Source organism: Mycolicibacterium tusciae (assembly GCF_002086795.1).
Taxonomy (GTDB): domain Bacteria; phylum Actinomycetota; class Actinomycetes; order Mycobacteriales; family Mycobacteriaceae; genus Mycobacterium; species Mycobacterium tusciae.
This window is the reverse complement of the sequence record NZ_MVIM01000005.1, coordinates 113,850-342,196: the sequence shown is the minus strand read 5'-3', so window position 1 is coordinate 342,196 and position 228,347 is coordinate 113,850. Positions and strand designations below refer to the sequence as shown.

Sequence of the window (228,347 nt, the reverse complement as noted above, 5' to 3'; positions counted from 1 at the left end):
CAGCCAAGCCGGCTGATGCGAGCGCGAGGCCCAGCCATATGCCGGCGGTGGCGATGGCTCGGGCAGTGCGGCCGATCCGTTGGGTTGCAGTCCGATTGACGGTCTTCATTTCTGTTCCTTCGGTTGGATGTTGCCTCCTTGGCGACGTGGTCAGGTCATGCCGCACCACGGGAGAAATTCTTCAAGCTACGGGGCGGCCACGTAATCGCCCGAAGGACAAATTCGACCCGCGGATAGCGAGACTTTCATATCCGTCTGGTAACCAATCCGCCGCGCGACGGTGCGTGATGCACTTCGTGTGCAGCCGAATGCCCGAGGAAGGCTGGTCGGTCGATTCGTCGCGAGCTGTTGCGGTCGCCGAACTTCATGTCATCGCGAATGTGCTGGGTGGTGAATCGGGTGACACCCTGCACGGCCAACTGAACTGCTATGCGCGATCAGGACGGCCACCCCGCACCATGCGACGAGCGGGGCTACCCCACGTCGTGACGACGCCCGCGCCCTTCAATCGGCGGGTGTCTTCTGGATTGCGACCAGGGTGACGTCGTCGAGTGCGGCGCCCGCCTCCGCGAGGGCACGTGCTCGAGAGCACAGCTCGACGGGATCGGGATATTGCGCCACGAACTCCAACGCAGGACGGACATCGGCGCCGTCACCGATCAGATCCAGCACGCCGTCGGACGCGATGACGAGCGTTTCACCGTCTTCGAGCATCACGTCATGCGACACCCACTCTTCGTCGGGCATCACGCCGAGCGGCAGACCCTCGCTCGGCAACCGTTCGACGACACCGGTTTTCCGCACTATCAGGGCAAGACCATGTCCGGCGTCGACGTAGCGCACTGCTCCCGTGGCGATGTCCAGTCGCGCATGAAACAGCGTGACGAAGGTTTCGGTACTGACGAGATCGTCGGACAATTGCGCCGACACGGAGTTCACCGCGTCGGCGAGGTCGGCACGGTGATCCATTTCGTCGACAGCCCGCGACGCCGCGCGAAGGGCTGATCGCACGCTGGCGGTCAGGATCGCCGCGCCGAGTCCCTTTCCCATCACGTCGGCGACGGTGAAGATCACGCCGCGCTGCGAGCTGTAATGGTCGTAGAAGTCACCGCCGACCGCGAAGGCGGGTAAACACAAGGCGCACATCGTGTATCCCGGCAGATCGCCGAGGGGTCGCGGCAGCAGATGACTTTGCACCTGCGTGGCACGATCCATCTCGTCGAACCGTTCCAGCTCCCGCTGAACCCAGCCGGCCAACTCGCGAAACGTCTCCACCTGCTCGCTGTCGAGCGAGCGCGGTTTGGTGTCGTAGATGCAGAACGTGCCGACAGGGTGACCGCCGGGGCCGAACAGTGGGTAGCCGGCGTAGAAGCGCACGCCGCCTTCGGCCTTGATCGCGGGCAATTCGCAGAAATCCGGCTCCTGGCGCGCATCCTCGATGATCAGGGCCGGTTCATCGACGTTCATGTACATGCGCGCGATGGTCGCCCGACAGATGGTCTGCTCCCGGGGTACCGTGCCGGCCAGGTCAAGACCATCGTTCTGTTTGAACCACTGGCAATCGCGATCGACCAGCGACACCGCGGCCATCGGCACACCGAACACCTGTCGCGCCATCCGGGTGATGCGGGAAAATCGCTCTTCGGGTTCTGAGCCCAGCAAGTGCAGCTGCTCGACAGAGCGCATCCGGGCATCTTCGACCTCGGCGGCGAGCACGAAGCCTTCACGGACGACTTCGGCTGTCACGGCCTCACGCCCGAGCTCTTGAACCACGCGTCCCCCATCGCTCGATCCCGCGTTAGGCGAAACGATATTTGGCAGAGCAGGGTGGTGTACGCGATTGCGGAAAGCGCGGCAACTGCAGCGGGGCGGCACCGGCCCGCGCGGTCTGCCGAGATTCCAGGCGCGCGCACGCGTTGTGGTCGAGAATTTATCGGGATCGCGGACTCTCCTCGCGACACAACAGTCTTAGAAGGTGACATGGCAGCGGAGGATCCGGGACGCACAGCGGTCGTCGTCGTTCATGGAATGTGCGAGATACGCCCGATGGAGACGTTCGACGCGTTCGTGAGAACGGCACTGCATCCAGTCGACGGGAGATGGGACTACCACCCGCGCCCGGCCGAGGTCACCGACACCTACGAAGCGCGCCGCTACGTTGCCCCTGGTCCGGTCGACTTCTTCGAATACCACTGGCCATTCCTGATGACGGCGGGCAAGTACGCCGGCGTTGCGTCGACGGCGCTGCGGCTCTTCCTGCGGCGGCCCGCCAACGTGCCCGACGCCCTCGTCGGCATTTGGCGTCGCGTCTGGAGCGCGGTTCTAGCAGCCCTGTTGCTGATCCCAATACTGTTCGTGTCCGGATACGCCCTGAATTCGGATGTTCCGGCGTGGATCATCGGGTTGACCGTCAGCGCGGTCGTGTTGATCTTCTGGTTCGGCCTCTACCGCATGCTGGCACGAGCGTTGGTGAACAAGAAGACCGCGCCCCTGGTCGACTCCGCCCGCTACCTCGACCCGTCTCCGCCCTCGTACGCGGCGCGACGAGCCGTTCGCGGCGGCCTGGTCGACCTTCTCCGCGATTTGCACGAGGCGGGGTACACCCGCATCGTCGTGGTTGCCCACGGCATCGGCACGTACATCGCGTACGACGCGCTGACGCTGTTCTGGGCACAGCTTCACAAGCAGGGAAAGCCTTCGCGCATAACCGATTTCGTCACCGTCGGTGCACCGCTGGCCCTAGCGGATCTGCTGTTTACTCGGCCGCCGTTGCTCAGCGGCATGAAGACGTCGGACGTCGCCACGCGGCGTGAGCTGTTCGAGGAACTGATCCGTCGCGGCGTAGTCGTCGGATGCCAACCCGAGTCTCCGTTTGCCGCCACGCGATGGACGAACATGTGGTTTCCCGTGACTCGGGGCAGCCGCCGCGGCGACTGGTTCGGCGGCGAGTTGGGTCCGTTGTTCGGCGCCGGCATCCGCGATATCGCGGTGAGCGGCAATCAGCCCGAGCGGCTCAAACCCGGCTCCGCGCACACCGAGTACTTCAGCCATCCCGACAGGGACGCCGACGGTGACGTTGCTTGGCACCTGCGCAGGACTCTCGCGCTGTAGGTCTCCGCTGTGGGCGTAACTCGCTGCACGTTCGAGACCGATCTTGACTGTTCCTGTCGGTACGCTGGACGCCATGAACGGCGTGCTGCTTGTCCTCGTTGTCCTGGTCGTCGTCGCTCTCGGGGCGGTGGTGTACGGAGCGATGAGGGCCTCCGACCGGCGCAACGCGGCCTCATTGGCGGACGCGAAAGCCGACGCGCGTCGCGTGATCGAACGTCTCGGCGGCCAGGTCATCAACCTGACCGGCACCGACGACGCCTCCAAGCAGGCGCTTGCCGACGCGTCGGAGCGATATACGGCCGCGGGTTCGCAGATCGAGCAGGCAAACACCGCCAAGCAGGCGCTGCTCGCCAAGGAGAGTGCGCTCGAAGGCCTCTACTACGTGCGCGCCGCCCGCACCGCGATGGGCATCGACCCGGGCCCCGAGCTGGAGACGCTTGCCGGCCAACGGTCGGCCGGCACCGTCACCGAGGACCGGAAGGTGAGCTTCGAAGGTCGCGAGATCGAGGCGTCGCCGGCTCCGTCCGAGCGCACCCCGAATTATTACCCCGGCGGCCGCGTCGCCGGCCGCCCCGTGCCCGCCGGCTGGTATTCGGAGCCATGGTGGAAGCCGGCACTGGTCGCCGGCGCCTGGGGTGTGGGATCGATGTTCCTGTTCAGCGCACTGTTCTCGGGCATGGCCGGCAGCGGATACGAGCAGGGCTTCGCGGAGGGCTACGACCAGGGCATCGATCAGGGTGGCCAAGACGGTGGCGGCGACTACGGCGATGGCGGCGGCGGCGATGGCGGCTGGGGCGGCGATTGGGGCGGCGGCGACTTCGGAGGCGACTTCGGCGGCTTCTAGCCCCCAGCAGAGTCGATTCCTATTTCTGGCAGGTCGGGCACCAGAACAGATTGCGGCCCTCCAATTCCGCAGTGCGAGTCTCGGTGCCGCACACCCGACATGGATCTCCCGCACGCCGGTACACGTAGGTACGCGGCCGGCCGGGACCATATGACGGCAGTCCATGGTCGTCCTCGGGGCGGATCGCGATGATCTTGCCCCGCCGGACGCCGACTTTCATCAACTCGACGAGATCTGTCCACATTGCGAAGAATTCGCTCTCGTCGATGTGCGTGCCCGGCCGGTACGGGTCAATGAGGTGTCGGTACAACAGCTCGCTGCGGTACACGTTGCCCACGCCTGCAATCACCGACTGGTCCATCAGCAGCGCACCGATGGGTCTGCGTGACTTGCGGATTCGGTTCCACGCCAATGCCCCGTCGGCGTCGCGGCGCAACGGGTCGGGACCAAGACGCGCGACGATGTCGGCGATTTCCGGCTCGTCGATCACCTCGCACACCGTCGGGCCGCGCAGGTCGGTGCCGTACTCCGCACCGAGCATCCGCATCCGCACCTGACCGACCGGCAGCGGCAATGGCAGCGGGAGTTCGGTGAACGTCCCGTACAACCCGAGGTGGACATGCACGACGCGGCCGCCGTCGTAGTGGTGGAACAGGTGCTTACCCCACGCGCTGGCCTTCTTGAGGACGTGTCCGTTGACCGCCGCGGCCCCGTCGGTGAATCGGCCCTGCGGGCTGGACACCATGACCGGTGCCCGGCCGAAGCGGCGCTGATGCAGCCGGGCAAGCCGGTGCAGCGTGTGCCCTTCCGGCATCCCCTAGCTCGGCGCGCCGGGCACAGGCGGCGCGACGTGAGTGCGCTCGTACTCGGACAGGATGTCGATACGACGTTGGTGCCGTTCGGCTTTCGACCACGGCGTGGTGAGGAACGCATCGACGATCGCGAGCATCTCTTCTTCGGTGTGCATGCGCCCACCGATGCCGATCACCTGCGCGTTGTTGTGCTCGCGCGCGAGTTTGGCTGTCTCGACGCTCCACCCCAACGCACACCGCACACCGGGCACCTTGTTCGCGGCGATCTGCTCGCCGTTGCCCGAGCCGCCGAGCACGATGCCGAGGCTGCCGGGGTCGGCAACGGTCTTCTCCGCGGCGGCGATGCAGAACGCCGGGTAGTCGTCGTCGGCGTCATACGCGTACGCCCCGCAGTCGACAGGCTCGTGCCCGTTGGCGGTGAGGTGCTCGATGATCCGCTGCTTGAACTCGAAGCCCGCGTGGTCGGCTCCCAGGTAGACGCGCATGGCGGCCATTCTGACAGAGCGCTGTGACCGGTCACTGCGCAGTCGACCAACTCAGTCGAATACCGGCGGCTCCGTGCGGGTGCGCTTCAGCTCCCAGAAGTGCGGATAGGACGCAAATGTCACCGAGGCGTCCCACAGCTTTCCGGCCTCTTCGCCGCGTGGGATCTTCGACAGCACTGGGCCGAAGAAGGCAACACCGTTGACGTGAATCGTCGGGGTGCCGACGTCGTCGCCGACGGCATCCATGCCCGCGTGATGGCTCTTGCGCAGCGCCTCGTCGTACTTGTCGGTGTTGGCGGCCTCGGCCAGCTCGGCCGGCAGCCCGACCTCCTCCAGCGACTCCTTGATGACGACGTCGAACTCTTTGTTGTCCTGGTTGTGGATGCGCGTGCCCATCGCGGTGTACAGCGGCGCCAGGATCTCCTTGCCCTTGGCCTGCTCGGCGGCGATCGCCACCCGGACCGGCTTCCACGCCTGCTTGAGGCCTTCGCGGTACTGCTCAGGCAGGTCTTCTTTATTCTCGTTGAGCACCGCAAGACTCATCACGTGCCACTGCACCTCAATGTCGCGCACCTTTTCGACTTCGAGGATCCAACGCGAGGTGATCCAGCACCACGGGCACAGCGGGTCGAACCAGAAACCGGCGACAGACTTCTCAGGCATGAACACCTCTCGGTAGTTGGTCACACGTCCATTCAGACAACCTTGCACCCCGCCCGCATGTTCCCGCTGCCACGTATTGCGACGTACCGGCACACAGGACACGCATAGTGTGCAAACAGTTATGCAAGCGTGTTGTCGATGTGACTGTTGTCAATCAGTGTTTCACCTGTGATTAAAACGAAACGCACGATCGCCATGACCCTGGTCGGCCCCGCGATGGCACTCTGTCTCGCGACACCGGCGTCCGCCCAGCCCGTGGACACGACGTTCCTCAACGCGTTGAACGACGCCGGCATCGGGTACGGCGATGCCGCAAGCACCGAAAAGCTCGGACAGTCGGTCTGCCCGATGCTCGTCGAACCGGGCAAGAACCTGGCGTCGGTGTACTCCACCGTTTCCAACAACGGCATCAACCCCGACATGGCGGCGTTCTTCACCGGGATCGCCATATCGATGTACTGCCCATCGATGATGACCCAGATCGGCAACGGCACCATCCTGGAGGGGCTCGACGGATTGGGCGGACTGAACGGCCTCGCCGGGCTCAACGGGTTCGGGATACCGGGGTTCTAGCGCGCCTCACCACGAGACCGACCACTAGGTTGGACTCGTGGCACTTCCCAACCTCACCCGTGACCAAGCCGTCGAACGCGCCGCATTGGTCACCGTCGGCAACTACCGCATCGACCTCGATCTGACCGACGGCGCCGGCAAGCCCGGCGAGCGTACGTTCCGATCGGTGACGACCGTCGACTTCGAAGCGCTGCCCGGCGCCGACACCTACATCGACATCGCCGCCGACAGCGTCCGCAGCGCGATCCTCAACGGCCGCGATATCGACGTGTCGAGTTACGACGAGTCGACCGGTATTCCGCTGATCGGCCTGACCGAAAGCAACGTCCTCGTCATCGAAGCCGATTGCCGCTACTCCAACACCGGCGAAGGCCTGCACCGGTTCGTCGACCCGGTCGACGACGAGGTCTACCTGTACTCACAGTTCGAAACCGCCGACGCCAAGCGGATGTTCGCGTGCTTCGACCAGCCCGACCTCAAGGCGACCTTCGAGGTGACCGTCACGGCCCCGTCACACTGGGAGGTCGTCTCCAACGGCGCGACCACCGACGCCGAAGACGCGGGCGCCGGCAAGCGGCACACCTTCGCCGTCACACCGAAGATGAGCACCTATCTGGTCGCGCTGATCGCCGGCCCGTACGCGCGGTGGGACGACAACTACAGCGACGAGCACAGCGACATCCCGCTCGGTCTGTTCTGCCGCAAGTCGCTCGCCGAATTCATGGACTCCGACCGGCTTTTCACCGAGACGAAGCAGGGATTCGGCTTCTACCACAACAACTTTGGCGTGCCGTATGCCTTCGGCAAGTACGATCAGCTCTTCGTCCCGGAGTTCAATGCGGGCGCGATGGAGAACGCCGGCGCCGTGACCTTCCTGGAGGATTACGTCTTTCGCAGCAAGGTGACGCGGGCGTCGTACGAGCGACGCGCGGAGACCGTCCTGCACGAGATGGCGCACATGTGGTTCGGCGATCTGGTCACGATGCAGTGGTGGGACGACCTGTGGCTCAACGAGTCGTTCGCCACGTTCGCCTCCGTGCTGTGCCAGGCCGAGGCGACCGAGTACAAAGAGGCCTGGACGACGTTCGCGAACGTCGAGAAGTCCTGGGCGTACCGGCAGGATCAGTTGCCGTCGACGCATCCGGTGGCCGCCGACATCCCCGATCTGCACGCCGTCGAGGTGAACTTCGACGGCATCACCTACGCCAAGGGCGCCAGCGTCCTGAAGCAGCTCGTGGCTTACGTCGGACTCGAGTCGTTCCTGGCCGGCCTGCGGGATTACTTCCGCGACCACGCTTTTGCGAATGCGACGTTCGGCGATCTGCTGGGCGCGCTGGAGAAGGCGTCCGGACGCGATCTGTCCGGCTGGGGCAGGCAGTGGCTCAAGACCACCGGACTCAACACGCTGCGTCCTGAATTCGACCTCGACGCCGACGGCAATTTCACCCGGTTCGCGATCGCCCAGAGCGGGGCGCAGCCGGGCGCCGGAGAGACGCGCGTGCACCGGCTCGCTGTCGGAATCTATGACGACGACGGCAGCGGCAAGCTGGTGCGAACGCGCCGCGAGGAGCTCGACATCGAGGGTGATGTGACCGAAGTTTCTGCACTGCAGGGAGTTTCGCGAGGACAGCTCATCCTGGTCAACGACGACGACCTGACGTACTGCTCACTACGCCTCGACCCGCAGTCGCTGCAGACGGCGCTCACGAGGATCGCCGACATCGCCGATCCACTCCCCCGCACGCTGGCGTGGTCGGCGGCGTGGGAGATGACCCGCGACGCCGAACTGAAGGCCCGCGACTTCGTCGCGCTGGTCATCAGCGGTGTGCACGCCGAATCCGAAGTCGGTGTCGCGCAACGCCTCCTGTTGCAGGCGCAGACGGCCCTCGGCTCCTACGCCGACCCGGTCTGGGCGAAAGAGAACGGCTGGCCGGCATTCGGCGATGCACTGCTGGACCGCGCACGCGAGTCGGCGCCCGGTTCTGACCACCAGCTGGCGTTCGTCAATGCGCTGTGCGCATCGGTGCTCTCCCCCAACCACATCGCTGTGCTGTCGACGCTGTTGGACAACGAACCCGAGGCGGTGAACATGCCGGGCCTGGTGATCGACACGGACTTGCGCTGGCGCATCGTCACCGCGTTGGCCACCGCAGGCGTCATCGACGCGGACGGCCCCGAATCACCGTTCATCGACGCGGAGGCCGAACGCGATCCGACGGCTGCGGGTGGGCGGCATGCCGCGCAGGCCGCGGCGGCGCGGCCTCAGTTGGCGGTGAAGGAAGCCGACTGGCAGGAGGTCATGGAGGACGACACCCTTGCCAACGTCACCGCTCGGTCGATCACCATCGGCTTCGTGCGTCCGGGTCAGGAAGAACTGCTGAAGCCGTTCCGCGACAAGTACTTCAGCGCCATCTCCGGCGTCTGGCAACGGCGGTCGAGCGAGGTGGCGCAGACCGTCGTCGTCGGGCTGTATCCGTCATGGGACATCAGCCAGGAAGGGTTGGACGCCGCCGACAGGTTCCTGTCCGACCCAGACGTGCCGCCGCCGCTACGCCGGCTGGTGCTCGAAGGCCGCGCCGGGGTCGAGCGGTCGCTGCGCGCACGGGGTTTCGACGCCAGCTGACTTTCGCGATCGGCCGTGTTTGTTCGGCGACACGCCGCAAACCGTGTGCACTTTGCGCTCACTCGCGCGGCATTCTTTGTGGATGGCGGTCAGTCGGACGAGACGAGCGCGCGCTGCGCGCAAGCGCAAGAAGCGGATGGCCGCCGTCGACCATGACCTGACCGCCGAGCAGTGGGCAGCCATCAAGGATGCATGGGAAGGTTGCGCTTACTGCGGGGCGACCGGCGCTGCACTACAGCGCGATTGCGTCATGGCGATATCCCGCGGCGGGCGCTACACCATCGACAACGTCGTGCCCGCATGCGCCAAGTGCAACACCAGCAAGTGCAACGACGAAGTCACCGGGTGGATGCGCCGAAAGCGCCTCGACGAACGCAGATTTCTACAGCGATACGTCGAGATCCGTGCGGCGCTGTTGGCCGACGCCGGCTAGTGAGCGGCTGGCGCGACGCCGGCGCTCATCACCTGGACGGCCTTGATCAGGCCGGGGATGAGCTTGCCGTCCTTGAACAGCTCCGCGGCGGCGGTCACACCCCTGGGTGCGGACTCCTCGATGCCACGGCCGCTGACCTCACTGCCGTAGACCACCTCGATCGCGCGTTGGTCGGGCGACACCGCGAGCAGCACAGCGTTGTCCGGTGTCGGCACCTTCGCCAGGATCTGGCGAGCGGTCGCCGCGGTATCGGCGCCGAGGTCCCCGAGGTACACCGCGAAGCGTGCCTTGGCGGCGCGCGAACCGTATTTCAGCGCGTCGTCGAGAAAGGCCAGATCGTTGACCGGGAACGGGTAGTGCACCGACAACTCGCCGGGCTCGGTGACCCCGGAGATCCGGCCGCTGTTCGTGACGACCCAGCCCCGGGGTAGCTCGGCGAGTTCGGTGGAACGAGCAGTTACGACGTCACCACTTGCCACTTGCGCCGCCTCCTACCGTGACGGGGTGCGAACCATGGCCAGCCCCATGACCGCCGTGATCGGCGGGTTCATCGGCTGCCCACAGGATCGGGTCATGCGTCCACCTGTCGGACATCTGGTAGGTAGCCGGATGCGGGCCCTTGCGCTTTGGACCGACGACGTAGATCAAGAACATCAACACCAGCAGCACGGCCAGTGGAACCCCGCCAAGGAGGGAATGAGTAAGTGCTGTGCTCACGCGCAAACCGTATCAGCCATGCGTCAGGCCGCGCCTTCACCCAGATACCGAACCCATGCCGGGTCGAGTTCTTTCACGCTCGACAGCAGTCGCCAATGCTGACCCTTCGGCGGCACCGGCACCGAACGCAGCGACCAGCCGAGTTCGGTGAGCAAACGGTCGGCCTTGCGGTGGTTGCACGTCGAGCAGGCCGCCACACAGTTCTCCCACGAATGCTCGCCGCCGCGACTACGTGGCACCACATGGTCGACGGTGTCGGCCTTGCCGCCGCAATAGGCGCAGCGGAACCGGTCGCGGTGCATCAGCGCTGCCCTGGTCATCGGGATACGCGCACGGTAGGGCACTCGGACGTAGGACCGCAGCCGGATGACCGAGGGCACCACGATGGAGCGGCTGGCGGAGTGGATGACGGGGCCGCCCGGATCGTCGTGGACCACGTCGGCTTTTCCGCACATCAGCATGATGACCGCCCGCCGCATGGGCAGAGCGGTCAACGGTTCGTACGTGGAGTTCAGCAGGAGTACCCGCCGCCGGCCCCACAGCGAGCCTTCCCTGGTACTGGGCGGATGGGTTTCGACGCTGTGCAGGACGCGCGACTGCGAATGCGGCACTGCGGGCCCGGACAAGCCCGCAGCGGCGTCGTGAAGCCGGTGGCCTGCCCTCTTGGACGGGCCTTTCTTGCGATGCGCCATACGTCCTCCGTCGGACAGTCCACCACGGATTCCTGCCAATCGCACGACAATTCTGCACGTGTTCGCTGGTCAGTCCAATGAACATCGGGTGACGCGACCGGCTGGGCAGCGCTTTGTGGCGGCAGGACACAATGGTGGAGTGACTCAGCCCCAGCGGTCGTTCTACGACGAAGTCGGTGGCCATGACACGTTCCGAACCCTCGTGTCGCGGTTCTACCAGTTGGTGCGCGAGGACGAGATCCTGCTCCCGCTGTATCCCGAAGAAGACCTCGACGGCGCCGAGGTGCGGCTGCGGATGTTCCTCGAGCAGTATTGGGGCGGGCCGCGGACCTACTCCGATCAGCGCGGTCATCCGAGGCTGCGCATGCGGCACGCGCCGTTTCGAATCGGCTACCTCGAGCGCGACGCATGGCTGCGCTGCATGCACACCGCCGTCGCCGAGATCGACTCGCAGACGCTGGACGACGAGCATCGCGCCGAGCTGCTGGCCTACCTGGAGATGGCCGCGCACTCGATGGTCAACTCACCCTTCTGACGAGCGGGCCACGGTGCGGTGAATGCAGAGTTTCCTCAACGGTGGTGAAGAGACGTTGACAGTACATTGGCGGCGATGACTGAAAACACGCCCTGGAGCCGCTTCGGCGGCGACATCGGACCCTGGTGGTCGCACGCGCTGTTCTATCAGGTCTATCCGCGGTCGTTCTACGACAGCAACGGCGACGGTCTCGGCGACCTCGACGGTGTGATCGCCAAGCTGGACTACCTCGAGGCGCTCGGCGTCGACGCGATCTGGCTCAACCCGGTCATGGTGTCGCCGATGGCCGACAACGGCTATGACGTGGCCGACCCCCGCGACGTCGACCCGATGTTCGGCGGCATCGGAGCGCTGGACCGGCTGACAGAGGCCGCGCACGCCGCGGGCATCAAGGTGACGATGGATCTGGTGCCCAACCACACCAGCTCGGCGCACCCCTGGTTCCAGGCGGCGTTGGCCGCCAGCCCCGGCAGCGATCAACGCGAGCGCTACATCTTCCGCGACGGCACCGGCCCCGGCGGCCTTCATCCCCCGAACAACTGGGTGTCGATTTTCGGTGGGCCGGCGTGGACGCGCGTCGTCGAAGCCGACGGCAATCCCGGGCAGTGGTACCTGCACCTCTTCGACGCCGAACAGCCGGACCTGAACTGGGACAACCCGGAGGTCTTCGATGATCTCGAGAAGACGCTGAGGTTCTGGCTCGAACGTGGCATCGACGGGTTCCGCATCGATGTCGCACACGGGATGGCCAAGCCACCGGGACTGCCCGACATGGAGCACATCAAAGCCGAGGTGCTGCTCGCCGACATGGACGACGACCCGCGGTTCAACAACGACGGCGTGCACGACATCCACCGGCAGATCCGCGGGGTGTTCGACGATTACGACAACGCGGTCGCGATCGGCGAGGTCTGGGTGTACGACAACGAACAGTTCTCGCAGTACGTGCGGGCCGATGAGCTGCATCTGGCCTTCAACTTCCGCCTGCTGCGCGCGGAGTTCGATGCCACCGACATCCGTCATGCCATCGAGAACTCGCTTGCCGCAGCGCATCTCGTGGATGCGACGCCGAGCTGGACGCTGGCCAATCACGACGTCGACCGTGAACCGACCCGCTACGGCGGCGGAGCTGTCGGCCTGGACCGTGCCAAGGCGATGACGCTGGCGATGCTGGCACTACCCGGTGCGGTGTTCATCTACAACGGCGAAGAGCTGGGCCTGCCCAACGTCGACCTGCCCGACGAGGCGCTGCGCGATCCGGTGTGGGAGCGCTCGGGTCACACGCGGCGGGGGCGCGACGCCAGCCGGGTGCCCGTGCCGTGGGAGGGCGACGCGCCACCTTTCGGCTTCTCGGACAGTTCTGACACCTGGCTGCCGCTGCCCGAGGACTGGGCGACGTTGACGGTCGAGAAGCAGGACGGTGATCCGGCGTCGACGCTGACGTTCTACCGGCGAGCGATCGAATTGCGGCGGGATCGAGCCGAATTCGACGGCCCGACGATCGAATGGCTCGACTCCCCCGCCGACACGTTGGCGTTCCGGAACAGCGGCGGCTTGGTATGCGTGCTCAATACCGGCGCCGACGCAATAGCGCTGCCCGACGATGAGGTGTTGTTGTCGAGTGCTGAACTGGTGGGTGGCAAGCTGCCGCCGAACGCCGCCGCCTGGCTGGTCTAGGTCTCCGCGAAGAGGCTGTTACCGCAGAACCAATGCCGGGTCGCCACGCCGCCGGAAAACCGAACCGAAGCGCGCGTCGACGCGCAGCCAGGTCGGAAGCGCACGCACTCGCACGATCTCGTCGCCCCCGACGGCATCACCCGATTGCGGCAGGAAACCCATTGCGGTCAAGGCGAATACACAGCGCATCGGTATACCAACGCTGGTGTCGCCGGCGATGACCGCGACTACCTCCTGGTCCAGCAGCGACGCGGGTGGACCATGCGAGCTGGAATGCTCCTTGGCGAGCGCCATTCCTCGCTGCGCCAGGTCGAGCATGACACCGGCGGGCACGTCGTCGAGGTGCTCGAAGCCCGACTCGGGCGGCAACGCACCGCGCCACGCGGAGTCCATCGCGAAGCCCGTCTCGACATATCCGCTGGCATCCATCGCGGTCAGACCCGCGGCCAACGCGTCGGCGCCCACGGACAGGTCGGCAGGCTTGACTTCACCGGCCACCACACGACTGGCCAGCACGTCGAACCCGGTCGACACCCAGGCCGTGACCAGACCGCCCTCGCGCTCACGCAACCGGATCACCGCCGCGTCGTCCAGCCGCAAGGCGCGCTCGACGAACGTCGCGAGGTCTTCGCGATTGGAGGCGTCATCCAGCCAAATACCGCGCTCGGGTTGAGTCATCTCAACCATTGCTGCAAATACGCCTTCTGAACATCCGAAAGTCGTTGCAGTCTTTGCTCTTTGATATGTACGGCGGCCAGCTGCGTATCGGCGATCACTGCGGGTTTCGAGTCGGGAGACGCACCGACCGGCCGCACTTCGTATCCGATGGTGAAATCGACGGACCGCACCTTCTTCGTCCACATCGTCACCTGCAAGGGCGAATCGATCAATCGCACCTGCGCCTTATAGGAGATGTGCACGTCCGCGATCAGCAGGCCGATGGTGTCGATCTCAGGGCCGAACGGCTCACGCAGAAACGGGATCCGGGCCTCTTCGAGGAGTGTGACCATAGTCGCGTGGTTGATGTGCTGATACATGTCGATGTCCGACCAACGGACGTGCACGGGCGCTACAAAACCATGTGTCACCCAGACGTCCCCGTTCCACTCGTCCGAGTCATGCTGCGAATCTGGCGGGCGGCCACCGACAGGGTGGCCAGGTCGAGTTCTCCGCCCTCGTAGATCTCGGCGAGCGTCCGCCGCGCACGGCCGACGCGCGAACTGTTGGTCGACTCCCACTCGGCGATCTTCTCCTCGCCGGTCTCGTCGGGCTCGCCCACCGCCAGCACGTCGAAGCACAATGCACGTAGCGAACCGTAGATGTCGTCGCGAATCGCCAACCGCGCCAAAGAATGCCAACGGTCATCGCGTTCGAGCCGTGACACCGCCGTGAGCAGGCTGTCGGTGTTGAAGTGATCCATCAACGCGAAGTACGTGTCCGCGACCTCGGCCGGTTCGCGGTCGACAATGTCCGCGATGTCGATGACGTCGAGCAGGCTGTACTGGTACAGCCCCGTCGCGATCATGTAGGCCAGGTCGGAAGACACTCCCTGCGAACTGAACTCGCCGGCCTCCTTGGCCACGATCGCCTGGTCGTCGCCGCGGAGCCACTCCGACATGCGCGGAGTCAAGGCGGCGACTTTGGCCGCGAACCGATTGATCTCGGCGCCTACCGCCAGTGGTTGCGGCCGGTAATTGAGCAGCCAGCGCCCGGCCCGGTCGATGAGCCGCCGCAGATCCAATGTCATCCGGTCCGACACCACCACCGAGACCCCGCTTTCGCTGGCCGCGCGGATCTGACGCAACACCTCGCCGATCCGGAAGATGGCGTCGGTCGCCGCATAGCTTCGGACCGCGTCCACCGGCCCCACGCCGACGTCTTCGGCGACCCGGTAGGCATAGCTGATGCCGCTGGTGTCGACGAGGTCGTTCACCAGCATCGTGGTGACGATCTCCCGACGCAGTTGGTGCGTACGGATGTCGGCGGTGAACTCCTCGCGAAGCCTGAGCGGGAAATACAGCGGCAGGCGGGCAGCGAACGCGTCCTGATCGGGCAGGTCGCTGGCGAGCACGTCGTCCTTGAGAGCGAGTTTGACGTGAGCCATCAGCGTCGCGAGTTCCGGTGAAGTCAAACCGATTCCGATCTCGGTGCGGCGCACGATCTCCTTCTCGGATGGCAACGCCTCGAGTTCCCGGTTCAAGCCGCGATCTCGCGCGAAATCCTTGATCATGCGCGCGTGCACGTTCAGCAGGCTTGCCGCGTTCGCGCGACTGGTGCCCAGCAGGTCGTTCTGATCCACGTTGTCCTTGAGCACCAGACGACCGACCTCGTCCGTCATCGACAGCAGCAGTTCGGTACGGTCCTCGGGCTTGACCTTGCCGGCGGTGACGAGCGAGTCGATCAGGATCTTGATGTTGACCTCGTGGTCGGAGCAGTCGACGCCCGCCGAGTTGTCCAACGCGTCGGTGTTGATCCGGCCACCGGTGAGATCGAACTCGATGCGTCCCAGCGATGTCACGCCCAGGTTGCCACCTTCGCCGATCACCTTGGCGCGCACCTGATTACCGTTGACCCGCACGGGATCGTTGGCGCGATCGCCGACGTCGGCGTCCGATTCGCTTTCGGCCTTGATGTAGGTGCCGATGCCTCCGTTGAACAGCAGATCCGCCGGCGCCTTCAGGATCGCCTTCATCAGGGCGGGTGGGGTGAGTTCCTCGACGCCGTCCTCGATGCCCAGCGCGGCGCGAGCCTGCGGACTGATCGGGATGGCCTTCTGTTCCCTGCTGTAGACACCGCCGCCCTCGCTGATCAGCGAAGTCTCGTAGTCCTCCCAGCTGGACCGCGGAAGTTCGAAGAGCCGCTTGCGCTCGTCCCAGGATCTCGCCGCGTCGGGATCCGGATCGATGAAGATGTGCCGATGGTCGAAGGCGGCGAGCAGCCGAATGTGCTTGGACAGCAGCATCCCGTTGCCGAACACGTCGCCGCTCATATCCCCGACACCGACGACGGTGAAGTCCTCCGACTGTGTGTCGACGCCCATCTCCCTGAAATGGCGTTTGACCGATTCCCACGCACCTTTGGCGGTGATACCCATCGCTTTGTGGTCGTAGCCCACCGATCCGCCCGACGCGAAGGCGTCGCCGAGCCAGAAACCGTAGGACAGCGCCACCTCGTTGGCGATGTCCGAGAACGTGGCGGTGCCCTTGTCGGCGGCGACCACGAGATAGGCGTCGTCGCCGTCCCTGCGCACCACGTCGGCCGGCGTCACGACCGCCCCGGTGACCTTGTCGACGTTGTCGGTGACGTCGAGCAGACCTGAGATGAAGAGTCGGTAGCACGCCACGCCCTCGTTGCGTTGGGCGTCGCGGTCGGCTGCGGCGTCGCCGGTGGCCGGGGGCGGGTCCTTGACGACGAACCCACCCTTGGCGCCGACCGGCACGATGACGGCGTTCTTCACCGCCTGAGCCTTTACGAGACCGAGGATCTCGGTGCGGAAGTCCTCCCTGCGATCCGACCAGCGCAGTCCGCCGCGGGCCACATGCCCGAATCGCAGGTGTACGCCCTCGACGCGCGGCGAGTACACGAAGATCTCGAATCTGGGCCGCGGCAGCGGGAGTTCGTCGATCAGGCCGGGGTTCAGCTTGAAGGACAGGACGTTTCGTGCGCGTGCGGACTCCCGCCGGGTGACGAAGTAGTTGGTGCGCAGCGTGGCCTGAATCATCGACGCGAACGCGCGCAGGACTCGGTCGGTGTCGAGACTGACCAAGGCGTCGATGTCGGCGGCGACGGCTGCTGCGGCGGCCTGGGCGTCGCGTCGTCGCGGCGCGTCTTCCGTCGGGGAGGTCGGACTGAATAGCGCCTCGAACAGCTCGACCAGCGACCGCGCCGTCGCGGCGTTGTCGTTGATCACGCTCTCGATGTGTGACTGGCTGTACGGAAAACCCGACTGCTTCAAATATTTTGCATAGCTGCGCACAACGGCTACCTGCTGCCAGGTGAGGCCGGCCCGCAGGACGAGTTCGTTGAACCGGTCGATCTCGGCGCGGCCGTGCCAGATCGCGGTCACCGCATCGGCGAAGCGCGTCTGGGCGGCATCGCGTTCAGGGCCCGGTGGCACCTCCGGTATGGAACTGTGCGGCGACATCTTGAATTGATAGATCCAGACCGGCAAGCCGTCGGGTCGGGTCACGGTGAACGGCCGTTCCTCGAGCACCACGACACCCATCGATTGCAACATCGGCAGTAGGGCACTCAGGGAGGCGGACTGCCCACCGAGATACAGGGTGAGCTGCGCGATGTGTTCCTCGACGGCGTCCAGGAGAACTGGCTTGATCGAATTGTCCTGCAGCTCTTCGATGATGGCGATGTCGTTGATCGCTTCATGCGGGGCGAAGGCCTGTTTGTAGGACTCCGAGAACGCCGACGCATAGTGCGCTGCCTTGGCTTGGTCGATGGAACCGGTCCTGACCGCACCGGTCAGCAGGTCACCCCATGTGCGAGCCGCCTCGGTCAGCAGACCCTGAATGCGGGTTTCGTTCTCCATCGAGGCATCGATGTCCGCCGGACGCGAGCCATCGGGCATACGTACCGTGAAATGCACAACGGCCCATGGCGATTCGCTGACACGCGCGGTGTACTCGATGCTTACCCCGCCGAGCTCGCGGACCAGGATGTTCTGCATCTCCAGCCGCACGTCGGTGGTGTAGCGGTCACGGGGCAGGTACACCAGACACGAGACGAAATGGGCAAGCGAATCGGCCCGCATGAACAGCAGGGTGCGGCGCCGCGACCCGAGGTCGACGACCGCCTTGACCATGTCGAGCAGTGCCCGTGCCGACAGCGCGAACAGCTCCGAACGGGGAATGGTCTGGATGATGTCGAGCAGCAACTGGCCCGGGTGACTCGGATCGCGCTGCGACAGCGCCAACGCCTCGCGCACTCGCCCGGAAATCAGCGGTATTTCAAGCACATTGGCATTGGTCGCCGCAACGGTGAACAGGCCGACGAAACGGTGTTCTATCACCGTCGGACCCAACTGCTCGCGTACGACGACGATGTAGGGGTACGCGCCGTAGCGAAGGTAGCTGGGGATGGTCGCCTGAGCCAGCGCAAGCAGCTCGTCGCTGTGCGTCAGCTGCGGCAGCACATCCTGGCGCAGCCGGAGTACGCCGAGCCGGCTCGCCGGGTCTACCGAAGAGCGACCATTGTCAACGGAGCAGCGTTGGTAGCCGAGCAGCACGAAGTGCCCGTCGGCGAGCCAACGCAGTAGCGCTGCAACGTCTTTGCGATCCCGTCCGGGGAATCGGCCGTTGTGGTCGTTGTCGAGCTCGAACGCCAGCTGGCGCATCGAGGCACCCATCGCGTTGGAGTCCAGCGCGACCTGTCGGGCATCGGCCAGGACGCCGGGCAGCAACTGGGCAACCTGGGTGAGCGCGCCGCTGTCCGCGGCTTGGCCGAGTTGAACATGGATCCAGGACTCATCGACGCCTTCACGAGACGCCGCCGAGTCGGCGGACGGCCGGATGTCCAGCAGATCGCCGTTCGGGCTTCGGCGCACTCGGAAGACGGGGTTCATGATCGCCGAGTACGAGACGCCGAATCGGTGCAGCAGCACTGTCACCGAATCCATCACCATCGGGCTGTAATCAGTGACGACCTGCATCGCCGGACCGAATCCCGTCGGGTCGTCCCCGCCGTACACCGCGACCCGGGTTTCGCCGGCCGCCCGACGCTGCCCCAGGCGATGATGCGCGGTCACCAGCGCCGGGCCCATCATCTGGCGCGACGACATGTCTACCGGCAGGGTCAGCGACGCGTCGGATGCCGGTGCATCGTGGGGGCCGCGGTAGGTGTCGAGATAGGCGTGCGCGAGCCGCGCGACGTCTTCCGGGCTCAGCGCGTGTGGTGCTGAAGGTCCGGCGCGACCGGGACCAGCTGGTCCGCCGATGGCTCCCGGATTCACCGACATGCGACGCTCCTCGCCTGTACCCGTGGACCGCCCGTCATTGGACGTCGTCGCCGGCTCGACGAGCAGGCGACCACGTGGTCCGCACGATGGACACTAGTCTCGCGTGAGGCGGCGGTGGGTCACCCTGTGCGGACGTGCCGCGTCGGCACCGAGCCGCTCGATCTTGTTCTCCTCGTAGCCGCCGAAGTTGCCCTCGAACCAGAACCACTTGGCCTCGTTGTCGTCGTCGCCCTCCCACGCCAGGATGTGCGTGCACGTGCGGTCGAGGAACCAACGATCGTGCGAGATCACGACTGCACAGCCGGGGAAATTCTCCAGCGCGTTCTCGAGCGAGGACAGCGTTTCGACGTCGAGGTCGTTGGTCGGCTCGTCGAGCAGAATCAGGTTGCCGCCCTCTTTGAGGGTGAGCGCGAGGTTGAGCCGGTTGCGTTCACCACCCGACAGCACGCCGGCGGGTTTCTGCTGATCCGGCCCCTTGAAACCGAACGCCGAGACATACGCCCTGGACGGGATCTCGTTCTGCCCGACCTCGATGTAGTCCAGCTTGTCGGAAACCACTTCCCACACGGTCTTCTTGGGGTCGATACCGCCGCGGCTCTGGTCGACGTAGCTGAGCTTGACCGTCTCACCGACCTTCACGGTGCCGCTGTCCGGCTGCTCGAGACCGACGATGGTCTTGAACAGCGTGGTCTTACCGACACCGTTGGGGCCGATGACGCCGACGATTCCGTTGCGCGGAAGAGTGAACGACAGGTCCTTGATGAGGGTGCGTCCCTCGAAACCTTTGTCGAGATGCTCCACCTCGACGACCACGTTGCCGAGGCGCGGGCCGACCGGGATCTGAATTTCCTCGAAGTCGAGCTTGCGGGTCTTCTCCGCCTCCGTGACCATCTCTTCGTAGCGCCCGAGGCGGGCCTTGTTCTTGGCCTGCCGCGCCTTGGCGCCAGACCGGACCCAGGCCAGCTCCTCCTGCAGTCGCTTCTGCAGCTTGGCATCCTTGCGACCCTGAACGGCGACGCGCTCAGCCTTCTTCTCCAGATAAGTGGAGTAGTTGCCCTCGTACGGGTAAGCGCGTCCGCGGTCGAGCTCGAGGATCCACTCCGCGACGTTGTCCAGGAAGTAGCGGTCGTGGGTGACGGCCAGGATGGCGCCCTTGTAGCTGGCGAGGTGCTGTTCGAGCCACAAAACGCTCTCGGCGTCGAGGTGGTTCGTCGGCTCGTCGAGCAGCAGCAGGTCGGGCTTGGACAGCAGCAGCTTGCACAGCGCCACCCGTCGCTTCTCGCCACCGGACAGGTGGGTGACGGGCTCGTCGGCCGGTGGGCAGCGCAGCGCATCCATCGCCTGTTCGAGCTGGGAGTCGATGTCCCACGCGTCGGCGGCGTCGAGCTCCTCCTGGAGCTTGCCCATCTCCTCCATCAGCTCATCGCTGTAGTCGGTGGCCATCAGCTCGGCGACCTCGTTGTAGCGGTTGAGCTTGGCCTTGATCGCAACGCCTTCTTCGACGTTCTCGCGGACCGTCTTGGTCTCGTCGAGTTCCGGCTCCTGCATCAGGATGCCGACCGTCGCACCCGGTTGTAGCAGCGCGTCGCCGTTGTTGGGGGTGTCGAGCCCGGCCATGATCCGCAAGACGCTCGACTTACCAGCCCCGTTAGGACCGACAACGCCGATCTTCGCGCCTGGAAGGAAGTTCAGACTGACGTCGTCAAGGATGACCTTGTCGCCGTGCGCCTTGCGGACCTTCCGCATCGAATAGATGAATTCGGCCATGCCGTGGTGTTGCCTTTCAAAAGAGGGTCGAGTCGTTTATCGCCGCCGACCATCCTAGGCGTGGCCCCTACGGTCGAGCCGACCGTGTGCCTGCGGCTACGCCGACAGTGGCAGCTCCCGGCCTGACTCGTCGGCGGCGCCATCATCACTGGCGTCGGAGGTTTCGTCGGCAAGGTCGGTGACCTGCGCGTCGGCCGGTTGTTTGGCCCGGTCGATGCGGGCGGTGCAGCGGGCCAGATCTGGCCCAACGGATGTCGCCCGCACCTCGACCGACGAGCGCCGGTTGCCGTCACGGTCCTCGTACTCGCTCGTGTAGACGTGTCCGACGACGATCACCGGATCGCCCTTGACGAGTCCGGCGCTGGCACCGGCGACCGCGCGGCCCCAGCAGGTCACCGTCACGAACAACGAGTTACCCGGCTCCCATGTTCCTTCGGCAGTGCGGCGGCGGGAATTGCTGGCGACGCGGAACCTGACCATCTCCTGCTCGCCGACCTGGCGGTGGATCGGATCGGTGACGATATTGCCGACGATGTGAAACGGCGTCTCGAACATGATGCTTCCTTTCATTACGTGCGACGGCCGGCGACCCGGCGCGTCGGTGACACCACCATTGACCGTCGGGCCGCCGACATCGAGACCGCGGACGGTCGGCGCCGCCCCGCGGCTGTGGATGAATCCGCCATTGTGGACAGACCGCGGCTCAGCCTCGGATGAAGCCCTTGTTTCGCATCAAAAAGTCGGCGAGAAACCCGTCATGCGGGATGTGCGGGGCGCTGAACCACGTGGGAAACCGGCCGCCGTAGACGTTCGGGATCGACGGCTCGTCGACCAGGTCGGCCACCAGCTGCTGGTCCTCGGTGATCGCGGTGACCACCAGCGATCGGCGCAGCGGTTCGAGTCCGTTGTCGCGCGCCCACGTCGACACCCACACGCACGGGAATGCCAGTTCGGTGTTCAACCAGACTGCATCGGGGCGCGGGAGCAGGTGAACAGCAGGGCGCAGGGCGGCGGTCCCGTCACCGAGATCGGCGACCACCTGATCGGCGCCCAGCAGGGCCGTCGTCCCGGCGGCGCGAACGCCGAGGAATTCCGCGATCGACCGCGCGGCGGCCGTCGACATCACCGGCAGCACAGCCGCCTCGTCGCTGATCGACAGCGGAGCCAGAGTCGAGAGCCGTTCCGCAATCGCGTCGGCCACCGCCGCGGCGTCACCCTCGACCAACACCGCGGTGGCGTTGACGCACGCCGTTCCGCCGAATGTGCAAATCGACTCGACGATCATCTCGAGATGTTCGCGCCAGTCCTGATCGGCGGTCACCAGGATCTTCGCCCGCCCGGGTCCGTTCACCCAGACCGACGGATCCAAGGCGAACTTGTCGACCACGTCCTGGCCGCCGTAGACCATCGCAAGATCCGCCGCACGAATGATGGCGTCGGCACCCGCGTAGTCGGTAGGCAGATAACAGACGTCCTCCGCACGAAATCCACTCTCGCGCAAAGCGGTGATCAATCGCTGTCCGGTGAAGGGTTCGCGACGCGACGGTCGCACGGCCACTCGATATCCCAATGCGAGCGCCTGCGGCCAAAGTCCGTGCACCCCTGGGGCGTTGCCCGACGCGTGCACCGCGAACACCTCGCCGCGCCGGGCCCACACTGCGCCGCCGCCGTAGATCGCCCGGTGATCACGTTCGGCGCCACGTGGCTGGGCCGCGCGCAGCGATTGGTCCACCGCGGCCACCTGGTCCGCCACGCTGCGCGCACCCGCACGCGTCACCGCGATCGGCAGACCCGACACCCGGCTGGCCATGTCGACGTAGCCCTCGAAGTCAAGCCCGGCGATCTCATCGGACAGGAACATCGTCGCCGCGCGAGCCAGTGCCGCCCCGCGCTCCGCGGCGGGCAGGGGCCGCGTCTTGCGTAACGCGTTGACGGTGCGCGCCACATAGAGCGGAGGCACGACGGTCATCTCGGCGACCGGGGAGCCGGAGACGTCGGTGATCAATTCGCGCTTGCGGGTTCGGTATTCGCCGCCGGGCCCCAGGGCGTCGAGGACGGTCAAGGTCAGTACACGCCCTCGATGACCACTTCGCCTTCGAAGTTCGCCACCGGCGCGACCTCACTCAGCGAATCCCCGATCTGGCCGGACAATCCCGGCATGCGAATCGCGCTGTCGCGTTCGAGGTTGTTCGGGATGAACATGCCCTTGCTGACGTGGTTCATCACCACCTGACCGCGCTGCCCCTGCCCGACCCGCTCGCCGGTGTCGGGGTCGACCACCCGGAAAACGATGTACGGCGCACGGGGATGGAACACGAACCGGCCATCCGGTGCCGAGTGGGTGATCGCCTGCGACAGGATCATCGTGCTGCCGAACGCCATCGTGATCGTGGTCTGCGGGAAGATGTCTCGCAGTAACTCCAGTGTGTCGACGTCGACATGCGCGCCACTGAGCAGCACATAGCGGATGCGCTCGTTGACCACATCCACGAGACGGTCGTTGCGCGCGATGGCGTCGAACAGCGGCGGCGACGTGTGCAGATTGGCGATGTTCTGGGTCTGCAGAATGAACTGCGCCTGTTCGAGGACATGGTCGACGTACATCGACACCTCGGCGGCGGCGCCGCGTGCGGTGAGCTTCTTCACCCAGCGCGGATCCAAGTCGACGCCGTGAAAGGCCGATCCCAACCGCCGCGAAACCTCGCGCGAGAAGTAGCCGACGCCGTGCGGACCGCTCGGCATCAGGCAAGCCAATCCCCTGCCGCAAACGAAGCCACCTGTCACGAAATCCTCTACCTGCCAACGGGTTACCTGCTCGACCCAATCGGGCAGCTGGACGGTGCGCTTCGGCGCCCCGGTGGTTCCGCCCGATTCGAAGATCAGCGGGATCGGCGCCGGGTCTCCGTACCCGCGCGGGATCAGATCCTCCACAGGGGCATCGCGGAGCTCACGGAGCAGGTTCGGAAACCTGCGAAGATCGCCGAAGGTCGTGACCTCGGTCAGCGGGTCGAAGTCCAGGTCCTTCGCCGCCCGTAGCCAGAACGCGCAGCCGGTGTCGTCGCCGAAATGCCATGCGATCGCGGCGCGCAGAAACGCGTTCGGATCCTCGACGGGTCGGTCGCGCGGAACGTCCAGCAACGAGAAGTCGACACCGGTCACGGCACCAATAGTGTCACCGCCGGGTGGCATGCAGCGTGACGTATCTCGCGAAAATGCGTGCGTTAACTTCCCATTCGGCAAGCGTTTACCGCGCGCGGCGGCGACGATGCCCCGTACATTGAAGCCCCATGAGCGAGGACCTGGAGTTGGTGGTGTTCGGCGCGCACCTGCGGGGTGGACCGCTGTCGCACGAACTCACGGAATTGGGCGCGCAGTGGGCCGGCGAGATCACGACAGTACCCAGGTACCGGATGTCGGTGCTACCGACTGACCCGCCCAAGCCCGCCGTCACCCGCGTGCCCGACGGCGCTGCGGGCGCCTCGATCATGGGTCACCGCTGGCTGCTCTCCCCACGGGCACTCGGCTTGTTCCTCGCGGCGCTGCCCGCGCCCATGCAGCTCGGCAAGGTCGAGTTCGACGACGGCACATGGCGAACCGGATTCAGTTGCGATGCTTCAGCCGACACCGGTCCCGACATCAGTCACTATGGCAGCTGGCCCGCCGCCGTTGCGGCACGGGCGGTCTAGCGACCGCTACTGGGACGACTCCTCGCGACGGGCAAGCTCGGCGAGCATCCTGTTGTAGGCGGCGAGGTCGGCCTCGTCGTCTCGATCGGCGGCACGGTCCAGCCTCGTGGCGGTGCGCTCGTCGCTGCGGCGCCACTGGATCAGCAGTGCGGCCATCACGATGACGAGCGGTAACTCGCCTGCGGCCCAGGCGATTCCACCACCAAGCCGTTGATCGCCGAGCAGGTCGTTGTGCCAGTACAGCTGCAACGACTTGTAGAACGGCTCTCCCAGGACCGTGTTCGTGCTCATCAACACGACCCCGAAGAACGCGTGGAACGGCAGGGAGGCGAACACCATCCCGACCTTGCCCAGCGGCGGGATCGGCCGCGGCGTCGGGTCGACACCGATCACCACCCAATAGAACAGGTAGCCGGTCAGGAGGAAGTGCAGATTCATCGCGAGGTGGGCGGGGTGGCTGTCCACCGCCGCGTCGAAGATGCCGCCGAAGTAGAGCCCGTAGAACCCCGCGACGAACAGGAAGGTCGCGACGAACGGATTGGTGAGCACGCGCGACACCCGAGAATGCAGGGCGGCGAGCAGCCACTCCCTCGGCCCCGGCGGATCGTCGCGGCCAGCGGCGGGTAGCGCCCGCAATGCGAGCGTGACGGGAGCCCCGAGCACGAGCAGGATCGGCGCGAGCATCGACAGCAGCATGTGCGCGGCCATGTGCATGCTGAACATGGCCGGCATATACCGGCCGACGCCTGATGACGTGGCGAACAGGAGCACCAGGCAACCCAAGAGCCATGCCACGGTACGGCCGATCGGCCACGTGTCGCCCCGGCGCCGCAGCCTGATGACGGCAGCCACGTACACGACCGCGAACACGATGGCGGCCGTGCCGAATACCAGGTCGAAGCGCCAGTCGAACAGGATGCGGGCCAGGGTCGGTGGACCTGCGAGGTCGTAGCCGATTTCGATCACCGGGATAGAGGGATTGAAGATCGGGGGCGCAGGAGGCGGTGTCCGCCCCAGCGCGACGGCGATACCGAACGTCAGGCCGAACACCGCCGCTTCGGCGAGCGCGAACCTGATCAACGGGGCGCGCGCCCCAGGGTCCGCGTCCAGCGCGGCAACACCGCGACGGCGTTGCACCCAACCGAGCGCCCCGAGTACGCACAGCGCCGCCGCCTTGGCCAGGATCAGCCGGCCGTACGCGGTGTCGAATAGATCTGAGGGCTGCACCCGGACGAGAGCGTTGACGACACCGCTGAACGCCATGGCGACGAAGCACCACAGTGCGACCGCCGAGAATCGACGCGCCGCCAGGTAGGCATGCTCGCCACCGCGCAGCGCGTGCACCAGCAGCGCCAGCAACCCGCCTGCCCAGAGCGCGCCGGCCACGAGGTGGATGAGCAGGCTGTTGGTGGCCAGATCATGGGAACCGCCCGAGGCCGAGTGGCCGGTCAACGCCAGCGGCAGCAGGGTGGCCAGGGCCCCGGCGAACAGCAGCGGGGTCGGCGACCAGCGCAGGACCGGGATGCTGGCGATGGTCACGCCAGCGGCGATGACGGCGGTCCACCGCCACGCCCCGGCGATCTCGACCAGACTCGCCACCGACCAGATCGCAGACGGATCCAGACGCGAGGAGATGGGCTGCCCGGTGACGTCGGACACGGTCAGCGGGACCAGCAACGCGGCGCAGACGGTCCACACGCCGGAGGCGACAGTGCCGAGCCGCAGCGCACGGTAGCCGCCCGCGTCGAGCACCCCGTTGGCCTGCGGGGGCACCAGGAATGCGGCGAACAGGAACGACCCGACCGCGATCACGGCGGCGATCTCCCCCGCTGCGCGGACAAACGGCAGGCCGTAAGTGGTTACCGGGCCCGGATCGGGCAGCCCCGTCGCCGTCAGCGCATCCGTGAGCGACAGCGCGGCCAGACCCGCGGCGACCGCGCCGGCCAGCACGGCGACACCGACCAGCACCGGCCACACCGGGCCGGTGCGCACGCGGGATGCGACCGTGGTCATCTGTTCAGCGTATGGCGTGGCCGTGCGCCAACCCGCAGGCGATATCCGGAAGGCGTGGTGGGCGAGCCGCTAGGCCGGCTCGGTGCGGAGTTAACTGCCCAGGCTGCGGCGCGCGACCTCACGCGCATAGAACTGCTCGCGGGAGAACTGCTCGACCTTGTCCATGTCGCGCAGAATGCCGCGCAACTCGGCGGCGAACGCTGCGCGTCGCTCGTCCAGATCGGCGGCCGGTGTCAGCAGATCCTGGTCGGCGACCACCTGACGCGCTGTCGCGAACAACAGGGCGGACACCGACTCATTGCTCTGCACCCGATGCTGCGCGCGGTATTGGTTGCCAAGCCCCAGCGCTCGCTTGGTCAGCGCCTTCTCGTCGACGTCGGGGGGCGACTCACGCAACACGTCCGCCACGATCTCGTACGCCTCGAAGAACGGTCGCAGCATCGCACTGGCGATGAGCGGGCGTTTGGCGCGCAGCACGCTGTCGACGTCTCCCGACGCGACGTGCGACTCCCAGTCCTGGTGCCAGGACATCTCTTCGGCGACATGCTCGCGGAACGCGGCGGAGTCGGCGAAGTAGAAGTCGAACTTCAGCAGAGCGCGCAGCCGCATCGCCTGGCTCCAAAACGCTTCCAAGCGGTCACCTTCGGCGCGCCCGGAGTACGCCAGCGCCAGGTCGACGATCGACGTTTCGAGGAACGCGTCGATGAGCGTGTTGCGGTAGAACGCCGCTTCGTGCTCGTCCTCGGGCGCGATCCGCCACACCGGCTCGCGGCCACCGTCGACACACGTGACCGGATGACCGTTGGACAGTGCGTCGAGTGCGGCGCGCACTCCGTCGGCAGTGCGCAATCGCAGCGCGCTGTTGGTCATCGGAGTCTGCTTGCGCTCCAGATAATCCAGCGCGTCCTGCAACGTGTGGTGCAGCTGATCGAGGGTCAGGGCGACACCGCGGGTGGTCAGCAACAGCGCCGACACCAACGCGGTCGCATTGACCGGCGTTGCCCGCAGGATCCGCCACGACACCTCGAAGGCCATCTTCTGCATGGCCAGGCGTTTGGCGGCCTCGTCGGTGGCCATCGGACCGTGTGGGGCGCCGAGGTATTCGCGCATCGACACCGCCGCGGGAAAGCGGACGTAGATCTTGCCGTAGTTGCGTTCGCCCTGCGCCTTGATGAAGTTGTACATCCAGGACAGACCCTCGGGCGTCTTCTCGCCTCCTCGCGCGTACGCGGCGTATTCGGCGGTTTCGTGCAGCTGGTCGAAGCTGATCGATACCGGTTGTAGCAGGATGTCGTCGCTGCGACCATCGAGATACGCGTCAGCGACGTAGGCGAGCAGACCGAGCTTGGGCGGCAACATCTTTCCAGTGCGTGAGCGGGTGCCTTCGATAGACCAGCTGAGGTTGAAGCGCTTCTCGACGATGTAGCCGACGAATTGGCGCAGCACGTATTTGTACAGCGGGTCGTCGAGCTTGCGGCGCAGGAAGATCACGCCCGAATGACGCATCAGCGGTCCCATGAACCCGAAGGACAGGTTGATGCCCGCGAAGGTGTGAACCGGTGGCAATCGGTTCTCCTGCATCGCCACCGGCACGATCACACCGTCGAGGTAAGACCGGTGAGAGAACAGCAGCACCGCCGGATGGTTCTCCAGGCTGTCGCGCATCGCCTCGACCTCGGCGCGGTCGTAGTCAACGTTGGGATCGAACCCGCGGCTGAAGATGGCGCGGCCCAGCGACGGGATCAGGTCGACCGAAAAGCGACTCCAGCCGGTGGAGAGCTCGTCGAGCATCTCCCCCGCCTTTTCGACGGTCGCATCCGGAATCTGTTCCAGGCCTTCGCGAAACCGCGATGAGGCCAGGATCTCCGGCTTCATCAGGCGCGGGGACTTGTATTCCGGTCCCAGCAGACGCAGCTCGACGCGTTCGATCGCCAACGCTGCGCGGCGCATCACGAATCGCGCGAACTCACGAGAGTTCTCGGCGACCGTGGTGTCGGCCCACTGCTGCCGAAGCTCCGAGACCTTCGCGGGCTCACCGGCGACCACCCGCGCACGAGACGGATCCTTGCGCAGGATGCGGCGCTGGATAAGCTCCGGCGGCCGGTAGGTGTCGCGACCCGACAGCAGCGACACCACCTTCGACCGGGTCGGTAGTCCGCCCGGCACCCAGAACACCCGCACGGGGACAACGGACCGATCCTCGTCGGCCTCGAGTTCGGCAACTAGCTGAGCGAGTACGCCGGCGGGCGGATCGTCGTGGGGCAGTCGCAATACGTCGACCTTTGCGTCGGGATGCTCGCGGCGCTGCTGTTCCAGCCAGTCATTAAGCAGTTCCTGCTCGGCCGGCGACGACACCGATGCCAGCACCAGCGAGTCGTCGGTAGCGGTGAACGGTGCCATCTGGTCCGCGGTGGGTTTCACGGCCGGCCCTTCGGTGTGGCCTTTTTCGTCGCCGTCTTCTTGGCGGCGGTCTTCTTCGCCGCAGCCTTGTTGGCGGTCGATTTGGCGGCCGATTTCTTGGCAGGGGCCTTCTTGGCCGCCTTCTTCGCCGCCTTCTTGGGAGCCGCGCGGCGGTACAGCTCCGGAGTGGGCAGCTCGTCCCGCGGCCAGTCCCTCAGCGTGTCGAGGTAGAGGTCGCGTACCTCGGCGATGCGCTCGGACAGGTTGTCATGAGTCCAATCGTCGACGGGGATCGGCGGGTACACGACGACGTCGACGATGCCGGGATTGAACGTGCTCGAATCGCGGGCGGCGATCACTTCGGCGTTGCGAATCACGATGGGCACGATGGGGATTCCCGCCGACATCGCGATACGGAACGGGCCCTTCTTGAACGGGCCGACCTCGGTGGTGTCCAGCCGGGTGCCCTCGGGTGCGATGAGGATCGACAGCCCCTTGCGCGCGAGCTCCTCGACCTTCTTCAGTCCCTCGATCGCCTTCTGCGGATCGTCACGGTCGATGAACGCCGCGTCCATGATCCTGCCCATCGTGCCGACGATCGGGTCCTTCTCGAGTTCCTTCTTGCCGACCGACGTGAAGTTGGATTCGACGAGCCGCCCGGCGATCAGCGGGTCGGCCTGGTTTCGGTGATTGAAGATGAACACCGCGGGCCGTTCGGCCGTTAGGTTCTCCTTGCCGACCACATTGAGATCGACGCCGATGGTCGTGAGGAGCGTCCGGCCGAACGTCGACGTGAAGAAGTTGACGCCGGTGCGCCGGTTGCGGGTGAGCAGGCCGAGCCCGATTGCGCCTGCGGCGATCGGCATCATCGTCGCGATGCCCGCGGCGGTGCGCAGCTGTGACACCGGGCTGCTGCCACTGCGGCTGCTGAATCTCAGCACCGGCCAGCCACGTTTGGCGGCGACCGCCGCGAGCTTGCCCGCCGGGTTGGTGGGCCGCGGATTGCCGACCAGATACATCAGCGCGACGTCTTCGTCACCGTCGGCGTAGAAATAGCTCTTTGCCAGGTCGACGCTGTTCTCGGAGGCGAACGCCTGCACCGCCCTGGCCTTGCCCGGGCCCCAGATGATGGGCCTGAGCACCTCGCCGGTCAGCAGGCCTTGCTCGTCGGTCTCGAACTTGTTGCTCAACACGTTTTTGATGCCGAGGAACCGGGCGACCGGCTCGACCTGCACCGTCAACGCCGACGAACTGAGCACCACGGTGTGGCCGCGGGCCATGTGCGCGCGCACGAGCTCGCGCATCTCGGGATAGATGCGGCTCACGATCTTCTGGACGAACAGACGCTCGGCCAGCTCGTCGATGTCATCGAGGGAATTGCCACGCAGCATGCGGGCGCCCTTGCCGATGAGGTCCTCGAATTCGGAGCGACCGAGTTGGTGGTTGAGCCCGGCCTGCACCATACCGATGAACTCCCCGACCGACATCTGGCGGCGACGTAGCCGGTCCTGCGTCATGACCACACCGGTGAAACCGGCGACCAACGTGCCGTCGAGATCGAAGAACGCGCCGACCTCAGGTCCGGCCGGACTCGCCTCGATTTCGGCGACCGAGCCGGGCAGTCGCATGGTCTTGCGGATGGCCGGCGAGGCCTGGCCGTTTCCCGAAGTCATTGCAGCGCACTTCCGTTCGGTGAGATTTGGGCAGCTTCGGGCGGGTCCGCCGAGAACGACGCCGGCTCTGCGCGGCCGTCGCCGCCCAGAGCGAGGACTTCGTCGAATCCCGACAACACGCAGCGAGCCCACAGGTCCGGGTCGTTGATCGCGGCGCGGTCGTAGCGCGTGGTGATGGTGCAGTACCCCGCCCGAGAGATCAGCACCACCATCATCGCCACACCGGGCAGCGGGCCAATTCCATACTGCCGCAGAATCTTTGCCCCGGCGATGAAGGTGTCACCCGCGTAAACGGGCACGTTGCTGGCCTGCACATCGGAGTTGACGATGGAACCCGCCATCGATTCGAGCACCGAGTCAGGCAACAGGCTGATCACCGGGGCGATGGCGCCGACCATGTCGATCGCCCGCTCCTCGCGCTTGCTCGTCATCTGTGAGCGGATGTTCTTGATTCGCACCTCGGGGTCCTGCAGCCCGATCGGCGCGGCGAGATTGACTCCGGCGAAACGGTTTCCGCCGGCGGGGTCGGCCTCGGATCGCAGGTTGACGGGTACCGCCATCGGCAACGCGTCGATGGGAACGCCTTTGGCCTCGTGGTAGAGGCGCAGCGCGCCGCACAGGCCGGCCAGGTACGCGTCGTTGATCGAGCCACCCGCCGCCTTGGCCGCGCGATGCAGGTCGCCGAACTTGATGTCGATGGCCTCGCTGCGCGACGACAGGCTGCGTCTGCGCAGCACCGGCGACGGCTCGGCGACCGGTCCCAGCACGCGGGCACCGGACATCGCGTAGCCGACGACGCTGCCCAATCGCGAGACCGGGTCGCGGATCGCCTCGGTCACCACATGGGCGGCGCCGGCCACCACACCCCGCGCGCGACCCGCGATCGTGCCGGGGAGACGCCGAACCCCTTGCCGCATCAAGTCGTTGGGTGAGAGGTCCTGCGGAATCGGCAATGGCGGGATTGCTCGCGGCGCGGGTTCGCGTTCGAGGTCGTAGATGTTGGCGAACATCTCGACGGCACCGACGCCGTCGGTGATGGCGTGGCTCAGGTGCATCATGATCGCAGCACCGCCGCCTTCGAGCCCCCCGATCAGCGTCGCGGTCCACAGCGGCCGGGAGATATCGAGCGGCGACTGTGCGGCGACGTCGGCGAGGTCCAGCACCTGGCGCAGGGTGCCCGGTTCGGCGATCCGGATTCGGCGAACGTGGAAGTCCAGGTTGAAATCGGGATCGATGACCCACCGCGGCGCCACCGTCGGCAGCGTGGGCGTGACGACCTTCTGCCGCAGCCGCAGCACCTTGCGTGAGGCGTTGTCGAACCGTCGCCGGAACTGCTCCCAGTCCGGCTCGGCGTCCAGGATCTCCACGGTCATGATCCCCGACCTGGTGCGTGGGTTGGCCTCACCACGATGCAGGATCTGATCGAACGCGCTCAGTTCCTCCGGGAGTCCGTCGGCGTCGAGGTCCGGCACATCGCTCATTACCCGTCGCTCCCCTTCCCATAAGGCCCGGTCGGTGGTCACCACGCTAGTCCGCTACGCGGCAGCGCGACGGGCCTTTAGTGGCTGTCGCGATGCGTTAACGGACTCGGCAGCTCACGGAAGGCTGCAGCGTCCAGAACTCCCGCTTGCTGTCCGTTTTTGCTTGGAGCAACACGAAGCGTGACCGACGTGCCATACGCGTCGGGCCGCACGTAATAGCATTCGTCGGTTTCCGGGCAGTAGATGCACACGGTGTCGATCGCACTTTTGTCCATCGGCGTCATGTGAGTCCCGTTTCGATCCGCCCACATTGACCGAAATTGGACTTTGATGGCGCCCGTGCGCGCCGATCGGTACTTCACCTGAAGACGGTTGAAGTGTCCGGCTGCGTACGCGACGAGGTCGAACGGAGCATGCTCCGTTGCTGGGAACAGGACCGTAAACCCCTGACTCACCAAATCGGCGTGAACCTTGGCGATGCCCAAGTCACCTTTGTCTTTTGTATGGTGCGCCATTTCACCCAGAGTAGGGGATGACCCGTCCATCGGTTAGCGGGAATTCCGCTAAGGTGGATGCGCTGCCTTCGTAGCTCACCGACAGAGTGGCCCGATATCCCAGTATCGCTATGGTCGGGCGGCGTATGTGAAAGGAGAACGACGGCTACGTGTAGGTGTCGTTGCGATACGTAGGTAGTTTCTGGGTCGCGTGTCGTATCACTTGCCCCCGTGGCGCAACGGATAGCGCAGCGGATTTCTACTCCGTAGGTTGCAGGTTCGAATCCTGCCGGGGGCACCAGGTCAGACCCTATTTTTGACTGCGGCGTGCGATATACGTGCAAGATAAGCGTTCAGACGACCGTTGTCCCTGGCGGGAGCCGGACACGCGACGTGACCAGGTTGACGGTGCGCTGCCAGTCATCATGTTGCCGCCAGGCTTAAACGTCGGCGAACGGGCGGCGAGCCGTCGGGCGTTACCCCTAATATTGCTCGGACTGGCAGAGTTTGGGCCAGCGGCGCAGTGAACAGGGGGGTGGATAGTGGCCCGAGCACCCATTGATCCGTCCGCCCTGACGTGGGCGCGCGAGACCAGCCGTGTGACGGTGGACGACCTTGCTCGCGCCATGAACGTCAAACCGTCCCGAGTCATCGAGTTCGAGTCCGGCGACGCGGAACCGACCTTCCGGCAGCTAACCCTCATGGCAGGGAAGCTCGACCGACCATTGGGTTTCTTCTTCGCGCCGCCGCCCGCTGCATCTGATGTGCCGGACACCGCAGACTTCCGAGGGCGGTCCGACGGAAGTCTTCCGCCGGACCTGGCGAAGGAGATGCGCCGGGCGGAGCAACACCGAGATGCGATGCTCGAACTTGGCGGCCGTCCCGAGCGCCGCGTGGAGGTCGGACCCGTCACCTGGGAAACCATCGCTGAGCGCGCATCTGATCTGCGGGGGAAATTCGGCCTCACCGACACATTCGTACCCCCTGAATCCTCCAACAATCAGGTGTTCAGTTTCTGGCGCGGACTACTCGAAGACAACGGAATTCTCGTTCTTCAGACGACGAAAATACCACTCGAAACCTTCCGAGGGCTGTCCGTTCATCATGATGAATTGCCCGTGGTGATTGTTAACGGGGGTGATAGCCCAGCCGGGCGCACATTCACCCTATTTCATGAGGTCGCACACCTAATCAACAGAACTAGCGGGCTGTGTGCGCTACGGGAGACCGTGAACGAGGAGGCGCTCGCCAACAATTTCTCCGCTGCTTTCCTTATGCCGGAGACTGCGGTGCGAATGAACATTCTGGATGACGTGGAACCTGGCAAGGTTGCCGACCACCTGGCGCGGCATTTCAAGGTGAGTGCGTTAGCGGCGGCAGTTCGGCTGCGCAGGCTTGGGTTCATCTCCGACAGCGATCTCGATGGCATCAGAGCGGCGAGCGAAGAACAGTGGGAGCAGGCTCGACAAGCGCAGAAACAGGGCACGGGGTTCGTGCCGCCTTGGCGACTCCGCTATCGCGATCTGGGGCCGAGTTACATCGGCACGATTGCGCGCGCTCTCGAAGATCGCCGGGTCGATCTGGTGGATGCGACCTACCTGCTCAACGCACGTCTGCCGATGGTTGAGCAGATGCTCGATGAGTATTACCGAACCGGCGGCGCTGAATGAAATTCACGCTCGACACGAATATCCTCATCGGTTTGCAACGGAACTATCCGCGAGATATTTTTCCAGGACTTTGGGAGAGCATCGAGGCGTCAGTCTCATCGCAGGATAGCTGTGTATGCGAGGCGGTTCTCCGTGAGATAAAGCGCGGCGGCGACGATCTCCATAAGTGGGCGAAGGACCTACCGGGGTTCGTCTGTGCGGTCTCCGGTGCTGAGTTGACGACGGTTGCAGAAATTGCCCGTGCCCATCCTGGGTGGGTGCAGGGCCAACTCAACGAGGCTGATCCGTTCGTTGTTGCTCACGCAAAGGCGGAGCGGTCAGTCATCGTCACCGAGGAGAGCCGCAAAGGTCCGAACACGGACGACAAGAATCAGAAGATTCCGAATATCGCCGATGAGCACTCAGTTGCAACGATGAAGTTCTTCGACTACGTGCGGACGAATGGCTGGGCGTTCGCCCGCACATAATGCGCACCCTCGGACTCCCGGATAAGACTCAGCCGACTAGGCGACCTCGGTGAACGTCGGCACCCACCCACCGCATTCGTCGCAGCCGCGAAGGCGGACCACCGTCACGTCGCCCCGCGCGTAGGCCACCGCGTCCTGATTCGACACATGGCGTAGTGCGCGCTGAGCCTCGATGTCGGTCAACGGTTCTGGGCAGCATCGGGCGCAGTAGCAACCGGCGGGCTCCGCGGCGGTCGCGGGATGGGTTAAGTCGGTGCGCAGCTTCGCCCGGCCCGCCCTGGCCAGTCCCCCGCCGCCGGACGGGCCGACGGTGCGCGCGGTGGCAATGCAGCCTGTCATCGCCCACCGATCTGGCGCGTCATCCACTGCGGCGGCGGTGGCACCTTGCCCTCCCGCGCGCGGCGGGCGACGTCCATGGGGCTGACGATTCTGATGGGTTCGGTGATGGCGTGGGCCAGTACGTCGTAGGCCACCACCGCCGCCGCCACCCGGTCAGGCTGGTGCTGCCCGGCTTCCCACGTCACGGCCTGCGCCTCGAAGTCCGGCAGGAACCCCGCCACCCGTGCGCGTCCGGTTTCCAGCGCGGCGAGCAGGCCGGTGGAACGGGCCACAGCGTCGCCCTTGCCCCGGTCGGTGCCCTTGGGTGGCCACCCGGTGACGCGGATGGGCCGGTCCACGCGGAACCGGGCCAGCACCTCGGTGACGAGCCGGGTGTAGGTGGCCCGCGCCGCAAACGCCTCCACCGCGATCTCTGACGCACCCACGTCTGCGGCGAGTTGCACGGCGCGCACCGCCCAGGCGTCCGATGTCATCCGGGCCGACACGTCGGCGATGAGCGCCACCACCCCGTCGGCGGTCAGCGCGGCGGCGATGATGCCGGTCTCGTCGCCCTCGCCGGAGTCGGCGGGGTCCACGCCGACGACGATCTTGACCGTCCCCGGCGGGGCGGCGGGCAACCGCCACGTGTCGATCCACGCCGCCTTAATCAGCCCGCCCTCGGGCGTCGTGGGGGTGCCCAAATACATTGCGGCCCATGCCCGCGACCCGACCTCGGACTTGATCTCGCGGAACTGCTCGGCGGTGCGCCCCACCGCGCTGGTCATAGCCACGCCGCTGCGTTCGCGGCCCAGCGCGTCGGGCACCCCGGCGGTGCTGATGGCCGGGATGTTCACACACCGCCACCGGCTGCCGGGTTCGGCGAGCAGCGACCCGGCGAGGTCGTCGGGGTGCCACCGCGTGAGCACGACGATGGCCGACGCGCCGGGCATCAGCCGGGTCATCAGGCTGGCCTTGAACTCGGCGGTGAGCCGCCGCCGGTAGGCGTCCGAGTCGGCCTCCTGCGCACCCTTCACCGGGTCATCGACCAGCAGCACCGACGCGCCGAACCCGGTGGTGCTGGACAGGATTCCGCCCGCCAACATGCCGCCCCGGTGTCCGGCCACCCGCCACCGACCGACAGCCTGCTTGTCCGCCGCCAACTCGATGCCGACGACGGCGGGGTTCTCGGCGATCAGCCGTCGGGCGGCGGCGCTGTGCTCCTCGGCCAGGGCGTCGCCGTAGGACTTCACGATGACCTCGGCGTCGGGGTCGCGCGACAGCAGCCACACCGGGAGCACCTGCGAGGTGAGCACCGACTTGCCGGTCCTGGGCGGCATGGTCACGATCAGCCGGGCGTCCGGCATCTCCACCGCGCGCACCAGTTCGTCGGACAGCAGCTTGATGGCCGGGGTGACCACGTAGCCGGGAATGAGCCGCCGGGCCAATTCCGCCGGGGTCGCGGGCCGCCGCCGTTGGCGCGCTGACGCGATGGCACGGGCGGCGGTCATCGACACGATGGGGTCGCGTCGGCGGTCGGTCGTCGCGGTCACGCGGCCCTCCGTTGCTTGGGATTGAAACCGGCACACTCGGCGGTCCACAGGTCGGCCCGCCGCCACTGGTGCCCGCAGCCGTCGCACACGTAGTCGCACACCAACCCTCTGCCGCCGCGCCAGGTGACGGCATCCGGCTCGGTTTGGGTGGCCAGGCGCACGCAGCGGTCGGCGTGATGACCCGCCGGGTTGCACCGGGGGCAGTAGTCCGGCAGCCAGAAGTCGTGGAACGGGTCAACTGACGGGGTGGCGGTGGGGGTTGTCACGGTGGGCTCCTCGGGTGTGTCGTCGTTGGGTGAGGTGGAGTCCCTGCGTGGTTGTGGTCGTCGGTTAGGTCATGCGGGAACCGGACGCATACCGGCCCGCAGCCCCGCGAGTTGCGAACTGCCCGGCCCGCCGCCGTCGGTGATGCCCAACGCCGCGCACACGTCAGTGTGGGTCGCCTCCCCGGTGTCGTAGAGCCGTCGGGCCACGCGGATGACGGCGGGCCATGTCCGCTCGACCAGCGGGGTGACGGCGTGCCCGAGATGCGTGCCGCCGGAAGCGATCAGCATCCGGTCGTCCTTATAGCCGCCCGCGTTGAGGATCGCGAACACCTGGCGCTGCGTCGGGCGGTTGTCACGGCCACCGGCGCGGAACTTCGCCTGCGCCCACGGCCCCGCATACGCGATCTCGGGGTCACGCCCGTGGGGCGTGTCGGCGAACGAGGCGAGACCATCGACACCCCACACGCGACTGTTGGACACCACCGCGCTGCGGAGTTCGCCGCCGAGGGCGACACCAGCGACGGCGTGGGCCGCTTCGTGAACGCACACTTCGAGGTGATGCCGTTCGCGCGTGGTGAGGTCGGCCATCGTCAACGGGCGTCGGCGGGCATTGGTGGTGCCGGTCATCGGTCTGTCCCTTCGGGTGTGGTGGTCATTGCGGCGCGTCGGAGGTGGTGGCCGACGCCGGGACAGCGGTGCGGAACACATCCGGTCCACCACCGTCCCGACCCCGACCGTTCGCCGACACGGGAGACTCTGAGTCGTTGCGTAGCAACAGTTTCCGCGCGTTCTTCTCGCGCTCCTTGGCCATGCGGACAGCCCACCGCGCCGCGCCCGCATCGAGGTAGGCGTCCAGACACGCCGTGCACGTCCAACCGTGGACCGATCCCTTGTAGGTCAGGCACGGCCCACCGCAGCGCCAGCAGACGGCGATGCCGTCGTCGGTGGCGGTCATCGTGTCGGCTTCGGGTTCGGCGGTCATCGTGGTCACGGCGTCACCGTCACCGCCGCCACGACAGCCTCGTAACCCACCAGGACGGTGCGTTCGGCGAGGGCGGCGAAGGTGTTGTGCCGCTCGTCAATCGCGGTGCGAACCTGCACCTCGTCGCGCCAGCCGAACGGCTGGCTGGTCGCCACGATAGTGTCGCCCAGCCCGGCGACGTACCCGCCGCCGACGACCCACGTGTGCCCCGACGGCGACAGCCGGGCCGTCCCCGACTTGGCGAACAGCGCGGCCTCGATGGCGGGCAGATGCGCGCCGATGTGGAAGAACCCCACGGTGTTCGTCTCGGCCATCGCACCTTCGAGGTAGGCGACAGCCTCCTTGAGGGTGGGCCGGATGGCGATGCCGCCGGGAAGGTCGGCGGCGTCCACCAGCAACCGGGCGGCGAACTCGCGCTCCACCGTCGGCTGTTCCTCCAACCGGAACACCTGCGCCGCACGCGCCTGCACCTCGGCCCGCGATGGCTCGGTCAGGTCGCACTCGTCATACGCCCACACCGTCATCGGGTCGAACGGGTCCAAGATCGGCGGACGCTGACCCTCCTTGCGCTCGGCGTTGTCGATGGGCGGGACCGAACACCACGGCGCGCCCCACACGCCGGAAGCGTCGGCACCGCCGTAGTTCGGGCCACGGACCTCAACGCCGTTGAGGTGACGCGACGGCTCGCCCGCGCCCACCTCGGTCCAGAACGTCGCGGCGTAGAGGCCGGGGATGGCCGGGTTCACCGCCGGAACCTCGAAATGCGTTGGCAGCATCGCGGTGTGGGTCGTCGCGGGGAAGTCGGGCAGGCCGGTGGTCATGGTGTCACTCCAAGGGATTCGAGTTCGGCGCGGGCGCGGTCGGCGTCGGTCGAGGCGGTCGGGTGGTGGTCGCCGTGGTCGTCGCGGTCGAGACGCCGTTCCAGCGCCAAGGCGGCGTGGTCGATGGTGCGGGTCAACAGCCGCGCCAGTTGGTCGGAGCGGGAAGGCTGGCCACGCAGCGCGGCGGCGTTGGGCGGATGAGAGTGCGCGAGCAGGTCGGAGAACGCGGCATCGACGGCCATCGCCATCGCCACCACCGCCGCCGCCCACGAACCGGACGCCATGTCCTTGTCGGCGATGTCGGGCAGCGCCGGGCGCGGCGCGAGGTCCACCAATGTGGTCATGGCGTACTTGCGCTTGCCCGGCTCGTCGGCCAGGTGCGCGGTGCGGCGGCGGGCATCCGTCTCGGCCACCCACCCGACGATGACGCCGACCGCCTCGTGGACGCCTTCGGCCAGCCACGGCACCGAGGCAGCGGTGCGCATGAACCGGGTGGGCCGGTCGTCGGCGGCGATCCGCTGCGCCAACGGGCCGACGACATCGGCGATCTCGCGGGCCAGCGACCAGGTGCCGTCGTAGTGGGCGGCGGGCAGCCCGGTGCGCCGCCGCTCGCGGTGTTCGGACGGGGTGTACGTGCGCGGCGGCTGCGGGCGTTGGGCGGCGAGCGCGGCGGGTGTGCGGTTGCGCGCCATGACCCCGGCCTGAATGGCGGTCATCGGGCCACCGCCTCGCGCAACCGGGCGGTCAGAGCGTCGAGGTGGATCGGCGCGATCTGGCCCGCCTCGGCATCGATGGCGCGGCGGGCGCGCCAATAGCTCAGCGCCGCCCGACACGCAATGACATCGGGGTCATCGTTGCCGCGACCGCGCGCCAGGTACGCCGCCAACCGACCCGACCACTGCGCGGGGGTCAGCGACGTAGGGTCGGTGAGGAATGTGGTCTGCATAGTGGCGACCATAGACGCCGACCGTGCACCGACGGTCGAGGCTAACGCCGTCGGCGTGTCCCGAAATATGTTGTGGGATAGGAAGATAACCCGTAAACGTCGGGAAACTGAACGTACCTCCGCCGGGCCGGTTCAAGACTTTCGGGCAGCACCGACGAACAGCATTCCGCCGAGATGTTGCTCGATCCGCGCAGTGCCGTGCAGACCGTGGCGGGCCAGTTCGGCGGCGAACTCGGCTGCGTCGAAACGGTTCTCGCGCGGGTGCACTGTGAAGGTGCGGAACGCCCACGTTTCAAGCATGTGGCGCGGAACCTCCTCGAACAGCAGTTGCCCGCCGGGGCGCAGCACGCGGGCGATCTCGGCTACGGCCTCCTGCCATTGCGGAACGTGGTGGATGATGCCGAAGTCGATCACGGTGTCCTGGCTGGCGGCTGGTTGTTTGATCTCGCAGGCGTCGCCGACTGAGAGCGACACTGGACGGTTGTGTAGGCGTCGGCGCGCAAGCTCGACCATGCTGTCGTCAAGGTCGAATGCGGTGACCCGGTTGGCGTGGAGCCGGTCGAGGATGACCTCGGCCCCGACGCCGCGACCGCACCCGACTTCGAGCACGTCTTGGCCCGCGAGGTCGCCACCGGCAAGACGGCGGAACCACGCCGCTTCCCGGCGGTGTTGGTGGGCGGCGCGGATGGGGTTGTTCATCGCGGCCCGTTCGATGGCGTTGAGCTTCATTGGATACCTCGCCTCATCGGCTGTCGTCGTTATCATCGGCAGAAGTTGATTAATCTCGTTGAGAAGTTATCATCGTGAAATGCCGATGAAAAGTAGTAGCGTCCCTCCGGCCACGCGCGACGACTTAGCGGGCGCGGTCGCGTTGTTCCACGGCCTGTCCGATCCGACCCGGCTGGCCATCGTCGGCCACCTGGCTGGCGGTGAAGCACGGGTAGTTGACCTAGTGCGGGCGCTCGGCCTGCCGCAATCTACGGTTTCGTCGCACCTGGCCTGCCTGCGCGACTGTGGCCTGGTCAACGGACGCCCCGAAGGCAGGCAGATGTTCTATTCGCTTGCCCGCCCCGAGTTGCTCGACCTGCTGGCGTCCGCTGAAACCCTCCTCACCGCGACGGGCAACGCCGTCGCCCTCTGCCCGACCTATGGCACCGACAGGACGACCTGATGAGCACACCCGACACCACGCTGACCGCCGCCGAGACCGAACGGCTCACCCGCCGGGGACTGCGCCTGGCTCAGTTCACGGTCGGCTACAACGTCATCGAAGGCGCTGTCGCCATCACCGCCGGGCTGATGGCCGGGCTGGTGTCGGTGGTCGGGTTCGGCATCGACTCGGGCATCGAATCCATCGCCGCCGTCCTGGTCGCTCTCCGGCTGTCGGCGCGGCTGCGCCACGGCCACGCCGATGAACGCAAGGAGCGCATCGCCCTCAAGCTGGTCGCCAGCACGTTCTTCCTGCTCGCCGGCTACGTCACCATCGAGGGCATCCGCAGCCTGATAGGCGGCGAGGAACCCGAAAGCTCGCCGCTGGCCATCGGTCTGCTGGTGGCGTCGATCATCGTGATGCCAGTGCTGGCTGCCGCCAAGAAGAAGGTCGGTACCCAGCTCAAGGACAACCTGATCCTCGCCGACGCTGCCGAGACCAAAATCTGTGTGCTGCTGAGCATTTCCACGCTGCTCGGCGTCGGCCTGTTTGCGCTCACCGGCGCCGCCTGGCTCGACCCCGTTGCTGGCTTCGTCATCGCCGCGTTCGCCATTCACGAAGGTAGGGAAGCCTGGGAGGGCGAACTGGTCGAGGACGACGACTGAACGGACCGTGCCATGACCCGAGTGACCGACCATAGTCCCGCGTCGCCGGGTAGAGGCGACTGAACAAAGACGACACTGTCCCGCGCTTTAGGGGCACAAATGCCCTACACCTCCGATTCGACAGTCCGCGACGATTGGACGATGACCGAATCTCGTGAGTCCGGGACAGAACGTGCCGCAGCAGCAGTAGGGGAGCGGCGCGTCTTTGAGTCGCCATCGCCTTACGACGATGGCAGGCGCAACAGGTCGAGCTCGATTTTGGTGTGGGTGGGCATCGTCGCCGGTGTCGTGTTCATCGTCGCTGTGATCTTCTTCTCGGGGTTTTTCATCGGTAGGCACTCAGACGGCAATTTCCGTGGTGGATATCACCAGCCGGGGATGATGGGACCGAGTCAGATGGGACCGTACGGCCAGATGGGGCCGGGCATGATGGGACCCGGCGGCATGATGGGTCCCGGCGGCATGATGGGTCCCGGCGGCGCGTGGCCGGGTCAGCAGACGCCGACGACCACGGCTCCGACCACCCCTCGGCCATAGGGTTGGTCGTAGTGAGGTCACGATGGCGCAGTTGATGAATCGCCGTGCGGCGCTCGCCGCACTCGGCGCATTGGCGGCGGGCAGTGTTCTTGGCGTTGGATACGTCATCCGCAACGTGTTCGAACCGCGGACGCCGGACCTCCGGCTCACCAACGGACCCGGCGACGGCGGCATGATGGGCGGGCCAGCGGACATGCGGGTCTATATGGACATGTTCGCTCGGCACAATGAGATCAGGCGCACGGTGGAAGAAATACCAGGTGGCGTGCGCACCACCACCGAATCAGATTCGCCCGACCTTACTGCTCAACTACAGGCGCACGTTTCGAGCATGTATTCCCATATCGGCCAGGGCGACGAGGTCATGTGCATGAGCTCGACGCTGCCGACCCTGTTCCGAAACGCAGGCGGCTACCGACGCCAACTCACGCTCACTCCGACCGGAGTGATTGCCGAGGAAACGGCAGACGATCCCAACCTGATAGAAGTGATCCGCGCACACGCCCGCGAGGTCACTGGCTTCGTCCGTGACGGAATGCCAGCGATGATGCAAGGCATGATGGGACCCGGCGGCATGATGGGACCCGGCGGCATGATGGGACCCGGCGGCATGATGGGACCGCCGCGCTCCTGATGTGGCGCGCCGGTTGACCCGGCACTCCCTGCCTATCCGTGGGAGTCACGCCGCCACTCGCTTGTGGATTCGGGCCACCGTGTTCGGGAACCACTTCGATCCGCCCTGGCCGGTCGGCGTGCCGTCGGCGTTCAGGCTGTCGGCGATGGCTGCCCACGTCGCCCCTGCGGCGCGTTCGCGGGCGATGCGCTCGACCACCGACGGCGGCACGGTGGTCGGGCGTCCGAGCCGCACCCCCTGCGCCTTGCGGACGGCCAACGCCGCCTTGGTCCTGTCGCTGATGAGGCCGCGTTCCAGTTCGGCCACGCTGCCCATGATCTGCGTGGTGAACCGCCCCGCCGCCGTGCTGGTGTCCACCGTGCCATCGACGGCGACGACCACGCCGCCCGCGCGCTGGGTGCGGTCGAGCACGTCGAGGAGGGTGGGCAGGCTGCGGGCCAGGCGGTCGGACTTGGCCACCATCAACACCGCCGCCTGTGCCGACTCCACGGCGTCGATGGCGGCGGTGAGGGCGGGCCGGGCGTCGATGGCCTTGCCGCCGCTGACGCCCTCGTCGGCGTGCCACCCGACGATGGTCCAGCCCCGGCGGTCGCACTCGGCGGCGATGGCGGCGCGTTGCGCGTCGAGCCCGGCACCGCTGGCCGCTTGCTCCTCGGTGGACACGCGGATGTAGGCGACGACGGTGCCGACGGGCGCGGTCTGGACGCGACGGCGGCGGGTGCGGGGCGTGGTCATGCTCCCATCGTATAACGCAAACGACCGTTTGCGTTAAGAGTCGCCGCCCGACATTGCGTCGAGTGCCGCCGCCGCACCTTCGAGGCGGGCGCGTTCGGTCGCGGTGGCCTCCAACTCCCCGCGCTCGATGGCGTCGAGGATCAGCCTGACTTGGCGTGCGGTCGTGGCGATGTCGGCGCGCTTCATGTCGTCGTCAGTTCCGCCGGGTGTTGCCCGCCAGCCACGCCGCTGTCGGGTCGTAGTGGTCGGGCCGGGGCGATGTCGGCATCGGGCTGCGCCGTCTCGGGGTAGTGCGCCACGCTGACGAGTGAAACCGGGTCAGGTCGGGTGTCGGCAGGGCCGGGCGTGCCGACCGCCTCACCGGCCCGTTGGCGCGCGACGGCCACCCACTCGGCCAACTCGTCGGCGGGGATGCCGTCGAGGGCGAGCACCTGGCGGGCGATGTCGCATTGCAGCGACCACGCGGGGTCGTCCGGCCCCGCGACGGTGCCGACCATCTCGCGCAACTCGGCGACAGCCTGGTCCTCCAACGCCGACGGCGACAGCGTGCCCTCGGCCACGTCGCGGGCGATTGAGGATGCCGCCTTGATGACGTCCTCGGTCGTGGTGGTGCTCATCGGATTACCTCCGCGTCGATGACGTTGCCGCTGGCGATTGCCGACGGCTGCTCACGCTGGGCGACCAACGCCAGCAGTTCGGACTCCATGCGGTCGATGATGGCGGTGGCGTCGTGGCTGACGTTCACGTCCACCTGCTGGGCGACGGGCACGTGCAACCCGTTGATCTTGGCGTCCTTGTCGATGTTGTCGCCGATGGCGCGGGCGTAGGACACCACCGCCTGGTGGTCGCCCGACTGCTTCGCCTCGGCGAGACCGGCGAACAGCACCGACTTGGTGATGCGCAGCCCGTCGGTGGCGGTGCGGCGCAACGCGGCGGGGTTGTCGGCGGGTTCGGACTCGACCAGGCGGGCCACCGCCAACTGCGCCGCCCGCCGCGACCGGAACCCTTCGGAGTCGGCGATCTGCTGCCACGTCTTGCCGGTGCCGCGCAGCCAGCGCGCACGCTCGGCGCGGCGGCGGCTGTCCTCGCGGCTCATCGCCGGTCCTGGTTTGGCCATGTGGCCATTGTGGGGCAATTAGGTCCGTCTTCGTCAGTACCCGACGTTTACGGGATTGTGGTGTGGCTGCGGTCATTTCGGTGCCACCGCCCGCCCGCACCGCCGCCGCCCGGTCCACTGTCCGCCGCCACTGTCCGCCGCCACCGCGCCCGTCGGATGCGGTGTCGAGGTCGATGTTCGGTTTCGACGGCCACCCTCCAAACCCGGCCCTCTCGGGTGCGTCCCGCTATCCCTATAGCGGGGCCGCGAACACCCGCGAAGTGGGAACTGTTCATCGGCAAAACCGCGAACATACGCGAACCCCAGGTCAGAGGGCATATTTAGAGCACGTCGGCATTGCCGCGAATGCCGTGGACCCCGATTTCGCGGCTCATTTCGCGGTGACCCGATGCCGCGAAGTTGCGATGCTCTGACCTGCGCAAACGCATATTCGACGCGCGCCGGGTGACCGTTGCGCCCATGATTCACCTCCGTGGTTAACAATTAGAATGACGCTGACCAGGTGTTCGCGGGTTGCTGGCTAAGTTCGCGGCTGCGCCGCGAAGTTTGACGTCGACGCTCTGACCGCATGTTTGCTGCGCGCTCAGTCGGTCGGCGGCGGCGTCTCCGGCGACTTCGGGGTGGCCTTCTGCGACGACTTCCCACCGCGCCGCCGTGTCGCCAGGTCCACCACCTCGGCGCTCACGTCGGCGGTGTCGTCGGCGTCGGGCGGAGCCGACTTCGGCGAGTAGGTGCGCCGCCCGTTGGTCGGGTTGACGTGCTGGGTCACCAGACGCCCGTAGTTGTCCTTGGCCAACCGCGCGAGGTGCGTGCCCACCGCGTCCTTGCCGAGTTCGCACCCGCGCGCCTGGGCGCGGCGGGTCACCTCCGCAGGCGACAGCGGGCCGTCGTCGGCGTCGTTGACGACCGCCACCAGAATCTTGTCGTCTTGGGCCAGCGCCGCCGCCACCTTGTCGGCGGTCTCGTTCATCGTCAGCGGGTCGCGCGCGGTGGCCACCAGGGTCGTGTAGCCGTACCCGGCTCGGCCCTCGGTGGGCGGCATCGTCCCGGCCACCTTCTCGACCTTCACCGGGTAGCGCGTGCCGGTGGCCTCGGATTTGTGCTTGTCGATGACGAACTCGGCCTCGTTCGGGCCGGTCGCCTTCTGCACCACCGTCGCGTCGGTGTCGTCCCGCCCCACGCTGGACCCTCGGGCGTGGTCCTGGCCGCGCGCGGTGTGGTGGATGACGATGACCGCCGCGTTCGCCTCCATCGCCAACTTCTGGGCGTTGGCCAGCGCCGCGCCGATGTCGGTGGACGAGTTCTCCTCGATGCCCCTGGTGGCCTTGCGCTGGGTGTCGAACACGATGAGTTTGATGCCCCGCGCCTTCACGAACTCGACCAACTCGGCCATCCACTCGTCGTCGGCCAATTGCACCACGTCGTCCCAACCGAGGAGGTCCAGGCTGGCGATGTCGAGCCCGGCGCGCTGGCACCACGCGGCGACATCCGCGCCCATGCCGTAGTGGCGGCGCTCGGCGCAGAAGTACAGCACCGAGTGCTTCTGCGGCACCTTGAGTTGGTGGGTGAAGTCGCGGCCCGCCGCCACCGAGCACGCCAGTGCGAGCACGGTGAACGTCTTGTAGGTGCCGCCGTCGCCGACCCAGTGAGTGACCGTCTGCTCGTAGATCAGCCCGTCGATGAGGGTGCCGGTCGGCGGGTCGTTGGCCATGTCGGAGACGTGGCGGATGACCTCGGCCAGGGGGTGGCGCGGGGTCGCCATCGCCGCAGCCTTCCGGCGCACCTGTGCCCGGTGGTACTCGCGGATCGCCGCCGCCTCGATCTTCAACGCGCCGATCTCTTCGGGCGTCAGTTCCGGCATCGCGGTGGGGTGGGCGTCGGTCGCGCCCACCTTCACCGCCTTGTCCCCGCTGAACATCACGTCCGGCGCGTCCTTGACCGGATCGCGCCCGGCGTTGCGGCGCGCGATGTCGGCGGCGATTGCGCGCGCCCACGGCTCGGTGCGCCCGTCGAGAATCGACACCGGGTAGCGGCGAGACGCCCACCGTTTCAGCCGTTTCTCGCTGGCCTCCTGCGCCTTCGCAGCGGTGGCGTGCTTGGCGTTGGCGCCCCGGGTGTTGAACGGCTGGTACCCCTCGTCGCCGGGGCGCAGACCGTTTACGTCGGTCTTGCCATCGTCCTCGGCGGCGGGCGGCGCATCGTCGGCCCGCCCCCGGGCGGTGGCCTTGCCGAAGTCGGCGGGCATGGCGGCGAGGAGGGCGTCGGCACGGCTGCGGTGACCGTTGATGGCGGTGGCCTCATCGGTGGCGCCGGCCTGCTTGCCAGTCGGGGAGGTATTCTCGGTCATGTCTCCTACTTCGCGGCGATGGGGAGTCCTTGGAAGTGGTGCCGCACCGGCACATCGCGGGCGAAGCCAAGCACGCGGCTGGTGCGGCATCACTGCGTTACGGGTATGTGCGCGTTGAGTTTTAATGTGTGGCCACTCACCGCGCGGCCTGAATCTCCACAGGAATGACCGGGCGCAGCAGCGCGTTGACATCGGCGACTTTGACGCGCATCGCGCTGCCCGGCTTGTCGCTGATCCGGTAGGCGGGCAGCTCGCCGCTGGCGATCTTCTCGCGGAACGTGAACACCGAGTAGCCGGTGCGCGCGGCGGCAGATCGCAGCGATTCGTACTCGGGGGTGGGTGTGGTTGTGCGGGTGGACACTTCGGGTCTCTCCTCTGACCTCGCCGTAATCCGAGGAGGCCGGGTTGGACGCCTCGGGTCATGGCGGGCCAATCCCGCGCTGTAACGCCGCAAATATAGCGCGGGTTCGCGGGGTTTCGCCACATTCCGCGCGGAACACGCCGAACGAATTAGGTTGTGCGCGTTGGAGTTTAGTTTCCCGACGTTTACGGGTTTGTCGCGGCTAGCGCGGAAAGTTTGTCGGCAAGCGCGGCGGCACGTCCTTCGGCGGTGTGTTGGTAGCGCATGGCCATGTTCGGCGAGGTGTGGCCGAGCCGGTCCATCACTTCGCGCAGCGTTGCGCCCGCCTGCGCGGCCATCACGCCACCCGCATGGCGCAGGTCGTGGAAATGCAACTGCGGCTGCCCGATTGCCTCGCGCGCGGCCTCCCACGCCGTGCGGAACCGCTTCTCCCCGGCGAACGATCCGGTGGACGGTTCGGTGAACACCAGCGCCTCGTCCCCCTCGCCGACGTGGCGCGCGAGGTGGTCCACAACGGCGGGCCGAACGTGCGGCGGCACCGACACCACGCGCCGCGACTCGCGCGTCTTGGTCGGCCCCACCTCGAACTTGCCCTCCCGGTACGTCACGGCCCGTTCGATGCGAACGGTGGACCCGTCGGCGGCTATGTCGCAGCGGCGCAGCGCGAACACCTCCCCCTTGCGCAACGCGCACCACCCGGCCAGCAGCACGGCCAGGCGCGCGTCGTCGGGCATCGCCGCCGCCAACTCGGTCAGTTGGGCGGCGTCGAGCAACACCACCGAGCGCTTGGCGTGCTTCACCTGTGCCGCGCCCTTGATCCGGCACGGATTGCGCTCGATCAGGTCGTCGGCCACGGCGGTGTTGAACACCCCGTTGAGGATCGCGTACGCCTGCGCGTTGCGCGTGTCATGCTCGGTGCCCAACCCGGCGAACCACGTGCGGACGTGCTCGGGCGTGATCTCGGCCAGTCCGAGGTCGCCGAGGACGGGGAGGATGTGGTTGTCGAGGTGGCCCCGGTAGTTGTCGCGGGTGCGGCGCGCCAGCTTCGTCTTGTTGTCCAGCCACGTGTTGGCGTAGGTGCGCAACGTCAGCTTCTCGGCCTGTCGGCGGGCGGCGCGTTCGGCGGGCGGTGTCCACTCCCCCGGTCGGCGGCGGTCGAGGTCGATTAGATCCTCCTCGGCCTGCAACCAATGACCCGCGCTGCTCTTGGTGGGGAACGTGGCCAGCGCCTTATAGACCGCGCCGTTGTGGAGGTAGCTCGCCTGCCACCGGCCCGAGGGCAATTGGCGCATCCGCCCGAACGACCGCCGCGTGCGCTCCGACTTCGCGGCCGCCCGCTGTCCTGCCATGCTCCACTCCCGTCGCCGTGCAATCTCCGTGCAATAGTCATCCTATAGGAACCCGACAGAACCTCGCAGTTCGCAAAGGCGATATCCGCTGGTAAATGCAGGTACGGGCAAGTTCGTGGTGGTCACCGGCAGGATTGCGCGGTGCTGATCGGCAAATTCGAATCCTGCCGGGGGCGCTCATAAGGATGTATTGCTTCGGCTGATGGTTGCCATTTCTGCTTCGGTTGATGCCTGACAGTGTTTCGGCTGATGCTTGACAGTTGCTTCGGTTGATCCTTGACACTCCCTGAATGAGGGAGTTGAGCGTGGCCGAGCAGAGGTATCAGGCCGTGTTAGCGGTGATCAGCGACGGGTTGTCGATTTCGCAGGTCGCTTCGAAGGTGGGGGTGTCGCGGCAGACGCTGCACACCTGGTTGGCCCGGTATGAGGCCGAAGGTTTGGACGGGTTGGTCGATCGATCGCATCGGCCGGCGTCGTGTCCGCATCAGATGTCAGCTGAGGTTGAGGCGGCTGTGTTGGAGTTGCGTCGCTCGCGGCCGTATTGGGGGCCGCGGCGGTTGGTGTTCGAGCTGGCCAAGCGTGGGGTGGGGCCGGCGCCCTCGGAGTCGGCGGTGTATCGGGCGTTGGTGCGGGCGCAGATGATCGATCTGCATCTGCGGGATCGGCGGTCGCGCAAGTGGAAACGGTGGGAACGCGCCGCCGCGATGGAGTTGTGGCAGATGGACGTTGTGGGCGGGTTCCCGTTGGCCGATGGCACCAGCGCTAAGGCGTTGACCGGGATCGATGACCACTCTCGGATGTGCGTATGCGCGGCGTTGATGGCTCGCGAGCGCACCAGGGCGGTGTGCGACGGACTGCGGGCGGCGCTGGGGACCTATGGTGCGCCCGGGCAGATCTTGACCGATAACGGCAAGGTGTTCACCGGTCGGTTCAACCATCCGCCGGTCGAGGTGCTTTTTGATGCGATCTGTCGTCAGCAGGGGATCGAGCATCTGTTGACCCAGCCGCGTAGCCCGACCACGACGGGCAAGATCGAGCGGTTCCATCGCAGCCTGCGCACCGAGTTCCTCAGTGGCCGAGCGCCGTTCAAGAACTTGAAAGTCGCCCAGCAGGCCCTCGATGAGTGGGTCGCCTTCTACAACAGCACACGTCCGCACCAGGGATTGCAGATGGCGACGCCAAGTTCGCGGTTCACCGGCCGGGCCGAGGCGATCGAGCCGGCGGTGGCCACACCGGGCCCCGAGAGTCTGGGGGGCGAGCGCAGTGGTTCGGACTGGGTCAGCCGTCGGGTTACCACCAACGGTGTGGTGTGCGTGTCCTGGCAGCAGGTCAGCTTGGGACTGCATTACGCGGGTTCGCGTTGCGATGTCCACGTCGACGGTCAGCTTCTGCGCTTCTACATCGGCGACATTCTGGTCAAGACCGCCGCCCGACGCAGCGCCGGAGAGGTAAGAAACAAGAGGGCGTTGCGCACCAGCGCACACCCGTAAAACACAACAATGAGTGTCAAGGATCAACCGACACCAATCCGTCAACCATCACCCGAATCCTGCCGGGGGCGCTCATAAGGAACGCTCCAGACGCTCGTCGACACCGCGCCTGACCACCGCATAACTGTCCCACCCCGACGGCAAGTCCCGCTGAATGAGATTGCGGGTTGTCCCGTGTTCACCTTCCGTTCACCGTGAGCTGTCCACACCAACGGCGGGAGGAATTGTTCAATGAACGGTGCGTCTGAAGGCGCCATCCAGGCGAGTTCACGAACACGAGTGAGGTTGCCAGGGCGTCAGCGCAGAACGGCGATGTACCGGATCCTCGGCGTCGTTGTGGCCGCAATCGCCATGCTCATCGGCGCGGCGGTGCCCGCCTCGGCGGCCGAGTCGATGCGGGTGACTTTCGTCCGCCACGGTCAATCCGAGGGCAACGCCTCCGGACTGATCGACACGTCGACCCCGGGACCGGTGCTCACCCCGTTGGGTCAGCAGCAGGCTGAAGATGTGGTCGATCGACTCGGCGGCAACAACTACGACGCCATCTATGCATCGACGATGGTGCGGACCCAGCTCACGGCGGCCCCGATGTCGGAGTACCTGGGCCTGCCGGTACAGGTACTGCCCGGCCTTCAAGAGATCGAGGCCGGCGTCTTCGAGGGCACCCCGGAGGCCAACGCCTCGCGTGGGTACGGGCTGTACCCGATCGGGTGGGCACTGCCTGGCGTCATTCCACAGATCCCGGTGGACCGTTTCAACAAGGGCACCGTCATGCCGGGTACGGACGGACTCAACGGGTATGTGTTCGACGCCAGGGTCGACGGTGCGCTGCAGACCATGTACGACAACGGCGACCGCAACGTGATCGTGTACTCGCACGGCGGCACCATCATGTTCTGGACGATGATGAACGTGGACAACCTGACCCCGATCCAGAAGCTGCAGCTGCTGCAGACGGCTGCGTTGGGCAACACCGATTACGTCGTCATCGAGGGCAACAACGAAGACGGCTGGACGTTGGTCGATTGGAATGGGCAGCGGTTCAGCCCTGAACCCACGCTCGAAGCCGAAATCGCCCTTCAGCAGCGCACCTTGACGCGTCAGCTGGACGCGACTTTCAATGATGTCGCCGATGCGTTCGCCACCGGGGACGTCAGGACGATCCTGAGCGCGGTCAAGGGCGGCGCCGCGGACACGCAGTTCTCGTTCGCCAAGTTCAGGCGCGCCGTCACCACCAAGATCACCAACGAGATCGGCAAGCTGACGTCGCAACCTGCCGAGTCGGGCGACACCGGAAACACCCCGGCCGTGCACAGCCAGGTCGCCTCGGTCGCAGCGACGACGGGCAACTCGCAGACCGCGGAATCCACCGACATCGCAGCGCGCGTCTCTGCTGTCACGAGTTCGTTCGGCGCGAAGCCGCGCAGCTCCACCAAGAAGTCGGAGGCGGTCGACGCTGACGAGGCCAGCGACGGTGCCAAGTCCGTGCCGGGGACCCTCGGCACGCGCCCTGCCCGCAACGGGAACCGCGGCCAGCTCTCGGGGATCAAGGACGCCCTCACGAGCATCATCCGGAAACCCGGCAAGACAGCTGAGAGCACGTCATCCGGGACGTCCGGCCCCGGCACCACCGGTGATGCCGGGGCCAACAGCGGCAGCCCCGGTTCCGGTGATGGCGACGGCGGAGGTTCGCAAAGCAACGCGGCGTAAATGAGAGCAGTCGGCCCCTTGCCCGTGCAAGGGGCCGATTGTTTTTCTGCCACCTACAGTGAAGTGACTCAACCGCGACACGGGAGGGGCCTTGGCCGGTCCTGCGAACAGTGCGTCCGACGCGCCGGCGTCGATGGTGGCGCGGGTCGCGTTGATCATCAACTCGTTCGACCGCGCCGGAAAGCAGCTACGCCTCGACGACGTGGCCGCCCACACCGGCCTGCCGCGCTCGTCGACACACCGCATCCTCAATCAACTGCACGCGACGGGGTTGCTCACCCGCGGGCCGGACGGTTATTGCCTTGCGGCGTCGTCTCTCTCGGCGAATCGCGCCGTCGATCACTCCGAGTTGCGCGGCGCCGCGTCGCCGGTGCTCAGACGTCTTGCCGCCGACACATCCCTCGTCGTACATCTCGGCGTGCTGCTGGGAGCGGACGTCGTCTATCTCGACAAGGTCGGTGGCAGCGGCGATGTCGCGATTCCGACACGCGTCGCGGGCCGCACCCCCGCCCACGCCAGCGCGCTGGGCAAGGCGATGCTGGCCACACTGTCGGCCGAGGACGTCGACGCGATCCTGACCGATCCGCTCCCCAAGCGAACCCCGGCGACCATCGCCGACCTGCCGACACTGCACCGGGAGCTGGCACTGATCCGATCCCGGCACGGACTCGCCTACGACGACCAGGAACTGGCCACGGGCCTGTCGAGCGTCGCAGCACCCATCCGAATGGCCGACGGTGAGGTGGCCGGTCTCTCCCTCACCGGCCCGATGCCCGCCCGCTGGCTCAACCGGATGGCGCCGTTCCTCACGCGCGCGGCAAGAGGCATATCGGAGCACATCGGCAGAGCGACACCCGCAGCGCGGAACGACACCGATTCCACGACCATCACCGACGACATGATGTCGCGGGTGCTTCGCACCCTGTCGTCCGACGACTGGGTGTGACCCGCGCTACCAGATGAGGTCATCCACGTTGAGACCCATCGCGAACCGACCGGCCACGGAAAGTACCTGCTCCACATTGCTCGACACGTGGCGTTGCGCGGTCTGCACATCACGCCAGATTCGTTCCAGCAGAGCGTGATCAGCGTGGGGACCAGGATTGTGCACGACCGTGCGGATCGCCGCGACCGCCCGCTCGCACGCCATCACCTGGTCCCGACGCGCACGAAGCACCAATTCCGCATCCGGATATCCGCCGGCGCGCACGCGGTCCATCAGGTCGGCTAGATTGCGCCTGATCTGAAGCATCGACAGTTCAATGTCCGTGCGGGCCATCGCGAACGGATCCAGTGGCGCCGAAGAGTCCGGCACCCGCTCTGCCAGCACTCGTTGGGCCGCTCCGAGCAGCGGAATGGTTCCGGCCAGGGTGTACAACGTCGGCTGCGGCAACCGGTCCAGCAGCTTCGTCGCAGCGTTCGGATCGAAGTTCAGCCAGCTGAACGCGCGGTGTTCCGGCACGAATACGCCGGAGATGACGACGTCGTCCGCGCCAATCCCCCTCATTCCCAACCCATTCCAAGTCGGCTCGATCACGTAGTCAGCCTGCGGCACCAGCACTGCCATGAAGTCCTGGGCGGCGCCGTCAGACCCCACGCGCAGCGCCGCCGCACTCAACCACGTCGCATGCCGCGCGCCGGTGCATCGAACCCATCGACCGGATAGCAGGAACCCGCCGTCGACGGACTCCAACCGTCCGGTCGGGGCGTAGGACGAGCACAACAGCGTGCGCGGTTCGTCACCCCAGATGTCCTGCTGCACCCTTTCGTTGCGCACCGACAGTCCCCAGCTGTTCATCGCCAGCCATCCGGCCAGCCAGCCGGTCGACATACACGCCGAGGAGAGTTCACGCGTGGCGGTCAGATAGTCGTCGGGGTCACCCTCGCTCTCAAAACCCTGCGGTCGCAGCAGCGCGAAGTAGCCCGTGTCCTGAAGGCGCGCGATCATTTCGGGGTGGACCGCGCGCTGTCGGTCCACAGCCGCGGCGGCCGCGGCGATCTCGGGAATCAACTCTCGAACCGAATCGAGCACCGACGGCGTCGTACTCTGCTTCACGGCTGCCTTTTTCGTGCCACGATTTCTCAATACCAGTTCGGCGCCCGCGTGGAGGTGAGTATGGCCGAGCAGACGACCGTTCCGCGTGTCGTCACCGCCATTCTCGACAAGCTGGCCAGCGAATCCGACGCGGTCACGGCTGAATCACTTGTCGGGCTCCACGGTTCGATAGCCGGACACGCGATGCGTCCCGCGCGGCACGGCGGGTCGGAATTGGGTGCCGACGAGTTCGTTTCGCAGATCTGCGAACTCGCGTCTCTCGACGGATCGCTCGGGTGGCTCGCGGCGATGTTCCATGCGGCCGCCCACCAAATCGCGACGCTCCCAGAGGCTGTTGTCCACGCGGTATGGGGTTCGGATCCGGAAGCGGTGGCTACCACCGCGCATCGCGGCTCGGGTGGCGTCGGGCCCGATCAGCGGCTGGCCGGCCGGTGGGAATCGGTCGTCGGCGCCGGATATGCCGACTGGCTGGTGCTGCCCACGGAGAACGCCCGCCGTGTCCTCGTGCCGCGTGCCGCCGCACGGCTCGAACCGCGTCGCGAGGGTTTCGCCGTCGCAGGCGCCTGCGACGTGACGATCGCCGGTCACGTCGTCGACGACAGCCACGCGTTTGCAGGTGACCAGCGTGCCGCAGCGATCGCCATGGCCGGTGCGGCCGCGGCGGTGACAGGCTCGGCCGAGGGAGTCTGGCGCCACCACGTCGAACAGATGCGGGCTCGGCTTGCCACGTCCTACAGCGGCGGCGAGCTGGCCAACGCCGCCCCTGCGCAAGTGGCCCGGGCCGCATCCGACATCGACGCGGCCAAGCTCCAGATCATCGATGCGTTGCGGCGTCCGGATGCCGAAGCGGCCGATGCCCGGGCATATTGGCAAGCGGTGGCCAGGGCGAGGGCCGCCGCCGACCACATTCTCGGCAACAGTCGCCATGCGCTCGAGCTGACCGATCCGGTTACTCGCCTGTGGCGGGACGTGCATACGGGGTGCCGACTGGCCGCCGCTGTGCTCGACGAAGCAGTGGGCGCCTGATCGGCAGAAGTATCGCCGGCCGGAGTGCCGAAAATCGGCGATCTCGCGTACCATGCCCGGTGGGCAACAGGTTTGCTGCGAAATCGCTTCGGAGGGGCGCGCCAATGGTGGAGTCTGGCAGAAAACGCGCGGTCAAGGTCGCGATCGGCGCTGCCGTGGTGGGGGTCGCAGCCAGCGTTGGTGCCGTTGCAGTCACTCAGCCCGCATCCATCTCCGCATCCCTTGTCGACCTCGCCGCCCTCATCGTCGTCGGTAGCTCGACAAATCCCAGCGGAGAGGGCGTCGAGGACTTCTACGGCGGGAAGTTCCGCGACCCGATGTACACCGGAGCCGACGGCACGGACATCGTCCGCGTGAACTTCCGTGAGGGCCCCGCCGGCATCAGAGCCGCGCTGGACGCGAACGCCGGCGAGCAGAACGCCGTCATCTCCTCGGGCTGGGGCGCGGCGAACGCGAGTTTGCTGCTGTTGACGCAGGATCCGGCCTACGCGAACACCGTCTTCATCCTGGACAACGATGTCGCCCGTCCCGACGGTGGCTTCGGCACCCGCTATCCGTGGTTCGCCCTCATCGGCGTCAACCCGATTCCGACCCCCAGCGAGGTGCCGGCTCAAGCGGCGGTGAACGTCGGCTACCAGTACGACTACAACTCGAATGCCCCGTCATATGTGCTGAACCCGTTCTCGGCGGTCAATTCACTGGCGGCATACCTGAACACGCGCCTGAATCAGGCTGAGATAGACCTGCCGGTCAATGCCGACGGCACACCGGCGGTCACGTGCAACGCCAACACGTGCGCGATCACCGAGAGCGGCGCCGTGCTGGATTGTCCGGACGCACGGTGCAGCTCGCCGGGCGACCGAATCACGGCCTACGTCACGACGCGGGACAACACGACGTACGTCACCTATACGACGGACGAGCTGCCGCTGACCAAGCTGATTCGCACCTACCTCGGCGACTACGTCGCCGACGTCCTCGACCCAGTGCTGGAGCTGCTGGTCAACTTCGGCTACTACGAGGGCAACCCGATTCCGAGCGATCCGAGCGCCTATCGCCCCGGTGCGTTCCTCCCGTCGGGCGCCGACATTCGGACGACGATCGCGAAGATCCCCGAGACGATCGAGCGCACGTTCGCCGCGGTGGTGGCGCCACTGCAGTCGAGTAACCTGCCGGCCGCCAACATAATTGAGCCGACCACCGACATGCCCGAGCCTTTTGCGACCGAAGACAAGCCTTCGATCGCCGAACAACTCGAGCAGGCCGCCCACGCGGCCGCGCAGTCGGAGTATCCGAAGCCGCAGAAGCCGAAGCTGACAAAACGGCCGCTGCTGAACGTCGTACGGGACGGTCTCAAGGTCAGGCCCGGCGACCGCGGCGGCAACGACGCCCAAGGCATCGCTGACACGACGCCGGGCGAGCCGAAGGACGGCGAAGGCACCGTACAGCCGACGGACCCGCCGCCGAGCGACCCGGGTGAGGGCGGCAACGGCGACGGCACCGAACCCGGCGGATCCACCGACGCGAACAACGGCGGCGCCGCGGCGGCGTGACGGGTGCCGTCGTCGCGAGATCCGCCTCGGCCGGGCGACGCTGTGGATACACTCCACGACGTGAAGACGAAGGTCGCGGCGGCAGCGGGCGCCGCACTGTTGGCGCTGGGAGTGGCCGTCCCTGCCGATGCCGCACCACCGAGCTACGGCAGCAACGGCGTCTTCAACGTCACCACCAATCCGCGCGACGGGTGGGCGACGGCGTTCATCCCGCCGGGCCACTACCGGGTCAATCAGGCCCCGAGCATGTTCCCGTATCAAAGCGCGCCCGGGTTCTGGTACCGCTGCCACAACTTCCCGTGCAGCCCCAGCTTTCCGGGCAACGTCATCGCGTCCGGCCCCGCCCAGCGCGACGCCGCGACGTTCGTCGACATCCTGCCCACCGATGTCGCGGTGGCGCTGCACAACGTCACGCTGACGATCGCCTGACTCACAGCGGTCGGTGAGCGGTCACTAGGCTGAGCCGCGTGTCTGATCTCGTACTGGTTCACGTCGACCACCACGTCGCCGTCATCACCATCAACGATCCCGACCGCCGCAACGCGGTCACTTTCGAGATCTCTGCGGCGTTGCGTGCCGCAGTGGATGCCGCCGAAGCCGACACCGATGTGCATGCGCTGATCGTCACCGGCGCCGGGAAGGCATTCTGCGCGGGCGCGAATCTGACCGCGCTCGGCGAGGCCACCGAGGACGGCCTGCGCGTGATTTACGACGGATTCATCGCGGTCGCCAACTGCAGGTTGCCCACGATCGCCGCCGTCAACGGCGCGGCGGTCGGCGCCGGGTTGAACCTCGCACTAGCCGCGGATGTCCGCATCGCCGGTCCCCACGCGCTCTTCGATCCGCGCTTCCAGAAGCTGGGCATCCATCCCGGCGGCGGTGCCACGTGGATGCTGCAGCGCGCGGTCGGCCCGCAGGTGGCCCGCGCGTCGCTGCTGTTCGGGATGAGCTTCGACGCCGAGACGGCGGTGCGCCACGGACTCGCGCTCAAGGTCGCCGAGGATCCCGTGGCCGCCGCGCGCGAACTCGCCGCGGGACCGGCCGCCGCGCCGCGCGAGGTGGTTCTCGCGACAAAGGCCTCGATGCGCGCTACCGCCAACCCCGGATTCATCGACAGCGACCAGCACCGCATCGCGGTGGACACCGAACTGGGCCCGCAGGCGACCTCCATCGAATCACCGGAGTTCGCGCGCCGACTCGAGGCCGCCAAGCGCCGGTGAGCTAGCTAAAGGTCGAGCAGCGCCAGTTCGGGCGACTCGATGAGGCCGCGCAATTCGGCCAAGAATGCGGCGGCCTGCGCGCCGTCGATGATGCGATGGTCGAACGCGCACGTGAGCGACATCGTCGGCCGCGCCACGACTTCTCCGTCGACGACTATGGGGCGCGGCTTCAGCGAGCCCATCCCGAGGATCGCCGCCTCCGGATAGTTGATGACCGGGACGCCGTCGTCGAGCCCGAGCGCGCCGAAGTTGGACACCGTGAACGTCGAGCCCTGCAGTTCGGTCGGCATGAGCGTGCCGGACCGCGCGTCCCGAATCAGCCGGGCGACCATGTCGGCGAGCTCGCGGGTCGTCTTGTCCTGGGCGTCTTTGACAACGGGCACCAGTAGGCCGCGCGGCGCCGCGACACCGAATCCCAGATGCACCGCGGAGTGCAGATGGATCTGCGGACCTTCGGTGGTATCCACCCATGTCGCGTTGAGGTTCTGGTGGTGGGTGAGCGCAATCGTCAACAGCCGCAACGTGAGTACGAACGGTGTGATCGACACGTCGTCGCCCACCTGGTCACGCATGCGGTCGCGCAGCCGCACCAGGTTCGTCCCGTCGACCTGTACGCTGGCATGGGCATCGGGTATCTCCTTGCGCGACAGCGACATTCGATGGGCCATCTCCGCCCGCACACCGCGCACCGCCACCATGTCGGGGCTCGGTGCGGACCTCCCCGCCGACGCCAAGACGTCCTCGCGGGTGATGACACCGTCGGCGCCCGAGCCCACCAGCGCGTTGAGGTCGACGTTCAGCTCCGATGCCAACTTTCGCACCGGAGGCTTCGCGCGTGGTCGGGTCGACGTGGACGGCGGGGTTCGCCTGGTTTCGTCCATCTCGTCGTCGGCGCCGTAGCCGACCAGGACCGGTTTACGCTTGGTCTCCACCGCCGTCGGCGTTTCCGTCTCGATACGGGCCAGCACCGCACCGACATTCAGCGTTTCACCCTCGCCGCCGCCGAGCTCGGCGATCCGCCCGGCGAACGGACTCGGGATCTCCACCTCTGCCTTGTTGGTCTCGACCGTGCACAGTGTCTGGTTGAGCTCGACGGTGTCGCCGACCGCGACGCTCCAGCTCGTGATCGTCGCGTCCTCCAGCCCCTCACCGAGATCGGGAACGAGGAAGTCCCGCACCTGGCCGGTCATGGCGCCTCCAGCGTCCGCTCGACGCAATCCAGAAGCCGGTCGACGCCCGGTAGCCACAGCTTCTCCAGCCGTGCGGGCGGGAACGGGGTGTCGAATCCGGTCGCGCGCAAGACCGGTGCCTCGAGGTCATAGAACAACTCCTCCTGGATGCGCGCCGCGAGTTCGGCACCGAAGCCCAGCGTGCGGGGCCCCTCGTGCATGACTACAGCGCGACCCGTGCGCCGCACCGATTCGGCGACCGTATCGAAGTCCAGCGGGTTCAGCGACCGTAGGTCGACGACCTCGATGCTCCAACCGTGGTGCTGCGCAGCCAGTTCGGCGGCGCTCACGGCCGTGGCGACCAGCGGTCCATAGGTCACCACCGTGACGTCGTCTCCGCTACGCCGGATCGCCGCCCGCCCGATCGGCAGGCCCGGGGTGACGGTGTCGACGGGTTCACGTAACCAATACCGGCGTTTGGGTTCCAGGAAGACGATCGGATCGCGGCACGTGATCGACTGTCGCAGCAGCCAGTACGCGTCGGTCGGGGTCGACGGCGCCACCACCTTCAAACCCGCGGTGTGCAACCAGTAGCTCTCGGTCGACTCCGAATGGTGTTCGACGGCCCCGATTCCGCCGAACGACGGGATCCGGATGGTCACCGGCATCTCGATGTCGCCGCGGGTTCGCATCCGGTACTTCGCGAGATGACTGACGATCTGGTCGAACGCCGGCGCGGCGAACCCGTCGAATTGGATCTCCGGGACGGGTACCAAGCCGCGGATCGCCATGCCGATCGCGATGCCGATGATCGCCGACTCCGCCAGCGGAGTGTCGAAACACCTTTGCTCACCGAAGGTTTCAGCGAGTCCCTCGGTGACCCGGAAGACACCTCCGAGCGTGGCGACATCCTCGCCGAACACGAGCACACGCTCATCGGTTGCCATCGCGTCGTGCAGTGCGCGGTTGATCGCCTGCGCCATGGTCAGCGTCGGGGCGTCCGGCACGGTGGTCAGCAACGGTCGGCGCGGTTCGTCGTCCCCGTGGAAGGTCGGCCGCTCGATGATCTGAGTCATGTCAGGCCTCCTTCGCGATCTCCGCCAGCACCTGTTCTCGCTGCGCCAGCAAGTCCGGGGTGATGTCGTGGTACACGGTGTCGAACACGTCGGTGATGTCGAAATCGTCGGCGTCGACGACCGACTCCCGCAGCTCGGCGCGTAATCGCTTCGATTTGGCGGCAACCCGCTCCTCGAGCCGCTCGCTCCACACACCTGCCGACTGCAGGTACTTCCGGTAGCGCTGAATCGGGTCGCGCGCCGCCCAGTAGTCGAGTTCCTCGTCGGACCGGTAACGGGTGGGGTCGTCGGAGGTGGTGTGCGGACCCATCCGATAGGTGATCGCCTCGATCAGCGTCGGGCCGCCACCGCCCCTGGCGCGTTTGGCGGCCTCGGCCGTCACGGCGTAACAGGCCAGCACGTCGTTGCCGTCCACCCGAACTCCGGGCATCCCGTAGCCGATGGCGCGGTGGGCGATGGACGGTCCGGCCTGCTGCCTGTGGACCGGGACCGAGATCGCCCAGTGGTTGTTCTGCACGACGAAGATGCATGCGCGTTGAACACCGCCGCGAAGTTCAGCGCCTCGTGCGCGTCGCCTTCGCTGGTGGCGCCGTCGCCCATGAACGTCAAGGTCACCGAATCCTCGCCAAGCCGTTGCGCCGCCATCGCCGCGCCGACCGCATGCAGACCCTGGGTTCCGATCGGGATCGAGATCGGCGCGACGCACTTCTCGGTGAACTCGAGCCCCCCGTGCCATTTGCCGCGCCAGACCGCTCCCATCTGCGCCGGCGTGAGTCCGCGCAGCAGAAATGCGCCGATCTCTCGGTACTGCGGGAACAGCCAGTCGGTCTTGGGCAGGCAGGCTGCGGTTCCGATCTGCGCGGCCTCCTGACCGCGGCAGGATGCGAACAGTGCCAGCTCACCCTGTCGCTGCAGGTTGACGAACTCGATGTCGAGTTCGCGGGTGACGACCATCGACTCGTAGAGCCAGGCCAGGGTCTCGGGCGGGAGGTCTCTTCGGTATCGGGACTCGGCGGTCGGCGTCCCATCGGGAGCCACCAGCTGTATCGGCTCCAGCTCGACGCCTGGCGCTATCCCAGACGTCCGCGGGGTCGCATCGATCCCTGCCATACCGCCTCCTAGGGTCACTGACGGCGGGTCGCGCCGTCAGGCGACTGAGGTGCTCAGCACGGAGGCGATCGGAGCAGAACCCCTGGTGGGGGGCTCGTCCGTCAGCTGCCGGGGTGTGGCGCTAACGCGACGATGCGCTCAGCTCGCCGCAGTACTGGGGCATCAACCATTATGCCCTCGCATTGGAAGACAGCATCTGATCGCGGCCGGCGGTGAGGACGTGTCGCACGTCAGTACTGGCGATATCTCCGTTGAACGTGTTCCTGACGGATCCGGATCTGCTCATTGCGTTCGCCGGGAGAGACGACGCGGGTGGCGGCGGGGAGGTGCTGACGCACCTCGCCGAACGCCATCTTGCTGACATTGACCTTCGGGAGTTCGTCAGGAGGCTCAGGGTAGGTCCACCGCGCGGTGAGGAACCCTTGCGTCTGGCCAGTGGTGTCCAGCCAGTTCGGCACACCGGGATCGCGGTGGGCGATCACGAATCGGGTCACGCCGTCGGTGTCTGCTTCGGCTTGAAATCCGTTGAGACTGGTCACGTGGTTGGCATAGTCCAACGACTCACCCCACAGATTGCCGAGATGAAAGCCGGTGTAGGCCGGCTCGACTGGGGCGTCGATCTCGATCAGCAGGGCCTCATCCGCGCCGAGGTCGAACATACCGCCGGAATAGACGTTGGTGCACTGACCGCCGCCCGTCGCGAGGTTCGCCCGCGCGGGTTCGTTGAGCCCGTTCCGAGGCATGAACGTTTGGCCATCGCCATTCCGATCACCGTGTGCCTCCAAGACGACGTCGTAGAACTCGTTCCAGAACTTCATCTGATTCTCGACGATCTCGCCGACTCGACGTATCTTGATAGCCGCGGCAGACGGGTCGATCGGCGGCGGATGCGCACCCTCCCCGCCAGCCTGGACGATCTGGAGATCGGGCGACAGCTCGTTTTCCCAGTCGTGAAAAAGCATGCGCACGATCAAGAATCGGGCATCTTTCGTGTCGTCGCCGATGACCTGACGCGAGGCGATGAAGTTGCCGATGTGATCGGCGGGCCGCGCCGGGGCGACGAGGATCTCGAATTGACCATCGTCGGCCACGACCAGGCCGGTGCTGTCGAGCGATCCGGTGATGGCGCGTTCGGTCGGGCTGAGTTCCGCCAATGTGCCCGAGTCTCCGGCGTATGCGGTGTGCGCTTCGAAAATCATGTACTGCGGCGCCTTGAGGCCCACCAGCCTGCCCCGCACCCGGTAAGTGGCGCCACCGTCGATCGACGCCGACAGGTACAGGGCGTCGGCATTGTCGATGGTCGCCTTGTCCACCGGCTGAATTGCGCGGCGGAAGTATGGGAACGCGGGGTCTTCACACAAGGCGCGCTCGATCGCGCCGAATGTGAAGCCGAGTAGGTAGCGGTATCCCTCGGCGAGCCCCCGCTCGGTCTGTGGGGGCGCGTGCAGATCCGGTGAGTCGATCGCGTCCCTGGCCCTGTTCAGTCCGTCGATCAAGTCGGTCCAGGCGGCGCGGAGTGCGGTCGCGCTTGACTCAGTTGACAATTGCGTCGTCTCCTTTTGTCTCCCAGTTGAAGCGATCGAAAAGGCCGGCCAACTGGGTGTGGATCTCGTGTGGATCAAGGCCGAATTCTTCGAGGCAGTATCGGTGGGCCGACTCATGGCCTTGTCCCAATGCGGAGTCGATTGCCTCGGCGACCGCGGGCCCCAGCTCGAGCCCCAACTCCTCGTAGACGCGGCGCATCGTGAGCGCAGGCCTGCTCACCAGGTCCCGGTAGTCGACCACGCACGAACGCGTTTCCGGATGTCGCGCCAGCACCTCGAGCGGATGTTCGTAGGCATCGAACGACTGGTCGGCCAGAACGCGCAGCGAGTTCTTGATCAACTGATCGTCGCGTCCGCGCAGGGTCCACTCCTTTTGCAGCATCTTGAGGAGGCTCGGGATCGTCTCGTAGGGGTTGCGCACTGGCACAACGAATCTCGCATCGGGGAACGTCTCGATGAGGGCCTCGACGCGCCCGCAAAAGGTCGGGTTCTTACTCAGGTGGGTTCCTCCGCCATTCAGGACGATCTGACGCCGGACACATTCCTTGTAGAAGGTCATCACACGCCTACGCTTGTCTTCGCTCCAGCGGTCGACGTGGTAGAAATCCAGCTCACCCATGTAGGGGAACATCACTATCCAGAAACCGGAGCCCAGCGACCACGTCAACAGGAAGTCGTCCTCTTCGGGGGCGAAGAACCCCGTCTTGTGCATGTCATTGGTCTCAGCGAACGCGCTCTCTTCGATCGCATCGAGTTTGCGTCGGAGGCGCTTCCCCGTCACGTCATCGATTCGGAACAGCAGCCGGAGGAGGCGCTTCTCGAGAAGCGACGGAAAGAACATCTCGTACATCAGCACGTAGCTGAACTGAGGGTCCTTTGCCATCAACCGATGCAGATAGGTGGTGCCACTGCGGGCATGTCCGACACAAAACGTCGGCTCGCGCACCTGTGCCCTACGCAGCGAAGGGAACAGAATGGGATCCAGCGCGAAGCAGATGGCGTGGATAGCGGCGATCGTCGGCACACCGATCAGGAACGCACAGAACATTTTTCGGCGTCGCACCGGATTCGGCTCCTCGCGCAACAGCCTCAGCATCGTGCGGTAGTTGGCCCAGTCGAAGTAGTAGCGCCACCCGGCACCCATCCAAGGAGGCTAGCCCTAGGAATTTGACAATGTCAAGCAACTACCCGAGCGCACTCTTTTTGACGCCTGTCTTCATGGTTCGTCGTCGATCGAAGTTGCCGTTGTGTCCGCGAGGAACCGCGTCAGAAGCCGATCGAAGTCCTCCAGCTCGGAAGCCGACCATCCGGACAGTGCCCGCTGCAGGTGGCGCCGCCGCACGTCCTGCAGTGCTCCCGCGACCCGGTGGCCATCAGGGCTCGCCGCAACGAGTGACACTCGTCCGTCCGCAGGATCCGGCTGTCGAGTGACCAGCCGCGCCTCGACCAGTGCGTTGACCTGCCGTGCCGCCATGCCCACGTCCATGTGAGCGATACGCGCCAGACCACCCATCGGGAGCGGTCCCTCGTCGATGAGGGTTCGGAGCAGGACGTAGGACGGCTGCGCCAGATCCACACCGGCGGCCACCGCCTGCCGGGCGAACATGGAGCGACTGCCGCTCAGCCGCATCACCCTGGCCAGCGTGTGGTTGATGGAGTCCAGCGACCCTTGCCTGCCTGACAACGCCATTGGCAAATCATGCACGCACTGCGGGATGACGCTCAAAGGCGGGCATGAAGCCGGTGCGAGCTCGTCCCTACGTCGCGGACGCGACGATCCGTTCAGCGCGCCGAAGCACCGGGGCATCGACCATCAAACCCTCGAATTGGAACACTCCGCGCTCATCGCGGGCAGCCGCGAGAACCGCCCGTGCCCAGTCGAACTGCTCGTCTGTCGGCGCGTAGGCATCGCGAATGACCGCTACCTGCGATGGATGGATGGCGACCTTGGCGTCGAAGCCCACTGCGACCGCGTCGTCACTTTCCGCGCGGAGGCCGTCGAGGTCCTTGATGTTGAGATAAACGGAATCCAACGCGATCTTGCCGTACGCCTTGGCGGCAAGCAGACTCTGCGACCGCACATGTCTGGCGACGTCGCGGTAACTACCGTCGGGCCACCGGTTGGCGGTGCCGCCGGTGACGGCGAACAGATCCTCTGCGCCCCACATGACCGCGAACGCGTTGTCCATGCGCGCCAGTTCGCTGACCTCCAAGGCGCCGAGCGGTGTCTCGATCAGCACGACCACCTCGCGTGGTGCGAGATCGCGGACCTGGCGCGGTGATTCGGTTTTCGCCAGCATCACGACGGTGTAGTCGGTGCGCGCCAATGCATCGAGATCGAGTTGATGGTCCGGCGTTGCACTCGGGTTGATCCGGACCACGGTGCGGGCGGGATTCAGCGGCGTGTCGATCAGCGCCTGGCGTGCGGCTTCGCGGTCCTTCGCGGCGACACCGTCCTCGAGGTCGAGGATGACGACATCGGCTGCGGCGGCGGCCTTCTCGAACCGTTCAGGGCGGTCGGCAGGACAGAACAGCCAGGCCGGACCGTTGCTGCCTAACGCCATCAGGCCTCCCCGTCGGGCCGCTTGCGCACCATGGTCTTGCGGGACGCGGTCGCCACGATGTCACCGTGCTGATTGCGGCCGATGTGGGAGAAGGTGACGATGCCCTCCCCCGGCCTGCTCTTCGATTCCCGCTTCTCGGTGATCTCGGTCTCCGCGTACAGCGTGTCACCGTGGAAAAGCGGCTTCGGGAACGCGACTTCACCGAACCCGAGATTCCCGACGATCGTGCCCTGCGTCAGCTGCGCCACCGACAACCCGACCAGAGTCGACAGCGTGAACATCGAATTGACCAGCCGCTGGTTGAACGGCGGCAGCGCATCGGAGAACGCGGCATCCAGGTGCAGTGCCTGGGTGTTCATCGTCAGGGTGGTGAACAGGACATTGTCCGCCTCGGTGATCGTCCGTCCCGGCCGATGCTGGTACAGCACACCGGTTTCGAATTCCTCGAACCACAGACCGCGCTGGACAATGACCTTCATGGACTCTTCTCGTCCACTCACAGGCCGGCCTCGCGTGCGATCAGCATCAGCTGCACCTCCGTCGTTCCCTCACCGATTTCAAGGATCTTGCTGTCGCGGTAGTGACGTGCGACCGCATACTCGTTCATGAAGCCGTAGCCGCCGAACACCTGCGTGGCATCGCGGGAGTTGTCCATGGCCGCCTCGCTGGCCACCAGCTTGGCGATTGCGGCGGCCTTCTTGAACGGCTTGCCCGCCAGCATCAAGGCCGCCGCGTCGTAGTACGCGGTTCGGGCGGAGTGTGCACGCGCCTCCATGCGAGCAATCTTGAACGCGATTGCCTGGTAGGCGCCGATCTTCTGACCGAACGCCTCCCGCTCCTTGGCGTACTTCACGCATTCGTCGACGCAACCCTGCGCGGCGCCGACCGACAGCGCGGCGATGGCGATGCGGCCCTCATCGAGGATGCGCAGGAAGTTGGCGTAACCGCGGCCCCGCTCACCGAGCAGGTTCTCCTGCGGTACCCGCACGTCGTCGAAACTCAGCGGGTGGGTGTCCGACGCGTTCCATCCGACCTTGTTGTACGCCGGCTCTGCGGTGAACCCCGGTGTCGGCACAGGCACCAGGATCGACGAGATCTCTTTCCTACGGTCCGTTTGCCCCGTGACCGCCGTGACGGTGACGAGCTTGGTGATGTCGGTCCCCGAATTGGTGATGAACTGCTTGGAGCCGTTGATTATCCAGTGCCCGTCGTCGAGCTTGGCCGTCGTCCTCGTCGCGCCCGCATCGGTGCCGCCACCGGCCTCGGTCAGGCCGAACGCCCCGAGCGCCTTACCGCTCGCCAGCAGCGGCAGCCACTGCTGCTTCTGCTCCTCGTTGCCGAAGCGGTACACCGGCATGGCGCCCAGCGAAACTCCGGCCTCCAGCGTGATGGCCACGCTCTGATCGACCTTGCCGAGCTCCTCCAGCGCCAGGCACAGCGCGAAGTAGTCACCGCCCATACCGCCGTATTCCTCGGGGAACGGCAGGCCGAACAACCCCATATCGGCCATGCCGGCGACGACCTGGTACGGAAACGAGTGCTCTTCATCGTGTTTGGCGGCGACGGGGGCCACCACGCTCTGCGCGAAGTCGCGGACCGTCTTGGCCAGCTGCTCATAGTGATCGGGCAGCATGCCCGTCGCCAGAAAATCGCTCATGTCTGATCTGCTTTCTCACTAGCAGTGATCCGGGCCAATGTCTGACCCACCTTGACCTGGTCGCCGACGGCGACGAGTAGCTCGACCACACCCGCGACCGGGGAGGTCAGTGCGTGTTCCATCTTCATGGCCTCGACGGTCACTACGACGGTTCCGGCCTCGACCGCGTCACGGCCGGAAACGCTTACGGCGACAACCGAACCCGGCATTGGGCTCGTCAGCTCGGCGTCGCCGCCCAGTTCGTCGTCGGGACGCACGGGCGCTTCCCGAACCTCGTCGACGACGGCGGTGTTCCCGTCGCCGGACAGCCAGGTCCGCCCGTCGACGGCCGCGACCAGGTACTCGGTTCGCAGCCCATCCAGGGTAATCGTGAGCATATCGCCGTCGAGAGACGCTGACAGCACGTGAGATTCGCCGTCCTCGACAGCCGCGGTCGCGGTCGCCGGGGTCCCGGTCAGGTAGACGTGATCGGTGCGGTCACCGCAATGCAGGCGAAGCGCCGTCGGCGCGGGCTCTCCGAGCCTCCATCCCGACGGCACCGCCCACAGGTCGGTGACCGGGTCGGGCCAGGCGCGCAGCCACTTGTGGGCGGCCGCGGCGATCAACTCGCGGTCACTCGGCTTCGCGGACTCGAAGTCCGGCATGCGGCGGTCGAGCAGACCGGTGTCGAGGTCGCCGGCGACGACGTCAGGATCGGCCAGCAGGAATCGCAGAAACTCGATGTTCGTGACGACACCGAGGACAGCGGTCTGCGACAGGGCCGTATCGAGGGCGCGGATAGCGCCGGCACGATCCTCGGCGTGCGCGATGACCTTCGACAGCATCGGGTCGTAGTCGCTGCCGACCACGGTGCCGGTTTTCAACCCGGAGTCGAGGCGTACCCCGCGGCCACCGGGCTCGGCAAGGCCCAGCACGGTGCCGCCGGTCGGCAGGAAGCCACGGCCGGGGTCCTCGGCGTAGACGCGCGCCTCGATGGCGTGCCCGGTCAAAGTGATGTCGTCCTGGCTGAACGGCAGCTTGTGCCCCGCGGCGATGAGCACCTGTTGTTCGACGAGGTCGACGCCGGTGACCATTTCGGTCACCGGGTGCTCGACCTGTAACCGGGTGTTCATCTCCATGAAGAAGAACTCGTCCGGCCGGTCGGCGGACACGATGAACTCGACGGTGCCCGCTCCGGCGTATTGCACGCTGCGGGCCGTATCGCAGGCCGCGGCGCCGATGCGGGCGCGAGTGCCCGCATCCAAAAGTGGCGAGGGCGCCTCTTCGATCACCTTCTGATGGCGGCGTTGCAGGCTGCATTCACGTTCACCCAGATGCACCACATTGCCGAAGCCGTCGGCGAGCACCTGCACCTCGATGTGCCTCGGGTTCAACACGAACCGCTCGAGGAACAGGGTGTCGTCACCGAAGGCCGACGCGGCCTCGCGGCGCGCGCTGGCCAGCGCGGCCGCCAATTCCGCCGGCTCACGAACGACCCGCATGCCCTTGCCGCCGCCGCCCGCAGACGGCTTCACCAGGACCGGGTATCCGACCTCGTCGGCACCGGCGATCAGGTCGGCATCGGTGAGGCCGGGCCGTGACACACCGGGAACGACGGGCACACCGAATGCCGATACCGCGGCCTTGGCGGCGATCTTGTCGCCCATCGTCTCGATCGCCCCGACGGGCGGGCCGATGAACACGATGCGCGCGGACTGCAGGGCAGCCGCGAACTGTGCGTTCTCCGAAAGGAACCCGTAACCCGGGTGCACCGCCTGCGCCCCGGTGCGCCGGGCCGCCGCGACCACCGCGTCGATGTCGAGATAGCTCTCACGCGCGGCGGCAGGCCCGATGTTCACGGCAACATCGGCTTCGGCGACGTGACGGGCGCCGGCGTCGGCGTCACTGAACACCGCGACCGAACGGATACCCATCGCTCGCAGTGTGCGGATGACACGGACGGCGATCTCGCCGCGGTTGGCAATCAAGACTGTGTTGAAGGTGTTCACGTCATCACATCCGGAACACGCCATAGGAGACCGGCTCCAGCGGAGCCTGTCCGACAACTGAAAGCGCAAGGCCGAGAACGGTTCTAGTGTCCGCCGGGTCGATCACGCCGTCGTCCCACAGTCGTGCCGTCGAATAGTAGGGGTTGCCCTGATCCTCATACTGCTGACGGATTGGCGCCTTGAACTTCTCCTCATCCTCGGGACTCATGTCGCCACGCACCGTCGCAAGCACCGAGGCGGCCTGTTCGCCGCCCATCACCGAGATCCTCGCGTTCGGCCACATCCACAGAAAGCGCGGCGAATACGCCCGCCCGCACATCGAGTAGTTCCCTGCGCCGTACGAACCGCCGATCACGACGGTCAGCTTCGGCACCCTGGCGCAGGCAACCGCGGTGACCATCTTCGCGCCGTGCTTGGCGATGCCCCCGGCCTCGTAGTCACGGCCCACCATGAAGCCGGAGATGTTCTGCAGGAACAACAGTGGCGTACTGCGCTTGTCGCAGAGCTCGATGAAATGTGCACCCTTGAGGGCCGACTCACTGAACAACACACCGTTGTTGGCGATGATGCCGACCGGGTGACCGTGGATGTGCGCGAACCCGGTTACCAACGTGCTGCCGTACTCGGCCTTGAACTCGGCGAACTCTGCGCCGTCGACGATTCGGGTGATCACTTCGTGGACGTCGTACGGCACACGGGAGTCGACGGGCACCACGTCGTACAGTTCGGTCTGGTCGGCGACCGCGTCGACCGTCTGCCGCACATCCCATGGCAGCGGCTCGCGCGGGCCCAGCGTTCCGACGATGCGGCGGACGATGCGCAACGCGTCGCGGTCGTCGTGTGCCAAATGATCCGTGACGCCGGAGGTTTTGGAGTGCAGATCGCCACCGCCGAGTTCCTCGGCGGTGACGACCTCGCCGGTCGCGGCCTTCACCAGCGGCGGACCACCGAGGAAGATCGTGCCCTGATTGCGGACGATCACGGCCTCGTCGCTCATGGCCGGCACATACGCGCCACCGGCCGTGCACGAGCCGAGCACAGCAGCAATCTGCGGAATGCCCTGGGCGGACAGGTTGGCCTGGTTGTAGAAGATGCGGCCGAAGTGCTCGCGGTCGGGGAACACCTCGTCCTGACGGGGCAGGAATGCCCCGCCAGAGTCGACCAGATAGATGCACGGCAGTCGGTTCTGGCCGGCAACCTCCTGCGCGCGCAAGTGCTTCTTGACGGTGATCGGGTAGTAGGTGCCGCCCTTGACGGTCGCATCGTTGGCGATGATCACGCACTCGCGTCCTGAGACGCGTCCGATGCCGGCGATCATGCCCGCACCGGGGCACTCGTCGTCGTACATGCCGTCGGCGGCAAGCGGTGTCAGTTCGAGAAACGGGCTGCCGGCGTCCAGGAGGCCGTCGACGCGGTCGCGCGGCAGCAGCTTGCCCCGGCTGACGTGGCGTTCGCGGGCACGTACGGGGCCACCGAGCGCCGCAGCGGCGAGCTTGGCGCGCAATCGACCCACCAGCTCGAGGTGGTCCTCGCGATGCGAAATCCGCGTTGTCATCGCAGAAAACCCGTTCGGTTGAGTTAATGACGACTAACTCGTGATATGTTAGTCACGATTAACCGAAATGTCCACCAGCGCGTTTGGAGTGTGTCGATGGCCTCCACTTCGGTGCCTGATCTGGCTGCGACGCGCCGCAGCAAGGCCAAATCCGACCGCCGATCTCAACTGATCGCCGCGGCTGAGCGACTGGTGGCCGAGCGGGGATATCTCGCCGTGCGACTGGAGGACATCGGCGCCGCCGCCGGCGTCAGCGGACCGGCGATCTACCGCCACTTCCCCAACAAAGAAGCGCTGCTCGTCGAATTGCTGGTGGGAATCAGCACACGCCTGCTGGCCGGCGCGACCGAGGTCGTCGCGCGGGCTGACGATGCGCGGTCCGCGCTCGATGGGCTGGTCGACTTTCACCTGGACTTCGCACTCGGTGAATCCGATTTGATCCGCATCCAGGATCGTGACCTTCCCAACCTGCCGCCGAACGCCAAACGTCAGGTCCGAAAGGCCCAGCGGCAGTATGTCGAGATCTGGGTAGATGTGTTGCGGCAGGTGAATAAGTCTCTCGGGGAAGACGATGCCCGGCTGATGGCGCACGCGACGTTCGGACTGCTGAATTCGACGCCACATTCAGTGAAACCAAGTGCCACGAAAAGGGCCGAGGCCAGCGAGCGTGCCGTCCTTCGAGCGATGACGGTTGCTGCGCTGACCTCGGCCGCGGAGACCGTAAGCGGTTAGTACCAGGCTCTACGGCCACCGACGGGACGTCCGACGGACCCGAGAATCCAGAAGACGGCTCCGATAACTACCAGGATTACACCGATTGTCGTCAAAACGCTGATGCCGAAAATGTAACCGAGTACAGCGAGGATGATTCCGAGGATAATCATCGTGACTCCATTTCTCTTAAATTATCAACTGCTAGTGGACTATTGACTGGGCTCCGGGATGTTGCAGTCCGCCACCTTCGGATTGACTCCCGCGTAGTTCAGCGGGCCGACGACGACCGTGAGTGCGATACTCCCCGCAGTCGCGCAGTTGGTTGCGCCAGTTTCAAAGTAACCGCGCTGATAGGCCGCAAATGCGCCGATCAGCAACCAGATGAGCACTAGAACTCCGAGTAGCCCACCACCTCGCATGCTGCGCCTCCATCTCTAATTGCGCCCCAAATCGGCGCGCACGCAGCGTGTTTACCCGGCAGAAAATTTTCCCAAACCTGGGAATGGCAACGATCCGGCTACGGTTCCCGTCGCGGTGAGAAAGCTGTGAGGAGCCATTCGCACATGGCCTTGACCAGCACGGCGCGGTTTTCCCGCTTGTCGATCTCGTGGCCGTCATCATCGAATACCAGGTGTTCGGCGGTGCGCCCACGTGCCCTCAGAGCGGAGTACATCTGCAGTGACTCGTCCGGAGGGACGTTGGTGTCGTTGGCGCCGTGGACGAGCAGCAGCGGCGCGGTCAGCGAATCCACCCGCTGCAGCGGTGACAGTTCCTCGAGCAGGTCGCGGTCGCTGACGGGATGACCGTACTTCGGGTAGGCGGCGGCGGCGATCCACGGCTCGGTGCTGCGGTACCACGTGTTCAAATCGCTCATACCGCAAATGCTGATGCCCGCGGCAAACAGTTCGGGATGGAAGGTAAGCGCAGCCTGCGTCAGGTAGCCGCCGTATGACCAACCGCAGCATGCGATGCGATCGGGATGCGCGTGACCGTTCTGGGCCAGGAAGTTCACCGCATCCGCGACATCGTCGATGGCCGCGAATCGCTTCTCTCTGTCGTCGGCATGCATGAAGGAACGGCCGAACCCTCCTGAGCCGCGCACGTTCGGCAAGAACACCGAAATGCCTGCCTCGAGCAGGGGCGGGAAGAACTCGTTGTAACCGGGCCTACCCTGCCCTTCGGGCCCGCCGTGCAGGAACAACATCGCGCCTATCGGCGTGACCCCGTCGGGTGGCCGGAACAGCCAGCCGGTGAACCTCAGACCGTCACGCGCCGTGATGGTCTCCAGCGTCGGATCGGCTGACACCGGACCAAGACTCGGCTCTCGGTCGACGGGCTCCCATTCGCGAGTACGGGGATCGACCAGTTCGACAGTCGCAGGCATCGACGGGCTTTCGACCGTCATCGCCAGCATCGAGCCCCCGGCGCTGATACTCAGCTCACCGGCCACCATCCCGGGCAGCGGAATCGGCGGGTACGCCGTGTAGTCGGCGAGTTCCAGGATCTGTAATTCGCTGGCGCCGTTGATATTCCACAGTATGGCCACGGTGGACAGGTCGTCGCTGACGGTGAACTCGTCGAGTTCGTATCCCGGTCGCTCGGCGATGACCTGATACGCCACCCCGTCTTCGGTGGTAGTGACCTCGAGCAGCCGGGCATGTTCGGCGCCGTTCTCGCTGCGGATCAGCGCACGCACATACCCTTCGGTGCCGGTGAGCCCGGTCGCGGTCGACGGCTGATACAGCTCGTAAGACTCGCCCTCCAGACCAGCTCGGAGACGGCGCGGAACGTGGTCGTCGAGGATGATTCCCTTGTCGGTGGTGGAACCGGGATCGTAGGGCAGCAAAGCGATTTCGGTAGATCCGCGCAACATGATGAGTTCGCGGTAGCCGCGTGGCCCGACCCGCACAAGTGCGGACCCCGCCCACGCGTCGACCAGCCTGCCGCCCGACCGCCGGTCCAGCACCACGGTGATCCCGTCGGCCGGATCGATCAGGCACGAGCTGCCGACACCGTCATCACCTGTCAGGATCGCCGCGACCCGGGTGCCGTCCCAACCGATCAGTTCTGCGTTGCCTTCGGTGGCTCCAGTAGGCCACTTGTCGATGCGGCGAGCGTCGCGGTCGTCGGGATCGGTTGTGACCACCCAGATCTGGCTTCGAGACCCACCCTCTGGTGCCACCTCACACGCGAGCCAGTATCCGTCCGCGGAATGCATGACCCGATTCACCGGACCCTCGACAGGCAATTCGACGTCACGAGAGGAACTTGCCCGCCAGCCACGCAGGAACCGCTGCACGGCGCGCGGGTACCCGCCGTCGTCGACTATGTGTGCGAACGCGGTGGCGTCCGGCGACATCGATGCCCCGTAGACGCGACGAACCTGCTCAGCCATCGCAACCAGAGTAAACCGAGGTCGTGGGCGGTAAACGTGGCGATCGCGACAGTGCGGGCGGACCCAACCTTTGCCATGAGGGCAGCCTGAGCGCCTGCACAGGTACCCTCGCAGCCATGAGGTGGGCATGACCGATTCACCACACCGCGGCCGTGATGAGCAGTCGGACTCCGACTACGGACCGAACCCGACGCACGGCTATCAGGGCCAACCCGATCCCGCATATGCGAGCCAGGCCCCGTACGGCCCCACCTATCAGACCCCCTCAGCGCCTCCCCCGACCGAGCAATTGCCCTACGGCTACGACCCCTACTCAACCGGCCAGTACGACCCGTACGGCGGCCAGTATCCGCCCGATGGCGCCGGACAACCGCCGGACGAGCCGAAGTCACCCCGCTGGCTGTGGGTGCTGGCCGCGACGGCGGTGCTGACCGTCATCGGCCTGGTGATCGCCTTGGTCGTCGTCTACGACAACAGCTCCCGTCAGGAGACCGTCGTCGCGCCGCCGCCGTCGCTGACCGAGCCCACCACGCCGACCCGAACCCCGTCGACGACCACGTCGCGCACACCCTCGGCTCCGGTGACCCCGCCACCGACCCTTCCCACCGTGCCCACCACCACGGGCACCACTCCAGCCGGTCCCACCGAGACCGTGGTCTACGACGTCACCGGTGACGGCCGGGCCATCAACATCACCTACGTCGACGACGGCGGTCTGCTGCAGACGGAGTTCAACGTCATGCTGCCGTGGAGCAAGGAAGTCCAATTGGCCGAGCCTGCAGACGCTTCCGCGAGCATCAGCATCATCAATGTCGGCCGCGAAGTGACCTGCTCCATCTCGGTCAACGGCGTCGTACTCGAGCAGCGCACCGGTGCCGGCCTGACGATCTGCGCCCCGATCGGCTAGGTCGCCCGCACCCGGCCCGGCGTCTTCACCACCAGCATCGCCAGCATCCCCGCCAAGAGCACCACGACGAGGCCGCCGATGCCCGCGCGGTCGGTACCGAAGATGGCGATGAACGTCGAGAACAACACCGGAGCCAGATAGGACACCGCCCGGCCGGTCGTGGTGTACAGACCGAAGGCGATGCCCTCTTTACCCTCGGCCGACATCCGCAGCATCAGCGTCCGGGCGGCCGACAGCGTCGGCCCGATGAACAAGCACAGCAACAGCCCGCAAATCCAGAACGCCAGGACACCCGACAGCGTCATCAGGATGAGACCGACCACGATCATCGACGCCAGCGAGCCGACGATCACCGGCTTGGCGCCGATCTTGTCGTCGAGGTAGCCCCCGATGATCGCGCCGATGGCGGCGATGATGCTGGCACTCACCCCGAACAACAGCACGTCGGCCGAGGAGACGCCGTAGACCTTGACTCCGAGCACTGCGCCGAAGGCGAATACACCGGTGAGTCCGTCACGGAACACCGCGCTGGCGATCAGGTAGTAGACGACGTGATGATCTCTCGCCCATTCGCTGCGGATTTCGGTCCACAGTTTTCGGTATCCACTGAAGAAACCGCGTGCCTCGACCGGCACCTCGATGTCCGGCTTCGGGCTGGGGACCACGATGAGAACCGGCAGGGCGAGCAGCGCGAACCAGAGGGCGGTGAAGATCATGGCGGCGCGGACGTTCTGGCCGTCGGCGCTGGGCAGATTCAACAGACCGGTGTAATCACCGTCGCCGGAGACGAATCCGAAATAGACCACCAAGAGCAAAACGACGCTGCCGAAGTAGCCTAAGCCGATACCGAATCCGGAGATCTGACCCGAGGTCCGGGGAGTGGACAGCTGGCGCAGCATGGCGTTGTACGGCACGCTCGCCAGGTCGTTACATGCCGAGGTGGCGGCCACCAGGAAGAGACCAAGCGCCAAGTAGCGCCAGTCCTCGCGGACCACGCTCATCGCCACGGTGGACACGACCGACATCACGCTCAGGGCGGCCAGCGCGCGTCGTCGCCGCCACGGTGTTTCAACCCACACGCCGGTGAGGGGGGCCAGCAGTGCGACGGCCAGACCGGCAGCGCCCAGCGCCCACCCGAGCCAGCTCGTCGCGCTGATTTCACCCGGCAGTCCGTCGCCAACGGCGTTGGTGAGGTAGATCGAGAACACGAACGTGACCACGACCGCGTTCAGCCCCGTCGAGCCGAAGTCCCATACCGCCCAGGAGAGGATCTGCGACCGTCGCACCGTCGGCGCGGACGACGTCAGTTCGCTCATCGAGTCTCCTTGGGCCGGAAACTTGAAACTGTAGTCCCGGGGACGCAGAACTCCGGCTGCTGGGCGGTCGTTGGATCGATGTTGTCGGTGGTGATACTTACCGTGCAGATATGTCGCGGTTTCGGTTGCTGCCCACCCCCGGTCAAGAGCAAGCATTGCTAGGACACTGCCGGGACGCCCGGTACGTGTGGAATCTGGCGGTGGAGCAGCAGCGGCATTGGCAGCCGGCCGCAGGGCCCCCGGTTTTGTCGAGCAATGCGCACAGTTGACCGTGGCGCGCGCAGAATGCGGCTGGCTCAGGGCTGGGAGTCAGACGGTGCAGCAGCAGGCGTTGCGCGACTTTTCCCACGCCATGAGAAACTTCTACAACGGCACGCACCGCCGCCCGAAATGGCGTAAAGCCGGTGTGCATGAAGGATTTCGACAGGTCGCTGTGAAACCGCGACACGTCGAGCGGCTGAACCGCCGTTTCGCTCAGGTGTGGGTGTCAAAGGTTGGGTGGGTGCGCTTTCGGCTGTCGCGTCCAGTACCAAACGGGGTCAAGTCGTACCGGGTCAATCGCGACCGAGTTGGTCGCTGGCATATCGCGTTTGCGCACGCGCCTGACCCAATCGCCAGTCCGGGTGACGGCAGCGTGATCGGAATTGACCGCGGCGTCGCCGTGTCAGCTGCGCTGTCGACCGGGGATCTGCTGCGCGCCCCCAGTTTGACCACTGGTGAGTCGAAAAGGTTGAAGGTGTTGCAGCAGAAACTTGCCAGGGCGGAGCGATGTTCGAACCGCCGCGGAAAGACGCGCCGAGGAATCGCGCGACTTAAGCCCCGCGAGAAAGAACGACGAAAGGATTGGGTCGAAAAGACCACGACTGACCTGGCGCGGCGGTTCGATACGATCAGAATCGAGGCTCTCGACGTGCGGATGATGACCCGCTCCGCGCGCGGCACAGTCGACCAACCCGGCACTCGGGTTGCCCCGAAACGAGCGCTGAATCGCGCCATCGGCCGTAGTGGCTGGGGCCAACTCGCCACGCGCTTACAGCAAAAGGCGTACGGCAGAGTTGAGCAGATCCCGGCTGCGTTCACGTCGCAAAAATGCTCCGCGTGCGGATACGTCGCACCCGAGAACCGTAAGAGCCAAGCGGTCTTCGAGTGCCAAGTCTGCAGCGCGGGGCAGTGCAACGCCGACATCAACGCAGCTCGCAACATCGCCGCCGGACGGGCGGTGACAGCACGGGGAGACCTCGCCGCTAGGCGGTCCGCGAACCGTGAACCAGAACTACCACTCGTACCGTTAACGTGGGGTGGCAGTAAAATCCCCGGGCATTAGCCCGGGGAGGACGTCAAGATATAGTCCGGCGCATGCCAGTACCCGCTCCCAGCGAAGATGCCCGAGCCGTCGTCACCGGCGCATCGCAGAACATCGGCGAAGCTCTGGCCCTCGAACTCGCCGCGCGCGGGCACCACCTGATCATCACCGCCCGCCGCGAAGACGTCCTGCGGACGCTGGCGGACCGGATCAGCGGCCAGTACGGCGTGACGGTCGAGGTGCGTCCCGTCGACCTCGCCGATCCCGCCGAACGCGGAAAGTTCTGTGAAGAGTTGGCCGTCCGGAACATCTCGATCCTGTGCGCGAACGCGGGCACGGCGACGTTCGGACCCGTCGCATCCCTGCCCGCCGAGGGTGAGCAGGCCCAGGTGCAACTCAATGTCCTTGGCGTGCACGACCTTGTGCTCGCCGTATTGCCGGGAATGGTGGCGCGCAAGGCCGGTGGCATCTTGATTTCCGGTTCCGCCGCCGGCAATTCGCCGATACCGAACAACGCCACCTATGCGGCGAGTAAGGCGTTCGTCAACACGTTCAGTGAGTCGCTGCGCGGCGAACTCAAGCGCGACGGCGTCCACGTCACGCTGCTCGCTCCCGGACCGGTGCGCGAAACGCTTCCGTCGGAGACCGAACAGTCGCTCGTCGAGAAGCTGATCCCGGACTTCTTGTGGATCTCCACCGAGTACACCGCCAAGCTGTCGCTGGATGGCTTGGAGCGCAACAAGATGCGCATCGTTCCCGGTATCACCAGCAAGGCGATGTCGGTCGGCGCCGGCTACACACCACGCGCGATCGTGACGCCGATCGTCGGCGCCGTCTACAAGAAGCTCGGCGGCGGCTAACGCCTGCGGCGACGCCCCGTGCCGAAGATGCTGCGCGTGATCTCGCGGCCGATCACCGTGCCCGCCGAGCGCATCGCACTCTTGAACGCCGGACTGTCCATCACCTTCTCGAGCATCCCGGGTTCGGCAGTCCCACGGCTCTTCATCTCGCCTGATGCCGTCGCTCCCCCGACGTCGACCGGGAGTGGCGGCGGCAGCTGCGGGTCGGCCGCCGGCGCGGTCGGTTCTGGCGGCGCCATCCGGGCCGACAGCCGCTCATAGGCCGAGTCGCGGTCGATCGTCTGGCCGTACTCGGCCTGCAGCGGGCTGGCCTTGGCGGCCGCACCGATCGCCTCGGGCCCGATGGTGTCCATCAGCGAGCGCGGGGCCCGCATCCTGGTCCACGCCACCGGTGTCGGTGCGCCGTTTTCCGAAAGCACGGTGACGATCGCTTCGCCGATGCCCAGCGACGTCAACGCCGTCTCCAGGTCGTAGACCTGAGTTTTCGGGTACGTGCGCACCGTCTTCGACAACGCTTTCTGGTCATCGGGGGTGAACGCGCGAAGCGCATGCTGAACCCGCGCACCCAACTGCGAAAGCACGGCGTTGGGCACGTCGGTCGGCAGCTGGGTGCAGAAGAATACGCCGACGCCCTTGGAGCGGATCAACTTGACGGTCTGCTCGACCTGTTCCAGGAAGGCCTTCGAAGCGTCGCTGAAAAGCAGGTGGGCCTCGTCGAAGAAGAACACCAGCTTCGGCTTGTCGATATCACCGACCTCGGGCAGCGTCGTGAAGAGATCGGCGAGCACCCACATCAGGAACGTCGAGAACATCACCGGCCGCGCCGCCTGCTCACCGACCTCGAGCAGCGTGATGACACCGCGGCCCTGCGCGTCGACGCGCATCAGGTCCTTGGGCTCGAGTTCGGGCTCACCGAAGAACGTGTCGCCACCGTCGGCCTCGAGGTTGACCAGGGCCCGGAGGATGACACCGGCCGTGGTCTTGGACACCGCGCCGAGCGCCTTCAGTTCGGCCTTGCCGTCGTCGCCGGTGAGGAACTGGATCACCGCACGCAGATCCTTGAGGTCTAGCAGCGGCAAGCCCTTCTGGTCGGCCCAGTGAAAGATCAACCCCAGCGTGGACTCCTGGGTTTGGTTGAGCCCCAACACTTTTGCCAACAGAATCGGACCGAAACTGGAGATGGTAGCCCGCACCGGGACACCGATTCCGGCGGTGCCGAGCGACAAGAACTCCACCGGGTGGGCGGTAGGCGTCCACTCGTCGCCGGTGTCTTTAGCGCGCTGCTCGATCTTGTCGTTCGGCTCGCCGGGCGCACGCAGGCCCGACAAGTCGCCCTTGATGTCGGCCATCAGGCAGGGCACACCGGCCGCGGACAGCTGCTCGGCCATCACCTGCAGCGACTTGGTCTTACCCGTACCGGTGGCGCCCGCGACGAGGCCGTGCCGATTGACGGTGGCCAACGGAATGCGGACCCGCGCCGTCGGATCGCAGAGGCCGTCGACGACGACCGTGCCCAACTCCAGGGCCGGGCCCTCGAACGCGTAACCGGCGGCGATTTGCTGGGCTCCAGTGACGCTCGACGCGTTGGTCATGGTCGCAAACAGTACTGTTGAGCGCTGTGCGTGACGAACTCGTGTGGATCGACTGTGAGATGACCGGCCTCGACCTGGGGACCGACCGGCTCATCGAGATCGCGGCGCTGGTGACCGACGCCGACCTCAACATCCTGGGCGAGGGCATAGACGTCGTGATCCACGCCGACGATGAAGCGCTGACATCGATGGTCGATGTGGTCAGGGACATGCACGCCCGATCGGGCCTGACCGAGGAGGTGCGGGCTTCGACGGTCGACATGGCGGCCGCCGAAGAACTCGTCCTCGACTACATCCGCACGCACGTCAAGCAGGCCAAGACGGCTCCGCTGGCCGGCAACTCGATCGCCACCGATCGTGGGTTCATCGCGCGGGACATGCCCAAGCTCGACGACTTCCTGCACTACCGCATGATCGACGTCAGCTCGATCAAGGAACTGTGCCGGCGCTGGTATCCCCGGATCTACTTCGGCCAGCCCGAAAAGGGTCTGGCCCACCGCGCCCTAGCCGACATCCACGAGTCCATCCGCGAGCTCAAGTACTACCGTCAGACGGCCTTCGTCGCCCCGCCCGGGCCCTCGACCAGTGATATCGCCGCGATCGCCGGCCAGCTAGGCCCGCCGAACGGCGACTCTGCGGATATCGATTCGGCTGCAGAGCGCCCGAGCGGCTAGTATCGACGACGCCGCAGATGCTGCGGCGATGGTGGCTGTAGTTCAGTTGGTAGAGCACCAGGTTGTGATCCTGGCTGTCGCGGGTTCGAGTCCCGTCAGCCACCCAAACAAGTCAGGGAGCGATTCCGCTCCCTGACTTTTTTGTTGCGATCAGACGCTCGCGTTGCCCGACTTCCATTGGCTCCACGGAATGTTCCAGTCGCCGAGGCCGTCGGTGCCCGGAAGGATCGAGCCGACTGTGTTATTTATCTCCACGATGTCGCCGCGCTTGGAGTTGTCGTAGAACCACTGCCCGTTGCTCGTGCTCACGTTGATGCACCCGTGGCTGACATTGCTGTAGCCCTGGCTACCCACCGACCACGGTGCGGCGTGCACATAAATGCCGCTGTAGGAGATCTGGGTGGCCCAGTCGACCTCGGTGCGGTAGCCGTTGGCTGAGTTCGTCGGCACGCCGTAGGTCGACGAATCCATCACCATGTGGGAGCGGCGGTCACCGACGATGTAGGTGCCGTTGTTGGTCGGCGTGCTGTTCTTGCCCATCGAGACGGGCATGGTCTTGATGACCTCGCCGTTGCGCGTCACCGTCATCGTCTTGGTGCTGTCGTCGATGCGGGTGATCACCTCGTCGCCGATGGAGAAGTGCGTGGTGATGTTCTCCTGACCGAACAGGCCGTCGCCCAGGTCGACGCCGTAGGTGTTGACCGCCACCTCGACTTTGGTGCCCGGCTTCCAGTAATTCGCGGGCCGCCAACGTACTTCGCGATTGTTCAGCCAATAGAAGGCGCCTTCGACGGGCGGCGTGGTCGTGATCTTGATGGCCTGCTGGGCAGCCAGGCGGTTCGGAATGTTCTCGTCGAACTGAACGGCGACCGGCTGACCGATGCCGACGACCTCGCCCTCGCTGGGCACCACATAGGCCATCGTGAGGTTCTCCGGCGAGTGCGTCTCGAATGTCATCTGCCGAGAGGTGGCACCGCCCAGGCCGAGCGCCTCAGCGGTCAGCGTGTAGCGCTTGTTGTAACCGAGTGGCTCGGTGGTAGCCCACTGGAGGCCGTCCTTGCTCAGCTTGCCCTGCACGGGCTCGCCGTCTTCATTGACCATGGAGACCGCGCCGAGCACGCCGTCTTCCGCCCCGACGGTCACCGGCGACGCGGCGCTCACCCCTACGTCCCCGTCCTTGACCGTCGTCGCCAGCTTGGGAAGCAGCAGGTCGCCGAACGGTGTGCCCTTGTCGGCGATCACCTGAGGCTGCGGCGGCGCGGAACTGCCACTGCACGCCGACAGCCCAAGCACGAGCGCGGGAATGAGCGCGATGACGGTCAGCCATCGACGATTGCGACGCGGACCGGCCACGGATCTGACCTGCCACATTGTTTGCTCCACCTCACGAATAGAAGAATCTCTGGGAATAGTCTAAGGGCACCGATGACCCGAGGCGCGACGACAGCGTCGCTCTCCAGCGGCGGGCGAGTAACGATTTCGCGCGCGCCGCGCGGCCTGTTATCGTCTCACACGCAGCGCCGTTAGCTCAGTTGGTAGAGCAGCTGACTCTTAATCAGCGGGTCCGGGGTTCGAAACCCTGACGGCGCACCAGTAAATCCCTGTCGCGGCCTGGCGCCGCAAGCGCCGACGTTGTCAGCATTCCAGTCGGACGAGTGAACAGTCGTCGGTGAAGGTGCCCGACGGCGTGAGACCCCGCAGTGTTTCGACAAGGACGTCGAGCGACGATTCGTGCAGCCGGGTGAACAGGTCTTTGAAATCCCTCAGGGACATTGGGCGGCCGTCGACGCAGGCATCCTCGTAGGCGCCGTCGCTGTAGAGAAGGATGCGGCAGCCCGGCGGCACCGCGTAGCTGCGCGAGGTGTAGCGGGCATCATCGAACATCCCGAGAGGTTTTCCACCGGTGGACAATTGGGTGCTGGTGGCATCGGGACCGACGGCAATGGCCGGGGGGGCACCCGCGCTGGCGTAGCGAAGCGTGCGCGAGGACACCTCGTATACCCCGAACCACATCGTCAGGTAGTTCCCGTCGTGCTTGTCCATCTCGAACAGCTGGTTGAGTTCGGCCAGCACCTGATCAGGGGCCAGCAGTGTGCTCGTGGGCAGGGAGCCCGAGCGCAACAGATTGTGCACCGACACCGACAACAGTGCGGGGCCGATTCCGTGCCCGGAGACGTCAATCAGGTAGGCGATCAGGTGATCGTCGTCAATCCAGCGGTAGTCGAAGCTGTCCCCGCCAAGCTGCTGGGACGGCAGGTAGCGCGAGGACACTCGCACAGGTCCTTCCAGGTCACCCGGCAGGATCGACGAGACATAGTCGGATGCGCTGTCCAGTCCCGCCGTGAGGAGGCCGGTGCTGTGACGGATCTCTTCGTTGGCTTGCTCCAGGGCGACTGTTCGGTCGCGTACCCGTTGTTCCAGTTCGGAGTAGACCTGCACGTTTTCCATGGCGATCGAAGTCGCATCGGCTAGGGCCTGCAGTAGGGAGACCTCCTGCCCGGAGGGGTGTCGCGCACGCGCCCAGTAGTTGCCGATCGCCCCGATCGGGTCGAGCTTGCGGATGGGAACCATCACCAGGCTCTTCACGAATGTGGGCCGGTACGCCTCGTGGGGTACGCGGTCATCGCTATAGATATCCGGAATGACCGCCGACTCGCGGTTGAGCATCGCCCAGCCGCTGACACAGGCCTCCAGGGGAAAACGGCTGCCCTTCCACAGCGGGGCGATCGCATCCTCGTCGGCGTAGTAGCACTTGTCATCGTCGCGCAACACGAAACTTGCGCCGTCGCAACCGGTGAGTTCGCGAGCAGCGGTACGGACAATGCGCTGCACCTCCGGCAGGCTTCGTGCCAGCGACAGCTCCTGGACCGCTTGCACCAACCGCGCCATCCCACGGGCATAGTCGGTGTCGTTGAATTCGCCGCTCTCGGCAAGCAACCTAAGTGGAAAAGTCTGAGCCTCCATGCCGCCCCCCTCACTGACCCACCATGATGGAGTCACTCGGTGGGTAATCGGCGGCTGGCGCCGTCAACACTCCAATGTCCCATAGGCGGCAAGGTTCCGCAGGCGTGCTCCCGCATCGCCCCATTTTGGTTACGGTCCAGGCCGTCGCCGGCCCACCCAACATTTCGCCGCCGCGCCGCGGATCGCGGGCACCGTTCACCTACCACATTCAGACGGTTGCGGCTTTCGTTTGCGTAAATATCCAGCACGCTTCCGGGCTTGCCCGCGACATGTGTGCTGGAAATTACAGAAACCCAGTGATCCTCGGGCTTGCGCAGGGCAGATGATCGTTGCGGAGGTAACTCTTTCCACAAACTCCCCTGGTTTAAGCTGCCAAAAGAGTGGCAATGATGTTAGAGTCCGCGTTAGCTGACGACGAGGGCACCGGCCCGTTGTTGACAGCGGGAACCAAAGGACAGGGAATTAGCTGATGGCGCAGATTGGCGCAGCGTTCGCAGCTGGTGCGCATGGCGCGCACGGCGACGACGACGTAACTGGACAGGGTCCGGTCGCGGTGTACAACTGCAGCCGTATCGGCCGTGTCGCCAATCCGCCGAGCTCGTGGTTCTCAGACCTGTTCCGCTCCGGCCGCCGACGCTGAACTGAGCAGCCTCAGCGCCTGATACGGCGCACGACGAGCACGATCACCACAGTTCCCACGCCTGCCAGCGAGATGGCCACCGGCGGCTTCTTGACGAACTGCACCAGCCCGGCCTTGAGGTCGTCGGCCAGCCGACGCGGGTTGGCACGCTCAGCCAGCGAGTCGACCGTCAGCGCCAGCTGGTCGCGAGCCAGGTCGATCTCCTGCTTGATGGTGTCGGGGTCGCGGTCCGCCACATCCATCTCCCATACGCGTCAAGCCCTGCTCCAACTCCGGTGCCTTGCGGAACTACCCTAGATCAGCTCGCATCAATCGAAGTGCACCGGTCCATGAGAGGGGATCCGCTCACGTGTCACAGACTCCGCGACTCGAGGTGGGCGACAAAGCCCCCGCGTTCAGCCTGCCTGACGCCGACGGCAAGACCGTCAAGCTCTCCGACTACAAGGGCCGCAAGGTCATCGTGTACTTCTACCCCGCCGCCTCCACACCGGGCTGCACCAAGCAGGCGTGCGACTTCCGGGACAGCCTCGGCGAACTCAACGGAGCCGGACTCGACGTGATCGGCGTCTCCCCAGACAAGCCCGAGAAGCTGGCCAAGTTCCGCGACAAGGAGAAGCTGACGTTTCCGCTGCTGTCCGACCCCGACCGCGCGGTCCTCACGGCGTGGGGCGCCTACGGCGAGAAGATGATGTACGGCAAAACTGTTCAGGGCGTTATTCGTTCGACGTTCGTGGTCGACGAGAAGGGCAAGATCGCCGAGGCGCAGTACAACGTCCGCGCCACAGGTCACGTGGCCAAGCTACGTCGCGACCTTTCCGTCTGAGCCCAGGTTCGCCAGCAGCAGCGCCTCGGCGGTGGCAGCACGCTCCAGCACTCCGAGGTGCAGACTCTCGTTGACGCTGTGCGCCTGTGTCGCAGGGTCTTCGACGCCGGTGACCAGGATCTTGGCCGACGGGAACGCCTCGGCGAACGCGGCGATGAACGGAATGGACCCACCGATACCCGTGTCGACGGGCTCGGCGCCCCATGCCTGCCGGAACGCCGCGCGGGCCACGTCGTAGACGGCTCCGGTGGCGTCGATGGTGTACGGCTGGCCGACGTCGCCGGGGGTGACGGTCACCTGCGCCCCCCATGGCGCGCTCTGCTCCAAGTGACGGGTCAGGGCCGCAAGGTGCTTCTCCGCGTCGCCACCCGGCGCGACGCGCATGCTGACCTTCGCCCGCGCCCGCGGAATCAACGTGTTCGACGCCTTGTCGATCGGCGTGGTGTCGATACCGATCACCGTGATCGCCGGCTTGGCCCAAAGTCGTTGCGGGACCGACCCGGAACCGATTTCGCGGACCCCGTCCAGCAGGCCCGTCTCGGCGCGAACCCGCTCCGGCGGGTAATCGACGTCGGCAGCGGCAGCTTCGTGTAATCCCGCGACGGCCACGTTGCCCTCATCGTCGTGCAGGCTGGCCAGCAGCCGCACCAGCACCGTCAACGCATCGGGGGCGACGCCGCCCCACAACCCCGAGTGCAGGCCGTGATCCAACGTCGCGACCTCGACCACGCAGTCCGCCAGACCCCGTAGCGACACCGTCAACGAGGGCACGTCGGTGCTCCAGTTGTCGGAGTCGGCGATGACGATCACGTCGGACGCCAGCGTCTCACGGTGTGCGGCCAGCAGTCGGGACAGCGATGGCGAGCCCGATTCCTCCTCCCCCTCGACGAACACCGTGACGCCGACGGGCGGGTTGCCACGGTGGGCCCGGAAAGCCGCCAGATGCGTTGCGATGCCGGCCTTGTCGTCGGCCGTTCCGCGTCCGTAGAGGCGTCCGTCGCGCTCGGTGGGCTCGAACGGTGGTGAGTTCCACTGCGTGTGGTCACCCTCGGGCTGAACGTCGTGGTGGGCGTAGAGCAACACGGTGGGCGCGCCCGGTGGCGCCGGATGCCTGGCGATGACGGCGGGGGCGCCGCCCTCGCTGACGATCTGTACATCCTTGAAGCCCGCCTCCGACAACAGCTTTACCACTGCATCGGCGCTGCGCTGCACTTCGCCACGGCGGGCCGGATCGGCCCACACCGACTGAATACGCACGAGGCCTTCCAGGTCGCGGCGCACCGACGGCAACACGTCGCGCACCCGCTGCATGAGATCGCTCATGAATTCGACGCTAACCGCGAAATTGAATTCCAGCAGGCTTCTACTCGCACTTTTCCTGCTGGAACGCAATTTCGGCGCAAGCTGTTAGTCGCGCTCCTCGAGGATCACGACCGCCGCCGCAGTATCGCCCTCGTGGGTCATCGACACGTGAATGATCACGTCCTTCAGGTGTTCGCCGATGGCGCCGCTGAGCCGCACCTTGGGTCGACCCCACATGTCGGTGACGACCTCGATGTCGCGATGAATGCCCTCCGGCAGCATCGGCCGCTTGGCGAACCGCGACCCCGACCACGCCTTGATCACCGCCTCCTTGGCGGCCCAGCGCGCCGCTAGGTGGCGCGCCGCCGACGAGCTCTTGTCGGCGGCGTCACGCCGCTCGCCGGGCGTGAACGTCTCCGCGAACACCGTTCCCGGCTGGTCGACCTGTCCGGCGAAGTCGGGAATGGAGACGAGATCGATCCCCACACCGACAACCGCCATGCGCAAGAACCTATCTCACTGCCCCGAGAGCAGGTACACATCGTCCTCACCGAGGCGCGAAGACTCGTCCAGAAGCATTGCTGCTTCCTGCCGCTTCTCCGCGACGTCTCCACCGAATCGCCGGTCGGCCGGCTTCTCGTACAGCGGCCGGCCACCCGCGATCGCCGACGCCAGCCGCAGCTGTCCGGCCAGCACACGTGCATCAGCCCTGCGCTTGTAGTCCTCACGCTGATCGGGACTCAGCGCCGCGATGAACGCCTGCGGGTGCACCAGCGCCACCAGTCCGGACACGTGTCCGAAGCCGAGGCTGGTGATCAGACCGGCCTTCAACGGGAACCTGTCGCCGAACTTGAGGCTGTCGCGCAGCCAGACGAGGTGTCCGGCTCCGGACATTTCTTCGTCGACGCAGTCCAGGCTGCGGTTCGGCGGAATGACGCCGTCGCGCAGGATCTGGCACAACCCCATCATCTGGAACGCCGCGGCACCACCCTTCGAGTGCCCGGTCAGGCTCTTCTGTGACACCACGAAAAGTGGCGCACCGGCCGACCGGCCCATCGAATCCGCAAGACGCTCGTGCAACTCGGTTTCGTTCGGATCGTTGGCCAGCGTCGAGGTGTCGTGCTTGGACACCACTGCGATGTCGTCGGCACCCACACCCAGCTTCGCCAGCGAACGTGCCAACTGCGATCCCTTGCCGCCACGACCGGCTGCCAGCGCACCGAGCCCCGGCGCGGGGATCGACGTGTGCACACCGTCGCCGAACGACGACACGTAGGCCACGACGGACAACACCGGCAGACCCATCTTCAGCGCGAGGTCACCGCGGGCGAGCAGGATCGTCCCGCCGCCCTGTCCCTCGACGAATCCGAGTCGGCGACGGTCGTTGGCGCGCGAGAACTTCGAGTCGCTGATGCCCTTGGCCCGCATCATCTCGGTGTCGGCTGTGGCCGACATGTCACCGAATCCGATGATGGCCTCCAGCGTCAGGTCGTCGTAACCGCCAGCCACCACGAACTCGGCCTTACCGAGACGGATCTTGTCTACACCTTCTTCGACGGAGATCGCCGCGGTGGCGCACGCGCCGACCGGGTGGATCATCGAGCCGTAACTGCCGATGTAGGACTGAACCACATGTCCGGCAATGACATTCGGCAGAACCTCCTGCAAAATGTCGTTGGGCTTGTTCCGGCCGAGCAAGTTGCCGTGGTACATGGTCTGCATCGACGTCATGCCACCCATGCCGGTGCCCTGCGTGCTGGCCACCAGGCTGGGGTGGACCCAGCGCATCAGCTCGGTAGGGGAGAAACCCGCGGACAGGAAGGCATCGACGGTGGTGACGAGGTTCCACAGCGCCAACCGGTCGATCGACGACACCATGTCCGCGGGGACGCCGTACACCATCGGATCGAAGCCCGTCGGGATCTGCGCGCCGACCGTACGGGACAGCTTCGTCTTGCGCGGCACCCGAATCTCGGTGCCCGCCTTGCGGGTCACCTGCCAGTCACTGCTGTCCGGCACCGGCGCGATGACCGTGTGCTCCGGATCGAATTCCACGAACGGCCGAGCCTCGGCCTCCGACGACACGATGAACGAGAAGTCCTTGTCGAGGAAGACCGAAACCATGATCGGTGAAGCGTGATCCGGATCGATCGCGCCGTCGTCGACGAACTCGCGGATGCCGACCCGCTCGATGACCGCGTCGTGATAACGCTCCACCAGCTCGCCCTCGTCGACCAAATCGCCGGTCTGGACGTCGTACCAACCCGGGGTGGGATCGTCCTCCCACTTGACCAGGCCGGTGGTCCACGCGAGCTCCAGCACGCCGGCCGCCGACAGCTCGTTGTCGACCTCCATCTCGAGGCGGGTGCGTGACGAACCGTAGGGTCCGAGCTCGGCGCCGCCGACGATCACCACCAGATCGGCGGGGTCGACGTCGAGGTCGTCCCATTCCGGCGGCGGCGCAGCCCGGTAGCCACGCGGCGGGGACGGCAGCGCGCGGATCGTGCCGGCATCGTTGCCGTCGGCGTCGTCGCTCTCGGCTCCGCCGGCCGCCTGCTCGTCGCGCGCGTTGGCGGCCAACTCGGCCAGGTCCAGTTCGACCTCGGCCAATCCGCCGGTCAGGTCCGCCTGCAACGGCTCGCGCGCAGCGGCCACCTTCGACTCGATGTCGCACAGATCGAGCAACATCTTCGCCATCTCGTCGGTGGTATAGGTCGTCACTCCGGCTTCTTCCACGGCGTCGACGATGGCGTCGTTGTGACCCATCAGTCCCGTGCCCTTGGTCCAGCCGATCAACGCATGCGCCAGCGAAACCCGCTGCGCCCACGACGATTCGGCCTTCCACCGGGTCACCAACGCGTCGAGCGCGGACTTGGATTCGCCGTAGGCACCATCACCGCCGAACATCCCGCGGTTGGGAGAGCCCGGCAGCACTACGTGCAACCGCGCCGCGATGTCACGTTCCGCGCCGACGTGCGACAGCCCGCCGATCAGCCGCTGAACGGCCCACAGCAAGACCTTCATCTCCATCTCGGCGCGCGATCCCGCATCCGACAGGTCGCCCGCCACTCGCGGCGCCGCGAACGGGAACAGAAGCGTTGGTGTCAGCGCATCCTTGAGGTGAATGGACTTCGGCCCAAGGCTTTCACTCTGTTCCGTACCGACCCACTCGACGAGCGCGTCGATGTCGCTGTAGGACGCCATGTTGGCGGGCACGACCCACAACTTGGCTTCGAACCTGGCGTTGTTCCGGTACAGATCGCGGTAGAACGCCAGCCGGGTGTCGTCGAGCTTGGACGTGGTCGCGATGACCGTCGCCCCGCCGTCGAGGAGTTGGGCCACCACGGATGCCGCGATGGAGCCCTTCGATGCGCCGGTCACCACCGCGATCTCGTCGGTGTAGCTCCCCTTGCCCGGGTTCTCCGCGCCTGCGGCCGCGCGGCCGTACAGCGACGCGTGAATGTTTCGGCCCGCCGCCAGCGCCTTGCCCTGCCACCAGGTGGCCTGGGTGCCGACGATGTGGCCGGCGCCTTCGAACCGCTCGGAAAGACGCTGCCAGTCGGCGTCGATCTCGCCCTCGTCCAGCAACCAGAACCTGGCCAGATCCTCACGTGCGCTGGCCCAGCGGTCGTCGAACACCACTGCCTTGCGGCTGTCGAACGTCGGGGCGACCAAACGTGGCCAGTCCGAACCCAATTCGGCAGTTACCAGATCGATGAGCTCCGCATCCGTCGCTTCCGGCGCGCTGACCGGGGTGTCCAGGCCGAGCTGACCCAGGATCAGACGGGCCGCCGAAGCGAGTACACCGTTGGGTCCGGTCACCTGTTGGGCGAACTCTCCGAGTGCCGCCGAGTCCACGACACCGCCACCGCCGCCGGCTGCAGCGGGCAGCGTGACGGCCACACCGTGCCGTGCACCCACCGCCGACACCGCGGCGTCGATGACTTTGTCGACGGAAGCCGCGTCCGCAAGCGCGCCCGCGTGCAGGCCGCCCAACTCACCACCGCGCACGCTGGAACCCTCGCGGGTGCCCAGCGCCACCTCGACCGTGACGTGCTTGACCCAGCCGTCACCGAGTTCCCAGGTCTTCTTGACCCGCTCGGCGATGTAAGCGGGCCGCTTGCCGGACGGCCCGAGGACCGTACGAAGCTGGTCGTTGATGGCGTCGGAAAGCACTGGGCCGTAAGGCTTGTACGTACGAGCCAGCTTGGTGACCTGACCCTTCAGCCCGGCCAGGTCGGCGTCTGCGGCACCGTCGATGGCACCGAGATTCAACTCCGAGCCGAGGTCGACCAGCAGCTGGTTGCGCCGCGACGACGCACCGTCGGTGATCGACTCGATGGAGTCCAGCGGCTCGATCTGATCGATGCGCATCTTCGCCGACAACGCGATCAGCGCCGTGGTGGCGTCGGCCGCGTCGTAGACCAGATCCTCCGGGCGCGGTCCACCCGACGGCGCCGCGGGTGCGGCGGCGGGGGCGGCCTCGACCGGCGGCGCGGACTCCACGGGCGCGGGCGCCGCGTCGGCACCGTCGTCCGCATCGAGCTCCGGCTCGGGGTCGGTGTCCGTGGCGAACAGCACCGCGGCGTCGCGCTCCGAGTTCAGCACCTCGGTCGTGTTGTGTGAGTACTCCGGGAGCTTGAGCGTGTTGGTCGCGAGCCCCGCGACGGTCGGCGCGGATTTCACACCGATCTCTACGAACCGCTCGATACCCAGACCGCCCGCGGCCTCCTCGATGAAGAGCAGGTCCTGCGTCTCGATCCAGCGCACCGGGCTGGCGAATTGCCATGCCAGCAGCTCGATCACGACCTTGCGCATCAGCTCGCTCGGCTTCTCGTTCCGCCAGGTGTCGTAGTCGGCCAGGATCTCGTCGAGCGGCTCGGCGGGCACCAGATCGCGGATCTCCTGAATGAAATCCTTGTCGAGCGTGAACGGCCGCGGCACCAGGTTCGGGATGTACTTGCCGACGATCAGGTCGGGATCCGCGCCGCGCGGCATGACGCGCTCGAGCGAGCGACGGAAGTCGGCGACGCCGACCCGCAGCACCGAGGAGTGGAACGGCACGTCGATACCGGGCACCAGAATGAATGACCGCTTGCCGCCGCTGATCTCGCGACGCTTCTCGACTTCCTCCTCCAGCACCTCCAGGCCGCGGACCGTACCGGCGATGGCGTACTGCGAGCCACGCAGGTTGAAGTTCACGATCTGCAGGAATTCACCGGTGCGCTCGGAGATCTCTTCGATGAAGCCGGGGACGTCGTCGTCGTCGAGATCGATCTGCGACGGCCGGATGGCAGCCAGCCGGTAGTTGGACCGGCCCAGGTGGTCGCGCGGAACGATGTCGTGCATCTTGCTGCCGCGGTGGAACACCACCTCCAGCAGTGCGTCCAGCTCGTAGACACCGCTGACACAGGCCAGGGCGGTGTACTCGCCGACGGAGTGGCCGCAAGCCAGCGCACCCTCGACGAACGCGCCCTGTTCCCGCATCTCGGCGACCTGAGCGGCCGCCACAGTCGCCATCGCGACCTGGGTGAACTGCGTCAGGAACAGCACGCCGTCGGGATGGTGGTAATGCACACCGCTGGCGATCAGGCTGGTCGGGTTGTCCCGCACCACGTGCAGCACCGAGAAGCCCAGGGTCTCGCGGGTGAACTTGTCGGCGGTGTCCCACACCTTGCGCGCGGCCTTGGACCGGGAGCGAACCTCCATGCCCATACCTTTGTGCTGGATGCCTTGGCCGGGGAACGCATAGACCGTCTTCGGGGCGGCCAGTTGCGCCGTGGCCGACATCACGAGCTCGTTGTTGACGCGCGCGGCGACCTCGACGATCTCTGCGCCACGGTCGATTCCGACACGGTCGACGCGGAAGTCGATGTCGTCGCCGGGCAGCACCATGCCGAGGAATCGCGACGTCCAGCCGACCACACGGGCCGGCGGGGCGGCCTTGCCGTCGGTGGCGGCCACCACGTGCTGCGCAGCGGCCGACAGCCACATGCCGTGCACGATGGGCGATTTCAGGCCGGCCAGCAGCGCGGCCGCACGGTCGGTGTGGATCGGGTTGTGGTCACCGGACACCACCGCGAAGGCACGCATGTCGGTCGGCGCAGCGACGGTGACGTCACGACGGCGGCGACGCGGCGTCTCGGTCGCGTTGTCGGTGATCGCACCGCCGGCGCGCGGCGGGTCGCTGAGTTCGACGGCGCCCGTGCGGCCGCGGATCGCAAACCGCTCTTCGAGTTTCGCCAGGGTGGTGCCGTCGGCGTCGGTGACGTCGACGGTCACTGGGACAACGCGTCCGTACTCGGTGTCGAAGGCGGCCGAACTTGTTGCGGTGACCGTCAATTGGGCCGTCGACTTCGGCATCGGCGCGAGCAGGTGGGCGGCATGGTCCAGGTGCACCAGGCTCAGCAGACCCTCGATTACGGGGATCCCGTCGTCGGTGACGGCGGCACCGATGGCCGCGAAAACTGCGGGCCAGCAATGGCCTACAAGTGCGTCCGGCACCAGCGTGAGACCGGGCGCCAACGGCGCCCCGAAGGTCGCGGTGACGCCGGTGTGGTCGGCGACCTCCTCCGGATCCCATTCGACGGTGACCGACGCGGTGTTGTCGTGCACCGGTGGCAGCGCGTCGGGGCCGTCGACACCCGCGGCGATCGCGAGGACCGAACGCATCGCCTTCGAGGCGTCCTCGACGGTCACGACCGGCATGCCGCCGTTGACGGTGCAGGACGGGAGAGTGAAGCGGATGTCGATCCAGATGTCGCTCAGCGGGACACTCAGGGTGACCACGCCGTCGGCGTTCAGTTCGAGCCGTGCGCCGGTGGACGGGTGTGTGGCACTGCGATTTTCGTTGGCCTGCCACTCATCCGGTGCGCCGATGCGGTGCACCGGATTGATGGCGGTACGGCCTGCCCACAGCACGTCGGGCGAATCGAGTACGACAGCGAGGGCACCGGTGACGTCCTCGCGGGCCTGGCGGCGAGACACCACCGGTGTCGGCTCGGCGCCCGAGGCGACCAGCGCGTCGATCGACGCCTGCTCGAAGCGGTCCAGCAGTTCGCCGACCGGCTCGTCGACCCGCGTGATCCCGGCGACCGCCTGTGTGCCGGGGATGATGCACACCTCGTCGGCGGTGTAGCGCGCGTCGTGGGCCTGCCACAACGAGTCGCTGCGCCACCAGCGGCGTACGTCCTTGTCGATGACCGGCACGAAGTTGACGGGCTTGCCCGGCGTCTTGCACAGCGTGATGAAGAACGGCACGTCGGCGGGGTGCAGCTTCAGGGTCCCGGCATCCGGGTAGCGCTGCAGCAGCTGATCGATCGCGGTCTGCGGATCCTCAAGCAGCGCTTGGCCTTCGGCAGTGTCCGCGAAGAGCGTCTCGATCGGGCCGGAGTCCTGCGGATGAAGTCGCGCCTCGGCTCGTTTGAGCATGTCGGCGAACCGGTCCCGCCATGTGTCGGCGATCCACGGGCTGCCCGGCGTTGCGGTGTCGGCGGTGCTGTCGCCGTCGCCGATCGCCAGCTCGACGTAACGGTTCAGCCACTGCAGGTAGGTCATGCCGCTCACGTCGCCGAAGTAGGGCTTGGCCGTGTTGGCCATCGCCGCGATCAGCTCGTCACGACGGGCCGCCACGGCATCCGCGTCGCCGGCGACCTCGTCGAGCAACCTGCCACATCGAGAGGCGGCGTTGTCGATCTCGTGAATGTCCGCGCCCAGCTGGCTACGGCTGGAAGCCATGCCGCCGTTGGCTTTTCCGGCACTGATCCAGTGATCGGTGCCGGTCGTCTCGACCAGCATCTGCTTGACGGCCGGCGAGGTGGTGGCCTCCAGGGTCGCCATGGCCGCGGTGCCGACGAGAATTCCGTCGACCGGCATTTCGGGGAAGCCGTAGGCCTTGGCCCATGCGCCCGACAGGTACTCGGCCGCCCGTTCGGGCGTGCCGATGCCGCCGCCGACGCAGATGGTGATGTTGGACAGCTTGCGCAGATCCGCGTAGGTCGCCAGCAGCAGGTCGTCGAGGTCCTCCCACGAGTGATGACCACCTGCGCGTCCGCCCTCGATGTGGACGATGACGTCTTTACCGGGGACCTCGGCGGCGATGTTGATGACGGACTTGATCTGGCCGACCGTGCCCGGCTTGAACACGACGTGGCTGAGGCCCACGGTGTTCAGCTCGTCGATCAGCTCGACCGCTTCCTCGAGATCGGGAATGCCCGCGCTGACCACAACGCCGTCGATGGGAGCACCGGACTGACGGGCCCTCTGCACCAACCGCTTGCCGCCGACCTGAAGCTTCCACAGGTAGGGATCCAGGAACAGCGTGTTGAACTGCACGGCGCGGCCCGGCTCGAGCAGGTTGGTGAGCTCGGCGATGCGGTCGGAGAAGATCTCCTCGGTGACCTGACCGCCACCGGCCAGCTCGGCCCAGTGGCCGGCGTTGGCGGCCGCGGCGACGATCTTGGCGTCGACGGTCGTGGGCGTCATACCCGCCAGCAGGATCGGCGAGCGTCCGGTCAGGCGGGTGAACTTGGTGGACAGCTTCACGGAGCCGTCGGGCAGTTTGACCGTGGTCGGCGCGAAGCTGGACCACGGGGGCAGCACCTCGGGCTCGGCGCCGACGGTGAACAGGTTGCGCTGACCGGCGCGGGTGGCAGCGGGAACGATTCCGACGCCCAGACCCCGGATGACGGGGGCGGTCAGGCGAGTCACGGTATCGGCCGGGCCCAGGTCGACGATCCAGTTGGCACCCGACTCGTGCAGCCGCTCGATCTCGGCCACCCAGTCGATGGGACGGACGAAGATCGCCTCGGTCATCTCATGCGCCATCGCGGCGTCGATGCCGCACCTCTCGGCCCAGCCCTCGACGACCGCGACGCCGTCGGCCAGCCGCGGGGTATGGAAACCGACCTCGACCTGCACTCCGTGGAATTCGGGTGCGAACACCGCTCCGCCGCGGAGCTTGTTCTTGCGCTCGGCCTCTTCCCGTTCGGTGATCTTGCTGCAGTAGAGCTCGAATCGGCCCAGTTGCTCCGGCGTCCCGGTGATGACCACGGAGCGCCTGCCGTTGCGAATCGACAGCACCGGCGGAAGCACGGTGCGGACATCCGTACTGAATTCCTCGAGCAGCTCGCGCATGCGTTCCGGGTCGACGTTGGTCACCGACACCATCGGCGTCTTGTTGCCGCGACCGACCATGCCCCGTCGTCGGGACATCAAGGAACCGGCGGCGCCGATCAGTTGCAGCAGCGCCAGGAGCTCGGCGTCCTTGGTGCCTTTGGCCCGCAGCGATTCGCAGGCCATGATGCCCTGCGAGTGGCCCGCCATGGCGACCGGCGGGGTGTTGTACAGATCCAGGCCCTGCCTGGTGAGCGCGCGGATGGCGGCCATTTGGGCAAGCAGGATGCCGGGGCCCGAGATCGCCGCGGTGACAAGTTGTTTGGTGGCGGGCAGCGACTCCTCGGCGGCCAGGGCCCGCACCCACTGCATCGGCTCGAAGCCGATCGGTCGCACGACCACCAGCTCGCGAGCGACGGGCTGCAGCAGCAGCTCGGCCTCGCCCACCACTTCACTGAGCTCGGACTCGATGCCAGCCGAGCTGACCAGTTCTTCGAGGTTCTCCAGCCACGCGGCGCCCTGCCCACCGAACGCGACGGCGTAGGGCTCACCGGCGTTCAACCGATCGACGAGCGCATGCGCGGAGGGGCGGGCTCCCGGGCGCTCGGTGGTTGACTCTGCGGGCACCCGGTGCTGCTCGTTGATCGTCACGTCTTGAATTCTCCCTCGGTGCTATCTGCGCTTATCGCTCGTCGTCTGTGGTGGCTGTGGCGTCGCTAGAAGCTGACTGGCCCGCGCTCCCCTGCGGGGACCATGCGATTCGGCGTCGAATCCCGACTTGTTCATCCGGTCCAGCGGACATCCCAGCCGTACTAAGAGTGTCATAAGAGACGACACCATTTTCGCGCCCGAAATGGTTACTAGCGAGTTCTACGCACGGGTAACCGTCTGCGAGATAACGCGCGCCTTCGAACCGGCCTCAGCTATCCGGGACAAACGTCCTGTTGGCAGGTGGTTACGGTCGAGTAGGTGCAACAGCGCTGATCAAGGCGGTATTGTTATCGAATCGTTATCTAAATTTTTTGGCGGCGTCCACCTGCGGCATTGCGGCGCGCAGAGTCGACAACTGGACATGATTTGTCTTGTCAGCGAGCCCGGCCATCACAGACAGTTTGCTGACTCTACTTACTGACCGGTAAGGTTTCTAATCCCACTGTCCGTATTGCGGCTTGAGTATGTGGTTGATGTCGACCCCAACGCCTCCGACGGAGCGCTTGTCGATCTCCACCTGGTGCAGATGGGCCGCCGGATGGGCGATCTTGCCGGGCGACCCCCAGTTGTGCTGCCAGTACCACGCGCCCAGCCCATCCTGGGCGGCCCACTCGATGGTCTTGGAGTTGGCGTAGACGCCGGTGCGCTGATGCCCCAGCACCGCCTCCCAGCCCCGCAGATACGGCGCGACCTGCTGCTTGTACTGCTCGTACGACGGATCGTCGTCGATCGACGTGTAGATCGGCGCTCCGTAGGAACCACCGGCGGCGACGTGCAACTCCCATCCCCGCTTGGCGTGCGCGACACCGGCGTTCTGTCCGCCGAGCCAGTCGGCGGTGTCCTGCTTGCCGTACTGGTAGCAGGACACGATCTTCAGACCATTTTGATAGAGGTCACGCGCCTCGGCGATCTGGATCGGCTTACCCAGCATCCAGGCACCCCCCGGCCTGCGGTCGGAGACGTACCGAATGGCGCCCAACGCGCCCGACGCCCGGATGTCTCTGGCGCTGATCACCCCTGCTGCATAGTCGAGCAGGACGCCCAACGGCGCCGCCGAAGCCGTGACGGGAGCAGCCGCGGACACCAGCGTTTGCAGGCCGGCGCCGACGGCAAGCGCGGCGGGCAACGCGGCGGCACCTTTCAGCACGTCGCGCCGGGAAATTGACACGTGCCACAGAGTACGACAGCAACATCACTTTTCACGACAGCGCCACTGGTCACACCTGCATCAAGATTTACTGTCACGGCGAGGTAGCCGAGCGAACACGAGCAGGTGTGAAATCCGCGATGAACTGCGGCGCGACCATTCCGATTCCTACGATTGACCATGCCCTCGGACACGATCAGCGCTGGATCTGCTGTGAATGTCCCCGGTGGCGTGCGAGACCCGCAGGTAGAGCTGATCGGCGTCCGAAAGGAGTTCGGCGGCGGCGTCGTGGCCGTCGAGAGCGCCGACCTCGCAGTCGCGGACGGCGAACTGTTCGCGATCCTCGGCCCGTCCGGATCCGGAAAGACAACCGTCCTGCGCATGATCGCGGGATTCGAGCAGCCCACCGCCGGGACGATCAGGCTTGGCGGCACCGACGTCACCGCCGTTGGCGCGCGACACCGCGACGTCAACACCGTGTTCCAGGAGTACGCACTGTTCCCGCACATGACCGTCGCGCAGAACGTCGAGTACGGCCTGAAGGTGCGCGGGGTCCCCAAGGCCGAGCGCAGACGTCGTACTAGCGACGAACTCGACTTGGTCCGGCTCACGGAGCATGCGTCCCGACGCCCGCAGCAGTTGTCGGGCGGGCAGCGTCAGCGCGTCGCGCTCGCACGCGCACTGGTCGGACGGCCACGGGTACTGCTGCTCGACGAGCCGCTCGGGGCGCTGGACCTCAAGCTGCGCGAGCAGATGCAGATCGAACTCAAGGAGATCCAGCGCGAAGTCGGCATCACGTTCGTCATCGTCACTCACGACCAGGACGAGGCGCTGAGCCTCTGCGATCGGCTCGCGGTGTTCAATCACGGGCGCATCGAGCAGGTCGGTCCGTCGCGCGAGGTCTACGAGAACCCGGTCAACAGATTCGTGGCCGATTTCGTCGGCACTTCGAACGTGCTCGTCGGCGCCGTCGCTGAAGCACTCGTCGGACGTCGCGGAACGTTCGTGGTACGGCCCGAGCGTATCGGCGTCTTCGCGGCCGACACCGACTCGGTGCCCGGCGTGCGCACGGTCGCGGCCACGGTGTCCGAGCTGATCTACGCGGGTCCCACCACCAGGATCACCGCGCACACGCCGGTGGGCGTCGAACTCGCCGCCACGGTCCTCACCGCCAGCACCTGGCTACCGCCCGACCTACACCACGGCAGTCCAATCACGTTGGCCTGGCCAGAAAAAGCTGTACACACCCTGACGAGCGAGGAGTAGCGAATGCCGTCCAGGACACAAGTCAGTCTTGTGCTCGCCGCGTGCGCCGCCCTCGTGCTGGCCGGCATCACCGGGTGCTCCGACCAACCCGGCAGAGACGAGCCGCCGCCGAAGCTGGAGCCCATGGGGGCCGTCGGCGACGGCGAGGGCGAACTCAACCTGATCGCATGGGCGGGCTACGCCGAGGACGGTTCGAACGACAGCACCGCCGACTGGGTGACGCCGTTTGAGCGACAGACCGGTTGCCAGGTCAACGTGAAGCTCGGCAACACCTCCGACGAGATGGTGCAGCTGATGCGCAGCGGCCAGTACGACGGCGTGTCCGCGTCCGGCGACGCGACGTTGCGGTTGATCTACGCCGGCGATGTCGCCCCGGTGAACACCGATCTCGTACCGAACTACGCCTCCATTTCGTCGTTCCTCAAGGACAAACCGTGGAATTCGGTGGACGGCAAGATGTATGGGATCCCGCACGGCTGGGGCGCCAATCTGCTGATGTACAACATCGAGGTCGTACGTGATGCCCCGAACTCATGGGCGGCGGTATTCGACGACGCGGACAAGTACAAGGGCAGGGTCACCGCGTACGACTCCCCGATCTACATTGCCGACGCGGCGCTGTACCTGTCCAAGTCGAAGCCGGAACTCGGTATCAAGGATCCGTACTCGCTGACGCCCGAACAGCTCGACGCGGCAACCGAATTGCTCAAGAAGCAGCGGGAGAACATCGGCGAGTACTGGTCGGACTACACCAAGGAGGTGCAGGCGTTCGAATCCGGCACGTCGGTCATCGGTACGACATGGCAGGTCATCGCGAACACGATCGGCGCGGAGAACAGGGTGCAGGTCAACACCGTTCTGCCCAAAGAGGGTTCAACGGGGTGGTCGGACACCTGGATGATCTCGTCGAAGGCCGCGCATCCCAATTGCATGTACAAGTGGATGAATTGGATCTCCTCCCCCGAGGTCAATGCCCAGGTCGCCGAGTTCTTCGGTGAGGCACCGGCCAATACCGAAGCGTGCAAGTACACCGTCGAACCGGACTTCTGCGACATCTACCACGCCACCGACGAGGACTTCGCCGCCAAGATCCATTACTGGACCACGCCGCAGAAGAACTGCGTGGACGGCAGCGGGGAAAACTGCACGGCCTACAACGAGTGGGTCGACAAGTGGCAGCAGATCAAGGGGTGATGTTGCGCGGTGATGAGCGCTCGCGCGAAGAACAGACAAGTTGCGCCGCTGCGGCCGTCTCACCGACGGCGGATCAGCCTCGGCTTCCTGCTCGTGCCACCCTTGGCCTGGCTGGTGATCGCCTATCTCGGATCCCTTGCCGTGCTTCTGGTTTCGGCCTTCTGGAGCACAGATGCCTTCACCGGCGCGGTGGTGCACTCGTTCACCTTCGACAACATCGCGCGGGTGGCGACCGACGAGCTTTTCCGTACAGCGGCGGTGCGCACCGTATCGGTGGCGCTGGCCGTCACCGTGATCTGCGCCGTGCTCGCCGTGCCGCTGGCGTTCTACATGGCCAAGGTCGCGTCACCGCGGGTACGGCTCGCGCTCGTGGTCGCAGTGACGACCCCGCTGTGGGCCAGTTATCTGGTCAAGGCGTACGCGTGGCGCATGCTTCTATCCCCCGAAGGCCCACTGGTCTGGGCGACCGACTACACACCCGGGTACGGCCTGGCTGCCACCATCGTCACACTGACCTATCTTTGGCTGCCCTACATGGTCCTCCCGGTGTTCGTGGCGTGCTCCCGCGTCCCGGACTCGCTGCTCGACGCGAGCGCCGACCTCGGTGCCTCCGATATGTCCACCCTCCGAATGGTGATGGCGCCGTTGGTGTTCCCCGGTATCGCCGCGGGCTCGATCTTCACCTTTTCGCTGTCGCTCGGTGACTACATCGCGGTGACGATCGTGGGCGGCAAGACTCAATTGCTCGGCAACATCATCTATGGCCAACTCGTCACCGCCAACAACCAGCCACTGGCCGCCGCGTTGTCGATCATCCCGCTGCTGGCGATCGTGGCCTACCTCTTGGCGATGCGGCGCACGGGCGCACTGGAGAACATCTGATGCTGTCGAACACCGCCCGCCGCCTCGTCCGGGGTTGGACGCTGCTCGTGCTGCTATTCCTCTATGCACCACTGCTCCTGGTAGTGATCAACGCGTTCAACACCTCCCGCACCTTTGCTTTTCCCCCGACGGGATTCACGCTGCACTGGTGGTCGGACGCCTGGAACAGCCACGGCATGTGGCAGTCCCTCGTGAACTCGGTTGTCGTCGGTCTCGGCGCAACGGTCATCGCGCTGGTGCTGGGCACGATGGCAGCGGTCGCAGTGCAGCGTTACGACTTCTTCGGCAAGCATGTGGTGAGTCTGCTTGTGGTGCTACCGATCACGCTGCCGGGGATCGTCACCGGTATTGCGCTGAATGCGACGTTCACATCCGCACTCGGCGTGTCTCTGGGCATGGCCACCGTCATCATCGGGCACGCGACGTTCTGCATCGTGATCGTCTTCAACAACACTCAGGCGCGGCTGCGCCGGATGGGAAGCAGCCTGGAAGACGCCTCGGCCGACCTCGGCGCGTCGTCGTGGCAGACCTTCCGCTACGTGACCTTCCCGATGATGCGGGGTTCGGTGGTCGCGGGTGCGGTGCTCGCGTTCGCCCTGTCCTTCGACGAGATCGTCGTCACGACGTTCACGGCAGGCCCGACGGTGCAGACACTCCCGATCTGGATTTTCGGAAACCTCTTCCGCCCCAACCAGGCACCCGTGATCAACGTCGTCGCCGCCGCGCTGACCATTGTCGCAATAATCCCGGTGTGGCTGGCGCAGCGCTTCGGCGGAGATCCCGCCGTCAGCCGGGTGTAGCGACGGCGCACCGGCGCAGGAGCTCACTCAGCAAGCCGCCGGCTGGATGGCCCGACGCCGCCGTCGCCAGCTGCCGCCGCAGTGACTCCTCCATGCGAATCGACAAGACGTGACCCCATAGCTCGCGGTAGTCCCTGGCCATCTGCCCCAGGTCGTCCACCTCGCGCGGCTTGGGCCGATGGTCCTTCCCGAACTTCGCCTCGACGGAATCGCCAAGGGCCCGGACGAAGCCACTGACCAGGCCGTCGGCGGCGTCCCGGGACGACTCGTAGATTCGCAGCAGCGCGCGGACGTAGAGCAGCTGATCGGAAGTGCGGCCCAGAATCTCGGCGATCGACGGGTCGACGACGACGACGCTGTCGGCGCGCGCCTCGGCGAAGCCGAGTTCGATCAACTTTCGCGCAGCCTCACCGTCCGGATCGATGCGGACGGCACGGGGTCCCGGGATCGGTCCATCGTCGGAGGGCCGCTGGTCGCCCGCGTCGGATGCACCGTCGGATACGTCGTTCGGCGTGGGCCCCAACAGCGCGCGCTGGATACCCAGGATGTCGGCCAGGTCGGCGCCTTGACGCATGCTCGCAAAGAACTCGGCGATGTGGGCCGAGTTGAAGCCGCGGCGAAGCAGCTGGTTGATGGTGCGCAACTGCGAGAGGTGGTAGTCGTCGTAAAACGCCGAACGGCCTACGCGGCGGGGCGCGTCGAGCAGCCCGCGTTCACGGTAGGCGCGGATATTGCGGGCACTGACGCCGGATATCCGGGCGAGTTCTTCGAGACGGTACTCAGCCATCGAAACGCACCCCGATCAACATCGGGGCGCGAAGTAGCCGTGGACCGCGACGGTTCATCGCTCCACTCTAGCGCGAACATGCAGATTTAGCGAATGATTACCTAACAACGGAATGAGACTTCAGCTAATCCATTGATAGGCTGTCATCAGCAAATTTACCTCTGTGGTAATTTTTCACTATATTTGAATGCAACTTTGCAGCCAACTTTGCCAGCCGAGGCTGGCCGATCGGGTGAGTGATTTCACCGCTGACGGATTGGCTTCCTGAGCGGTCGTTGCGGGAGGATGAATTTGGCAGACATTAAGACAAATCGGCGGTAGCGAGGTTTCGGCGTGCGTCCCTGGATCGTGTGGACCACCGGACTCTTCGCCTATATCGTCGCCGTCCTCGACCGCACCACGCTCGGGGTTTCCGGCCTGGACGCGGCCGACCGATTCACAGCGAGCCCCACCGTCTTGTCGGCGTTTGTGGTGCTGCAGGTCGTCGTCTACGCCGGCGCGCAGGTTCCGGCCGGGCTGCTGCTCGATCGGTTCGGTTCCAAAACGCTGATCGTTGCGGGTGCCACACTGATGGCGTCGGGCCAGCTGGCGTTGGCGTTCACCGAATCCCTGCCGGTCGCCATCGGTGCGCGTGCGGTCGTCGGACTGGGTGACGCGTTCACCTTCATCTCGGTGCTGCGCCTGGTTCCGCATTGGTTCAGCCCCCGCCAGGTGCCGCTGGTCACGCAGCTGACCGGGATCTGCGGCCAGCTCGGCCAGGTGCTGTCCGCCATCCCGTTCTTCGCCCTGCTCGCCGGCTCGGGCTGGACCACCGCCTATGTCTCGGTGGCCGCGCTGGGAGTGCTGTCGATCGTGCTCACCCTGCTGCTGGTCGAGGACACTCCCGGGGGCCACATCGTGGAAGCCGAAGCCACGTCGCTGCGCGAAGTACTGGTCAGCGTGAAAACGGTGTGGCTGCGACCGGGGACCCGGTTGGGCTTCTTCACGCATATGGGCACGCAGTTCTCGGTGACGGTGTTTGCGCTGATGTGGGGTGTGCCGTATCTGACTGTTGCTCAGGGTCTTTCGGCAACCATCGCAGGAACCCTACTGACTCTGTCGGTGGTCGCCGCGATCTCCGCCGGCATTCTGGTCGGCATCTTCACCGGACGTCATCCGAATCGCAGGTCGCGGCTGGTGCTCTGCATCATCGCCAGCAACGCCGTCATCTGGTCCGTGGTGTTGGCGCTGCCCGGCCGGGCGCCGCTATGGCTTCTGGTAGTGCTCGTGGTGGTCATTTCGGTCGGCGGCCCCGGATCGATGGTCGGGTTCGACTTCGCCCGAACCTTCAATCCGCGGGCCACGCTCGGCACCGCGTCGGGCATGGTCAACATGGGCGGTTTCATCGCGTCGCTGTTGGTCATGCAGTTCATGGGCGTCATCCTCGACGCGGTCGGCGACATCTCGTTCGAGTCGTTTCGGGTGGCGTGGACGGTTCAGTACGCCATCTGGGCGCTGGCGGTGGTGGGCATCCTCATCACGCGCCGCAAGGCGCGCGCCGTGATGCGGGCGGAGAACGAACGGATGCTGATCGAGGGGTTCGAGCCGCACCCCGCGCAGCCCCGCTAACGGTCGCCTTCCAGCGCCTTGGCGATGTCCGCCGCGGCGTGCCGGTGGCCGGCGATTTCATAGCCGATCACCGTTACCAGCGGCGCCAGCGTGACGACCAGAAGGCAGTTGGCCATCGAAAAGCCCGCCGCGGCGAACCACACGGCGACGCCAAGCACGGCCGCGGTGAGCACCAGGAGCACGACGTGGAACACCGCGATCTTCCGGACGATCACAAAATAGAGCGCGTAGATGGAAATGACATACAAGCCGACCGGCAGCGCCACGGCCAAGACCGTCTGCATGGAGCTCAACTTGGAGTGATGCTCGATGTAATACGCGGCGGCGTGCAGACCCGCGCCCGTTGCCACGATGGCGCCGTACATCACGATCGGCAGGTAGCCGAACCAGAACGACCTCTCGCGATGGGCACGCAACAACTCCGCCTGTGGCACCACGAAGTACGACCACCACATTCCGAACGTCAGCCCGATACCGGCCACCACCACGAACGCGGCGTCGTACGACCAGCCCTGCGCGCCGACCACGGCCGACAGCGACGCCACCGTCCCGACTACACCCTCGCCGAGCGCGATGATCGCCAGCAGGCCGTAGCGTTCGGCGATGTGATGGGCGTGCCATGGGGTGCCCCCGGCACGGTATTCGGCGATGATCGGCCCCAGCGTTTCCACTCCGATCAGCACCGCCACCAAGGCGAACGTCACCGGGATCGACTTGTGCACCAGCGCACCGGCGATCCAGCCGAACTGCGCCACGGTGACCCACAGCGCGTACGTGAGGCAGGCGGAACGCCGTGCCGGGTCCTGCTTGGCCGCGCGTAACCACTGCCCTACCAACGCGATTCGCATGATCACGTACCCGGCCACCATCACCCGGCTGTCCACGTACTCAGCGTGTTCGATCGAGGCGAACATCGGCGGGAAGCCGAGCGCCATGACGATGACGCCGACCATCTGCAGCATCGTCATCAGCCGGTACACCCAGTCGTCGGTGTCGTAGGCAGAGGCGAACCAGCTGAAGTTGATCCAAGCCCAGCACACCGAGAACGTGGCGAGCACGAACCCCAGCAGACCCGCGCCGACGTGGTTCTCGACCAGCATGTGAGCGAACTCGTTGGCGGCGATGCCGAACGCGATGACGAACGTCAGGTCGAACAGCAGCTCGAGCGGCGTAGCGGCCCGATGCATTTCGTCGGGATCCCGACCCGCCATCCGTCGGAACCGGTGCTGGATCGTGATCGGTTGCTGCTCGTCGCTCATGGCTACATTTCACCGCATCCCCTGGCGAGGCACCGCACGACATCGGTGAGGTATGGAGTAGCGCACTACTCACGCCATCGCGGGTTCCGGGATCCACGATCGAAACGTGGACCAGTTCTCAGTGAGCCTGCTCGGCGACTTCGCGGTGTACCACGGCGATCGGCACCTCACCCTGCCGCCCGCCTCTCAACGGCTCGTCGCGCTCGTCGCGATGAAGCGCAAACCTGTGCACCGCCTCTGGGTGTGCGCCAAGCTCTGGCCAAACGTCCATATTCCCCGGGCCGTCGCGAGCCTGCGATCGGCGATGTGGCGCCTCAGGCCCGCCGGCGCCGGGCCCCTGCTGACGGTGGATCCGCAATACCTGCAGCTCTCTCCAGGCGTCTACGTCGACTTCCACCGCTCGGCCGATCTCATCGAACAGCTGCTCGACGGCAACGCCGACGCACAGCTGATGGCCGACTTGCTTCAGCTGCTTCGCGCGGGCGACCTCCTCGACCGGTGGTTCGAGCAGTGGGTCATCAGCGATCGCGACAACTACCACCTCAAGCGCAAGACGGCGCTGCAGATGATCGCCGACCGGTGCGCCGCCGAATCGAGGACATCATGAACGCGTTCTGGGTGATGGGCATCTCGGTCTGCGTTCCGCTCGCCGCGGTCGGCCTGTACAGCCTGCAGGCGCGCCTGGAGCGGTGGGACCACGACCGGCATGCAGAAGACTGACGGTCGACGGCGGGGCGGGTGCGTCCTACCGTGGAGCGGGTGGATCAACTTTCCGACGACGTCACCGCGTTCCTCTCCGAGGGGACCCGCACGGGCATGTTGGGGTACCTGGCCTCCGACGGTCGACCGCTGGTGGCGCCGGTCTGGTTTGTCGTGGACGAGGGCGAGCTGGCCTTCAACACCGGCAAGGACACCGCGAAAGGTCGAGCCATCGCTCGTGATCCGCGGGTCGTGATGTGCGTCGACGACCCGCATCCGCCGTATTCCTTTGTCCAGATCCAAGGCATCGCGCAGATCCGCGAGGATCCTCGGGAACTACTCGACATCGCCACCCGCACCGGTGGCCGGTACATGGGCGCGGACCGGGCAGAGGAGTACGGGCGTCGCAACGGGGTGCCCGGCGAGCTCGTCGTCCGCATCAGACCGACGAAGGTGCGCCACGCTTTCGACCTCGCGAACTGACCGGGCTAACAGCGCACCGCGGCGGGGCGGCCCGCGGTGACAAGATGTCAACATGAGCGCAAGGACTGGCCCCGACGCCGTCGCCGTCGTCTTGGCAGCCGGTCTGGGAACCCGGGTCGGCGCCGACGGCAACAAGGCCTACCTGCGGATCGCCGGCCGCTCCATGGTGGCGTGGTCAATCGACACCCTGGCACGAGTGCCCGAGATCGCTCGTACCGTGCTGGTGTTCCGGCGCGGAGAGTACGAGTTGGCCAGGGATACGCTGCAGCAGGAAGTACCAACGGCCACAGTCGAGTTCGTCGAGGGCGGCGACACCAGGCACGCGTCGGAGTCCAATGTGCTGCGGTATCTGGCAACCGACATCGACTCCGGGGCCGTCGACGTCGTCATCATCCACGACGCCGCCCGGCCGGTTGCCGGGCCCGACATGTTCGTCACCGCACTGTCGGTCGCCCGCGAATTCGGTGGCGCCATCCCCGCGATACCGGTCGCGGATGTGATTCGCACCAGCGGCCATGACGTCGAATTGATGGCCGGCTCGGCAGCATTGGTGCGCGTCCAGACCCCCCAGGCGTTTCGCGCCGCGACGCTGTTGCAGGCATACCGCGCGGCCGACCGCGAAGGGTTCGAGGGCACCGACACATCGTCGTGTGTCGAAGCATTCTCCGATGTCGAGGTCCGCACGTTCCGCGGCGAACAGCGCAACCTCAAGGTGACCTACGCTGCGGACATCGCGGTCGCCGAACGCCTTCTCACGCGCCGCTAGGCCTGCTCGCAAGGATCGCCTCGACGAACTCCGCGTCCTCGGGCAGTTCGGCACGGAACGCATCGGGATCGCCTTCGACGAAGGTGACGGGCACCGCGGCATCGTTGGCCACGGCGATCTCGTCGAAGTCCTCGGACGCGCCCCGTTCGAGCAGTCCGGCCAACGCGTCGACGGTGAAACCGCGAGGATATTGGACGGCGCGCAACACCGAGCGATCGACGGTGGCGGTGATCGACCCGTGTCTGTCGATGGTCTTGACGCTGTCGGTCACCGCCAGTGCCGGCATCACGACTGTGCCACCACCGCGCATGGCTTCGACCACACGGGCGGCAAGGTCGGCAGGCGCCAACGGGCTGGCGATATCGTGGACGAGCACGTGGCTCGTCGAGAACGACGCGCGCCGAAGGTATTCCAGCGCCACACCGAGACAGTCGGCCCTGCGAGCCGACCCACCTACCGGCTCGACATGCACCGCTGACAGATCTTCGGAGGCAAGAGCGCTGCGCACGTCACCGACAAGGGATGCGGCAGTGGCGATGACAGTCCGACTCGGTTCTTCCACCGTGCCGAGCATCGATCGCACGAGTCGGGCCAACGGCGGCTCGGTCCCCACCGATAGGAACGCTGCCGCCGGGTTGTCGACGACCGAAACCGGCAGCGGCACAACGGCAGAAAGCTCCACTTTTGGGCGCCGCTAGACCGGGTCGAAGGTGTTGATCAACCAGCGGCCATCGATCTTCTTCAGTCCGACCTTGACGCTGCTCGCTGCGAACGAGCCGTCCGGATTCTCCTTGCTGGTGGTGACCTGGTTTACGAACACCAACACTGTGGCGGAGTCGGGATGCATATCTGACACCGCCGCCCGCACTACCGATGCGGCCGTCTTGACCTGCTTTTCCTTGGCCGCAGGAGTGACAATCTGCTCGGTGAATTGCGTGTAATACGACAGAAAGTCGCCGGTCAGATTCGACTTGGCGGCGGCGAAGTCCTTGTCTAGAGACTCCGGCGAATACGACAACAACGCCACGGTGCCATTCTTCGCGGCTTCCAGAGCGACGTTCGTTGCGTCCGCGTTGGTCTGCTGATCTACCCGGTACTGATAGAAGTACAGCCACCCCGCAACGCCGGCGGAGGCAACCAGTGCGACCGCGACGAGGATGGCCCCGATATTGCGGCGGACGATGCCCCGGTCGCCGCCGCGTGCGGGCTTCTCATCGGATTTCTTCTGGGCGGAGGCCTCGGCGCTGCCGTCGCTGGAATCTTCTGTCGATTCGCCGGACTCAGTGATCTCGACGGCTTGGCTACTTTCCTCGGCGGTCGGGTCCTCCGCCGGCACTGTGGTGTTCTCGTCGGCGCTCACGGTACGAACTCGACTTTCGCCATCTTGATCTGTCCGCCGTCCACTCGTTCCAGACTGACCTGCAATCGCCATGCGCGCGGCTCTTGTTTGGCGCCTGAGGAATTGGTCACGCGGGAGGTGGCTGCAACCAGCACGACCGCCTGATTCGGGGTCATCGACTCGACGGCGGCGGCGGTGACGGTCACGTCCGTGATGACTTTCGAATCCTGAGCGACCTTGACGAAATCCGCAGCCTGGTCTTCGAAGTCCGCTTTGAACTGGCCGGTGGTGTTCTCGATGATGCGCTGAACGTTGTCTTCGGCGGTGTTGAAGTCCAGCGACATCAGTGTCACGACTCCCTGTCGCCCAGCGGCGGAGAACTCTGCATTGAGCTGTCGATTCTCGGTTGCCTTCCGGTGCTCGTTCACCATGAGCACACTGGCGGTTATCAATGCGGCGGTGCAGAGGACCGCGAGTGTCATCGCCACCACCTTGACGATGAGCCCCCAGCGGCGTCTCTTCGGAGCGGCCTCCTGGTCGTAGTCAACGCCAGCGCCCTCGACGACGGCCTGGGTCTCAACCGGTTCATCCGCCGTGACCTCGTCGTCGGCCTGGTTCTCCGCCTCCGCCTGCGCTTTGGCTCTGGCCTCGGCTTCCTGCGCCTCACGGCGCAACCGGATCGCCTTTGCCTTCGCGCGCGCCGCGGCCGCAGCGGCTTCGGCCTCGGCCGCCTCGGCTTCGGCCTCCTCGGCCAGTGTCAGCGCATTGTCGGTCGCGCCGTTCGCCTCCTGCGGCGGTTCCTCGGGGCGCTGATCAGTGTCGGTCGCCGACGCGCGGCGCCTGAATGACGGCACAGCGACCTCCTTGTCCGTATGTCTCACTACTCACGAGAATGCCATTTTCTTTTATTGCGTATCGCCGCGACGATACCCTCCACATAAAGGGCGGACCAATGCCGCCCTTCCTGCGGAAATGCTATTTACGCGCTGTGCACGCGCTCAGCTGTGCAGCTTCTTCAAGTCGTCCTTCACCACCTTGCCGGTGGCGTTCAACGGCAGCTTGTCGAGGAACTCTACATACCGGGGCACCTTGAAACCCGCCATTCGTCCGCGGCTCCACTCGATGACGTCGTCGCTGCTCATCGCTGCTGCGTCGGCCTTCAAGACGATGAACGCCTTGCCCACCTGACCCATCCGCTCGTCTGGCACGCCGATAACCGCGGCCTGCGCGATCACCGGATGCTCGAGCAGAAAGCCCTCGATCTCGGCGGGATAGGCGTTGAATCCGCCGACGATGAACATGTCCTTCTTGCGGCCGACGATCCGCAGCCGTCCCGCGGCGTCGAGGGCGCCCAGATCGCCGGTGTGCAGCCACCCGTCGCGATCGATCGCCTCGGCGGTGGCGTCGGGGTCATCGAGGTACCCCTGCATGACGTTGTAGCCACGCACCAACACTTCGCCGTCATCGGCGATCCGCACCTCGACGTCCTCGCACGGCAGGCCCGCCGTGGTCGCGACGTCCTCGGGAGAATCACCGGGCCGCGACAACGTGACGTTGCCCGCCTCGGTGAGCCCGTAGCCCGTCATCAGCGATTCGAAGGGCAGGTCGTCGCGAATGCGCCTGATGAGTTCGACCGGGATGTCTGCGGCGCCCGTAACCGCGGCCCGCAGCGTAACGAGCTTGGTCTTGTCAGCGACCGTGAGTAGCGAGTGGTACAGCGTCGGCGGACCGGGCAGCATCGTGATGTGTTCGGCCGCAACGAGTTCCACCACGCGATCGATGTCGAACACCGCAAGCGGCACCATTGTCGCGCCGCGCAGGAACGACGCGACCAAACCGGCCTTCAACCCGAAGGTGTGGAAGTACGGGTTGATCATCAGGTAGCGGTCACCTTCACGGAGGTCCGCCAGCGTGGCCCACTCCTCGTAGGCTCTTAGCGTCTGCAGATGATTCATCCTGGCGCCCTTGGGCCTGCCGGTCGTGCCCGATGTGAAGATGATGTCGGAGATGTCGTCTCCGCTGACCTGACGATGCAGAGGTGAACCAGAGGCCAGGAAGCCGGACTTCAGGTCGATGACCGGCACCCCGGCGGGCGCGACATAATCCTGGCCCAGGAAGCCCTGTTGGACCATAACGGCCTTGGCCCCACTGCGGACGATGATGTCGCCGGCCTCGTCAGCCTTGAACCGCGTGTTCACCGGGACCAGAACCGCACCCGCGGTCATGATTCCGAACGCGGCGATCATCCATTCCGCGGAGTTTGGCGCCCAGATTGCTACCCGATCGCCCTTCTCGATACCGAAGTCCGCGAAGGCTCCTGCCGCACAACGTATCCGATCGACAACCTCCGAAAAGGTGAGCCGCAGCGGACCGTCGACAACCGCTTCTGCATCGCCGAAGCGGTCCGCTGCGCTCAAGACCATCTCGGGGATGGTCTGGAAGGTTTTTCTACCCGTCACACGGTGACGAGGCGACCGAGGTTGCCGCCCATGATCTTCGCCTGGTCCTCCATGGAGAGGTGCTCGAGCGCGGTCACGTAGTGAGTCGGCTCTGCCAGACCTTCGGGGTGCGGCCAGTCCGAGCCGTAGAGCACCTGGTCGACGCCGATCAGGTTGATCAGATCGTCGATGCCCTCCTCATAGAACGGGCTGACGAAGATGCGGTTCTTGATCTCCTCCATTGGGTTACCCGGGAACGCCTCGGGCGCCTTCTTGTACACCTCGGCCATCGAGTCCAGAAGCGGGAACATCCACTTCGACCCGGCCTCGACGATGCCCACCTTCAACTTCGGGAACCGGAACAGTGCACCGTGAATCACCCAGGAAGCCACCGCATCCTGAATCGGCCGCCACTCGTTGAGGATCGACATCGCGTTGGTCTGGAACGGCAGCATCTCCTGCGCGGCGCCGTCCCACTCCGAGGTGTAGCGGGAGTAACCGCTGTCGCTGGAGTGCATGCCGACGAAGACGTCGTACTCGACGCACTTCTGCCAGAACGGGTCGAACTCAGGCAGCGCGAACGACCGCGGGCCGCGGAACCCGGGCACCGGCGCGGGGCGGATGAGGATCGCGCGGGCACCGCGCTTGACCGCCCAGTCCAACTCCTCGATCGCCTTCTCGACGATGGGCAGGGTGATCACCGGGGTGGTGAAGATGCGGTTCTTGTAGTTGAAGCCCCACACCTCGTGCAGCCACTCGTTGAGCGCGTGGATGATGACGTGGATGGCCAGCGGATCGTCGGAGAGACGCTCCTCGATCAGGCTGGCCAGCGTCGGGAACATCAGCGAGCGGTCGAGACCCAGCTCGTTCATCTTCTCCAGCCGCGGCTCGGGCTCGAAGAACGCCGGAATGGCGCGCATCGGCTCACCGAAGAGTTCGCGCTTGCTCTTGCCGTCGGGGTTTCCGAACTTGAAGTACTCCTCCCAGGCGCCCGGCTTGGCGACCACAGAGAAGGTGGGGTTCGGGATGTAGTTGCTGATCTGGCCCTTCAGCGCGATCTTGGTACGGCCGTTGATCTCGACGTACTGGACGACGTCCTTGTACTCCTTGGGCAGGTACTTGGTCATCGCCTCTGGCGGCTCGTACAGATGATTGTCCGCGTCGAACAGCGGAAACGGAATGTCGACCCGGTGTGACAACTGACCCATGAAAGACTCCTTATCCTCTGACGAGAATCCTATTCTCCTAGCGCGATGGTAACAAGGTTTTCGCCGTAGCGGTAATGACGTTACCGGTGGGGTTGCCTGCTGCTCAGACCTGCAATGACTGCCGGACGCGAAACTTCTGCACCTTGCCGCTCGCAGTACGCGGGTAGTCATCTACCCGGTGCAACTCCTCGGGCCACTTCTGGACCGCGACACCCTGCGCCTTGAAGTGCTCGCGCACCTCGTCAAGCGTCGGCATCTCCTGATCGTCGCGAACCCGCAGCACCGCGGCCGCGCGCTCACCCAGACGGTCATCGGGCACCGCCACCACCACGGCCTCTGCGACCGCCGGCATTCCCAGCAGGACCTCCTCGACCTCCAGCGCGCTGATGTTCTCGCCACCTCGGATGATCACGTCGGCCTTGCGATCGGTGATCGTGAGGTAACCGTCCTCGTCGAGGACACCGACATCGCCGGTGCGGTACCAGCCGTCGGCGTCGAACGCGCTCGCGGTCAGCGCCTCGTCGGTGTAGCCGAGGCACAGGTCTGGACCCCGGCTGAAGATCTCGCCGTCGGGGCCGAGCCGGATCTCCACGCCGGGCCGCACGTCGCCGTCGGTGAACAGACGCTTGTTCTCCGGCGCGCTGCGGCGCGACCCGGTGATCGACGGGTGCTCGGTACTGCCGTAGGAACGGAACACGAACATGCCGAGATCGGCCAGGCGCCGCGTCACTGCCGCCGGAACCGTCGAGCCGCCCAACCCGACCGTCGTGAAGTGGCGCACGTGGTCCGGCGTGCAGTCCGGATGGTCGAGCACGCTCGTGACGAAGTACGGCGGCCCGCCGCCGATCGACAATCCGTCGCGCTCGATGAGTTCGAGTACCCGGGCCGGGTCCCAGACGTCACAAAGATCGATGGGCGCTCCTTCGAGCACCGGGATCAGGAATGCGCCGAGCATCCCGATGAAGTGCCCCACCGGGGTCGCCGTCAACTGCCTGCCGCGGTCGGGCGGGTAGTTCTCGAGAAGCTGACGCGTTTCGAAACCGAGGGTCTGGTGGCTGTGGATGACGCCCTTGGGATTGCTCGTGGTACCCGAGGTGAAGGCGATCAGCGCCGGGCTGGCGGGGTCCGCCGCGATGGTGCCCGGCATGGGGTCGTCCGCAAGAAGGTCGTCGAACGTGTCGCCGACCAGCCCGACGATCGGCACGTCCGCGCAAAGGTCGGCCTGAAAGGTCATGCGGCCGAACTCGGCGGTGGTGATGAAAACCTTCGGCCGTGCCGTCGTCATGATGTGACCGAGTTCTTTGCGCCCGTAGAAGTGCACGATCGGCACGACCACCCCACCCAGGAATGTGGCGGCCCAGAACGCCGCAGCGGCCTCCATCCAGTTGGGCAATTGGATGGCGACGACGTCACCCGCGCCCACGCCGCGCGACCGAAGTCCCGCCGCCAGCCTGCGGGCCTGGGTCTCGACGTCGCCAAAGGTGCCGGAGTACGGCCGCACGGCGGAGTGCACATGAAAGGCAGTCGTAGGATTAGCCGCCAGTCCGCCGGCCACCAGGTCCCCGAGTGTTTCCCGTGTCCACCAACCTTCGGCGACGTAGCGTTTCGTCAGGTACTCAGGGATTTCTCGCATGTATTCGGCTGCACCTCCGCGTCGGGCCCGATGCTATTCTCCGCTAGAGAGAATGCCAATACCGGGAATGGAGAACGCTAGATGGTCGACCTCGAGTTGGACGGCGGCCTGGCGGTCATCACCATCGACCGGCCGCATGCGCGCAACGCCATTTCCCTGGAGACGATGGACCAACTGGAGAAAGCGCTCGACAGCGCCGACGGTGCACGGGCGCTCGTCATCACCGGCGCCGGTGACCGCGCCTTTGTCTCCGGCGGCGACCTCAAGGAACTCAGCGCGTTACGCACCGAGCTCGACGCCTCGGCGATGGCTTTCCGAATGCGGACCATCTGTGACCGGATAGCCGGCTTTCCCGGGCCGACGATCGCGGCATTGAACGGGCACGCACTGGGTGGGGGCGCCGAGTTCGCGGTGTCTGCGGACATCCGGGTCGCCGCCGACGACATCAAGATCGGATTCAACCAGGTGGCGCTGGAGATCATGCCGGCGTGGGGCGGAGCCGAACGTCTCGTCGCGCTGGTGGGTTACAGCCAGGCGCTGCTGCTGGCGGGCAGCGGCACCATCATCGGTGCGGTGGAGGCCGAGCGGTTGGGGCTGGTGGACCGCGTCATCCCGCGGGCATCGTTCGACAGCGGCTGGCGTGATCTCGCCCGCGCAATGGCCGGCCGTCCGGCGGGAGAGATCAAGCGCGTCATGAAGGGCGCGACGACCACGGAGGCTGTCGCAGCCTTTGCGCGCCTGTGGGTTTCAGACGAACACTGGTCAGCCGCCGACAAGGTGATGAAACGCGACAAGTAGCGCGTTCCTTCGCGAAATTGCATTCCAGCAGGGAAAGTGCGAGTGGAGGCCTGCTGGAATGCAATTTCGCGCTAACCCTCAGCCGCCGAGAACGCGGATCGGGTCGCTACCGTCCCAGTCGACCGCGGCATCGCGGACGAATTTGCCCATGCCGGAAGTGATTTCGTTGTCCTCCATGATCTCGATGACGGTGGCGGGACTGTTCGGCGGCTCTACGTAGGCGAACCGTGTTCCCACGTTCTCGTCTCCGAGCCACACCACCGGCCAGCCGGCATCGCGCACTGATGCCATCGTCGCGTCGAAATCCTCAGTCCAGTAAGCCAGTTGGTGGTATCCCGGACCGGCGGCGCGCAGGAACTCGGTATAGATGCTCGGAGTATCGTCTTCCTGCTGGATCAGCTCGAGCTGCATCTCCCCGCTGTTGGCCAACGCCATCGAGATCGTGACCGCACACGGGTCGCCGCGATAGGACGCTCGTATTGGAATACCGCGCATGACGAAGAACGGGCCGACGCCCAGGTCGATCCAAGGGCCGAGCGCTGCATCGAGATCCTCGACGATGTAACCGATCTGCCGGATCGGTCCGGGCAGGATGCTCATGACTGCGGGATCACCGTGACGCCGGACTGCACCCGCGCGATGTGCGTGGACCGCCGCGCGATGCGCCATCCGTCGGGAGTACGGGCTAGTTCGTCGTCGTAATGGCCAAGGGCCTCAACCCAAGTGGCCGGGTCCTCGGGAACCGCCTGCAGATGCGCGAAGACGTAGGATCTGGCGGTGGCGCGATCGCCGTCGACAGTGATCGTGAAATTGGACAGCCGGTGGTAGGTGGGCCCCATCGAGCTGTGGAGCTGCTCCATCAATCCGCTGATGGCATCGACACCCGAATACCGCCCGACCTCGCCGTAGTCACAGTCGACATCCTCTGTCCAGCAGGTGCGCAACAGCGCCCAGTCCTTGAAATCGATTCCGGTGGCGTAGCGGATCAGAACGTCGGCGATCTGCGCTTTGTCGGCATCCACACGGGCAGGCTAACGCGTTGGGTCTGCGTCAGCCACCACGAATGCGAGAAGAACACCGAGTCCCCATCGGCACACATAGGGTGATGACGTGCCCCGTTGGCGCGGCGATCCGGTCGATCGCGTGCTGGTTGCGGCGTCGGAACTCGAACTTCCGCCCGCCGTGTTCAAGACGTGTCCGTGGCAGCCTCGGGAGCTCATCGACACCGGTCTGCGGCAATGGTTGAGGTGTTGCGGCGCGGCTCTGCGCGACGATCAGGTCATCGGGATGCCATCTCACGCCGTGGACGAGGCATGGCACGGCCTGATCCTGTGCACCGTCCGGTACGCCGCGTTCTGCGAAAGGGCGTACGGCCGGTTCCTCCATCACCATCCCGAGGGCGGGGCACCCGCTGGCACCATCACCGATTCGGCGGATGAACAACTGCGCAGGACGGTGATCGCCTGGTCGATGGTGGCGCAGCCGGGTGAGCAATGTGTGCTGTGGGACCTCGACCGGTGTGTCGGGGTGGACCAACCGTGGGGCGTGGATCTCGCGAAGGTGTCAGCGATCGAGGCCGACGTCTCCCGGGTCATGTCGAGCGGCGGCAACGACTGATGCGGACATTGTTCTCTCTAGACGAGAACGCCATTTCCGATTATGGTCACTCCGTGTCCACCCAGAAAGCACTCGCACCCGAGATCTCCACCTGGCCCGATGAGAAGCCGCAGCTGATCGGCAGTCGCTGCGGTGCGTGCGGAGCGACGACGTTTCCCATCCAGCAGCGCTGCCCGCGGTGCAGCAGCGGCGAGATGTCGGATGTTCATCTGCCCCGTCGTGGCACCCTGGTGGCCTGGACAACCCAGGGCTTTCCCCCCGGCGCGCCCTACAAGGGTCCTGCGGGCAAGGACTTCGTGCCGTTCGGCGTCGGCCTGGTACAGCTCGATGATGTGATTCGGGTCGAAGGCCGGCTTACCGAAAACGACCCGCAGAAGCTGGAATTCGGCATGGAGGTCGAGCTGACCATGGTGCCGTTCACCACCGACGACGAGGGCAACGAGATCATCACCTTCGCCTTCCAGCCGGTCTAGAGAGGAAGCCAACGCTATGACGAATGACGTCGCCATCATCGGAGTGGGACTCCATCCGTTCGGCCGGTTCGACAAAACAGCCATGGAGATGGGCGCCGAAGCGATCCAACTGGCGCTCACCGATGCCGGTGTCGAATGGAAGGACATCCAGTTCGGGTTCGGCGGCAGCTACGAGGTGTCCAATCCCGACGCTGTCACCCGGCTGGTGGGGCTGACCGGCATCACGTTCACCAACGTGTTCAACGCGTGCGCGACGGCGGCATCGGCGATTCAGCAGACGGCGGACACCATTCGCCTCGGCAAGTACGACATCGGGATCGCCATCGGGCTGGACAAGCATCCGCGCGGAGCGTTCACCGACGATCCCGCCAAGCTCGCGCTCCCCCAGTGGTACGCGGAGAACGGCCAGTTTGTCACCACGAAGTTCTTCGGCATCAAGGCCAACCACTACATCCACAAGCACGGCATCTCCCAGGAGACGCTGGCGCGGGTGGCCAACAAGAACTTCCGCAATGGTGTGCTGAACCCGAACGCGTTCCGCCGCAAGGAGATCTCGATCGAGGAGATCCTCAACTCCGCGGTGCTTAATTACCCGCTCACCCAGTACATGTTCTGCGCTCCGGACGAGGGGGCGGCCGCGGTGATCATGTGCCGCGGGGACATCGCGCACAAGTTCACCGACAAGCCGGTGTTCGTGCGTGCCAGCGAGATCCGGACCCGCACCTACGGCGCCTACGAGGTGCACGCCACCTCCGCGCCGCTCGACGAGGACCCGTCGCCGACGGTGTACGCCGCCAAGGCGGCCTACGAGGCGGCCGGGATCGGACCCGACGACGTCGACATCGCCCAGCTGCAGGACACCGACGCGGGCGCCGAGGTGATCCACATGGCCGAGACCGGGCTGTGCGCGGACGGCGAACAGGAGAAGCTGCTGGCCGACGGCGCCACCGAGATCCACGGCACCATTCCGATCAACACCGACGGCGGGTTGATCGCCAACGGCGAACCGATCGGCGCCTCGGGTCTACGTCAGGTCCACGAGCTGGTGCGCCAGCTTCGCGGCGAGGCCGGCGACCGGCAGGTCCCCGGCGAGCCGAAGGTCGGGTTGGCCCAGGTCTACGGAGCCCCCGGTACCGCGTCGGCGACCATCCTTTCGGTCTGAGCCAGATCGAGGATTCGGCCCACGGTGCGAAAACATGGTTCTAAAATTCGGGGAATGAAGTTTCCGGCGGACACCCGCGTTTCGACGCCTAAAGCGTTGCTCCGGCTCGCTTCGGCAACTGTTCTGGCCGCCTCGGGCGTCGCCGCGGCGAGCGTGCCAGCCAACGCCCAGGGCCCGCTGCACAACGTCAAATACACGGTGTTCTCCGAGGGACCCGCCTTCCTGAAGATCTTCTACCGCGACGTCGACCCGCCCAACTGGGCCGACTACAGCCACAACCCGTATGCCTACACCCCGAAGGTCGAGGCCGATGTCGGGCCCGACCAGCAGTGGAATCTCGATGTGCAACTAGCCAATCCCGAAGACTGGGCGATGGTCGTCGCGCAGGGCGAACCCGGCTTGACTCCTAACGTCCACTGCGTGCTTGCGATAGACGGAGTCGTCGTCAAAACCCATCAGGGACCCAAGGGCGCGCTCTGCTCGATTCGCAACTGGTGAGAGCTGATTCACGATCAAGCGTCTGTAAGCGGCTCGCCTTCCAGTCGGCGAATCCACTGCTCGCAGTATGCGAACGTCTCGGCGTGGCCGGTGGTCATGCCGAGTGCGCGTTCCATCACCAGACCCTGGGACACACTCGTCGCGAACACCGTCCACACCACTGGCGGAACGTCGTCGGAGGGGACGCCGTAGCGGTCGAGCGCTGCCGCGATCGCCGCGTTCTGTTCAGCGCGGAACCGTTCGGCGTGGTAGACGATCTCGGCTCGCAGCGCTTTGCGGTGATTGGCCAGTCCCATGAATTCCATCGTCAGCCTCGTCGCCTCGGGTTGCGTGCTGAACCTCCACAGCGACCACAACGGCTGCGGGGACTTCAGCGCCGTCTGCAGCACACTGAGCCCGGCTTCGGCCATCCGGCGGAACACCGCGAGGAAGAGATCCTCCATGGTGCGGAAGTAGTAGTGGACCAGCTGGGGTTTGAGTCCGGCCTTCTCGGCGACCCGGCGCGACGTCACCGCGGCGTAGCCCTCTTCGAGAAGCAACTGCTCTGCTGCATCGAGCAATACACCGCGATTCTTCGCCTCCGGCGCCCCGATCCTTCGCAGCCCCCCAGCAGCCTCGGCCATGGCATCAGTCCTCTTTCCCGACGTCGTCTGGTACGACACGCCGATCGTAGTGCCGACCGGCCGCGTGTCCTTGACCCTGACCTTAACGCCATGCTAAGCAGGTGCTCAGCATATTCGGCCAGCCGGCACGCGCGGGCGGCCGATTCAGTCACAGCCACGACGCAGACATGCGCCGACGATGGAGGGCTCACAACACGATGACCACAGATTTCGACTCGGTCGACTACTTCACCGATCCGTCGTTGGTGCCCGACCCGCATCCGTATTACGACCACGTCCGGTCCAAGGATCCGGTGTGCTGTCCGATCAACAACGGCGTGCTCGCGGTCACCGGCTGGGAGGCGGCGAACTCCGTCTACAAGGACACCGAGAACTACTCGTCGTGTGTCGCGGTGATGGGACCGTTCACGCCGCTGCCGTTCACGCCCGAGGGTGACGACATCTGCGCGCAGCTCGAGGAGCACCGCACCGAGATCATCATGCACGAGCACATGGTCACGATGGATCCGCCGCATCACACGGACGCACGCTCCGTCCTGTCGCGGCTGCTGACCCCCAAGCGCCTCAAGGAGAACGAGGACTTCATGTGGCGGCTCGCCGACCGCCACATCGACGAGTTCATCGATGCGGGCCACTGCGAATTCCTGAACGCGTACGCCAAACCGTTCTCGCTGCTGGTGGTCGCCGACCTCCTCGGCGTGCCCGAGGAGGACCACGAAGATTTCCGTCAGGCATTCGGCGCCCAGGGCGAGGGAACCAACATCGGCAGCCTCGACCACGAGGTCATTGCCGTGAACCCGCTCGCGTGGGCGGACGAGAAGTTCTCCCAGTACATCGAGGAGCGTCGCGAGTCGCCTCGCGACGACGTGTTGACGTCGATTGCGACCGCGAAGTACCCCGACGGCTCCATCCCCGAGGTGGTCGACGTCGTTCGCACTGCCACGTTCCTGTTCGCCGCCGGGCAGGAGACGACCGCCAAGCTGCTCGGCGCGGCGATGCGTGTGCTCAGCGACCGGCCCGACATCCAGCAGCAGCTGCGCGACGACCGCAGCCTCATCCCGGTGTTCGTCGAGGAGTGCCTTCGGATGGACAGCCCGGTCAAGAGCGTGTTCCGGATGGCCCGCAAGACAACCACACTCGGCGACACCCCGGTGCCCGCCGGAACCACGGTCATGGTCAGCCCCGGCGCCGCCAACCGTGATCCTCAGCGCTTCGAGAACCCGCACGAGTTCTCCCTCGAGCGCAAGAACGTGCGCGAGCACATTGCGTTCAGCCGGGGCATTCACTCGTGCCCGGGCGCTCCCCTGGCACGGGTGGAAGGCAGGGTCTCGATCGAGCGGCTTCTCGACCGGTTGGCCGACATCACCGTCAGCGAGGAGAAGCACGGGCCGATCGGCGCGAGGCGGTACGTCTACGAGCCTACGTTCATCCTGCGCGGGCTGACGGAGATCAACATCGAGTTCAGGCCTGCCGGGTAGGCGATCAGGGGGCGGGGCGGAGTTGTTCTCCGCTTTCCCATCTCGGGAATCCGTCCTCGCGCGTAACGCAACTGAGGAACATGCCGTCGGGTGCCTGGGCGACCTCACCGTCGTAGCCGGCGCAATCGCTCATGTAGTCCTTGATTCCGCGCATCTCCGGCGACCGAAACCAGCGCGGTTCGTAGCGCCTCGGCGTTCCGCAGAAAACCAGTCGGCCCCATGAGGTCACGCCGAAGGAGTAGTACTTGGTGTTGTTGCAATATGACCCCAGCACGACACCCGGCATGATGCCCGGTACACAGCTGGGCTCATTGCATTGGGTCGGTCCTGCGGACGCCGCGGGCGGCGCGATGATCGAACCTGCGGTCAGGGCTGCAGCAAGCACTGCGATGGCGGATCGCACCACATCATTCTCACATGAGTGGGAACCAAATTCTCGCTTTCGAAGAGGATCGCTACCGGCCGAGATAGGCTTTAGAGCCATGCGAGGACACAAGATCGCCGCAGTCGCAGCAGCAGCTGTTGCCGTCGCCGCGACGGTGAGCGCCACACCGGTCGCGCACGCATCGGACTTCGGGAACGAGCTCAACGGCACCTACCGCTACTACGCGAACGGTGACTTCGCCTTGGTCAACGACGTCCGCAAGGACATGCCGACGATCGACGAGACGTGGACGCTGTCCTCGAGCTGTGTCAGCCCAGTCGAATGCGAAGGGACGGCAGTGAGTTCGGCGGGGTGGACCGCGCGGCTGTGGTACGGCTACCCGAACGTCTACTGGGTCGTCGACCGCAACATCCCCGAATGGCAGTCCTGCCCCGGCGGGGGCGTCGCGCCGGGAGAGCAACGGTTTCAATTCTGGGGATTCGACCCGTTGCCTGGCGAACGCAACATGAAGATCACGAACTTCCTGGTGGGCCGCCAGCGGACGAACAGCCCCAGCGGCTCATGCGGCAGGAACCAGCCCCTCGTGATCGAAACGCCGATGAAGCTCGAGCAGATTGGCTAGGGCCTAGCGCAAATCAGGTCGGCAGCAGGTCTTTCCACGATTTGGGAGTATGACCGGCGGCAACATTTGTCAGCGTCTGCACGTGCCCGTCGGGCGTCACGAACTGCCCGGTGTTCGGGTCGTAGGGCACCATCGCGACGGACGGTCCGTCGGATTCATTGCCGTTGACCGCACTCGGCACTGCCGGCACTCCCCCGCCGTGTGGCACCTCGGTAGCCGGCGGTGCGCCGGGGCCGGGTGCCGGTGCGACGGCGCCTGCCGGGGCGGCGGGGACGGGCACACCGTTCACCGAATTGCCCGGAGGCGGCGGAGGCAGTGGCAACGGCGAAGGAGGAGGCGGAGGTAGTGGCGGCGCCGCCGGTGCCGGTGCGATCGGGGCGTACAGCGGGTTGGGAACACCGGGCGGTGTTCCTGACGGCACCGCGCCAGGAGGCAGAGGGGTGCCCTCGAGGGGTGCGTAAATTCGCTCCTGGAAGTCGATCCGGTCATCGACGTCGAAACCCTGCGCGACGATGTTCGGATCGAAGGGGTATGGACCTGTCGAATGCTGGCGCAGCGCCGTGGGCTTGAAGCCCTCGGGGTCGTTGCACAGTTCCACGGTCGGGGCGCGCTTGCCCGGGTGTGCCATGCACGGATAGTTACGGGCGCCGCGTACCCCGATCGGGGAGTCCTGAGGCAGCTTGCAGTACAGGTCATCTGGCGTGTCGATGACGGTCGTGTCGGCGGGTGACCGCCACTGCGACGGCGGCAGGAAGCCCACCGTGCACGGCACCGGATCGGAGATGGTGAGCGAGAAGTCGCTGAGGGCCAGCCCGGTGGGATTGTTCTTGCCGAGACCGAAAGACTGCTGGGCGGACAGGGCATTGGGGAAGACGACCAGGAGTTGCTCTAGCGACGGGTTGTACGTCACAAGGATCTGGCCAAGCGTGGTGAGGTTCGCCAGCAGCACCGGAAGCGTCGGCTTGATCTGGTTCAGTAGCCCGGAGACCTCTTGCGCGAAACCCGGCCCGCGTTGCAGCAGCGCGCGGATCTGGGGATCGTTCTGCACGAGTTGAGCGCTCACGCCCTCCAAGCTGCGTGCCCACGTGCGGATCGAATCGGCGGTCTCGGCTTGGGAATCAAGCAGCGGCCCGCTGTCATCGATGAGGCTGCGCGATTCTTCGGAAACACTGTTCAGTTGCTCGGACAGTGTCGCACCGGAGTCGAGCAACGAGCCGAAGTCCGGCCCCGCGCCGTTGAACGCCTTGAACGTTTCGTCGAGCAGGTCGGAGATCCGGTCGCCGGGGATGCTGTCCACCAGCGTGCTGAGTTGGTCGAGCATGGGACCGACCTGCTGCGGAATCGTGGTGTCGGACACCGAAATCCGCGAGCCATCCTCCAGGTATGGCCCGGAATCGGTGCGTGGACGCAGATCCACGTACTGCTCGCCGACGGCCGACACGCTGAGGACGTTCGCCTCGAGGTCGGCAGGGACCTTCGGCGACGTGTTGAGTGACAGCACCGCTTCGGCACCGTTCTCGGTGAGCGCCACCGACTTGACCTTGCCTATCTGCACACCTCGGTACGTCACGTTCGCGAAGCGGTACAAACCGCCCGTCGCAGGCAATTCCATCGTGACGGTCAGACGTCCGACGTTGAGCAAAGTCGGTAATTGCATGTAGGCGAACAGCATCACCGTCACACCGATGATCGACGCGATCGTGAAGATGATCAGCTGGTTTCGGACGAAGCGGGTCAGCATCAGCCGCCACCTCCCGCCGGCGATGCCGGCAATTCAGCTCCCGCCGGCGCGGCAGGTGCAGGCGTCGCGGCTGCCGCCGGCGCGGCGGGCGCGCCCTCGAGACCGTACGGCCCGGCGAAAATCTGCGATTCCTGCAGCGTCGGTTCGGGCCCGAACTGGGGCCTGGCCGGCGGCGGCGGAACGATCGGCAACACCGGTCCGTACATGGTGGTGATCGGCTGACCCGGATTCTGCTGCCCGGGGTTCGCGATCGGCGGAGTAATTGCCACCGTGTCGCTCGGGGGCGGCGCAACTCCGACCATGATCGGGTCGTACGCATAGTTCATGAAGTAGGGGTCACCCGGCGCCGGAATGAGCTTGGCGTTCTCATCACCCCAGCGGGTTCCGAGCAGGATTCCCCGCTTGAACCGCGGGTAGGTCAGGTCGAACGTGGCGAGCAGGTTGATGTAGTCGCCCTTGGTGATCTTGTCGGCGAAGGCCGGGCCGTATGGGAACGCCGTCGCGAAGATGAGTGCCTGGCTGAGATCGGGACCGATGTCTGCGAGCGACTTGAGCGCCGGCTCCAGGCCCTGCAGGTTCTTCACGAGATCGTCGCCGGCGTCATTGACCAGCTGGGTGGCGGTGTCGCTGAAGGTCCCCAGCTTCTCGAGCGCCGTCGTCAGGTTGGGCCGTTCCTTGACGAGCACGTCTATGGCGGGCGGTATCTCGCGCAACGCCCGGTCGATCACCTCGCGCTGGTTCGCGAAGGTGCCCGCCACGCGGTTCAACTCCTTGATGGATTCGACGATGTTGTCGCGCTGGGCATCCAGCGTTCCCACGAAATCGTTGAGGCGGGTCAGCAGCTCACGGATCTCCGGCTCGCGCCCGGATATCGCAGCGCTGAAGTTGTGGATGACATCACCGATCTGCCCCAGCCCGCCCGCGTTGACGATGGTCGACAGCGAGGCCAGCGTCTGCTCGGTGGTGGGATAGGTCGAGGACTGGTTCAAGGGCAGGGTGGCACCGGGCTGTAGACGACCGCTCGGCTGTTCGTCCAGCGGCGGATTCAGCGCCAGATGCATCGATCCCAGCAGGCTGGTCTGCCCCACCGACGCCACGGCGTTCGCCGGGACGACCACATCTGGCTTGACGGATATCTCGACGTTCGCATGCCAGGCGTCAACGGTCGCCTTGCCGACACTGCCGACGATGACGTCGTTGATCATGACCGGCGAATTCGATTCCAGCGTCGCGACATTCGGGACCTGCACGGTGTACTGCACCGAGTCGGGCCCGCGGCCGACCGCACCCGGTAGCGGCAGCGAGTTCACACCCTGATACGCACAACCCGTCATCGTCAGAGCCAAGCAGCAGCCCGAAACGACCATCACCTTCACACCGTTGCGGCGGATCATCACGGCGCTCCTTCCGCAGGCAACGGCGGCCCCGGCGGCGGCGGGGCAGCCGCGGGGGTCGGCGGAAGCAACATGTTCTGCACCGACGGCGCCGGGCCGGTCTGGATATTGGGCGGCCCCGGGATGGGCGCGCCCGGGAAGAGCGCGGGCGACGGGATGGCGGCCACCTCGTCGTGCCCATATAGCCCCCTGGGCATGTCGGGCAGTCCGACACCACCGTAACCGGGCGGCGGTGCCACATCCCCGGCGCCGGTGTAGGCCGAGACTGGAGGCAACGGCTCGGGAGGATCACCCGGACCCGTTCCTCCCGGCGCGAGCTTGGGATCGGTGTAGATGAGACTCTCCGGTTTAGGGCTGGGCCGCAGGTAGGGATTGATCGGCAGCGGCAGGTTGTTGAAGTTGAGCAGTCTCAACGCCGGACCGAGGTACTGCTCGCAGAGCTTCGCGGTCTCGGGCGCCGTGGTGTTGGCGACACCGCCGATCATGCCGCAGACGAACCACACCGGATTCGAGAAATTGACGAAAGAGAACGCCCCGGTCACTCCGCCGGTCGGCGGATAGTAGATGTTCTGGTAGTTGGCGATCGCGTTGGGTGCGACGTGCAGAACGTTCTCGAGCGGCATACGACTGTCGACCAGGTTTTGGGTAACGGCGGCGAGGCTTCTGATCTGCTCCGACGTCTGTTCGCGACTGCCCGCCACAAAACGTTGCACCTCGCCGATCGCGACCGACAGGTCCGACAGCGCTGCATCCAGATCGGACCTGCTGTTGTTCACCACGCTCGTCAGACTGGCCAACCGGTTCTGGAACATGACGATCTGCTGCTTGCTGTCACGCAGCGCGCTCACGAAAATCTGCAGGTTCTTGATGATGTCGACGATGTTGCCGCTGCCCTCGGCGAAGATCCGTGCGACGCCGGACAGTTCAGCCAGCGTCGACCGAAGCTTCTCACCGTTGCCGTCCATCGCATTGGCCGCACTGTCGATGAACCTGCCGACAGACGTGTCGGTGACTGCGCCTTGCGACCCGGGCTTCGGCCCCAATTCGGTTGCCAGCCGCATCAATTGGGTCTTGACCTCGTCCCATTCGACCGGTACAGCGGTGCGGTCACTGGGAATCACCGCGCCGTCGCCCATCTGCGGTCCGTCGCCCTGGCGGTACGCCGGAGTCAGCTGCACATAGCGAGCCGCGATCAGGTTTTGCGCGACGATCACGGCCTTGGCACCGGCAGGTACCGGTACGTCACGGTCGACGTCGAGGACCAGCTTGGTCTGCGTGCCCTCGGGTTCGATGCTCTTGATGGTGCCGACCTGGACGCCGGACACCCGCACCTCGTCGCCGGGGTAGATGGCGGTCGCGGTTGGGAAATAAGCGGTGATGGTCTTGGGTCCAAAGAAAACCTGGCGCACCAGGAAGACCGCTCCGGCCACCAGTACGACGGCCAGCAGCACGGCGACCCACGTCGCCAGACGCTTACGGGTTGCCATCATCGGGCAGGTCTCCTGGTTGTGGAATTCCGTTGACGGGGAAGGGAAGTTCGGCGCGTGGCCCAGCCGTGTCCGGTGGCTGTCCGATGTTCTCGCCCCGCCTGAATCCGAATGCGTAGTCCAGGAACGGCTGCAGCAGCTGCGCCGGTTGGATGTTGGGGACCAGCGCGTTGTAGTAGGCGCCGTTGGCCACGATCTCGCCTTGGGTCACCTCGTACTTACGAAGCCCCGCGAGTGACTTGGTGATGTTGTCACGGTTCTTCTCCAACATCTGGTTGACCGCATTCATCTTCTCCAGCGCCGGGGCGAGTTCCTGTTCGTTCTCGGCGACGAGTCCGGTCAGGTTCCGCGACAGAGCCGAGGTGTTGGCGAGCAGTTCGACAATCGCCTGGCGCCGGTCATCGAGCACACCGAGTAGATCGTTCGCATTGAGGATCAGCGAGTTGACCTGCTGGCTGCGTTCGGACAGTATCCCGGTCACATCGCCAGCGGTCTTCAGCAGCTCCGCCAAGCTGTCGTTGCGGCCATTCAGTGATCTCGACACCCGCGACAGACCGTCGAACGTCGGTCCCAACTGCGGTGCGACTTGATCAAGCGTCTGCGCCAACGTGTCCAATGACTGGTTGAGAGTGTCGGTTTCGGTGCCCGCGGTGTTCGCGGTCAGCTCACTGACCGCGTCGGTCAACGAATACGGGGACGAGGTCCTGGTGACCGGGATGACCTGGTTCGGCGCCAACGTGCCGCTGCCTTCCGACTCCATCGCCAGCACACGTTCGCCGAGCAGGGTGCCGGTGCGAATGTGTGCGGTGGTGTCCGAGCCAAGCGCGTATTTGCCATCGATCGTGAAGCCAACCAGCGCATCGCCGTTCACGAGTTCGATCGACGACACCGAGCCGACCTTGATTCCGGAAACCGTCACATCGTTGCCTGCGGCCAGACCACCGGCCTCGGTGAACAGCGCTTGATACCGCAGGGCAGTGGCCCAGGAATACAGGCGCTCCGGCTGCAACCCGATCGCGATCACGAGGATGATCAGCACAACGCCGATGAAACCCGCCCTGATGAGGGAAGACCCGCGGTACTTGTTCATTCGTCCCGGCACCTCCCCGTCTCTTGCCTGATCCAGGGGAACTGGACAGTGCGGCCCTCGAGATCGCTTGCCCGGAAAGCGATTCCGCAGATGTAGTACGGGAAGAACGCACCGTAGGAACCCACCCGGGCCAGCTTGCGATAGATGTCGGGCAGTCGCTGGAGCGTGGCGTCGAAGGTGGCCTTGTCCGCATCCAGATATTCCGCGAGCCGTTTCACCTGGTCGACGGTCCCGTCCAGCGGAGGCCGTGCCTGGCCGAGGAGATCACTCAGTGAGGCGGTGCCGTTGTCGAGCGCAGTGATCGCCTCACCGATCGGGTCGCGATCCTCGGCAAGGCCGCGCACCAGTTGTTCGAGCTTGTCGATCGCCTCGGTGAACTGCTCACCGTCGTCGGAAAGCGTTTTCAACGTCGTTTTGAGTTCGTCGATGAGTTGCTCGATCACCTGATTGTTGTCCGCCAACGCATTCGTAAACGACGATGACCTGGAGAACAGCGATTCGATGGTGCCCCCCTGGCCCTGCAGAATCTGCACCAGCGATGCCGAGAGTGCGTTGACATCCTGCGGGTTGAGGCCCTGAATGACCGGTTTCAACCCGCCGAGCAACAGGTCGAGGTCCAGCGCGGGCGCCGTGCGGTCGATGGGTATCCGAGCGCCCGCGGGCATGATCTTCGTCGATCCGGGTGCGTCGACGAGCTCGAGGTAGCGGTCGCCAACCAGGTTCAGGTACTTGATCTGCGCCCGTGTGCCGTCGGTCAGCTTGATGTCCCGCCCGGCGTCGAACTTCACCAGCGCATTGCGGTCGGCATCCAAGGACACGCCCTGCACGGTCCCTACGCGGATGCCGGCGACACGCACCGTGTCTCCGGTTTCCAGCCGCGATGCGTCCTTGAAGACCGCGGAGTAGTCGTTTGTGGCACCGGTTCTCACTTCGGCGAACGTCGCGAAGAGGAAGGCCGTCAACAGGATCATGACGATCCCGAAGATGCCGAACTTGATGAATGTTCCCCGCATTCGCGTCACCCCGGCATTCCGGTCATCGCGCTGTTCCGCGGCGGTCCCCCGATTGGACCGAACAGCCATTGCTTGAGCCCGTCGGAGTTGAGCAGTATGCCCTGATTGCCGTACTTGAACGGGTTCGACCCGGTGTCAGCCACCAGGAACGGCGGCTTGAACTCCGCCGGCACATTGGGCAGGCCGAGTTCCTTGCAGAAGGAACGGCCGCCGGTAGTGGCTGCGACCTTGGGCAGGTCCTCAGGCCAGCGGTAACGCTCGGTACCCAACGTGAGTCCGGCATTGAACATGATGTGCGAATACTGGTTGATACCTTTCACGAACGGGACCAGACCTCCGATGGTGCAGCCCAGCGTCTCGTGGTACAGCCCCGCAAGGGTCGTTGTCGGCACGAGCAGCTGCAAGACATTGGTCAGGGCCTGGCGGTTGCCGCCGATCACCTCGTTACCGATGTCAGCCAAACCGATTGCACTGATGAGGAATTCGTCGAGGTTCTGCTGTTCCTCGACGATCGAGTTGCTGAGCCGAATCGAGTTGTCGAAGATGCCGATGAGATCGGGCGCCGCATCACCGTAGGCGGCGAACGCCGGCACAGATGCCTCGATGTCGTGGGCCAGGTTCGGCAGGCTCGAGTTGATCTTGGCCAGAAACGCGTTGAAGTCCTCGAGAGTGCGGCCGATCTTCTCCCCGCGGCCATTGAACGCGGTCGCGACCGCGCCGAGGGTCTCGTTGAGTTTCGCCGGATCGATCTTGTCCAGCACGGTGACAAGCTGCTGGAAGACGGTGTTGATCTCGGTGGTGACGTGCTGGCCCTGGATCACCTGTCCGCCATGCAGTTTCTCAGCCGAGGGGTCCTTCGGCGGGACGAGTTCGACGTACTTGGCGCCGAACACCGTCGTCGACGTGATGTCTACATCGACATTGGAGGGAATCAAGTGCAGCTGCGACGGGTTCATGTCCAGCTTCAGGACGGCCGAACCGTCGGGTCGCGTCGCGATCGAGGCGACCCTGCCGACTTCCACGCCGCGCATCTTCACCTTGGCGTCAGGGTTCATCACCAAGCCTGCGCGTTCCGAAACCACTGTCACCGGAACGGTTTCGGTGAACGAGCCCCGGAACAGTCCGATTGCCAGCGCGACGACAGCCACAATCGCGACGATGGCGGCGAGCCCGGTCAATGCGCGCGCGGTGGTTGAGTTCATGGCTGTTTGTCGCTTATCCGGAGAGGTTGAAGTTGCCGTTGGAGCCGTAGATGGACAGTGAAACCAACAAGGTGACCGAGACGACGACGATCAGGCTGGTGCGTACCGCGTTGCCGACGGCGACACCGACACCAGACGGTCCACCGCTGGCGAAGTAACCAAAATAAGTGTGGATCAACAGGATCGTGATCGCCATCAAGATCGCCTGCAGGAACGACCACAACAGGTCGATCGGGTTGAGGAACGTGTCGAAGTAGTGGTCGTACAGGCCGCCGGACTGACCGAACAACACCACGGTCGTGAACTGGGAGGCGACGAAGCTCAGGATGACCGCGATCGAGTACAGCGGGGTGATCGCAATCATTCCCGCGACGATGCGCGTGCTGACGAGGTACTCCACCGGCCGGATCGCCATCGATTCCAGTGCGTCGATCTCCTCATTGATGCGCATCGCCCCCAACTGAGCGGTCACGCCCGCACCGAAGGTGGCTGCCAGTCCAATACCTGCAACCACCGGTGCGGCGATACGCACGTTGATGAAGGCCGCCAAGAACCCGGTCAACGCCTCGATACCGATGTTGCCCAGCGACGAATAGCCCTGCACGGCCAGCGTCCCACCGGCGGCCAGCGTCAAGAATCCGACGATGACGACGGTGCCACCGATCATCGCCAACGTCCCGGCACCCATGGAGATCTCGGCGATCAACCGGATCACTTCCTTACGAAAGTGAACCATCGCATGCGGTATTCCACCCAAGGCCTTCAGGTAGAAGATCATGTGGTCGCCGATGCCGCCCAACCACTCGACCGGACGCCGCGCGCCCCGCGCGAGCCGCGGATACGTCGACTTCAGGACCGTCGTAGTTCCCATCGCGCTATCCCGTCGTCATCCGGATGCCGATGGCCGTCACGAGGACGTTGATCACAAACAGCGCCATGAATGCATAGACCACCGTCTCGTTGACCGCGTTGCCTACCGCCTTGGCGCCGCCCCCGCTGATGACCAACCCCCGATAACAGGCGACCAACCCAGCGATCAGACCGAACAGCGCAGCCTTCACACACGAGATGATGACCTCGGGCACACCGGTCAACAGCGTGATGCCTGCGGCGAACGCACCCGGGTTCACGTCCTGCACGAACACCGAGAAGAAATAGCCACCCAGGATGCCGATGATCACCACGAAGCTGTTGAGCAGCAACGCCACCAACCCCGCGGCCAGCATGCGCGGAGTCACCAGCCGTTGCACCGGGTTGATGCCAAGCACCTCCATCGCGTCGATCTCCTCGCGGATGGTGCGCGATCCCAGATCCGCACAGATCGCCGTCGAACCCGCACCCGCCACGATCAACACCGTCACCAGCGGGCCTACCTGCGTCACCGCGCCGAACGCCGCACCCGCCCCCGACAGGTCAGCCGCGCCCAACTCGCGAAGAAGAATGTTGAGCGTGAAGCTGACCAACACCGTGAACGGAATCGCCACCAACAACGTCGGCGCCAACGCCACCCGGGCGATGAACCAGCACTGGTCCAGGAACTCGCGCCACTGAAACGGTCGGCGAAACACGAACCGCACCGCATCGGCCGACATCGCAAAGAAACCGCCGACAGCCTGCATCGGACCCGCGAAGCTGCTCAGCTGCGGCAATCCCGGCGACCACCGCTCCGGCCCGCTACCCCGCGCCATAGGTGGCTCCTCCCGCGATGGTCACTGCCGACACCCCCGCCGACCGAAAGCAATTGTGCACCAACTTGATCTGCGCCCCGCGCCGATCTTCCCGGTGACAGTTGTGACGTCCGATTCGATGAGTTTGTAGCCCCCGCAACCCCTCGGCGAACCCGACACCTTCATAGCCGATCAGCGCGTTGCCCGCGTCGGAATCGTGAACATCCGACATGGGGCGTACCCCAGTTCGGTGCAGTACGTCGATACCGATCGAAGTGACGTAGGGCATTTGGGCTGTATCCCTGGCCTCTCTGATTGTCTAGGTGACGGCCCCGGCCGTCTTCAGTTCGATGATCCGATCCCAATCCAATCCAAGTTCCAGCAAGACTTCGTCAGTTTGCTCCGCAAATCCCGGAGCGGGGCCAGATTGAGGCGCACTGACGTCAAATTGCACCGGGTTCGCGACCAGTTCGAGTTCACCCGCGGGCACCAGGTATTCATTGGCGCGGATCTGCGGGTCTTCGACAGCCTGCAGGGTGTCCTGCACAGGCGCCCACGGTCCGAGCAGCGTTGAGAAGCGCTGGCTCCACTCCACCAACGGACGCTTGCTCATGGCCTCCTTGAGAATTTCGGCGGCGGCTTCGGTGTTCTCGGCGATCGACTCGACGGTGGCAAACCGCGGGTCGTCGGCAAGCTCATCGAGATCCATGTGCTTGCACACGTCCGCCCAGAACTTGGTGGGCTGCATCATCACAAAGGAGATGTAGCGGTCGTCGGCCGTCGCGTAGAGCCCGACAAGCGGATTGATCGGTGATCCGTGCACACCCGGAGGGAAGGCCTCCATCCGCTGACCGAGGTGCTTCGTCAATGCGACCGTGTGCCCGAGCGACCACAGACCGCTGCCCAGCAGTGAGACGTCCACGACCGACGGCTCACCGGTCCGCTCACGCTTGAGCAGCGCGGCGGCGATCCCGCCCGCGAGGTTGGTGCCCGAGATGGTGTCGCCGTAGGCGGGCCCGGGCGGTCCGACCATGCCCGGTGTCCCCGGCGGCGTGATGGTGGCCGCGGTGCCCGCCCGGCACCAGAACGCGGTCATGTCGTAACCGCCCTTGACCGACTCCTCACCACGTGGCCCCAGTGCACTGCCCCTGGCGTAGATGATCTTCGGGTTCACGGCGCGGATGTCGTCGACGTCGATGCCGAACTTCTGCCGATGTCCCGGTAGGAAGCTCGTGAGGAACACGTCGGCGCGCCGTGCCAATTCCAGCAGCACCTCTTTGCCCTCGGGCACAGTCATGTCGAGACCGATGCTGCGCTTGCCGCGGTTGGCGTGCTCGATGTTGGGATTGGGATCGCCCTCGACCCGGAGTAGCCCGGTCTGGCGCAGTCCGCGTTGCGGGTCGCCCGTCACCGCGTGCTCGACCTTGATGACGTCGGCGCCCCACTCGCGTAGCACGGCGCCTGCCGACGGCACGAAGCCGTACATCGCGACTTCGAGGACGCGGATCCCGTCCAGTGGTGCGCTCATCAGCCGACCACCGTCGCGAACGTCTTCGACTCGAGAAACTCCTCGAGCCCCGCGGTGCCCATCTCGCGTCCGATGCCCGACTGTTTGTAGCCGCCGAACGGACTGTCGGGGCTGAAGTAGTTGCCCCCGTTGATCGAGAAGGTGCCCGTTCGAATGCGGCGGGCCAGCGCGAGCGCACGGTCCTGGCTGCCGAACACCGCACCGGACAACCCGTAGATCGAGTTGTTGGCGATCCGCACTGCGTCGTCGTCGTCTTCGTAGGCGATGACGACGAGCACCGGACCGAACACCTCTTCCTGAGCGATCTCGCTGTCGGGGTCCACGTTGGTCAGCAGCGTCGGGGTATAGAAGTAACCCGGGTCGACCTTCTCGCCTCCGGTGACCAGCGTGGCGCCCGCCTCGACGGCGCGCTGCACCATGCCGTCGACCTTGTCGCGCTGTTTGCCGCTGATCAGCGGGCCCATGTAGGTCGAGGGGTCGGCTGGGTTGCCATAGCGCACCAGTGCGAAATTGTTTTTGATCATCTCGACGATCTCGTCGTGGTGACTCCTCGGCACCAGCAGCCTCGACGTCAGCGCGCAACCCTGACCGGCGTGCGAGACCATGCTGAAGGCCGAGAACAGCGCCGCGGTGTTGAAATCGGCATCGTCGAGCACGATCGCCGCCGACTTGCCGCCGAGTTCCAGAAACACCCTCTTGAGGGTGTCGCTGGCCGCCGACATGATCCGCCGGCCGGTCGGTGTGGAACCGGTGAAGGTGACCATGTCGACATCGGGGCTGGTGGTCAGCGCGGCACCGACCTCGGGATCGGCGCCACTGAGGACGTTCACGACGCCGGCGGGAATGTCGGTGTGGTTGGTGATCAGCTCCCCGAGCGCCAGGGTGATCAGCGGGGTGTCGGGGGCGGACTTCAGGATCACCGTGCAGCCTGCCGCGAGTGCCGGCGCGAGCTTGGCCAGCGCCAGCTGGTTCGGATAGTTGTAGGCGATGATCGCGGCGACGACGCCGCCCGCTTCTTTCTCCACCCAGCGGTGATGCTGCATGCCCCGGCTTTCGATGTTCCCGAGGTCTTCGGTCATCGGGTACGTCTTCAACAGGTCTGCGTAATAGCGGACGATCGCGATCGGCTGGTCCAGTTGAGCGCCCTGGCACAACGCTTCGGTCGCGCCGACCTCGGCGATGGTCAGCGCGGCGAGTTCGTCGCGGTGGTCGACCAGCGCCTGGTGCAGCTGTTCGAGGCAGCGGATCCGCAATTCGGTATTGGTCGACCAGTCGGTTTCGTCGAAGGCGCGGCGCGCGGCGGCGACCGCCGCTTGGGCGTCGCCGACGGTGGCGTCCGGCGCGTGGCCGAGCACCTCACCGGTGGCCGGGTTGAGGGTGGGAAACGTCCGAGACGTATCGAGTAACTGCCCGTCTATCAGCAGCCGCCGATCGGCACCGTACGCGGCGGTGTCGGTGGCAGATCCGCTACCCGAGATGGTCGTTTCCTGCATCATCCTCCTCAGCACACAGCCCGATGTGATGGAAACTTCATTCTCATCACCGGCGAATCATACATTCGTAGCAAGAGAACTCAAGGAAAAGACCGGAACTGTCACTGCCTGCACCTAACGGTGCGACAATCGCCGATGAAACGTCTCACCAGTGCGAATCTGACCTCTACCGTGTCTTGCGGGATTGCTGCACCCGAGAGTACGGTTCTCATAATCGGAAGGACGATTCTTAATGCATGACCGGCAGGTGTGGAGTTGAAGAACGCTGTCGTGACCGGAGGGGGCTCCGGCATCGGGCAGGCAGTGGCGCACCGGTTGCGCGCCGACGGCATGAATGTGGCGATTCTGGACCTCAATCCGTCGGACGCTGACAACTCGTACGTCGCCGACGTCACCGACCGCGCTCAGGTCGACGCCGCCCTCGATGCCGTGCGCGCCCAGCTCGGTCCGGTGACGGTTCTGGTGAACGCCGCGGGGCTGGAGAAGTTCAAGCGATTCACCGACGTCTCGTTCGAGGAGTGGCAGCGGGTCGTCGACGTGAATCTCAACGGGGTCTTCCACTGCATCCAGGCGGTGCTGCCCGACATGATCGAGGCCGGCTGGGGGCGGATCGTCAACATCTCGTCGTCGAGCACGCATTCCGGCCAGCCGTTCATGTCCCCGTATGTAGCGGCCAAGTCTGCGGTCAACGGGCTCACCAAGTCGCTGGCCCTGGAGTACGGCCCCAGCGGAATCACCGTGAACGCGGTGCCGCCCGGCTTCATCGACACGCCGATGCTGCGGAAGTCCGAGGAGCGCGGCTACCTCACCGTCCAGCAGAGCATCGACTCGACGCCGGTGCGGCGCATCGGCAGGCCCGAGGACATCGCGGCCGCCTGCGCGTTCCTGATCTCCGAGGAGGCCGGCTACATCACGGGTCAGATCCTGGGCGTCAACGGCGGCCGGAACACGTAACCAAGAACCAGCCAGATCGAAAGGACATCTCAGTGGGACGAGTACAGGGAAAGGTCGCCTTCGTCACCGGTGCGGCGCGCGGGCAGGGCCGCAGTCATGCCATCCGGTTGGCCGAAGAGGGCGCCGACATCATCGCCGTCGACCGGTGTGAAGATTTCGCGACGGTCGGCTACCCGATGGCCACACCGGAGGACCTGGAGGAGACGGCGCAGTTCGTCGAGAAGACGGGACAGCGCGTCGTCACCGCGCAGGTCGATGTGAGTGACGCCGCGCAGCTGAAGCACGCGCTCGAAGCGGGTGTTTCGGAGCTCGGCGGGCTCGACATCGTCGTCACGTCGGCCGGAATCGCGGGCATGAAGGGCTCGGGTGACATGGCGGCCTGGGTCGACGTCATGAACACCAACCTGATCGGCACGATGAATGCCATCCATTTGGCACTCCCACACCTCCGCGAAGGTGCGTCGATCATCGCCACCGGATCCACCGCGGCCCTGATGGACGTCAGCAAGAACGACAACCCGGGAACCGATCCCGGTGGCGCCGCGTATCTCCATTCGAAGCGCCTGTTGTCGCAGTATGTCCACAACCTCGCGGCAGAACTCGCGCCACGAGGCATCCGCGCGAACGTGATTCACCCGACGAACTGCAACACTCCGATGCTGCAGAGCGAGCCGATGTACAAGTCGTTCCGTCCCGACCTGGAGCACCCGACGAAGGCGGACGCCGAACCCGTGTTCTACGTCCAGCAGGCGATGAAGGTGCCTTGGATCGAACCCGAGGACATCAGCAACATGGTGCTTTTCCTGGCATCGGAGGAGGCCCGTTACATCACCGGCACCCAGCAGCGCGTCGACGCCGGCGGATACCTGAAGTGGTACGACTACCACATCTGAGAAGGGGACACGGTGAAGGTTTTCGTCGACTCGGGACGCTGTCAGGGCCACACGCTGTGCTCGATGATCGCGCCAGATTCCTTCGAGCTCAGCGATATTGACGGCACCGCCTCACCGGTGCACGAGGTGGTGCCGCCCGACCAGGAGGACGCGGTACGCGAAGCCGTGCAGTCGTGCCCCGAGCAGGCCATCTCGATCGAAGAGTGAGACAACCGGCGCCGGCCGAGCCGGCAATTCAGCCCAAAGTGCAGGGAGACAAGTCTTGAGTGTCGACGACATCCGCGCCGCCGACAACGAGCGGAAGAAGAATCGGTATCACTTCGACCGGCACACGCCGGAGTATCGGGTGCAGTTCGAGAAGATCACCGAAGAGATGCAGTCCAAGTGCCCGATGGCCTGGACCGACGTCTACGACGGACATTGGGTTGCCGCCGACAGCAAGCACGTGTTCGAGTTGGCGCGCTGTCCGGTGGTGTCCAACGATCACGATATCAACGGAGAGCGCAAGGGCTATCAGGGAATAACGATCCCGAAGGCGCAACGAGCCACGGTCGTGCGGGGCGGCATTCTGGAGATGGACGAGCCGGAGCACAGCATCTATCGCGGCGCGTTGAACCCCTACCTCTCCCCTGCCGCGGTCCGGCGATGGCAACCGTTCGTCGACGAGATCACCCGGGCGGCCCTCGACGAGAAGATCGAGTCGGGCCGCATCGACTTCGTCGACGACCTGGCCAACATCGTGCCCGCGGTGCTGACGCTGGCGATGATGGGCATCGAGCTGAAAAAGTGGCCGGTCTACAGCGAGCCCGCGCACCTCTCGGTATCCACCCCGGAGCATTCGCCCGACGCCGCACGCGTCGCCGAGATGAACCGCCAGATGGGTATCGACATGATCACCACGATGATGGAGGTCCGCGAGAACCCGCGGCCCGGGTTGATCAACGCGTTGCTGCAACTGCGTATCGACGGTGAACCGGCTCCTGACCTGGAGATCCTCGGCAATCTCGGGTTGATCATCGGCGGCGGCTTCGACACCACCACCGCGCTCACCGCGCACTCGCTGGAGTGGCTGTCGGAGAACCCGGACCAGCGCGAGCTGCTCAGCCGCGAACGCGACGCCTTACTGGACCCGGCCACCGAGGAGTTCCTACGCTTCTACACGCCCGCACCGGGCGACGGCCGCACCTTCGCCGACGATGTCGAGGTCGAGGGTACGAAGTTCAAAGAAGGCGAGCGACTTTGGATTTCGTGGGCCATGGCCAACCGCGACCCGTCGGTCTTCGAAAAGCCCAACGAGCTCATCATGGACCGGAAGGGCAACCGTCACTTCAGCTTCGGGATCGGTGTCCACCGTTGCGTGGGCTCCAACGTCGCCCGCACGGTCTTCAAGTCGATGCTGACCGCTGTGCTGGACCGCATGCCCGACTACGTCTGTGACCCCGAGGGCACCGAACACTACGAGACCATCGGTGTCATCCAGGGCATGAAGCACCTGCCGGCGACGTTCACGCCGGGCAAGCCACTGGGTCCGGGACTGGACGAGACGCTGGAGAAACTTCAGCGGATCTGCGATGAACAGCAGCCGGCCCGACCCATCACCGAACACAAGGAAGCTGTCGTCATCGACTGATCTCCGACCGAGATCGTCAGCGAGGTGGTTTGATGAGCACCGGCAAAGCAATTGGGAGGACACGATGAAGCCCATCAAGGTCCTGACCGCGGCGATAGCGGCCGCCTTCATGGCGCTCGCCACAACCGTCGCGCCTCCGGCGCAAGCGTTTCTGCACCCCGGTAACTTCGACCTCCTCACCAACAGGTACGACCGGGCGTCGTGGTTCTGGTTCATCGCGAGGTGCAGTCCCGATGCGACTCCGGATTGCCGGTATATCAGCGCGGCGCCGCGGTTGAAGTTCTACGCGTATTACCAGGGCAACGCCTACCTAGCCAATGGCCAGTGGACGCTGAAGGTCGAGGTACCCGACGGTCTGCGCTGCCCCGGCTACAACCTCCCCACCCACGAGACCTATGTGTGGGACGACAACACGCTGGTGGGAACGATCAATTCGGCGTATGACGTCGGCTGTTTCAACGGCCCGCCAGGAAATCAATTCTGGACGTTCAAGCTCCAGCGCCTCTAGTAGCGCTGCCGAATTCCGTTGAAACGCGCCCACATCTGCGCGACGCGCTCGGCGGCGGTGACGGTCACGGTGTCGGGCGACAGCGCATCGGCGAGCTGCGCGCGCTTGACCACCCGGGTGTGCAGCTCGGCCGGATCGCCCTCCAGCATGTGCCGGTAGGTGATGTTGCCTCGCTCGAATCCCTGAGTGTCGATCCAGTTGTGATATCCCGGATCGTCGTGCGCCAGGACCAGCCGCACCTTGCCGTCGCTGTCCACCGCGGTGCGGCTCGGCGTGTAGCTCACCGGCCGATAGAGATAGTCCATGCTGTTGAAGAACGCGCCCATGTTGGTGAACATCCACAAGCCGTCATGGGCGTCGAACTCGATGATGAGCGCCTCGTCGGCGGCCAGTACCCAATGCATATTGGTCGCGGCACGGCCGCGTTTCGCATCGGCTTCGGTCGCGCCGGCGGTTGGGAAGCGGTTGGGATTGGCAGCGTCCACCCCGCCGTAGCGGAATGGGAACTCCGGCCAGTCGTCCATCAGGCCGGTGACGAATTCACCCGCCCAGCCCATCGCGTCGATCATCGACTCAGGAGTCGGCGGAGGCTTGGGAGCAGCCATGCCGACACGTTCTATTTGTAGGCGAGCAGGCCGCTCGTCCCAGGAATCGAAACCCTGGCGGATGAACAGCTTTCGTGAGCCGGCTGTGGTGGGCAGCCAATTCGCGCCACGCTGTTCGCCGCCGACGTGGACCTCGAAGCTGCCGTCGGGTTCAACGGTGAGCTCGTGGCCGAACAGATTGGCCTCCGGGACGTCGCCGAATGGTTCGTGGAGTACGCCAGGACCGTCGGGGCGCGGTCCCTGCACGGTGAAGTTGAGAAACCGTGCCGTGCCACGATTCCCGACGACGCGATACGCCGATTCGCCGTCGATCCACGCCTGCTGATAGACGAAGTCGGCGCAGTCGCCGCCGAGCTTGCGGGTGGGATTGCAGAACGTATGAATCGCCGGATAGCGAGTGTCCCTGGTCTCCAGCGCCAGATCGAAGGCCTGGCCGAGGTTCTGAGTCAGGAACCGCAAGCCGTCGGCCCGCTGCAGACCCAAGCTGGGGTTCAGGTCCTTGAAGACCCGTGCGCCGGCCAACTTGAGACGGTCGCAGAAGTCGATCCACGCGGCGTGCAGCGCGGCGTCATCAGAACCGTCTCCAAGCGCCATCGTTATCCCCTACGCGCCAAGTCGCTTCAGCAATGTGGATACCGTTTCGCAGCCGCGACGTACTGCCTCGAAACGGCCCTCGGCCTCGATTCGCGGGCCGATCAACTCCAGATCGAAGCCATGGTGGTAGCCGCCGGCGAGTACCTGCCGGATGAACGGCTCGATCGGGATCGTCCCGTCGCCCGGGACGGCGCGGGCCGGTAGTGCCCGGTCACCGAGGACGTAGTCGCTGAGCTGAATTTGCAGCGTCCGCGGCAGCGCGCGTTCGACGAGACCGCCGAGGTCGGCCTCGGCCCAACAGTGAAACAAGTCGATACAGACACCGATGTCCGCCATCTCGGCCAGTGTGATCGTGTCGCGCAGGGTGTGCGCGATGTGGATGTCCGCGTAGAGAGCGGATGCGTTTTCGATGGCGAGTGCCACGCCGGCCTGCTGCGCCTCCCCCAGGCACGGAGCGACCTCCGCGCAGAAGCGTTCGGCGGCCTGGCCCCAGTCCAATGCACCTCGACCGCCTGTCAGCATGTACACCACGCGAGTTCCGAGAGCGGCGGCGGTCTCGATGACGCGGGACAACCCGTCGCCGGACTCGAACAGGTGATACACGGTGTCGACCGAGTAGCCGTGTCGCTCGATGAGCGGCACCAGACCGGGTTCACCCAGCTGGGAATCGATCAGGCTCAGCCGGGTGAGTCCGAGTGCGGCCCACATCGAATGTTGCTCGACGAGCGGCGTGCCGAGAAACGTCACACTGTGCACCGATAGCCGACTATGCACGCTTACCTCCGCTGTTCGATTGCGACACCGAATCGATCACGGAAAGGCCGGAATTCTTCGTGCAACGCCTCGAGATCCACACCGATGTCGGTGAGCAGTTTGGTCGAATAGCGGAACTTCCCGTGCCGGTCACCCGGGTTGTTCTCCAGGTAGGCGCGCATCTCCGTTCGGGCACCGGCGCTCAGGGTCTGGCCGCGGAATTCGTGGTAACGGGCGACGGTGCCGACGGGGTCGGCGAGGAAGTCGGTGTAGCGCACGTGCAGGATCCGGGGATCGTCGGTGAGCGGGTTGGTCATGGTGTTGGCGATGCTTGCCCGCGTCAACTCGAGATGCATTTTCGCCGCCTGCTGTAGGTCGATCGGGCCGACGATGCCTTCGAGGATGTCGGCCATCATCATCGTGCGCGACGCGGCGACCTGCACGGGGTCTCGGTGCAGCCACAGCAGGGTCGCGTCCGAATAGCAGTTGAAGAACTCCCGCAGACGAAAGCCATGAAACCCCTTCAGAACCCACTGCTTGCGCGGACGCCCGTACTGGAACTGTTGCAGCATCGCCTTGTGAATGCGGTACTGCGCGGCGTCGTCGGTGGGCAGACCCCCGACCACCGTCTGCATCGGAACCCGCCACCACGCGGTCGGTGTCATCACGCGGAAGTCGAAGGCCCAGGTGCGTTCGTCCTCGGGCAATCCGTCGCCGAGCATGTCGTTGTAGGGATGGCTGTGCAGCCATTTCGGCATCTGTGCGTTGATCTCGCGCCAGTCGGCATCGGCGCGCGCCCGGCGGGGGTCGTCATCGCCGGTGATTCCGGGCGGCGGGGACGGATACATCACCTCCCAGAACCGCAGCGCTCGCGCGTCGGGATCCACCGACATCAGGGCGTGCATCAGGGTGGTGCCCGAGCGCGGTTCGCCGGTCACGAACATGGGCCGCTCGATCACTTCGTCGGCGATCGGATACCGGTTTCGGTCCTCGAAGAACTCCAGTCGCGAGGTGAGCAGCCAGTGGCATACGTCCTCGGCCCGCGCCCTACCGTCGGCGTCCAAGCCGATGCCGTTGAGAAGGTCGACGGCCGTGGCGAATCGCTGTGGCAGCGTGTCGTCGCCGTAGTCCGTCAGGCCGGTGCTGCCCTGCGCCCGGTTCAGCATGTCCCGCGCGTTAAGCGCACGGTTCATCGCGTCGAGCGCGCCACTCACCGGACGTCTCCGCACAGGCGCATCAGTTCGTCCTCGACGTCGCGCACGTTCTCCGCGGACGCGGCGGAGTACGCGAGTCCGGCCATACCGCCATAGTCCAGGATCTTGGGCACGCGAAGACCCGCGTCGACATAGTTCTTGATCTCCTGCGCCACCTGCTTCGGCGTGCCGTGCGGGACAACGGCGAGAATCGATTCGGGCTCGACCCGGTCGAGAAACTCGACGACGCGCTCGCGGGTCAGTGTCGCGGGGTCGATGTCCTGGTAGCCACGCCAGTGCTCCCCCATCGGATGTTCGAAGCCGAGGCTGCGCAGGAGTTCGGCGGATACCTGCAGGAGGAACGCCTTGACGAGCGGCGCGTCCACAATCTCGGCGAGGGTGGCGGCGTCGCGGCCGATCAGGCAGACCTGGATGTAACACGGCGTGATGGCCATCGGATCGCGGCCGGCCCGCTCCGCCGAAGCCCTTACGGTGGCGAGCTTTTGGGCGTAGTCGTCGGGATCCCAGGCGCCGGTGGGCCACCACCCGTCGGCGTAGCGGCCGACGATCTCCAGGGTTCGCGGCCCGCTTGCTCCGATCCAGATCGGCGGGGTGACACCCTGGTACGGCTCGGTGTCGAGCCGGGCATGGCGTAGGTGGTAGAACTGCCCGTCGAAATCGACCGGGCCGTCGCTGTCCCAGAGCAGCCGAATGACGTGCAGCGCCTCTTCGAATCGGCTGACCGGTTTGGTGAAGTCGAATCCGTAGGGCACGGTGTTCTCGGTCTCGCCGCTGCCCAGGCCGAGCACGAAACGGCCCTCGGCGAGGTGGTCGATGGTGAGCGCGCTCTGTGCGAGCAGCGCCGGATGACGGCGCACGGTATCGATCACGCTGGTGACCAGCGGTACGTTCTCGGTCAGCACTGCCGCCGCCGCGGCCACCGCCATGGCGTCGAGGTGGCGGTGCGGTGACGGGGAAACCGTTGCCAGGTCGGTGAATTCAGGGCTCCAGATCGAGTCGGGCCAAAAGCTGACCATGTGATCGGGCAGCCATATCGAGTGGTAACGGCCGCTGTCGAGCTGCGTCAGTACCGAGAGGTCCAGCGGAAGTGTGGTCCGCAGGTACGCAGCGGGCTGGACCTTCACAGCCAGCCGACCTCACGCAGGAACGGTTGCGTGTGAGCGATACGGCCGGTCAGCGTTTTCGGATCGCCCGTGCACAACACGAAGGCCGTCTGCGTGATGAGCTCGATGTCTTCGGTGTCGGTCTTGGCGAGGTCGAGTGCACCCGCGCCTTCGGTGGCGACGGGGTTGGACGGTGCTGCGGCGTTCACGGCGATGCCGTCGTCGTACAGCTCGGCCGCAAGGCTTTTCGTCAACCGGTTGAGTGCGGCCTTCGCTGTGCCGTAGATGCCGAAACCCGCCTCGCGATCGAACGCGGAGAACGGCGGTCCGTCAGGCAGATCGCCGCCGACGGAGGTCACGTTCAGGACCCACCCCCGCTTCCGCTCGCGCATTGCGGGGATCGCCATTTGGGTGAGGTGCAGCGGGGCCAGCACGTGCATCTCCATCATCAGACGGACGCGACGGTCGGGGAATTCGTCGAGTGGCCGCAGGAATGTGACGGCCGCGTTGTTGACCAGAATGTCGGGAGCGCCGACCTTCTCCACGACTTCGCTGAACAGTCGGTCGCGGTCTTCGGGTTTGGCGAGGTCGGCGGCGACGGTGATCGCCGATCCGCCCGATTGTTCGATTTCCGCCAGCGTCTGGCTGAGGGAACCTTGATATTTCGGGTCGGGTTCGGCGGTGCGTGCGGTGAGGGCGACGGTGGCCCCCTCTGCCGCCAGACGCTTCGCGATGGCCTTGCCCAACCCGCGGCTGGTGCCGGTGACCAGGGCCACCTTGCCGTCACACGTCATCGTGGCCTCCTAGGTACGCGCAATGCCTGCGAGCTTGTCGGCGAACTTCGCTTCCGCGGCTTCCCGCAGCCGCAGCAGGTGCTCGGACGGGAATGAGTCGGGTGCAGGCTTGACGTCCTTGAGTAACAGCCGCGCCAGTGTCACCTTGTGCACCTCGGTCGGCCCGTCGGCCAGCCCGAGCACGAACGATTCCGTCATGTACTGCACGAACGGCATCTCATGGGAGGTGCCCAGCGATCCGTGCAGTTGAAGGGCGCGCGCCGAGACGTCATGCAGCACCTTCTGCATCATCGCCTTCACCGCCGAGATATCGCCGCGTACCGCTTTGTAGTCGTTGTATTTGTCGATTTTCCAGGCGGTTTGGAGGGTCAGCAGGCGGTAGGCCTCGATTTCCATCCAGGAGTCGGCGATCATTTCCTGCACCATCTGTTTGTTGGCGAGCAGCTCTCCCTGCGTGTAACGCGAGACGGCCCGCTCGGTGAGCATGTCGAAGATTCGCCGCACGAGTCCGACTGTGCGCATGGCGTGGTGGATGCGGCCGCCGCCCAGCCTGGTTTGCGCCACCACGAACGCACCACCGCGAGGACCGAGCATGTGGTCGGCGGGTACCCGGACGTTCTCGTACCGCACGTAGCCTTCGCGTCCGCCGCCTGGCGGCTGGTAGCCGAGGCCGACGTCGCGCAGCACGTTGATGCCGGGCGTGTCTCCGGGCACGACGAACATCGAATAGCGTTGGTAGGGCGGCGCGTCGGGATCGGTCATCGCCATCACGATGATGAAGGACGCCATCGACGCGAACGAGGAGTACCACTTCTCACCATTGATCACCCAGTGATCGCCGTCTTGCACTGCCGTGGTGGTGAACACCTTGGGGTCGGCGCCGCCCTGCGGTTCGGTCATCGAGAAGCACGACACGATCCGGTTGTCCAGCAGCGGCTCGAGATACCGTTCCTTGAGTTCCGGTGTGCCGTAGTGCGCGAGAATCTCACTGTTGCCCGAGTCGGGTGCCTGGGACCCGAACACTATCGGTGCGCATTCCGATCGCCCGAGAATCTCGTTGAGCAGCGCGAGTTTCACCTGTCCGTAGCCGGGTCCGCCGAGATGCGGGCCGAGGTGGGTGGCCCACAGACCGCGCTCTTTGACGATCTCCTGCAGTGGCGGGATCAGCGCTTGGCGCACCGGGTCATTGAGGTCGTGCGACTCCTTGACCACGTAGTCGATGGGCTCGCATTCCTCACGGACGAACTGCTCTACCCAGGCCAGCTGCTCCGACCATTCGGGGTCGGTGGAGAAGTCCCACGCCACTATCGAGTACCGCCCTTCTGTACCGCGATCACTTCGGTCGCCGCCGCGCCTCGGCCTCGTCGGTGGCGTGGCTGAGCACCTGGTTGCGATTCTCGAGTTCCAGTGCCGCGCCGAGACCCGTCGCATCGGTGTTGACCTGCAGCGCGCGTTTCGTCAACTGCGTGCCGAAGGGCGGGAGTTCGGCGACGACGCGGGCGATTTCGAGTGCCTGGGGCATCAACTCGTCCGGCTCGACCACCTGGCTGACCAGGCCGCGTCGGTCGGCTTCGGCCGCCGTCACCGTCCGGCCGGTCATCATCCAGTCGGCGGCGACGCTGGTGCCGACGATCCGGGGCAGGTGGTAGCTCATGCCCATTTCGGCACCGGACAACCCCAGCAGGATCGCGCCGTTGCCGAAGGTCGCGGACGTCGAGCAGATCCGGATGTCCGACGACAGGCACAGCGCGAAGCCCGCACCCACGCACGGGCCGTTCACCGCCGCGATGACGGGCTGGGGCAGATTCCAGATCGCCTGTGGCAAAGCGGCCATCGCTTCCTGGAACCGCAATCGGTCGATCGCGGGATCGGAGGCCTCCAGTGCCTGCGGCGAGAAGTTGCGGACATCGATCCCCGAACAGAATCCGCGTCCCTGACCGGTGATCACGACGGCATGGACCGACGCGTCGGAGCCGATGGCGGCGAGCGTCGCGATCAACTCGTCGCGCATCGCCTCGTTGATCGCGTTGAGCTGTTTGGGCCGATTCAGTTGCAGCAGAACAACGCCGACGTGCGGCCGGTCAATGAGCAGCGTCTCAATCACCTGTATCAGCGCCGCGGCAGACCGAGCACCTGCTGCGCGATGATGTTGCGCTGGATCTCGGACGTGCCGCCTGCGATGGTGCCGCCGAAGCTGCGCGCATAGCGCTCGAACCAACTGACGAAGTAGTGGTCGAGATTCATGTGTTCGTATGGTCCGGTTGTGGATGGATGGGTGAGCCCGTCGGCTCCCGCCGCGGTCAATGCGTTCTCGAATGCCTGACGTTCGGCCTCGGAACCGAACAGCTTGAGCACTGAGACCGACGCGGTGTCCATCTCGCCGCGCGCGGCGCGGGCCAACGCCGCCGAACCCATGGCACGCAGCGCCTGATAGTCCATGATCGTCGTCGCGTACTGGTCGCGCTCCAGCTCGGTGCGGGGCCGGAAATCGGCGATCATATTGTCGATTCGGTCGGCGAAGCCGAGCCACATCATGGTTCGTTCGTGGCCGAGGGAGCCGTTGGCGACCGCCCAACCTCCGTTCAGCGGCCCGACGAGGAACTCGGCCGGCACCTTCGCGTCGGTGAAGAACACCTCGTTGAAGTCGAGGTTGTCCTCACCGGTCATGTCGGCGAAGGGCCGGCACACCACGCCGGGAGTATCGGTCGGGATGATCAGCACGCTGATGCCCTTGTGCTTGGGGGCATCGGGATCGGTGCGCACGAAGGTCAACAGGAAGTCGGCGTCGTGTGCGCCCGACGTCCACACCTTCTGACCGTTGACCACGAAGTGGTCACCCTCGGCGACCGCTCGGGTGCGCAGCGACGCCAAGTCGGACCCCGCGCTCGGCTCGCTCATCCCGAGGGAGGCCGTCATCTCCCCGCGCAACACCGGCACCGCCCACCGGTGCTTCTGCTCATCGGAACCGAAGGAGATCAACGACGCCGCAACGATGTTCACGCCCTGCGGGTTGAAGCTGTGGTAGATCCGCCGACGGCACAGTTCGTCGAGATGCACGAATTGTTGCAACACGGTTGCATTGCGGCCACCGAACTCCGGCGGCTGGGAGGGCAGCAACCAGCCGTTGTCGAACAACAGCCGCTGCCAGTCACGCGCCCATTGAGGCATGTGCGACACCGACTTCGGTCGCTCCTGGGTCTCGCTCTCCGAGGGCAGGTGCTCGTCGAGGAACGCCGCGAACTCGGCGCGGAACTCCTCGACATCGGAATCGAACGTCAATTGCATCAGAAGCTCCGGTATTCCGCGGCGATCACAGCGCGATGCTCCGCAGCCCCACCCAGCAGCAGTTCGCCGGCCTTGGCTCGCTTCAGCGCGAATTGCAGGTCGTTCTCCCACGTGAATCCCATGGCGCCGAACAGCTGCAGGCCGTGGCGAAACACCAATGCCTGCGCCTCCCCCGCCGATGCCTTGGCCATTGCCGCGGCAAGCCGGCGACGAGGATCGTCGGCTGCGATTGTCAAGGCAGCGAAGTAGGACAGCGCGCGGGCACGCTCGGTCGCGACGTGCATGTCGACAGCCTTGTGCTGCACGGCCTGAAAGGTTCCGATCGCCACACCGAACTGCTGACGCTGCTTCACGTGCTCGAGCACCAGATCGAGGATGCGTTGGCAGGCGCCGACCGTCGTGATGGCCATGCCGGTGAGGGCCACGTGCCGGGCCTTTTCGGCGTCGACGCGGACGCGGTCGGTGTCGGGGACATGCGCGCCGGCGAAGGTGACCTCCGCGACGTGCAGGACCGGATCGAAGACGTCGCTGCGACGGGTGGCGGCCTCACCGGCGTCGACGACGAAGACCCCGGCCTCGGTGACCACCGCGAGCCTCTCCGCGCGGTCACCGTCGAGTACGTGATGCGCCGTGCCATTCAGGACCCAGCCCTGGGCGTCGCGATGCGCGGTCACCCCGCTGTACACGGCCGTGCCGGCCAGCTGCGGATCGAACCGGTCACCGGCCAGCGGCGCGAACTGGGTCAATGTCGCAAGAAACGGGGTCGGATCGGTGGCGCGGCCCAATTCCTCGGCCACGATCGCGAGTTCGACGGCGTTCTCCGGATCGTTGAGCTCCGTCCACCCCGCGTCGACGTAGGTCTTCCACAGCGGCATGGGGTCTTCGCCGTTCTCGGCGATACCGCGAATGAGCGACGCTGGGCAAGCCTTGGTGACCGCGTCCCGCACGGTCTCCTGCCACAGCCGCTGATCGGCGTCGAATTCCAGTAACACGTGTGGCCTCCCGAGGACCTCGTCATGGGTTGGCACGAGAATAACATTCTCGTTAGATGCTGTAACCGTTCTCTGGATTCGACTACCTCGTTTCACGGCCCGCGCGCCAAGCGACTGACCAGCGCACACCCTGACCTGCGAAGAAGTAAGCGTTTCGCTGGAGAACAAGATTCTTGCCTTTGAAGAACAAGCCTTTACTATGGCTGTATGTCCGGTGCCGGCTCATGTCACAGCCCTTCGCGCGATCCGGCCACCCGGACGGACATCGGAGGCCTTGAGTGAACACACTTCCCGAGGAGAGCCAGCTCGGTAAGACACCCGTGATCGACGCCAGCGTGCACATTTTCAGCAAGTCGAACAAGGACCTGCGCGGCTTCATGCGCGAGCCGTTCAAGAGCCGCGGATTTCCGGACTATGAGATGGATTGGTATGGCGCCCCCGGCGGCGAGTACGCCGCCAATACCGAAGGCGAACGCAGCTATGCCGGATCGGACCCCGAGTTCGTCGGCCAGCAGCTCTTCGAAGAACGCGGCGTCGACATCGCGATCCTGCACCCGATGACGCGGGGCAATATGCCCGACCGCCATCTGGGCACCGCGATCGCGGCGGCGCACAACGAGCTCATGGTGTCGCGCTGGCTTGAGGACAACACCTATGCCGATCGGTTTCGCGGCACCATCCGGGTCAATCCCGACGACATCACCGGCTCGCTGCGCGAAATCGCCAAATACGCCGACCACCCGCGTGTTGTGCAGATCGGGATCCCGCTGCAGTCGCGGGAGCTCTACGGCAAGCCGCAGTTCTGGCCGTTGTGGGAGGCGGCCGTGGCGGCGAATCTTCCGGTCGCCGTGCATATCGAGGTTGGCGCGGGCGTCTCGTTCGCACCGACTCCCAACGGGGTTCCGCGGACATACGAGCACTACGTCAGCTTCATGGCGCTCAACTTTCTGTACCACCTGATGAACCTCATCGTCGAAGGGGTATTCGAGAAGATGCCCACGCTGAAGTTCGTATGGGCCGACGGAGCCGCCGACATGCTGACGCCGTTCATGTGGCGGATGGACTGCTTCGGTCGCCCCCACCTCGAGCAGACTCCGTGGGCGCCGAAGATGCCCAGCGATTACCTGCCCGGCCACACCTACTTCATCCAGGGCGCGATGGACGGGCCCGGCGATGTCGAATTCGCCGGTGAATGGCTTGACTTCACCGGCAAGGACGACATGGTGATGTACGGATCGAGCTACCCGCACTGGCAGCTCAACGAGCTGACGGTGCCCGGTTCGTACTCGGCGGAACAACGCGACAAGCTCTGCTGGCGAAACGCCGCGCAGCTGTATGGCATAGACGTCGGGGCCGGCGTCAGCGCACAGTAAGAGAAGACTTCGTAAGGGAGGCACCATGACGGTCACAGTGAACGAGCGAAAGCCCGCGGCCGAGCGCATCGCGGTTCGCTGCGTCGACTCCGATATGCATCCGACGCCCAGGGCCGGCGAGCTGACCCCGTACATCCCCGAGCCGTGGCGCAGCAAGTATTTCCTGACGCGCCGGGTCGGCGATCAGATCTACTACGACGCACCCGACTACGCACACGCCTATGCGATGCGCCTGGACACGTTCCCGTCGGACGGCAACTTCGCGGGCAGCGACCCCGACCTGGCCTTCAAGCAGCTGATCATGGAGGCCGGCGCCGACATCGCCATCCTCGAGCCGGCCGCCTACCCGGCGCGCTTTCCCGAGGTGAACCATGCGATGAACTGCGCGCTGAACGACTGGCAGGCCAACCACTGGCTGGACAGTCACAACAACTGGCATGAACGCTGGCGAGGTTCCGTGTGCGTTGCGATCGAAACTCCAGACGACGCCGCCCGCGAGATCGACAAATGGGCCGGCCACCCCTATATGGGGCAGGTCCTCATCAAGGCCGAGCCACGCCCGCCGTGGGGCGATCCGAAATACAACCCGATCTGGGAAGCCGCCACCCGCAACGACATCACCGTGAGTTGCCACCTGTCGCGCAGCCACCACGAGGAACTGCCCATCCCGCCCGTCGGATTTCCGAGCTACAACCACGATTTCATGGTCACGTATTCGCTCCTGGCCGCTAATCAGGTGATGAGCATGGTCTTCGACGGGCTGTTCGACCGGTTCCCGACACTGCGAATCGTGTTGGTGGAGCACGCATTCACGTGGATCCTGCCGCTGATGTGGCGCATGGACGCGATCTACGAAGCCCGCAAGTCGTGGCTGGACATCAAGCGCAAGCCGTCGGAGTACGTCAAGGACCACATCAAGTTCACCACCCAGCCGCTGGACTACCCCGAGGACAAGACCGAGTTGACCCGGGCGTTCGAGTGGATGGAGTGCGAGAAGATCCTGCTGTTCAGCAGCGACTACCCGCACTGGACGTTCGACGACCCCCGCTGGCTGGTCAAGCACCTGCCCGAGCACGCCCGTGAGGCGGTGATGTTCCGCAACGGCATCGCGACATACCACCTTCCAGAGACGGTTCCGGCCCTCGAGGGCCAAGTCCGGGTGTTCTGAGTTGGACGAGCAGAAGACGCCCCGGCTTGCGCAAGGGCGCGAACACGTCGTCGCCACCGTCGACGAGATCCCGCCGGGCACACACAAACTGGTACCCATAGGCCGACACGGCGTCGGCGTCTACAACGTCAACGGCACGTTCTACGCCATCGCGAACTACTGCCCGCACGAGGGCGGTCCGCTGTGCTCGGGCCGTCCGCGCGGCCGCACGATCGTCGACGACGACGTTCCGGGCGACGCGGTGATGGTGCGCGACCTCGAATTCATCTACTGCCCTTGGCACCAATGGGGTTTCGAACTGGCGACGGGCACGACCGCGGTCAAACCCGAGTGGAGTATCCGGACCTATCCCGTCCGGATCGTCGGCAACGATGTCATGGTGCAGGCATGACGACAACTGAGTCCTCCGGCCTGCAGCTCAAGCCCGGCGAAAAGATCTTCGAATACAAGGGCGGCCGGGTCGTCTACGAAATTCTTGGCGAAGAAGGTGAATTCATCGCCCTGACACCGGGAGGCCGCTTCAGCAAGGACATCCCGGGGCTGCGGCCGTTGGCGGAGGCGCTGGCCGACGGCGGTTGCCGGGTTCTGCTGTGGGACAGGCCGAACTGTGGCAAGTCGGACGTGCAGTTCTATGGCAAGAGCGAATCACACATGCGCGCCGAGACTCTGCACGCGTTGATCACGGGACTCGACGTCGGGCCGTGCATCATCGCGGGTGGGTCCGGCGGGGCACGCGACTCCATGCTGACGACGATGCTCTACCCCGAGATCGTGCGAAAACTGGTGGTGTGGAACATCGTCGGCGGTGTCTACGGCTCGTTCGTGCTCGGCGGACACTATGTCGTGCCCAGCATCCTGGCCGCCAAGGGTATGGGTGTCGAGGGCCTGCTCCACGTCGCCGAGTGGAAGGAGCGCATCGCCGAGAACCCGGACAACGAGGCGCGGTTCCGGGCACTCGACGTCGACGAGTTTCTCAAGCTGATGCGGCGCTGGCTCAACGCTTTCGTGCCCAAGCCGGGCCAGACCATCCCCGGCGTCGAAGACGAGATGTTCGACAACATCACCATACCGACACTGATCATCCGTGGCGGCGAGAACGATTGGGACCATCCCAAGCGCACCTCGCTGGAGGTGAGCTGCCTGATCAAGGGTTCCAAGTTGATCGACCCGCCATGGCCGGAAGACGCCTGGGAACGCGCCGGTGAGAGGTTCGCCGCCAGCGGCGGGAAGAACTTCTGCCTGTTCGACACCTGGGTGCAGGCCGCGCCCGCGATTCTCGAATTCCTGGACGACTGATGGCGCTAGACAGTGCGGATGTGCACTTCGCAGTTGAGCGACGCCTCCAGGGCGGTGTGGACGCGACTCTCGGGCACCCGCTCGAGGTCGGACTTGTGCAACGTCACATGGATCACGTCCCACCCGTCGTCACCGGCGACGCGTTCGATTTCGCCGGTGAGTCCCAGTCCGGTGAGCACGCCGTGCGCGTCGTCGTCCGTGCCCCTGCTGATGAAAGTCAGCACACCGGGCACCGGTGTCGTACCGAAAGCCTTGGCGCACAAACTCACCGCGATGCGTTCGAGTTCGGCGGCATCCTCACCAGCGATCAACAGCTCGACCTCACGTCGTTGCGGCGGGAGGCCGGCGAGGTTGTTCTCCACCACGTCGACCCCCGCGGCGCCGGCCGATTCGCGGAGGCGTGCCATGCCATCGCTTAACTGTGCGGGCGCGAGTTCGCCGGCCAGATCCACGCCAACGCGCACCACGGCAGTTCTCATGCCCGACAGCCTATCCAGCGGTGCGACGCGATGACCTCCACCGCAACCGAACTCACCGTCGCCACGTGGCCAGGGTGCACGCCGCGACTGTTGCGGCCCACCCAGGTGAAAGCCGAGGAGCTCGCCGAGTATGTGCAGGCCGGCGGCTACCGGCCGCTGACGGACGCGGACGCACTGCTGGAGCAGGTCGACCTGTCCGGTCTGCTCGGGCGCGGCGGCGCCGCCTTCCCGCTGGGGACCAAGCTGCGTACGGTGCGCGACGCCGGACGCCGCGGCGTCCAGACGGTCATCGTCGCGAACGGCGAGGAGGGCGAGCCGGCTTCGGTGAAAGACCGCTGGCTGCTGCGCAACCGCCCGCACCTCGTGCTGGACGGCCTGCGCCTGGCCGCCGCCGCGATCAACGCGAGCCGCGCGTATGTGTATGTCTCCGACGAACAGTCGGTCGTGGCGGTGAACAGTGCGCTCTCGGAACTCGATCCCCAGATGTTCGGTGCGACGGACGTCGCGGTGATCAGCGTCGAACCCGGGTACGTCGCGGGCGAGGAGACCGCCGCGGTACGCCGCATCAACGGCGGGCCCGCGAAGCCGACCGACAAGCCGCCTCGGCCGTTCGAGGAGGGGGTGTCGGGCTTGCCGACGACCGTCAGCAATGTCGAGACCCTGGCGAACCTCCCCCATATCCACGAGCATGGTGCTCAAAGTTTCCGCGCGGTCGGTACACCGATGTCGCCGGGTACGTTCCTGGCGACGATCACGGGCGGCGGGAGGCCCGCAGCGCTGTACGAGATACCGCACGGCGCCGCGTTTTCCGAACTGCTGACATTGCACGAAGTTCCGAAGGACTCGGTGCGCGGAGTGTTGATGGGCGGCTATTTCGCCGGTTTGGTCAACACCGACATCCTCGACGCGACACTCGACCATGAAACGATTCGCCGACTCGGCAGCGGCCTTGGCTGCGGTGCGATCTCGATTCTCACTGACGACTGCCCCGTCGCCGTCGCCGCGTCGGTGATGTCGTACTTCGATCGGGAGAACGCCGGCCAATGCGGGTCGTGCTTCAACGGCACGGCGGCAATGGCGGCCGTCGTCTCGGCATTGCGCGACGGAGCGGCGACCCAGGAGGACGTCACTCGCCTGGAGCGCTGGTCGGTGGTACTGCGTGGCCGCGGCGCATGCGGCACCCTCGACGGCGCCACGAACGTCGCGGCGAGCCTGCTGCGCCACTACCCGCAGCTGATCACCAGCCACCTCGCCAACGAGTGCCCGACCTGCCGCACCGGCGCTTTCAACGAGATGCGGCCTTATGAAGTGGAGGCGGTGGGACATGAGTGACGGCTTGCGAATCCGGCTCGATCGGACTATCTGCGACGGCTTCGGCATCTGCGCCAAGCACGCGCCAGGGTACTTCTCGCTCGACGACTGGGGTTACGCATCGCTGATCGGCGATGGCACAGTGCCCGAGAAGGATCGCGACGCCGTGATGCGCGCGCTGTTCGACTGCCCGGTCCACGCCATCATCTACATGGGTGAGCACCGGCCCTCAGGCGACGGAGCGGCGCACCCGGATGTGCACGAGTCACCCGAGCCGGACCCGAAAACCAACGGCAGCGAGGCAATTTCGGAGTTCGTCAGGTGACACGACCCCTGCCCGAACTCAATGCTCAGAACGAATTCTTCTGGACCGCGGGCGGTGACGGCGTCCTTCGCATCCAGGAATGCCAGGACTGCGAGGCATTGATTCATCCACCGCAGCCGGTGTGCCGATACTGCCGCAGCCGCAACATGGGCGTGCGCGATGTCTCCGGACGCGCCACCCTCTCGGCATTCACGGTCAACCACAGGTTCGGCTTCCCCGACCTGCCCCCGCCGTATGTGGTGGCTCAGGTCGCCGTCGTCGAGGATCCGCGTGTTCGCTTGACCACCAACATCGTGGAGTGTGATCCCGACGAACTGGCGTTGGGCCAGATGGTCGAGGTCACTTTCGACAAGATCACCGATAACGTCGGAGCCGTCTGGCTTCCGCTGTTCCGTCCCACGGCGGACAAAGAATCCGGTCCGCTGCCCCAGGACGAAATCGCACCGACCGATTTCGCGCGGCACGTGAGCGCGCCGCTGACCACCGCGAAATTCGAAGAGCAGTCGGCGATCACCGGTATCGGCGCATCCCGTCTGGGCCGCCGTCTGATGGTGCCGCCGCTGTCGCTCACCATCGATGCGTGCGAGGCCGCCATCGCCGACGCGGGGCTGACGCTGGACGACATCGACGGGCTGTCGACCTACCCGGGGCTGGACATCGCCGGAATGGGCGAAGGCGGTGTGACCGCGCTCGAGGGTGCGCTCGGCATTCGCCCGACGTGGATCAACGGCGGCATGGACACCTTCGGCCCAGGCGGTTCTGTCATCGCCGCCATGATGGCCATCGCCACCGGCATGGCCCGCCACGTACTGTGCTTCCGCACGCTGTGGGAAGCGACGTTCCAGCAGCTGATGAAGGAGGGTAAGGCCAGCCCGCCCGGCGGCCCGCGCACATCCAGCTGGCAGATGCCGTTCGGTGCCACCTCGGCTGCGCACGTGCTCGCGCTCAACGCGCAGCGGCACTTTCAGCGCTACGGGACGACGCGCGAGACGCTTGGCTGGATCGCCCTGAACCAGCGCGCCAACGCCGCGCTGAATCCGACGGCGATCTACCGCGATCCGATGACCATGGACGACTATCTGAACGCCAGGCCGATCACCACGCCGTTCGGGCTCTACGACTGCGACGTCCCGTGCGACGGCGCGGTCGCCGTGATCGTGTCGGCCGTCGACGCCGCCAAGGACATGCCGCGCAAACCGGTGCTGTTCGAGGCCGTCGGCACCCAGATCGTCGAACGCACCGACTGGGATCAGACCACCATGACCCACGAACCACAGGTGCTGGGCCAGGCCGCACACTTGTGGACGCGAACGTCGCTACGGCCCAAGGACGTCGACGTCGCCGAGCTTTACGACGGCTTCTCATTCAACTGTCTGTCATGGCTGGAGGCGCTCGGGTTCTGCGGCATCGGCGAGGCGAAGGACTTCCTCGACGGCGGTAAGGCCATCGCCCGCGACGGCGTGATCCCGTTGAACACCCACGGCGGCCAGCTCTCCCACGGGCGCACACACGGAATGGGCCTCGTCCACGAAGCCGTCACCCAGTTGCGCGGCGACGCAGGCGAACGTCAGGTGAAAGACGCCCGCGTCGCGGTGGTCAGCAGCGGCGGGCTCACTCCCAGTGGCGCGATCCTGATGCGGACCGACGGGTGAGCGAGGCCCGTCCCCGCGTCGTCTTCGTCGACGGCGTGCCCATGTCCGGACTGATCGCGGCGGCCGACGAGCCGAAGGCTGTCGTGGTCGCGTTCCACGGCGGATCCAGTACCGCAGCGTATTTCGATTGCCCCGGGCACCCCTCGCTGTCACTCCTACGGATGGGAGCCGACCGCGGCTTCACCATGGTGGCGCTCGACCGGCCCGGGTACGGAAGCTCGGCGCCCTACCCGGACGCCATGGAGCGGCCGGAGCAACGCGTTGCACTGGTGTACGGCGCGATCGACAAGATACTCGGCGCCACCCCGCGCGGCGCAGGGTTGTTTCTCGTCGGCCACTCCGCCGGTTGTGAGCTGGCGGTGCGTCTGGCCGCAGATGACCGGGCTGAGCGCACGAACCTGATCGGCCTCGAGTTGGCGGGCACGGGTGTGCAATACGACGCGGCGATGGCCGAGATCATGAAGTCGGCGACGGCGACCGGTCGACCGACCGGACTGCGCGAGGTGCTCTGGCAGCCCGCCGAGCTGTATCCGCCCGACGTGCTGTCCGGCATGACCAACTCGTCGACCGGCGCGCTCTACGAAGTCGGCATGACGAAGAGCTGGCCGCGGCAGGACTTTCCCGCGCTCGCGCCGCATGTTCGGGTGCCGGTGCAGTTCAGCGCCGCCGAACACGAGCGGGTGTGGCGATCGGATGCCGAAGCCTTGGGGCAGATCGCCGCCATGTTCACGTCATCACCGCGATTCGTGACCAACGAGCAACCGAACACCGGACACAATATGTCCCTATCGCTCAACGCCGCGGCGTACCACAGCGCAGTGCTGTCGTTCGCCGAGGAATGCGTTGTCGCGCAGCAGAACACATCGGAAGCAATGGAGGCGGGTTGATGCGCGTCGGATTCATCGGGTTGGGCAGTCAGGGTGGACCCATGGCACGCCGCATCGTCGAAGGCGGCTTCGAGACGACGCTGTGGGCGCGCAGGGCGGCCAGCCTCGATCCGTATGCCGGCACCGGCGCGAAAACCGCGGGTTCACCCGCTGAGTTGGCAGCGGCGAGTGACCTGGTCTGCCTATGCGTGGTCGGCGACGACGATGTACGGGAAGTGCTCTACGGCGACAGCGGCGTACTGGCAGGTCTGGCCTCCGGCGGCGTGGTGGCGATTCACAGCACCGTGCATCCGGACACGTGCCGGGAGATCGCGGACAAGGCCGCCGCTCAAGGCGTTTCGGTGATCGACGCACCCGTGAGCGGCGGAGGCCCCGCCGTGGAGGAGGGCAAGTTGCTCGTCATGGTGGGAGGCGAGGAAGATGTCGCCGAGCGGTGCCGCCCGGTGTTCGCGACCTACGCCGATCCGATCGTCCATCTCGGCCCGCTCGGCAGCGGACAGGTCACCAAGATCCTCAACAACCTGCTGTTCACCGCGAACCTGGGCAGCGCGCTGAGCACCCTCGACCTGGGCGAATCCCTCGGCATCCCGCGGGTGCGGCTGGCCGAGGTACTCAACGGCGGATCGGCGACAAGCAAGGCGCTGGGAAGCATCGCGATGTTCGGTGGCACCGTCGAAGCGCTCGCGCCGATCGCGGGCGCATTGTTGCAGAAGGACGTTCGTCACGCAGCCAGCATCGCCGCCGCCGCGTCAGCGTCCGAAGGCTCGGTGTTCACCGCGGCCGACACCGCTCTGGAATCGATGGATCATCCGCGGTGACGTGCGTCGGGTTCGTGGGGGCGGGCCGCATGGGCAGCCCGATGGTGTCCCGTCTCGTCGAATCCGGCCACTACGTCCGCGCGCTCGGTAGGACGGACGAAAAGCGCCAGGCGATCACCGCGCTCGGCGCGCAGGCGGTCGCGGGAATCCACGACATCGCCAGGGACGCAGACGTCCTCGTCGTCTGTGTCTTCACCGACGAGCAGGTTGTGCAGGTGTGCTCCCCCGGCGTGCTCTCGGCGATGTCGCCCGGTTCCGCGCTCGTCGTGCACACGACCGGAAGTCCGCGCACGGTGCAGACGATCGCGGCACACTCCCCCGGCATCGACGTGCTCGACGCCCCGGTCAGCGGAGGCCCGCACAACATCGCCGCCGGCGGGCTGACAATGTTCGTCGGTGGTCCCGACGATGCGGTCGCGCGGGTCCGACCGGTACTCGCCGCCTATGGCGACCCGATTCTGCACGTCGGTCCGCTGGGCGCGGGCCAGGCCGTCAAGCTGACCAACAACGCGTTGTTCGCCGCCCAGATCGGGCTGTTGCGGGAGGCCGTCGCACTGGGCGATCGCCTCGGCGTGGACGAGGCGCAACTGCTGGAGGCGATCACGCACGGCAGCGGGTCGAGCCGGGTCGCGGGTTTTGTCGCGGCGGGCGGATCGGTGGACTCCTTCGTCGAACGGACCAGCGAGTTCATCGGGAAGGACGTCGAGGTCGTGCGCAAGATCGCTGCCGAGCTCGGTGAGACGATCGGACTCCTCGACAACGTCATCAACGCCGGAATTCAACCGTGAAACAGATGCGATTCCGCTGTCTCAGAGGCCTCTTGTGAGGCATACTATACGTTACACAAATACAGCCTCGCGTAACGCACGTAGACGTTAGCCACGCGGCGAAAGAGAGACCATGACCAAGCCAAAACTGAAGTTCAACCCCTATTCACAGGAGTACTTCGACGATCCTTACGAGATCTATCGGCGGATGCGCGACGAGACTCCGATCTACTACGACGAGGAAGAGGACTTCTACGCGCTGACCCGCCACGCGGACGTGGCGGCTGCACTCAAGGACCACGAGTCATTCTCGTCAACCCGCGGATGCCACCTGAACATGATCAAGTCCGGCACCGGGTTCCAGAAATCCATCATTTTCATGGATCCTCCGGAACACCGCTTCATGCGCAGCCTGCTCAACAAGGCATTCACCCCCCGAGCCATCCAGTCCCAACACGACACTGTCGTCGAACTCGTCGAGCACTACCTCTCGAAGGTGGATCCCGACAACTTCGATGTGGTGCAGGACTTCTCCGGTCCGTTCCCCGTCGAAGTCATCACCCGGATGGCCGGGGTGCCCGAAGACTTCCGCCAGCAGGTCCGGCACTGGATCGACAAGGGGCTGGAAGTCAGGCCGGGACAGATTGAGATGTCCGAGGAGAACCTTCAGGCCAACATGGACGCTGGGGTCTACTACTACAGCCTGGTGCAGGAGCGTCGGCAAGATCCGCAAGACGACATGATCAGCCGACTGATCGCCGCCGAGATCCCCGGCGAGAACGGCAAAATGCGCAAGCTCGACGACATCGAGATCACCGGCTTCGTCGCGCTGCTGGGCGGCGCAGGCGCCGAGACCGTGACCAAGTTGGTCGGCAGTGCCGTGGTCGAATTCGCGCGCCATCCCGAGCAGTGGCAGATGCTGCTCGACGACCGCAGCCTGGTACCTGCGGCCGTCGAGGAGCTGCTGCGCTACGTGGGCCCGGTGCAATACAACGTGCGCTACACCCTGAGGGAAACCGAAGTGCCCAGCGGCACGATTCCCGCGCACAAGCCGGTGTTCCTGATGAAAGCGGCCGCCAACCGTGACCCGCGCGCTTTCGACGACGGTGAGACATTCGACATCACCCGTGATCGCACACAGGCGCAGAACCTCGGCCTCGGATACGGCATCCACAGTTGCCTCGGCGCCGCGTTGGCACGGTTGGAGACGACCGTCGCGCTGGAGCACCTGCTCGACTTCATGCCGCGCTTCGAGCTCGACTTCGACGGCCTCGAACGCGTCACCATGCAGAACGTCGCCGGATACCACCACGTGCCAGTGAGGGTGGTGAAGTGACGCAAAAGATCGAAGTCGACTTCGGCCTCTGCGAGAGTAACGGGGTCTGCATGGGCATCGATCCTGAGATCTTCGACCTAGATGACCAGGACTACCTACACGTACTGCAGGACGAGGTAACCCCCGAGAACGAGGAACACGTAAAAGAGGCTGTTCGGCAGTGCCCACGCCAGGCGATCTTCATCAAAGACGAATGACCGCATCGAAGATCGTCTTCGACCCGTTCTCCGAGGAGTTCTTCAACGGCCCCTGGGAGATCTATCGGCGCCTCCGCGAAGAAGCACCGGTCTACTACAACGAGGAGTACGACTTCTACGCCCTGTCCCGGCATGAGGATGTGGCCGCGGCGTACAAGGACTTCGAAACCTATTCCTCGGCATACGGATTGGACCTGTCGACGGTCCGGTCGGACGAGCCGATGATGGCGAAGATGATCATCATGATGGATCCGCCGGAGCACCGGCAGATGCGGAGCCTGGTCAATAAGGTCTTCACACCCCGAGCCATCGAGGCGTTACGCCCCATGGTGACCGAGACCATCGACCGGTACCTCTCGCGGATCGATTCCGACCGATTCGATGTGGTTCGGGACTTCTCCGCCTTGTTTCCGGTCCAGGTGATCACGCAGATGCTGGGTGTGCCGGAGGAGTACCGCGGACAGGTCGGCGAATGGGTGGACATCACCCTGGCCCGCGAACCCGGTCAGATCGATATGTCCGAGAAGGGCATGCAGGCGGTCGCGGAGTTGATGGGGCTCTACTACAACATCATTCAGCAGCGCCGCGCCGATCCCCATGACGACATGTTCAGCAGGCTGATCGCGGCCGAGGTCGAGCGCGAAGACGGCGAGAAGCAATCGCTCGACGACTTTGAAATCGCCGGCTTCGCGACGCTTCTGGGCGGCGCCGGTGCCGAGACGGTGACCAAACTGGTGGGCAACGCGGCGGTCACTTTTGCACGCAATCCCGACCAGTGGCAGAAATTACTCGACGACCGCAGCAAGATCGGAGCCGCGGTCGAAGAGTTGCTGCGCTACGAGGCACCGAACCAGTACAACGTGCGCCGCTCGATGAAACCGGTCGAACTCCACGGCGTAACGATCCCGGAGGCCAAACCCGTTTTCCTGCTCACCGGTTCGGCGAACCGCGATCCCGACGCGTTCACCGACGCCGACACTTTCGACATCGACCGCGACCGCACTGAGGCGCAGAACCTCGGTTTCGGGTACGGGGTGCATAGCTGCCTGGGCGCCGCGCTCGCCCGCATGGAGAGCGCGATAGCGCTCGACCGGTTGCTCGACACCATGCCGCGTTACGAGGTGATCTTCGACGAGTGCAAGCGAGTGGCGGCGCAGAACGTCGCGGGCTGGTCTTCGGTACCTGTTCGGGTACTGAGCTGAAGATGCGGTTCGTCCTCGTGCACGGCGGTTTTCACGCCGCGTGGTGCTGGGAACGGACGATCGCAGCGCTCGAAGCACTCGGCCATGTCGGAGTCGCCGTCGACCTGCCCGGCCACGGCGCCCGCGTCGACGAAGAGTCGACATTGGCCGACCGCCGCGACGCGATCCTCGTGACTCGTCCACGCCACCGTGACGCGCCGACCGGCCCGCTGGTGCCCAACTAACTTTCTGCGCGAGCTACATTCCGTGCAGGATGACGCCGTTGCACTCGGCCGCGGCCTGACGTAACTTGACCGCCTCCTGGTAGGCATCGGAGTAGTACCACTCCTTGGCGGCCTCTTCGGACGCGAATTCCAGCAGCACGGTCTGGGTGCCGTGCCATTGCCCCTCGATCACCTCCGCCTTCGAGTCGAACGACAACAGCGTGGCACCGGCCATCGCCTGGCTCGCGAGCTTGCCGTATTCCGCCATCCCGGCCGGATCCTTGACGTCCTCGGTGATGAGGATGTACGCCTTGGGCATTCGATCTCCTTGTTCAACCGTCGATTTCGGAAATGGCTTGTTCTGGACAGTTGGCGATGGCGTCCTTGGCTGCGCTCTCCAGCTCCGCGGGCACGTCGCCCGGGTCCGCGACCGCCCAACCGTCGTCGGTCATCTCGAACACCTCGGGGCACAGCGTCAGGCACATCCCGTGGCCGGCGCACTTGTCTTCGTCGACGCTGACCTTCATCGGACGTCGAACTCGATGTGCAACTGCGTCAGCCCACGCAGAATGTAGGTCGGGATGTATTGGTAATTGCGGTTACTCGCCGGGCCGTGATGCTTCTCGCTGATGCGAATGTCGGTCGTGCGGTCGAGCAGACGCTCGAGGCCGACCCTGGTCTCCGCACGAGCCAACGGAGCGCCGGGGCAGCTGTGGATGCCTCGCCCGAAGGCCAGGTGCTGACGGGCGTTCTTACGGTCAGGGTCAAACGTGTCCGGATCCTCGAAGCGACGCGGGTCGCGGTTGGCGGCACCGTTGATCACCATCAGCGTGCACCCGGCCCCGACCGCCTGCTCGCCGACGGTCGTCGGCACGCGAGACAGCCGGAAATCACCCTTGACAGGGCTCTCGATGCGCAGGCACTCCTCGATGAAATTCCCGAGGAGGCTGCGATCTTCGCGCAGTCTGCGCTGGATATCGGGGTTGTCTCCCATGACCTTGAGCGCGGTGGACAGCAGCCGCACCGTCGTTTCCTGCCCGGCCGAGAAGACGTTGGTGGCGACCCGCACGACGTCGCCGACCTCCGGCATCGTCCCGTCAGGGAACTCCGCGGTCGCCAGGCCGGTCAACACGTCGTCGCGTGGCTGCGCCCGTCGGTCCTCGACATAGGTCGCAAAGACCTCGTAGAGGTGCTCGAGGGGGGTCTTGTTCATCGTCTTGTCGGCATTGCCCACCGAGCTGCCGTGGGTGCCGCGCGCGAGCCGCTCGAGGAGGTCATCGCGATCCTCGTCAGGCACACCCAGCAGATCGGCAATGACGCGCAGCGTGAAGGGTCCGGCGAAGCCCTTGATGAATTCGCCCTCACCGGGCGCGAGGAAGTCGTCGAGGATGTCGTCGGCGAGCTGCCACATCGCGTCCTCGTTCTCCTTGAGGCGCTTCGGGGTGATCAGCCGCATCAGCAGGGCGCGGTGGTTGGTGTGCGTCGGCGGGTCCAGTGTCGGCAGCTGGTCACTGAACGGAATCTCGTCGCGGTGCTTGACGATCAGGTCGGTGACATCGTCACCTTCCAGGGGCACCGGGAACCCGGGGAACGGGCCGGTCACCGAGATGCACGACGAGAACGTCTCGGCGTCGTTGTAGACGTCGACGGCCTCCTGCCAGCCGGTCACCATCGTCACGCCGTAGTGGTCCTCGCGGCTGACCGGGCACTTGTTGCGAAGCGCCTCGTAGAACGGAAAGGGGTCGTCCGTCAGTCGGCTGTCCCTGAAGAAATCGACCGAGGTCAGATCCTCCGTCATGCGTTACTCCGTCCACTGATCTCTGGCCACGAGAACGTGATTCTCATATGCGGCTATTAGATTTTCACAGTCGGCCCGTCGGCGTCAACGAGGTGGCTGTGCACCCGCACAGCCAGTCCGCACCGCTACTGGATCGGCTCGTCGCCCAACACCGTGGTTCGCAGCATTTCTCGAGGTGAATCGGGGTCATACGGCGCCGCGCGGTGCAGTACACCGTTGTTGTCCCAGATGACGGTGTCACCGACCGACCAGGAGTGGCTGTAGACCAGATCCGCCTGGGTGGCCCGGTCGAGGAGGTCGGCCAGTAGCGCACGGCCCTCATCGCGGTCCATTCCGACGACATAGTCCGCCGACGCGCCGAGCACCAGCGATCTGCGGCCGCTCCGATGTGTCCACACCAGCGGATGCTCGTGGGTCGGACGCGATCGCCACTTCGCCACCAGCTCCGGCGACGGGTCGGCGTGAACCCTTCGCTGTGACGCCTCCAGCGAGTGGACGACCCGCAGGGCACCGAAGCGCCGCTTCTCGTCGTCGCTGAACGCCTCATAGGCGGCATAGGAGTTGGCGAACTCGGTCTCGCCGCCGCGCTCGGCAACCTGCTTGGCCGACAACACAGTCGCCTTCTGCGGAGGCTCGTCATTGGTCGGCGTGCAGCCGTCGATGTGCCAGTCGAACGTCGCGCGTAGGTAGGCCGCCGAGGCGTTCTTCGACTTGTCGAGCGTCACCGGGTAGATGCCGGCGACGGGGTGGTGGCCGTCGGAAGAATGGTCGATTTCGCCGAGCTTCCGGCAGAACGCGACCTGCGCTTCGGGTTGCAAGCCCAATTCCGGGAACACCAGCACGCCGTTGTCTTCCAGCGCATCGAGGACAGCAGCGCCCACGGCGTCATCAGCGGCCATCAAGTCGGGGTCCAGGCCCCTCACCTCGGCGCCGACCGATGCGGTGAGCTTGTTGATCGTGAGCAGACTCATATCTGTCGTCCTGTCATCAGGGCACCGGAGCGCTGACGCGATGCATAACCGCGTCAGCGGAGTCGGCGGGTTTTTGGGTGCCGAAGACCTCGACGGCCATCGACACCATGATCATCGAGTAGACGAGGTGCAGCAGATTGAGCGCATCCTCCGGAATGTCGTCCAGCGGGAACTTGTCGCAGTAGTCGATCGCTTCCTCGAAGCGGGGCGTGAACGCGTCGTAGAACTCGCGGATCTCCGGCATCGCAGTGGAGAGGCGGGTGGCCCAGCGTTCTGGTTCGGTTGCCAGGCACCACTTTTCGGCGAAGGGTTCGAACTCGGCGAACGCGCTCGGTAAACGGGTGTCGGCCATGATCACACTCCCACCGGGCTGCGCTCGGCCTTGTACTCCTCGACCCAGTCGACCGCCACCTTGTGCAGGTGCCGCACGAGGATTTCCTGATCCGACAGCGGGTAGTCGTCGACTATGTCGTACTCCAGTGCGGCCTGCGTTCCGCCGAGCATGCCCGCATCCTGCAGCGCGAACTCCTTGAGCACCACCGAGGCCACCTCGTGTTCGATGCGCTCGCGCACAGTCCGTGCTGGATGGAATGCGTTGTAGGCCTCGAACTTGTGCGTGTTGTGCGATGTCGGCCAGTAGCGGTAGAGCAGATACCACCCGTGGTAGATGAGAATCTCGAGGTTCGGAAAGATCTGAAAATTGGTGATCCCCCACGGTTCGATCCCGCCCGGATTGAGGCCGGCCGACTGATGCGTTTCCGGCGTGCGCCACGGCCCGACAAGTCCGCTGCGCGTGACCCTTTCGACCGGATACATGAACTCGGGTGCCAGCAGCCACCGTCGCGTGCCCGCAGTGGAAACCAGACGGTGCGGTCCGTCGATCTGGAAATGGCCGCATTCGAACGTCTGGTTGGGCTGACGCACCTCACTGGGTACCTGCTGGCTGTGCAGCGACGGCACGTGGTAGTACTCCTGGAACGCGTCGGCGAAGATCTTCCAGTTGCTGTTGTTCTGCGCGGCGAAGTCGTAACGCTCGGTCATGAGCCCGAACGGATAGTCGTCGAGCGCAGTGATCATCGGGCCGAGAAACTCCCGCAGGCTCCAGCGCGGTTCGGGGTCGAAGTTGATGAAGATGAAACCGTTCCACACGTCGCACTGCACCGGTTTCAGCCCGTACTGCGCGCTGTCCAGGTCGAAGAACTCACCCGGTTGCTGCACGAACGTCAGGTCGCCTTTCAGGTCGTATCGCCATCCGTGGTACTTACAGGTGAACTGGCGGCAGGTGCCTTTGACCTCCTCGTTGGGATAGTCGTTCCACACCAACTTGTTTCCACGGTGACGGCAGATGTTGTAGAAGGCACGGATCTGCTGGTCCTTGCCGCGAACCACGATGACCGACGTATTCGCGACGTCGATCTCCTTGGTGAGATAGCTACCGACGCGAGGTAACTCCTCGACGCGGGCGACGTTGAGCCACGCGCGCTTGAACACCGCTTCGCGTTCGAGTTCGTAGAACTCGGCCGAGATCGAGTCGCGGAACGAGATCGGTCCGGTACCGAGTTCCGGGTAATGCTCGGTCCAGCTGCCCTCGGCCGGTTTGGGCCACTTAGCCATGCGAACCTCCCTGTCGTGGTGGAGAACTCGTGGTCATCACATCACCGACCCGCCGTTGACACCCAGCGTCTGTCCGGTGATGAAACCGGCTTCTTGGGAACACAGGAAGCCGACGGCGGCGGCGATGTCATCACCGGTGCCGAGGTGGCCGAGCGGAACACTCGCGGCCATCTGCTCGTTGGAGGGCAGGTGTCCGGCCGCCTGCCCGGCGTGCTGCATCGGCGTCTCGATCGCTGACGGCGGAATGTTGTTGACCGTGATCCCGGCCGGACCGTACTCCCGCGCAAGCGATCTGGTCAGGGACAGCAGCGCACCCTTGGAGGCGGCGTAATGCGCCATCCCAGGCGAACCCCGCTGAGCACTGGACGACGAGATCATCACGATTCGGCCCCAGCCGGCCTCCAACATGTCGGGCACGGCGACCTGGCAGCAATGGAACGTGCCGGTGAGATTCACATCGATGAGTCGCTGCCACGCCTGCACACTGATATCGGTGAACGGTGCGAAGTCCACGGCGCCCGCGCTCGTGACCAGGATGTGCACCGGCCCCAACTCGGTGCGCACCTTGGCGAAGGCCTCCTCGACGGCCGCACGGACACTCACGTCAGCGGCCACGCCAAACGCGGTCACCCCCTTTGCGCGCAGTTCTTCGGCGACGCGCTGCGCAGCCTCGCCGTTGAGGTCGAGCACGGCCACCTTGTGCCCACGCCTGCCAAGCTCGTGACAGGTCGCCTCGCCCATGCCCGACGCACCACCGGTCACCACCGCGACGCGAGTCATCGGATCCGTCCCATCACACGACCTCTCGCTGTCATTCGTAGACCACATGGACTGTTCGGCTGGTAGGCAGAGACTGGCACGTCAGCACCCAACCTTCGGCCACTTCGTCGTCATCGAGCGCGTCGTTGTTGAGCATCCGCGCGCTGCCGGAGACGATGCGCGCCATGCACGTTCCGCACGAGCCGGTCTCGCACGACGCGGGTGCGCGCAGGCCGGCAATCCGGGCGGTCTGCAGCAACGTGTTGCCTACCCGGTAGTCGGCGGTGGTGGTCTTGTGATCGAGTTCGATCACGACTTGCGCGGTCTGCTCCGAATCGTGGGCCGCGTCGGCAGTGACCGGCTCCACCGAAAACCGTTCGAGGTGAACGCGATCGCGCGGAACACCGGCCGCGAGCACCGTGGCCTCCACGGTGTCCATGAAGGGCCCCGGGCCGCAGATGTAGTAGTCGGCCGCACCGGCGTCGGTGACGAACGACTCGACCGCGGAGGAAGTCACCACGCCGCCGACCTCGTCGATGTGATGCACCACCACCAGTCGGTCGGCGTGCTCGTCGGCCAACGTGCTGAGCGCATCGGCGAAGATCACCGAATCGCGACTGCGGTTTGCATAGAACAGCCGCACACGACGTGACGAACTCGCCAGCGCGGTCCGAACCAGCGACATGATCGGCGTGATGCCGCTGCCGCCGGCGAATGCGATGATCTCGTCCGCGGTGTCACGCAGACAGAACCGCCCCTCGGGCGGAGCGGCGTGGATCTCAACACCTTCGGCGACCTGGTCGTTGAGCCAGTTGGACACGACACCGCCGGGGTCGCGCTTGACGGTGATCTGCAACTCGTCTTCGAGCGGTGCCGACGACATCGAATAGCAGCGACGCAGTTCCTGACCCTCGACGTTGACCCGCAATGTCAAGAACTGACCCGCCTGGTAGCGGTACTTCGTCGAGCAGCACTCGGGTACGTCCAGCACCAGAGAGACGGCGTCGTAAGTCTCGCGCACCACGCGCTTGACGCGCAGCGGCGCGAATCCGTCGGCTCCGTCGTTGTCACCCATCGCCAACAATATATCAAGTACTTGTCATTGATCTCAAGTACTGAATACTCCGCTATGGATCGATGTGATCGTCATACAGCTCGTGTCCGGTGCCCTGTTCGACCACGCGGGCCAACAGGTCACGCAGCGTCTGTTGCTCGGCCTTGTTCAGCACCCCAAACACCTTGTCGTGCGCGGCGATTGCGTCGTTGACGACGTTTTCGGCCACCTTGCGGCCCTCGTCGGTGAGAAACGCCTGCAAGATCCGGCCGTGCTGCGGATCTTTTTTGCGCACGATGAGACCGCGCCGTTCGAGGGCGGTCAATGCGAGCTGAACCCCCTGCGGGCTGATCAACATGCGCCGCGCCAGATCGGCCCCCGACAAACCGGGTTCGGTCGACAGCTGCCGCAGCACACCAATCTGCGCGGTGCTCACCCCGTGGTCACTGACCGCGTCGTTGACCGTTGTCAGGGAGAAGTACCAGGCCTGCTTGAGCAGCCACAGGATGTTGTCCGTTTGTTCCACGCTCGCTCTCCTCCGTCCGGGCGCTAGCGCTTGTAGACGACGCCGTCCTTCATCACGAACTGCACGTCCAGTGTGACGGCGATGTCGCGCGACGGGTCGTCCGGCACCGCGACGATGTCGGCGAAGTAGCCGGGCGCGATGCGTCCGAGTTCGTCGTCGGCCTCGATGAGCTCTGCGCTCGTGATGGTCGCCGCCCGCAGCGCCTGCATGGGGCTCATCCCGCGCGAGACCAGGGCGCACAACTCCCTCGCGTTCTGTCCGTGCGGGATCGCCGGCGCGTCCGTACCGCATGCGATCCGGACCCCCGCCTCGATGGCCTTGGGCAGCATGGCTTGAGCCTGAGGGAACACGACTTCGGCCTTCTTGCGCAGCTCGGGGGCGATCCGGTCGATGGCCATCGCCTCGGTGAGGTAGGTGGTCGAAACCAGGAATGTTCCCGTGTCCGCCATCATCTTGATGGTGTCGTCGGTAGCCAGGAAGCCGTGCTCGATGCAGTCGATGCCTGCACGAATACACGCGCGAATCGCGCTGTCGCCCACGGCATGTGCGGCCACCCGCACGCCGGCACGGTGCGCCTCGTCGGCGATCGCGGCGAATTCGTCGTCGGAGTACTGCTGGGCGCCCGGTGCGGTGCTGTGCGACATCACCCCGCCCGAAGCCGAGACCTTGATCAACTTGGCGCCGTGCCGGACCTGATAACGCACGCACGCCCGGACTTCGTCGACGCCGTTGGCGATTCCTTCGGCGACCGACAGCGGCATGATGCCCGGTGCGAGACGCTGAAACACCGTCGGATCGAGGTGCCCGCCGTAGGGCGTCACCGCATGCCCCGCCGGATAGATCCGGGGCCCGACGTGCCAGCCCGCCTCGATCGCACGCTGCAACGCGACATCGAGGAGATAGCCACCCGTCTTGACCATCAGTCCGAGATTGCGCACGGAGGTGAACCCGGCCTCCAAGGTGGTGCGCGCGTTGACCGCGCCGCGCAGCGTGCGGTAGGCAGGGTCGTCCTGCACGCCGTGCATCGGACTCGGCAGACCTTCCGGGCCACCCGGGCCGCCGATGAGCAGGTTCAGTTCCATGTCCATCAGACCCGGCAGGAGGGTGACATCACCCAGGTCGATCTCGTTGTCCGGATGCTGAGGCACGTCAACGGGATTGACTGCCGAGATGCGGTTGCCGTCGATGACCACCACGGCCGGTGAGCGCACCTCGCCGGCCTCGACATCGGCCCAGCGCGCCGCGCGCAAGACGGTCACCGGAGCGGTCATGGCACAGGTTCTGAGACGCAGTCCAGCGTGGTGGCGCCCGAGTCGGGCACCTTGGGTTGCTTCCAGCACTCGACGGGGAACGACGCCTGGATCATCGAGTAGAGGAGGTGCATCAGATTGAGAACGTCCTCTGGCATGTCGTCCAGCGAGAATTTGTCGCAATACGCGATGGCTTCCTCCGCGCGCGCGGTGATCGCGTCGTAGAAGGCTTGGATCTCCTGCATCGAGCTGGCCAGCCGCTTGGCATACCGTTCGGCCTCGGTGCCCAGGCACCAGTCCGAGAACTGCTCGAGATCGGCGAATTCGGGCGGCAGTTTCGGCTCGGCACTTGTCATCTCACACCCCCGCCGTCTTGCTCCGGTAATCCTGCACCCACGCCGCGGTCTCGGTGTGAAGATGGCGGATGAGCACCTCCTGGTCGCAGAGCAGGAAGTTGTCGAGCACGCGCGACTCGACCATCGTCTGCGTCGCCTCGAGTGTGTTGGCGTCCTGCAGCCCGTACTCCTTGAACGACACCGCGGCGAGTTCTTGCGCGATGCGCTCCCGGGGCGTTCTCGGCTGCGGGAAATACACCGTGCCCTCGAACAGATGCGTGTTGTATGACGTCGGCCAGTAGTGGTACGTCAAGTACCAACCCTGACCCCAGAACAGAATGACGAAGTTGGGGAAGAGCTGGAACGAATCCAGGCCCCACGGATCACATTTCGCGGGATTGAGGCCTCTCGGCATCTCCCCCAGATCCGGCTTGTCCCACGGCCCGAAGAGCCCGCTCTGGCAGATGTCCTCGATCGGTTTGCGCATCTCGTCGGCCATCTCCCACGCGCGGATACCGGAGGTGCTCACCAACCGGTGCGGACCTTCGATGCGGTAGTGGGGCGCCTCGAACCCGGCCTCTGCCGCCGCCTTCGAGTAGGCGGTCGGCGACTGGTTCGCATGCAGCACAGGCGCGTGATAGAACTCCTGGAACGCATCCATGTAGAGCTTCCAGTTCGCCTTCACCTCGGAGCGGTAGTAGAACCGGGACGTCATCTTGTCGAACGGATAACCCTCGAGATCCGTGATCAGAGGCCCCAGGAAGTCGCGAAGGGACTGCTCGGGCGCCTCGGCGAAGTTGACGAAGATGAAGCCCTCCCACACCTCGCAGTGCACGGGCACCAGACCGTAGCGGCTCTTGTCGAGGTCGAAGAACTCCCCCTCCTGCTGAACGAACGTGAGGTTCCCGTCGAGGTCGTAGCGCCAGGCGTGGTACTTGCACGTGAACTGACGGCACACACCGCTGGTCTCCTCCAGCGGCATGTCGTTCCACACCAATTTGTTGCCGCGGTGCCGGCAGATGTTGTGATACGCCTTCACCTCTCCGTTGGTGGTGCGCACCACGATGATGGAGGTGTTGACCACCTTGAGCTCTTTGGTGAAGTAGCTGCCCTTGCGCGGAATCTGTTCGACGCGACCGACGTTCAGCCACGCGCGTTTGAACACCGCCTTGCGCTCGAGTTCGTAGAACTCCGGATCCACCGAGTCCTCGTAGGACACCGGCCCGGTCCCCAACTGTGGGTAATGCTCGGTCCAGCTGCCCTCGGGCGGCTTGGGAAATCGAGGCATCGGCTTCTCCTGTCCACGTGGTGGTGGTCTAGTCATACCGCACGCGCCGTGGGTGTTTGGCGCAATCTGCGAGAGCCCGTTGCGCCGACGGTATATGCTTCGCAGAGCAATCGCAAGTAGTTGATATTAGTCCGTGTCCGGGCTTCGCGACAGGTGGGTGCTGGCTTTCGGCGTGCCGGTGATCCCGGTGCCGCTCGTCATGCTGTGGGATGCGTCTGGCGAGAACCGACCTCGGCTAGACAGGGCTGCCGCCGCTCGATCCATCTGCAGATCGACTATCTGACTCGGCGGGCGGGCAGCCTCACGGCAGCTTGATGGCCGACACGTACATTTCGATGACCGGCCGGTAGAGATCGACGTCGTCGAGTTCACTGCCCAACACGACCGAGTCGCTGGTTGCGACGAGCACCTGGGCGAATGTCAGCGGCGGGATCAGCAATGCCCCGCCGAGCCTGTCGATGCCATCGGTGATGAACGTCGCGAGCGCCTCGACGACCTCCGTCCTCTTCTTCGCCACTCGTTCGCGCGCCTCGGGATTGCGGATCAGGTAGAGCGTGAACTCGTGACCCAACGCGGAGTGCTCAGCACCGCGGTCACGGCTCAAAAGGCGCCACCGCGCGGAGATCTCGTCGAGTTCGCGAGAGCCGATGTGTTCCGACGACGCCATCACCTCGGCGAAGTTGTCGAAATAACGCCGCCAGTAGCGGTCGCTGACCGCTAGGAAGAGATCCTCTTTGGTGGCGAAGTGCTTGTAGATCGCGCCCTTGGTGTAACCGGCCGCGTGTGCGATGTCGTCGAGAGTTGCTGGCGCAAAACCCTTTTCAGCGAATACATCCTCGGCGGCGTCGAGCAGCAGGGAACGTGTGTGCTCGAGCCGTCGTTCCCGTGTCCAGCGCTCGACCATGACAAAAGTCTGCCACAGAATCTGAGAATCCCTCTGGACATTCAGATACTCACTGGTATCTTGCTTCGGAGTGGGTGCGCACAAATCGGGTGCAGGAGGCGTCGTGAGCGAGTTGTCGAACAAGCGGAAGGCCCCGGTCACCGAATCGGTGAGCGGCGTTACGGGCCTCAGCGCGGAGACCTCGCGCCCGTCGAACGCCATCAAGATCTGGGCGACGGTCGGCACCGTGTTCCTGGCATACACCCTCTATGTGTTCGTCCGGTGGGTCACCGGACCCTACTTCGAACCGGTGGCGGGGGGCCCAAGCGAGCCACCGCTGTACATGAAGATTCCGCTGATCGCCAACGCGGTGGTGCTCTGGGTCGGCCTGCCAGTCGCCCTGTGGTTCTTCATCATCCGGCCCTGGGTGCGGGAGAAGCGCATCACGCTCGACGGCATGCTGCTGGTGTCGATGGGCCTGATGATGTTTCAGGATCCGATGCTCAACTACTACAGCACCTGGTGCACGTACAACGCCTGGCTGTGGAATCGAGGCTCATGGGCACCGCACATTCCGGGCTGGGTGGCACACGAGGAACCGGGCCATACGGTGCCCGAACCGCTGCTGACCAACATCCCCGGCTACATGTACGGCGTGCTGCTGCTCACCATCGTCGGGTGTTGGCTCATGCGAAGGATCAAGAAGCGTTGGCCCGAAATCAGCAATCTGAGGCTGGTCTTGGTCACCTATGCGATCGCGTTCGTCTTCGACTTCATCATGGAGGCGCTCGTCCTCCTTCCGATCGGCTTCTATTCCTACCCCGGCGCCATCCAGTCGCTGTCATTCAACGCCGGGACCTACTACCAGTGGCCTGTCTACGAGGGGTTGATGTGGGGTGGCGTCCAGACGGCACTGTGCTGCCTGCGCTTCTTCACCGATGACCGCGGACGCACCCTGGTCGAACGTGGCCTGGACAGCATCCGCGGCGGGTTCGTCAAACAACGGTTCATCCGCTTCCTGGCGATCTTCGGCGGCGTCAGCGCATGCTTCTTCCTCTTCTACAACGTGCCCGCGACCTGGCTCGGCATGCAGGGCGACCCGTGGCCGGAGGACGTGCAGAAGCGCTCGTACTTCAATCCCGGCATCTGCGGTGAGGGAACGGACCGACCGTGCCCGAATCCCGATCTACCGCATCCGACCAAGCGCTCGGGCTTCATCAATCACGACGGCGAACTGGTACTCCACGAGGGCGTAGAAATTCCGCCGGTCGTCCCCATTCAGCCGGGCAGGTGAGTCCTCAGGGCATCTTGACGGCCGACACGTACATCTCGACCATCGCCTGATACAGGTCGACATCGTCGAGGTGACTGCCCAGCTCGACGGCGTCAGTCGTCGCGATGATGATGTGGGCGAACGTCGCCGCTGGGATCAACAGGGTCGCGCCGAGACTCTCGATGCCCTCGACGATGTAATTCGCGAGCTGGTCGACGACCTCGGATCGCTTGGCGGCCACGCGTTCCCGGGCCTCCGGGTTGCGCAGTAGATAGAGGTTGAACTCCAGCCCCAGTGCGGCATGCTCGGCGCCGCGGTCTTGACTCAAGTGGCGCCACCGCTGGCCGATGTCTTCCAGCTCGCGTGCCCCGATGTGATCCGACGACGACATCACTTCGGCGAAATTGTCGAAGTAGCGACGCCAGTACCGGTCGCTCGCAGCCAGGAACAGTTCTTCCTTGGTGGCGAAGTACTTGTAGATCGCGCCTTTCGAGTAGCCGGCCGCTTTCGCGATGTCGTCGAGAGTCGCTGGGATGAAACCTTTTTCGGCGAATACCTGTTCTGCGGCATCCAGTAGCAGCGAGCGCGTGCGCTCGAGCCGTCGCTCCCTGGTCCAAGGCTCAACCATGCCGCCATCTTGCCATAGGTTTTGACCCCTTGGTCATTCAGATACCGGCTGGTATATTTTCGGCGCATCGGCCACTTTGGGAGGAGCTCTGAGGTCCATGCGATCCACAAGTGCGGAGGAGACGGTGTCGTGAGCGATCTGTCGCAGAAGAAGCCCGTGGTCACCGAATCGCTGAATGAGGCATCGCTTAATGCGCAGCCTCAATCCAAGATCCCCGCGGTGAAAATCTGGGCCGCCGTCGGCGGTGTGATTCTCGCCTTCCAGCTGTTCGTGTGGGGCAAATGGGTCACTGGACCCAACTTTGAGCGGGTTCCCGCGGGACCGACCGACCCGCCGATGTTCATGAAGGCGATCCTGTTCACGTGGACTGCGGTGATCGTGATCGGCATGCCAGTCGCCATCTGGTGGTTCCTCATTCGGCCATGGCGTCGGGAGCGACGAATCACCCTCGACGGCATGCTTTTCGTGTCCTGCGGCCTGCTGTGGTTTCAGGATCCGCTGCTGAACTACTTCAATACGTGGAGCACCTACAACACCTGGATGTGGAACATGGGCTCCTGGGTCCAGGACATTCCAGGTTGGGTGTCGTTCGGGGAACCGGGCGCCATGATGGCCGAACCCATCCTGATGAATGCCCCGGGTTACTTTTTCGTCTTGCTGTGCACCATGCTCGGTTGCGCGGTCATGCGATTGGCCAAGAAGCGGTTCCCCAACATCAACACCCTCGGGCTGATCGGCGTGGTGATCGCCTGGACCTTTCTCTTCGATTTCGTCATCGAGGGCCTGTTCCTCATGCCGATGGGGCTGTTCACCTATCCCGGCGCAATTCAGGCGTTATCGGTCAATGCCGGCACGTACTACCAGTGGCCGCTCTATGAAGGCCTCATGTGGGGCGGCGTCCAGGCCGGGCTTTGCTGCATGCGCTACTTCACCGACGACCATGGCCGGACCGTCGTCGAGCGGGGACTCGATCAGGTGCGAGGCGGTTTCGTCAGGCAGCAGCTCACCCGCTTCCTGGCGATTTTCGCGGCGTGCAGCGCCTTCTTCTTCGTGTTCTACAACATTCCGGCACAGTTCTTCGCCATGCACCAGGATCCCTGGCCGGAGGATGTCCTGAAGCGGTCGTACTTCCTGATGGGCATCTGCGGTGAAGACACCGATCGGCCGTGCCCCGATCCGGCGTTGCCGATGCCGCTGACCAATTCGGGCTACATCAACCACGAGGGTGAACTCGTCCTCCCCGAGGGCGTCGAGCTTCCGAAAAACGTTCCGTTAGAACGAGGAGAATAGATGCGCAACAGTACTTCTGCGGTAGTCACCCCCGTTTCGAACGCGCCGTTCTACCGTGCGGTGCGCGATGAGGTGGAGGTCTTCCGCGCGGCGGCTCGCCGCGGCCTGCCGGTGCTGTTGAAAGGCCCTACGGGTTGCGGGAAAACACGCTTCGTCGAGGCGATGGCTCACCAGTTGGGCCGGGAGCTGATCACCGTCGCCGGCCACGAGGACATGACATCGGCAGATCTGGTCGGCCGATTCCTGCTGAAGGGCGGTGAGACGGTCTGGGTCGACGGGCCGCTGACCCGCGCGGTGCGCGAGGGCGCCATCTTCTATCTGGACGAGGTGGTGGAGGCGCGCCAGGACACCACTGTGGTCATCCATCCGCTTGCCGATCACCGCCGCGAACTGCCTGTCGACCGGCTCGGCACGACATTGCAGGCGGCGCCCGGGTTTCAGCTGGTGATCTCCTACAACCCCGGCTACCAAAGCGTTTTGAAGAACCTCAAGGAGTCGACCCGTCAGCGCTTCATCGCCATCGAACTGGGCTATCCCTCCCCGGAGGTCGAGACGGAGGTGGTGGCGTACGAAGCCGGAATCGATACCGAGACCGCGCGTTCGTTGGTCAAGCTCGCCTATGCCATCCGAAACCTGGATGGCTCGCCGTTGCGCGAAGTGTCCTCCACGCGCATGTTGATCCTCGCCGGCGGCCTCGCGGCCGAAGGGCTGAACCTGCACAGCGCAGTCCACGCGGCCGTCGTCCAGGTGCTCTCCGACGACGAGGAAGTCATCCGCGCCCTCGATGAACTCGTCAACGCCGTCCTGCCCCGGAACCGCGGCGGCGGCGACGTTCAACCACAGACGTGACCGTCGCTGCCGATCCCAACAATCCGGACCGGTTCCGGTTCCTCGCCACCTACATCGCCGGCAGGTCCGTCGACGTCGCCGAGGCGCCGACCGGCCAGCCCGCGCACACGAACGGCCAGTTCATCTTCGTCTCGGCAGGTGGTTCCGTCGAAGAGCAGCGCCGCGAGATGCTGCTGCAGGCCGCACTTCTCGGCGCGGGCAGCCTTGACGCGAGATTGGTGAAAGGCTTGCGCGCGAGGGCCACGATGGCGCGCCGCTACCTGGCGCTCGAAGGTCACCGAGTGCTCGTCGAACTCGCCCAACGGATTCCAGTTGACGCCGCGCTCCTCCCCGATGGACGGCCCAGCACCACGACCGCCGACGAGTCACTCGAGGTGGCCAAGAGCCGAGCCGAGGTCGCCGATCCACCGGGATGGTTCGGCGTCATCAAACCCTCCCGGTTGCTGGGCTCGGCCGCCGGGCCCGGCGGGCAGGCAACCAACAAGGACCTCAAACTGCAGTTCGACCCCATCGACATGTCCGAGTCCGAGGACGACGACGAAGACACAGACGACGACGGCGGCAAGTCTGGCGAGAGCAAGATCCTCAAGCTGTTCGAGAGTCCGCTCTTCAACAACCAGTCGATGTCGGACTACTTCCGGAAGATGTTCGGCGGGAAGCGTTCCCAAGGTGAGGGCCCCGCGGGCGCCGAAATGACGGTTCGCTCCGTCCGGCGGGTGCAGGAGGCTGGGGCCAACGCCCGGCCCATCCCGACGAAGATCCAGTTCACCGACGACGCCAAGCCCGGTTCCGCGGTGGGTGTCGGCGGCGCGCTGTACCCGGAGTGGGACGTCTTCAACGAGCGGTACAAGCCGGATTGGTGCCGGGTCATCAACTTCCCGTTGACCGGCGCAGCCAACGTCACCGATGCCGGCGTTGCGCGCGACGACGTGTTGCGGCGCCGCCTGGCTCGCGTCGGGCTCGGCCCGAAGGTTCTGCGCGGCCGCGCCGACGGGGACGACCTCGACATCGAGGCGCTCATCGACCTGTTCGTCGATCTGCAATCCGGCTTTTCCGCGCCCGAGCACGTCTACCTGGAGCGCCGCAAACTCGCCCGCAATCTCGGCGTGCTCATTCTGATCGACGCCTCCGGATCCGCGGTGGACGCCGATTCTGACGGCCTCGCGGTGCACGACCACCAGCGACGGGCGGCCGCCACTCTGGCTGTCACACTTGAAGAGCTCGGTGACCGCGTCGCCGTATACGCATTCCGATCACAGGGTCGCCACGCGGTGCATCTGCCGGCCATCAAGACGTTCGACCAGAATTTCGGCGTCGTCGGACGAGCCCGTCTCAACCGGCTCGAACCAGCGAGTTACACCCGACTTGGCGCCGGAATCCGTGGGGCGGGCGAGGTTCTCAAGAACGAGGCCGGCACGCCTAATCGGCTGCTGCTCGTCCTTTCGGACGGCTTTCCCTACGACGACGGCTACGAAGGACGTTACGCCGAAGCCGACTCCAGTAAGGCCCTCGAAGAGCTCCGCGCCGACGGCATTGCCTGCCTGTGTCTGTCCATCGGCACTTCCACGGAAACCGATGTGCTGGAGCGCGTCTTCGGCGCCGCGAGCTTTGCCAGCGCCCCGAGTTTGGCCGACTTGAGCCCGCAGATGGACGAGTTGTTCATGTCCGCTCTCGCAGAACTCGCCGCACCGAAACCAGCGCGAGTGTGAAGCGGGGTGTCAATCCAGCGACGTCCAGAACCGAGTGAGGGCAGCGGCGCTGCGAGTCGGGTCCTGCACCATCCACCAGTGCCCCAACCCGTCGAGCACCTCAGTCCGAGCGCCGGCCCGGTGGGCCGCTCGACGCCGCATCTCGTCGGTGCCGACGAAGGGGTCCTCGTTGGCCACCAGTGACAGTCCCGGCCGGGCCGCGGCATTCTCGAGGGCGCGTCCGGCCTTGGCCAGCGCCGGTTGGCGGGCCGAGCGGTACAGCGCCAGCATCGCCTGACCCATCTCCGGACCGTGCGCTGCGGCAAACGAACTCGCAACCTCCGCCGGAATACCGAAGCCGACCAGCTGTTGTGCCCGGTCCTGTACCGAACCTTCCTGCATCATCGCAACCAGCTGCTCGCCGGCCTCCGGTGTCTGGAACCCCTGGGCCATGTCGTGCCACACGTAGTCGCGGTCGAACAGGCCGATGACGTCACTGGCCCAGCTGCGCACGAGCTCTGGCCGATCCATCACCGCATTCACCACATGACATCCACCCCAGTCGTGTCCGACGAGGTCGACGGGTTCATCGATGCGCTCGAGTTCATCGACGAGCCAATCGCGATACGCGAGAAAGGTTGCCGAGAAGTCGCTGGGCAGTGGGGCGCCGAATCCCGGCGGGGACAACCGCACAACGTCATCGCGTCCGAGAACCTCCACGAGCGGACCCCATAGGGCGTCGGTCTCCGGATTGCCATGCACCAGAACCACAGTCACAGTAAATCTCCTCAACGTGCAGGCAGACCCAGCACCCGCTGCGCGATGATGTTGCGCTGAATCTCCGAGGTGCCACCCGAAATGGTGCCGGCATAGCTACTGATGTACCGGGTGAACCAGCTCGCGGTGAAAAGGTCTGGGCTGTAGGGGTTATGACGCCCGGTCACCGCCGGGCTGGTCAAACCGTCGATACCCGCGCCGTCCAGAGCGTGTCGCAGCGCGTTCTGTTCTGCCTCGGATCCGAGCAGTTTCAGCACCGAAACGCCGGGGATGTCGCGCTCACCGCGCGCAGCCTGCCCGAGCGCTGCCGAACCCAGCAGACGCAGGGCTTGATAGTCCATGACGATGGTCGCGTACCGATCCCGATTGACCTCGCCAACGGGATGGTAATCCTCCAGCAGTTGTTCGAGTCGGTTAGCGAACGCCATCCACATCATGGTCCGCTCGTGGCCCAGCGAACCGTTGGCGACTTTCCAACCTCCCCCGACCGGCCCGACGAGGTTCTCCGCAGGTACGCGCACGTCGGAGAAGAACACCTCGTTGAAGTCGACATCGTCGCGGCCGTACACCGACGCGAACGGCCGGCGCACCACCCCCGGCGAGTCGGTGGGAATGATGAGCGCACTGATGCCTTTGTGTTTGGGCGCGTCGGGGTCAGTTCGCACGAAGGTCAGGATCAGATCGGCGTCGTGGGCGCCGGACGTCCACACCTTCTGCCCGTTGACCACGAAATGGTCGTCCACCGCATCGGCGCGGGTGCGCAACCCTGCCAGATCCGAACCCGCCCCCGGTTCGCTCATGCCCAGCGATGCCGTCATCTCGGCGCGCAGGATGGGCACCGCCCACTTTCGCTTTTGCTCCTCGGTGCCGAACGACAGCAGCGACGCGGCGATGATGCCGACGCCCTGCGGGTTGAACGCGTGATAGATGCGGCGTCGCGCGAGTTCCTCGCGGTGGACGAACTGTTCGAGGATGCCCGCATTGCGGCCGCCGAACTCGGGCGGATTGCCCGGCAGCAGCCAGCCATGGTCGAACTGGAGGCGCTGCCAGCGCCGCGACCACTCGGGTACGTGTGAGGTCGACCGGGACCGCTCGGTTTCCGCCTCGGCCTCCGCAGGCAGGTGCGCGTCGAGGAAGTCGATGAACTCCGCACGAAACGCCTCGACGTCGGCATCGAAGGTGAGCTGCACGGATCAACAGTATCAAGTACTTAACATTTGGGTCGCGGTGCGCTATGACTGAAGGGATGCTCGATTCGGAGAAGATCCTGATCACCGGTGCCACGGGAAAAATCGCGTTCCCGATCGCGCGGGCGTTGGCGCAGCGCAACGAGGTCTGGGGTGCGGCCCGATTGCGGGATCCGGCCGATCGCGAGAGGCTGGCGGCCGCGGGCATCACTCCAGTCGCACTCGACATGAGCATCGGCGACTTCGCGGCCCTTCCCACCGATTTCACCTATGTGTTCCACGCGGCGGTCGACGCAGGCTCCGGTGATTGGGATCAATGTGTGGACACGAACGCGCAGAAGTCCGGCGATCTGCTCTACCACTGCCGCACCGCAAAGGGTTTCGTGTTCTGCTCGACCGGATCGGTGTACGGGTACCAGGGACAACGGCCGTTGCGGGAATCGGATCCGCCGGGCGTTCCGCTGCGTCCGAACTACAGCTTCTCCAAGATCGCCGCCGAAGCCGTGTGCACCTGGATCGCGAAGCAGTTCGACATTCCGCTCACGATCATCCGCATCTGCTCGACCTACGGCCCGGAAGGCGGGGCGCCCGCTGACCGGCTCGACATGATGTTGGCGGGCAAGCCGATTCGGCTGCACCCCGACAAACCCAACAACTACAACCCGCTCTATGAGGACGACTACGTCGACCTCGGGATCCGAGCAATGGAGGTCGCGGCGACGCCGCCCATCGTCGTGAACTGGGCCGGTAGCCAGACGGTCAGCGCCGAGGACTACTGCACCTACCTGGGTGAGCTCGTCGGCGTCGAACCGCACTTCACCTACTCGGCAGACGCACACACGCCGTTATGGCCCGACGTCACCTATATGCACGAGATACTCGGTACCACCAAAGTGCACTGGCGCGACGGGTTCCGCCGCATGATCGCTGCCCGACACCCGGAAATCGCTCTGCCCGAACACACCTGAGGACATCCGATGCAGCTGCCCGGCACCCCGTCCGACGAGATCGACGACGTTCTCGCCACCGGTCGTGGCGATATCGCCACCCTGTTCGTCTCCATGGCCACCCGGCACCCCGAGGGCAAGGATGCCGAATACCTACAGTGGCACACGCTCGACCATCGGCCCGAACAGCACCGGCTGTCCGCGGTGCGCGCCTCCCTGCGGCTGGTGTCGACGCCCGCATGTCGCGCCGCGCGTGCCGCGGAGACCAAGCCCTACGACGCGATCGACCATGTCATGACGTACTTCTTCCGCGATCCCAGTGGCATGGACGGCTTCCTCGAGCTGGCGCGGGCACTCATCGGCGGCAAGCGGAAGCTGCCGCTGCTGCCCCCCGTCGAACGCGGTGTCTACGAGGTGCGGAGCAAGTCTGCCGCAGCACGCGTCAAGGTGGGTGCCGACGTGCTGCCGTGGTGGCCGGTGAAGGGTGTGTATCTCCTGCTCGAACGTGGCGATGCGCCGGCGGATCCGTTGCTCGCCGTCGACGGTGTGGCCGGCATCTGGTCCGCAGCGACGCTGGACGTCGAAGCGAGTCTGGCGAGTGCGCCGGTGGGGCAGACCGTCACCTACTGCTTTCTCGACGACGATCCACTTGCCACCGCGGAACGCCTTGGACCGGTGTTGACTTCGCGCTGGGACCAGGGCGGAGTCGAACCGCTGCTGGCCGCACCGTTCTACCCCGTCGTACCGCACGAATGGGATCGCTATGTGCCGTAGGAGGTTTTGATGCGGATCGGCCTGATGATCGGCTCGGACAAGGAGCGCTCACGCGCCGACCGGCTGACCGGGCTTCTCGACGACGGCAAGGCCGCCGAGCGTGACGGTTTCGCGTCGTTCTGGATTCCGCAGGTGCCCGGCTATCTCGATGCCATGACGGCGGTCGCACTGCTCGGCCAGGTCACCGACCGCATCGAGATCGGCACAGCGGTGGTGCCCATGCAGACCCGCCATCCGGTCATCATGGCGCAGCAGGCACTGACAACCCAGGTGGCCTGCGACGGGCGCTTCACCCTCGGTGTCGGCCCGTCGCACCACTGGATCATCTCCGACCAGCTCGGGCTCCCCTACGATAAACCGGCGCCGATGGTGCGCGATTACCTTGAGGTGCTGGATGCGGCATTCACCGGTCCCGGCCCGATTGCGGTGGAAAACGGCAACTTTCGGGTACATAGCCCAATGAACGTCACCGAGGACTTCGGCGTCGGAGTACTCGTGGCCGCGCTTGGACCTGCGATGCTACGCATCGCCGGTGAACGCACCGCCGGCACCATTTTGTGGATGGCCGACGAGCGGGCCATCGGCGACTATGTGGTGCCCCGAATCACGGAGGCGGCGAAGGCCGCCGGACGCAGCGGACCCCGCGTCGTGGCAGGTGTACCCGTCGCCCTCTGTTCGAGTAGCGACACCGACCGCGCCCGCGAATACGCGAGCGAAGTCCTCGGACACGCCGACTTCTCACCCAATTACGTTCGGCTACTCGAGCACGGCGACGCCGAAGACGTCGGGGACACCATGGCGGCGGGTGACGAATCGACTGTCCGCACCCGGCTGCAGAGCTACCGTGATGCCGGCGTCACCGATCTCGCCGTGCGGGTGGTTCCACTTGGCCAGGATCGGAATACGCGCAATGAGTCGCGCCGCCGGACTCAGGAATTCGTCGCCTCTGTGATATCTGAGTTCGACTCTGGCGCATAGGCGCCCATGAATTCGACAGGCACGCCGCCCATCGTGCAGAAGAACAGGTCGACACCGGGCATACCGGTGTCCAGTGCAGTGACATCATCGGCGAACGACCTCGCCCGCTCGCGGGTCGTGTCGTACTCGTCGGTGAGGAACGACAGCGCGGCAAGCCCTTCCGGCGCGATGTCGCGCAGGTGGAGCGGAACGTCGAGTACTTCGATGAGACCGGCATCGCCTGAGCCGAGCATCGTGACATCGGCACCGTCGGACGGGGGCCAGCCCAGCGTCTTCTGCAGGATCTCGCCCGGCACGCGCATCTGGAACTGGACCTCCATCCCGACGACGTCGGTCAGGAACGCGACGAAGGTCTGTGCCGAATGGCTACGCATCACCACGTGATGCAGTTGTCCCGGCACGCTATGCACCCAGCATGACGAGGCCGCCGTCGATGGCCACAAGTTGCCCGGTCATGAAATGTGAAGCATCGCTGCAGAAGAAGACCAGAGCCGGGCCCAGGTCCTCGACCGGGTCGCCCAGCGCACCGCCGAGCGGAATGGTCTTCTTGATCTCTTCGTCGATGAACTTCGCCGCCTCAGGTCCCAGGAAGTCGCGCAGCCGGTCGGCCCCCGGTGTCTGCACCGCGGGCGCCAGTGCGATCGCCGACACCTTCTCAGCGGCCCACGCCTTGGCGATCGAGCGGGTCCAGGCCGACACCGCACCCTTGGTCGCGGCGTACACCGCCGAGATCGGACTGCCCATCACCGCCTCCCTCGACCCGAAGTTGATGATGCGGCCACCGCCGCTGCGGCGCATCACCGCATAGGCCGCCTGGTTGGTGAAGATCGTGGCTTTGATATTGGTGTCCATCAGGAAGTCGATGTCGTCGCCGGTGATCTGGCCGGGAATGCCCGCTTGCCACATGCCGGCGGCGTGCAGTAACACATCGAGGCCACCCATCTGCTCAGCCGCCGCGGCCACCATGTCGTCGACGGCAGGCGCGTCGCGCACATCGCATTGCAGCCAGGAGACACCATCGACGTCGGGCGGGGGCGTCGAGTGATACGTCGCCACCACCTGCGCACCCGCGTCGCTGAGCACTTCGACGGCCGCCGCGCCGATACCCGTCGCGCCGCCGGTCACCAGTATTCGTCTGCCATCGAGGGAACCCGTCATCCCTAGATAGTTAGACAAACGTCAACTATATGCAAGCCCCAACCTGGCTGTTAGAGTGCGGCTGTGCCTAAGCCAGCCGTGGTCAGCGGTGCTGACAGTGGTCAGCGCCGGGCTTCGTTTCAGCGTGCACGTTCGCGCGAGACCAAGCGCGGCCTCGTGCAGGCGGCCATGGCACTGTGGCGCACCAACGGCTATGCCCAGACCACTGTCGCCGACATATGCCGGGCCGCGGGAGTCTCCCGCGCGCTGTTCTACTTCTATTTCCCCGCCAAAGAAGATGTGCTGTTCGAAGTGGGCCTGCTGTCGACGCGGGCAGCGCAGAAGAAGATCCGCGCAATGCTCGACACCGACTATCAGGTCGAGAACGTGGTCGCCGAGGCATTGCGTAGCCTCGAGCGATCGATGGCCCGCAACCCGAGAGACCTCATCGTCGAGACCATCCTCGAGGGGTACCGGCACGAACATCGGATTCTGTCCGGGCGCGAGCGCGGTGACATCGACGCCGACATGTTCGGCGACCTGTTCACGAAGGCTCAAGCCGACGGCAAGCTGGCGGCCCGCATCAACGTCGAACATCTTTCGCATCTCGCAGGCATGCATGTGAGCGAAGGCGTACGCCACTGGGCGTCAGGGAGTTTCGGTGATCGGTCATTCTCCGAGGTGGTCGGCGACGACATCGCAGCGTTGATTGCCGGATTCAACCTGAAGGCGGAACAATGAAGGCGACGGTGATCACCGCTCCCGGTGAAACCCAGGTGGTCGATGTGCCGAAGCCAAGCGTCGGGCCACACGACGCCCTGGTCAGGATTCGGGCATGCGGCGTCTGCGGATCCGACGGTCTGTACATCTCGATGGGCGGCTTCGGCAAGGAGCATATGCCACTCGGGCACGAGCCGGCAGGTGAGATCGTCGAGATCGGCAGTGCGGTAACCGGTTTGACGATCGGAGACCACGTGGTGGTCAACCCGATGGTCGCACCGAGCGGCATCATCGGCAACGGCGGCCCCAGCGGTGCGCTCGCCGAGTACCTCCTCATCGAGGACGCCGTCCGCGGCAAGAGCCTGGAGGTCGTGCCCGACCACATCCCGTTCGAGGTGGCCGCCCTCAACGAACCGATGGCTGTGGCACGTCACGGCGTCAACCGGTGCGAACCGAAGCCGTTGGACAAGGTCGTGATCTTCGGTGCAGGCCCGATCGGGTTGGGCGCCACCATTGGTTTCAAATCCGCCGGCGTCAATCATGTCGTGGTCGCCGACCTGATTCCGGCGCGACTGGAGAAGGCTCTCGCCGTCGGCGCCGACGCCGTGATCAACTCCGCCGAGGAAGACGTCGCGAAACGGCTCGTCGAACTGCACGGTGCCGGCGAGTCCATGTTTCCCGGCAAGGCCGGTACCGACATCTACTACGACGCCGCCGGAGCGCCTGCGGTGATCAACGCGGCACTGGGCGCCGCCAAGACAGGCGCGCGACTCTGCGTCGTCGCGGTGCACAAAGAGCCCGTACCCGTCGACTTCCTCAACATCATGAGCAACGAGATCACCATCGTCGGATCGATCGGCTACCCCGACGAGATTTTCGAAGTCACCTCCGACCTCATTGCGAACTGGGAGAGGTATGCGGTGATCGTCAGCCACACAATTCCCTTCGCCGACATCGACGAGGCGCTGCGAATGGCGTCCACCCCCGGCGCGGCCGACAAGGTCGTCGTCGTTTTCGACTGAGTCACCTTCAACTGAGAGGAGCACGCCCATGGCGTGGGATTTCGAGACCGACCCCGAGTACCAGAAGGTGTTGGACTGGGCCGACGAGTTCGTCCGCGAGGAGATCGAACCGCTGGACCTCGCGTTTCCGCATCTACAGTTCACCCCGCTGGAAGGCAAACGGCGGGACGCGATCGACCCGCTCAAGGAAGAGGTCCGACGCCGTGGACTGTGGGCCACGCACCTCGGACCCGAACTCGGCGGACAGGGGTACGGGCAGCTGAAACTCGCGCTGCTCAACGAGATCCTCGGCCGCTCGCAGTGGGCGCCGATCGTGTTCGGCTGTCAGGCGCCCGACACCGGCAACGCCGAGATCATCGCCCACTACGGCACCGACGAACAGAAGCAGCGGTACCTGATGCCGCTGCTGAACGGTGAAATGTTCTCCTGCTATTCGATGACCGAACCGCACGCCGGCGCCGATCCCACCCTGTTCACGACGTCAGCGGTACGCGACGGTGACGACTGGGTGATCAACGGCCAGAAGTTCTTCTCCTCCAACGCCAGCACTGCGTCGTTCCTCATCGTGATGGTGGTGACGAACCCCGACGTCAGTGCCTACCAAGGTATGTCGATGTTCCTGGTTCCGACGGACACCCCTGGTGTGAACATCGTTCGCAATATCGGTCTTTACGGCGAGGCCGAGGGCCAGGGCTCGCACGCGTTGATCCACTACGACAACGTCCGGGTGCCCGCCGAGGCCCTGCTGGGTGGCGAGGGGCAGGCGTTCGTCATCGCGCAGACCCGTCTCGGTGGCGGACGAATCCACCACGCGATGCGGACCATCGGCATGTCGCAGCGGGCCCTGGACATGATGTGCGAGCGCGCGCTGAGCCGTGAGACGCAGGGCAGTCGGCTGTCGGACAAGCAGTTCGTGCAGGGCTACATCGCTGACTCCTACGCGCAGCTGCTGCAGTTCCGGTTGATGGTGCTTTACACCGCATGGGAGATCGACAAGTACAACGACTACAAGAAGGTGCGCAAGGACATTTCCGCGGTCAAGGTCGCGATGCCGACGGTGCTGCACGACATCGCCTGGCGCGCAATGCAAGTCCATGGCGCACTCGGTGTCACCAACGAGATGCCGTTCCTCGGGATGGTCACCGGAGCCGCGGTGATGGGCCTCGCCGATGGGCCCACCGAGGTGCACAAGACGACGGTGGCCAAGCAGGTGCTGCGCGACTACCGGCCCACGGAGGACACCTGGCCCACCGAATGGGAGCCGCGCAAGCGCGAAGCGGCACGGGCGAAGTACGCGAACTATCTAGAGAATGAGGTCGGCAATCTATGACCGAGCAGAAGATCGACATCGCGCGGCTCGCCGACTGGATGGACGGCGCAGAACTCCCCGGTAAGGGCGAGCCCCTGCAGGCCGAATTCCTTTCCGGCGGTACGCAGAACGTCATCTACAAGGTCAGCCGCGGCGAGAACGTGTGCGTACTGCGCATGCCTCCCGCAGGTGCCCCGCCCGACCGTGACAAAGGCATTCTGCGGGAGTGGCGGATCATCGAGGCGCTCGACGGCACCGAGGTACCGCATACCGCGGCGGTGGGCGTCTGTCCGGACGCCTCGGTGCTCGGCAGGCCCTTCTATCTGATGGGGTTCGTCGACGGCTGGTCGCCGATGGACCACCGCGGTAAGTGGCCGGAACCGTTCAACAGCGACATGGCGGCACGTCCCGGACTGTCGTATCAGCTGGCCGAGGGCATCGCGCTGCTGTCGAAGGTTGACTGGAAAGCCAAGGGGCTGGACGATCTTGGCCGTCCGGATGGTTTCCACGAACGCCAGGTCGACCGGTGGACGGCCTTCTTCGAACGCATCAAGGGCCGCGAGATCGACGGCCTCGACGCCGCGACCGGGTGGCTGCGCACCCACCGCCCGCTGGACTTCATTCCCGGGCTCATGCACGGTGACTATCAGTTCGCCAACGTGATGTACCGGCATGGCGCTCCGGCGCAGATGGCCGCGATCGTCGACTGGGAGATGGGCACCGTCGGAGATCCGAAGCTCGACCTCGGCTGGATGATGCAGAGCTGGCCCGAGGACACCGACGAACCGTCGGCGACGAACTACGTTGACATGCGCGGAATGCCCTCGCGCTCAGAGGTAGTCGAGCACTACGCGAAGGTGTCCGGTAGACAGGTCGACGATCTCGACTACTACCTGGTGCTGGCCAAGTGGAAGCTCGCGATCGTCCTGGAGCAGGGCTTCCAACGCGCGGGCGACAACGAGACGCTGCTCGCCTACGGACCCATCATCACGTCACTGATGCAGTCCGCCGCCGACCTCGCCGAAAGCAGCGACTACCGGTGAAGGCAGCGGTCTGCCCGGCGTATGGACCGCCGGAGGTGGTCCGCATCGAGGAACAAGAGTCACCGACCGTCGCTGCGGGGCAGGTCCGCGTCCGCGTCGGCGCCGCCGCGGTGAACTTTCCCGACGTGCTGCTGATCGCCGATCAGTACCAGATCAGTGTTCCCGCGCCGTTTGTCCCTGGCAGTGAATTCGCCGGGACGATCGTCGAAATCGGGCTGGAAACAGATGGTTTCGCGGTCGGCGATCGGGTCACCGGCACCGGCATGTACGGAGCGTTCGCCGAGGAGGTCGTCATTGCACCGGCCGGGCTCGCCCGGATACCCGAAGGCATCGACGACCGCACCGCCGCGGCATTCGGCGTCGCGTACCGTACGGCCTATCACACGCTGCGGTCGGTGGCGCGGGCGCAATCCGGTGATGAGCTGATCGTGCTCGGCGCGGGTGGCGGCGTCGGTCTGGCGGCGGTTCAGTTGGGAGTCGCGCTCGGCGCGTCAGTCACCGCGGTCGCGTCGTCGGACGAGAAGCTGGACGTGGCGGCCTCGTATGGCGCGCAGCATCTGATCAATCATCGTTCGGGCCCGTTACGCGATGCGCTGCGCGAAGCCGTGCCCGACGGCGCCGACGCGGTTGTCGATCCGGTTGGCGGCGGGCTGTCGGAACCCGCGCTGCGCTCGCTGCGGCGGGGCGGACGCTTTGTCACGGTGGGTTTCGCCTCCGGCGACATCCCGCGTATCCCGCTGAATCTGGTGCTGGTGAAGGGTATTGCGGTGCTGGGCTTTCAGTTCCAGGATGTTGCCGCCGACGCGTTCGCGCGCAACGAAGGCGAACTCCGCGATCTGCTGGTGAGTGGCAGAGTGCGCCCGCACATCGGGGCCGGCTATCCGCTCACCGAGACGGTCGAGGCGCTCAAGCACGTCGCCGACGGCCGCGCGATCGGCAAGATCCTCATCGACCTGACCTAATTGCGATTTGTGTGCATTTCGGAGCGGTGAGCGCGCCTAAACGCACACAAACCGCTAGCTGGCGGGGACCAAGTCGGCGGCGACTGACGCCATCATCCCGCAGCGGAACGTCTCGCTGGCGGCAACGCAGTTCGCTTCCGGATGACCGGCGGCCGCCAGCGCGCGGGACTTGAAAGCTTTTGCCGCAGCGCTCAGGTGGTGCTGGGCGGAGTCGACGCTGTCATCCAATTCGGCGGGCAGGCTTTCACCCCACAACGTCACTTCGGTGGCACCTTGGTCGAGCGCGTTGCGCACATGCTGGAGCACCCGGGGGTCGCGGTCGAAGAGGTCAGCCGCGACAGCGACGGTCTGCGGGTGGGGCCGTTCCTCCCACTCCTCCAGCACCGACTGCAGATCGAGTGTCTGCGCGCCGAGGATGTGCAGGGGCCGCAGATCATCCTGGCTGCCGATGAGAACGGTGACGTCCCACCCCGCCATCACCCGGTCGTAGATCCAGCCGCCCGCGCAGCGCACCGCGTCGACAACGGTCGGGGCGACGACGTCGAGGCGATACCTCACATCGAGCTCCGCGGAGACAGGTCGTGCCCCAGCGACTCCGCGTACCCCTTGAACACCTCGGCCAGCGGGATTGAGGGATCGAGTAGCCATAGCGTCTCCATTCCATTGATAAAGGCGAGTATCTCGACGGCTTTATTGGCCGCGTCGACATCTGGGCGGTAGCGGCCATCGCTCTGGCCTCGTTTGACGAGCTCGGTGATGATGTTGATGGCTTCGCGGTAACGGTGGTGCAGCCGGTCGTGCAAGGGCGCGTCGGGTGCGATGTTCTCGACCAGCAGCACCGTGAAGGTGCCGACCAGTTCAGGTGCGCGGTCGAACCGCTCGGGCACGCGGCTCAGCTCGGTGACGAGATCGCCGGAGCGGTAGTCCGCATGGATCTCGTCATCGGCATCGCGAGCGTCGAGCACCGCGTTGAGCAACTGCTCCTTGGATTCGAAATGGTGCAACAGCCCGGCGGGTGTCACCCCGGCTTCCTTGGCGATCAGCGCCAACGAGGTGTTGCGCCAGCCGTTGCGCGCCAGCAGCCGCTCAGCCACACCGAGTATCCGCTGCCTGCGATCCTCGCCTTTGGCGAGCAGGGTGTCGTAGGGACGGCGATGTGGGCCCCCGGCCGCAGGCCCGGGGACGCTCGCGCGAAGAGCGGAGGACTCAGGGGCTGTCACGGGGCTCCTTCGTTGAACCAACCTAGTGAACACACAGTAGGTAGGTTTGCCCCGTGTGACAAGGGTCTCAGCAAGATCGAATTGTGATTTCGGTGCCCAAACATTCGCTGAGCGAATGTCAGGGCACCGAAATCACTGGTCATCGAAGGTCAGGTCGTCGGAGTGAACTCGATGTGCAGTGCGGTCAGTCCGCGCAGCAGGAAGGTGGGGTCATAGGCATAGTGGCGACCGCCTGCGGGGCCGTGGGCGGCCTCGCTGATCCTGATGTCGCTCATGCGGTCGAGCAGACGCTGGACGGTGATCTTGCCTTCGACGCGGGCCAGCGGGGCGCCGGCGCAGCTATGAATACCGCGACCGAACGCGATGTGCTCCCGCACGTTCTTGCGATCCAGACGGAAGGTGTGCGGATCCTCGAACTTGGCCGGGTCGCGATTGGCCGCACCGAGACACAACATCACGATCGTCCCGGCAGGCAATTCCACACCTCCGAGCGTGGTTGTCTTGCGGACCAGCCGGAAGTCCACCTTCGTCGGGGAATACATCCGCAACGCTTCCTCGATGAACGCCGGGATGCGCGCCGGGTTCTCCCGCAGTATCTGCTGATACTCCGGATGATCTCCGAGCGTTTGCACCGCGGCGCTGAGCAGCTTGGTGACGGTCTCCTGACCCGCGGCGAACAGGAAGGTCGCCGGTTTGACGACTTCGATCAGCTCCGGGATGGAGCCGTCGGGGTAGCGGGCCGTGGCCATGCCGGACAGCACGTCATCACGAGGTTCGCGGCGGCGATCGGCAAGGTAGCGCGCGAATTTGTCATCGAGATATTGCAGTGGGTCGAGCCCTACCGGCTGGCCATCGAGAGCTCCAACCCGACTTCTGCCGGGCTGCTCGGCGCCGAGCGCGGCGAGAAATTCCGGCCGGTCCTGCTCCGGCACCCCGAGAAGATCGATGATCGCCGATGTGGCAAAGGGTTTCGCATACTCCGACAGGAATTCACATCTGCCCTCCGAAGACGCGGGGTCGACGAATTGATCGAGTTGGCTGTCGACCAGTCGCCACATGTAGTCCTCGTTCTCCTTGAGGCGCCGTGGCGTCAGCAGCTTGGTCAGCAGCGACCGCGCCCGCTCGTGCGCGGGTGGATCCATGACGACCATGTGCTCATGAATCGGGAAGAGGTGGCGGTGCGCCTCGATCTGCTCGGTGATGTCGTCACCCACGGGCGCGAACGGCAGCGGCGGGAACGGTCCGCCGATCGCGTTCACCGCCGAGAACGAGTCATGATCCCGGAACGCTGCCAGGGCCTCTTGGTACCCGGTGACGGCCACGACTCCGTAATGGGGCTCCCGAGTCACCGGTCCCTGCGCGCGCAGAGAGTCCCAATACTCATAGGGATCCTGGCTGATCGCTGGGTCGGAGAAGTAGTCCGCTGAGGCGAGGTCGGTCATCGAAGCCGTTCTTTCGGTGCTAGATCATCTCCACGTCCAGTTTGATCGATCGACCAAACTGTTAGGATGCGCCATGCCTACCACGCGGGCCGAGGGACGGTCAAGCAATCAAGCAGCTACCGGACGAACGCGGCCGGGTCCAGGTAAGTCCGCCGACACCGGAGCGCGGGAGCGTCTGATCGAGGCGACCGCGAAGATCATGCGCGACGAGGGCTATGCCGCCGCCACGTCGCGACGGGTGGCGGCACAAGCCGGCGTCAAGCAAGCGTTGGTCTACTACTACTTCCCGACGATGGACGACCTGTTCGTCGAGGTCCTGCGCACGGGCGCCGAGAGTTCCCTGGAGAACATGCGCGCCTCGCTCACCGACGACGACCCGCTACACACATTGTGGCTGATCAACAGCGACCTGAAGATGACGAGCCTGAATACCGAATTCATGGCACTTGCCAACCATCGCAAGGTGATTCGTACTGAATTGAAGACCTACGCGGAGCGGGTGCGCGACATCGAAACCGCGGCGGTCACCGTCGCGTTACGCGCGAGGGGCGTCGACCTCGATAAGTACCCACCGGTCGTGATCGCGATGCTCATCGCGCAGATCGCTCGCAGCCTGTGCAACGAAAGCGCGGTCGACGTGACCCTTGGCCACGACCAGATGCGGACGTTCGTGGACCGTCAACTGGATCTGCTGACCAATTCATCGCCGGCGACCGCACCACCTCCGGCGCGCGCCTGAGCCGTCGCCTTCTGGTCGGGCGCCGCCGTCAACCCACCGTTCGCCATCGCTGGTTGACAGTTGCGCGGATCGATGTCACGCTCCTGGTCGATCGACCAAATTTGATCGAGTGACCAGCACGGCGGCCGAGTTCTGCGTGGGCCTCCCGACACCGAGGTGGCGACATGGGTGGGCGAGTCGAAGGCAAGGTGGCGTTCGTGAGTGGCGCGGCACGCGGTCAGGGCCGCAGCCATGCGGTGCGCCTCGCAGAGGAAGGCGCCGACATCATCGCCGTCGACGTCTGCAAGCGAATCAGCAGCCAGACCGATATCCCCGCAGCCACTCCCGATGATCTGGCCGAGACCGCCGACCTGGTCAAGAACCTGAATCGCCGCATCGTGGCCACTGAGGTCGACGTGCGCGACTACGACGCCGTGAAAGCCGCGGTGGACAGCGGAGTCGAACAGCTGGGGCGGCTTGACATCGTCATCGCCAACGCAGGCATCGGCAACGGCGGGGCGACGCTGGACAAGACCAGCGAGGACGACTGGCGCGACATGATCGATGTCAACCTGTCCGGAGTCTGGAAGACCGTCAAAGCCGCTGTGCCACATCTGCTGTCAGGCAACCGCGGCGGCTCGATCATCCTCACCAGCTCGGTGGGCGGCCTCAAGCCGTACCCCCACACCGGCCACTACATCGCTGCCAAGCACGGTGTCATCGGACTGATGCGGACCTTCGCTGTCGAGCTGGGGCAGCACTCGATCCGGTCAACGCCGTTTGTCCCACCAACGTGAACACGCCGCTGTTCATGAACGAGGGAACGATGAAGCTTTTCCGTCCCGACCTCGAGAATCCGGGTCCCGACGACCTCGCCGTCGCCGCGCGGTTCATGCACGTGCTGCCCGTCGGCTGGGTGGAAGCGATCGACGTCAGCAATGCCGTACTCTTCCTCGCGTCCGACGAGTCCCGTTACATCACAGGCCTTCCGGTCACCGTCGATGCCGGCAGCATGCTGAAGTAGACAGGGAGCGTCGCATGAAGCTCGTATTCAATCTCCCCCACATGTTGCGCCTCAAGGCGATGTCACAACCCTGGGAAGCATCCGTCACCGGCGCCGACCAGACTCGGATGGCCAAGTGCGCCGACCAATGGGGATACGACATGATCGCCGTCCCAGAACATTTCGTGATCCCCGGCGACCATGTCGAATTGAGCGGCCCTCACTATCTGCAGTCGACCGTGGCCCAGGCATACCTCGCCGGTGCGACCGACCGGATACAGCTCAACTCCTGTATCACCGTGCTGCCGCTGCAACACCCGATCGTGCTCGCCAAGGCGCTGGCCACCGCTGACTGGATGAGTAGCGGCAGAATGATGGTCACGTTCGGCGTGGGCTGGCTCGAGCGGGAATTCGAACTACTCGGGGTCCCATTCCACGAACGAGGGCGGATCGCAGACGAATACCTGGCGGCGATCATCGAGTTGTGGACAAGTGAGTCCCCTAGGTTCGAGGGCGAATATGTGTCGTTCGACGACATCGCATTCGAACCCAAGCCCGTCCAGAAGCCGCACTTGCCGATCTGGATAGGAGGCGATGCCGACGCTGCGCTACGCAGGGCGGCGAAGTACGCATCGGGATGGTGGTCATTCCTGACTCCGCCCGAGCAGATCGCCGAGCGTCTGGACTTCATCAAATCCCAACCTTCTTATGACGGTCGGCCCTTCGACGTCGTGCACGGCCTGGGCACGAATCGAGTCGGTGAAGGGCACACCGTACGCGAAGACCCGCACAGCCGCCCCGGTATGAGCGCAGCGGAGCTCGTGCACGGACTGAGTTGGCTTGGCGAACAGGGAGTCTCTGTCAGCGCGGTACCGCTACCCCCGGTCACGTGTGTCGACGAGTACCTCGACTACGCGCAATGGGTCATCGAGGATGTCAAACCCCAGTTGCCCTGAGTCCTAGAGGCCGAGCGACTTGGCGATCATCACCTTCATGACCTCGCTGGTCCCGGCGTAGATCCGGGCCACGCGCGCATCGGTGTACAGCCGGGCGATCGGATACTCCATCATGTAGCCGTATCCGCCGAACAGCTGCAGGCACCGGTCGATGACCCGCTGCTGCATCTCGGTGCAGAACAGCTTCACCCGTGCCGCGTCCGCGGGAGCCAGTTCACCCTCGACGTGCAGCATGATCGCCCGGTCGAGCATGGCCTGCGCCGCCTCGACCTCCGTCGAACACGCCGCGAGCTCGAACTTCGTGTTCTGGAACGACGCGACCGGCGTACCGAACGCCTTGCGGCTCTTGGTGTAGTCGATCGCCGCGGCAATGGCCGACCGCGCCTGCGACACCGACCCCACCGCGACGGTGAGCCGCTCCTGCGGCAGGTTGTGGCCGAGGTAGCCGAAGGCCTCACCCTCCTCGCCGAGCATGTTGGCGGCGGGCACGCGTACGTCGACGAAGGACAACTCGGCGGTGTCCTGCACCTTGCAGCCCATCTTCTCCAGCTCGCGGCCGCGGGTGAAGCCGGGCATGCCGTCCTCGACGACGAACAGCGTCAGCCCCTTGCGACGGTTGTCCGGATCGGTGGCGGTGCGGGCGACCACGATCACCAGGTCGGCTTGCATACCTCCGGTGATGAACGTCTTGGCGCCGTTGATGATCCAGTCGCCATCGCCTGAACCGTCGCGCACCGCCGTCGTGCGCATCCCCGCGAGATCCGACCCCGTCCCGGGTTCGGTCATCGCGACGGCGGTCAGCAGTTCACCTGCGGCCAACCCGGGGAACCAGCGCTTGCGCTGCTCCTCGTTCGCGTAGTGCAGGAAGTACGGCAGGATCACCTCGAGCTGGGTGCGCACCGTCGACAGGGTCACCAGCGCCCGGGCCGCCTCCTCCTGCATGACGACGAAGTATCGGTAATCGGGTTGACCGCCGCCGCCGTACTCCTCGGGAATGGCCGTACCCAGCAGACCCAGCGCGCCCATCTGCTTGAACACCTCGCGCGGCATGCGTCCGCCCTTCTCCCACTCCGGGTAGTGCGGGACGACCTCCTTCTCGACGAAGTCGCGGGCGAGCTCGCGAAAGGCTTCGTGGTCTTCGGTGAAGAGATCTCTACGCATGCTGCGTCCTCCTAGGCAATGAGTTCTACAAGTGTGGCGTTTGCGGTGCCGCCACCCTCACACATGGTCTGCAGGCCGAAGCGAATACCGTTGTCGCGCATGTGATTGACCATGCGGGTCATCAACACCGCCCCCGACGCACCCAGCGGGTGGCCGAGCGCGATGGCGCCGCCGAGCGGGTTGAGCTTCGCCTCGTCGGCACCGGTCTCCGCCAGCCAGGCCAGGGGCACCGGCGCGAAGGCCTCGTTCACCTCGAACACTCCCACCTCCTCGATGCCGATACCCGCCTTGTGCAGAACCTTCTCGGTCGCGGGGATCGGACCGGTCAGCATCAGCACAGGGTCGGCCCCCGTCACCGCGCCTGCGCGGTACCGCGCGATCGGTCGCAGCCCCATCGTGACGGCATTCTCGGCGGTCATGATCAGCAGCGCGGCGGCACCGTCGGAGATCTGCGACGAGTTACCCGCGTGGATGACGCCGTCGTCCTTGAACGCGGGCTTGAGGCCGGCGAGCTTCTCGACGGTGCTCCCCCGCCGCACTCCCTCGTCGGACACCACCGGCTCACCGTCGGCGAACACCGGCATGATCTGCGTCTCGAATGCCCCGTTGTCCTGAGCGGCGGCGGCGAGCTCGTGTGAGCGCACCGAGTACTCGTCGAGCCTGGTCCGCGAGAATCCCCACTTCTGCGCGATCAACTCCGCGGAGATGCCCTGATTGAACGCGAAATCGCCATAGCGCTCAAGCACTTTCGGGCCGTACGGCATCCCGGACGCCCGGGCCGACCCGAGTGGCACCCGGCTCATCACCTCGACCCCGCCCGCGACGACGACGTCCTGCTGCCCGGACATGACGGCCTGCGCGGCGAAGTCGAGCGCCTGCTGACTCGACCCGCACGCACGGTTGACGGTGGTGCCGGGAATGTGCTCCGGCCAGCCGGCGGCGAGCACCGAATACCTGCCGATGTTGCTCGACTGGTCGCCGACCTGAGATACACAACCCCACACCACGTCGTCGACGATGTCGGGATCGATGCCGGCGCGCTCGACGAGTGCGTTGAGCACGATGGCGGACAGGTCCGCGGCGTGCATATCCGACAGTCCGCCGTTGCGCTTGCCGACAGGGGTACGCACCGCTTCGACGATCACGGTTTCACGCATCTTGTTACTCCGATCTGGGCGGTACGGCCCATCGACCAGTGAACGCCGCCTCACGCTTCTGCGCGAACGCCGCGTACGCCTCCGTTGAGTCTGCTGTGGCGAAGTTGCCGGGCTGCGCGCGGGCCTCGTTGGCCAGCGCTTCGCGCAGCGTCACGACGGCACCGTCGTTGAGCAGGGCCTTGCTCTGTGCCAGCGCGACGGGCGGGCCCGCGGCGAGGCGGCCGGCAAGGTCGTCGACGAACGCGTCGATCTCGTCGGCCGCCTTGATCCAGGTGACCAAGCCCAGCGAGTGGGCCTCGCCGGCATCGATCATGTCGGCCAGCAGCACCAGCCGCTTGGCCTGCTGCAGACCCACGAGCTTGGGCAATAGCCACGAACCGCCGAGGTCGACCGACAAGCCGCGCTTGGAGAAGATCTGGCAGAACCGCGACTCGGGCGTCGCCACCACCAGGTCGCATCCCAGCGCGAGGTTCCAGCCCGCGCCGACGGCGACACCGTTCACCTTCGCGACCGTGGGGACGGTGAGTTCGTGCAGTGCCAGCGCGACCTCGGTGAGCCGGCGCAGCTTGTGCCGGGGATGAAGGTCCTCCGGTGTTCCGATGTCCGCACCCGAGCAGAAGGCTCCGCCGGCGCCGGTGATCACCAGTGCTCGCAACTCGGTGTCCCGTGCGGCGGCGCGCAGCGCGTCGGCCAACTCCTCCCACAGCTGTGGGTTGATGGCGTTCTTGCGGTCGGGCCTGTTCAGTGTGAGTGTTCGCACACCGTGGTGGTCGGTGGTGAGCAGGACCTGTTCGGAGGTCATGAGTGCGCCGGCCCGATCACGCCGTCCGCCCGGAGCTGGCTGAGTTCGGCTGCGGTCAGGCCCAATTCACCCAGGACGGCATCGGTGTGCTCGCCCAGCCCCGGCACCGCACCCATCGGCTGTTCGAATCCACTGATGACCGGCGGTGGTCGCAGCGCCTGGATGTCGCCCGCCGGGGTACCCACGGTGCGCCAGCGGTCCCGCGCGGCCAACTGGGGATGCACGACGACTTCGCTCGGCAGGTTGTAGCGCGAGTTGCCGATACCCGCGGCGTCGGCCGTCTTCTGGATGTCGGCGAGATCGTGCTGGGCACACCATGATCCGATGGCCTCGTCGAGGATGGTGCGGTGCTCGCAGCGCCCCGGGTTGGTGGCGAGGCGCGGGTCGTCGGCCAGATCGGGCCGGTCGATGATCTCGCGCGCAACGCGTTGCCATTCGCGGTCGTTCGTGGTCCCGAGCACGACGGTCTGGCCGTCGCGGGTCGGAAACGCACCATACGGCGCGACCGCGGGAGATCCGACGCCGAGTGGCTCCTGGTCGATGCCCGAATGCTGCGTGTAGGTCAGCGCGTAGCCCATGACATCGGTCATGACGTCGAACAGGCTGAGTTCGACCGACGGGGCGGCGGCGCCATCGGGTCGCTTTCCGCGCGCGAACAACAGCGCCAGAATCGAGATCGCGGCATAGAGGCCGGTCGTGAAGTCAGCGATTGCTGGCCCGGGCTTGGCAGGCATCCCGGGATAGCCTGTGATGGCACACGACCCCGATTCCGCTTGCACCAGAAGGTCGTACGCGCGCTTGTGCGAGATGGGACCACCCGGTCCGTAGCCGTCGATTTCGACAGGGATGACGTTGGGGTGGCGCTGCGCCAGGTCGGCGGCCGAGATGCCCATCCGTGCGGTGGATCCCGGCGCGAGGTTGGAGACGAACGCGTCGGCGCCCTCGAGCAGCCGGTGCAGGAGGTCCAAACCCTGCGGCGATTTCGTGTTCAGGGTGACGGATTCCTTGCCCCGGTTGCACCACACGAAGTGCGCGGCAAGACCTCCCGGACCGTTGACGACATCGTCGTAGGCGCGGGCGAAGTCACCCCCGTTGGGGTTCTCCACCTTGATCACGCGCGCACCGAAGTCGGCAAGCACGCGGGTACACATCGGGGCGGCGACCGCCTGTTCCATCGCGACGACGGTGACGCCCGCCAACGGCGCATTCATGTACCTACATCACCATGCCGCCATCGACCGGCAACACCTGACCCGTGATGTAGGACGCCGCGTCGGACGCCATGAACACGAATGCGCCCGCGATCTCGGACGGTTCGGCCCAGCGCTTGAGCGGAATGCGGTTCATCATGTTGGCCGCGAACTTCTCGTTGGTGCGGATGGTCTCCGTCATGGGCGTCGCGGCAAGCGGCGCGAGGGCGTTGACCATGATGTTCTTCGAAGCCAGCTCGCGCGCAAGTGATTTCGTGAAACCGATGAGGCCGGCTTTGGCCGCCGAGTAGTTGACCTGGCCGAGGGTTCCGGTCAGCCCCGCCGCCGACGTCACATTGATGACGCGGCCGGTACCGTCGGTCGGGATGTGCGGCAGTGCGGCCTGGCTGCAGTGGAATGTGCCCATGACGTGGATGTCGAAAGTCAACCGGAACGTCTCGTCCGTCAGCTTGGGAAACATCGCGGGCGACGTGACACCGGCGTTGTTGACCAGGATGTGCAGCGCTCCCCCGCCGAGCCCGGCGGCCTGCGCGGCGGCCGCGTCGGCGGCACCGCGGTCACTGACGTCCAGCGCGCACGAGTCGGCCTTACCACCGTTGGCGCGGATTCGTTCGGCCACAGCCGATGCCGCGTGCGCGTCGAGATCGGTCACCAGGACGGCCGCGCCTGCATCGGCGAGTGCCGTGGCGACCGCAGCACCGATGCCACCGCCCGCGCCTGCGCCTGTCACCAGCGCCGAGCGGCCGGTGAGATCGAAGTAGCCCATCAGTAGCTCCTCGGCATTCCGAGTACGTGTTCGCCGAGGAAGTTCAGGATCATCTCCTGGCTGACCGGCGCGATCTTCATCAGCCGCGACTCACGGAAATACCGCGACACGTGGTATTCCTCGGAGTAACCCATGCCGCCGTGTAACTGGAGGGCACGATCGGCGGCGCCGAATCCGGCGTCGGCGCAGAGGTATTTGGCGGTGTTCGCCTCACGCCCGCAAGGCTTTCCGTTGTCATAGAGCCACGAGGCCTTGCGCAGCACCAACTCGGCGGCGTCCAGACGCGCCAACGAATCGGCGAGCGGGAACTGCAGTCCCTGGTTCATGCCGATCGGACGATCGAAGACGATGCGCTCATTGCCGTACTTGACGGCCTTCTCCAACGCCACGCGGCCGATCCCCAACGCCTCGGCCGCGATGAGCATCCGTTCCGGGTTCAGCCCGTCGAGAATGTACTTGAACCCCTTGCCCTCTTCACCGACACGGTCCTCTTCCGAAACGATGAGGTCATCGATGAACACTTCGTTGGAGCTGACCGCATTTCGGCCCATCTTCTTGATCGGGCGGATGTCGACGTGGTCGCGGTTGAGATCCGTCAGGAACAGCGTCATACCGTCGGTCTTCTTGGTGACCTCATCGAACGGCGTCGTGCGCGTGAGCAGTAGGATCTTCTCCGACTCCAGCGCCTTGGAGATCCACACCTTGCGACCGTTGATGCGGTACTTGTCGCCCTCGCGTTTGGCGAATGTGGTGATGCGCGACGTGTCCAGTCCCGCACCGGGTTCGGTGACACCGAAGCACACGTGCAGATCGCCGTTGACGATGCGGGGCAGGGTGGCGGCCTTGAGCTCGTCGGAGCCGTGTTTGACGACGGGCTGCATCCCGAAGATCGTGAGGTGGATTGCGCTGGCACCGTTCATCGCCGCGCCCGACCGTGCCACCTCCTCCAGCAGCAGGGTCGCCTCGGTGATGCCCAGCCCATGTCCGCCGTACTCCTCGGGGATGGTCATGCCCAGCCATCCGCCGGAGGCGATCGCGTCGTAGAACTCCTGCGGGAATTCGTGCGCCAGATCCTTTTTCATCCAGTATTCGTCGTCGAACCTGCTGCACAGCTCCGCGACGGACTTGCGGATGATCTGCTGATCTTCGGTCAGCTCGAAACTCATGCCCCCAGACACGTGCTCTCCTCTTCGTGCATAGCGATTTCGGCGTGCTCGGTCTCGTTGAGCGTTACCAGGCACGCCGAATTCGCTGTGGGACTCAGTCCTTGTTGCCGGTCAATTCCTTGGCGTTGGCGGCGAAGTCGGCGAAGCTCGCGCCGCCGTGGTCGTGCTTGGACAGCGCCTGGATGCTGACGTCGTGGCCTTCGGCGGCCTTGCGTAGCGCGCCGACGGTGGCCTGTTCCTTGGTGATGTGGGTGAACGGGTCCCAGTGATACCAGCGCATGGCGTTCTCGTAGGTCATCTTGTTGATCTCGACGTCGGTGACGTGGTGCTCTTTGAGGACCTCGTCGAGCTGCTCGGGGGCCCCGGGCCACATCGAATCGGAGTGGGGGTAGTCGGCTTCCCAGCAGATGTTGTCGATACCGACGTCGTTGCGCAGCTGCACCCCGACGTGATCGGAGATGAAACAGGTCAGGAAGTGATCGCGGAACACCTCCGACGGCTTCTGCTTGCCGAAGTCCTGTCCCGTCCACGTCGAATGCATCTCATACGTGCGGTCGGCACGCTCCAGGAAGTAGGGAATCCAGCCGGTGCCACCCTCGGACAGGGCGATCTTCAAATCTGGGTATTCCTTGATCGGCTTGGACCACAACAGATCCGCGGCGGCCTGCACGATGTTCATCGGCTGCAGGGTGATCATCACGTCCATCGGGGCATCCGGCGCGGTGATGGCCAACCGGCCCGACGACCCGATGTGGACGTTGAGCACCGTGTCGGTATCGACGAGCGCATCCCACATCGGCTTCCAGTAATCGAAGTCATGGAAAGACGGATAGCCCATGGCCGAGGGGTTCTCGGTGAACGTCAACGAATGCACGCCACGCTTGGCGTTGCGCCGAATCTCTGCAGCGCACGCCTCGGCATCCCAGATCACCGGCAGCGTCATCGGGATGAACCGCGCCGGATACGCCCCGCACCACTCCTCGACATGCCAGTCGTTGTAGGCCTGCACCAAAGCCAGGGAGAACTCATGGTCCTCGGTGGCGAACAACCGGCCCGCAAAGCCCGGGAACGACGGGAAACACATCGAGCCCAGGATGCCGCCGGCGTTCATGTCCTTGACCCGCTCGTCGACCTTGTAACAACCCGGGCGGATCTCATCCAAACCCTGCGGCTCCAGCCCGTACTCCTCCTTCGGCCGACCCGCCACCGCGTTCAACGCGACATTGGGGATGACGATGTCGCGGAACTGCCAGGTATCAGAACCATCGGGGTTGTGCACCAGCCGCGGCGCCTCATCCAGGTACTTCTTCTGCAGATGGTTCTTGAACATGTCCGGCGGCTCGACGATGTGATCGTCGACGCTGATCAGGATCATGTCTTCTTTGTTCATGCCTGTTCCCTCCGTCGAAATCTGTGATAGCACCCACACTAGTTACCCAGTCTGGTTCTCTATCTGAGGAAACTAGCTTCTCTTGGCGCGAGAATCAATGTCCGAAACGACCCGCATGGCCTTCCAGCTGCGCCGTTGGACCATAAGTGGCAGGCCACCGACCCGCACATCCGGACGGTGGGATTGACCATCGGCCGGAAAAGTGGAAATCTATTGGCGAAATATGAGAACCTGATTCTCGTGAACGAGAGGAAGCACCCGGTGCGTGTGCCCCCGCTCCCCGCGGACCAATGGGATGACAGCGTCCACGAGGCGTTGTCGACCATGTCCGCTGAGCGCCGCAACCCGGAGGCGGCCGGAAATCTGCTGGCCACGCTCGTCCGTCATCCCAAGCTGACGCGCGCGTTCCTACGATTCAACTTCCACCTGCTGTACGGATCGACCCTGCCGGACCGGCTACGCGAGCTGGCGGTGTTGCGCGTCGCGCATCGCCGCAATTGCGAGTACGAGTGGCGCCACCACGTTCGCATGGGCGGTGAGGCCGGCCTGTCCGATGACGTCATCGACGGCATCCAGCGCGGCGAGGCCGTCGACGAACTCGACCGGGCCGTCCTTGCGGCAGTCGACGAACTGGAGGACAAGTCGGAGATCTCCGACGCCACATGGGCGACGCTCTCGGAGCACCTCGACGAGCGTCAACGCATGGACCTCGTCTTCACGATCGGCTGCTATGGCGCACTCGCCATGGCCATCAACACTTTTGGCGTGGAACCCGACTCCGAAAAGCACGCAGAGAGGTAGACAAACCGTGGCATTTTTCAAGAAGCCCGATGTCGGTAGTTGGACCGAGAACTGGCCCGAGCTGGGCACTGCGCCGGTCAACTACGAAGACTCGATCGATCCCGAGCACTGGAAGCTGGAGCAACAGGCCATCTTCCGCAAGACCTGGCTGCAGATGGGGCGAGTGGAGCTGATTCCCAAGAAGGGCAGCTACATCACCCGTGAGCTGCCATCGGTCGGAGCGGGTACGTCGATCGTCATCGTCAACGACGGCGACCAGATCCGTGCGTTCTACAACATGTGCCGTCACCGCGGGAACAAGCTGGTGTGGAACGACTACCCCGGCGAAGAAGTCTCCGGCACCTGTCGTCAATTCGTCTGCAAGTACCACGCTTGGCGCTACAACCTCAAAGGCGATCTGACCTTCATCCAGCAGGAGCAGGAGTTCTTCGACATCGACAAGGCGGACTATCCGCTCAAGCCGGTGCGCTGCGAGGTGTGGGAGGGGTTCATCTTCGTCAATTTCGACGAAAACGCGGTCTCGCTCGAGGAATACCTGGGCGAGTTCGGCCAAGGGCTGAAGGGTTATCCCTTCCACGAGATGACCGAGCACTACAGCTATCGCTCGGAGGTCAAGTCGAACTGGAAGCTGTTCATCGACGCCTTCGTCGAGTTCTACCACGCACCGATCCTGCACATGAAGCAGGCGGAGAAGGAGGAGGCCGAGAAGCTGGCCAAGTTCGGCTTCGAGGCGCTGCACTACGACATCAAGGGCGACCACTCGATGATCTCGTCCTGGGGCGGCATGAGCCCGCCCAAGGACCTGAACATGGTCAAGCCCATCGAGCGGATCCTGCACAGCGGCCTGTTCGGGCCGTGGGACCGCCCGAAGATCAAGGGCATCCTGCCCGACGAACTGCCGCCGGCCATCAACCCGGGCCGCCACAAGACGTGGGGCCAGGATTCGTTCGAGTTCTTCCCGAACTTCACCCTGCTCTTCTGGGTGCCGGGCTGGTATCTGACGTACAACTACTGGCCCACAGGTGTGGACACCCACATCTTCGAGGCCGACCTGTACTTCGTGCCACCGAAAAACCTGCGCGAACGGCTCTCCCAGGAACTGGCGGCGGTGACGTTCAAGGAGTACGCGTTCCAGGACGCCAACACGCTGGAAGCCACCCAGACGCAGATCGGTACCCGCGCCGTTCTCGACTTCCCGTTGTGCGACCAGGAAATTCTGCTGCGCCACCTGCACCACACCGCGCACAAGTACGTCGATCGGTACAAGGCTGGCCTGAATGGCAAAGGTTCGAACGGCAAGCACGCCGCTTCAGATGAGAAAGACGCTGCAAATGTCTAAGCTTCCAGAGGAATTCGCGGATCTCGAGCGATTCAGCGACTGGTGCCTGCCGACCGAGGAAGAGCGCTACCAGAAGCGGCTGAACTCCTCGATGGAGGAGATGCAGGAATTTTACGACGCAGGCATGGCTAGGCTCGAGGACATCATGGTCTACGTCGACGCCCGCTTCCCGCTCAAGGGAATGCCGGAGGACGCGAAGGCTCTGGTGCACCTTGGCCAGTCGATCGTGATGGTGAGCTTTCCCGTCGAGGTGTGGAAGCAGCCCCGGGTGCTCGACAGCGGCGCCGCGTACATCAATCTCATCAAGGAGCCGGTGGTCTGAGCGTGCTGACCCTCAAAGCAGCGGGTCTTGTTGACGTCGACGCCGGAGAGATCGTCCGGCCGGGAATCGTCCGCATCGACGACGGTCGGATCGTCGGCCTTGGCGAGGGATCTCAGGGTGCCGACGATCAGGTCATCGATCTCGGTGATGCCATCCTGCTGCCCGGCCTGATGGACATGGAGGTCAACCTCCTCATGGGCGGGCGGGGCGAAACCCCCGGTCTGTCTCAGGTACAGGACGATCCGGCGATCCGGGTGCTACGCGCGGTCGGCAACGCTCGCCGCACGCTACGCGCGGGGTTCACGACGGTGCGCAACCTCGGATTGTTCGTCAAGACCGGCGGATACCTGCTCGACGTCTCGCTCGGTAAGGCCATCGACGCGGGATGGATAGAAGGTCCGCGCATCGTGCCCGCCGGTCACGCCATCACTCCGACCGGCGGCCACCTCGACCCGACGATGTTCGCGGCGTTCATGCCCGGCGCGCTCGAGCTGACGGTCGAGGAGGGCATCGCCAACGGCGTCGACGAGATCCGCAAGGCCGTGCGCTATCAGATCAAGCACGGCGCCCAGCTGATCAAGGTGTGCGTATCGGGCGGGGTGATGTCGCTGACCGGAGAAGCTGGTGCACAACACTATTCAGACGAGGAACTCCTCGCCATCGTCGACGAGGCACACCGGCGCGGACTGAAGGTCGCCGCGCACACCCACGGCGCGGAGGCGGTCAAACACGCCGTGGCGTGCGGTATCGACTGCATCGAGCACGGTTTCCTGATGGACGACGAGGCCATCCAGATGCTGGTGGACAATGACCGTTTCCTGGTCACCACCCGGAGGCTGGCCGAGGCGATGGACGTGTCGAATGCTCCGAAAGAGTTGCAGGACAAGGCCGCCGAGATGTTCCCCAAGGCGCGCACCTCGATCAAGGCGGCTTACGAGGCGGGGGTGAAGATTGCCGTCGGCACCGACGCCCCGGCGATCCCGCACGGCAAGAATGCCGATGAACTCGTCACCCTGGTCGACTGGGGCATGCCGCCGGCGGCGGTGCTGCGCGCGGCCACCGTCGTCGCCGCCGACCTGATCGACAAACCGGACCTCGGCCGCATCGCCGAGGGGTATCTGGCGGACATCATCGCCGTGCCCGGAGATCCGCTCGCCGATATCGGCGTTACACGAGACGTCAGCTTTGTAATGAAGGGCGGTAAGGCCTACCGACATGACAGTGTCACCTAGTCAACAGCGGATCGAGGATCTGGTCGAGATCCAGCAGACGCTCGCCAAATACGCCGTCACCATCACCCAAGGCGACATCGAGGGCCTGATCTCCGTTTTCACCCCCGACGGCACCTACAGCGCGTTCGGCTCGACCTACACCCTTGCCCGCTTTCCCGAGTTGGTCGATGCGGCCCCGAAGGGCCTGTTCATGACGGGCACCGCGCTTATCGACCTCGACCCCGACAACCCGGACGCCGCCACCGGGACACAGCCGCTGTGCTTCATCGAGCATTCCAAGCACGACATGCGAATCGGCTACTACAAGGACACCTACCTACGCACGGCCGACGGTTGGCGGCTCAAAACCCGCGCCATGACGTTCATCCGGCGCAGCGGCGAGCACGACTCCGGCCGACCCCACGCGATCGGCCGGCCGGAGGCCGACGTCGCCGCCGGGGCGCCTCCGGAGGCTGGATGACCAGCGAACTGACGGCTGGCACCGAGTTCGAGACAGTCGCCGAGTTCCGGTCACAACTGGTCGCATGGCTCGACAGCCACGACCTGACCCCGCCGCCCGGTGACCACTCGCTCGACGCCCACCAGGCGCAGCACGCGCGCGTGCTGAAGGAGCTCTACGACGCCGGCTGGATGCGCTGGGGCTGGCCCGAATCCGCAGGCGGCCTCGGCGGCCCGATGATCCTGCGCGCAATCGTCGGCGAAGAGGTCGTCGGCCGTCGTCTCGACGATCCGGGACCGTACTCGATGCTCGAAGTGCTGACCCCGACGATGATCGACTACGCGCGCCCCGAACTCGCCGCCGAGATGGTGCCTCGACTACTGTCCGGCCAGGAGACCTGGTGCCAGGGCTTCTCCGAGCCCGGCTCGGGTAGTGATCTCGCATCCCTTGCCACGCGCGCCGAACAGCGCGGCGCGACCGGGGACTGGGTGATCAACGGCCAGAAGGTGTGGACGAGCTTCGCGCAGTACGCCAAGCGTTGCGTGCTTCTCACCCGAACGGGACCCGGGCATTCGGGCATCACCGCCTTCTTCGTCGACATGGACAGCCCCGGCGTGGACGTCCGCCCCCTGCGCACGATGCACGGCGTCGACGAATTCTGCGAGGTGTACTTCGACGACGTGGTGGTTCCTGCCGACCGCATGCTCGGAAACCCCGGCGACGGTTGGCAACTCGCGATGGACCTGCTTCCCTACGAGCGTTCGACATGCTTCTGGCAGCGCATCGCCTACCTGTACTCGCGGTTCGACGCACTGGTCGGCGAGGTGAAGAACGTCGGCCAGTCGGTGGACTCGGAGCTGGGCGAGACATATCTGGCCCTGCACATGTTGCGCTGCCGCTCGCGGGCCACCCAGCTCCGGTTGGCCGACGGCAACAAGCTCGGCCCGGACACGTCGATCGACAAGGTCTTACTGGCCGGTGCCGAACAGCAGCTCTACGACTCCGCGCACGACCTGCTCCCGAGTGTCATCGAGCTGGACGACACCGAGTGGCGCACCGAGTACCTGTATTCGCGGGCCGCCACGATTTACGGCGGCACCGCCGAAGTTCAGCGCAACATCATCGCCCGCCGACTGCTCGACCTCGGGAAGGAGTGACCGTGGCCGGACAATCGGAATGGGACGCCCAATCACTCGACCTGCTCGAAGACGGCCTGCGCAAGACAATGCTGTCCACCTCCGGCACCGAACTGGATGCGGCACTGGCTGAGCTCGGCTGGTCCGAGATGCTGTCCGACATGTCCGAGGTGGCGATCCCGCTGGTGTTCCGCCTACTGGGCGAAACCGGCTCGCACGCTTCGGTTCTCAACGATGTCGTATTGCTCGCCTCGAGCCCCGACGAGGGCTCGAATCCGGCGCTGCCATACGCGGGCGGCGGCTGGGTGGTGTGGGACTACACCTGCGCCGACGAGAGCTCAGCCCTGGGCGGGTTGCCACTGCGGCGGGTCGAAGAGGGCGGGCATCCTCGACTGCCCGACGCGCGACGCGCGGTCGGCTGGTGGCTGGCGGGTTGCGCCAGGGCGATGCTGGCCCTCGCGCGCCAGCATGCGCTGGACCGTGTCCAGTTCGGTCGGCCGATCGCGTCGTTCCAGGCGATCCGGCACCGGCTCGCCGAGACACTCGTGGCGATCGAAGGAGCCGAGGCGGCGCTGACCCTACCCGGTGACGACAACCCCGACCTGACCGCGCTGCTGGCCAAGGCGGCCGCGGGGAAGGCGGCGCTCACCGCGGCCAAACACTGCCAGCAGGTGCTGGCCGGCATCGGATTCACCGCCGAACACGAACTGCACCGCCACATCGAGCGTGCCTTGGTTCTCGACGGGTTGCTCGGCAGCTCAAGAGAACTCACGCGCAGGGCCGGAGCGGGACTGCGCGCCCGCGGCTCGGTCCCCCGCCTCGCCCACCTCTAGTCCCACCGTTGCCGGGGGCCGGACCCTAGACTTCACGGGTGCCACCCGACGCGTCGAAGACCAGGGCGGGACTGCTGGACGCCGCAGCCCGCGCCTTCGCTCACGACGGGGTCTTCAACGCCTCCCTCATCGACATCACCCGTCAGGCCGGGCAGCGCAACCGTGCGGCACTGCGCTACCACTTCGGTTCACGTGACGGTGTGCTGTGCGCGGTCATCGAGCGGCACGCGGAGTTCCTCGCCCGCCGCGAAGGTGAACTGCTCGAGGTAGCCAGGCGCCGGGCGGGGCTCGAATCCGTCATCGAAGCGCTCGTCCGGCCCGCTGCCGAACTCGCGGACAGTGGCTGGCGCGGACGTTGCTGCCTGCTGATCATCGCCGAGCTCACCGGTGAGGACCGGGCGCAATACAGCGCGGAGTTGCAGGCCGTGCTGGCCAGCACCGGCGGTGACGACGTGTTCGCGCTGCTGACCGAGCGCACCGGACACCTCACCGATGAGCTTCGCACCGAACGATTTTCGCTGATGGTGATGTTCATCCTCCGGGCCATAGCGGACCGCGCACGGCTGCTCGAGCGACGGGCACGGCATAGTCGACCACAGCTCGAGCACGAACCGTTCGTCGCGAACCTGGTGGCGATGGCCGCCGCCGCGCTGGCCGCGCCCACCGCTCGTTGACATAAGCAACCCTGCTTATTACCGTGCTTGCTGTGAAGGCAGTGCGCGTCGTCAAGCACGGCGATCCCACAGAAGCACTTGAAGTCGCCGACGTTCCGACCCCCGAGGCCGGTCCCGGCGAGGTCCGCATCGCGGTGTCGGCGGCCTCGGTGAACTTCGGCGACATCGCCCGGTGCCGCGGCACCGTGGCCAGCGTCATGGGCCAGATCCCGTTCACCCTCGGCATGGACGTGTGCGGCGTGGTCGACGCGGCGGGCGAGGGTGCGACCGAATGGGTGGGTCGGCGAGTGGTGGCCATGACCAAACAGTCGCTGGGCGGTATGGCCGAGTTTGCGGTGGCGCCCGTGACCGGAACATTCGACGCACCAGCGGATCTCGACGATGTCTTCGCAGCGGCCTTCACGTTGCCCTTCCACGTCGGCTACCTGGCGCTGCACCGGCGCGCGAAGCTGGCTGCGGGCGAGACGCTGCTCGTCGTCGGCGGTGCGAGCGCTGTCGGGACGGCGGTCATCCAGCTCGGTGTCGCCGCGGGTGCCAACGTCATCGCCGTCGCGGGCGGTCCCGACAAGGGACGGCTATGTGAGCAACTGGGCGCCTCCTTCATCGACCGCACCGCCGCCGACCTCTTCGACGAGGTGAACGCACGCACCGACCAACAAGGCGTCGACGTCGCGGTCGACCTGGTCGGCGGCGAGCTCACCGAGACGGTATGGACGTGCATGGCCCGCGAAGGCCGTTACCTGCCAGTCGGTTTCAATGATGATCCGCAGGCGGGACTCACCGGCCGTCCGTTGCGCAAGGTGTCGATGGGGAACTTTTCGATCCTGGGCGTCATCCTCGGCTACGGCGAGCTGCCGGTCGATTTCCGTCGCTTCGGCCTCAACATGTTCGGAGCCGAGGTCGGCCGCGAGGTGCACGCCGCGCTCCTGGAACTGGTCTCCGCCCGGTCGGTTCGGCCGGTGGTCGGGCGCACGATCACCATGGACCAGGTAGCGGCGGCGCTTGACGACCATGAGCGACGGCGCACGATCGGTCGCACGGTCGTCAGGGTCGCGGGTGACTAGCACCCAAGCGCCGGGGCTGAACCCGGATGCCGTGATGTCGGCTGCGGTCGAAGCCGCTGGGTCCGACGACTTCGGACCCGCCGACTTCGTCGAAGGGCTGACGGTGCTCTGCGCGTCGGTCGCCGAGCAAGCCAAGCTCAACGACATCGGTCGATTTGCGTTGGAACAGAATATCGTCGGTGGCTTGGCCAATCGGTTGCGCATTCACGATTGGCTCAACCGGAACCCCGCCATCCGCGACGAACCCATCAGTGCGCCACTGGTGGTGATCGGCCTGTTCCGCGCGGGCACGACGTTCCTGAGCCAACTGCTCGATCAGGATCCCGCGAACCGCGCGCTATTGCGATGGGAGGCCGCCGACAGCGTGCCGCCGCCGTCGCCGGAGAACTACCGCCGCGGCCCCCGGGTCGATGCCGCCAACGAGGCCATCGAGATGCTCGAGTCGCTGAATCCGCAGATGAGGATCGTCCATCACGAGGACGCCGAGGGACCGACCGAGTGCATCACGCTTCTTGGCCAGGATTTCAAAAGCCTGACCTGGGAGGCGATGACCAACGTGCCCGACTACAGTCGGTGGTTGCTCGGCGCGGATTACACATCGGCATACGCCTACCACCGGCGGGTGCTACAGGTGCTGCAGAGCGGCGGCCGCCGCGGCCGGTGGACCTTGGAGAGCCCCAACCACGCGATCGCGCTACCGGCGCTGGCCGCGGAGTACCCGGATGCCAAACTCGTTCTTCTGCATCGTGATCCGACGGTGCTGTGCGCATCGGCATGCAGCCTGATATCGACGCTCACCGGTACGTTCAGCGACGCCGACCACACCGCGTACATCGCCGAGCACTGGACCGACCTGCTGGCCGAGTCGATCGACCGCAGCGAAGACTTTCGACACGCGCATCCCGAGCGGGAAATCGTCGACGTCCAATACGCCGACCTCGTCAGCGATCCGATCGGTACCGTCGAGAAGATCTACGCCGCCTGTGGACAGGAACTCGACGAGCAGGGTCGCGCCGCCGTCACCGCATCCGTCGCGGCGAATCCCAAGGGCCGCTTCGGCACCCACGGATATCGGCTCGAGGACTACGGGCTGCAGGCCGGCGAGATCTCGGACCGGTTCGCCCACTACATCAAGCGATACGACGTCCCCTCGGAAACCAGCCGCGCCTGAGACCGGGGAGGCGCTACTGGATGTTGGCCTTCATCTCGTCGAGATTGACGAGAACGGGCCAGCCGCCGACGCTCAGCGCATTGCCGTGGCCGGTCTGGTGGATGTCGAAGACCGACTGGATGGCCGCGTAGAAGCCTTGCACATCCAACGTCTGATTGACGGCGCGTTTGGCCTGCCGCAGAGCGAAAGTCGGCATCTTCGCGATCTGCTCGGCCAGGGACCTGGTCTCGGCATCGAGCTGATCGCGAGGCACCACCTTGTTGACCATTCCGGTGGCGGCCACTTCGTCGGCGGTCATCGCCCGGCCGGTGAACAGGATCTCCTTGGCCTTGCGCGGCCCCAGTTCCCAGGTATGGCCGTGGTATTCGACTCCCCCGATACCCATCAGCACGACCGGATCGGAGAACAAAGCGTCGTCGGCGGCCAGGATGAGGTCACACGGCCAGCACAGCAGTAGTCCACCGGAAATGCAGCGTCCCTGCACCGCCGCGATCGAGGGTTTGGGTGTGTTGCGCCACTTCAGCGTGTACTCGAGATAGCGCCGATGCTCGTGCTGGATGATGAACTCCAGCGTGATCTTGTCGGGTACCGGTCCGCCACCACGCAGATCATGGCCGGCCGAGAAATGTTTCCCGTTGGCGCGCAGGATGATCACCGACACCTCGGGGTCCTCCGCGGCGCGGGTCCACGCGGCGTCGAGTTCGTCCAGAAACTCCGGATTCTGAGCGTTGGCGGCCTCGGGGCGGTTGAGGGTGATGGTCCCGATCTTGTCGGCGACCTCGTAGTCGATGTACACGGCTGAGTCCTAGTTTCTCGGTAGGCCCAACACTCGCTGGGCGATGATGTTGCGTTGAATTTCAGAGGTTCCGCCGGCGATCGTGCCGCCGTAGGTGCGGGCATAGCGCTCGAACCACGCCGAGCGATACAGATCGAGATGCTGTGCGCTGTAAGGGCCCGAGAACCCGGGTGAGGCCAGCGCGTCAGGACCCGCCGCCGACAGCGCGTACTCCGCCGCCAACTGCGACGCCTCCGATCCGAGGAGCTTGAGCACCGACATCGCCGACGGATCCTCGTCGCCGCGCGCGGCCTTGGCCAGTGCGACCGACCCGAGCAGGCGAAGCGCTTGGTTGTCCATGACCAGCATGGCGAAGCGGTCGCGGTCCAACGCCGACGATGGTCGCCAGTCCTCGACCATCTCCTCCAGCCGGTCTGCATAGCTGAGCCACAACATGTTCCGCTCGTGGCCGAGAGATCCGTTGGCGACGCGCCACCCCTCGTTCAACGGGCCGACGAGGTTCTCCGCGGGCACCCGTACATCGTTGAAGAACACCTCGTTGAAATCGAGATCCTCCGCATCGCACATCGAGGCGAACGGGCGACGTACCACCCCGGGCAGATCGGTCGGGATCATCAGTACGCTGATGCCCTTGTGTTTGGCCGCGTTGGGATCGGTGCGAACGAAAGTCAGCAGCACGTCCGCGTCGTGCGCGCCCGACGTCCACACCTTCTGCCCGTTGACGACGAAGTAGTCACCATCGAGGACCGCGCGGGTACGCAACGATGCGAGATCGGAGCCCGCGCCGGGCTCGCTCATTCCCAGCGACGCGGTCATCTCGGCCCGCAGGATCGGCACCGCCCAGCGCCGCTGCTGCTCGGGGGAGCCGAATGAAATCAGCGACGCGGAGATGATGCCGACGCCCTGCGGGTTGAACGTGAGGTAGGTCCGCCGCCGGGCCAGTTCCTCTTGGTGGACGTACTGCTGCAGGATCGTGGCGTTGCGGCCGCCGAACTCGGGCGGATAGCCGGGGCACAGCCAGCCGTTGTCGAACAAGAGCCGTTGCCAGCGTCTGGCCCAGTCGGGAACGTGGCTGCTGGACCCGGACCGTTCCAGCGCCTCTGCGTCGTGCGGCAGGTGCTCATCGAGGAACGCGACGAACTCCGCACGGAACGCCTCGACGTCAGCGTCGAAGGTCAGCTGCACAGTGCTCCCGGCGGATCAAAATTTTGGTAAGACTACTGTTACCAGTAAATGGAGAATACTATTCTCCACGTGAGAAAGTTACAATCTCTGACACGTTGGCCGCGAGGGGGTCGAGGACCGCAATGGCAAGACGTTCTCCGGTACAGTCAGTCCATGTTCTCCCCACCCGGGCAGCATCCGAGCCGCCGGTGACCATCCCCAGCGAAGAACCCGCCTGGAAGCAGCGCGCGGTCGAGCGATCGATCAAAACCGCAAAGCTCCGGGCCGCTCAGCGCGTTCAGCGCTTCCTCGACGCCGCCCAGGCGATCATCATCGAAAAGGGCAGCACCGACTTCACCGTACAAGAGGTGGTCGACCGCTCACGTCAGTCGCTGCGAAGCTTCTACCTGCAGTTCGACGGTAAGCACGAGCTGCTGCTGGCGTTGTTCGAAGACGCCCTTTCCCGGTCCGCCGACCAGATCCGCGCCGCCACCAGCGGTCCGGACGAGCCGATCGAGCGGCTACGGGTTGCGATCCAGCTCCTGTTCGAGTCCTCGCGTCCGGACCCCACAGCCAAACGGCCCCTGTTCACCGACTTCGCCCCGCGCCTGCTTGTCTCACATCCGTCCGAGGTCAAAATCGCCCACGCGCCGCTGCTGGCACTGCTGACCGAGCTCATGGAAGAGGCCAGCGCCGCAGGTCAGCTGCGTGCCGGTATCAATCCCAAGCGGATGGCCGCGATAACCATGCAGACGGTGATGTTCAACGCACAGTCCAGCGGCGAAGAGTCCGAGGACGCGGCATCGCGCCCGATCACCGCGGACGAACTCTGGGACTTCTGCGCGCACGGATTCACCGCCAGCTAGGCCTGATCGGCCTGAGAATTACGTTCTCGGCGCCGAGAATCTGACTTACACTGAGCGGGTGCCCGATCTCTGGACCGATCTGCTCGGCTGCCTGGACATCACCAAGACCTCGGCCGGCGACGGCGTGACCGCAGAGTACGACGGCCGGAATCAACAGTTGGAGTACCACCGGGTGTTCGGTGGTCAATTGCTCGGCCAGTTCCTCCGGATCGCAGCGCTGACCTGTCCGGAGAAAGCCGTCAAATCCCAGCACGCGATCTTCACCCGCGAGGGCAGAGCCGATGAACCGGTCCGCTACGAGGCTGTCCGGGCGCACGAGGGACGGTCGTTCGCGGCGGTCACCATCACGGCGACCCAGAGCCGGGGTGTCATCGCCACGGCGTCGGTCAGCATGCACGCCGTTGAGGTCGGCCCCGAACATCAGGAAGTCGAGAGCGTCGGGCCGGTGCTCGGTCCGGAGTACACGCTCCCGCTCGACCTGATCCCTTGGGAGACAAGGGCGTCCATCGATCTCAACGCGACCACCATTGGTCCTCCGCAGTTCGAGTTCTGGATGCGCACCCCAGCCGTCGCCCAGGAAATGGCGCAGGCACTGGCGGCCTACGCGACGGACCTGACGCTCATCGGCACCGCGCTGCGCCCGATCGAAGGAGCGGATCAGCGGGGCAACGGTACGACGTTCACCTCTGCCGTCACGTCGCACACCGTGTGGTTCCATCGGCCGTTTCGCACCGACGACTGGCTGCTGCTGCGTCAACACAGCCCGGTGCTCGCCCATGGCCGGAGCTTCGGTCGCGGCGATGTGCTCACCGAGGACGGCGTGCTGGTCGCGTCCTATGGCCAAGAGGCTCTTCTGCGCTTCACGGAACAACGATGAGAAGCCGATTCTGTTAAGCGGAGAGTATAAATTGCCCGAAACGAGTCGCCGGTTGACACCATTGTGGAGCCGATGCCAGAGTTGTGAGACAAACGACAGCCATTTGTCTTATACCTTTCTGGTCCTGCGAGAGGCGACCCGTGACGATCAGTGCTGAAAACTCCGACGTGCAAACAGCGGACGCGTTGTACTACGACCCGTACAGCGTCGAACTAAACATGAACCCGTACCCGGTGTTCGCCCGCATCCGCGAAGAAGCGCCGCTGTATTACAACGACAAGCACGACTTCTACGCGTTGAGCCGCTACGACGACGTCAACAAGGCGCTGATCGACCACGAGACCTTCATCTCGGGTCGAGGCGCGCTGCTCGAGATCATCAAGTCAGGTATGGAGATCCCTCCCGGCACACTGATTTTCGAGGATCCGCCATTGCACAACATCCAGCGCAACCTGCTGTCGCGGATGTTCACACCACGCAAGGTGCTGGCCCTGGAACCTCAGATCCGCGAGTTCACCGCGAAGTGCCTGGATCCGATCGTCGGAAGCGGCAAGTTCGATTTCGTCAACGACCTCGGCGAGCAGATGCCGATGAAGGTGATCGGGATGCTGCTGGGTATCCCAGAAGAGCACCAGCGCCGGGTGGCCGACCATGGTGAAGCCACCCTGGAAGGCAAAGAGCACGACCTGATGGCCACCGGCGAGGTGTTCGCCGAGTTCATCGACTACCGCACCGAGCATCCGTCCGACGACATCATGACCGACCTGCTCAACGTCGAATTCACCGACGAGACCGGCACGCTGCGACGGCTACGCCGGGAAGAACTGCTCATGTACCTGACCGTCGTCGCCACGGCCGGCGCCGAAACCACCACCCGCCTGATCGGCTGGGCCGGCAAGACGCTGGCCGAAAACCCCGATCAACGCAGGGAACTCGCGGAGAATCCGGACCTGATCCCGCAGGCGATCGAAGAGATCCTGCGCTGGGAACCGCCGGCGCTGCAGATGGCCCGCTACGTTGCGCGCGACGCCGAGTACCACGGTCAGACCATTCCGGAGGGCAGCGCGATTCTGCTGCTGATCGGCGCGGCCAATCGCGACCACCGACGGTTCCCGCCCAATGGTGATGTTTTCGATATTCACCGAGAGCAGCACTCGCACATGACATTCGGCGCGGGCACGCACTTCTGCATGGGCAACGCGCTGGCCCGGCTGGAAGGCCGCATCGCACTCGAGGAGATCCTCAAGCGGTTCCCGACGTGGGAGGTCGACTGGCCGAACGCAGAGCCGTCCCAGACGACGGCGGTCCGCGGCTGGAAATCCATGCCCACCTTCGTTCCCTGAAATAACCCAACCACCAAAAGGATTGATAGACATGGCAGGACGTGTAGAAGGCAAGGTCGCGTTCATCACCGGCGCGGCACGCGGACAGGGTCGCGCGCATGCGGTGCGGTTGGCATCCGAAGGCGCCGACATCATCGCCGTGGACGCCTGCAAGAAGATCGAGACCGTGGACCTCATCGAGGCATCCACGCCGGAGGATCTTGCCGAGACCGCAGATCTGGTGAAGGGGCACAACCGCCAGATCTACACCGCCGAGGTCGACGTCCGCGACTACGACGCTTTGAAGGCCGCGGTCGACACGGGCGTCGACCAGCTGGGCCGGCTGGACATCATCGTCGCCAATGCGGGCATCGGCAACGGCGGCCAGACGCTGGACAAGACCAGTGAAACCGACTGGACCGCAATGATCGACGTCAACCTCGGCGGCGTGTGGAAGACCGTGAAAGCCGGTGTGCCGCACATCCTCGCGGGCGGCCGCGGCGGTTCGATCATCCTGACCAGCTCGGTCGGCGGCCTGAAGGCCTACCCGCACACCGGCCACTACGTCGCCGCCAAACACGGCGTCGTCGGCCTGATGCGCACGTTCGCCGTCGAACTCGGCGCGCAGAACATCCGGGTGAACTCCGTGCACCCGACCAACGTGAACACCCCGCTATTCATGAACGAGCCGACGATGCGGCTGTTCCGTCCTGACCTGGAGAACCCGGGCCCCGAGGACATGAAGGTCGTCGGACAGATGATGCACACGCTGCCGATCGGCTGGGTCGAGCCTGAGGACATCGCCAACGCCGTGCTGTTCCTGGCGTCCGACGAAGCGCGCTACGTCACCGGTGTGACGCTGCCGGTCGACGGTGGCAGCTGCCTGAAATAGGGCCTGACACAACGTGACTGTCGCGGAGCTGTCGCTGCCGCGCGGCTGGGACGACATCACCGCGGACTGGATGACGGCCGCACTCTCGCGTCACCATCCCGACGCGGTGGTCGACGAAGTGGCGGTGGCGCTCCGCGACGACGGCACCAACCGCCGCGCCCGGTTGGCGCTGACGTATTCGGCCGGTTCGGGGCCTGCGACGGTGTTCGCCAAGGCCGTCGACCCCGACCACGCCGAACTCGTCGCGCTGACCAGCGGGCTGTATCACGAACCGCGACTGTTCACCTCGGGTGTCGAACTCGGCCTCGATCACCCCACCGTCTACACGGCGCTGATCGACGAGGACCGCTCCGACTTCCTGATGGTCATGGAGGACGTCGTCGCCCGAGGCGCCGATCCGCGTGACTCCACCCGGCCGATGTCGATCGATCAGGTGGCCAGCGGTGTGCGTGGGCTCGCGCGGATGCACAGCCGGTTCTGGGGTGAACGGCTCGACACCTATCCGATGCTCGACTGGCTCGAACCGTTCGTCGCGTTTGAAGGCATGCAATATGCGCCGCTGCACATCGCGCATGAGCGATTGGGCGATACGGTGCCCGCGGAGATCCCCGCGCTCAGCGGCACCGAGTTGTTCGTCGACATCTGGGCCCGCTACATCGGCACGTTGACCCGTTCACCCCAGACACTTCTGCACGGCGATCCGCACATCGGCAACACGTATGTTCTTCCGGACGACGAGGTCGGATTCCTGGACTGGCAGATGGCCCGCCGTGGCAACTGGTCCCTCGACCTCGGTTACTTCCTGCAGGGCGCGCTCACCATCGAGGACCGCAGGGTAGGCGAGCGAGATCTGCTCACGGAGTACCGCGGTGCGCTCAATCTGCCCGCCGACGAGAAGCCCAGCGCCGACGAGGTGTGGTTGCGCTATCGCGCATCCGTCGCGCACGGGCTTGCGATCTGGATGGCGACGTCCTCCGGCGGAGACGCCTGGCAGAGTGCGGAGATATCGGTGGCCCTCGCTCAGCGGTATTCGGCCGCGTTCGTGGACCTGGAGGCACGATCGGCGCTCGACTCGATCTGCAGCTAACGCGCCTCCCAATACTTGGGCACCGATTTCAACAAGGCGTATCACAAGCTGGTCTCAAGACTGTTGCCCTATAACACCTTCCAGTCTGCACCGCGGCCCGGCTAGTGGTTTCTGACGCCATAGTCCGCGGTGGCTACCCTGGGGTCGAAGCACCTGCGTTCACCCTTCGAAGGATCACGCCTGCATCGTCTCTGGCAGCGGGCTGTACGCAGAGATTATCGCTGAGCACCCTAGGGTTGCGCTGAGCCCGACCGAGGATTTCCACGGCATCGACAGGGTTGACATGAACACCGGCGACACGCAGGGCGTGCATTTTGTACATACATGCAGCCGTGCTTAGTTGATGGTGTACCGGTTGTATACAACGCCGAAGCTCGGGGGGACGCTTTCCTCCCCATACAGTGATCTCAGCTGTTCGACGCCGAAAAGCATTGCCAACGACGAGACGAACTCTTTCGTCTGCTGCATATAACTCTGCCGAAACGCTCAACGCTGCCGGGAGCCGCTCGGGTCCGGACAGCGCAGATTCCAGATCGACAGCCTTTGCGCCGAGGACGTGCAGTGGCCGAACATCATCCGGGCAAGCCGCAATGAACACGGTTATGTCCCAACCGTTGAACGCACGATCGAACAACCAACCCCCGGCGCAACTCACGGCGTGAGCCACACTGCCGACCATCACATCGAGCCGGTACCTCTCATCGCCCGTGTCCTCATCGGCCGCCACGGTGGTCTCCTTATTTAGTCGTATGCCTAATATCCAAAAGTAATGACATACGCGCTGCGAAACAAGGGTTCTCCGTATAAATAGTTGACCCGGTCGGTTATCTACGATTAGCTGGTGCAGAAAGCTGACCATAGTCCTGAGCGACGCCTCGCTGCGTCTGTCCGACAACGAATCTGAGTGGAGCCGCCATGCTCGAGAAGGGCCCAGCAGAGCTGCTCGATATGACCGGCAAGGTCGCCGTGATCACCGGGGGCAGCAGGGGTATCGGCCGTGCCGTGGCCGAAGGATTGGCAATGGCGGGGGCAAACGTCGTCATCGCCAGCCGAAAGCTCGAGAACTGTGAGCTGGCAGCGAAGGAGATCGAGGCGGCCACCGGTCGGGATGCACTGCCTGTCGGCTGCCATGTCGGTCGGTGGGAGGACGCCGATATCCTGCTCGATACGGTCTACCGCGAGTTCGGCCGATGCGACGTATTGGTCAACAACGCCGGGATGTCCCCGGTCTACGACACGCTTACGTCCGTGACCCAGGAGCTTTACGACAAAGTCCACGCCGTCAACGCCCGCGGGCCGTTCCGCTTGGCTGTTCTGTTCGGATCACGCATGGCCGAGGGCGAAGGCGGCTCGATCATCAACGTCACGACGGCAGGCACACTGCGTCCGGACACCGCAGACCTCCCCTACGTCATGGCGAAGGCGGGATTGAATGCGCTCACGCTCGGGTTGGCCGGAGCATGGGCCCCAAAGGTGCGTGCCAATCTGGTAATGCCGGGCGCGTTCGACACCGACATTTCCAAGGCCTGGGGTCCGGAAGGACAAGCTGCGGCGGCAGCGATGAATCCGATGAAACGAATCGGGCTCCCGGAAGACATGGTCGGTCTCTGCGTGTTCCTGGCCAGTGACGCCGCAAGCTATATCAACGGCGCCCAAATCCTGGTGGACGGCGGATTATTCCGCACACTCTAAGGATTAACCCTCCACCACAGGAGTTTTCATGACTGGACGCATGGCAGGAAAAGTCTCGTTCATTACCGGCGCCGGCCGCGGTCAAGGGCGCGCACATGCGGTCTTGCAGGCGCGGGAGGGCGCCGACATCATCGCCGTCGACATCTGCGAGGACATCGCCTCGAACCCGTACCCCATGGCCAGCCGGGATGACCTCGAGGAGACGAAACGGCTCGTCGAAAAGGAGGGCCGGTCCTGTGTAACGGTCAAGTCCGACGTTCGTGACCGTGGGCAACTCGCCAAAGCCCTTGACGAGGGCCTGGCCGAGTTTGGCCGGCTGACTACGGTCATGGCCAACGCCGGAATCCTTCCGATGGCCATGGGCGACCCCCAGCCGCTGGACTTCCAGGACGCGGTCGACGTCGACCTCATCGGCGTGATGAACACGGTGGCCGTGTCCGTACCGCACCTGACGGCAGCCGGTAACGGCGCGTCGATCATCATCACCGGTTCTATAGCCTCGCTGATCCCCGGTGCCATTTCCACCGCGGCCGATCCCCGCACGATCATGGGTCCGGGTGGCGCAGGCTACAGCTGGTCGAAGCAAACGCTGGTCGGCTATACCCAGCAGATGGCTCTGCACCTGGCGCCCACCGGGATTCGCGTCAACGTCGTGCATCCGACGAACTGCAACACCCACCTGATGAACAACGACGGCATCTATTCGGTCTTCCGGCCCGACATGGAAGGCACAGTCAGCAAGGACGACTTCCAGCCTGCTTCGGAGTTCTACCACGCCCTTCCCACACCGTGGATCGAGCCCGAGGACGTCGCCGAGATCGTCCTCTTCCTCGCTTCCGACGCGTCGAAATACATGACTGGGACGAGCATTCCGGTTGACGCCGGCTGCATGATCAAATGGCCCAACGGTCCCGGGCAATGATCTTCATGACCGCGGCGATTGCGTCGACGGTCCCGGATCAATTGTCAATCAGCCCTTCAGATCCGGGAGGACCTTGTCGGCGAACAGCTTGAGCTGTTCGTAGACAAGCTCGTAGGGCATCCCGCCCCAGCTGAAGTTGGCCAGCATCTCATAGTCGCCGACCATCTCCTTGCGGAGCAGGTGGTGCTCGACGAGTTCCTCCGGGCTGCCGATCATGTTGCCTGCGATGTAATCGCGGTAGGCCTTGTCCGGGCCGCCCGCCGCGGCGGCGGCCTCACCCATGACGGTCCAGGCGGCATACGACGGCAAGTCCTTGAAGTGATCACTCATGAACTCGTAGTGGTCGGCGACCGTCGAGAACATCTTCGCGAAGTAGTTGTCGGTGTACTCGGCGACCCGCTGTTTGTCGTCGAAGCAGCATACGAAGTCGGAGATGATGAACGGTGGTGCTGTCGTGTTGTGCAACGACTCGAATTGCTGCCGGTACTGGGTGATCTCGGGTATCGCGTTGCGCCAGTCCCCCTGAGAGAAGCGCAACGCCTTGAGACCGTATCGGGCGGCCACGTCGACCGAGCTCGGCGACATCGTCACCATGATGGTCCGGCCCTTGAAGGATTTGAACGGTCGCGGACGGATCTCGGTGCGGGGAATCTTGTACCACTTGGTATCCGCTTCGACGATGCCGGTTTCGATACCTTCCATGATGATCAGTGCCGCCTCGTCGAACATCTCGCGGGAGTCGGCGAGTTCGACACCGAACGACCGGAATTCCCGGCGCGCAGCGCCGCGGCCCATGCCCAGGATGAAGCGGCCCTCGGACAGGATGTCGAGCTGGATCGCTTGCTCCACTACGCGCAACGGGTTGTTCCACGGCAGGATGACCGCGGCGGAGACCAGGTCGATCGTCGTGGTCTTGGCGGCGATCCAGGCGAGCAACTGGAAGGGATCGGGGCAGGCCCCGTAGTCGGTGAAGTGGTGCTCGACGGGCCCGACATAGTCGAAGCCCATGGCCTCGGCTTCGACCGCGAGCTTCGCCTCCTTCATGAAGCTCTCGACGTCGGGGACGCCGTGGAGGTTCTGATAGCCCAGATGCATGCCGACCTTCATGGTCTCTCCAGTTCTTCGTGGCGGTCGCCCGCGGAGGGTTCGAATCAATCCAATTGTTACCCCATTCGTTTCTTTTAGCCAGGTTTCCGCCAAAATTGCGCTAGAAAGGCACCTGTATCGTTGTAAACCCCGGCCGGGTGGAACGAAGGAAGCCCTCGCATGGAAGATCGACTCGTGATCGAACGCCCCGGTACCGCCGGACGGCACACCGCCTCGGATACCGGCGCGAGAAAGCGGCGGCCCGGTAGGCCGACGCTCAGCAATGAGCACCTGCTTGACATCGCCCTGGATCTGTTCCTGGAGAACGGGTTTGAGCGCACCAGCATCGAGGCGATCGCGGCCGCGGCCGGCATGGCCAAGCGCACGGTGTATGCCCGCTACGGCGATAAGACGACCTTGTTCAAAGCGGCGTTGACCCGCGCCATCGAGGAGTGGATCGTGCCGGTAGAGCAGCTTGAGGCCGCCGAGACCGATGATTTCGAAGGCACCCTCCTCGCGATAGGACGGATTCTGGTCGCCAACGTGTTACGCCCCGGCGGCCTGCGCCTGTTGCGTCTGACCAACACCGTCTCGGCTCACATGCCGGAGATCGGGGCGTTCAACGTCGAGAAGGGCACCGAACCGACCCGGGCCTATCTCACCGACTTGTTCCGGCGACGGCTCGGCCCCGGCGGGGTCTCGACCGAGGATGCCGAGATGGCGGCCGAGGCATTCATCGACCTCGTTCCCGGGGGTCCTGCCAACGCGAGCGCCCGAGGCGTGGTGTTGAACGACGAGGACATCGACCGGCATACGCGGTACTGCGTAGGCCTGTTCCTCCACGGCGTCTCGACACGCGATGAGCACACACTGGCCATCGAGAAGGAGAATCGTCGGCTGAAGACGGCGATCGCGGATGCACTGGACGACCTCGAGCGGGTCCGTGACCGACTCAACGACGAGGACTCCCATTAGTCTCGCCGGACGTCGGCGACATCGATCAGGATCGAGAAATTGGTTGCCAGATAGGTGATCCTCGTTCAGCCCGCATCGACGGGACCGTCTTTCCGTCCACGTCGGTGACGCCATATTCCGCAGCGAGCTCGGCGGTGATGAAGGTGCCCCCGGAATGCCGCATCACGTCCGGGTCGGCAGCCAACGCCGCGATGACGCGGCCCGGAAACTCGGGCGAACAGCCACCCACGGGATTCGTCCCCGGCTGACTCGTCATCGCCGGGTTGGCCGCCAGATTACGTTGGGCCCGCTCCGTATACGTGAGGCCCTGCCAGAGCGACAGCGCGGCGACGTCATGCGGCTTGAGTTCGACGGCCATGTCACGCGCCATCCGGTCAACCGCGGTCTTGCACATCCCGAAGACGACACCGTAGGTATAGGACACCCCGGTGTATCCGGAGATGGCGACGATGAGCCCCGTCCGGGCTGGGACCATGATCCGGGCCGCGTGCCAGGCTGCGACGTAGGCCGAGCGGACCCCCACATCGACCATGGCCCAGTAGTCGAGTGACTTCTCCCAGAATGGTTTCCCATCGGTGAGGTCCTCAGGGAGGGCAAATGCATTGTTGACGAGAATGTCGAGGCGCCCGTGGTCGCGGTGCACTCGGTCGAACAACGCCGCGACCTGGTCATCGTCGGCGTGATCCACCTGGACGGCCACCCCCTGCCCGCCTCGCCGGTCGACCTCGGCCGCGGTCTCACCGACCGTGCCCCCAAGCTCGTGCATACCTGTCGCAGCAGTACGTCCCGTGACGTAGACCGTGGCGCCCTGCGCGCCAAGTGCCTCGGCGACACCCTTGCCGATCCCCCGGCTACCGCCCGTCACCACCGCGACTTTGCCTGTCAGCGTTGCCATTCACATCTCCGTCCAAAGTCCGCTTGCCCCAGGTGCAACCATCTCTGTAATGTCCAGTTTAGGCATTCGACTAACTCGAGGAGATGGTATGACGGTCGTGGATCGGGTTTCGACCCCCGGCGGGTCGGGCACCGCGGTGGTGGACGCGGCACGCGAGTTCGTTCCGCGCATCCGCGATCTCGCTCGTCAGATGGAGGTCGACCGCCGCCTGGACCACCAACTCGTCGAGGACATGGAGGCCGCCGGCCTGTTCTCGGTGGTGGTGCCGAAGCTCTGGGGTGGTTGCGGGTTGGGACCACACGAACTCAACAAGGTGGTCGAACTCATTGCCACCGCGGATATTTCAACCGCGTGGGTCACCGGTTTCTACAACTTCCACAACTGGTTCCTGTGCCGCTATCCACGCGAGGTCCAAGAGGAGTTGTTCGCCGACCGGGCTTCGGTGCGCTGCGCCGCCATCCTCTCCTCTCCCGGCACGGCCGAACGGGCCGACGGAAAGCTGCGAGTCAACGGTCGCTGGGGCTATGCGACCGGCATCCTGCACGCCTCCCATGCGATGGTGCCTGTCATCGTCGACGACGACATGTCCTGGGTGATCGTGCCGCGTGACCAACTCGAACTCATCGACGACTGGGACGTGGCCGCGATGGCTGCGACCGGCAGCGTCACCATCGTCGCGAAGGACGTCGTCATCCCGGACACCTGGGCGCTGCCGTTCGGCAAGATGATGTCGGCGACCGACCACGAGGGCACCTTTCACGAAGAGGAGGCCATGCGACTTCCCTTCTCGGTGATGACAACCGCGATCTCGTCGCTCTACGTCGGCGCCCTCGACGCCGCAGTCGAGATATCGCGACAGAAGATGGGAACGGCCTCGGGGATCAACAGCGCTCCGCGCATCGAGCGGCCGATGGCACGTATGCGCTGGGTTAACGCGTTCCAGACGGCGCGGATGATGCACCTGGCCCGCGACGCGGCGATCGATGACGCCCTCGCGGTCGCTCGCCGCGGAGTCCCGCAGACGCTCGAAGAGGAGGCGATGAACGGACTGTTTGGCGTCACGATCCTGCGGACGGTCCGGGACGCATTGCGTGAACTCGTCGACGGCAACGGGTCGAGTGGCTACCGGGCCGATAACCACCTGCGCAGGATGTCGCAGGACATCGCGATGATCTCGACGCACGCCGTGCACGGGGAGTACGACGTGATGATGGACCGGCACGCTCGGTGGCTGCTCGGGATGGGCCTGGCGCCAGGAGACCCCGGCGCCCGAATGACATGACAAGTCACACGGTGGGCTACGTTTCAGGCATGGCACCGAAGCGGCCCGCCCAGGTAGAAGAACACGACGCGCGGACCGCATTGCTCGACGCCGCTGAGCGCCTCATGCTCGCGGAGGGGTACGCCGCCGTGACATCGCGCCGGGTGGCGGCCGAGGCCGAGGTCAATCCCGGCCTGGTCTATTACTACTTCGGGCCGATGGACAACCTCTTCATCGAGGTCTTCCGTCGTAGTGCGGCGCGGATGCTCGGTCGGCAAGCGGAAGCGCTCGCCTCAGACCAGCCGCTGTGGGCGTTATGGGACCTGATCCGCGAGCAGTCCAACACCACGCTGAACCTTGAGTTCCTCGCTCTCGGGAACCATCGTCAGGCGGTCAAGGACGATATGAAGGAATTCTCGGTGCGGTTCCGCCGGATTCAGTTCGACGGGCTGTCGGAGATCCTGAACCGCTACGAGGTCGATACCAAGCAATGGCCGCCCGAAGCGGTGATGTTGTTCATGGACGGCGTCGGCCGCTTCATGGGGGAAGAGCGGACATATGACCTCGACCTCGGCCACGAGCAGGCGATCCGCGTCATGGAGCGGCTCATCGGCGAACTAGAGGGAAGGCGACGTGCCGGCTGGCGTCGAGGCCGCCGGTGACGTTGAAATTCGGCGTGCTGTGGCCGTTCCGGAATCCCGAATCCGTTGCGTGGGACGAGTTCTACCGATCCCATCTCGACCTCATCGTGGAATCGGAACGGATGGGCTTTGACGAGGCCTGGCTCACCGAGCACCATTTCATCGATGATGGCTACTCGCCGTCGCTTTTTCCGATCGGTGCCGCCATCGCCGCCCGCACCGAGCGAATCCGCATCGGGACGTTCCTTTTGCTGCTGCCACTGCATAACGCCGTCCGGGTCGCCGAAGACACCGCGACGCTGGACATCATCTCCGGCGGCCGTTTCGACCTCGGGGTCGGCCTGGGCTACCGGCCAGGGGAATTCGACGCTCAGGGAATTCCGGCACGCGAACGGGCCAGCCGCATGCAAGAAAGTCTGCCTCTCCTCCGGCGGCTCCTGTCCGGCGAAAACGTCACGTTCGATGGAAAGTACAACAGGCTGAACAACATCCGGATTTCTCCACCTGTTTTACAGAAGCCGCACCCCCCGATTTGGGTGGGCGGAACCGCGCCGAAGGCGATCGAACGCGCCGCTAACATGGGTGTGCACTTCCTCAGCGGCGGACCGGGGTCAGCGGCCGTCTACGACGATGCACTGCGCGCGAACGGCCGCGATCCCCGCGACTTCCACGTGGCCGCCACGCTGCCGACGTTTGTGGCGCCCACGACGCAGCAAGCTTGGGAGATCGCGGCTGAACCCCTGCGATACATGACAGCCGGGTACCTTCGATGGAACGCGGAGGCCAAGGGTGCATCCACCGGCGATTCGCCGACACTGCCTTCCGTCGAAGAGATCGTGCGCAGGCAATCGATGGACTTCTTCGGAGGAGACATGCTGGTAGGCAGTCCGCAGGACGTCATCGAGAAGATCGAGAGGTACCGCTCAGGTGCGCGGCTGACCCATCTGGTCGCGGGCATGGCGCTACCCGGCATGCACCCAGATGAGATCCGTTCGGGGATGGAGCTGTTCGCTCGGGAGGTCATCCCCCACTTCCGCGAACCGAGGTCGCGGTGATCAGTGGCAGCTCAGCGGCAGTGACCACGCCTGGACGCGCCGCGACGACGGCCGGGATCGCGTTGACCGCCGGATTGGCGGTCGGGGCGGCGACATACTCCTCCGCCGCACCGCCGAAGACGGGCTCGTAGCGGACCCGGATGTTCGGCACTCCGGATATCTCCATCACATAGCCGTGCTCGATCGGCCAATCGGGTTCCATCGCATTTCCGAGACGCCAGAGCAGGTCCATCTCGAGGAGCGGCCGACCGTCTTTCATCCCCTGGAACATCGCCTTCATCCCGCAGACTGTCCCTTCGGCGATCTCCATGTAACCAAGGTCAAGGTGCTTGGTCGCGACACCGAGCTCCGGGACGAACCGCACCTCGTCGAGTTCGACATGCAGCGCGGCTGCCATCATTTCGATTGCGTCGACGAACGCCGAAATCCGTTGCCGCATCATATCGGTCAACCCCGGGGTATCGGGCGGCGAGCCGAAACCAAGTGCCAGCCACGTCTCCGGGGACTCGTAAGCCGTGCAGTCGACCGCTTCATGGATGGAGATTCGGTCGATCTCCCGACATGCGGCCGCAGACACCAGCGCAACCACACTGGCCAAACCGGGGTTCAGACCGCTGCCGTACAACGACACGCGACCTCGCAGGGCGGCGTCGTGCAAGCGGCGCATGGCGTCGTCGCCCAACGAGTGTCCGGTGACGAACCCCGCCGTCGAGACCACATTGATACCCGCGTCGAGGAGACGAACCATTTCGTCAACGTTCGGCAGCATCGGCATATACAACACGACGTCAGGCTTCGATGCGACAATCGCATCGACATCATTGGTGGCGGTGACACCCAGCGGCGGCAGACCGCAGAGTTCACCGACGTCTTTACCGGCCTTTTCCGGACTCCACGCGTAACACCCGACCAGTTCGAGTTCCGGTTGGGCCACAACAGCTCGTACCGCGGCCTGTGCCACTTGCCCCGTGGTCCACTGCACAACGCTGATCGTCATTAGATGAAGGCGGGCAACGAATCCCAGCCCCGGAGGGCGGGCGAAGAGGCCATCCGGGCATTGTCGACGTCGATCTCCCACTCAGGGAAGCGCTTGAGTATCTCCTCCAGCGCGATCCGGCCTTCAAGGCGTGCCAACGCGGCTCCCAGGCAGTAGTGCGGGCCGAGGCTGAACGACAGGTGCTTGACGTTCTCGCGATGGATATCGAAGCGGTCGCCATCCGGGAACACCCGGTCGTCGTGGTTGGCGGCGCCCATGAGATACAGCATGACGCTGCCTTCAGGCACAGTCTGCCCGTGGAACTCGACATCGGTGGTGACGTACCGGGCGAACTGTTGGGCGGGTGTTTCTAGACGCAGCACCTCCTCGATGGCCTTGGGGATCAGCGACGAATCCTCGACAAGTTGGCGACGTTGGTCAGGATGATCGGCCAGCGTCTTACCGCTCCAGCCGATCAGGTGGCCGGTCGTTTCGGCGCCGGCACTCGACAGAAGCGTTGTGTACGTGAGGACTTCGTCACGAGTCAGCCGACGGAACGATCCGTCTTCCTCCTCTAGTTGGGCATTGATCAGATCGGTCATCAGATCGTCCGACGGATGCTCGGCTCGCCAGTCGATGTATTCGGCGTAGTTCGAGCCGTCGGCGAAGCCCTCCTCTGGCTTCAGGTGTTCACCCGGCTCGGTCCGCAGGCTGGCATCCGTCCACTGCCGATGTGTGTCCTGATCGGTCTCGGGAATGCCGAGCAGCATTCCGATCGTGCGCATCGGAACCTGGGCGCCAAGATCCGCCATGAAGTCGAACTTCCCACTGCCAACAACGGCATCCAAGCTCCGCGCACAGAAATTTCGGACCTTGTCTTCGAGTTCAGCGACCCGGCGCGGTGTGAACACACCGTGCAACACTTTGCGATATCTGGTGTGCACGGGTGGATCCTGGAAGATGAACATGCTCGGCGGCATCTCGAGATTCGCGCGGATGAAGTCGAGGATCGAGCCGCGGCCCGAGATGAAGGTGTGGTGGTCCAAGAGCACCCGCTCGACATCGTCGAATCGACTGACGGCATAAAAGTCATGTGGCTCGTTGTAGTACAGCGGCGCCTCCTCACGCAGGCGTCGATAGACCGGGTAGGGATCAGCGTCAATGCCGGGATCAAAAGGGTCGTAATAGATATCGCTGGGGCTCGCGACCGTCACCGTCGATCTCCTTTGCTTAGTCAACTGACTAAGAAGGACCATACCGAGTGGCGAATCACTCAGGCAAGACCAAGATCGACCGACCTCTACATTCCGTGCACCGGCTCGGTGAAGCCGGTGAACTTGCCGGGATTCAAGTACTCCTTATAGAGGCTGATCTCGGCTCCGTCGAAGCGAAAGACCGTGATGTAGGTATTTCGGTACACCTTGCCGGTATCCCGCTGCGGGCATTCGCTGCGATACTCGGCGACCACGGCGTCGCCACCGCGGACGTCGTAAAACTCGTCGTAGGTGAAGTTCATCCGCTCGAACATTGCCGGAACCGAATCACGCAACTGGGCGACGATCGCAGATCTGCCCAGTGTCGGCGGCAATCCATCCACGAACGGGAGCACCATGATGGCTTCTGTGGCGAGATAGGCCTCGACTCGGTCGAAGTCCAGATCACCTATGGCGTCGAGGAATTCGCGCACAATCAATACTCGTTCGGCAAAAGTCGGCACCTCGACTCCTTTCGTCACGCCTCAGCCGCAGGAACGATCGCGGCGAAGGCTCTGCGTTCGAAATACTCCTCGAGTGCCGCTGCGCCCTCCGCAACGGTGATGCCGTGTTCCTCGGCGTACCCGAACGGGCTCTCGGGGTGACTGCCCCCGTTGATACTCATCCGTGCGGTCCGGACCCGGCGCGCAACGGCGAGCGCGCGTTCATGGCTACCGAACACCACCCCAGACGGTCCGCAGACGGAACGATTCGCGATTCGCACTGCATCCTCCTCGTCGTCGTAAGGGATCACGACGAGGACCGGGCCGCTTACGTCCACCGTCTCGCTCGCTGGATCGAGGCCGGTGAGCATCGTGGGCTGGTAAAAGTAGCCGGGCCGCACCGCTTGACCGCCGGTGACGATGGTCGCGCCGGCAGCGACCGCCCGCTTCACCATGCCGTCGACCTCATCACGGCGCATGTCGCTGATCAGCGGCCCCATCCAGGTTCGGGAGTCCGCAGGGTCGCCATAGTGCACCATCGCCAGACTCTTTCCGACGGCGGCAACCACCTCGTCGCTGTGCTCACAGGGCACCAGAAGACGCGATATTGGAGCCGATCCTTGTCCGGCGTGCGAGGTTGTCATGAGTGCGACTTGAGGCGCGCAGATCGAGAAGTCAGCGTCGTCGAGAACGATTGCGACCGACTTCCGTTCCGGTCTGCAGAAGATCTGTTTGGTGGTCCCGCTGGCCGCGGCCATGAACCGGCGTGCGGCCGAGATCGAACCCGTGAAAGTGACCGCATCGATCTGCCGATCCGTCGCGAGCACCTGGTCGACTTCGGGATTCAACGAACTCAACACGTTGACAACGCCGGCCGGAATATCGGTGCAGGTAGCGATCAACTCGCCAAGCGCAAGCGTGGTCAACGCGGTTTCGGACGCGCCGCTGAGCACTACCGTGCAGCCGGCTGCCAACGCAGGGCCGAGCGCCGTGAGCGCCATTCGCGTCGGGTGACTGGCACCGATGACTATCGCGGCCACGCCAGCCGGTCCCTTCTCAACCCAGCGCCGCTCCGTCCGACCCATGCTCAACACCTCGCCGAGCTGCTCGGTCATCGGGTAGGACGTCAGCGACTCGCCATAATGGCGAACCATGTCGATCGGCGCATCGAAGTATGGGCCTTCAGTGAGGCGCCACGTGGCACCCGTCTCTGCGATAGTCAGCCGTCGAAGATCCTCGCGGTTCTCGACAAGGGCAGCGTGCAGCTGATTCAGGCAACGCACTCGCAACGCCATATCCGTCGACCAGGTCGATGTATCAAAGCCGCGTCGTGCAGCCGCAACCGCACGCTCGGCGTCCGCGACG

General features: G+C 65.3%; 224 protein-coding genes, 3 tRNA genes and 5 pseudogenes (1 of these 232 only partly in view). 102 read left to right on the top strand and 130 right to left on the bottom strand.

Features of this window, described 5'->3' with window-relative positions; translation table 11 throughout:
* Positions 1–504: 504 nt before the first annotated feature.
* Positions 505–1,746 carry a PP2C family protein-serine/threonine phosphatase gene (locus tag BST47_RS12490; protein ID WP_083125877.1) on the bottom strand — a complete coding sequence of 414 codons (1,242 nt, stop codon included), beginning with the start codon at positions 1,744–1,746 and terminating at the stop codon, positions 505–507.
* A gap of 234 nt (positions 1,747–1,980) precedes the next feature.
* Between BST47_RS12490 and BST47_RS12485 the strand changes: the two genes are divergently transcribed.
* Positions 1,981–3,111 (top strand): hypothetical protein, encoded by a 1,131-nt coding sequence (locus BST47_RS12485; protein WP_083125822.1) that lies wholly within the window; start codon positions 1,981–1,983, stop codon positions 3,109–3,111.
* Positions 3,112–3,184: 73 nt separating this feature from the next.
* On the top strand, positions 3,185–3,955 hold the full coding sequence (locus tag BST47_RS31095) for a hypothetical protein (protein WP_083125821.1): 771 nt from the start codon (positions 3,185–3,187) through the stop codon (positions 3,953–3,955).
* A 19-nt stretch (positions 3,956–3,974) separates the two neighbouring features.
* Here BST47_RS31095 and BST47_RS12475 read toward each other — a convergent pair whose 3' ends face one another.
* From BST47_RS12475 to BST47_RS12465, 3 genes are read right to left on the bottom strand one after another with little or no spacing between them, the layout of a single operon-like run.
* Complete coding sequence (locus BST47_RS12475) at positions 3,975–4,769, bottom strand: Fpg/Nei family DNA glycosylase (protein WP_083125820.1); 795 nt, start codon at positions 4,767–4,769, stop codon at positions 3,975–3,977.
* Between the two features lie 3 nt (positions 4,770–4,772).
* On the bottom strand, positions 4,773–5,252 hold the full coding sequence (locus BST47_RS12470; protein WP_207568591.1) for a ribose-5-phosphate isomerase: 480 nt from the start codon (positions 5,250–5,252) through the stop codon (positions 4,773–4,775).
* Between the two features lie 51 nt (positions 5,253–5,303).
* Entirely contained in the window at positions 5,304–5,915 is a 612-nt protein-coding gene (locus BST47_RS12465; RefSeq protein ID WP_083125876.1) for a mycothiol-dependent nitroreductase Rv2466c family protein, read from the bottom strand.
* A 168-nt stretch (positions 5,916–6,083) separates the two neighbouring features.
* On the opposite strand from BST47_RS12465, the gene BST47_RS12460 reads away from it, so the two are divergent.
* The 3 genes from BST47_RS12460 (at position 6,084) to BST47_RS12450 (ending at position 9,544) form a co-directional block, all read left to right on the top strand.
* The gene (locus tag BST47_RS12460; protein ID WP_420094032.1) at positions 6,084–6,488 is read left to right on the top strand and encodes a DUF732 domain-containing protein; all 405 of its coding nucleotides are present in this window, start codon (positions 6,084–6,086) and stop codon (positions 6,486–6,488) included.
* A gap of 37 nt (positions 6,489–6,525) precedes the next feature.
* The gene (pepN, locus tag BST47_RS12455) at positions 6,526–9,111 is read left to right on the top strand and encodes an aminopeptidase N (RefSeq protein WP_083125818.1); all 2,586 of its coding nucleotides are present in this window, start codon (positions 6,526–6,528) and stop codon (positions 9,109–9,111) included.
* Positions 9,112–9,193: 82 nt separating this feature from the next.
* On the top strand, positions 9,194–9,544 hold the full coding sequence (locus BST47_RS12450) for an HNH endonuclease (protein WP_107528946.1): 351 nt from the start codon (positions 9,194–9,196) through the stop codon (positions 9,542–9,544).
* Here the strand turns inward: BST47_RS12450 and BST47_RS12445 are convergent.
* The 3 genes from BST47_RS12445 to BST47_RS12435 are packed head-to-tail and all read right to left on the bottom strand — an operon-like array spanning position 9,541 to position 10,953.
* Entirely contained in the window at positions 9,541–10,023 is a 483-nt protein-coding gene (locus BST47_RS12445) for a DUF5130 domain-containing protein (RefSeq protein WP_083125817.1), read from the bottom strand. The two genes, BST47_RS12450 and BST47_RS12445, sit on opposite strands and share 4 nt — an antisense overlap.
* Complete coding sequence (gene ctaJ, locus BST47_RS12440) at positions 10,010–10,261, bottom strand: aa3-type cytochrome oxidase subunit CtaJ (protein WP_083125816.1); 252 nt, start codon at positions 10,259–10,261, stop codon at positions 10,010–10,012. The genes BST47_RS12445 and ctaJ overlap by 14 nt, the downstream gene beginning before the upstream one ends.
* Before the next feature lie 23 nt (positions 10,262–10,284).
* A complete protein-coding gene (locus BST47_RS12435) occupies positions 10,285–10,953 on the bottom strand; it encodes an HNH endonuclease (RefSeq protein ID WP_083125815.1) in 669 nt (222 codons plus the stop codon).
* 139 nt (positions 10,954–11,092) lie between these two features.
* Here BST47_RS12435 and BST47_RS12430 point away from each other — a divergent pair, with 139 nt between their 5' ends.
* Both BST47_RS12430 and BST47_RS12425 read left to right on the top strand, forming a co-directional pair.
* Positions 11,093–11,488, top strand: coding sequence for a globin (locus BST47_RS12430; protein WP_083125814.1), 396 nt, complete (start codon positions 11,093–11,095; stop codon positions 11,486–11,488).
* A 75-nt stretch (positions 11,489–11,563) separates the two neighbouring features.
* The gene (locus BST47_RS12425; RefSeq protein ID WP_083125813.1) at positions 11,564–13,165 is read left to right on the top strand and encodes a glycoside hydrolase family 13 protein; all 1,602 of its coding nucleotides are present in this window, start codon (positions 11,564–11,566) and stop codon (positions 13,163–13,165) included.
* 18 nt (positions 13,166–13,183) lie between these two features.
* Here the strand turns inward: BST47_RS12425 and BST47_RS12420 are convergent, their stop codons facing one another.
* From BST47_RS12420 to BST47_RS12390, 7 genes are all read right to left on the bottom strand, one after another.
* Positions 13,184–13,843, bottom strand: coding sequence for a DUF8010 domain-containing protein (locus BST47_RS12420; protein ID WP_083125812.1), 660 nt, complete (start codon positions 13,841–13,843; stop codon positions 13,184–13,186).
* A complete protein-coding gene (locus BST47_RS12415; RefSeq protein WP_234809686.1) occupies positions 13,840–14,202 on the bottom strand; it encodes an acyl-CoA thioesterase in 363 nt (120 codons plus the stop codon). The genes BST47_RS12420 and BST47_RS12415 overlap by 4 nt, the downstream gene beginning before the upstream one ends.
* A 47-nt stretch (positions 14,203–14,249) precedes the next feature.
* Positions 14,250–19,133 carry an NAD-glutamate dehydrogenase gene (locus tag BST47_RS12410; protein ID WP_083125810.1) on the bottom strand — a complete coding sequence of 1,628 codons (4,884 nt, stop codon included), beginning with the start codon at positions 19,131–19,133 and terminating at the stop codon, positions 14,250–14,252.
* A gap of 93 nt (positions 19,134–19,226) precedes the next feature.
* Positions 19,227–20,900 (bottom strand): energy-dependent translational throttle protein EttA, encoded by a 1,674-nt coding sequence (gene ettA / locus BST47_RS12405; protein ID WP_083125809.1) that lies wholly within the window; start codon positions 20,898–20,900, stop codon positions 19,227–19,229.
* 96 nt (positions 20,901–20,996) lie between these two features.
* Positions 20,997–21,455, bottom strand: a complete 459-nt coding sequence (gene ssb, locus BST47_RS12400) for a single-stranded DNA-binding protein (RefSeq protein WP_083125873.1) — start codon at positions 21,453–21,455, stop codon at positions 20,997–20,999.
* Between the two features lie 148 nt (positions 21,456–21,603).
* A complete protein-coding gene (locus tag BST47_RS12395) occupies positions 21,604–22,962 on the bottom strand; it encodes an aldehyde dehydrogenase family protein (protein WP_107528941.1) in 1,359 nt (452 codons plus the stop codon).
* A 2-nt stretch (positions 22,963–22,964) separates the two neighbouring features.
* Positions 22,965–24,089 (bottom strand): AMP-binding protein, encoded by a 1,125-nt coding sequence (locus BST47_RS12390; protein ID WP_083125808.1) that lies wholly within the window; start codon positions 24,087–24,089, stop codon positions 22,965–22,967.
* Positions 24,090–24,202: 113 nt separating this feature from the next.
* Between BST47_RS12390 and BST47_RS12385 the strand changes: the two are divergent.
* Positions 24,203–24,586 (top strand): annotated as a pseudogene (locus BST47_RS12385) (allophanate hydrolase-related protein); the annotation flags it as partial.
* Between the two features lie 6 nt (positions 24,587–24,592).
* Here the strand turns inward: BST47_RS12385 and BST47_RS12380 are convergent.
* The 5 genes from BST47_RS12380 to BST47_RS12360 all read right to left on the bottom strand — a co-directional run bounded on the left by BST47_RS12380 (position 24,593) and on the right by BST47_RS12360 (position 32,668).
* Positions 24,593–26,599: a bifunctional copper resistance protein CopD/cytochrome c oxidase assembly protein gene (locus BST47_RS12380; RefSeq protein ID WP_083125807.1), complete on the bottom strand. Its 2,007-nt coding sequence runs from the start codon at positions 26,597–26,599 to the stop codon at positions 24,593–24,595.
* A 90-nt stretch (positions 26,600–26,689) separates the two neighbouring features.
* Positions 26,690–29,020 carry a glycerol-3-phosphate 1-O-acyltransferase gene (locus BST47_RS12375; RefSeq protein WP_083125806.1) on the bottom strand — a complete coding sequence of 777 codons (2,331 nt, stop codon included), beginning with the start codon at positions 29,018–29,020 and terminating at the stop codon, positions 26,690–26,692.
* Positions 29,017–30,672, bottom strand: coding sequence for an HAD-IB family hydrolase/lysophospholipid acyltransferase family protein (locus BST47_RS12370; protein WP_083125805.1), 1,656 nt, complete (start codon positions 30,670–30,672; stop codon positions 29,017–29,019). Before BST47_RS12370 ends, BST47_RS12375 begins: the two co-directional genes overlap by 4 nt.
* On the bottom strand, positions 30,669–32,153 hold the full coding sequence (locus tag BST47_RS12365) for a wax ester/triacylglycerol synthase family O-acyltransferase (protein WP_083125804.1): 1,485 nt from the start codon (positions 32,151–32,153) through the stop codon (positions 30,669–30,671). The genes BST47_RS12370 and BST47_RS12365 overlap by 4 nt, the downstream gene beginning before the upstream one ends.
* Before the next feature lie 77 nt (positions 32,154–32,230).
* Positions 32,231–32,668, bottom strand: coding sequence for a group I intron-associated PD-(D/E)XK endonuclease (locus BST47_RS12360; RefSeq protein ID WP_234809673.1), 438 nt, complete (start codon positions 32,666–32,668; stop codon positions 32,231–32,233).
* A gap of 204 nt (positions 32,669–32,872) precedes the next feature.
* Between BST47_RS12360 and BST47_RS12355 the strand changes: the two genes are divergently transcribed.
* From BST47_RS12355 to BST47_RS12345, 3 genes are all read left to right on the top strand, one after another.
* A tRNA-Arg gene (locus tag BST47_RS12355) sits at positions 32,873–32,948 on the top strand.
* 241 nt (positions 32,949–33,189) lie between these two features.
* Entirely contained in the window at positions 33,190–34,317 is a 1,128-nt protein-coding gene (locus BST47_RS12350) for an XRE family transcriptional regulator (RefSeq protein ID WP_011856340.1), read from the top strand.
* Entirely contained in the window at positions 34,314–34,784 is a 471-nt protein-coding gene (locus tag BST47_RS12345) for a DUF4411 family protein (RefSeq protein ID WP_011856341.1), read from the top strand. The genes BST47_RS12350 and BST47_RS12345 overlap by 4 nt, the downstream gene beginning before the upstream one ends.
* A gap of 36 nt (positions 34,785–34,820) precedes the next feature.
* Here BST47_RS12345 and BST47_RS12340 read toward each other — a convergent pair whose 3' ends face one another.
* The 9 genes from BST47_RS12340 to BST47_RS12300 form a co-directional block, all read right to left on the bottom strand.
* The gene (locus BST47_RS12340; protein WP_011856342.1) at positions 34,821–35,123 is read right to left on the bottom strand and encodes a hypothetical protein; all 303 of its coding nucleotides are present in this window, start codon (positions 35,121–35,123) and stop codon (positions 34,821–34,823) included.
* Complete coding sequence (locus BST47_RS12335) at positions 35,120–36,610, bottom strand: terminase large subunit domain-containing protein (protein WP_011856343.1); 1,491 nt, start codon at positions 36,608–36,610, stop codon at positions 35,120–35,122. The genes BST47_RS12340 and BST47_RS12335 overlap by 4 nt, the downstream gene beginning before the upstream one ends.
* Positions 36,611–36,648: 38 nt before the next feature.
* Positions 36,649–36,918: a hypothetical protein gene (locus BST47_RS12330; RefSeq protein ID WP_011856344.1), complete on the bottom strand. Its 270-nt coding sequence runs from the start codon at positions 36,916–36,918 to the stop codon at positions 36,649–36,651.
* 69 nt (positions 36,919–36,987) lie between these two features.
* On the bottom strand, positions 36,988–37,545 hold the full coding sequence (locus BST47_RS12325; protein ID WP_011856345.1) for a hypothetical protein: 558 nt from the start codon (positions 37,543–37,545) through the stop codon (positions 36,988–36,990).
* A gap of 25 nt (positions 37,546–37,570) precedes the next feature.
* Positions 37,571–37,900, bottom strand: coding sequence for a hypothetical protein (locus BST47_RS12320; RefSeq protein WP_011856346.1), 330 nt, complete (start codon positions 37,898–37,900; stop codon positions 37,571–37,573).
* Positions 37,901–37,905: 5 nt separating this feature from the next.
* Positions 37,906–38,721 (bottom strand): hypothetical protein, encoded by an 816-nt coding sequence (locus BST47_RS12315; RefSeq protein ID WP_083125802.1) that lies wholly within the window; start codon positions 38,719–38,721, stop codon positions 37,906–37,908.
* Positions 38,718–39,437, bottom strand: a complete 720-nt coding sequence (locus tag BST47_RS12310) for a hypothetical protein (protein ID WP_011856348.1) — start codon at positions 39,435–39,437, stop codon at positions 38,718–38,720. Before BST47_RS12310 ends, BST47_RS12315 begins: the two co-directional genes overlap by 4 nt.
* Positions 39,434–39,667, bottom strand: coding sequence for a hypothetical protein (locus tag BST47_RS12305; RefSeq protein ID WP_041925108.1), 234 nt, complete (start codon positions 39,665–39,667; stop codon positions 39,434–39,436). Before BST47_RS12305 ends, BST47_RS12310 begins: the two co-directional genes overlap by 4 nt.
* A 132-nt stretch (positions 39,668–39,799) precedes the next feature.
* Entirely contained in the window at positions 39,800–40,396 is a 597-nt protein-coding gene (locus tag BST47_RS12300) for a class I SAM-dependent methyltransferase (protein WP_011856350.1), read from the bottom strand.
* An 85-nt stretch (positions 40,397–40,481) separates the two neighbouring features.
* Here BST47_RS12300 and BST47_RS12295 point away from each other — a divergent pair, with 85 nt between their 5' ends.
* From BST47_RS12295 to BST47_RS12280, 4 genes are all read left to right on the top strand, one after another.
* Positions 40,482–40,838: an ArsR/SmtB family transcription factor gene (locus BST47_RS12295; protein ID WP_011856351.1), complete on the top strand. Its 357-nt coding sequence runs from the start codon at positions 40,482–40,484 to the stop codon at positions 40,836–40,838.
* On the top strand, positions 40,838–41,482 hold the full coding sequence (locus BST47_RS12290) for a cation diffusion facilitator family transporter (protein WP_011856352.1): 645 nt from the start codon (positions 40,838–40,840) through the stop codon (positions 41,480–41,482). The genes BST47_RS12295 and BST47_RS12290 overlap by 1 nt, the downstream gene beginning before the upstream one ends.
* Positions 41,483–41,623: 141 nt before the next feature.
* Positions 41,624–42,019, top strand: a complete 396-nt coding sequence (locus BST47_RS12285) for a hypothetical protein (protein WP_083045392.1) — start codon at positions 41,624–41,626, stop codon at positions 42,017–42,019.
* A 22-nt stretch (positions 42,020–42,041) separates the two neighbouring features.
* On the top strand, positions 42,042–42,653 hold the full coding sequence (locus tag BST47_RS12280; RefSeq protein WP_083125801.1) for a hypothetical protein: 612 nt from the start codon (positions 42,042–42,044) through the stop codon (positions 42,651–42,653).
* Between the two features lie 45 nt (positions 42,654–42,698).
* Here the strand turns inward: BST47_RS12280 and BST47_RS12275 are convergent, their stop codons facing one another.
* The 8 genes from BST47_RS12275 to BST47_RS12250 form a co-directional block, all read right to left on the bottom strand.
* Positions 42,699–43,388, bottom strand: coding sequence for a recombinase family protein (locus BST47_RS12275; protein WP_011856355.1), 690 nt, complete (start codon positions 43,386–43,388; stop codon positions 42,699–42,701).
* 33 nt (positions 43,389–43,421) lie between these two features.
* Positions 43,422–43,574 carry a hypothetical protein gene (locus tag BST47_RS30660; protein ID WP_165799779.1) on the bottom strand — a complete coding sequence of 51 codons (153 nt, stop codon included), beginning with the start codon at positions 43,572–43,574 and terminating at the stop codon, positions 43,422–43,424.
* Positions 43,571–44,005 (bottom strand): flagellar hook-length control protein, encoded by a 435-nt coding sequence (locus BST47_RS12270; RefSeq protein WP_083125800.1) that lies wholly within the window; start codon positions 44,003–44,005, stop codon positions 43,571–43,573. Before BST47_RS12270 ends, BST47_RS30660 begins: the two co-directional genes overlap by 4 nt.
* Positions 44,002–44,505, bottom strand: a complete 504-nt coding sequence (locus tag BST47_RS12265) for a hypothetical protein (RefSeq protein ID WP_234809672.1) — start codon at positions 44,503–44,505, stop codon at positions 44,002–44,004. Before BST47_RS12265 ends, BST47_RS12270 begins: the two co-directional genes overlap by 4 nt.
* A gap of 320 nt (positions 44,506–44,825) precedes the next feature.
* Positions 44,826–44,966 carry a hypothetical protein gene (locus BST47_RS30655; RefSeq protein WP_163647394.1) on the bottom strand — a complete coding sequence of 47 codons (141 nt, stop codon included), beginning with the start codon at positions 44,964–44,966 and terminating at the stop codon, positions 44,826–44,828.
* A gap of 122 nt (positions 44,967–45,088) precedes the next feature.
* Positions 45,089–46,852: an AAA family ATPase gene (locus BST47_RS31435; protein ID WP_083125799.1), complete on the bottom strand. Its 1,764-nt coding sequence runs from the start codon at positions 46,850–46,852 to the stop codon at positions 45,089–45,091.
* Positions 46,853–46,988: 136 nt separating this feature from the next.
* A complete protein-coding gene (locus tag BST47_RS12255) occupies positions 46,989–47,213 on the bottom strand; it encodes a MerR family transcriptional regulator (protein ID WP_011856359.1) in 225 nt (74 codons plus the stop codon).
* 185 nt (positions 47,214–47,398) lie between these two features.
* Entirely contained in the window at positions 47,399–48,562 is a 1,164-nt protein-coding gene (locus BST47_RS12250; protein WP_083045394.1) for a tyrosine-type recombinase/integrase, read from the bottom strand.
* 290 nt (positions 48,563–48,852) lie between these two features.
* Here BST47_RS12250 and BST47_RS12245 point away from each other — a divergent pair, with 290 nt between their 5' ends.
* The 3 genes from BST47_RS12245 to BST47_RS12235 all read left to right on the top strand — a co-directional run bounded on the left by BST47_RS12245 (position 48,853) and on the right by BST47_RS12235 (position 52,708).
* Positions 48,853–50,052: an IS481 family transposase gene (locus BST47_RS12245; RefSeq protein ID WP_083125798.1), complete on the top strand. Its 1,200-nt coding sequence runs from the start codon at positions 48,853–48,855 to the stop codon at positions 50,050–50,052.
* 279 nt (positions 50,053–50,331) lie between these two features.
* Positions 50,332–51,762, top strand: a complete 1,431-nt coding sequence (locus tag BST47_RS12240; RefSeq protein ID WP_234809671.1) for a histidine phosphatase family protein — start codon at positions 50,332–50,334, stop codon at positions 51,760–51,762.
* Positions 51,763–51,853: 91 nt separating this feature from the next.
* Positions 51,854–52,708, top strand: a complete 855-nt coding sequence (locus BST47_RS12235; protein WP_107528939.1) for an IclR family transcriptional regulator — start codon at positions 51,854–51,856, stop codon at positions 52,706–52,708.
* A 6-nt stretch (positions 52,709–52,714) separates the two neighbouring features.
* Here the strand turns inward: BST47_RS12235 and BST47_RS12230 are convergent, their stop codons facing one another.
* Positions 52,715–53,818 carry an acyl-CoA dehydrogenase family protein gene (locus BST47_RS12230; protein WP_083125795.1) on the bottom strand — a complete coding sequence of 368 codons (1,104 nt, stop codon included), beginning with the start codon at positions 53,816–53,818 and terminating at the stop codon, positions 52,715–52,717.
* Between the two features lie 60 nt (positions 53,819–53,878).
* Between BST47_RS12230 and BST47_RS12225 the strand changes: the two genes are divergently transcribed.
* From BST47_RS12225 to BST47_RS12210, 4 genes are all read left to right on the top strand, one after another.
* Positions 53,879–54,844, top strand: coding sequence for an acyl-CoA dehydrogenase family protein (locus BST47_RS12225; RefSeq protein ID WP_083125794.1), 966 nt, complete (start codon positions 53,879–53,881; stop codon positions 54,842–54,844).
* A 104-nt stretch (positions 54,845–54,948) separates the two neighbouring features.
* Positions 54,949–56,397 carry a PE-PPE domain-containing protein gene (locus BST47_RS12220; RefSeq protein ID WP_083125793.1) on the top strand — a complete coding sequence of 483 codons (1,449 nt, stop codon included), beginning with the start codon at positions 54,949–54,951 and terminating at the stop codon, positions 56,395–56,397.
* Positions 56,398–56,457: 60 nt separating this feature from the next.
* Positions 56,458–56,826 carry a hypothetical protein gene (locus tag BST47_RS12215; protein ID WP_083125871.1) on the top strand — a complete coding sequence of 123 codons (369 nt, stop codon included), beginning with the start codon at positions 56,458–56,460 and terminating at the stop codon, positions 56,824–56,826.
* A gap of 38 nt (positions 56,827–56,864) precedes the next feature.
* Positions 56,865–57,617, top strand: a complete 753-nt coding sequence (locus BST47_RS12210) for an enoyl-CoA hydratase (protein WP_083125792.1) — start codon at positions 56,865–56,867, stop codon at positions 57,615–57,617.
* Between the two features lie 5 nt (positions 57,618–57,622).
* On the opposite strand, the gene BST47_RS12205 is transcribed toward BST47_RS12210, so the two are convergent.
* From BST47_RS12205 to BST47_RS12155, 12 genes and pseudogenes are all read right to left on the bottom strand, one after another.
* A complete protein-coding gene (locus BST47_RS12205; RefSeq protein WP_083125791.1) occupies positions 57,623–58,807 on the bottom strand; it encodes a dihydrolipoamide acetyltransferase family protein in 1,185 nt (394 codons plus the stop codon).
* A complete protein-coding gene (locus BST47_RS12200; protein ID WP_083125790.1) occupies positions 58,804–59,862 on the bottom strand; it encodes an alpha-ketoacid dehydrogenase subunit beta in 1,059 nt (352 codons plus the stop codon). The genes BST47_RS12205 and BST47_RS12200 overlap by 4 nt, the downstream gene beginning before the upstream one ends.
* 1 nt (position 59,863) lies before the next feature.
* Positions 59,864–60,972: pseudogene (pdhA, locus tag BST47_RS12195) on the bottom strand (pyruvate dehydrogenase (acetyl-transferring) E1 component subunit alpha).
* A 101-nt stretch (positions 60,973–61,073) separates the two neighbouring features.
* A pseudogene (locus BST47_RS31085) lies at positions 61,074–61,163 on the bottom strand (CoA ester lyase); the annotation flags it as partial.
* A gap of 39 nt (positions 61,164–61,202) precedes the next feature.
* Positions 61,203–62,516 (bottom strand): hypothetical protein, encoded by a 1,314-nt coding sequence (locus tag BST47_RS12190; protein WP_083125789.1) that lies wholly within the window; start codon positions 62,514–62,516, stop codon positions 61,203–61,205.
* Complete coding sequence (locus tag BST47_RS12185; protein WP_083125788.1) at positions 62,506–63,660, bottom strand: sulfotransferase family protein; 1,155 nt, start codon at positions 63,658–63,660, stop codon at positions 62,506–62,508. The genes BST47_RS12190 and BST47_RS12185 overlap by 11 nt, the downstream gene beginning before the upstream one ends.
* A 72-nt stretch (positions 63,661–63,732) precedes the next feature.
* A complete protein-coding gene (locus BST47_RS12180; RefSeq protein WP_083125787.1) occupies positions 63,733–64,206 on the bottom strand; it encodes a MarR family winged helix-turn-helix transcriptional regulator in 474 nt (157 codons plus the stop codon).
* Between the two features lie 67 nt (positions 64,207–64,273).
* Complete coding sequence (locus tag BST47_RS12175) at positions 64,274–65,080, bottom strand: HpcH/HpaI aldolase/citrate lyase family protein (protein WP_083125786.1); 807 nt, start codon at positions 65,078–65,080, stop codon at positions 64,274–64,276.
* Positions 65,080–65,559: a MaoC family dehydratase gene (locus BST47_RS12170; protein ID WP_083125870.1), complete on the bottom strand. Its 480-nt coding sequence runs from the start codon at positions 65,557–65,559 to the stop codon at positions 65,080–65,082. Before BST47_RS12170 ends, BST47_RS12175 begins: the two co-directional genes overlap by 1 nt.
* A gap of 17 nt (positions 65,560–65,576) precedes the next feature.
* The gene (locus BST47_RS12165; RefSeq protein WP_083125785.1) at positions 65,577–66,737 is read right to left on the bottom strand and encodes an acyl-CoA dehydrogenase family protein; all 1,161 of its coding nucleotides are present in this window, start codon (positions 66,735–66,737) and stop codon (positions 65,577–65,579) included.
* Positions 66,734–68,749: an acetyl/propionyl/methylcrotonyl-CoA carboxylase subunit alpha gene (locus BST47_RS12160; RefSeq protein WP_083125784.1), complete on the bottom strand. Its 2,016-nt coding sequence runs from the start codon at positions 68,747–68,749 to the stop codon at positions 66,734–66,736. Before BST47_RS12160 ends, BST47_RS12165 begins: the two co-directional genes overlap by 4 nt.
* A complete protein-coding gene (locus tag BST47_RS12155) occupies positions 68,730–70,280 on the bottom strand; it encodes a carboxyl transferase domain-containing protein (RefSeq protein WP_083125783.1) in 1,551 nt (516 codons plus the stop codon). The genes BST47_RS12160 and BST47_RS12155 overlap by 20 nt, the downstream gene beginning before the upstream one ends.
* A 96-nt stretch (positions 70,281–70,376) precedes the next feature.
* Between BST47_RS12155 and BST47_RS12150 the strand changes: the two genes are divergently transcribed.
* Complete coding sequence (locus tag BST47_RS12150) at positions 70,377–71,012, top strand: SACE_7040 family transcriptional regulator (protein ID WP_083125782.1); 636 nt, start codon at positions 70,377–70,379, stop codon at positions 71,010–71,012.
* Here BST47_RS12150 and BST47_RS31080 read toward each other — a convergent pair.
* From BST47_RS31080 to BST47_RS12140, 3 genes are all read right to left on the bottom strand, one after another.
* Positions 71,009–71,164 (bottom strand): DUF6131 family protein, encoded by a 156-nt coding sequence (locus tag BST47_RS31080; RefSeq protein ID WP_170311149.1) that lies wholly within the window; start codon positions 71,162–71,164, stop codon positions 71,009–71,011. The genes BST47_RS12150 and BST47_RS31080 overlap by 4 nt on opposite strands.
* 39 nt (positions 71,165–71,203) lie before the next feature.
* Positions 71,204–71,413 carry a hypothetical protein gene (locus BST47_RS12145; protein WP_083125781.1) on the bottom strand — a complete coding sequence of 70 codons (210 nt, stop codon included), beginning with the start codon at positions 71,411–71,413 and terminating at the stop codon, positions 71,204–71,206.
* A gap of 98 nt (positions 71,414–71,511) precedes the next feature.
* Positions 71,512–73,389 (bottom strand): alpha/beta hydrolase family protein, encoded by a 1,878-nt coding sequence (locus BST47_RS12140; protein WP_234809670.1) that lies wholly within the window; start codon positions 73,387–73,389, stop codon positions 71,512–71,514.
* Between the two features lie 127 nt (positions 73,390–73,516).
* On the opposite strand from BST47_RS12140, the gene BST47_RS12135 reads away from it, so the two are divergent.
* A complete protein-coding gene (locus tag BST47_RS12135) occupies positions 73,517–74,296 on the top strand; it encodes an MmpS family transport accessory protein (protein WP_083125780.1) in 780 nt (259 codons plus the stop codon).
* On the opposite strand, the gene BST47_RS12130 is transcribed toward BST47_RS12135, so the two are convergent.
* Positions 74,293–75,612, bottom strand: coding sequence for an MFS transporter (locus BST47_RS12130; protein WP_083125779.1), 1,320 nt, complete (start codon positions 75,610–75,612; stop codon positions 74,293–74,295). The two genes, BST47_RS12135 and BST47_RS12130, sit on opposite strands and share 4 nt — an antisense overlap.
* Positions 75,613–75,722: 110 nt before the next feature.
* Between BST47_RS12130 and BST47_RS31625 the strand changes: the two genes are divergently transcribed.
* The 3 genes from BST47_RS31625 to cmrA are packed head-to-tail and all read left to right on the top strand — an operon-like array spanning position 75,723 to position 77,775.
* Positions 75,723–75,881 carry a helix-turn-helix domain-containing protein gene (locus BST47_RS31625; protein ID WP_420094031.1) on the top strand — a complete coding sequence of 53 codons (159 nt, stop codon included), beginning with the start codon at positions 75,723–75,725 and terminating at the stop codon, positions 75,879–75,881.
* Between the two features lie 47 nt (positions 75,882–75,928).
* Positions 75,929–76,936, top strand: coding sequence for an RNA-guided endonuclease InsQ/TnpB family protein (locus BST47_RS12125; RefSeq protein WP_234809669.1), 1,008 nt, complete (start codon positions 75,929–75,931; stop codon positions 76,934–76,936).
* A 32-nt stretch (positions 76,937–76,968) separates the two neighbouring features.
* Positions 76,969–77,775, top strand: coding sequence for a mycolate reductase (gene cmrA / locus BST47_RS12120; RefSeq protein ID WP_083125778.1), 807 nt, complete (start codon positions 76,969–76,971; stop codon positions 77,773–77,775).
* Here the strand turns inward: cmrA and BST47_RS12115 are convergent.
* Entirely contained in the window at positions 77,772–79,367 is a 1,596-nt protein-coding gene (locus BST47_RS12115; protein ID WP_083125777.1) for a helicase HerA-like domain-containing protein, read from the bottom strand. The two genes, cmrA and BST47_RS12115, sit on opposite strands and share 4 nt — an antisense overlap.
* Before the next feature lie 26 nt (positions 79,368–79,393).
* Here BST47_RS12115 and orn point away from each other — a divergent pair, with 26 nt between their 5' ends.
* Both orn and BST47_RS12105 read left to right on the top strand, forming a co-directional pair.
* On the top strand, positions 79,394–80,041 hold the full coding sequence (gene orn / locus BST47_RS12110; protein WP_083125776.1) for an oligoribonuclease: 648 nt from the start codon (positions 79,394–79,396) through the stop codon (positions 80,039–80,041).
* Between the two features lie 31 nt (positions 80,042–80,072).
* Positions 80,073–80,145: transfer RNA gene (locus BST47_RS12105), tRNA-His, on the top strand.
* A gap of 46 nt (positions 80,146–80,191) precedes the next feature.
* Here BST47_RS12105 and BST47_RS12100 read toward each other — a convergent pair.
* Complete coding sequence (locus tag BST47_RS12100) at positions 80,192–81,412, bottom strand: L,D-transpeptidase (protein WP_083125775.1); 1,221 nt, start codon at positions 81,410–81,412, stop codon at positions 80,192–80,194.
* A gap of 146 nt (positions 81,413–81,558) precedes the next feature.
* Here BST47_RS12100 and BST47_RS12095 point away from each other — a divergent pair.
* A tRNA-Lys gene (locus tag BST47_RS12095) sits at positions 81,559–81,634 on the top strand.
* 42 nt (positions 81,635–81,676) lie between these two features.
* Here the strand turns inward: BST47_RS12095 and BST47_RS30460 are convergent.
* The gene (locus tag BST47_RS30460; protein WP_122984569.1) at positions 81,677–83,005 is read right to left on the bottom strand and encodes a PP2C family protein-serine/threonine phosphatase; all 1,329 of its coding nucleotides are present in this window, start codon (positions 83,003–83,005) and stop codon (positions 81,677–81,679) included.
* A 469-nt stretch (positions 83,006–83,474) separates the two neighbouring features.
* Between BST47_RS30460 and BST47_RS30650 the strand changes: the two genes are divergently transcribed.
* Positions 83,475–83,645: a hypothetical protein gene (locus tag BST47_RS30650; RefSeq protein WP_165799778.1), complete on the top strand. Its 171-nt coding sequence runs from the start codon at positions 83,475–83,477 to the stop codon at positions 83,643–83,645.
* 11 nt (positions 83,646–83,656) lie between these two features.
* Here the strand turns inward: BST47_RS30650 and BST47_RS12085 are convergent, their stop codons facing one another.
* Positions 83,657–83,881 carry a DUF3618 domain-containing protein gene (locus tag BST47_RS12085; RefSeq protein WP_083125868.1) on the bottom strand — a complete coding sequence of 75 codons (225 nt, stop codon included), beginning with the start codon at positions 83,879–83,881 and terminating at the stop codon, positions 83,657–83,659.
* A gap of 113 nt (positions 83,882–83,994) precedes the next feature.
* On the opposite strand from BST47_RS12085, the gene bcp reads away from it, so the two are divergent.
* Positions 83,995–84,468, top strand: a complete 474-nt coding sequence (gene bcp / locus BST47_RS12080) for a thioredoxin-dependent thiol peroxidase (protein WP_083125774.1) — start codon at positions 83,995–83,997, stop codon at positions 84,466–84,468.
* Here bcp and BST47_RS12075 read toward each other — a convergent pair.
* The 4 genes from BST47_RS12075 to BST47_RS12060 all read right to left on the bottom strand — a co-directional run bounded on the left by BST47_RS12075 (position 84,445) and on the right by BST47_RS12060 (position 96,763).
* On the bottom strand, positions 84,445–85,791 hold the full coding sequence (locus BST47_RS12075) for a dipeptidase (RefSeq protein WP_083125773.1): 1,347 nt from the start codon (positions 85,789–85,791) through the stop codon (positions 84,445–84,447). The genes bcp and BST47_RS12075 overlap by 24 nt on opposite strands.
* A gap of 84 nt (positions 85,792–85,875) precedes the next feature.
* On the bottom strand, positions 85,876–86,271 hold the full coding sequence (gene acpS, locus BST47_RS12070) for a holo-ACP synthase AcpS (RefSeq protein WP_083125772.1): 396 nt from the start codon (positions 86,269–86,271) through the stop codon (positions 85,876–85,878).
* Positions 86,272–86,286: 15 nt separating this feature from the next.
* Entirely contained in the window at positions 86,287–95,535 is a 9,249-nt protein-coding gene (locus tag BST47_RS12065; protein WP_083125771.1) for a type I polyketide synthase, read from the bottom strand.
* 493 nt (positions 95,536–96,028) lie between these two features.
* Complete coding sequence (locus tag BST47_RS12060) at positions 96,029–96,763, bottom strand: DUF1906 domain-containing protein (RefSeq protein WP_083125770.1); 735 nt, start codon at positions 96,761–96,763, stop codon at positions 96,029–96,031.
* 159 nt (positions 96,764–96,922) lie between these two features.
* Between BST47_RS12060 and BST47_RS12055 the strand changes: the two genes are divergently transcribed.
* The 4 genes from BST47_RS12055 to BST47_RS12040 are packed head-to-tail and all read left to right on the top strand — an operon-like array spanning position 96,923 to position 100,884.
* Complete coding sequence (locus BST47_RS12055) at positions 96,923–98,008, top strand: ABC transporter ATP-binding protein (RefSeq protein WP_083125769.1); 1,086 nt, start codon at positions 96,923–96,925, stop codon at positions 98,006–98,008.
* Between the two features lie 3 nt (positions 98,009–98,011).
* A complete protein-coding gene (locus BST47_RS12050; protein ID WP_083125768.1) occupies positions 98,012–99,202 on the top strand; it encodes an ABC transporter substrate-binding protein in 1,191 nt (396 codons plus the stop codon).
* 12 nt (positions 99,203–99,214) lie between these two features.
* Positions 99,215–100,084 carry an ABC transporter permease gene (locus BST47_RS12045; RefSeq protein WP_083125867.1) on the top strand — a complete coding sequence of 290 codons (870 nt, stop codon included), beginning with the start codon at positions 99,215–99,217 and terminating at the stop codon, positions 100,082–100,084.
* Positions 100,084–100,884, top strand: a complete 801-nt coding sequence (locus BST47_RS12040) for an ABC transporter permease (protein ID WP_083125767.1) — start codon at positions 100,084–100,086, stop codon at positions 100,882–100,884. Before BST47_RS12045 ends, BST47_RS12040 begins: the two co-directional genes overlap by 1 nt.
* On the opposite strand, the gene BST47_RS12035 is transcribed toward BST47_RS12040, so the two are convergent.
* On the bottom strand, positions 100,871–101,671 hold the full coding sequence (locus BST47_RS12035) for a MerR family transcriptional regulator (protein ID WP_083125766.1): 801 nt from the start codon (positions 101,669–101,671) through the stop codon (positions 100,871–100,873). The genes BST47_RS12040 and BST47_RS12035 overlap by 14 nt on opposite strands.
* A gap of 333 nt (positions 101,672–102,004) precedes the next feature.
* Between BST47_RS12035 and BST47_RS12030 the strand changes: the two genes are divergently transcribed.
* Positions 102,005–103,279, top strand: coding sequence for an MFS transporter (locus BST47_RS12030; protein WP_083125765.1), 1,275 nt, complete (start codon positions 102,005–102,007; stop codon positions 103,277–103,279).
* Here the strand turns inward: BST47_RS12030 and BST47_RS12025 are convergent.
* Positions 103,276–104,538, bottom strand: coding sequence for a low temperature requirement protein A (locus BST47_RS12025; RefSeq protein WP_083125764.1), 1,263 nt, complete (start codon positions 104,536–104,538; stop codon positions 103,276–103,278). The genes BST47_RS12030 and BST47_RS12025 overlap by 4 nt on opposite strands.
* A 106-nt stretch (positions 104,539–104,644) precedes the next feature.
* Here BST47_RS12025 and BST47_RS12020 point away from each other — a divergent pair, with 106 nt between their 5' ends.
* The 3 genes from BST47_RS12020 to BST47_RS12010 all read left to right on the top strand — a co-directional run bounded on the left by BST47_RS12020 (position 104,645) and on the right by BST47_RS12010 (position 106,486).
* The gene (locus BST47_RS12020; RefSeq protein WP_083125763.1) at positions 104,645–105,145 is read left to right on the top strand and encodes an AfsR/SARP family transcriptional regulator; all 501 of its coding nucleotides are present in this window, start codon (positions 104,645–104,647) and stop codon (positions 105,143–105,145) included.
* 152 nt (positions 105,146–105,297) lie between these two features.
* On the top strand, positions 105,298–105,720 hold the full coding sequence (locus BST47_RS12015; protein ID WP_083125866.1) for a PPOX class F420-dependent oxidoreductase: 423 nt from the start codon (positions 105,298–105,300) through the stop codon (positions 105,718–105,720).
* 52 nt (positions 105,721–105,772) lie between these two features.
* Positions 105,773–106,486: an IspD/TarI family cytidylyltransferase gene (locus tag BST47_RS12010; RefSeq protein WP_083125762.1), complete on the top strand. Its 714-nt coding sequence runs from the start codon at positions 105,773–105,775 to the stop codon at positions 106,484–106,486.
* Here the strand turns inward: BST47_RS12010 and BST47_RS12005 are convergent.
* The 6 genes from BST47_RS12005 to BST47_RS11980 all read right to left on the bottom strand — a co-directional run bounded on the left by BST47_RS12005 (position 106,473) and on the right by BST47_RS11980 (position 113,104).
* Entirely contained in the window at positions 106,473–107,168 is a 696-nt protein-coding gene (locus tag BST47_RS12005) for an IspD/TarI family cytidylyltransferase (protein ID WP_083125761.1), read from the bottom strand. The genes BST47_RS12010 and BST47_RS12005 overlap by 14 nt on opposite strands.
* 12 nt (positions 107,169–107,180) lie before the next feature.
* Positions 107,181–107,846: an Rv1363c family protein gene (locus tag BST47_RS12000; protein ID WP_107528938.1), complete on the bottom strand. Its 666-nt coding sequence runs from the start codon at positions 107,844–107,846 to the stop codon at positions 107,181–107,183.
* Positions 107,843–108,679 carry an Rv1363c family protein gene (locus tag BST47_RS11995; RefSeq protein ID WP_083125759.1) on the bottom strand — a complete coding sequence of 279 codons (837 nt, stop codon included), beginning with the start codon at positions 108,677–108,679 and terminating at the stop codon, positions 107,843–107,845. The genes BST47_RS12000 and BST47_RS11995 overlap by 4 nt, the downstream gene beginning before the upstream one ends.
* Positions 108,680–108,823: 144 nt before the next feature.
* Positions 108,824–110,284 (bottom strand): FadD3 family acyl-CoA ligase, encoded by a 1,461-nt coding sequence (locus BST47_RS11990; protein WP_083125758.1) that lies wholly within the window; start codon positions 110,282–110,284, stop codon positions 108,824–108,826.
* Positions 110,281–111,471 (bottom strand): amidohydrolase family protein, encoded by a 1,191-nt coding sequence (locus BST47_RS11985; protein WP_006241329.1) that lies wholly within the window; start codon positions 111,469–111,471, stop codon positions 110,281–110,283. Before BST47_RS11985 ends, BST47_RS11990 begins: the two co-directional genes overlap by 4 nt.
* 103 nt (positions 111,472–111,574) lie before the next feature.
* A complete protein-coding gene (locus tag BST47_RS11980; protein WP_083125757.1) occupies positions 111,575–113,104 on the bottom strand; it encodes an AMP-binding protein in 1,530 nt (509 codons plus the stop codon).
* 81 nt (positions 113,105–113,185) lie between these two features.
* Here BST47_RS11980 and BST47_RS11975 point away from each other — a divergent pair, with 81 nt between their 5' ends.
* On the top strand, positions 113,186–113,902 hold the full coding sequence (locus tag BST47_RS11975) for an enoyl-CoA hydratase/isomerase family protein (RefSeq protein ID WP_083125756.1): 717 nt from the start codon (positions 113,186–113,188) through the stop codon (positions 113,900–113,902).
* A gap of 78 nt (positions 113,903–113,980) precedes the next feature.
* On the opposite strand, the gene BST47_RS11970 is transcribed toward BST47_RS11975, so the two are convergent.
* On the bottom strand, positions 113,981–114,502 hold the full coding sequence (locus tag BST47_RS11970; RefSeq protein ID WP_083125755.1) for a VOC family protein: 522 nt from the start codon (positions 114,500–114,502) through the stop codon (positions 113,981–113,983).
* The gene (locus tag BST47_RS11965) at positions 114,499–114,924 is read right to left on the bottom strand and encodes a nuclear transport factor 2 family protein (protein ID WP_083125754.1); all 426 of its coding nucleotides are present in this window, start codon (positions 114,922–114,924) and stop codon (positions 114,499–114,501) included. The genes BST47_RS11970 and BST47_RS11965 overlap by 4 nt, the downstream gene beginning before the upstream one ends.
* 88 nt (positions 114,925–115,012) lie before the next feature.
* On the opposite strand from BST47_RS11965, the gene BST47_RS11960 reads away from it, so the two are divergent.
* The 4 genes from BST47_RS11960 to BST47_RS11945 are packed head-to-tail and all read left to right on the top strand — an operon-like array spanning position 115,013 to position 117,652.
* Positions 115,013–115,519: a UCP032817 domain-containing protein gene (locus tag BST47_RS11960; protein WP_083125753.1), complete on the top strand. Its 507-nt coding sequence runs from the start codon at positions 115,013–115,015 to the stop codon at positions 115,517–115,519.
* Positions 115,519–115,992, top strand: a complete 474-nt coding sequence (locus tag BST47_RS11955; protein WP_234809668.1) for a Zn-ribbon domain-containing OB-fold protein — start codon at positions 115,519–115,521, stop codon at positions 115,990–115,992. Before BST47_RS11960 ends, BST47_RS11955 begins: the two co-directional genes overlap by 1 nt.
* Positions 115,993–116,008: 16 nt before the next feature.
* Entirely contained in the window at positions 116,009–117,154 is a 1,146-nt protein-coding gene (locus BST47_RS11950) for a thiolase family protein (RefSeq protein WP_083125752.1), read from the top strand.
* A gap of 54 nt (positions 117,155–117,208) precedes the next feature.
* Complete coding sequence (locus BST47_RS11945; RefSeq protein WP_083125751.1) at positions 117,209–117,652, top strand: Rv2576c family protein; 444 nt, start codon at positions 117,209–117,211, stop codon at positions 117,650–117,652.
* A 14-nt stretch (positions 117,653–117,666) separates the two neighbouring features.
* Here the strand turns inward: BST47_RS11945 and BST47_RS11940 are convergent, their stop codons facing one another.
* Positions 117,667–118,275, bottom strand: a complete 609-nt coding sequence (locus tag BST47_RS11940) for a TetR/AcrR family transcriptional regulator (protein ID WP_083125750.1) — start codon at positions 118,273–118,275, stop codon at positions 117,667–117,669.
* 197 nt (positions 118,276–118,472) lie between these two features.
* Between BST47_RS11940 and BST47_RS11935 the strand changes: the two genes are divergently transcribed.
* The gene (locus BST47_RS11935) at positions 118,473–119,753 is read left to right on the top strand and encodes a cytochrome P450 (protein WP_083125749.1); all 1,281 of its coding nucleotides are present in this window, start codon (positions 118,473–118,475) and stop codon (positions 119,751–119,753) included.
* 4 nt (positions 119,754–119,757) lie between these two features.
* On the opposite strand, the gene BST47_RS11930 is transcribed toward BST47_RS11935, so the two are convergent.
* Positions 119,758–120,156 (bottom strand): hypothetical protein, encoded by a 399-nt coding sequence (locus BST47_RS11930; protein ID WP_083125864.1) that lies wholly within the window; start codon positions 120,154–120,156, stop codon positions 119,758–119,760.
* A gap of 79 nt (positions 120,157–120,235) precedes the next feature.
* Between BST47_RS11930 and BST47_RS11925 the strand changes: the two genes are divergently transcribed.
* Complete coding sequence (locus BST47_RS11925) at positions 120,236–120,760, top strand: Rv2253/PknI dimerization domain-containing protein (protein WP_083125748.1); 525 nt, start codon at positions 120,236–120,238, stop codon at positions 120,758–120,760.
* Positions 120,761–120,773: 13 nt separating this feature from the next.
* Here the strand turns inward: BST47_RS11925 and BST47_RS11920 are convergent, their stop codons facing one another.
* The 11 genes from BST47_RS11920 to BST47_RS11870 form a co-directional block, all read right to left on the bottom strand.
* Complete coding sequence (locus tag BST47_RS11920) at positions 120,774–122,501, bottom strand: MCE family protein (RefSeq protein WP_083125747.1); 1,728 nt, start codon at positions 122,499–122,501, stop codon at positions 120,774–120,776.
* Positions 122,501–123,895: an MCE family protein gene (locus tag BST47_RS11915; RefSeq protein WP_083125746.1), complete on the bottom strand. Its 1,395-nt coding sequence runs from the start codon at positions 123,893–123,895 to the stop codon at positions 122,501–122,503. Before BST47_RS11915 ends, BST47_RS11920 begins: the two co-directional genes overlap by 1 nt.
* A complete protein-coding gene (locus BST47_RS11910; protein WP_083125745.1) occupies positions 123,895–125,385 on the bottom strand; it encodes an MCE family protein in 1,491 nt (496 codons plus the stop codon). Before BST47_RS11910 ends, BST47_RS11915 begins: the two co-directional genes overlap by 1 nt.
* Entirely contained in the window at positions 125,369–126,472 is a 1,104-nt protein-coding gene (locus BST47_RS11905; protein WP_083125744.1) for an MCE family protein, read from the bottom strand. Before BST47_RS11905 ends, BST47_RS11910 begins: the two co-directional genes overlap by 17 nt.
* Positions 126,469–127,494: an MCE family protein gene (locus BST47_RS11900; protein ID WP_083125743.1), complete on the bottom strand. Its 1,026-nt coding sequence runs from the start codon at positions 127,492–127,494 to the stop codon at positions 126,469–126,471. The genes BST47_RS11905 and BST47_RS11900 overlap by 4 nt, the downstream gene beginning before the upstream one ends.
* Positions 127,491–128,687: an MCE family protein gene (locus BST47_RS11895; RefSeq protein WP_083125742.1), complete on the bottom strand. Its 1,197-nt coding sequence runs from the start codon at positions 128,685–128,687 to the stop codon at positions 127,491–127,493. Before BST47_RS11895 ends, BST47_RS11900 begins: the two co-directional genes overlap by 4 nt.
* Positions 128,688–128,700: 13 nt before the next feature.
* Entirely contained in the window at positions 128,701–129,558 is an 858-nt protein-coding gene (locus BST47_RS11890) for an MlaE family ABC transporter permease (protein WP_083125741.1), read from the bottom strand.
* A 4-nt stretch (positions 129,559–129,562) separates the two neighbouring features.
* A complete protein-coding gene (locus tag BST47_RS11885) occupies positions 129,563–130,375 on the bottom strand; it encodes an MlaE family ABC transporter permease (protein ID WP_083125740.1) in 813 nt (270 codons plus the stop codon).
* Positions 130,362–130,586 (bottom strand): hypothetical protein, encoded by a 225-nt coding sequence (locus BST47_RS11880; RefSeq protein ID WP_083125739.1) that lies wholly within the window; start codon positions 130,584–130,586, stop codon positions 130,362–130,364. Before BST47_RS11880 ends, BST47_RS11885 begins: the two co-directional genes overlap by 14 nt.
* 87 nt (positions 130,587–130,673) lie before the next feature.
* On the bottom strand, positions 130,674–131,882 hold the full coding sequence (locus BST47_RS11875) for a CaiB/BaiF CoA transferase family protein (protein WP_083125738.1): 1,209 nt from the start codon (positions 131,880–131,882) through the stop codon (positions 130,674–130,676).
* Positions 131,882–133,375: an aldehyde dehydrogenase family protein gene (locus BST47_RS11870; protein WP_107528942.1), complete on the bottom strand. Its 1,494-nt coding sequence runs from the start codon at positions 133,373–133,375 to the stop codon at positions 131,882–131,884. The genes BST47_RS11875 and BST47_RS11870 overlap by 1 nt, the downstream gene beginning before the upstream one ends.
* Positions 133,376–133,630: 255 nt before the next feature.
* Between BST47_RS11870 and BST47_RS11865 the strand changes: the two genes are divergently transcribed.
* From BST47_RS11865 to BST47_RS11845, 5 genes are all read left to right on the top strand, one after another.
* Complete coding sequence (locus tag BST47_RS11865; protein ID WP_083125863.1) at positions 133,631–134,329, top strand: SDR family NAD(P)-dependent oxidoreductase; 699 nt, start codon at positions 133,631–133,633, stop codon at positions 134,327–134,329.
* 32 nt (positions 134,330–134,361) lie between these two features.
* Positions 134,362–135,222, top strand: a complete 861-nt coding sequence (locus BST47_RS11860; protein WP_083125736.1) for a mycofactocin-coupled SDR family oxidoreductase — start codon at positions 134,362–134,364, stop codon at positions 135,220–135,222.
* A gap of 12 nt (positions 135,223–135,234) precedes the next feature.
* A complete protein-coding gene (locus tag BST47_RS11855; protein WP_083125735.1) occupies positions 135,235–135,429 on the top strand; it encodes a ferredoxin in 195 nt (64 codons plus the stop codon).
* Between the two features lie 55 nt (positions 135,430–135,484).
* The gene (locus BST47_RS11850; RefSeq protein WP_083125734.1) at positions 135,485–136,852 is read left to right on the top strand and encodes a cytochrome P450; all 1,368 of its coding nucleotides are present in this window, start codon (positions 135,485–135,487) and stop codon (positions 136,850–136,852) included.
* A 64-nt stretch (positions 136,853–136,916) separates the two neighbouring features.
* Positions 136,917–137,360 carry a hypothetical protein gene (locus BST47_RS11845; RefSeq protein ID WP_083125733.1) on the top strand — a complete coding sequence of 148 codons (444 nt, stop codon included), beginning with the start codon at positions 136,917–136,919 and terminating at the stop codon, positions 137,358–137,360.
* Here the strand turns inward: BST47_RS11845 and BST47_RS11840 are convergent.
* The 9 genes from BST47_RS11840 to BST47_RS11800 are packed head-to-tail and all read right to left on the bottom strand — an operon-like array spanning position 137,357 to position 146,700.
* A complete protein-coding gene (locus tag BST47_RS11840; RefSeq protein ID WP_083125732.1) occupies positions 137,357–138,559 on the bottom strand; it encodes a DUF1214 domain-containing protein in 1,203 nt (400 codons plus the stop codon). The two genes, BST47_RS11845 and BST47_RS11840, sit on opposite strands and share 4 nt — an antisense overlap.
* Before the next feature lie 9 nt (positions 138,560–138,568).
* Positions 138,569–139,333: a sugar phosphate isomerase/epimerase family protein gene (locus BST47_RS11835; RefSeq protein WP_083125731.1), complete on the bottom strand. Its 765-nt coding sequence runs from the start codon at positions 139,331–139,333 to the stop codon at positions 138,569–138,571.
* 2 nt (positions 139,334–139,335) lie between these two features.
* Positions 139,336–140,505: a sulfotransferase family protein gene (locus tag BST47_RS11830; RefSeq protein ID WP_083125862.1), complete on the bottom strand. Its 1,170-nt coding sequence runs from the start codon at positions 140,503–140,505 to the stop codon at positions 139,336–139,338.
* A gap of 17 nt (positions 140,506–140,522) precedes the next feature.
* Complete coding sequence (locus BST47_RS11825) at positions 140,523–141,650, bottom strand: LLM class flavin-dependent oxidoreductase (protein WP_083125730.1); 1,128 nt, start codon at positions 141,648–141,650, stop codon at positions 140,523–140,525.
* Positions 141,647–142,423: an SDR family NAD(P)-dependent oxidoreductase gene (locus BST47_RS11820; RefSeq protein WP_083125729.1), complete on the bottom strand. Its 777-nt coding sequence runs from the start codon at positions 142,421–142,423 to the stop codon at positions 141,647–141,649. The genes BST47_RS11825 and BST47_RS11820 overlap by 4 nt, the downstream gene beginning before the upstream one ends.
* Positions 142,424–142,432: 9 nt before the next feature.
* Positions 142,433–143,728, bottom strand: coding sequence for an acyl-CoA dehydrogenase family protein (locus BST47_RS11815; RefSeq protein ID WP_083125728.1), 1,296 nt, complete (start codon positions 143,726–143,728; stop codon positions 142,433–142,435).
* Between the two features lie 28 nt (positions 143,729–143,756).
* Positions 143,757–144,533, bottom strand: coding sequence for an enoyl-CoA hydratase/isomerase family protein (locus BST47_RS11810; protein WP_207568592.1), 777 nt, complete (start codon positions 144,531–144,533; stop codon positions 143,757–143,759).
* Complete coding sequence (locus BST47_RS11805) at positions 144,533–145,708, bottom strand: acyl-CoA dehydrogenase family protein (protein WP_083125726.1); 1,176 nt, start codon at positions 145,706–145,708, stop codon at positions 144,533–144,535. The genes BST47_RS11810 and BST47_RS11805 overlap by 1 nt, the downstream gene beginning before the upstream one ends.
* Positions 145,708–146,700, bottom strand: coding sequence for an acyl-CoA dehydrogenase family protein (locus BST47_RS11800; protein WP_083125725.1), 993 nt, complete (start codon positions 146,698–146,700; stop codon positions 145,708–145,710). Before BST47_RS11800 ends, BST47_RS11805 begins: the two co-directional genes overlap by 1 nt.
* 278 nt (positions 146,701–146,978) lie before the next feature.
* Here BST47_RS11800 and BST47_RS11795 point away from each other — a divergent pair, with 278 nt between their 5' ends.
* From BST47_RS11795 to BST47_RS11780, 4 genes are read left to right on the top strand one after another with little or no spacing between them, the layout of a single operon-like run.
* The gene (locus BST47_RS11795; protein ID WP_083125724.1) at positions 146,979–148,073 is read left to right on the top strand and encodes an amidohydrolase family protein; all 1,095 of its coding nucleotides are present in this window, start codon (positions 146,979–146,981) and stop codon (positions 148,071–148,073) included.
* A 25-nt stretch (positions 148,074–148,098) separates the two neighbouring features.
* Positions 148,099–149,241, top strand: coding sequence for an amidohydrolase family protein (locus BST47_RS11790; RefSeq protein WP_083125723.1), 1,143 nt, complete (start codon positions 148,099–148,101; stop codon positions 149,239–149,241).
* Position 149,242: 1 nt separating this feature from the next.
* Positions 149,243–149,632, top strand: a complete 390-nt coding sequence (locus tag BST47_RS11785; protein WP_083125722.1) for a Rieske (2Fe-2S) protein — start codon at positions 149,243–149,245, stop codon at positions 149,630–149,632.
* Positions 149,629–150,537, top strand: coding sequence for an alpha/beta fold hydrolase (locus BST47_RS11780; protein ID WP_083125721.1), 909 nt, complete (start codon positions 149,629–149,631; stop codon positions 150,535–150,537). The genes BST47_RS11785 and BST47_RS11780 overlap by 4 nt, the downstream gene beginning before the upstream one ends.
* Positions 150,538–150,542: 5 nt before the next feature.
* On the opposite strand, the gene BST47_RS11775 is transcribed toward BST47_RS11780, so the two are convergent.
* On the bottom strand, positions 150,543–151,016 hold the full coding sequence (locus tag BST47_RS11775; protein ID WP_083125720.1) for a hypothetical protein: 474 nt from the start codon (positions 151,014–151,016) through the stop codon (positions 150,543–150,545).
* 30 nt (positions 151,017–151,046) lie between these two features.
* Here BST47_RS11775 and BST47_RS11770 point away from each other — a divergent pair, with 30 nt between their 5' ends.
* The 10 genes and pseudogenes from BST47_RS11770 to BST47_RS11725 form a co-directional block, all read left to right on the top strand.
* Positions 151,047–152,348, top strand: coding sequence for an NADH-ubiquinone oxidoreductase-F iron-sulfur binding region domain-containing protein (locus BST47_RS11770; RefSeq protein WP_083125719.1), 1,302 nt, complete (start codon positions 151,047–151,049; stop codon positions 152,346–152,348).
* The gene (locus tag BST47_RS11765) at positions 152,341–152,652 is read left to right on the top strand and encodes a ferredoxin (protein WP_083125718.1); all 312 of its coding nucleotides are present in this window, start codon (positions 152,341–152,343) and stop codon (positions 152,650–152,652) included. The genes BST47_RS11770 and BST47_RS11765 overlap by 8 nt, the downstream gene beginning before the upstream one ends.
* Positions 152,649–154,304: a thiolase C-terminal domain-containing protein gene (locus tag BST47_RS11760; protein ID WP_083125717.1), complete on the top strand. Its 1,656-nt coding sequence runs from the start codon at positions 152,649–152,651 to the stop codon at positions 154,302–154,304. Before BST47_RS11765 ends, BST47_RS11760 begins: the two co-directional genes overlap by 4 nt.
* A 41-nt stretch (positions 154,305–154,345) precedes the next feature.
* The gene (locus BST47_RS11755; RefSeq protein ID WP_083125861.1) at positions 154,346–155,191 is read left to right on the top strand and encodes an alpha/beta hydrolase; all 846 of its coding nucleotides are present in this window, start codon (positions 154,346–154,348) and stop codon (positions 155,189–155,191) included.
* Positions 155,191–156,009 carry an NAD(P)-dependent oxidoreductase gene (locus BST47_RS11750; RefSeq protein ID WP_083125716.1) on the top strand — a complete coding sequence of 273 codons (819 nt, stop codon included), beginning with the start codon at positions 155,191–155,193 and terminating at the stop codon, positions 156,007–156,009. The genes BST47_RS11755 and BST47_RS11750 overlap by 1 nt, the downstream gene beginning before the upstream one ends.
* Entirely contained in the window at positions 156,006–156,797 is a 792-nt protein-coding gene (locus tag BST47_RS11745; protein ID WP_083125715.1) for an NAD(P)-dependent oxidoreductase, read from the top strand. The genes BST47_RS11750 and BST47_RS11745 overlap by 4 nt, the downstream gene beginning before the upstream one ends.
* Before the next feature lie 112 nt (positions 156,798–156,909).
* Positions 156,910–158,112, top strand: a complete 1,203-nt coding sequence (locus BST47_RS11740) for a cytochrome P450 (RefSeq protein WP_083125714.1) — start codon at positions 156,910–156,912, stop codon at positions 158,110–158,112.
* Positions 158,109–158,309 carry a ferredoxin gene (locus BST47_RS11735; protein ID WP_083125713.1) on the top strand — a complete coding sequence of 67 codons (201 nt, stop codon included), beginning with the start codon at positions 158,109–158,111 and terminating at the stop codon, positions 158,307–158,309. The genes BST47_RS11740 and BST47_RS11735 overlap by 4 nt, the downstream gene beginning before the upstream one ends.
* On the top strand, positions 158,306–159,511 hold the full coding sequence (locus tag BST47_RS11730) for a cytochrome P450 (RefSeq protein WP_083125712.1): 1,206 nt from the start codon (positions 158,306–158,308) through the stop codon (positions 159,509–159,511). The genes BST47_RS11735 and BST47_RS11730 overlap by 4 nt, the downstream gene beginning before the upstream one ends.
* Positions 159,512–159,513: 2 nt before the next feature.
* A pseudogene (locus BST47_RS11725) lies at positions 159,514–159,681 on the top strand (alpha/beta fold hydrolase); the annotation flags it as partial.
* A gap of 67 nt (positions 159,682–159,748) precedes the next feature.
* On the opposite strand, the gene BST47_RS11720 reads toward BST47_RS11725, so the two are convergent.
* The 13 genes from BST47_RS11720 to BST47_RS11660 all read right to left on the bottom strand — a co-directional run bounded on the left by BST47_RS11720 (position 159,749) and on the right by BST47_RS11660 (position 170,213).
* The gene (locus BST47_RS11720) at positions 159,749–160,033 is read right to left on the bottom strand and encodes a DUF1330 domain-containing protein (RefSeq protein WP_083125711.1); all 285 of its coding nucleotides are present in this window, start codon (positions 160,031–160,033) and stop codon (positions 159,749–159,751) included.
* Positions 160,034–160,046: 13 nt separating this feature from the next.
* Positions 160,047–160,241, bottom strand: a complete 195-nt coding sequence (locus tag BST47_RS11715; RefSeq protein ID WP_083125710.1) for a ferredoxin — start codon at positions 160,239–160,241, stop codon at positions 160,047–160,049.
* The gene (locus tag BST47_RS11710; RefSeq protein ID WP_083125709.1) at positions 160,238–161,512 is read right to left on the bottom strand and encodes a cytochrome P450; all 1,275 of its coding nucleotides are present in this window, start codon (positions 161,510–161,512) and stop codon (positions 160,238–160,240) included. Before BST47_RS11710 ends, BST47_RS11715 begins: the two co-directional genes overlap by 4 nt.
* A 125-nt stretch (positions 161,513–161,637) precedes the next feature.
* The gene (locus BST47_RS11705; protein ID WP_083125708.1) at positions 161,638–162,483 is read right to left on the bottom strand and encodes a TauD/TfdA dioxygenase family protein; all 846 of its coding nucleotides are present in this window, start codon (positions 162,481–162,483) and stop codon (positions 161,638–161,640) included.
* Positions 162,484–162,499: 16 nt separating this feature from the next.
* The gene (locus BST47_RS11700) at positions 162,500–162,835 is read right to left on the bottom strand and encodes a hypothetical protein (protein WP_083125860.1); all 336 of its coding nucleotides are present in this window, start codon (positions 162,833–162,835) and stop codon (positions 162,500–162,502) included.
* Positions 162,836–162,837: 2 nt separating this feature from the next.
* Positions 162,838–164,097, bottom strand: a complete 1,260-nt coding sequence (locus tag BST47_RS11695) for an aromatic ring-hydroxylating oxygenase subunit alpha (protein ID WP_083125707.1) — start codon at positions 164,095–164,097, stop codon at positions 162,838–162,840.
* Between the two features lie 36 nt (positions 164,098–164,133).
* Positions 164,134–164,877: an SDR family NAD(P)-dependent oxidoreductase gene (locus BST47_RS11690; RefSeq protein WP_083125706.1), complete on the bottom strand. Its 744-nt coding sequence runs from the start codon at positions 164,875–164,877 to the stop codon at positions 164,134–164,136.
* A 31-nt stretch (positions 164,878–164,908) separates the two neighbouring features.
* Positions 164,909–165,931: a ferredoxin--NADP reductase gene (locus tag BST47_RS11685; protein WP_083125705.1), complete on the bottom strand. Its 1,023-nt coding sequence runs from the start codon at positions 165,929–165,931 to the stop codon at positions 164,909–164,911.
* 52 nt (positions 165,932–165,983) lie between these two features.
* Positions 165,984–166,436: a MarR family winged helix-turn-helix transcriptional regulator gene (locus BST47_RS11680; protein ID WP_083125704.1), complete on the bottom strand. Its 453-nt coding sequence runs from the start codon at positions 166,434–166,436 to the stop codon at positions 165,984–165,986.
* 23 nt (positions 166,437–166,459) lie between these two features.
* Positions 166,460–167,707, bottom strand: a complete 1,248-nt coding sequence (locus tag BST47_RS11675; RefSeq protein WP_083125703.1) for a metal-dependent hydrolase family protein — start codon at positions 167,705–167,707, stop codon at positions 166,460–166,462.
* Entirely contained in the window at positions 167,704–168,042 is a 339-nt protein-coding gene (locus BST47_RS11670) for a hypothetical protein (protein ID WP_083125702.1), read from the bottom strand. The genes BST47_RS11675 and BST47_RS11670 overlap by 4 nt, the downstream gene beginning before the upstream one ends.
* 1 nt (position 168,043) lies before the next feature.
* The gene (locus BST47_RS11665; RefSeq protein WP_083125701.1) at positions 168,044–169,309 is read right to left on the bottom strand and encodes an aromatic ring-hydroxylating oxygenase subunit alpha; all 1,266 of its coding nucleotides are present in this window, start codon (positions 169,307–169,309) and stop codon (positions 168,044–168,046) included.
* Between the two features lie 301 nt (positions 169,310–169,610).
* Positions 169,611–170,213 carry a TetR/AcrR family transcriptional regulator gene (locus tag BST47_RS11660; protein WP_083125700.1) on the bottom strand — a complete coding sequence of 201 codons (603 nt, stop codon included), beginning with the start codon at positions 170,211–170,213 and terminating at the stop codon, positions 169,611–169,613.
* Between the two features lie 103 nt (positions 170,214–170,316).
* Here BST47_RS11660 and BST47_RS11655 point away from each other — a divergent pair, with 103 nt between their 5' ends.
* Entirely contained in the window at positions 170,317–171,486 is a 1,170-nt protein-coding gene (locus tag BST47_RS11655) for a spirocyclase AveC family protein (protein WP_083125859.1), read from the top strand.
* Positions 171,487–171,490: 4 nt separating this feature from the next.
* On the opposite strand, the gene BST47_RS11650 is transcribed toward BST47_RS11655, so the two are convergent.
* On the bottom strand, positions 171,491–172,093 hold the full coding sequence (locus BST47_RS11650) for a TetR/AcrR family transcriptional regulator (RefSeq protein ID WP_083125699.1): 603 nt from the start codon (positions 172,091–172,093) through the stop codon (positions 171,491–171,493).
* A 129-nt stretch (positions 172,094–172,222) separates the two neighbouring features.
* Here BST47_RS11650 and BST47_RS11645 point away from each other — a divergent pair, with 129 nt between their 5' ends.
* Genes BST47_RS11645 through BST47_RS11635 form a run of 3 tightly spaced genes read left to right on the top strand, consistent with a single transcriptional unit; the run spans position 172,223 to position 175,941 of the window.
* Entirely contained in the window at positions 172,223–173,383 is a 1,161-nt protein-coding gene (locus tag BST47_RS11645) for a spirocyclase AveC family protein (protein WP_083125698.1), read from the top strand.
* Positions 173,384–174,232 (top strand): CbbQ/NirQ/NorQ/GpvN family protein, encoded by an 849-nt coding sequence (locus tag BST47_RS11640; protein ID WP_083125697.1) that lies wholly within the window; start codon positions 173,384–173,386, stop codon positions 174,230–174,232. It abuts the gene before it with no gap.
* The gene (locus BST47_RS11635; protein WP_083125696.1) at positions 174,229–175,941 is read left to right on the top strand and encodes a nitric oxide reductase activation protein NorD; all 1,713 of its coding nucleotides are present in this window, start codon (positions 174,229–174,231) and stop codon (positions 175,939–175,941) included. The genes BST47_RS11640 and BST47_RS11635 overlap by 4 nt, the downstream gene beginning before the upstream one ends.
* A gap of 9 nt (positions 175,942–175,950) precedes the next feature.
* Here BST47_RS11635 and BST47_RS11630 read toward each other — a convergent pair whose 3' ends face one another.
* A complete protein-coding gene (locus BST47_RS11630) occupies positions 175,951–176,697 on the bottom strand; it encodes an alpha/beta fold hydrolase (protein WP_165799777.1) in 747 nt (248 codons plus the stop codon).
* A gap of 11 nt (positions 176,698–176,708) precedes the next feature.
* Entirely contained in the window at positions 176,709–177,887 is a 1,179-nt protein-coding gene (locus BST47_RS11625) for an acyl-CoA dehydrogenase family protein (RefSeq protein ID WP_083125694.1), read from the bottom strand.
* A gap of 56 nt (positions 177,888–177,943) precedes the next feature.
* Here BST47_RS11625 and BST47_RS11620 point away from each other — a divergent pair, with 56 nt between their 5' ends.
* Genes BST47_RS11620 through BST47_RS11610 form a run of 3 tightly spaced genes read left to right on the top strand, consistent with a single transcriptional unit; the run spans position 177,944 to position 180,583 of the window.
* Positions 177,944–178,852 (top strand): NAD-dependent epimerase/dehydratase family protein, encoded by a 909-nt coding sequence (locus BST47_RS11620; protein ID WP_083125858.1) that lies wholly within the window; start codon positions 177,944–177,946, stop codon positions 178,850–178,852.
* A 9-nt stretch (positions 178,853–178,861) separates the two neighbouring features.
* Entirely contained in the window at positions 178,862–179,605 is a 744-nt protein-coding gene (locus tag BST47_RS11615) for a hypothetical protein (RefSeq protein WP_083125693.1), read from the top strand.
* A gap of 9 nt (positions 179,606–179,614) precedes the next feature.
* Positions 179,615–180,583, top strand: coding sequence for an LLM class F420-dependent oxidoreductase (locus BST47_RS11610; protein ID WP_083125692.1), 969 nt, complete (start codon positions 179,615–179,617; stop codon positions 180,581–180,583).
* On the opposite strand, the gene BST47_RS11605 is transcribed toward BST47_RS11610, so the two are convergent.
* Both BST47_RS11605 and BST47_RS11600 read right to left on the bottom strand, forming a co-directional pair.
* Positions 180,535–180,984 carry a VOC family protein gene (locus BST47_RS11605; RefSeq protein WP_083125691.1) on the bottom strand — a complete coding sequence of 150 codons (450 nt, stop codon included), beginning with the start codon at positions 180,982–180,984 and terminating at the stop codon, positions 180,535–180,537. The two genes, BST47_RS11610 and BST47_RS11605, sit on opposite strands and share 49 nt — an antisense overlap.
* A gap of 1 nt (position 180,985) precedes the next feature.
* Positions 180,986–181,741, bottom strand: a complete 756-nt coding sequence (locus BST47_RS11600; RefSeq protein WP_083125690.1) for an SDR family NAD(P)-dependent oxidoreductase — start codon at positions 181,739–181,741, stop codon at positions 180,986–180,988.
* A 63-nt stretch (positions 181,742–181,804) separates the two neighbouring features.
* Here BST47_RS11600 and BST47_RS11595 point away from each other — a divergent pair, with 63 nt between their 5' ends.
* From BST47_RS11595 to BST47_RS11575, 5 genes are read left to right on the top strand one after another with little or no spacing between them, the layout of a single operon-like run.
* On the top strand, positions 181,805–182,461 hold the full coding sequence (locus BST47_RS11595; RefSeq protein WP_165799776.1) for a TetR/AcrR family transcriptional regulator: 657 nt from the start codon (positions 181,805–181,807) through the stop codon (positions 182,459–182,461).
* Positions 182,458–183,462, top strand: coding sequence for a zinc-dependent alcohol dehydrogenase (locus BST47_RS11590; RefSeq protein WP_083125689.1), 1,005 nt, complete (start codon positions 182,458–182,460; stop codon positions 183,460–183,462). The genes BST47_RS11595 and BST47_RS11590 overlap by 4 nt, the downstream gene beginning before the upstream one ends.
* Before the next feature lie 28 nt (positions 183,463–183,490).
* Entirely contained in the window at positions 183,491–184,792 is a 1,302-nt protein-coding gene (locus BST47_RS11585) for an acyl-CoA dehydrogenase family protein (protein WP_083125688.1), read from the top strand.
* The gene (locus tag BST47_RS11580) at positions 184,789–185,814 is read left to right on the top strand and encodes a phosphotransferase family protein (RefSeq protein WP_083125687.1); all 1,026 of its coding nucleotides are present in this window, start codon (positions 184,789–184,791) and stop codon (positions 185,812–185,814) included. The genes BST47_RS11585 and BST47_RS11580 overlap by 4 nt, the downstream gene beginning before the upstream one ends.
* Positions 185,811–186,776, top strand: coding sequence for an NADPH:quinone oxidoreductase family protein (locus tag BST47_RS11575; protein WP_083125686.1), 966 nt, complete (start codon positions 185,811–185,813; stop codon positions 186,774–186,776). Before BST47_RS11580 ends, BST47_RS11575 begins: the two co-directional genes overlap by 4 nt.
* Positions 186,777–186,830: 54 nt before the next feature.
* On the opposite strand, the gene BST47_RS11570 is transcribed toward BST47_RS11575, so the two are convergent.
* The 3 genes from BST47_RS11570 to BST47_RS11560 form a co-directional block, all read right to left on the bottom strand.
* Positions 186,831–187,334 (bottom strand): hypothetical protein, encoded by a 504-nt coding sequence (locus BST47_RS11570; RefSeq protein ID WP_083125685.1) that lies wholly within the window; start codon positions 187,332–187,334, stop codon positions 186,831–186,833.
* Complete coding sequence (locus BST47_RS11565; protein WP_420094030.1) at positions 187,331–187,996, bottom strand: TetR/AcrR family transcriptional regulator; 666 nt, start codon at positions 187,994–187,996, stop codon at positions 187,331–187,333. The genes BST47_RS11570 and BST47_RS11565 overlap by 4 nt, the downstream gene beginning before the upstream one ends.
* Before the next feature lie 149 nt (positions 187,997–188,145).
* On the bottom strand, positions 188,146–189,438 hold the full coding sequence (locus BST47_RS11560) for a cytochrome P450 (RefSeq protein WP_083125684.1): 1,293 nt from the start codon (positions 189,436–189,438) through the stop codon (positions 188,146–188,148).
* Positions 189,439–189,511: 73 nt separating this feature from the next.
* On the opposite strand from BST47_RS11560, the gene BST47_RS11555 reads away from it, so the two are divergent.
* The 3 genes and pseudogenes from BST47_RS11555 to BST47_RS11545 all read left to right on the top strand — a co-directional run bounded on the left by BST47_RS11555 (position 189,512) and on the right by BST47_RS11545 (position 192,115).
* Positions 189,512–190,177 (top strand): TetR/AcrR family transcriptional regulator, encoded by a 666-nt coding sequence (locus BST47_RS11555; RefSeq protein WP_083125683.1) that lies wholly within the window; start codon positions 189,512–189,514, stop codon positions 190,175–190,177.
* A 164-nt stretch (positions 190,178–190,341) separates the two neighbouring features.
* Positions 190,342–191,180 (top strand): annotated as a pseudogene (locus BST47_RS11550) (mycofactocin-coupled SDR family oxidoreductase).
* A gap of 14 nt (positions 191,181–191,194) precedes the next feature.
* Complete coding sequence (locus BST47_RS11545; protein WP_083125682.1) at positions 191,195–192,115, top strand: TIGR03619 family F420-dependent LLM class oxidoreductase; 921 nt, start codon at positions 191,195–191,197, stop codon at positions 192,113–192,115.
* Positions 192,116–192,118: 3 nt separating this feature from the next.
* On the opposite strand, the gene BST47_RS11540 is transcribed toward BST47_RS11545, so the two are convergent.
* The 7 genes from BST47_RS11540 to BST47_RS11510 form a co-directional block, all read right to left on the bottom strand.
* Complete coding sequence (locus BST47_RS11540; RefSeq protein ID WP_083125681.1) at positions 192,119–193,276, bottom strand: acyl-CoA dehydrogenase family protein; 1,158 nt, start codon at positions 193,274–193,276, stop codon at positions 192,119–192,121.
* 11 nt (positions 193,277–193,287) lie between these two features.
* Positions 193,288–194,433 (bottom strand): thiolase family protein, encoded by a 1,146-nt coding sequence (locus tag BST47_RS11535; protein WP_083125680.1) that lies wholly within the window; start codon positions 194,431–194,433, stop codon positions 193,288–193,290.
* Positions 194,434–194,437: 4 nt separating this feature from the next.
* A complete protein-coding gene (locus BST47_RS11530; RefSeq protein ID WP_083125679.1) occupies positions 194,438–195,235 on the bottom strand; it encodes an enoyl-CoA hydratase/isomerase family protein in 798 nt (265 codons plus the stop codon).
* On the bottom strand, positions 195,232–196,446 hold the full coding sequence (locus BST47_RS11525; RefSeq protein WP_083125678.1) for a CaiB/BaiF CoA transferase family protein: 1,215 nt from the start codon (positions 196,444–196,446) through the stop codon (positions 195,232–195,234). The genes BST47_RS11530 and BST47_RS11525 overlap by 4 nt, the downstream gene beginning before the upstream one ends.
* Positions 196,447–196,450: 4 nt before the next feature.
* Positions 196,451–197,212, bottom strand: coding sequence for an SDR family NAD(P)-dependent oxidoreductase (locus tag BST47_RS11520; RefSeq protein ID WP_083125677.1), 762 nt, complete (start codon positions 197,210–197,212; stop codon positions 196,451–196,453).
* The gene (locus BST47_RS11515) at positions 197,212–198,378 is read right to left on the bottom strand and encodes an acyl-CoA dehydrogenase family protein (protein WP_083125676.1); all 1,167 of its coding nucleotides are present in this window, start codon (positions 198,376–198,378) and stop codon (positions 197,212–197,214) included. Before BST47_RS11515 ends, BST47_RS11520 begins: the two co-directional genes overlap by 1 nt.
* A 94-nt stretch (positions 198,379–198,472) precedes the next feature.
* Entirely contained in the window at positions 198,473–199,768 is a 1,296-nt protein-coding gene (locus BST47_RS11510; RefSeq protein ID WP_083125675.1) for an amidohydrolase family protein, read from the bottom strand.
* A 261-nt stretch (positions 199,769–200,029) separates the two neighbouring features.
* Here BST47_RS11510 and BST47_RS11505 point away from each other — a divergent pair, with 261 nt between their 5' ends.
* The 10 genes from BST47_RS11505 (at position 200,030) to BST47_RS11460 (ending at position 208,779) form a co-directional block, all read left to right on the top strand.
* On the top strand, positions 200,030–200,569 hold the full coding sequence (locus tag BST47_RS11505; protein WP_083125855.1) for a carboxymuconolactone decarboxylase family protein: 540 nt from the start codon (positions 200,030–200,032) through the stop codon (positions 200,567–200,569).
* A 7-nt stretch (positions 200,570–200,576) separates the two neighbouring features.
* Complete coding sequence (locus BST47_RS11500) at positions 200,577–201,908, top strand: aromatic ring-hydroxylating oxygenase subunit alpha (RefSeq protein ID WP_083125674.1); 1,332 nt, start codon at positions 200,577–200,579, stop codon at positions 201,906–201,908.
* Positions 201,901–202,230 carry a hypothetical protein gene (locus tag BST47_RS11495; RefSeq protein ID WP_083125673.1) on the top strand — a complete coding sequence of 110 codons (330 nt, stop codon included), beginning with the start codon at positions 201,901–201,903 and terminating at the stop codon, positions 202,228–202,230. The genes BST47_RS11500 and BST47_RS11495 overlap by 8 nt, the downstream gene beginning before the upstream one ends.
* Before the next feature lie 2 nt (positions 202,231–202,232).
* Positions 202,233–203,462: a metal-dependent hydrolase family protein gene (locus tag BST47_RS11490; RefSeq protein WP_083125672.1), complete on the top strand. Its 1,230-nt coding sequence runs from the start codon at positions 202,233–202,235 to the stop codon at positions 203,460–203,462.
* Positions 203,446–203,922 (top strand): nuclear transport factor 2 family protein, encoded by a 477-nt coding sequence (locus BST47_RS11485; protein WP_083125671.1) that lies wholly within the window; start codon positions 203,446–203,448, stop codon positions 203,920–203,922. The genes BST47_RS11490 and BST47_RS11485 overlap by 17 nt, the downstream gene beginning before the upstream one ends.
* On the top strand, positions 203,919–205,058 hold the full coding sequence (locus BST47_RS11480; RefSeq protein WP_083125670.1) for an acyl-CoA dehydrogenase family protein: 1,140 nt from the start codon (positions 203,919–203,921) through the stop codon (positions 205,056–205,058). The genes BST47_RS11485 and BST47_RS11480 overlap by 4 nt, the downstream gene beginning before the upstream one ends.
* 68 nt (positions 205,059–205,126) lie before the next feature.
* On the top strand, positions 205,127–205,870 hold the full coding sequence (locus BST47_RS11475) for an acyl-CoA dehydrogenase family protein (protein ID WP_234809680.1): 744 nt from the start codon (positions 205,127–205,129) through the stop codon (positions 205,868–205,870).
* 38 nt (positions 205,871–205,908) lie between these two features.
* Positions 205,909–206,544, top strand: coding sequence for a TetR/AcrR family transcriptional regulator (locus BST47_RS11470; protein WP_083125669.1), 636 nt, complete (start codon positions 205,909–205,911; stop codon positions 206,542–206,544).
* 32 nt (positions 206,545–206,576) lie between these two features.
* Complete coding sequence (locus BST47_RS11465; RefSeq protein ID WP_083125668.1) at positions 206,577–207,608, top strand: quinone oxidoreductase family protein; 1,032 nt, start codon at positions 206,577–206,579, stop codon at positions 207,606–207,608.
* Complete coding sequence (locus BST47_RS11460; RefSeq protein WP_234809667.1) at positions 207,601–208,779, top strand: sulfotransferase family protein; 1,179 nt, start codon at positions 207,601–207,603, stop codon at positions 208,777–208,779. Before BST47_RS11465 ends, BST47_RS11460 begins: the two co-directional genes overlap by 8 nt.
* Positions 208,780–208,792: 13 nt before the next feature.
* Here BST47_RS11460 and BST47_RS11455 read toward each other — a convergent pair whose 3' ends face one another.
* On the bottom strand, positions 208,793–209,575 hold the full coding sequence (locus tag BST47_RS11455; RefSeq protein ID WP_083125666.1) for an enoyl-CoA hydratase: 783 nt from the start codon (positions 209,573–209,575) through the stop codon (positions 208,793–208,795).
* A gap of 9 nt (positions 209,576–209,584) precedes the next feature.
* A complete protein-coding gene (locus tag BST47_RS11450) occupies positions 209,585–210,760 on the bottom strand; it encodes an acyl-CoA dehydrogenase family protein (protein ID WP_083125665.1) in 1,176 nt (391 codons plus the stop codon).
* 122 nt (positions 210,761–210,882) lie between these two features.
* On the opposite strand from BST47_RS11450, the gene BST47_RS11445 reads away from it, so the two are divergent.
* The 7 genes from BST47_RS11445 (at position 210,883) to BST47_RS11415 (ending at position 218,397) form a co-directional block, all read left to right on the top strand.
* On the top strand, positions 210,883–211,605 hold the full coding sequence (locus tag BST47_RS11445) for a TetR/AcrR family transcriptional regulator (RefSeq protein ID WP_083125664.1): 723 nt from the start codon (positions 210,883–210,885) through the stop codon (positions 211,603–211,605).
* Between the two features lie 58 nt (positions 211,606–211,663).
* Complete coding sequence (locus BST47_RS11440; RefSeq protein WP_083125663.1) at positions 211,664–212,482, top strand: acyl-CoA thioesterase; 819 nt, start codon at positions 211,664–211,666, stop codon at positions 212,480–212,482.
* Between the two features lie 140 nt (positions 212,483–212,622).
* Complete coding sequence (locus tag BST47_RS11435) at positions 212,623–213,825, top strand: cytochrome P450 (RefSeq protein WP_083125662.1); 1,203 nt, start codon at positions 212,623–212,625, stop codon at positions 213,823–213,825.
* Between the two features lie 31 nt (positions 213,826–213,856).
* Positions 213,857–214,696, top strand: a complete 840-nt coding sequence (locus tag BST47_RS11430) for a mycofactocin-coupled SDR family oxidoreductase (RefSeq protein WP_083125661.1) — start codon at positions 213,857–213,859, stop codon at positions 214,694–214,696.
* A gap of 13 nt (positions 214,697–214,709) precedes the next feature.
* Positions 214,710–215,783: a phosphotransferase gene (locus tag BST47_RS11425; protein ID WP_083125660.1), complete on the top strand. Its 1,074-nt coding sequence runs from the start codon at positions 214,710–214,712 to the stop codon at positions 215,781–215,783.
* 915 nt (positions 215,784–216,698) lie between these two features.
* On the top strand, positions 216,699–217,475 hold the full coding sequence (locus tag BST47_RS11420) for an SDR family NAD(P)-dependent oxidoreductase (protein ID WP_083125659.1): 777 nt from the start codon (positions 216,699–216,701) through the stop codon (positions 217,473–217,475).
* A 28-nt stretch (positions 217,476–217,503) separates the two neighbouring features.
* Entirely contained in the window at positions 217,504–218,397 is an 894-nt protein-coding gene (locus BST47_RS11415; RefSeq protein WP_083125658.1) for a mycofactocin-coupled SDR family oxidoreductase, read from the top strand.
* A gap of 48 nt (positions 218,398–218,445) precedes the next feature.
* Here the strand turns inward: BST47_RS11415 and BST47_RS11410 are convergent, their stop codons facing one another.
* Complete coding sequence (locus tag BST47_RS11410) at positions 218,446–219,504, bottom strand: LLM class flavin-dependent oxidoreductase (RefSeq protein ID WP_083125657.1); 1,059 nt, start codon at positions 219,502–219,504, stop codon at positions 218,446–218,448.
* A 159-nt stretch (positions 219,505–219,663) separates the two neighbouring features.
* Between BST47_RS11410 and BST47_RS11405 the strand changes: the two genes are divergently transcribed.
* Positions 219,664–220,458 (top strand): TetR/AcrR family transcriptional regulator C-terminal domain-containing protein, encoded by a 795-nt coding sequence (locus BST47_RS11405; protein ID WP_083125656.1) that lies wholly within the window; start codon positions 219,664–219,666, stop codon positions 220,456–220,458.
* A gap of 25 nt (positions 220,459–220,483) precedes the next feature.
* Here the strand turns inward: BST47_RS11405 and BST47_RS11400 are convergent, their stop codons facing one another.
* Entirely contained in the window at positions 220,484–221,353 is an 870-nt protein-coding gene (locus BST47_RS11400) for an SDR family NAD(P)-dependent oxidoreductase (protein ID WP_083125655.1), read from the bottom strand.
* 88 nt (positions 221,354–221,441) lie between these two features.
* Between BST47_RS11400 and BST47_RS11395 the strand changes: the two genes are divergently transcribed.
* The 3 genes from BST47_RS11395 to BST47_RS11385 are packed head-to-tail and all read left to right on the top strand — an operon-like array spanning position 221,442 to position 224,310.
* Positions 221,442–222,635 (top strand): acyl-CoA dehydrogenase family protein, encoded by a 1,194-nt coding sequence (locus tag BST47_RS11395; protein ID WP_165799775.1) that lies wholly within the window; start codon positions 221,442–221,444, stop codon positions 222,633–222,635.
* Between the two features lie 29 nt (positions 222,636–222,664).
* Positions 222,665–223,276 (top strand): TetR/AcrR family transcriptional regulator, encoded by a 612-nt coding sequence (locus BST47_RS11390; protein WP_083125653.1) that lies wholly within the window; start codon positions 222,665–222,667, stop codon positions 223,274–223,276.
* Complete coding sequence (locus BST47_RS11385; RefSeq protein WP_165799774.1) at positions 223,273–224,310, top strand: LLM class flavin-dependent oxidoreductase; 1,038 nt, start codon at positions 223,273–223,275, stop codon at positions 224,308–224,310. The genes BST47_RS11390 and BST47_RS11385 overlap by 4 nt, the downstream gene beginning before the upstream one ends.
* Here BST47_RS11385 and BST47_RS11380 read toward each other — a convergent pair.
* The 4 genes from BST47_RS11380 to BST47_RS11365 all read right to left on the bottom strand — a co-directional run.
* Complete coding sequence (locus BST47_RS11380; protein ID WP_083125651.1) at positions 224,276–225,307, bottom strand: NAD(P)H-dependent amine dehydrogenase family protein; 1,032 nt, start codon at positions 225,305–225,307, stop codon at positions 224,276–224,278. The two genes, BST47_RS11385 and BST47_RS11380, sit on opposite strands and share 35 nt — an antisense overlap.
* A complete protein-coding gene (locus BST47_RS11375) occupies positions 225,307–226,500 on the bottom strand; it encodes a cytochrome P450 (RefSeq protein WP_083125650.1) in 1,194 nt (397 codons plus the stop codon). The genes BST47_RS11380 and BST47_RS11375 overlap by 1 nt, the downstream gene beginning before the upstream one ends.
* A gap of 86 nt (positions 226,501–226,586) precedes the next feature.
* The gene (locus BST47_RS11370) at positions 226,587–227,003 is read right to left on the bottom strand and encodes a nuclear transport factor 2 family protein (protein ID WP_165799773.1); all 417 of its coding nucleotides are present in this window, start codon (positions 227,001–227,003) and stop codon (positions 226,587–226,589) included.
* A gap of 14 nt (positions 227,004–227,017) precedes the next feature.
* Positions 227,018–228,347, bottom strand: partial view of an aldehyde dehydrogenase family protein gene (locus tag BST47_RS11365; RefSeq protein ID WP_083125648.1) — the 3' portion only. 185 nt of this gene lie beyond the right edge of the window; 1,330 of the gene's 1,515 nt are visible here — the last part of the coding sequence; the start codon falls outside the window, past its right edge — the gene reads right to left on this strand; the stop codon is at positions 227,018–227,020.

Excerpts from the sequence above, each read along its gene's own strand:
- BST47_RS12485 (WP_083125822.1), top strand. The coding sequence starts at position 1,981 with ATGGCAGCGGAGGATCCGGGACGCACAGCGGTCGTCGTCGTTCATGGA.
- BST47_RS31095 (WP_083125821.1), top strand. The coding sequence starts at position 3,185 with ATGAACGGCGTGCTGCTTGTCCTCGTTGTCCTGGTCGTCGTCGCTCTC.
- BST47_RS12475 (WP_083125820.1), bottom strand. The coding sequence starts at position 4,769 with ATGCCGGAAGGGCACACGCTGCACCGGCTTGCCCGGCTGCATCAGCGC.
- BST47_RS12470 (WP_207568591.1), bottom strand. The coding sequence starts at position 5,252 with ATGCGCGTCTACCTGGGAGCCGACCACGCGGGCTTCGAGTTCAAGCAG.
- BST47_RS12465 (WP_083125876.1), bottom strand. The coding sequence starts at position 5,915 with ATGCCTGAGAAGTCTGTCGCCGGTTTCTGGTTCGACCCGCTGTGCCCG.
- BST47_RS12450 (WP_107528946.1), top strand. The coding sequence starts at position 9,194 with ATGGCGGTCAGTCGGACGAGACGAGCGCGCGCTGCGCGCAAGCGCAAG.
- BST47_RS12435 (WP_083125815.1), bottom strand. The coding sequence starts at position 10,953 with ATGGCGCATCGCAAGAAAGGCCCGTCCAAGAGGGCAGGCCACCGGCTT.
- BST47_RS12425 (WP_083125813.1), top strand. The coding sequence starts at position 11,564 with ATGACTGAAAACACGCCCTGGAGCCGCTTCGGCGGCGACATCGGACCC.
- BST47_RS12420 (WP_083125812.1), bottom strand. The coding sequence starts at position 13,843 with ATGACTCAACCCGAGCGCGGTATTTGGCTGGATGACGCCTCCAATCGC.
- BST47_RS12415 (WP_234809686.1), bottom strand. The coding sequence starts at position 14,202 with ATGTATCAGCACATCAACCACGCGACTATGGTCACACTCCTCGAAGAG.
- BST47_RS12410 (WP_083125810.1), bottom strand. The coding sequence starts at position 19,133 with ATGTCGGTGAATCCGGGAGCCATCGGCGGACCAGCTGGTCCCGGTCGC.
- ettA (WP_083125809.1), bottom strand. The coding sequence starts at position 20,900 with ATGGCCGAATTCATCTATTCGATGCGGAAGGTCCGCAAGGCGCACGGC.
- ssb (WP_083125873.1), bottom strand. The coding sequence starts at position 21,455 with ATGTTCGAGACGCCGTTTCACATCGTCGGCAATATCGTCACCGATCCG.
- BST47_RS12390 (WP_083125808.1), bottom strand. The coding sequence starts at position 24,089 with ATGCCACCCGGCGGTGACACTATTGGTGCCGTGACCGGTGTCGACTTC.
- BST47_RS12380 (WP_083125807.1), bottom strand. The coding sequence starts at position 26,599 with ATGACCACGGTCGCATCCCGCGTGCGCACCGGCCCGGTGTGGCCGGTG.
- BST47_RS12370 (WP_083125805.1), bottom strand. The coding sequence starts at position 30,672 with ATGACTTCGGGAAACGGCCAGGCCTCGCCGGCCATCCGCAAGACCATG.
- BST47_RS12365 (WP_083125804.1), bottom strand. The coding sequence starts at position 32,153 with ATGAGCGATGTGCCGGACCTCGACGCCGACGGACTCCCGGAGGAACTG.
- BST47_RS12360 (WP_234809673.1), bottom strand. The coding sequence starts at position 32,668 with ATGGCGCACCATACAAAAGACAAAGGTGACTTGGGCATCGCCAAGGTT.
- BST47_RS12345 (WP_011856341.1), top strand. The coding sequence starts at position 34,314 with ATGAAATTCACGCTCGACACGAATATCCTCATCGGTTTGCAACGGAAC.
- BST47_RS12340 (WP_011856342.1), bottom strand. The coding sequence starts at position 35,123 with ATGACAGGCTGCATTGCCACCGCGCGCACCGTCGGCCCGTCCGGCGGC.
- BST47_RS12335 (WP_011856343.1), bottom strand. The coding sequence starts at position 36,610 with ATGACCGCCGCCCGTGCCATCGCGTCAGCGCGCCAACGGCGGCGGCCC.
- BST47_RS12325 (WP_011856345.1), bottom strand. The coding sequence starts at position 37,545 with ATGACCGGCACCACCAATGCCCGCCGACGCCCGTTGACGATGGCCGAC.
- BST47_RS12320 (WP_011856346.1), bottom strand. The coding sequence starts at position 37,900 with ATGACCGCCGAACCCGAAGCCGACACGATGACCGCCACCGACGACGGC.
- BST47_RS12315 (WP_083125802.1), bottom strand. The coding sequence starts at position 38,721 with ATGACCACCGGCCTGCCCGACTTCCCCGCGACGACCCACACCGCGATG.
- BST47_RS12310 (WP_011856348.1), bottom strand. The coding sequence starts at position 39,437 with ATGACCGCCATTCAGGCCGGGGTCATGGCGCGCAACCGCACACCCGCC.
- BST47_RS12305 (WP_041925108.1), bottom strand. The coding sequence starts at position 39,667 with ATGCAGACCACATTCCTCACCGACCCTACGTCGCTGACCCCCGCGCAG.
- BST47_RS12300 (WP_011856350.1), bottom strand. The coding sequence starts at position 40,396 with ATGAAGCTCAACGCCATCGAACGGGCCGCGATGAACAACCCCATCCGC.
- BST47_RS12295 (WP_011856351.1), top strand. The coding sequence starts at position 40,482 with ATGAAAAGTAGTAGCGTCCCTCCGGCCACGCGCGACGACTTAGCGGGC.
- BST47_RS12290 (WP_011856352.1), top strand. The coding sequence starts at position 40,838 with ATGAGCACACCCGACACCACGCTGACCGCCGCCGAGACCGAACGGCTC.
- BST47_RS12285 (WP_083045392.1), top strand. The coding sequence starts at position 41,624 with ATGACCGAATCTCGTGAGTCCGGGACAGAACGTGCCGCAGCAGCAGTA.
- BST47_RS12280 (WP_083125801.1), top strand. The coding sequence starts at position 42,042 with ATGGCGCAGTTGATGAATCGCCGTGCGGCGCTCGCCGCACTCGGCGCA.
- BST47_RS12275 (WP_011856355.1), bottom strand. The coding sequence starts at position 43,388 with ATGACCACGCCCCGCACCCGCCGCCGTCGCGTCCAGACCGCGCCCGTC.
- BST47_RS30660 (WP_165799779.1), bottom strand. The coding sequence starts at position 43,574 with ATGAAGCGCGCCGACATCGCCACGACCGCACGCCAAGTCAGGCTGATC.
- BST47_RS12270 (WP_083125800.1), bottom strand. The coding sequence starts at position 44,005 with ATGAGCACCACCACGACCGAGGACGTCATCAAGGCGGCATCCTCAATC.
- BST47_RS12265 (WP_234809672.1), bottom strand. The coding sequence starts at position 44,505 with ATGGCCAAACCAGGACCGGCGATGAGCCGCGAGGACAGCCGCCGCCGC.
- BST47_RS30655 (WP_163647394.1), bottom strand. The coding sequence starts at position 44,966 with ATGGGCGCAACGGTCACCCGGCGCGCGTCGAATATGCGTTTGCGCAGG.
- BST47_RS31435 (WP_083125799.1), bottom strand. The coding sequence starts at position 46,852 with ATGACCGAGAATACCTCCCCGACTGGCAAGCAGGCCGGCGCCACCGAT.
- BST47_RS12250 (WP_083045394.1), bottom strand. The coding sequence starts at position 48,562 with ATGGCAGGACAGCGGGCGGCCGCGAAGTCGGAGCGCACGCGGCGGTCG.
- BST47_RS12245 (WP_083125798.1), top strand. The coding sequence starts at position 48,853 with ATGAGGGAGTTGAGCGTGGCCGAGCAGAGGTATCAGGCCGTGTTAGCG.
- BST47_RS12225 (WP_083125794.1), top strand. The coding sequence starts at position 53,879 with ATGGCCGAGCAGACGACCGTTCCGCGTGTCGTCACCGCCATTCTCGAC.
- BST47_RS12220 (WP_083125793.1), top strand. The coding sequence starts at position 54,949 with ATGGTGGAGTCTGGCAGAAAACGCGCGGTCAAGGTCGCGATCGGCGCT.
- BST47_RS12205 (WP_083125791.1), bottom strand. The coding sequence starts at position 58,807 with ATGACCGGCCAGGTGCGGGACTTCCTCGTTCCCGATCTCGGTGAGGGG.
- BST47_RS12200 (WP_083125790.1), bottom strand. The coding sequence starts at position 59,862 with ATGACTCAGATCATCGAGCGGCCGACCTTCCACGGGGACGACGAACCG.
- BST47_RS12185 (WP_083125788.1), bottom strand. The coding sequence starts at position 63,660 with ATGGGTGCCGGGTGGCGCTACTACTTCGACTGGGCCAACTACCGCACG.
- BST47_RS12180 (WP_083125787.1), bottom strand. The coding sequence starts at position 64,206 with ATGGCGTTGTCAGGCAGGCAAGGGTCGCTGGACTCCATCAACCACACG.
- BST47_RS12175 (WP_083125786.1), bottom strand. The coding sequence starts at position 65,080 with ATGGCGTTAGGCAGCAACGGTCCGGCCTGGCTGTTCTGTCCTGCCGAC.
- BST47_RS12170 (WP_083125870.1), bottom strand. The coding sequence starts at position 65,559 with ATGAAGGTCATTGTCCAGCGCGGTCTGTGGTTCGAGGAATTCGAAACC.
- BST47_RS12165 (WP_083125785.1), bottom strand. The coding sequence starts at position 66,737 with ATGAGCGATTTTCTGGCGACGGGCATGCTGCCCGATCACTATGAGCAG.
- BST47_RS12160 (WP_083125784.1), bottom strand. The coding sequence starts at position 68,749 with ATGGCGTGTTCCGGATGTGATGACGTGAACACCTTCAACACAGTCTTG.
- BST47_RS12155 (WP_083125783.1), bottom strand. The coding sequence starts at position 70,280 with ATGACAACGCGGATTTCGCATCGCGAGGACCACCTCGAGCTGGTGGGT.
- BST47_RS12150 (WP_083125782.1), top strand. The coding sequence starts at position 70,377 with ATGGCCTCCACTTCGGTGCCTGATCTGGCTGCGACGCGCCGCAGCAAG.
- BST47_RS31080 (WP_170311149.1), bottom strand. The coding sequence starts at position 71,164 with ATGATTATCCTCGGAATCATCCTCGCTGTACTCGGTTACATTTTCGGC.
- BST47_RS12145 (WP_083125781.1), bottom strand. The coding sequence starts at position 71,413 with ATGCGAGGTGGTGGGCTACTCGGAGTTCTAGTGCTCATCTGGTTGCTG.
- BST47_RS12140 (WP_234809670.1), bottom strand. The coding sequence starts at position 73,389 with ATGGCTGAGCAGGTTCGTCGCGTCTACGGGGCATCGATGTCGCCGGAC.
- BST47_RS12135 (WP_083125780.1), top strand. The coding sequence starts at position 73,517 with ATGACCGATTCACCACACCGCGGCCGTGATGAGCAGTCGGACTCCGAC.
- BST47_RS12130 (WP_083125779.1), bottom strand. The coding sequence starts at position 75,612 with ATGAGCGAACTGACGTCGTCCGCGCCGACGGTGCGACGGTCGCAGATC.
- BST47_RS31625 (WP_420094031.1), top strand. The coding sequence starts at position 75,723 with ATGTCGCGGTTTCGGTTGCTGCCCACCCCCGGTCAAGAGCAAGCATTG.
- cmrA (WP_083125778.1), top strand. The coding sequence starts at position 76,969 with ATGCCAGTACCCGCTCCCAGCGAAGATGCCCGAGCCGTCGTCACCGGC.
- BST47_RS12115 (WP_083125777.1), bottom strand. The coding sequence starts at position 79,367 with ATGACCAACGCGTCGAGCGTCACTGGAGCCCAGCAAATCGCCGCCGGT.
- BST47_RS12100 (WP_083125775.1), bottom strand. The coding sequence starts at position 81,412 with ATGTGGCAGGTCAGATCCGTGGCCGGTCCGCGTCGCAATCGTCGATGG.
- BST47_RS30460 (WP_122984569.1), bottom strand. The coding sequence starts at position 83,005 with ATGGAGGCTCAGACTTTTCCACTTAGGTTGCTTGCCGAGAGCGGCGAA.
- BST47_RS30650 (WP_165799778.1), top strand. The coding sequence starts at position 83,475 with ATGGCGCAGATTGGCGCAGCGTTCGCAGCTGGTGCGCATGGCGCGCAC.
- BST47_RS12075 (WP_083125773.1), bottom strand. The coding sequence starts at position 85,791 with ATGAGCGATCTCATGCAGCGGGTGCGCGACGTGTTGCCGTCGGTGCGC.
- acpS (WP_083125772.1), bottom strand. The coding sequence starts at position 86,271 with ATGGCGGTTGTCGGTGTGGGGATCGATCTCGTCTCCATTCCCGACTTC.
- BST47_RS12055 (WP_083125769.1), top strand. The coding sequence starts at position 96,923 with ATGCCCTCGGACACGATCAGCGCTGGATCTGCTGTGAATGTCCCCGGT.
- BST47_RS12050 (WP_083125768.1), top strand. The coding sequence starts at position 98,012 with ATGCCGTCCAGGACACAAGTCAGTCTTGTGCTCGCCGCGTGCGCCGCC.
- BST47_RS12045 (WP_083125867.1), top strand. The coding sequence starts at position 99,215 with ATGAGCGCTCGCGCGAAGAACAGACAAGTTGCGCCGCTGCGGCCGTCT.
- BST47_RS12040 (WP_083125767.1), top strand. The coding sequence starts at position 100,084 with ATGCTGTCGAACACCGCCCGCCGCCTCGTCCGGGGTTGGACGCTGCTC.
- BST47_RS12035 (WP_083125766.1), bottom strand. The coding sequence starts at position 101,671 with ATGGCTGAGTACCGTCTCGAAGAACTCGCCCGGATATCCGGCGTCAGT.
- BST47_RS12025 (WP_083125764.1), bottom strand. The coding sequence starts at position 104,538 with ATGAGCGACGAGCAGCAACCGATCACGATCCAGCACCGGTTCCGACGG.
- BST47_RS12010 (WP_083125762.1), top strand. The coding sequence starts at position 105,773 with ATGAGCGCAAGGACTGGCCCCGACGCCGTCGCCGTCGTCTTGGCAGCC.
- BST47_RS11985 (WP_006241329.1), bottom strand. The coding sequence starts at position 111,471 with ATGGGTCAGTTGTCACACCGGGTCGACATTCCGTTTCCGCTGTTCGAC.
- BST47_RS11980 (WP_083125757.1), bottom strand. The coding sequence starts at position 113,104 with ATGCGAGAAATCCCTGAGTACCTGACGAAACGCTACGTCGCCGAAGGT.
- BST47_RS11975 (WP_083125756.1), top strand. The coding sequence starts at position 113,186 with ATGGTCGACCTCGAGTTGGACGGCGGCCTGGCGGTCATCACCATCGAC.
- BST47_RS11970 (WP_083125755.1), bottom strand. The coding sequence starts at position 114,502 with ATGAGCATCCTGCCCGGACCGATCCGGCAGATCGGTTACATCGTCGAG.
- BST47_RS11955 (WP_234809668.1), top strand. The coding sequence starts at position 115,519 with ATGCGGACATTGTTCTCTCTAGACGAGAACGCCATTTCCGATTATGGT.
- BST47_RS11950 (WP_083125752.1), top strand. The coding sequence starts at position 116,009 with ATGACGAATGACGTCGCCATCATCGGAGTGGGACTCCATCCGTTCGGC.
- BST47_RS11945 (WP_083125751.1), top strand. The coding sequence starts at position 117,209 with ATGAAGTTTCCGGCGGACACCCGCGTTTCGACGCCTAAAGCGTTGCTC.
- BST47_RS11940 (WP_083125750.1), bottom strand. The coding sequence starts at position 118,275 with ATGGCCGAGGCTGCTGGGGGGCTGCGAAGGATCGGGGCGCCGGAGGCG.
- BST47_RS11935 (WP_083125749.1), top strand. The coding sequence starts at position 118,473 with ATGACCACAGATTTCGACTCGGTCGACTACTTCACCGATCCGTCGTTG.
- BST47_RS11925 (WP_083125748.1), top strand. The coding sequence starts at position 120,236 with ATGCGAGGACACAAGATCGCCGCAGTCGCAGCAGCAGCTGTTGCCGTC.
- BST47_RS11920 (WP_083125747.1), bottom strand. The coding sequence starts at position 122,501 with ATGCTGACCCGCTTCGTCCGAAACCAGCTGATCATCTTCACGATCGCG.
- BST47_RS11915 (WP_083125746.1), bottom strand. The coding sequence starts at position 123,895 with ATGATCCGCCGCAACGGTGTGAAGGTGATGGTCGTTTCGGGCTGCTGC.
- BST47_RS11910 (WP_083125745.1), bottom strand. The coding sequence starts at position 125,385 with ATGATGGCAACCCGTAAGCGTCTGGCGACGTGGGTCGCCGTGCTGCTG.
- BST47_RS11905 (WP_083125744.1), bottom strand. The coding sequence starts at position 126,472 with ATGAACAAGTACCGCGGGTCTTCCCTCATCAGGGCGGGTTTCATCGGC.
- BST47_RS11895 (WP_083125742.1), bottom strand. The coding sequence starts at position 128,687 with ATGAACTCAACCACCGCGCGCGCATTGACCGGGCTCGCCGCCATCGTC.
- BST47_RS11890 (WP_083125741.1), bottom strand. The coding sequence starts at position 129,558 with ATGGGAACTACGACGGTCCTGAAGTCGACGTATCCGCGGCTCGCGCGG.
- BST47_RS11885 (WP_083125740.1), bottom strand. The coding sequence starts at position 130,375 with ATGGCGCGGGGTAGCGGGCCGGAGCGGTGGTCGCCGGGATTGCCGCAG.
- BST47_RS11880 (WP_083125739.1), bottom strand. The coding sequence starts at position 130,586 with ATGTCGGATGTTCACGATTCCGACGCGGGCAACGCGCTGATCGGCTAT.
- BST47_RS11875 (WP_083125738.1), bottom strand. The coding sequence starts at position 131,882 with ATGAGCGCACCACTGGACGGGATCCGCGTCCTCGAAGTCGCGATGTAC.
- BST47_RS11870 (WP_107528942.1), bottom strand. The coding sequence starts at position 133,375 with ATGCAGGAAACGACCATCTCGGGTAGCGGATCTGCCACCGACACCGCC.
- BST47_RS11845 (WP_083125733.1), top strand. The coding sequence starts at position 136,917 with ATGAAGCCCATCAAGGTCCTGACCGCGGCGATAGCGGCCGCCTTCATG.
- BST47_RS11840 (WP_083125732.1), bottom strand. The coding sequence starts at position 138,559 with ATGGCGCTTGGAGACGGTTCTGATGACGCCGCGCTGCACGCCGCGTGG.
- BST47_RS11830 (WP_083125862.1), bottom strand. The coding sequence starts at position 140,505 with ATGAACCGTGCGCTTAACGCGCGGGACATGCTGAACCGGGCGCAGGGC.
- BST47_RS11820 (WP_083125729.1), bottom strand. The coding sequence starts at position 142,423 with ATGACGTGTGACGGCAAGGTGGCCCTGGTCACCGGCACCAGCCGCGGG.
- BST47_RS11805 (WP_083125726.1), bottom strand. The coding sequence starts at position 145,708 with ATGCAATTGACGTTCGATTCCGATGTCGAGGAGTTCCGCGCCGAGTTC.
- BST47_RS11790 (WP_083125723.1), top strand. The coding sequence starts at position 148,099 with ATGACGGTCACAGTGAACGAGCGAAAGCCCGCGGCCGAGCGCATCGCG.
- BST47_RS11780 (WP_083125721.1), top strand. The coding sequence starts at position 149,629 with ATGACGACAACTGAGTCCTCCGGCCTGCAGCTCAAGCCCGGCGAAAAG.
- BST47_RS11775 (WP_083125720.1), bottom strand. The coding sequence starts at position 151,016 with ATGAGAACTGCCGTGGTGCGCGTTGGCGTGGATCTGGCCGGCGAACTC.
- BST47_RS11770 (WP_083125719.1), top strand. The coding sequence starts at position 151,047 with ATGACCTCCACCGCAACCGAACTCACCGTCGCCACGTGGCCAGGGTGC.
- BST47_RS11765 (WP_083125718.1), top strand. The coding sequence starts at position 152,341 with ATGAGTGACGGCTTGCGAATCCGGCTCGATCGGACTATCTGCGACGGC.
- BST47_RS11755 (WP_083125861.1), top strand. The coding sequence starts at position 154,346 with ATGTCCGGACTGATCGCGGCGGCCGACGAGCCGAAGGCTGTCGTGGTC.
- BST47_RS11750 (WP_083125716.1), top strand. The coding sequence starts at position 155,191 with ATGCGCGTCGGATTCATCGGGTTGGGCAGTCAGGGTGGACCCATGGCA.
- BST47_RS11740 (WP_083125714.1), top strand. The coding sequence starts at position 156,910 with ATGACCAAGCCAAAACTGAAGTTCAACCCCTATTCACAGGAGTACTTC.
- BST47_RS11730 (WP_083125712.1), top strand. The coding sequence starts at position 158,306 with ATGACCGCATCGAAGATCGTCTTCGACCCGTTCTCCGAGGAGTTCTTC.
- BST47_RS11720 (WP_083125711.1), bottom strand. The coding sequence starts at position 160,033 with ATGCCCAAGGCGTACATCCTCATCACCGAGGACGTCAAGGATCCGGCC.
- BST47_RS11715 (WP_083125710.1), bottom strand. The coding sequence starts at position 160,241 with ATGAAGGTCAGCGTCGACGAAGACAAGTGCGCCGGCCACGGGATGTGC.
- BST47_RS11710 (WP_083125709.1), bottom strand. The coding sequence starts at position 161,512 with ATGACGGAGGATCTGACCTCGGTCGATTTCTTCAGGGACAGCCGACTG.
- BST47_RS11705 (WP_083125708.1), bottom strand. The coding sequence starts at position 162,483 with ATGAGTCTGCTCACGATCAACAAGCTCACCGCATCGGTCGGCGCCGAG.
- BST47_RS11700 (WP_083125860.1), bottom strand. The coding sequence starts at position 162,835 with ATGGCCGACACCCGTTTACCGAGCGCGTTCGCCGAGTTCGAACCCTTC.
- BST47_RS11695 (WP_083125707.1), bottom strand. The coding sequence starts at position 164,097 with ATGGCTAAGTGGCCCAAACCGGCCGAGGGCAGCTGGACCGAGCATTAC.
- BST47_RS11690 (WP_083125706.1), bottom strand. The coding sequence starts at position 164,877 with ATGACTCGCGTCGCGGTGGTGACCGGTGGTGCGTCGGGCATGGGCGAG.
- BST47_RS11685 (WP_083125705.1), bottom strand. The coding sequence starts at position 165,931 with ATGGGTGACAACGACGGAGCCGACGGATTCGCGCCGCTGCGCGTCAAG.
- BST47_RS11675 (WP_083125703.1), bottom strand. The coding sequence starts at position 167,707 with ATGACCGCTCCGGTGACCGTCTTGCGCGCGGCGCGCTGGGCCGATGTC.
- BST47_RS11670 (WP_083125702.1), bottom strand. The coding sequence starts at position 168,042 with ATGACAAGTGCCGAGCCGAAACTGCCGCCCGAATTCGCCGATCTCGAG.
- BST47_RS11665 (WP_083125701.1), bottom strand. The coding sequence starts at position 169,309 with ATGCCTCGATTTCCCAAGCCGCCCGAGGGCAGCTGGACCGAGCATTAC.
- BST47_RS11660 (WP_083125700.1), bottom strand. The coding sequence starts at position 170,213 with ATGGTCGAGCGCTGGACACGGGAACGACGGCTCGAGCACACACGTTCC.
- BST47_RS11650 (WP_083125699.1), bottom strand. The coding sequence starts at position 172,093 with ATGGTTGAGCCTTGGACCAGGGAGCGACGGCTCGAGCGCACGCGCTCG.
- BST47_RS11640 (WP_083125697.1), top strand. The coding sequence starts at position 173,384 with ATGCGCAACAGTACTTCTGCGGTAGTCACCCCCGTTTCGAACGCGCCG.
- BST47_RS11620 (WP_083125858.1), top strand. The coding sequence starts at position 177,944 with ATGCTCGATTCGGAGAAGATCCTGATCACCGGTGCCACGGGAAAAATC.
- BST47_RS11615 (WP_083125693.1), top strand. The coding sequence starts at position 178,862 with ATGCAGCTGCCCGGCACCCCGTCCGACGAGATCGACGACGTTCTCGCC.
- BST47_RS11610 (WP_083125692.1), top strand. The coding sequence starts at position 179,615 with ATGCGGATCGGCCTGATGATCGGCTCGGACAAGGAGCGCTCACGCGCC.
- BST47_RS11600 (WP_083125690.1), bottom strand. The coding sequence starts at position 181,741 with ATGACGGGTTCCCTCGATGGCAGACGAATACTGGTGACCGGCGGCGCG.
- BST47_RS11590 (WP_083125689.1), top strand. The coding sequence starts at position 182,458 with ATGAAGGCGACGGTGATCACCGCTCCCGGTGAAACCCAGGTGGTCGAT.
- BST47_RS11585 (WP_083125688.1), top strand. The coding sequence starts at position 183,491 with ATGGCGTGGGATTTCGAGACCGACCCCGAGTACCAGAAGGTGTTGGAC.
- BST47_RS11580 (WP_083125687.1), top strand. The coding sequence starts at position 184,789 with ATGACCGAGCAGAAGATCGACATCGCGCGGCTCGCCGACTGGATGGAC.
- BST47_RS11560 (WP_083125684.1), bottom strand. The coding sequence starts at position 189,438 with ATGACCGACCTCGCCTCAGCGGACTACTTCTCCGACCCAGCGATCAGC.
- BST47_RS11555 (WP_083125683.1), top strand. The coding sequence starts at position 189,512 with ATGCCTACCACGCGGGCCGAGGGACGGTCAAGCAATCAAGCAGCTACC.
- BST47_RS11545 (WP_083125682.1), top strand. The coding sequence starts at position 191,195 with ATGAAGCTCGTATTCAATCTCCCCCACATGTTGCGCCTCAAGGCGATG.
- BST47_RS11540 (WP_083125681.1), bottom strand. The coding sequence starts at position 193,276 with ATGCGTAGAGATCTCTTCACCGAAGACCACGAAGCCTTTCGCGAGCTC.
- BST47_RS11535 (WP_083125680.1), bottom strand. The coding sequence starts at position 194,433 with ATGCGTGAAACCGTGATCGTCGAAGCGGTGCGTACCCCTGTCGGCAAG.
- BST47_RS11530 (WP_083125679.1), bottom strand. The coding sequence starts at position 195,235 with ATGACCTCCGAACAGGTCCTGCTCACCACCGACCACCACGGTGTGCGA.
- BST47_RS11525 (WP_083125678.1), bottom strand. The coding sequence starts at position 196,446 with ATGAATGCGCCGTTGGCGGGCGTCACCGTCGTCGCGATGGAACAGGCG.
- BST47_RS11520 (WP_083125677.1), bottom strand. The coding sequence starts at position 197,212 with ATGGGCTACTTCGATCTCACCGGCCGCTCGGCGCTGGTGACAGGCGCA.
- BST47_RS11515 (WP_083125676.1), bottom strand. The coding sequence starts at position 198,378 with ATGAGTTTCGAGCTGACCGAAGATCAGCAGATCATCCGCAAGTCCGTC.
- BST47_RS11510 (WP_083125675.1), bottom strand. The coding sequence starts at position 199,768 with ATGAACAAAGAAGACATGATCCTGATCAGCGTCGACGATCACATCGTC.
- BST47_RS11495 (WP_083125673.1), top strand. The coding sequence starts at position 201,901 with ATGTCTAAGCTTCCAGAGGAATTCGCGGATCTCGAGCGATTCAGCGAC.
- BST47_RS11485 (WP_083125671.1), top strand. The coding sequence starts at position 203,446 with ATGACAGTGTCACCTAGTCAACAGCGGATCGAGGATCTGGTCGAGATC.
- BST47_RS11480 (WP_083125670.1), top strand. The coding sequence starts at position 203,919 with ATGACCAGCGAACTGACGGCTGGCACCGAGTTCGAGACAGTCGCCGAG.
- BST47_RS11475 (WP_234809680.1), top strand. The coding sequence starts at position 205,127 with ATGCTGTCCACCTCCGGCACCGAACTGGATGCGGCACTGGCTGAGCTC.
- BST47_RS11445 (WP_083125664.1), top strand. The coding sequence starts at position 210,883 with ATGGCAAGACGTTCTCCGGTACAGTCAGTCCATGTTCTCCCCACCCGG.
- BST47_RS11430 (WP_083125661.1), top strand. The coding sequence starts at position 213,857 with ATGGCAGGACGTGTAGAAGGCAAGGTCGCGTTCATCACCGGCGCGGCA.
- BST47_RS11420 (WP_083125659.1), top strand. The coding sequence starts at position 216,699 with ATGCTCGAGAAGGGCCCAGCAGAGCTGCTCGATATGACCGGCAAGGTC.
- BST47_RS11415 (WP_083125658.1), top strand. The coding sequence starts at position 217,504 with ATGACTGGACGCATGGCAGGAAAAGTCTCGTTCATTACCGGCGCCGGC.
- BST47_RS11410 (WP_083125657.1), bottom strand. The coding sequence starts at position 219,504 with ATGAAGGTCGGCATGCATCTGGGCTATCAGAACCTCCACGGCGTCCCC.
- BST47_RS11405 (WP_083125656.1), top strand. The coding sequence starts at position 219,664 with ATGGAAGATCGACTCGTGATCGAACGCCCCGGTACCGCCGGACGGCAC.
- BST47_RS11400 (WP_083125655.1), bottom strand. The coding sequence starts at position 221,353 with ATGGCAACGCTGACAGGCAAAGTCGCGGTGGTGACGGGCGGTAGCCGG.
- BST47_RS11395 (WP_165799775.1), top strand. The coding sequence starts at position 221,442 with ATGACGGTCGTGGATCGGGTTTCGACCCCCGGCGGGTCGGGCACCGCG.
- BST47_RS11390 (WP_083125653.1), top strand. The coding sequence starts at position 222,665 with ATGGCACCGAAGCGGCCCGCCCAGGTAGAAGAACACGACGCGCGGACC.
- BST47_RS11380 (WP_083125651.1), bottom strand. The coding sequence starts at position 225,307 with ATGACGATCAGCGTTGTGCAGTGGACCACGGGGCAAGTGGCACAGGCC.